Here is a 230686-nt window from a genome sequence, read left to right on the forward strand (position 1 = left end):
GTGAAATTTATTGTTCAGGTTAGCCGCAGTAAAATGCACGCGCTCATCTTGGCTATCAGCCGAAGGTGAAACTGTCGCAGCATTTGCAGTCCACATTGGAGAAGCTGAGCTTAAAGATGATAACAGTTCAGGTGAATGACGCATTGCTTGAGCAACAACACTAATGTCATCTCCTGTAAAACCTAAACGGCGTAACATTGGAACATGTGGACGTTCATGCGGAGCAAGTACACCTTGTTTCATTCCCATATCAGCCAAGGCTTTCATTTTTAATAAGCCTTGTTTCGCCGCTAATTTTGGGTTCGAGGTATTATTGCGGTTTTTGGTTGATGCTTCATTACCAAAAGACAAACCCGCATAGTGATGTGTTGGTCCCACTAAACCATCGAAATTTACTTCATATCCTTTCATTTTTTCTTTCCCTAGTGTTTAAGGCAACACAATCCCTGGAGATAATTTTTCTGGCAAACTTAAACTTTCACTTTCAAGTGAAGCCATTGGCCAAGCGCAGTAGTCAGCAGCATAAAATGCACTTGCACGGTGGTTGCCTGAAGCTCCAACACCACCAAATGGTGCGGCACTTGAAGCACCTGTTAATGGCTTATTCCAGTTCACAATACCGGCACGTGCTTCAATGAGTAAGTCATCAAACAGTTCACGTTTTGGAGAAACCAAACCAACTGACAAGCCGAAACGTGTTGCATTAGCAATTTTCAATGCTTCATCAAAGCTGTCATAACGTTGAATGGTCGTAAGCGGGCCAAAATATTCTTCATCTGGAATACCCGCAACACCTGTTACATCAACAATGCCCGGGGTCAGTAGCGAACTGTCTTCTTGTGGACGAGTCATTGCTAATAAACTTTTTGCACCCAGTTCAAGTAACTTTTGCTGAGCATTCATCATGTTTGTTGCAGCAACTGATGAAATTACACCACCCATAAATGGCTGTTGTTCATCGTTCCAGCGACCCACTTTCAAGTTCTTAGCAACCTCAACAAAACGTTGAATAAATGCATCACCTTCAGCACCATTTTTTACCAAGATGCGGCGCGCACATGTACAACGCTGACCTGCCGAAACAAATGCAGATTGAATAGCCAGATTAACTACAGCATCGACATCAACAATTTCATCAATAATCAATGCATTATTGCCACCCATTTCAAGTGCAAGAATTTTCTCAGGCGCACCTGCCATTTGCTTATGCAAGTGATAACCAGTGTTTGCACTTCCGGTAAACAGTAGACCATCGATTTCATGTGAAGCAGCCAGCGCTTCACCAGTAGTACGACCACCTTGTACCAAGTTCATCACGCCATTTGGCAAACCAGCTTGTTGCCAAAGTTTTACAGTTTCTTCAGCAGTCCAAGGTGTTAATTCACTTGGTTTAAATACAACTGTGTTGCCCGCAAGTAATGCAGGAACAATATGTCCGTTTGGTAAATGGCCCGGGAAGTTATATGGACCAAAAACTGCAAGTACACCATGTGGACGGTGACGTAAAGATGCCACACCATCTGCCATTTCAGTTGAGCTTTCACCAGTCCGCTGGTGATAAGCACGAATCGAAATCGCAACTTTGCCAATCATAGATTGAACTTCAGTTAAGGTTTCCCAAAAAGGTTTGCTAGTTTCTTGGCTAATGACTTCTGCTAAATGTTTTTTATTTTCTTCAAGCAGCTTTGCAAACTTTTCTACAATCGCTACGCGCTCAGCAAGAGGTAAACGTGCCCATGCAGGAAATGCTGTACGTGCAGCTTGACAAGCTTTCTCAACATCAACGGCCGTAGCTTCACCACCTGACCATACAGTTTGGTTATCAACCGGATTTGTTTTTACAAATGTTGTACCGCTGCCTTGTAACCAGACACCGTTTATAAATAAAGAGTTTGACATCAGGATACTTCCATAGGATTTAGTGATAACACACGAACAGCGTGGCCTTCTTGTACACCGAGTTTCTCAGCTTGTTCATGGGTTAAATTTAGAGTGCTATCTACGAGATCAAGCTTCATTAACATGGCTCGATAGTCGTGATAATTATCATTGGCAACAAGGTATTGTGTTTTACCTACCGTTGCGTCATTTGTAATTTTGACAGTTAAAAATTGGCTTTCTTTTACTGCGCGCAACTCATCAATATTGGCTTCAATCGTTGGGCCTGCATCAAAAATATCGACATATCCTTGATAACGTAAACCTTCCGACTCAAGCACATGATAAGCAGGCAGAGTATGTGGATGCATTTTTCCAATTACTTCTTGCGCGTCTTTTGGCAAGAGGTCTACATAAACTGGAAAACGTGGCATAAGTTCCGCAATAAAAACTTTTTGACCAATTCCACTTAAATAATCTGCTGTGGAGAAATCCATATTGAAGAAATGGTGTCCAATCGCATCCCAGAAAGGCGAACATCCATTTTCATCAGAGAAACCACGCATTTCAGCAATGAGTTTTTTCTCGAAATATTGCTTAAAAGCAGCAATAAACATAAAACGGATTTTTGATAAAAATTTACCGTTTTGATTCTCACGACGTTCTGGATCTAAAAATAATGTACAGAGCTCACTGCTTCCCGTTCTGTCATTACTTAAAAATAATGTCGGTAATGATTTGTAGACATTTAATGCTTTTGAAGCGTGAACTTGAGTACCCACGTGAAAGTTGTACCAAGGCTCAATTAAACCTACAGCAACCTCAATTGCACTTACCCCAATAACACGTTGAGCTTCTGTATCTTCAAGAACAAACAAATAACCTTGTTCGCTCTTATGGACATTACCATTTAAAGTATTGCGAGTACGTGAAATTCGAGCCGAAAGCGTATCCATATTTTGTGGCAAGGAAGTCAGGCCAACACCTGACTTACCTGCTAATTTATAAATATCTTCAAGGTCTCGAAACTCGGCATGACGGACGATCATCATGGCTAGCTTTCCTTTTTTTTATTTAGCCAACTTTGCCAAAGCTCTTTTTAAACGAGCAATCCCTTCATCAATATCTTGTTCAGGAATAATGAGAGATGGAGTAAAACGAACCACGTTTGGTCCAGCAATTAAAGCAAGTAATCCTTCTTCGCCTGCCCAAGTCGTAATGTCTTTTGCTTTACCAGCATATTCAGCTTTTAATACGCAACCAATCAATAATCCTTGACCACGAATTTCATCAAAAACTTGATATTCAGCATTTAAAGTATTTAATGCATCAAGGAAATATTGATGACGGTGTTTTACACCATCAAGCACTTCTGGTGTATTAATAAACTCAAATACTGCGCCAGCAACTGCACTTGCCAACGGGTTACCACCATAAGTTGTACCATGTGTACCCACTGAAAAATGCGGAGCAAATTTATCAGTTGTTAACATTGCACCCACAGGGAAACCACCGCCTAATGCTTTTGCAGTGGTAAGAATATCCGGAGTAACACCTGAGTTCATGTAAGCATAAAGTGAACCTGTACGGCCTACACCAGTTTGTACTTCATCAAAAATAAGTAAGGCACCGAACTCATCACACAGTGCACGTAAACCTTTTAAAAATTCGATGTCAGCAGGAATAACGCCACCTTCACCCTGGATCGGCTCAACAATGACTGCACATGTTTGTTCGTTAATGGCTGCTTTTGCAGCTTCTAAATCATTAAAGGCAACATGGTTGATACCATTTGGAAGTGGTGCGAAATCTTGTGAATATTTTGGCTGACCACCTGCAGAAACGGTAAATAAGGTACGACCGTGGAACGCATTGTTAAATGCCACAATGCCACTTTTGCCTGCAACACCGCTGTCGAGTCCAACTTTACGAGCAAGCTTTAATGCTGCTTCATTCGCTTCTGCACCTGAGTTACAGAAGAATACTTTGTCTGCAAATGTATTTTCAGTGAGTTGTTTAGCAAGGCGTAGAACTGGTTCATTGGTATAACCATTACCGACATGCCAAAGTTTTGTTGCTTGTTCTGTTAATGCATTTACTGCCACTGGATGCGCATGACCTAATGCGTTTACTGCAATCCCGCCTGCAAAATCGATATATTCTTTATTTTCTTGATCCCAAATACGTGAACCTTCACCACGTACCGGAATGAAATTTGCCGGTGCAAAAACTGGAACCATCCAGTCATTAAAGTTGCTTCGAGTTACAGAAATTGGCTGTTCCATGCTTACCTCAGTATCTATTTAATTTATTTAATCTGTCTTACTGTCTTTTATTTAATTTATTTAGAAAAAGGGACCGAGAAAATAACTCTATAACATCCTTTATATTTACTCAGCCCACTTTTTCTAAAAGGTAATTTTCTCAGATTAGCCTGGGAAAATACCGCGTTCTTTACGAGCTTTTAAGATACGCTCACATGCCAAGATGTAAGCTGCTGTACGTAAAGTACAAGCATTGCTGTTTGCTGTATTCCAAACGTCATGCATAGCTTGAACCATCAACTTGTCTAAACGCTCGTTGATTTCTTCTTCGGTCCAGAAGTAGCTCGCCATGTCTTGAACCCATTCGAAGTAACTTACAGTTACACCGCCGGCGTTACATACCACGTCAGGAACCACAACAATGCCACGCTCAACTAAAATATCTTCAGCTTTAGGATAAGTCGGGCCGTTCGCACCTTCTAAAATCAACTTAGCTTTAAGTTTTTCAGCACGTTCAACTGTGATTTGACCTTCTAACGCAGCAGGAATAATGATGTCTACATCTGCAGTCCAGAAATCTTCATCAGCAATTGCTTGCGCGCCAGCGAAACCACCAATACCACCTTGGTTTGCATTTACGTGTTCACGTAATGCAACAAGATCAATACCGTCAGCATTGAAAATTGTGCCAGTGTGATCTTGAACGTGAGTGATTTTTGCTTTTGATTCAACAAACAAGAAAGCAGCTTCACTACCTACGTTACCAAAACCTTGAACAGCGATTTTCGCGCCTTCAATTGGTAAATTGATTTTTGCAGCTACTTCGCGACCTGTAACGAATACACCGCGACCAGTCGCTTTAACACGACCTAAAGAACCACCTAAGTGAACTGGCTTACCAGTTACAACACCAGTTACTGTATAACCTTGGCTTGTAGAGTAAGTATCCATCATCCAACCCATGATATTGGCATTTGTACCAACGTCTGGAGCCGGGATATCTTTTTGAGGCCCGATAATGTGACCGATTTCAGTCGTATAACGGCGAGTTAAACGTTCTAATTCACGATTTGAAAGTTTACGTGGGTCAACACGGATACCACCTTTTGCACCGCCAAATGGCAAGTTCAATACAGCAGTTTTAATTGTCATCCATGCAGATAACGCCATAACTTCATTTAAATCAACGTTTGGATGGTAACGTACACCACCTTTACCAGGACCACGAGACAAGTTGTGTTGTACACGGTAGCCTTCAAAGTGCTGAATAGAACCGTCATCCATTACGATTGGCACGTCAACAATAAGCGCACGCTTTGGACGTTTTAATGTATCGATAAACTCAGCTAAGTGGTCTAAGTACGGAGCAACACGGTCAATTTGTGCCAAGTAAGTTTGCCATGCATCGCTATGTTCGTTTACGTATGAAAGATCTGACATCTTTTTTCCTATCTACCTATACAGACTCAGATGTGATAAATCCGCAGTCTTTATTATTCAGCAACCAAAACCTTGCAATAACAATGTTTTGATTTATTTATAAAATCTTCAGCCCTTTTAAAGCTTTAGACCCTTTAAATTCCATCTTGTGATATCAAAAGTACGATTTACTTTTATATATCGATATCTTTTACAATCTTTCTTTTGCCTCATCTGCTGTTTATAAAACGTTTTTATAAAAGCAAAAGTCCACCGCAACCAACTCAAACAAGCCGATTGGAAATAAGTACAAAAGAGGTGATACAACCGTTTGGGAGTTAAAAAGAACTCGGGTTCATAAACCGAAAAACCATAAGTCCATAAAATTATTTTTGACTAATCGATAGATCCCTCCATTAGTCTTTTTAAATAAAAATTGTTCATTAATACTGCAAGCTTTATATCGGTACTCAAGCAGATAATTGATGCTTTCATATAGACATAAAATCTTTAAGTAAATATAGCACAGAGCAAGGTAATTTAGAACATTTTAAAATAAACAAGCAGAGAAAAAATAATCAATTTCTCATCTTTTTTATAATAAAAAAGTAACCAATCTAAAAAACACCTTTGACCATGATCATTTTATTTTATGGAAATTAAAAAAATATTAAAATTAAAAATGATCAAAAAATTACCATTTAATAACAATAACTTAATTAACCAAAAATTTCAAAAAACACTCAAAACTTGCAGAAAATTTCATAATATTTTTTTAGTTTGATTTAATTTAAAACAAAAAATGAAATATAAAAATTTCTTTAATATTAAATAACCATGTTAAACATATACTTATTCAAAAACTTATAATAATTAGCTATTAATAACATTCCGACAAATGGTTAATTTATGAATCATTATTTGATTTTTTTATTAAAATAAAAAAAACATTTTTAAAGAAAATACATAAAACATCAGGGCCAAGCTCAATTTTTAGACATAAAAAAAGGTCCCTTGAGGAACCTTTTTCAACTTAACCAAGCTTAGTTCTGAGCAATCTCTTTCTTACGATAAAAGATAAAATAACTGAGATAGCATAAGACGATAAAAATTAAACAACAAACGAAACCAGCTTGCATTGATGGATCAAATACCATACTCACACAGGTAACAATACAAAATAGACCACCTACAATTGGAGTAAGCGGAAAAAGTGGCGCAGCGAAACGTAAATCTTTTGCTGTTTTGCCTGCCTTATACCATTGTCTACGGAAGTTAAATTGTGAAACGCAAATTGCGATCCACACCACCACCATTGTAAAAGCAGCAACACCTAGTAAATTTTTGAAAATTGTTTCTGGCGCAAACTGTTCTGAAAGCAATCCGGGAATAGCACCAAACATGGTCACAATAATGGCAACAATAGGTGTTCCAGATGGTGTGAGTTTAGCGAAAATTTTAGGTAATTGATTTTTTGCTGAAAGCGACCACATCATACGTGAAGCAGCAAACAAACCAGAGTTAGCTGCAGAAAGTAGAGCCGTAATAATTACGAAACGGATAATATCTTCTGCATACGGAATACCAATGTAATTAAATACTGTCACAAATGGACTACTGCTCACATCATTTGCATTAAGACCTGCAAGATGAAATGGAAGCAAAGAGCAAATAACAACAATTGTCCCTACAAAAAATATAAGTAAGCGCCAAATTGCTGCATTAATTGCTTTAGGAACAGTCTTCGCTGGATCTTCTGCTTCACCCGCAGCCACACCAATAAGCTCAGTTCCAGAGAAAGCAAAGTTTACTATCAGCATGGTTGTGAAAATTGGAAATAACCCGTGCGGAAACCAACCTTGAGCAGTCAAATTACTAAACAATGGCGCTGTTTCATGCCCGTGATAAGGAATAAAACCAAAAATTGCCAATAAACCCAAAGTAATAAAGACAATAATTGTTATAACTTTAATAAGAGCAAGCCAAAACTCAGATTCAGCAAATAAACGCGTTGAACTAATATTAAGGAAAAAGACGAGTCCACCAAAAAACAAAGTCCATGCCCAAACAGAAGTGGTAGGAAACCATTCCTTAACCAGTAAAGCTGCGGCAGTAAATTCAGTTCCTAAAGTGGCAGTCCAAGTTAGCCAATATAACCAGGTAATCATATAACCTGTGCCCGGGCCAATATAACGCCGTGCATATTCACCAAAAGAACCTGACTCAGGCACATGAACTGCTAGCTCACCAAGACAGAGCATAACAGTGTAGGCAATCAAACCGCCCAAGAAATAAGAGATAATTGCACCAATTGGGCCTGCTTGAGCAATTACGTCGCCAGACCCTAAAAAAAGACCTGTACCTATGGCACCGCCAAGGGAGATCATCACCAAATGCCGAGTACTCATTGCTCGTTTCAAAGGTGCAGAACTTCCATGTTGCGATGCATCATTATTCCGATAATTTAATGATTGCATATAAAAAACTGTAACGACAATTTAGTAAAAAATCATTTTAGGAGAAAAAAATAAATATGCAATTATCTTTGAATAGTGAAGATATTTTAAGCAACCATTATTATTAAAAATAAAATAGATATAAAAAACAATATATTAAAAAATACAAAAGCAAAGATTGTATTTTAATTAACCCCATACTATTTATTTAATTTATGTGCCAACAAAAACCATTAATTTTTAAATATAATAATTTTTCACTTAATTTATCATGACTATTTTTAGTTCTATCTTTATTTAAAAATTAGTCCCACTATTTATTTAAATAATGATTTTTAATTTTACATACAAATAAATTAATAAAAAAATATTTTTTGAGCAAAAAATAAAGCCCAAATTTGATGATTTGGGCTTTATTTAATCAGTAAATTAAATTAAAAACGGGTCAGTACAAATTGTTGCGATGGTTGAACTGAACCTTCAATGTAGTCACAAACGCCTTGTTCATCACAATCTAAATTGAATTGCTTGTAGCTCAATGCAAAAAAATCAGAATATTGTTTAATGACAAATGGACTCATATCCGAGCTTAATGCATCACCTTGTTTAAATAATTTAATAATTTTTCGGTCATTCATACCTAACAAATAAATTTCATTATTTAATTCAATGTGTGCAACTCCGGTCTGCTCTGCCACAATCGGAATCAGATACGATGTATTTGCGAACAACACATCTACAGCATAGCTTTCAAGTTTTAAATTAATTAAATTGAATACTAAGACTGTACCAGAGTGAGTCTGCAAGCCTTTGTTAGAGCTTACAACTTGCTGGCTGTACTGAATTTTAATTCCAAGTTTTTGGAAATCTTGCTCAGTCGCCTGCTTTGTTTTTACAAGACTACGTGTAATCGCTTGCTTGAGCGGGTTATCTAAATAACGCTCATCTAATTGAAAATCATTTTGACGTAAAATTTTCAATAACATACTGTCATGATAAGTCAGCACATTGGCAAGTACATTACGATAATAGAATTTACTTTGTTTTTTAATTTTACGAACGTGTTGATAGAAATATGTTTCATCAAATTCATGTTCAATAAAATCATGTAAAAGACTTGAACTCGCCAATACAGATAAAGCTTCGTGTCCCGTAAAAGGCAAATGAACCGTATGTAAACTTGGCAACATTTCTTTTATTTTTAAGTAATGTTCACGATCGACGGCAAAGTAAGGGTCATAAACAATAATATATTCACGACTTGCATCTACATTTTGCTGCTGAATTTGCATGTCTTTATTTGCGACAGCATCAAAGAATTCAGCATAACGTCGGTCTTCAACTTGTTCAGGGTCAATTGAATACTGAGGTACAAATGCAACGATTCGATTCATGTTTAAAAGATTCGAATATTTGATTGCTGCATAGCCGCCCATTGAGCCGCCATAACCTACAATATTATTAAAACGCTGAATAATAGGCAAAATGGCTTTAGCCATTTCAACCATACTGGCTTTTGGGAACCACGATTTTTGTTTTGGCATAATCCCAATAACATTGTATTGGTACTTTATTAGAGACTTTTCAGCATTGATAGATAAGCCACTCGCTCGGGTAATCAAATCGCCAAAAGAGAGAACTAATGTATTAGAATTGCCTTGTAAAAAAATGGCTCTAATGTGTTCGTCTTCAAAAATAATTTGCTTATCCATGCTCACACCGAAAGAAAATTTACTCCCACATATATCGTCAAAAATGAAACAAAATAGGTGTTTTGCCAATTTATGATTGCGGAGTATCTTATTTTATAGATGCCAGTCAGATTAAAAAGCGCAAAATATGACACAATCCTTACATCCTGCCGCTCAAAAAGGCTTCAGCTCCGCTGCGGAGCTTTATCAGCAAGTTAGACCGAATTATCCAGCAGAAATAGTCAGTTGGCTGCAAGAACGCCTCCAAATACATGAAAATTCTACTGTTATTGATCTTGGCTCAGGTACTGGCAAATTCTTACCCTACTTAAAACAAACCCATGCAGATATTCTTGCAGTAGAGCCAATTGGCGAGATGTTACAACAGCTTCAGCAAGCCTATACTGATATTAAAACTTTACAGGCGTTTAGCCATGCTATTCCGCTAGATGATCAACAAATTGATGCGGTCATTTGCGCTCAATCTTTCCATTGGTTTGACAACATGGAAACACTGACTGAAATCCATCGAATATTAAAACCGCAAGGACATTTGGGACTCGTGTGGAACCAGCGTGATGAACGTACAAACTGGGTAAAAGCCTTAGCAGATTTTTTGCTACCCCTTGAAGGTAATACACCGCGTTACCATAGTGAAAACTGGAAAAAGGTTTTTGAAAATCAAAATTTATTTACTTTTGATAGCTTAGAAACTTTTTCGCAATCACAGCATGGTACTGTCGAACATGTCGTGAGTAAAAGATTACTCTCTACAAGTTTTATTGCAGCAATGACCGAAAAAGATCAATTACAGCTCAAAGCTCAGTTTGAGAAAATTGTTTATGATTTTACAGGGCTAGGCCCACAAGATCAGATTGATTTTCCATATGTCACATATGCATATCACTTTCAGAAAAGTACATCGTCAAATCATAGAGAATAGGTTCGGTTGAAAGCTATGTTTAAAAAAACGCCTCATATCATCTTAATGTCTTTGCTCAGCTCCAGCCTATTATTGACTGCTTGTAAAAAAGCAGATGAGCCAGCAAAGACCGAACAACATCAGACAAATTCATCTACCGATCAGGTGATGGAAAAGCTCAATGAAAGACCTGTTAAAAAGTTCGCAGCCACTGCTGACGATGCGCATGACATTGCATTATTAGAGGACTATGACCATCGCTTTACTGAAATGAGTGATGAAATGGAAACTGAGCTAGAAAAAATGCATGCGGCAGGTACACTCACCACAGAGTTTGAACAGAAACGTACACTTGATAATGTTCGTTCAGCATTGACTATGTTAAAAGACCTCGACTTAAAAACTGAACAAGGTCGTTATATTCAAGGCTTGCTTTATCAATATTGGGAAAACCAAGAAAAACATATCAATGATAAACAAGCCAATAAAGATGAACAGGTCAATCAACTGGCTGACTACTTACAAGCACAGAACCAGTTGAAATACTGGAAAGCTTCGCAGCAGCATTAATTTTATAGCGTGCAATAAAAAGCCTTCTGATTAAGAAGGCTTTTTAATTTATATATTTTGTTTTTCAACCCAGTGAATTGCTTGAACACGGAATAACTCACACGCACCATCACCTGTATCAGTTGAGGTTAAAGATGATCGCCAAACTAAATTTTTGTCTTTAATTTCAACCAACTCACCTTTGAGGTATACCAAGTCACCGCGTTTAACTTGTTTAATTTGTTGAGCAATCTCAGGGCTTGCAGGAATGATGTGCATATTAGACACCATTTGCATGGCTTGCTCAGCAGGTACAGGAAGCTTACTCATTTTCCAGTTCAAATAGCGGTCATACTGTTTAACTGAAATAGTACGAGCAATATCTGGTTGAGCAAACAGTCCCCAACTTACCGCATAATCAATCGGTGAAAACTTAGCTTGTTCATCATTTTTATAAATTTTTGAACCTAAAATTCTAAAATTGCCTTGAAATGGTTGTAACACAGAAATTGACTGATCTTTTTCAATCGGTAACAGACCATTTGCAATATTGTATTCACCAGAAGTAGAGGTCGTCGAAGCAAAAGCTGAGCTAATACATAAAGGGGCCAATAAGCCTATCATTACATGTTGTTTTTTCATCGCTTTATACCTCAAATATTGCTAGATCAAATACAGTAGATCTCCAATTTATGGTAGCGCTAAGCGATGAAAAAAATATCGGAATTTAGTAACAATACAGATCAATTTCGTCTATTTTTGTGCCTAATTAAACTGAATGTTAATCTTCAAAATCAATTCGTAACGTTTCAAAACGAACCTTTCCTTCTTTTATTGCTTGAGCAATTGCCTGCTGCCCTTTGGTTAAACGCGCTCCCCCACTTTTTATATCAAGTAAAATAATCTGGATATCCTCGGCAGTCCCGTCCCCATCTCTAAAATCGGTATAGCCATCAAAAATAACGTAATCAACTGGATCACCCAAGAACTTGGCATCACTCGGCAAGTATTGAAACTCAGGCAAAATCGGCGCGAATTGTTCTGCCATTTTACCTTTTAATACGGCGCGGCTTGTATTCACACTTCTCTTTTGTGCTTGTGCTAATGCCTGTTGATGCTCAAGCTCTAACTCCGCAATATATTGCTCGTATTCGGCCTTAATTCGACCATTACGAGTATTTGATAAAATGAGTGTAGTAATAATAATACCAATACCAGCACCTATAAGCATGGCCAGCCATACGGACATAAATTTTCCTTAACAAATACATATCATCGCGTTAGATGAGCAATCATATCTAAAATTACGGAGTAGCTTAAACTTTTGTCAAAGGTGGTCATCTACTTCGCATAAAAAGATGCTAAGGTATAAAACATAAACACATGTGCTGCTGAAAATAATTGGATTTATGAAAACGATACTTATTGCAAATCAAAAGGGCGGATGCGGAAAAACCATGACAGCCATTACGTTGGCAACAGCTTTGGCACAAAAAGGATATAAAGTAGCATTAGCAGATTCTGATAACCAAAAATCTTCTTTACAATGGTTGAAGCAACGTCCAGAAAATGTAGCTGCGATTCAAAGCCTAGATTGGCGTCATGAAAAATCGATTGGCGACGCGCCGAAAAATTTAGATTATTTAATTATTGATGCACCAGGCGCTCTTTCAGGCGATCACGCTGAGCAGTTAGTCAGCGAAGCTCATGCCATTATTACACCACTTCAGCCTTCGTTTTTTGATATCGATAGTACACGTCGTTTTCTCAAGCATTTGCAAGATATTAAGCGTATACGCAAAGGTAAGGTACAAATTTTACTGCTTGCAAATCGAGTTAAACCGAATAGCGCCAGTTCAAAAGACATTCAGCAATTTTTTGAAAAAATCGAACATGAACCGATTGCGTGGATTGCAGAGCGTAGTGCTTATGGCAGTTTAGCAATGCAAGGTTTGAGTGTGTTTGATAAACCACAAAAAAACTTTATTGCTATTCAAACTCAATGGCAGCCACTTTTAAATAAACTGATTGAAGATAAATCTGAGTGGTTCTAAAAATAACTTTTTATTTTTGTTGAGCAGAAATGTGTACATTAGCATTTCTGCCTAAAATTTGCCTCAGGTCATTTTTCAGTTAATATGGCCTCATCCTATTTAAAAAATTAGAGAATTTTTGTTCGTGCATCAATACGCTCCTACTTTACAGCGCGTTTTATTGTTTGGGTTGTTTTTTATCCTGATGTTTTTAGGATTTAACATCCTGAAGTACTTTATTGTACCTGTAGTTTGGGCTGCGATTATTGCCTACATGACTTGGCCTATTTATTTAAGAATCCAGCGTTTTTTTGGTGAAAACCGTCATAATTTGAATGCCTCATTGATGATTAGCTTAGTCATTTTAATTGTGGGCGTTCCACTCACATGCGCTATTTTTATTTTGCAGCACGAAGGCCGTAATCTTTATTTCGACTTGCAACGCCAAGTTTTTTCGGGCCATTTAAGCGTACCTGACTTCATTAAAAACTTACCTTTTGTCGGTAAAGAAATAAGCCGAACACTAAACGACATAAATACCGACCCCAATAGTACAATTCAAAGTATTGCAGCTTGGGTTCAAAGCCATTTAAGTTATGGTCGCGTATTACTCAATGAAATTAGTAAAAATATTGTCAAACTTGGTTTCGCAATTTTAACGCTTTTCTTCTTTTATCGTGATGGTCACACCATTTTAACTCAAGTAAGTAAAGCCTTAGAAATGGTGATCGGTCCACGTATTCATCATTATCTAGATACAATTTCAGAAACAACTCGTGCTGTTGTCTACGGTGTGGGTTTAACTGCGATTGCTCAAGCTGTGCTTGCAGGATTAAGTTATTTCGTAGCGGGTGTACCAAATCCAATGGTACTCACGATTGCAACATTCTTATTAGCACTCATTCCTTTTGGCACTCCTGTTTCCTATTTAGGCGTTGGCCTATGGTTGTTCTCTCAAGGGCAAACTATGGAAGCCATTGGCGTAGTTTTATGGGGTGTTCTTATTGTAAGTAGTTCGGACAATGTGATTCGCCCTCTTGTGATCTCTGGTGCAACCCAAATTCCGTTTTTACTCATTATGTTTGGTGTATTAGGTGGTATTGCGAGTTTTGGTTTAGTTGGTTTATTTATTGGGCCAGTTATTTTAGCCGTTCTATTAGCGATTTGGCGCGAATGGCTCCATGAAACCATTGATCCTGAACCAATGCCAAAAACCACTATGATTTATGATTCGGATGATGATTTACCACCATCTCAAAATTAAGCCAATGATTTAAAAATGTTTCAGGATACAAAGTGACTATTTAAATTAACTTGTAGGCTTAACGAGCATTTGTTTGAATAAAAAAATCAGCTTTATATCTATAAGGACATCCAATAATGCCATTATTAAATAAAATGAGTGCAATATGTGCACTGACAGCCTTATTAACAGTTGGTTGTAGCACGGTCAGCAAAACTGTTTCAGATACGACGCATGCATTAACCACAATGCACACCAAAAAAGTAGTCGATGTGAATGAAGTAACAGCCAATGGGATTGGTAAAAAAATCGGGACAATTAGCTTTCAAGACAGTGATAAAGGCCTGATTATTACCCCTGCTTTAGCAGATTTACCAAGCGGTACTCGCGGTTTCCATATTCATGAAAATGCATCGTGCGACCCTGCTGTTAAAGATGGAAAACCAGGTGCCGCTTTAGCTGCGGGTAGCCACTATAACCCTAATCAAGCACCACATCATGGTACGCCAACTACAGGACACTTGGGTGACTTACCAGCATTGGTTGTTGATAATAATGGTGTAGCTACCACCGCTGTTATTGCACCACGTTTAAAACTTGCGGACATTCAAGGTCGCGCCATCATGATCCATGCTGGCGGAGATAACTATTCAGATTCTCCTCTACCTTTAGGTGGTGGCGGAGCACGAATTGCCTGTGGTGTAATCCAATAACTTATTATTTTCATATTGTGGGTATCTAAAAAGATATCCACAATTTTGCTATTTTATTAAGCAGTTTAGTTCACTTAATTATTATAAAATCTTAAAAAATTAACTGACTTTTTTAGATAAAGCGCATAATATTTTTCAAGTAATAAAAAATTTAAATATCCCTAGTCACGCCCCCTATCATTTAGAAAAAAACCGTGAATTATTTGACTCAAATATTTAATCGTTTTAAAGCGAATTCAATTTTAATTTACTGTCTGCAAATTTTAATTGTACTTACAGGCACAACTTTAGGTTTACTGTGGTTGGGCCATAACGAGCTCATCGTTCCTGTAACCTTAGGTGCGATTGCCGCTGCACTTACCGATTTTGACGATCGCTTAAGTCTCCGTTTACGTAATTTGCTCTATGTTTGCATACTCTTTTTTACTGTCAGCACTATTCTTGGTTTTTTAGCACCTTATAAACTTTTATTTATTTTATATCTTTCAATTTCAAGTGCTGGTTTCATTTTATTGGGAGCCTTAGGCCAGCGTTACGCCACCATTTCTTTTGGTACGATTTTACTCTCGATTTACAGCATGTTTGGTTTAGGAGAATATGCTCACTGGTACCAACAGCCTACTTATTTTGTCTATGGCGCACTGTGGTATGGTCTAACTTCTATTTTATTTTTTCTTTTAAAACCAACACTTCCTTTACAAGATAAGCTTTCGCAAATTTTTGAAGAAATCTCTGCCTTACTTCAAGCTAAAGCACGCTTGTTCGATCCCGATAATAAAGAAAATGTTGAACAGCTTTTATTTGAATTATCACTACAAAATACGCAAGTCGCGCAAAGTCTTAACCAAATACGTAGCTCTCTGCTTACTCGCCTTAAGGCATCACGAGTGAGTAATAAAAGTATTTACTGGTTAAACCTGTACTTTTTTGCTCGCGATATACATGAGCAGGCCACCTCTAACTATCTACACTATGAACATATTCAACAAAATTTTAGCCGTAGTGATCTCATTTTTCGTTTTCAAAAAAATCTCCGTTTACAAGCTCAAGCTTGCCATGATTTAGCACAATGTATTTTGCATAACCAGCAATATCAGTCTTCTCAAGAAGGACAAATTGTTTTAAACCATTTGGAAAGTTCATTAAAAGACTGGATACAACAGCATCCACAAAATTTTGAAGTTAAAAACTTAAAGCTGATTTTTAATAATTTACAAGGCATGCATGAACAGTTTGAACAACTTCAATATGCTCAACCGTTTAATGAAACGCTCAGTCAAAACAAGCAAGATCATCTCAATTTACTTGATGACGATATTCAAGATTTTTCTGACCTTATTTTAAAAATTCGCCAGCAACTGACTCCACAATCGGCTCTGTTCAGACATGCCATACGAATTGCCGTTGTGTTTGCAGCAGGTTACGGCATTTCACTGCTACCTTTTGCCCAGCACGGTTACTGGATTTTGCTCACCAGTTTATTTGTTTGCCAAATTACTTACTTTGCAACGAAAAGCCGTTTAAAACTCAGAACAATTGGAACCTTACTTGGCGTTTTATTGGGTATCCCTATTTTATATTTTGTTCCAAGTATTGAAGGTCAGCTCATTCTTACCATTATTTGTGGAGTTAGCTTTTTCTACTTACGTCAGAAGAAATACGCCTTGGCAACGCTGATGGCAACCTTAATGGTATTGCTCATTTTCAACTTAAAAGGCGCAGGTTTCAGTATTATTTTACCTCGCCTAATTGACACGTTATTAGGCTGCTTTATTGCTTGGCTTGCTGTCAACTTTATATGGCCAGACTGGAACTTCCGTAATATTCCAAACAATATTAAAAAAAGTAGCCAAGCCACACTGGATTATTTCAATGTAATTGTTGAGCAATACCAACATGGTAAAAATCAGGACATTGAATATCGCAGAATTCGCCGTGCTGCACATAACGCACAAATTGAGCTGTCGAATATGATTTCGAGCTTAAGTGCTGAGCCCAATCCCAAACCAGAACTGATTCATTACGCCTTTCGCTATCTGGTTTATAGTCATAGCCAGTTGAGTTATGTCGCAGCATTAGGTAGCCAAAGACAAAAAATTGAGGATCAACAGGTATTACAGCTCTTACTGGATTGTCAGCAAATCCTTAACCAAAGTTTATTTGAACAAGCTTCTGTTGATTTTAATTTTTTTGAGCAAACTTTGAAGCAAATTCAAAGTCTAACAACTCATGAGCACTTTTCAGAAAGCTACACTCTTGTTTTAAAACAAATGAGTTTACTATTAGAAACCTTGCCTGAATTATTAACCCTTAAAGGCAAACTTTTAGAACAAGAGATTAAATAAACATAGAGTTTTTATTGAGGATAAAAATGCATTTCCCAAAAATTCCTTCGATTCTTTCTTTGATTTTAATACTGCTGAGTAGTAGTTCTTATGCATTTGAAAGGACTGATTTAAAAAAGATTATTGAGTGTGAATCTGATTATTCGACCTATTCAGATTTTGCTTCCGAATATGATGAAAATTTAACAGCGCTTGGCTTTAAAAGAATTGAAGATTCAGACCAACCTTTCATTTATTTATATAAAACCAATCAACCTATTGAACTATTTGGGTTAAAGACAAACGAGATTGCTTTGGCTGGTCAAGGTATAACTGCCGTTTTTCGTAATGTAAATGTTCAGCAACTTTCAAAGAAATTTGATATTCCTCAGCATCCTGATTTTACAATGCTTCCTTTGTTTAGAGGGGTACGTACAGTTAAAACAGAACCTGCAACTTCAGACTCAGTTACTTTTTACCACAACTTGAACTTATCAGAAATGAAAGGGAAAAAGCCAATGGTACTGTTAGGTTGTACCTATGAAGCAGACCGCGAAGAGATGGAAAAAATGTTACAAGAATGATAAAAAATACCGGAATATATATTCCGGTATTTTTTTAATGTAAGTCTTGGGCAACTCTTTCCTGCATTTCCCGTTTTAAAGCTAAACGTGGCTGAGTAAACCACAGCGCAATAAATGCAAAAGCAGATAAGACAAAAGCCCATAAATGAAATTGAGTATAGAAATAACGCACCAACTCAATCATTGCAAAAAAGCTCGTCATCAATAGCATTGAAACAGCGGCAGCCACAGTTCCTTTTGATACTTCAGATGACATCAGTGCAAAACGGTACAACACTGAAAAGCTAATTCCTTCACCAAAGCAAATGAGTGTCATACCCGTAAGCAAACAAGGAATTAAATAGGTTTGCCAGACAACGCCTAATATTAAAATGAGTGTCCCAGTGAGCATAATCGGTAAACCAATTAGGACTGTTTTACCTAAAGCCAAACGGTCAATAATTTTAATTAAAACGATGTTACCAACAATTAAGCCTAGAAATACCGGAAATTGAGCTAAACCATATTGCACACTGGTTAGCTTGAGTTCATCAACCAAAATAATGGGTGATAACGCAATCCAAAGCATAAGCGGCATACCTACAAGCGGCAGGGCGAGTGTTAAACCAAGGAATTGCCGATTGCTAAACACTTTTTTAAAGTCATCAAAAAGATAGCTAAAAGGTTGTTTAGTTACACTGACCTTCTGACTAGGCATTTGTTTCTTTAAGCCAAACCAACTCAGCAGTGCAAGTATAGCAATTGCCACAAAGCCCCAGTGCCAAGACACATAATCAATTAAAAATGCGCCAAGTACAGGTCCGAGCAAGGGTGCAAGCAATGAGATATTTGCCATAAGCGCCATGACTTTAATAGCATCACGCTCGGCAAAATTTTCTTGAATCGCTGCATAGCCTACTGCTGAAATTACACTTAGACCAATACCTTGTAAAAAACGTAATGTCAGAAAGTGTTCAATTTGTCTTGTTAATAAAATTAAAAAACAGCACAAGGCAAAAAATAAAACACCGGCCAAAAGAACTTTCTTACGACCTAATCGATCTGATAAAGGCCCAAGTAACCATGCAACAGATGCACCACCTAATAAATAAAATGACATTGAAGATGGTGCCCAAGTTGCACTCACACCAAAATCTTCAGTAATTGCCAACATGGCTGGCTGAATCAGGTCATTACCGATATAAACCGCAAATTCAAATAGCACTAAAGCTAAAGGAAACATCAACGTTGTACGGTTCAACGCTGTCGTTTGAATATTATTCATGAGTTGTACACTTCAAAATAGCGGCCAAAATGTCTCAGCAACTACATATTGAAATAAATAATGTAGTCATCACGATGACAGTATGGTCAGTCAATCTTTAATTAAGTTTTTATATGCCGTGAGAGTGCATGTTTAGAATGTGAAACACCGTATTCACAAGGTGTCTAAGACAAGAAAAAATGTATGACGTGAGATTCGGTAATTTTTACCATTTGGCTTAATTTCCGGATGACACAATATCACTTTTTATATTGATCAGCAATCGGACAGTTTCATCCATTTAAAATTCTATATTTTGCTTAGCATCAACTCATTTTTATATTGTGAATAACCTTGAAGTTATCCACATACATCCTAAAGATTCAGCCTTAAGGACAAGGATTGACTTGGAAATCTGTTGTTTCCTGCCCTTGTTTACATTGATAACTTTGTTTTTTATTTACGATTTTCCAAATGGTCTGATCACGCTTTAATAAATATTCGGTACGTGTTTTTGATATAGCATCTTCGCTAGGCACAGTTTGTAAAATAGTTACTTGTGCATTAGAAGCATCATCCAAAGCATTCATTTGTTGTGAAATACTTAAATTACTCGCATTATTTAAAAGGTTTGGTTGATCAATCAAAACTGCTTGTATCGGACTATTGGCTTGGGGTGTAGGCGGGTTTGTATTCGGTGTACATGCGCTTAGAATCAACAAATTACACACCATGAGTAAACCAATTTTTTTCATACTCAACTCCACCACAACTTCACGTTGATGCTAAAGGCTATAGATAAATTTTTCCATTCAACTTTGTAAAGTGTTTATGTTTAGAGTGAAAAATTTAATAATTTTTTAATGCATAATTCATGATTTTTAATCAATAATCTTTTTCCGATTACTGCATTTTTCTCTAAGAGTAAGTTCACTAAAGTATGCATCAATTTAGGAATTTAATTAGAGTAACTTTCATGAGCAATATTTTAGTGATTAATGGCGCCAAACAATTTGCCCATTCAAATGGTGAATTAAATGACACTCTCACGGCATTGGCAACTGACCATCTCACTGAACTAGGCCATGATGTTCAAGTGACCCGTACAGATAGCGACTACAATGCAGAAGCCGAAGTAGAAAAATTCTTATGGGCCGATGTTGTGATTTACCAGATGCCTGGTTGGTGGATGGGTGCACCGTGGACAGTAAAAAAATATATTGATGATGTATTTACGACAGGTCACGGCTCACTATATGCAAATGACGGTCGTAGCCGCTCTGATGCTTCAAAAAAATATGGTTCAGGTGGCTTAATTCATGACAAGAAATATATGCTATCACTCACTTGGAATGCACCTATGGAAGCATTTGATGATGCTGATCAGTTCTTCCACGGTGTGGGCGTAGATGGTGTTTATTTACCGTTTCATAAAGCCAATCAATTTTTAGGTATGAGCACGCTTCCAACTTTCATTGTAAACGACGTAATTAAAATGCCTGAAGTTGATCGTTACGTTGAAGAATATAAAGCACACTTAAACACTGTATTTGCAGCAGCTTAATCAGGAGAAAACCATGCTTACCATTATTGCAGAAATTCGTACTCAATCAGGTGGACAGCATCGCCAAAACGTATTGGATGCTTTTCAAAGAATCATTCCAACTGTTTTAGCAGAAGATGGTTGCCATGGTTATGAACCTTTAATTGATCACAAATCAAATGCAAGTTTCCAGACTCAAGAGCCTGACACGATTGTCATGCTAGAAAAATGGGAAAGTGTGGCTCATCTTGAAGCTCATTTAGCTACACCTCATATGCAAGCGCATCATGCAGCCGTTAAAGACGATGTCGTTGATGTCAAAATTAGAATTTTAGAAAGCGGCGTATAATTTAACCCAAAAAAAGACGATATATTTATCGTCTTTTTTATTTTTAAGAACAAAGTTGGGTTTGGAACCCTCTAGAACCTTTTCCTCGCGCACATTGGTAGCTTGTTTGTTTATTTTGCAATTGCCACTTTTCATCGACCAATTTAAATGAATATTCTGTTCGAATTGCTGAAACAGAATCATCCATTAAACCAGTTTGTATAACGATAATACGGGAAACTGTTGGAGACTCTACTCGGTTAAATACTTGCTGAACTGAGGTATTGTTATGCTCTTTTACAATCTCAGGTTGAGCTTTAAGTACTTGTTGCATCGGAGTTTCCGAACCCACAAAAGGAATCAATTTACTGGTCGTCGCACACCCAGTGAAAAGTCCAACACAAAGTGCTGAAATTAAAAATAAACGTTGCATTCTTATCACCAAAAACAAAAGCCATAGCTTTATGATGCTATGGCTTTGTCGGTTACTCTGTAGAAACTATGTAGTTCTAAGAATACCTACTTTCTTACAGATCAAATAATTTACCTGGGTTCATCAGACCATTTGGGTCAAATACTTTTTTCAATGCCTTCATATATTCAATTTCTTCAGGCGAACGTGAATATTCTAAATATGGCTTTTTCGTCATACCTACGCCATGCTCAGCAGAAATTGAACCATCGTATTTTTTAACGGTATCAAACACGTATTTATTCACAACCTGACATTTTGCAAAGAACTCATCTTTGGTTAAGTTTTCAGGTTTTAAAATATTTAAGTGCAAGTTACCGTCGCCGATATGACCGAACCAGCAAATTTCAAAATCAGGATAGTTCTCTTGAACAATTGCATCAATCTCACGAATAAATGCTGGTACATGAGTAATTAATACTGAAATATCATTTTTATACGGGATAAACGGTGCGATTGATTCAGAGATATCTTCGCGTAAACGCCATAAGCTTTCTACTTGGTCAAGGCTCTGGCTCATTACGCCATCAAGTACCCAACCCTGCTCCATACAATGCTCAAAAATTTCCATTGCTTTATCGAGAATCGGCTCATATGGTGCTTCAAACTCAAGCAATACATAGAACGGGCATTGAGTTTCAAATGGACGTTGTACATGTCCGTGGTCTAAAACTTTTTGCATTGCAAGCTCACCAAAGAACTCAAATGCTGTTAAGTCGATATCTTTTTGGAACGCATGTAATACAGGCATTACTGCATCAAAATCTGGAACACCTAACACTAAAACTTGTAAGTTTTGTGGTTGACGCTCAAGTTTAATTTCTGCTTCAGTCACTAAACCTAAAGTACCTTCACCACCAATAAACAAATGCTGTAATGCATAACCAGTGGCATTTTTAACCATGCCTTTATTTAAACGTAAAATATCGCCTTTACCCGTAACTACCGTTAAACCAAGTACCCAGTTACGTGTCATGCCGTATTTAATGACTTTAATACCACCAGCGTTAGTACCGATATTACCGCCAATCTGGCTAGAACCCGCTGATGCAAAGTCCACTGGGTAATACATGCCTTGTTCTTCTGCATAATTCTGCAATTGTTCAGTCACTACACCAGCTTGCACTCGTACCATACGATCCGCTGGGAAAAATTCAAGAATCTGGTTCATTTTGTCCATGCTAATGACAATTTCACCATTGGTTGCTACCGCACCAGCAGAGAGACCAGTACGACCGCCAGATGGTGTAATCGCAACATTAAACTGGTTAGCAAGCTTCACAACAGCTTGAACTTGTTCAGTGGTCGATGGGAAAACGATGACCGATGGGTTCGGATTAAAATGCTTGGTATGATCTTTACCCCAGTTTTCGAGACTATCAGCATCGGTTTTAATACGGTTTTCACCGACGATTGCTGTTAATTGGGTAAGTAACTCAGGTGTTAAAGCGACTGGAGCATTCATCGTTTGCAGACCTAGCAAGAAGTAAACTATGGTGGGACTATGACTTCATATTTTCAGGGTTCTCACCTGAGCAAAGCCATAATGTTCAAGGAACTCCTATATTCTACATGTAACCACACAAGCGATAAAGTTCAGAATAGAGATACTGTCACTACAAAACATGTTTAACGCGAATAAATGCTTTTTTATAAAGCTTTTAGAGAAAAACAACTTTAAATAATATTCCAAGCATATTTTAAAATGTTCAACAAGCCATAAACGGAAGTGATTAGACATAGATAAAATTGCCATAAGGCAATGGTATAAACGAAATATCTATAGCGCTGCCCAGTATGTTATTATACCGCCACCAAATTTGGCCTTTGTAGCGGAGCCGTAATGAGCCAACATCTTTCACTACCTAAAGATAAAATCCGTTTCCTTTTGTTAGAAGGCGTTCACCAAAACGCAGTCGACACTTTAAACGCTGCGGGTTACACCAATATTGACTATCGTAAAACTGCTCTTGAAGGCGAAGCGCTTAAAGAAGCAATTAAAGATGCTCACTTTATTGGTATTCGTTCGCGTACCCAATTGACTGAAGAAGTTTTTGAAGCTGCAAATAAATTGATCGCAGTAGGTTGTTTCTGTATTGGAACAAACCAAGTTGATCTTAAAGCAGCAATGGCACGTGGTATTCCTGTATTCAACGCACCGTATTCAAATACGCGTTCGGTTGCAGAGCTTGTACTTGCTGAAACGATTCTTCTTCTTCGCCGTGTTCCTGAAAAATCGGCGGCTTGTCATCGTGGTGGTTGGGACAAGTCTGCTGTTGGTTCTTTTGAAACTCGTGGCAAAACTTTAGGTATTGTGGGTTACGGTTCCATTGGTTCTCAACTTTCAGTTCTTGCTGAAAGCATGGGTATGCATGTGATTTATTATGATGCAGTCACTAAGTTACCAATGGGTAATGCTCGCCAAGTTGGTTCTTTAGATGAGCTTTTAGCAACTGCTGACGTTGTAACGCTGCATGTACCAGATGTTCCGTCTACACGTAACTTCTTCACTAAAGAACAATTTGCGAAAATGAAAGAAGGCGCGATCTTCTTAAATGCTGCACGTGGTACATGTGTAGTGATTGAAGATTTAGCTGATGCGATCAAATCTGGCCATATTGCTGGTGCAGCAGTTGACGTGTTCCCTAAAGAACCAAAAGCAAATGGTGAAGAATTCCAATCTCCACTTCGCGGCTTAGACAACGTGATTTTAACGCCTCACGTTGGTGGTTCAACGATGGAAGCGCAAGCAAACATCGGTTTAGAAGTTGCTGAGAAATTTGTTGCTTACTCTGATAAAGGTATGACGCTTTCTGCAGTAAACTTCCCAGAAATCGCGTTACCATTAACTGCTGGTCAACACCGTTTACTACACATCCACAAAAACGTACCGGGTGTATTGTCTAAAATCAACAACTTGTTTGCTGAACAAGGCATCAACATTTCTGGTCAATCACTTATGACTAAAGGTGACATCGGTTACCTTGTTATGGATGTTGACGCTTCTGCTTCTCACGAAGCTTTAGATATGTTGCATGAAGTTGAAGGTACAATCCGCGTGCGCGTATTGTTCTAATACGAACTGTAAATGCAAAAGCCACAGCAATGTCTGTGGCTTTTTTATGGGTATTTACATTATCATGTGAAAAGTATACCAATCGATCTAATAATAAAATGTCAATTTCAAGCCAGAAAACTCAGCTACACGCTTTGGGCTTTCTTATTCTTGCCATGTTAAGCGTTCAAAGTAGCGCATCCTTGGCTAAAGTCCTATTTCAAAACTTTCCCGTACTTACTGTTTCCGCAATGCGATTATGTATTGGAGCATGTATTCTGGCTTTCATTTTTAAGATCTGGCGAATTAATTTTAGTCAGGTTCGATGGAAAGCAATTTTAAGCTATGGCTGTGCCCTTGCTGGTATGAATGCGCTTTTTTATCTGTCTATTGAACGCCTACCAATTGGTATTGCGGTTGCTTTTGAATTTATTGGGCCATTAAGCGTGGCTTTATATCATGCACGACAAAAATACGATTTTGTTTGGGTAAGTTTTGCGATTGTTGGGCTTATTTTATTATTCCCTTTTAATCAAGCACATGGTCTAGACTGGATTGGAGTTTTGTTTGCAATGAGTGCAGGTGCTTGTTGGGCACTCTATATTATTGCAGGACAAAAACCTTCTGGTATTTCAGGTAATCATACTGTGTGTTTAGGAATGTCTGTGGGTGCATGCATCTTATTACCCATTACCTTTTTTTCAAGCTCGATTGGTCAAGTGATAGAACTGCCTTATCTATTTTATTTTATTGGCTTAGCAATCTTAGCCAGTGCACTTCCCTTTTCCTTAGAAATGCTTGCATTACGCAATTTGACACCCTTAAGTTTCGGAACACTGATGAGCTTAGAACCCGCAGTCGCAGCATTGTCTGGTTTCATATTCTTAGGTGAGTATTTGTTATGGAATCAATGGCTAGCTCTCGCAACCATTATTATCGCTTCTGTCGGCTGCACCATAACCACCCAAAAAGCCCGTCAGGAACGCGAAAAAATCGCAGTTTAGTTGGTTAAGAACTGCCAGCTAAAATGCAATGTTGGCTATAATTGATCGCTATTAATTTTAAGTATCAAATGAAGCACTAAGGTATTTCCATGCAAAATCTTCCATTTATTGCTGTGCTATATATGATTTTGTCGATGGTTTCATATCAAATCAGCGCTTCATTTGCCAAGCAACTTATTGCAGCTTTAGATCCGCTGACGGTTACTATTTTAAGATTAAGTTTTGCGACTATTATTGTTGCAATCATGTTCCGTTCGTGGAAAATTTGGTCTCGTTTACCCTATTTAAAATGGCGTGATTTATTAATGTATTGCGCATCTTTAGGGCTAATGAATATCTTATTTTATACTTCTTTAGGAAAACTACCTCAGGGGATCGCGGTAGGCTTAGAATTTATTGGACCATTAGGTCTTGCTCTACTTTCGATTAAGCGAAAGAGTGACTACATTTGGGTAGCATTTGCTATGTTAGGCATTGCGCTCATGGTGCCATGGCAAGACTCAACACAGCATCATTTTTCATATGTAGGTGCTGCTTGTGCACTGGGTGCAGGTCTATGTTGGGCTTTCTATATTTATTTTGGTCAAAAGGTCGTGACCCAAAATATAGGAATGCATGCCTTAACAATTGCGATCGCTATATCTGCGCTCGCCTTATTACCAATTGGTGTTTGGTATAATGGCCCAGCATTACTTGAAACACAGTACTGGGGAAAAGCCTTACTTATTGCGGTTTTAGCGACTGCTATTCCATATGCACTAGACTTAATGGCTCTCAAACAACTTAATAAATTAACTTACGGTACCCTAACAAGTTTGGCACCCGCATTAGCAGCATTAACGGGCTTCTTATTACTTCGTGAAGAAATCAGTATGCTGCAATGGGTGGCTTTAGCTTGCGTAATGCTCGCTTCAATTGGGGTTACTCTAAGAAGTACTAAAACAGCATCATAGATATAATCCTACTACTATTTTTTATACTTCTTATATTCCTTTAAATATTGATTACCAAGTTTTTCTTTTTCACTATCTTTAAGAATTTTTCCAGCTTGCTGAAAAAATTTATGTTCTTCTTCTTTTAAATGATGATGAACTTTTTCACTCAACTGTTTCGCAGTTGCCAACCAGCTAGGACTACTCATATCGGTTTTTTCAAGTTGCTCAACTAACTCATCCATTTCATGATGTTCAGATAAAGCATGTCGCGTAATATCTAAACCGACATCATCAAACATTAAAGGAATATATAAGTAACGGTCTTCGGCAACCGAATGGGCATAAAGTTCATTTTTTAATGCATCAAATAATTCTTTTCGTTCTTCGGTTAAACCATGTGTTTGGACTAATTTTTCAGAAAGGTTGCGTTGATTTTCATGGCTTTCTCTTAATGCTTCGAAAATATTCATTCTCTTCCTCATTTTTAGCTAAAAAATCTTTTTTATTTCAATGCTTATCATACGTTGAAATTTATATGGTTTCCGTAGCTTAAAATGAGACTATTTTTTACACAGTTTTCTTTCTAGTAAATTTCTGTAATGATTTTTATATTTCTAATTTCAAATGATACATAAAAGTATGAACTGCTGTTTTTAAAATCAGTTCATACTTTTCATACTATTTTAGCCAGTCACAAACATCTGATAACCCAAACGGCAAATTAAGATACTGACCAAAACTAAAAAGATAATACGTACAAAACCGCTACCGTATTTGAGTGCAGTCCGCACTCCAACAATAGAACCTAATACGTTGGCTGCCGCCATCATTAAACCAATATGCAAAATAGCGTGACCCGTAGGAATAAAAAAACTCAACGCTGCAAGATTGGTCATGAAATTACCAATTTTCGACAATGCCGAGGCATGCAAAAAATCGACTTGTAAAAAACGGATAAAGAAAAAGATAAAGAAACTACCGGTACCTGGTCCAAAAATACCGTCATAAAAACCGATTGCCAAACTACCAATACCCGCTAGAACAAGCATTTTCGTAGTAATTTTTTGCTCGGTATGAACTTGCCCAAAGTTCTTTTTAAGTAAAGTATAAATCGCAATTACGATCAGCATTACAAACACAAATGGACGTAAAACCGATTGGGGAATAAGTGATAAACAGGCTGCTCCAGCAAATGAGCTAATGAGAGCACAAACAGCAATCACGGCAAGAAGCTTCCATTGCAGTTTCACTCGTTTTGCAAATGTATAAGCCGCCGATGCAGTACCAAAAATCGATGAAACTTTATTAGTACCAATCACCGTTGCAGTCTGCATGGTTGGGAAAGTGCTCATAATACCGGGAATCTGGATGAGTCCGCCGCCACCCACAGCAGCATCAATCGCTCCCGCAGTAAACGCAAAAAAGATCAAACTAAGGATAACATCCCATTCCATGCCCATGCTCTATACTCTACATCTACTACAAATTTAAGATACGCTTAGGTACCAACCGCTTTTTATCAGTAATTTCGGCTAACCCTAAACAGCGCTCACCCGAAAAAACCAAAACTTCTGCTTCCGCAGAATGATCAATATTGCTTTCTAAACCGTTGCAAAAATATTTTTCACGTCCCTCAGGAACTTGAATTTTCAAGAAATGGTCAACTGGTGCATAAACTGGTAATAACAATGCTTCTCTTTGCTCTTCGTTTAAGCTTTCCAAATATTCAATGGTATAACTTGGGATCAACTCAAAATGTCCTGTTTGAGTCCGATTCAGCATTGTTAAATGCCCGCCACAGCCAAGTGCTTCACCAATATCTTCACCGAGTACACGGATGTATGTACCTTTAGAACAGGTTACATCCAGAGTGATACTATTTTCGGTAAACTCGACTAACTCTAGCGCATAAATCGTAACTGGACGCGCTTCACGTTCAATTTCAATACCTTTTCGCGCAAGTTCATATAAAGGTCTACCTTCTTTTTTCAAGGCAGAATACATTGGAGGAACTTGCTGAATATCGCCTCTAAATTTTTCTAGAGTTTGCTCAATAAGCTCTTCTGTAAGAACAGGAACAGGACGCTCTTGTAAAATATCGCCCTCTACATCACCAGTTGTTGTAGTTTGTCCCAAACGAACAGTGGTTTGGTATCGCTTTGTAGAGTCCAGTAAATAATGTGAAAATTTAGTTGCCTCCCCTAAACAAACGGGAAGTAAACCTGTTGCTAATGGATCTAACGCACCAGTATGCCCTGCTTTTTGGGCACGGTATAACCAACGTACTTTTTGCAAAGCGGCGTTTGAACTTAGGCCTAATGGTTTGTTTAAAAGAAATACACCACTGATATGGCGACGAGAAATTTTTTGATTTTTTGTCGTCATTTTTACTGGGACACAAAGCTAGAGAAAAGTGCCGACATGTTAGCAAATTCGGCAAGATATTTTCAGAATATTTAGGTGCGTTTTCACTTATTTTATGGCACATTATTAATCGAGTAAAAAAACAACAAATTAAAACTTAAGGAAGATATCTTTATGCAAAGGATGCAGAAAAAGATATTGTGGTGTGTGCTTGGATTTTTTATTTTGAGCCTCATTGCATGTGTATATTGGCTGAGTCCAGACTCAAAAAGCGCCTCATCTCAGCGTAATCAAGAGGAGGAAAAAAGCTTAGCAGGCACTTCTCAAACCTCTTTAAATTCATCGTTAAATCAAAATGTTTATTCAAGCAAAAGTCAGCAAGATACCCAAGTGAATTGCCAGCTAAAAGTTGATAGCAACCAACATTTAGTTGTGAATAGTCAGACACGCGACTGCTTTGAATATTTTATTTCGCAGTATGGCGAAGGGAATTTACAACAAGTTAAAACTCATTTTGAGAAATTTATACAAGATCAGTATTTAGAACCAACTCGCTCACAAATCATTGATTTATGGAATCGTTATTTAAAATACCGTGAAGAACTTGCACACATTCAAACACCTCAATCTAAACAACAAGATCAAAGTTATTTTCAAAAAATTTTTAATTCAATTCAAGATATCAGAAAGCGCTTCTTTTCAGCCTCCGAAATTGAAGGCCTCTTTTCAACAGAAGACGTTTATCAGAACTACACATTAGATCGTATGAAAATTCTGGAAGACTCATCTTTAAGTGAAATTGAAAAGGCTCAAAAGCTCAAAGAACGCTTTGAACAACTACCAGTAGATTGGCAACAAAACCTGCAAGAGCTATCAAAACTTGATGATTTACATACCCTGACCAAACAAATTAAAGCCCGTAATGGCTCAGCAGAGGAACTGCGACAAATGCGTACAGCACTTGTTGGAGCTGAGGCAACACAAAGATTAGAAACTTTAGATACACAGCGTAATGCTTGGCAACAGCGAGTTACAGGCTACCTAAATCAACGTGATGAAGTGCTGAATAGTAGTATGAGTGATAGCGCAAAAAATCAAGCGATTCAACAACTACGCCAACAACAATTTAGCTCTTCACAGGAACAACTTCGTCTTCAAACTTTTGAAAAAGTCCATGACAAAGGAGGTGAATTACCATTTAACTACTAGGCTTTTCTATTCCAAAGTTAGCCAACTCTTAATCCAGCAGCAAAAATAAAGCTGCTGCTCATACAAAATAAAAATAGTGAGTAAAAAATGAAAAGGAACTTAATATTTTTCTGTGCAGCAATGCTCTCAGGACTGAGCATTTCAGCAGCCCATGCTACAAATGCAGAGCAAGTAAAAGGCTCATTTGTCTACTCAAATTATGCCCAAACTAAATATCCATTGGTTTTTAACCATGGTATGGCTGGTTTTAGCAGAGTTGGGACAGATACACTTGGTCTGGACTATTGGTATCAGATTCTTCCTGACCTTGCTCGTAATGGAGGAAATGTATGGGCAACAAGGGTTTCACCGTTTAACTCAACCGAAGTTCGCGGAGAGCAACTTGCCCAACAAGTAGAAGAAATTATTGCTATTACAGGAAAACCCAAAGTTAACTTGATTGGACATAGTCATGGGGGACCAACAATTCGCTATGTCGCTGGTATCATGCCAGAAAAAGTTGCCTCACTTACGACGATTGGAGCACCTAACAAAGGATCTCCAATGGCAGATGTCATATTGAACGTTGAGGGTACTCCTCTGTCAAAACTGGCAACACTAGTAAACTGGTTTTCAGCAGCAATTACTTGGGCAGAGGGCCTCGATCCAACAAGTTACCCGCATGACTCTTTAGCAGGTGCTCACAGCTTATCTACTCAAGGTTCTGCACAGTTTAATGCTCAATTCCCTATGGGTATGCCTACAACTTCTTGCGGCGAGGGTACTTATCAAGAGAAAGGTATTTATATGTATTCATTTTCAGGGAATAAAGCGCTGACCAATCCATTAGATCCTTTTGATATTGCATTAACTGGTAGCAGTTTAGTTGTCGATCCATTAGGAGATAATGACGGTTTAGTTTCTAGATGTAGTGCAAAATTTGGTAAAACTATTCGTGATGACTACAACTGGAACCATTTAGATGAAGTAAACCAAGTGCTTGGTATACGCTCTATTTTTGCGGCCGATCCTGTCTCGGTTTACCGTCAACATGCCAACCGTTTAAAACTACAAGGACTATAATTTTTAAACAAAAAAAATGCGCCTCTGGGCGCATTTTTTACTCGGTATAAGCTTACGCTTTACGAGCTGGTAATTTTTCACGAATACGTGCAGCTTTACCAGACAAGTCACGGAGGTAGTAAAGTTTAGCACGACGAACGTCACCACGACGTTTCACTTCGATTTTAGCAACAACTGGTGAGTGAGTTTGGAATACACGCTCAACACCAACACCGCTAGAAATTTTACGTACTGTGAACGCAGAGTTCAAGCCACGGTTTTTCTTAGCGATTACAACACCTTCAAATGCTTGAAGACGTTCACGATCACCCTCTTTTACTTTTACTTGGACAATAACAGTGTCACCTGGTGCAAAAGCCGGGATATCAGATTTTAACTGTGCATTTTCAACAGCTTGAACTAAAGGATGTTTACCACTCATTGTGGGAATCTCCAATATGTGCGGAGTCAGAAGAGGTCTGAGATTCCGCTGGGGATAGAGGCTAAAGCGCATATCAACCCGTTTATCTTTCCCTTTACGACAATATGTCTATAAAGAGCCTTTAAATATACATAAAACTATTCATGAAATAGACTTATGCTTTAACTCGAAGCAATGCTTCTCGTCCTGTTTTAGAACTTTCGTTCCTGAGAACAGCAATTAAAAATTACCACCATTCTCTTTTATATCTTTTAGCCATTTTTTTTGTTGCTTAGTCAACTCAACTTTTTCAGCCAACTCTGGTCGGCGTTCTAAAGTTCGTTGATATCGCTGCAAAAATCGCCATTTTTCAATATTAGCATGGTGCCCTGACTTTAAAATTTCAGGAACATCCAAACCTTCAAAATGGTCTGGCTTAGTGTATTGAGGACAATCTAAAAGACCATCTACAAAAGAATCCTGTATCGCTGATTGCTCATCTGACATTACATTCGGCAAACGGCGAATAATACTATCAAGCAACACCATGGCAGGTAGTTCACCACCAGATAAAACATAATCTCCAATTGACCATTCCTGATCAACATAATGCTGGATCAAACGCTCATCGACACCTTCATAACGTCCACACAATACAATCAAGCCGTCATAATCGACAAACTTCTGTACTGCCTGTTCATTTAAAGTTTTGCCTTGTGGAGACATATACACCACAGGTACATGAACACACCCTGCTTGCGAAGCAAGTTGTTTGGCATGGTTAATTGCTTTTGCTAAAGGCTCAGCCATCATCACCATACCGGGACCACCACCAAATGGACGTTCATCCACTCTTCGGTAACTCCCTTCAGCAAAATCACGTGGATTAATACAAGTTACTTGTACAATGTCACGCTTTGCTGCGCGTCCGCTAATCCCGTACGCTGTAATCGCTTCAAACATTTCAGGAAAAAGCGTAATGACTGCAAAAAACACCGCAGACTCCTCTATTTTCCTGCTGCGTTAATCCTTAAAGAAGGATTAATAATCTACGCCCCAATTGACGTAAATGCGACCAGCTTCAAGATCAACGCGTTGCACCACATCTTTATGCCAAGGAATCATGCGTTCTTCTGAATCAATGCTGTCTGGTGTAGCACGTACAACCATCACATCATTAGCTCCAGTTTCAAACAACTCATGAATTTGCCCTAAGTTAATTTCCTGTTCATCATCATCAAGTCCTAACACTGTTAAGCCTTTTAAATCTGACCAGTAATACTCATCTACATCTGCTTTTGGCAGTTGAGATTTAGCAATCCAGATATTAGCGCCAACCAAGTTTTCTGCTCCAGTGCGATCACTCACACCTTTCAAAGCAACGACTAGGCCTTTGCCATGTGGTTTCCAACGTTTTACATCTATTGTTTGCCAACCGGCCTTGGTCTCAATGTACCAAGGCAGGTAGTCAAACATGTTGCTCATAGGTTCTGTATTGGAATACACCCAGAGCCACCCATTCAATCCATAAGCTGAACGTAACTGTCCAATCTGAATACGATCTTCGGGAACATTCTGTGTTGGTGTCATGGGCTACCTACTACAATAATTATGCAGTAGCTTTTTTAGCTTGAGCAGCTAAAGAAGCAACACGTTCTGAAGGTTGAGCACCTTGAGAAACCCAGTGAGCAAAACGGTCTGCATCTAAACGAAGTTTTTCTGCTTGACCTTGTGCAGTCGGGTTAAAGAAACCGATACGCTCGATGAAACGACCATCACGTGCATTGCGGCTATCAGTCACAACGATTTGATAGAATGGACGTTTTTTTGCGCCGCCACGTGCTAAACGAATAACAACCATGATAAAAGCCTTATAATTCTTACGGATTATCCCTGCGCCGACCATCGGCAACACTTCAAACCCCTTTCATAGAGGGCGACATTCTACGTGATTTTCGCCCTGAAAGAAAGATTAAATTTTGAGTTATCCGCAGTTTTGAATTTAAATTAGCGTCCACCCCAATTGGAAGTGGTTGAAGTTGTACAAGACTGACCTTTAGTCCAACATTTCTGCCCGTCACTATTCAAAAGTACAGTCCCATTTCCAGCTTGAATCGTACTTGTTTTAGGAGTTGCAGTAAGCGTCCATGTTTGAGAGTTTGTGACTAGTGCAATAGTATAAATTGGATTGGATGCTGGATAATCTTTAGTAGTTAAACCATTATTGAGTGTAGCACTAGTATAATTATGATTAATCACATAGTAACTTTGTAGACGTTGCGCTGTTTGCATCATTTCACTTTGCACATCCGCACGATTCGTCCGAATTCTATACTGTGTATAGGAGGGGTAAGCAATTGCTGCCAAAATTGCAATAATAGCAACCACAATCATTAGCTCTATGAGGGTAAAACCTTCATATTTTTTCATTACCATGTCTCACTATTGCTACCACAGTCGTTATATCCACTGACTACATTCTTAACTTTTGTCATACAACGAAAACCATCGCTGTTTATAAGTAAATCATAGTTATTAGCTTGCTTAGGTTCACCACTACTATTCTTAGCCCGTTCAACAATAATAACCCAGTTTAAACCTTGGACTTTCGCAGAATCTGCTGTCTCGTTACCATCAGAGCCTTTTAAAATAGATAAAGGTAAATGTTGAGTGGCATCTAATAACGTCAGTGTATACTTTGCAGTTGTTGCTGTAGCATCCAGTGGCAACAATAGACTACCAGTGGTTGCATCATAAGGAGTGACCGTTCCAGCATTATAAATATAACTTGCATCAAAACCTTTATAGCTAAAGTTTTTGGCTTTAAACCGTTCTAGTTCTGAAGCAAGATGTTGCGCCTCCTGTTGTGCCACAGCCAGGTCTCTTTTTTCCATATATCGTCTATAATTGGGATACGTAATCGCAGCTAAAACTGCGATTACTATAAGTGTGATCATCAACTCAATTAAGGTAAATGCCTTTTGCTTCAACATTTTTCCACCTATTAACGAGCTTCATACCAGCGCAAATGTTGCAATTTTACTGCCGTACTAAATACTTGACATTCTGGTAAGTTTTTATTGGCTGCTTTTGTACAATCAAGATCAGTTGAAACTACATTTTTTATCAGTTTATTACCCGTAGTATTACCCGAATAGTCTCCTAGTCCTGTTCCCAAAATACCAGCACCTAAATCAGTATTATTTGGTTGCGTTGTAGTACTACCATAAAAATCACATTTTCCAGTTGGCAAGCAAAACTGATAAAGCTTTGAATTACCTTTCACTCCACCACCACAAGAACCATTTATCCCGTTGCCATCACGATAAAACACATTGACATAGAGCATACCATCTAAGGCATAAAGCCCGTTCATGCCTTTATACACACCAGCACTATTTGAATAAGTATATTTCCAACCATTTTTTGTCGCGATATCCACTCCATTTTTATATGCATCCTTAGTAAATTTATCATCAAAATATGCATTTAAAGAATCAAGAGCAACATCCTTTGTTTTTAAATCAGCATCAGCCAAACTATATAAATTCGCGTTCGCCACATCCTTGTCAAAAATAACAAATACACCATCACTCGCACTGGTTGAAGAAGTCGCATTATTTGTACCAGTTACACCTGATAATGGTGAACTACGATTACCTGAACTCAAGGCAACTACACCCACTATGGAACCATTTCCATCCCTAGAAACAGAAAAACTTGGCATTTCATAGAAACGTGGGCTAGCACCCTTTCCAGAGATATCATGCTGATTAAATATTCTTACTACATGTTTTGCAAAATCTGTTTTATCAGTAGATTCATTATTAAAATCAACACGAAAAACCTGCCCCCCCAAATCACCAAAATATAAATGATCAATTAAACCATCACTGTCACGATCAACAGCATTAATTTGACTCACCACACTGTATTTTAAATCATTATTTTGAGTATATGCTTCTGCGCCTTTATTTGCTGTATCATTAGCACTTGACCACCAGAGCAAATCACCATTATTGGCATCAAACATATAGACACCTGCACCCTTACCATTGGTCTGATTATAAGCAGGAGTTTCATAACCAGTGTCGTACCCACCACCAACAAACATGACCAGTTTCTTTGCACCACCAAACTTAACATAGCCCAATGTTGGTTTTGACCAGCTTTGCCCCATATAACTGAGTGGATTATCAGTCTTTGGTGTTTGATCGGCATTGATTGCACCATCGGGGTTAATATGAAACTTGAGTGTAGGGTTTGTAATATCTGATAAATCTAACGCATAGTAGCTACGCCCTCCCATACGCAAGCCACCATAAACCCACTGCAATCCTTTTAAAGCAATGTCTTTACCGCTCGTACTATCTTTTACAGTACGTCCTGAATTTTTTACCGTCAATGTACCATCGGTTTTAGCCACATACTGCGTATAAGCACTCCAAGGAGCATCTATACCATAAAATAAAAGACTACTACCTCCTGTACTAGAAGTCTCACTTAAAAATGCTTTAGATTGTTTTTGCATAATTTCATTTGGTACAAAAGCAAAAGTTTCTTTTCCAGTTTCTGCATCAACAATATGTAAGAGACCTTGGGTACTACCAAACAGTAAATAGTCTTTGCGATTTGTAGTATCTAATTGCCCACCTGATATCGTAATTTTACCCTCTTGTGTCAAGAGAATTGGCGTTGAATGCATTATTGCACCGACTTGACGAAGTTCAGGTTTCTTTATCACATCATCTAAAGTTACCGTTTCATTTTCACCAATATTATATCCTAATAAATTTAACCAATAGTTTTTAGCAGGATCATTTTGAAATGATGCAGAACCACTTGGATCTATTGCAAATAAGTTCTGCAAACTTACTTTATTGAGTGAATCACTTTCAATAGCAGTATAAGGTGCTGCATTGCCTGTAATTTCTCGGTTGGTATAAAGCGTTCTATCTTCAACTCGAATATTATCTGTATTTAAATGTGTACCTAATGGTAGTTGCTGAGTTACACCACCATCCCATATACCTATAGCAGCCTGGTTCAATGACCCATTTGTATTAAATAGTTTTGTCGATTTATCTTTTGCGTACAATTGACCACTTTTGACATTATACTTATTCATATTTCCAACCCAAAGCTGAGTAGGATCCTGAGGTTTTGGTGTAAAAGAGGCATAATAAGCATAAGGCTGAATACGCAATGAATTTAATGCATCTTGAGGTAAGGTTGGCGATCCAGTAAGAACAGGTTTAAATCGAGGGCGAATATCATCTACAAAATATTTGATACTATTAATCACATCCTGTGTTGATTGTGCAGAATAAAATCCACCATTACCAAACCCACCTACACTACTTGACAATTGAGCATGTGGTTTTGCTCCCCAGTTACATGTATTTTTAATATCTCCATCAGGTAAAGCCGAACAGTCATAAAAACGACGATTAACTGATTCAACTACATCGCCATCCTGATCTAGAATATCAACTGGTAAATCTTTAACATAAGTTGAACTATTGGGGAAATCGCTCCCGAAACCTACTACCGCAGTTTTAATATTATAGTTTGTACCTCTAAGTAATTTAGAAAACTTTCCTATTTCAGCCCAACCAGCATCACTACCTCCTCCACTTAATCCAGTACCTGACAGCGGAATAGATTTATTCATAATTGCAGATGTGTAACTACTGATAGAATTATTAGCAACACCATCTGTTAAAAAATAAATTCCTTGCCCATTACAAGTATCCGCTCTTTCCGAGGCACTTAGTGGTGCTATATAGCCATTATTATTATTTTTTGCAGTAGTTACTGAATAGCTATAACCACTATTTGTTAGCCCATAAGTATTAGCACCTAAAAAATATGCCCCAGCTTCTCCATAAGCAGCGGCAGAAGGAGTTCCATTATAAGCACTTAATCCCGTTACTATATCAATCAGCTTTTCTCTATTTGCTTGAGTTAATGCTACAACTGGATAAATTACACGCCCACTTTTTCCATCATGCGAATATGTAGATGTACTTGTTGGGCTAGAAAACTGCCCCAGACCTATCCGTGTTGTATCAGGAAGCTCATCACTACTAAGAATTTGAGTTAATGCAATCTTTAACCGAGATAAACGGTCATAACATCTATAACTATCAGAAGTTGAGCTAGTTTTAACACATTCATTTAAAATTCGATTTTTATATAAATTAGCTAAATTATTGTAAGTTGTATTAGATACATCACAGTAATTAACGTTATAAGTTTTTTGTGTACCACTCCTTACTTGATAAGTTTTACTTTCAACATTCACATCAGAAACATAATTAGGATAACGAGAAGACCCAATATTACTCCATGGACAAATATTGTAATCTTGATAGAGACTACTAGCAGAATTTCTACCATTTAAATCAGTATAGTTATCTCCCGATCCCATACTTCCCGAGGTATCAAACATCAGAAATAAAGTAATTTTACTTGCACGAGGTATCTTATAAATATCAATATCACTCGCGAATACCGATACGCTACTACATGCCATTAAAGTTGACACCATCACAGAAAGCAGTTTTCTTTTTTTTAAATTCATCATTTTTTCAATCCCCAATCTTTCCACATTACGATGCCAACTGTGGTGAACCACCAACCGTATAATCTGCATGCTGCATGTTATACGGTATATTCAACCCATCAAAACAAGCACCTACCAAAGAAGCGCGTTGTTTAAAGCAATTTTCTATTTGTGAGCTACTCGCTCCAGAAAAACTTGGCAACACTGAAATCACCGTAGCTCCAATATTATTCGAAATACTAGGAATACTACTTTGCCCTTGGCTCGTACCTAAAGGCAAATTTCCAAAAGGAGTTGCTGTAGTTGCTGCACGGGTTAAATAAATTTGAGATAAAACAGCTGAACGACCTGTTGCAAACCAATTGGACTTACAAAAACCGTCCACCCCAATTTTCGTTGTACCACCATCAGAAGTAATCGCACTTGCTTTTTGTAAACTAAAAAATGTATCTTCTGATGCCTTATAACAAAACACCAGTTCATCTTGTGCATTATCTGCCGAGTTAAAATAGGCAAACATGCCATTTAAAGCTAATTGCTGTTCAATCTTTGCTGGATTCTCAATATTAAATAATGCTGCGTCAGAGTTTTCGAGCAACAAAGCATTTACTTGACTATTAGTCGCAATTTTTAAGCCTAAGATGCCTGATTTAATCGCAAGAGTACCTAACAAGGTCACCATGATTAAAATAATAAGAACAACAATGAGTGTTGCACCGTGCTGCTTTTTTATCATGAGGCCCCCAATGTGTTTCTTAATGCCACCACTTGACTTACAGCTTGTCGTAAATATTTTTGATTGACTGCATCTGTTCCATTTAATGTCACAGTCTGTCCTGCCAAGTTAAATGTCTTCTGGGTATTTAAATTTGAATCAGAACCAATTTTTCCAGTTGAACGCGCTAACACCCCAATTTCAACTGAAACCACTTGTAAATAATTTTTGGGATCAGTCACACTACTATCCATCGCTGCTTTATATTCCTTCAATGTCATATAACGCAACTTATTATTTACTAAATTTTTAACACCTAATCGCACTTTAAAAGCATCAATATATTGCATAATTTGTTGTGCGTTATTATCTAAACCAGTAATTGCGGTATCGCCATTCTTATACCATCCAGCATCACAAGCCAATGAATAAGAAACTGGCTCACCTGTAGGTTTATTAATCTCTTTTAGGAAGTAGCGTTGGACAATAGTTTTAGACTGTGCATCGGTAATCGTATTCCCCTCACAATCTATAATTTCATTTGTAGCAGGTACAAACTGGATGGTTAATTGATCACTTTTCCCTGAAGTATTGTCAGTATCCTTATCCTGTAAGGACACAAATTTAGTTTCTAAATCAGTAATATTTTGCAACGTTGAAGGGAAATTTTCTTTAGCGAAAACAATACCTGAACCAACCATTTTATTGTTTATATATTGATTGGATGGGGTATTCAAATTGGCATGTCGTAAATCATGTGTTAAAGATGAAAGTCCAAAATTGGCATTTTGCTGTAAGCCTCCTAAGCTACTTTGTAGTCCCATTGAACGCTGACTACTTAAAAAAACGGCAAGCCCTGCAGCGACAATTAGTAAACCAAGTGCCAAAGCGATCATAAGTTCAATCAAAGTAAAAGCTTGTTGAGGTTTAATCATAGTTATAAACCTCCATAATGATACATTTTGCGTCAGGTACATAGGCGGTACCATTAGTACAATTCGGACTACCATTACCATCTGTAGCTGTTGTACCACCCCATGCTACATATATGCATTGACGAGTTCGTTGTGATGAAAAACCTTTACAATTCAATATTGCAAGACTCATACCTAAATCTGTAGCACGTTGTTTGACTTGGGCATAATCGTATTTTGCCATCTGATCAGCATCACACTCCCCTGTAGAACAAGTTGGCAATACGTCACTTGCACCAATCTCAGCATACTTACTCAAACCACCTCGGTTTACACGTATACGCTCTGCCAAATCTCGGGCTATATTGGTTGCTTGAATGTTCTGACCTGCTTCAGTACTTGCAGCAACTGCTCGTATTTGTAAAGCAACAAAACCAAGTACAGCAATACTCAATAAAAGTAGTGCAACAAGCACTTCCATTAAACCAGCACCTTTTTGAGACCTTATCATTATTATTTCCTCAATTAATTCGGACAGCTGGTTGCCGATTTATCGTAAAAAACGATGCCATCTTTTTGCACATAAATATAGGATTTTAAAGTGTTATCTAAGGTATGCTGAAATACAAAACATAAGTTTGTAGTTGCTGTAGATTGTCCCTGACGGTTATAAGTAACACTCGTAGCACCTGTGTATTTCTCAACACGGCTAGAAGGCGTCCATTTTTTATAAAAGGTTGTCACGCTACTATCTAAAGCTAACACTCGATTACTTTGTTTAAATACAGCTTCTGAACGAGTCTCAGACAGTAAGTTAACAAAATTACTGGTATCAACTATCAATTCATTTTTACGAATTGTTTTAGTAAAAGACGGTACCGTCATCATTGCAATAATTGCCATTACTGCGATGGTTACCATGAGCTCAATTAAGGTGAACCCTTCTTGCGGAATAATTCCCCTCATCCCCATAACCCCAAATAAACTTAAAATTTTTTATTTCTATATAAATTTTACGTTTTAGTTTTACAAAACGAATACAAACCAGATAAAGGGTATAAAAAAACAGATAACTGTCATATCACAATTATCTGTTTAACTATTTTAAAATCAGTATGTTAAATAAGTCACACTTTAGGCTTGCGTTACATGAATGCGTAATTCTTTAGGAAGACTAAAAGTAATATTTTCTTCACGTCCTTCTAACTCTTTAGGTGCCTGAGCACCCCAGTCTTGTAAACGTTGAATGACTTGCTTAATTAAAATTTCTGGAGCTGAGGCACCAGCTGTTACACCAATTTTACAAGTTTCATTGAACCATGATTGTTCAAGCTGATCGGCGTTATCTACGAGATAGGCAGCTTTCCCCATACGTTCAGCAAGCTCACGTAAACGGTTCGAATTTGATGAATTAGGTGAGCCAACTACCAATACGACATCACATTTTTCAGCTAAGTCACGTACCGCATCTTGTCTGTTTTGAGTTGCATAACAAATATCATCTTTTCGTGGTCCCTGAATATTTGGGAATTTCGCACGCAATGCATCAATCACTTTTGCTGTATCATCAATAGATAAGGTTGTTTGTGTAACAAATGCAAGTTTGTTTGGATGTCTTACCTGTAAGGCTTCTACATCAGCCTCATCTTCTACCAGATAAATATCCCCACCTTTTAATTTGTCATATTGCCCCATCGTACCCTCAACTTCCGGGTGACCTTCATGACCAATTAAAATTGCTTCCGTTCCTTCACGAGCATATTTAGTGACCTCAATATGTACTTTGGTAACCAAAGGGCAAGTTGCGTCGAAAACTTTTAGACCTCGACGTTCCGCTTCTTGCTGGACTGCTTTTGAAACACCGTGTGCACTGAAAATTACAATTGAGTCATCTGGCACTTGGTCCAGCTCATCAACGAAAACCGCCCCTCTCTGACGCAAGTCATCTACCACAAATTTATTGTGTACAACTTCATGACGTACATAAATAGGAGGATTAAAACATTCCAAAGCACGATTGACGATTGCTATGGCTCGATCAACACCGGCACAAAAACCACGCGGATTAGCTAACACAATTTCCATAACAGCCTCAAAATTAATAAAACAGGGGAACTTCTCTTAAATATTTGCAGTTAAAACTATTCAGTTTAAACGCACGGTACACTACAATAGCGAAGATATTTTATCATATCAGGAAAAATATCATGTCGGGTCTATTGTTTGTCGTTTCTGCTGCATCAGGAACGGGCAAAACATCTTTGGTGAAAGCCCTACTTGACCGTGTAAGCAATTTACATGTTTCAGTTTCGCATACTACCCGAGGTCAACGACCAGGTGAATTAGATGGTGTTCACTATCACTTCACAACAAAAGATGACTTTTTAGACCAAGTTAACCAAGATGGATTTATTGAATACGCTGAAGTATTCGGTAACTACTATGGCACTTCGCAAGCAACCGTCAAACAACAGTTAGCTCAAGGACATGATGTCTTGCTTGAAATTGATTGGCAAGGTGCAGAGCAAGTACGTAAGCTGTTTCCTGAATCTAAACAAATTTTTATTTTACCGCCTACTCAATTTGACTTACGTCAGCGTTTATCTAATCGCGGTACAGATTCTGTTGAAGTGATCGAACATCGTTTAAGCTGTGCTGTTGAAGATATGCAGCATTATACGAACTTTGACTACATCATTATCAATGATGATTTTAATAAAGCCTTGCATGAGCTTGAAGCTGTGATTACAGCGAACCGTCTAGTGCTATCTCAGCAAGCAAAAAGACACCAAACATTAATTCAAGACTTGATTACTCCTCAACCAAAACAGGAATAACTTGAGTCTAGAACGAAAGCCTTTTATACTATTTAGTCTGTTCAAATTTACCATTCCAGAACGAGAACTTTTATGGCACGCGTCACCGTTGAAGATTGTTTAGATCATGTAGACAACCGTTTTGAGCTTGTGCTCGTTGCAAGTAAACGTGCTCGTCAATTGGCACGTCAAGGCATGGAGCCAACTGTAGAATGGGATAACGACAAACCGACAGTTGTTGCTTTACGTGAAATCGCTGTAGGTCACGTAACGAAAGAAATTCTTAAACAACGTGAGCAAGATTATCAAACTTCGAGTCTTGATCTTGCCCTTTCTACAAACAGCTTGAATTTAGAAGGTTTTTCTTTCTAATTACTCCTGTTTCTATAAAAAACCATCGTTTCTTTGCGATGGTTTTTTATTTGGCTTCTTCATATTTAAAACATATTGGCAAAAACAATTATTTTCATTGAAAAAAAAATATACTTTTTCAACCGAAAAAATTGACAAGTTCCGCAATATGCTTTTCATTAAGAAGTAGATAGATTTAGTTTTTTAAGCAACAGAAAAAGGGTGGTCTATGCCAGGCGAAGAGGTCAGCCAAGCCAAGCAACAGCTCAAATTAATTATCGAACCTTACTTATCCGTAAGTGAAGTCGAGAAAGTGCTTGCTGCCTGTGATTTTGGAGATCTGGCACACACTGGTATTACACGTAAAAGTGGTGAACCCTATATTCTACATCCTATTGCTGTTAGCTGTATTTTAGCTAATATGCGATTGGACGCTGAAACTTTAATGGCAGCCCTTTTACATGATGTCATTGAAGATACTCAATATACCAAAGAAGATATTACTGAGCGATTTGGCCAAACTGTTGCAGAGCTAGTTGATGGCGTGACCAAGCTAAGCCAATCGAGTGATAAAGAATACAACAAAGCTGCGTCTTTCAGAAAAATTCTACAAGCAACACTACAAGATCCACGCGTCATTATTATTAAACTAGCCGATCGCTATCATAATATGACAACCTTAGGTGCTTTGCGTCCTGATAAACGTGCTCGTATCGCGCAAGAAACTTTTGATATTTTTGTACCTATGGCAAGATTAGTCGGCATGAATGAAATGGCTGATAATCTTGAAAATTTATGTTATCAAAATCTTGATTTAGATATGTTTGATAACGTCCAGAATGCATTACTCCAAACCAAACCCGAACGATGTAAATACCAAAGCATTTGGGAACAAAATCTAGCAGAGCTTCTGCACAACTACCATATTCAAGGCCGTATTAAAAAGAAAAATAATAATATTGAACTATTACGCCATTTCGTCAAAAGCGAGATGGATTTACAAGAGCTTACCCATAGTCATGCCTTTGAAATTGTTTTACAGTCAGTTGCCGACTGTGACCGTTTATTTGCAGCATTAAAAGAAAATTTTCAAGTTATCGAATACCAAGACCATATTCGACGCCCATTACCTGGCGGTAATCAGTCTTTATTAATCAAGCTTAAAGGCGAAAAAACCACACTATCACTCACCATTCAAACTGAACTCATGCGTAAAGCCGCACGTTTCGGTGTAGTACTCGGTGAAAATGCTCCACAAACTTGCCGGTCTGCCATTCAGGCATCAATGCAGAACTTAAATACACTCATTGATGGTGAATGTGCTAAAACAACTTTTAATGATTTATTAGATTACTTACATCAAGAAAAAATTTGGGTTTACACCCCACATGGGCAACTACACGAATTACCACAAGGCGCAACGGTAGTTGACTTTGCTTATTCAGCAAGCCTTTTCTTGGGTAACCATGCAGTAGGTGCAAAAGTTGATGGTGAAATTAAACCACTTTCAACTCCCCTAGTCAGTGGACAGGTAATTGAAATCATTACTGATGTTTTAGCAACTCCAAATCCGGACTGGTTAAGCTTCATTAATACTCAAAAAGCCCGCCGTGCGTTACAACATGTACTCAAAGATCAAGATATTGAAGAACAACGTTTAGTGGGTGCACAGGCACTTTCACGAGCATTAAAACTCTTTAACCGTTCAATCAATGATCTTTCAGAAGCAGATTGGCTAGATCTTTTACAATGGCGTCATATTGATAATAAAGATGCATTATTTGAGCAAATCGCAGTTGGAGACTTACTTCCTCAACTCGTAGCCAATCATTTGTTTGCAAATGACAAACATCCACAAGTAGAAAATTCAGACCGATTAATTCAGGGTACTGAAGGCATCGATGTTAAATATGCTCACTGCTGCAATCCAGTTTTGGGCGATCTCATTCAAGGTCACTTAACACGCCGTGGATTAATTGTGCATCGTATTCGTTGTCATAATTTACTGCATGAACAGCATTTGCATCCAGAAAATATCATGCCGCTTCAATGGAAAGCAGATGATGTAGATGATGTACGCTTTACTGCCTACCTTGCGATTTATATGGCTATGAATGATGAACAGGTATCAGACCTTATCTATCAATGCCGTAAAAATAATGCAGGGGTAGAAATGGTACATTCCAACGAGCAACGAACTTTCTTCAATATTGTGGTGAACAATCGTAAGCATATTGCAAAAGTTATTCGTGATTTACGCATGCACTACGGATTCCCACGTATTGAACGCTTAGATGCCCCAGCTCCGCAGGCGGAAATTTCCAAAGTTAGCTAAAATTTGTTCTGCTTTACTAAAATCTAACTTTCCAAAATCACTTAATTAATTAAATCGATGATACTTTTGTCAAAACGTATCATCGATTATGATGGAAAAAGATTTAATCAAGGAGAACCAAATGTCCCGTCAAGTCATTCATACTGAAAATGCCCCTGCTGCTATCGGCACATATTCTCAAGCCATTTTAGTGGGTAATACATTATATCTATCAGGGCAAATTGGTTTAGACCCATACAGTATGGAACTCGTCGACGGTATTGAAGCTCAAATCCGCCGCGTATTTGATAACCTAAAAGCAGTTTGTGAAGCCGCAGGTGGCTCACTTGCAGATATTGCAAAGCTCAATATTTTTCTCACTGATTTATCTAACTTCCAACTTGTAAACCAAATCATGGGTGAATATTTTGCTCAGCCATATCCAGCTCGCGCTGCACTTGGGGTAGCAAGTTTACCCAAAGGTGCATTAGTTGAAATGGACGGTATTGTTATTATTAATCAATAAGAGAACAATTTAATTCTTAAATATTTAGTGAAAAACGTAAATACCACCGTGCTTAAAAATCTGGACAACTCTCAGATTTCCGCTTAGGTGGTATTTTTTTATCCAAAATCCCAATAAAGATAAATGAGATTTTAAATGAATTTCATTGACAAACGATAATAATTATCAATAATATCAATTATCGCATTTATGTTTGGGGATCACTCCCATGTACGTTTGCTTGTGTCGTGGCATTACAGATCAAGATATCAAAGACGCTATTGAAAATGGCGCTGAAAGCTATCGTGAAATTCGCGATTTGCTTGACCTTGGTACTTGCTGCGGACGCTGTGTACCAGAAGCACGTGCTATTATTAGTGATGAATTAGCTGAAATTGCTGCTCGTATTTCTGTAGCTGCATAATAAAAGTTAGTATTTAACAGTAAATTATTGACTCCTCCACCGCTTTTTGCGGAACGTTCATTGTTCCTCATTCAAGCGGTTTTTTTTGGAAGGAAACTCACCTTTACCAATATTGTGTTGTTTTTGATTGCGATTTTCATTTGCTGTTCTATAAATTACTCGCCATCTCCATGATTGTTCACTAAAATGAACTCATAGATTGCCTTAATTGGATTAAGGCAGAAATTGTTTTGGAGTAGCTACAATGAAAGGCAATCGTGATGTGATTAATCAGCTTAACCAAGTGCTGTATCATCATTTAACTGCAATTAACCAATACTTTTTACACTCTCGCATGTTCAATGACTGGGGGATTGAACAACTCGGTTCTGCTGAATATAAAGAATCAATTCGTCAAATGAAGCATGCTGACAAAATTATTGAGCGTATCTTATTTTTAGAAGGCCTTCCAAATCTTCAACATCTAGGTAAATTATATATTGGTCAACATACAGAAGAAGTTCTGCAATGTGATATTCGCAAAGTGAAAGAAAACATTGAAGCCATTCAAAAAGCAGTCGCTTTAGCTGAAACTGAACAAGATTATGTAACGCGTGATTTAGTACAAGAAATTTTAGAAAAAGAAGAAGAATATTGGGATTGGTTAGATACTCAAATTGACCTTATCGGTAGCGTTGGTATCGAAAATTATATCCAGAGCCAAATGTAATTTCCCATAAAAAAATCCCCTTGAGAACAAGGGGATTTTTTTTATTTATCTTTTAGTAATTGCGGCAGTGTTATTTGCTGTCCATAAAGGTGCTGCAAAATAAATATTTGTTGCTCTGCTTGATCTACTTTTCCATTGTAAGCAAGTAACTGAGCATATTTACGCAAATTATATGGAGTTGCTTTGTTCTTCACAAAATTTCCCCATTGAATTAATTCTGCTTCAGATAAGGATACATTAGGATTAAGTGCAATCCACTTTAAACGCTGATCAAATTGAGTTAAAACAAAAATTCGATCGCTTCCCATAAACTCAGCATTTGGCTGCTTATTTTTAAATAGTAAATTACTATTCATGACATATACGTTGTAATCACGCCAAATTGCGATTATAAGCACCAAGCCTATACCCCATACTAAACGCAAAAGCTTTTTACTTAATACAACGCCTTTCAGTATTGGAGTCTGTGCTTGAATTACACCTAATAAAAAGCCACAAGTCAGTAAGAAATAGGCATAGCGCTGCGGAAACTCCAACATGGCGTGAATAAGCACAGTACAGACCATCATCACTGCGATAATCGAGATTGTTTCTTTTGCTTGTTGATTTAGCCAAAATAACCAACATGTAAAGTAAGCAATAATCACCGCACCAAGTGGAATACCATTCCAAATAATAAGATCTAGCAACACATTATGAGCGCTGGTCGTCCACTCCGTCGTTGGAAAAAGAGCATAAGCAGACATTTGAGCAACACTGGTTTGATTCCAGCCATATCCCAGCCACGGATGTTGCTGTACAGCGAGTAACATTTGGGTCCAGATATTGAAGCGTAAGTAACCAGAACTTGCCCGTTCAGCCAAGCTACTCGCCTGAGTTATATCTGTATGTGACCATGTTTCAATTAAGCTTGTAATAAACGGTAAAACTAAGCCCGCCATGAGGAAAAAGCCAGCACACCAAAGTAGGCCTTGAAATAACCCAAACCGCTTAGGTTTGTTAAATTGCTTAACAGCCCAATAGATAAGTAAAAACGGCAAAACAATCCAAGAGGTTCGTGATTGACTCAGAACAACTACAAATAAAATAGTTAGTGCTGATGGCAAGAGCAACCAAACTGAAGCCTTGTTCTTTTCATATAAATATAAGCATCCTAATAATCCCATAATGAGAAAGGTTGCCATATTATTCGGTTGCCCAAAATTACCGTAAGGTCTATTACCAATCAAATGCAACATGTGAGCAAAATGTGTATCAATATTTAACCACTGACAAACTGCAATAAGACTAGTTGCAACCGAAACAATAACAGTAAGTAAACTAAACCCTGTAAAAATTTGATCTCGCTGCTGTTGATCTAATGGCAGATTATAGCCAGCCACAACCATTAACCAAAAGCCTAATAAGTAAAGTGAACTTAACAAAGCTGTACTAAAATCGAAAATTAGACCAAAAGCCCACTGCACCACTGGAATTAAAATAAATGGCAATAGTAATAATTGTGCCCGTGGAATTTTTACATTTTGATAAAAAAGTGCAGCTAAGACACTTAAACCTGCTGCAAAAGTACTTATCTCACTAGAGAACATCACCCAAGGGTTATAGTGAAATGGCGATAGCCACGCAAAACCCAACAGAATTGCTGCGAGGAACAGAAAGAATACTTGCATAAAGACAGGTTATAAGCCAAAAACTTGAAAAGGATTATACATGGAAGAAAGTGAGAAGAATTAGCTTGTATATGTATCTTACCACAAGATTTCCTAACTTATTTCCATGGTCGCAAATCTACAATTTTAACCACTTGAGCTGAGTTTTTATCCATTAAAACAACCATATCTATAGCATTGGCTTTTAAAGGAACCCATGAATTGGCTTCTGGATATTTTTTTAAAATATTTTCTACTTGCTGTTTAGAGTTATACTTTTCCAATTCTTTCAAATTTTGAACTTTATTTCGTATAAGTGATTTAACCTGCACCAAGTCAACATAAAGTTCTGGTCGTTGAGCAGAAGAAACACCACTAAATATTTCTTCAAACATACTTTTACTACGTTCTTCCTTATTTTTTGGCACTTTAACAGCGGCAAATTGCGGATTAAACCAAGAAGGGTACCGGAATTGTGGCTGAGTTATTTGAATATTGGCCTCAATAATTTCATTATTACGTACAAGTTCAAAACGATCTACGTTATAAACTAACCAAGCAGGCCGACCTTGAGCAATGCTATATAAACCATATCCTAAAGCTAAAATTTGAATAAGAATAATTGCAGCTAAATCAAATTTGAGTGTTTTTTTTGCTTCTTTATATACTAAAAAACTTAAAGTAGGACCCAATATAACATCTATAGCTATCATCATTAAAAAAATCTGAATAACACCAACAGCTTTAGCTAAAGGTTGCGAATACCAAACAAAAAACACCCATAGAAGAATTAAAAAAGCGAACAAGAAAGAAATTAACAAATGGTACAAAAAGAATTTAGATCTCATTGTTAACAATTTTTTCATAGTTTCATTTCCCCGTGTTTTTCCAACCAAATATCAATGAGTCATTAACCTGATATAAAGATTCTGTACTAAATTTCTTATGATGTAGTTTTTCAATAATCAATAAATGCTTTTTTGCTTCATGAAGCTGGTTATTAAGAGCAAGGGCCTGCGCATAACGATATAAAGCAGTTGGTGTAGCATAACGATATGACACTGATTTCATCCAATTTAATTCATCTTTTGACATATTAGCTACGGGAGGTGTACGAATAAATTTCAGTTGGTCTCGAAGTTGACTAAGTAATAAAATTTTAGGAGCTGATCGATTAGCATGAATATTTCCAATATTAAGAGACTCAAAACGTGCTAATTGAACATCTTTTTCTATAGCTTTATATTCTAAAAAAATCCAAATATATAAAGAAAAAGCAGAAACTATAAACATAGAAAATAACTTATTATTTACTCTTATAGTTTTCGTATTATTATTTTCGCTCTGTACCAATCCTAATAAAAATCCAACTGGTAAAAGGAAAAAGGCATATTCCAGCGGAAATTCTAGCATTCCATGAACTAAAACTGCCCCCACCATAGATAAAGCAGCAAAAGATTCTATAGAAATAGTTAGTTTACTTAATTGATATAACCACCAGCCAATAAAACCAACAATTAATATACCTAATGGTATTCCATTCCATATAAATATATCTAATATAATATTATGACTATGTTCAACCCACTCATGTGTTGGATATTTTAGAAAAACAGTTAATTGAGCAACACTTACCTGATTCCATCCATAACCAAATAAGGGTTGTTCTTTTATTGCTATTAGCATCTGCTTCCACATTGGAATACGTAAATAGCCGGTTGTAGTACGAGTTATGATATCGGCTGTACCAATTACTCCCAATGAACTTGAGACTTCCGGCAAAATCAATATAAACAAAATATAAACTAACAAAAAATAAAATATTAAATTTTTATTCAATCTCATTTCTAAGTAGTTGCTTTTCCAAAACCACCAAATTATGAAAACTAAAATAAAAATCCAAGATGTACGCGATTGAGTTAATGCGATACCAAAAAAAATAAAAGTGCCAATTAAAACAAGACCAATTTTATTTATATATCTTTTTTCATATATATATAAACTTGACATCAACCCCATTGAAAGAAAAGTTGCACATGTATTAGGTTGAGCAAAATTACCATATGGCCTGGAGGATTGAAACAAATCAACAACCCATATACTTCCATTACTCAATAGCAACCATTGATTTATCTCGATATAAATACAGATTATACCATTAAATAAAATTATAAAAAAAAACCATTTATAAATTTCTTTATTTTCTTTTCCAATCAAAAAACCACATACCAAAGCAAGAACAAAACCTAATATATAAATAACTGCGATTAAAGCATCTCCAAAAAAAAATATCTTACCTGCCAAAAATTGTAAAATTGGTATAAAAACAATTGAAGATAAATATATAAATGATAATGGTAAAAATATTATTTGTTTTTGTTTAATAAAACTTATACTTAAAATTAATAATGCTAAAAATGCAAGGAAATCACTATGTGCAGCAAGCCAAGGCATATAATGATTAGGAATCAACCAAGCGGAACTCATTAAAAACGCTGCAAAAATAAAAATATATCGTACTAACATAATAATTTCTTATTTAGAAGAAAAAGAAAGGGATGCATAAACATCCCCTCTATACTACTAATTTATTAATTAAGCACCGCGGCATGAACCTGGTAAATATTTTGTAGGCATAGTACCTGGGCCACATTTCCAAGCCCCAACAGAAGTACCAATATTTGTACTTGTCATAGCAGTACCATTAGCTAAAGTTGGTGTCATAACAATCGTACTACTTCCAGCAGCTTTTAAAGATGGATCGTTTGTAGTTGTTACAGTAATTACACCATTTTGATCTGTTGTTACTTGCTGTACATATTTAGAAGCTGCACTTGAACTAGTACCAACTTCACATCCCCAACCATTTGCACCTGGCAAAGAACCACTTGCTGATTGATAAACTTCAGTTACTGTCGTACGGCATGCTGAACCAGCTAAAATTGCTTCAGATACTTTTGCACGAACTGTATAATCTTGATATGCAGGTAACGCGACAGCCGCCAAAATACCAATAATCGCAACCACGATCATAAGTTCAATTAATGTAAAACCTTTTTGTGCATTCATAGCCTTTTCCCCAAAGATTGTATATATGTTTTTATATAAGCTTTTTAAGCTACCAACTATATTGCAGCAATCATGCCAACTTTTATTTTCATTTAAAAACAGCAAGTTAAGATTCATTAAAATTAATTTTATTTATATATTAAGCACATAAGTGACAAAAATTGTCACTGTAATTTTATTAGGATTGAATCACTAATAAAAATTACTTCACATCCTATTTCTTTTTTTTACTCTTTAATGTGACAAAAATCTCTTTAAAAGCAGCCAAATAGATGACAATTTTTGTCAACTACCTTATTTGGAATAATTTTTAAAAACGCTATTTTTTTAAGCAGATAAGCTAATTAATAATAATCGGTGCATTGCCCAATTCATTATTTTGATCTGGCATAGTTTCATCGTAAAAAAGTGACATCACATCACCAATTTGCTGAACCCCAATCACTACAGCTTGTAGATACTGTTTTTGTTTAAGCTGCTGCACAATAGACTCGCAAATCTGTTGCCATATCTGCTCAGTCGTCGCACTTCTAATACCACGATCAAATATAATTTCCACAGTGCGCTCACATAAATTTAAATAGAGCAGCACACCGCTATTAAGCTCAGTATCCCAAACCCCAAGTTCTGCAAATAGTTGTTGTGCCCTTAAGCGCGTATTTTGTCTATACGCTTGTGAACAAGGAATATGCCCTTCTATAACGACCTGTATTTCACCGACATGACCAAGTTCTGCTTGTTGAACAGCTTTAGTAATCGCTTGTTTATCCTTTTTACTAAAATAACGGCTACTCGCAGGAAAATAACATAGATGCTTAAACCAACGTTTTAAACTTGGCTCTACAAATTCCTCAATTTTGGGTTGAGTAATAATTTGTGTTGTTTCTGATGTTGTTACCATGAGCCTGAAGCACCTCCACCGCCAAAACGACCTCCACCACCGCCATAGCCTCCGCCACCACCGCCAAAGCCGCCACCGCCGCGACCACCACCAGAACCACTTAAAATAGCCTGTAAAATAAGTTGGGCTATTGAGGTAATGAGCAAAAAGAAGATACCAAATCCAAGTAATAAACTAGTAACCAAGCCAGCACCGTTTACAAAGCCTGCTACTGCTGCGGCAACACCTGCGGTAGAAGCACTAAGAGGTCGACCAACAATAAATGAACCTACAATTCCGGCAATAAGAATAAACAATGCCATCGTCAGCGTTGTTTGTTTGGCTTGTTGTTCTTCGGCAGCCTGATGTTGGCGCTCTTTTAAATCTTGGGCAGCTTGCTGAGCAACTTCCGGATCTAGATTTAAAATTCTTGTAATTTCATCGACACCAGCATTTAAGCCTTGTGCATATTGGGCTTGTTTAAAGTAAGGTGTAATTTGATTTCTAATAATTCGGCTTGCAACGATATCAGGTAATACGCCTTCTAAACCATATCCAGTTAGAATTTGTATTCTATGATCATTAATTGCAACTGCGATAAGCAAACCATTATCACGTTTACTTGAACCAAGTTGCCATTTCTCACCGACACGCAAAGCGTAATCAAAAATATCTTCTTGGCCCGTAGTCGGCACAATCACGATACCTATTTGTGCTTTACCTTGCTGATATAAATTTAAAATTTTCTGATCAAGTTGCTGCTTTTCAGCTTCACTTAAAATATTGGCTTGATCAATGACAGGCTGATTTAATGTAGGTAAACCACGAATTGATTCACCAGCAGCCATGTCATTTGCAACCTGAGCTTGAGGCGCGGCACTTGAAGCAGCCTGCTCATTTACTTTAGGCTTCGATGCTTGAGCTTGCTGCTGTTGAATAATTTTACCTGCCACCACCGTGTCAGTTTCATCTGTAGCAGTGGCAATATTATTCTCACTCCAAGCCGCACTCTGAAAAAGAACACTGCAGCAAAGCACCATTAAGGTAATAACGAATACCTTAATTTGCTTAGACTGAAGCAATATCGTATTTCTCATGCGGTACTTCCTTGATTTAAATTAATCAAAAGAAACTTTTGGAGCCTGTTGAGCCGATGCTTCCGCAGAGAAATTAGCTTTCGGATGCATACCAATCACTTTTGCTGTTACAGCTTGTGGGAACTGACGGACATAAGAGTTATAGTCCTGAACAGTTGTAATATAACGATTACGTGCCACAGCAATTCGGTTTTCTGTACCCTCAAGCTGAACCTGTAATTCTTGGAATTGAGTGTTGGCTTTTAAATCTGGGTAATTTTCTGAAACAGCAATAAGTCGAGATAGTGCACCTGTTAACTGGCTTTGTGCTTGTTGATATTTTTCCAGTAATGCTGGGTCTTCTAATACTTCTTTATCAACTTTCAAACCTGCAACATTTGCACGTGCTTGAGTGACTTCTGTTAATACTTGCTCTTCATGTTTAGCATAGCCTTTAACCACATTTACAAGGTTTGGTACCAAATCTGATCGACGTTGATATTGGTTTTGTACTTCAGACCACGCCGCTGTTACAGCCTCATCTTTGACCTGTAAAGTATTATAGCCGCAGCCAGAAAATAGTAAGGTGCTTGCAAGTGTTGTCGCGATTACCAGTTGTTTAAACGTTTTCATCGTCACTTCATCCTCAAGTTTTTCTTTATATTTTTAACCTCTTGTCTCGATTGTATGATGAATTTGGCATTATTGTGTTGCTTTTATTTTATAAATTAAAAAAACCGGATCTTTAAATCCGGTTTTTATTTTAGCTTGGTCGTTGCATTGTTTCTTCTTGGAAACTTGTCATTTGATATTCACCAGCCAAATAGCTTTTCCAGTAATCGACCATATGTCCATAATCTGTTTGACTCGGATGAAAGTCTTTTTTGTAATAAGCAAAATATTCAGGTGTAAGTTGTATAAGCATTTTAACAAGTAAATATACGCCAAAAATATTTCCACCTATTTTAGGTAAGCTTTTCCATTTATCTTGCCAAAATAAACGAGTTGTCCCATAGAAAGCGAGACTTGCAAATCCTGTAGTGACACTACGCATTAATAATCGACGAATACGGTCATCACCATAGACATGTTGATAGACATCAAATGCAACTGAACGATGTTCAATTTCTTCAATGGCGTGCCAAACCCAAAGCTTTAGAGCATCTTGATCTAAAGTTTTTAGTAGTTCGGGATGCTGTAAAATATATCCACCAAGCAAAGCCGTAAAATGCTCAAATGCACATGTCAGTGCCAGCTGTAGCTTAGGTGGAATTGTTCTTAAATATTTATCACGTTCATTTAGCCACGCTTGAAAACGGTCCAAATTATAGTCTTCACGGCGCCAAGCCTCATTAAATTCACCATGCGCTTTCGAATGCATCGCTTCTTGCCCAATAAAAGCTGCAATTTGTGCCTGTAGTTGAGGGTCTGAAACTTTGTCGCGCACATTACGCACACTATTTACAAAAAACTGCTCTCCTACTGGAAATGTTGAAGAAAGTGCAGTTAAAAAATGAGACATTAAAGGCGAGTTCGCAAAATAATAGCGCGTGATTGCTTGAGGATTAAACTCAAGGCGACGTACTGTAATACCCAACGCTTTTCGACGATTTAAATATGATTTTTCTGACGTCATACCTGCGATGTTCATACTCAACACCTACTGTATTGAAGAAGGAAGCTTTGAGTATGTCTTGGGATTTAAGCACTAAAAAGGGCAAAAAAGCTTATTGTATTTGCCAAAAACGTCAAACTGACTAATGGTAAACAATAAAAAAAGCCTACTTGAAGTAGGCTTTTTTTAGTGATTTAACAAATTAATTTATTAAACACCAAGGTAATCTAAAATACCTTCAGCGGCTTGACGGCCTTCCCAAATCGCAGTCACGACTAGGTCTGAGCCACGTACCATATCACCACCAGCAAAGATTTTCGGGTTTGATGTCTGGAATTTGAATTCTTGCTTTTCAGCTGCAATAACACGGCCTGAACCATCAAGATTGATATTCACATTACCAAACCAGTCTGCTGGGCTTGGACGGAAACCAAACGCTAGTAAAACTGCATCGGCTGGTAAAACTTCTTCAGAACCCGGAATTGGTTCAGGGCTACGGCGGCCACGACTATCAGGTTCACCCATTTGCGTAGTTACTACTTTTACGCCTGTTACTTTGCCATTTTCACCAACAATCTCGATCGGTTGACGATTGAATAGGAATTTCACCCCCTCTTCGTAGGCATTTTTCACTTCACGTGCAGAACCCGGCATGTTGCTTTCATCACGGCGGTATGCACAAGTTACATCGTGAGCACCTTGACGCAATGAAGTACGGTTACAGTCCATAGCGGTATCACCACCACCTAGAACAATAACTTTTTTACCGTCTAAGCTAATGTATTCACTTGGATCTTTTTCCCAACCTTGGCAACGATTTACATTCGAGATCAAGAAATCAAGCGCGTCATAAACCCCATCAAGGTCTTCACCAGGGAAGCCCCCCTTCATGTATGTATAAGTTCCCATACCCATGAATACTGCATCATATTCTGCAAGTAATTCATCAATAGTGACATCTTTACCAATTTCAGTATTTAAACGGAATTCAATGCCCATACCTGTGAAAATTTCACGGCGGCGTTTCATGACATCTTTTTCCATTTTGAATTCTGGAATACCAAATGTCAGTAAGCCACCAATTTCAGGACGTTTATCAAATACAACTGGCTTAACACCACCACGAGCTAAAATATCTGCGCAGCCTAGACCTGCTGGGCCTGCACCAATAATTGCAACTTTTTTACCCGTCCATTTCACATGTGACATGTCCGGGCGCCAGCCCAAAGCAAAAGCTGTGTCATTGATGTATTTTTCAGCATTACCAATCGTTACTGCACCAAAACCATCATTTAAGGTACAAGCACCTTCACACAAACGGTCTTGTGGACAGACACGACCACATACCTCTGGTAAGGTATTTGTTTGGTGACAAAGCTCAGCAGCTTGGAAAATTTGACCTTCAGCAATCAGTTTTAACCAGTTCGGAATGTAGTTATGTACTGGGCACTTCCATTCGCAATAAGGATTACCACAACCTAAACAACGGTGAGTCTGATTAGTGACTGTTTCCGAAGTAAAAGGCTTATAAATTTCCACAAATTCTGCTTTGCGGACAGTAATATCTTTTTTCTCTGGATCTTGACGTGGTACATCCAGAAATTGAAAGTCATTATTTAGGCGTTCTGCCATGTCTCTCTCCGTGGGTAGGCGCGGATTTCACTGTTGCCCGCACCTGCCTATGTCTTTGCAGTCGTGGAATTATTGTGGGTCAGCTTGTGTTGTTTTCAAAAGCGATTGCAAGTTAGCAGCTTTTGGTTTTACAAGCCAGAATTTACGGCTGTAGAAGTCGAACTCATTGCGGATTTTATAAGCCCAAGCACTACCTGTTTCTTTGATATGCTCATCGATAATACGCAATAAGAACTCTTTATGATCTTCCATAGATTCTGTTGAAATACGATTTAAATCAATCAACTCATGGTTATAGTAATCTACGAAGTCATTATCAAGGTCAAGTACATAAGCAAAACCACCAGTCATGCCCGCACCGAAGTTATGACCTACTTTACCAAGTACAGTCACAACACCACCTGTCATATATTCACAGCAGTGATCACCCGCACCTTCGATTACAGCAAATGCGCCAGAGTTACGAACTGCAAAACGCTCACCCGCTGTACCTGCTGCAAAAAGCTTACCGCCAGTTGCACCATACAAACAGGTATTACCAATAATTGCTGTGTTTTGTGTTTGGAAAGGTGAACCTTGTGGTGGGAAAATCGAAATACGACCACCCGCCATACCTTTACCTACATAGTCGTTTGCATCACCCTCAAGACGGATGTGTAAACCACCAGCGTTCCATACACCAAGTGACTGACCAGCTGTACCAGTTAAGTTCATTACAACCGGATGTGCTTCCATACCCAAGTTGCCATAGCGACGAGCAATCTCACCCGATACACGTGCACCAATTGAACGGTCACAGTTCACAACATTAAAGTTGAATTGACCGCCTGCACTTGACTCAATTGCAGGAAGCATTTCTGCAACCATTTTCTCAGCCAATACACCTTTATCAAATGGTGCATTACCTTGTACTTCACAGTACTGCGCTTTACCTTCAGCAGCAGGATGAGAAGTTAACAATGCACTTAAATCAAGGTGAGCATGTTTTTCAGTTTCACCCGGTAATACTTCAAGTAAGTCCACGCGACCAATTAAGTCTTTAAGTGAAGCTACACCAAGAGCCGCTAACCATTCACGTGTTTCTTCTGCAATAAAGTGGAAGAAGTTAATGAGCATTTCTGGCTCGCCAATATAGTGCTCTTGACGTAAATGGTCTTGTTGAGTTGCAACACCAGTTGCACAGTTGTTTAAGTGGCAAATACGTAGATATTTACAACCTAATGCAATCATTGGTGTTGAACCAAAACCGAAACTCTCAGCACCTAAAATTGCTGCCTTAATAACATCAAGACCAGTCTTTAAACCACCATCAGTTTGTACACGTACTTTGCCACGTAAGTCATTTACACGAAGTGCCTGATGCGCTTCACTCAAGCCAAGCTCCCATGGAGAACCTGCGTGGTGAATTGAAGAAAGCGGAGACGCAGCAGTACCACCGTCATAACCAGAAATGGTAATAAAGTCTGCATATGCTTTAGCAACACCAGCAGCAATCGTACCTACACCCGGTTCAGATACCAACTTCACAGATACCATTGCTTTTGGGTTAACTTGTTTCAAGTCAAAAATCAGTTGCGACAAATCTTCAATTGAGTAAATGTCGTGATGTGGCGGAGGTGAAATAAGTGTCACACCTGGTACTGAGTAACGTAAACGCGCAATTAAGCCATTCACTTTACCACCTGGTAACTGACCACCTTCACCTGGTTTTGCACCTTGAGCAACTTTAATTTGCAAAACTTCAGCAGAAGTTAAGTAAGCAGGTGTTACACCGAAACGACCAGATGCAATTTGCTTAATTTTCGAGTTACGAATTGTGCCGTAACGTGCAGGGTCTTCACCACCCTCACCAGAGTTTGAACGACCACCAATGGTGTTCATCGCAATTGCAATAGCTTCATGAGCTTCTGGAGAAAGCGCACCTAAAGACATGCCTGCCGAGTCGAAACGAGGCAAGATATCTTCAACCGATTCAACTTGTTCAACTGGGATCGGATTAGTTGTTTTTAACTTAAATAAGTCACGAATAGTCGCTACTGGACGGTTATTTACCAATTCAGCATATTCTTTAAAGTCTTCGTATTTACCAGAGCGAACCGCTTTATGTAGTGAGTTAATCACATCTGGGTTAAACGCATGGTACTCTTTACCAAATACGAATTTAAGCAAACCACCCTGATCAATTGGCTTACGACTAGACCAAGCTGTCGCCGCTAATTTTTTCTGGTCTTTTTCGAGGTCAGCAAATGTTGCACCTTGAATACGACTTGGAACGCCCAAGAAACATTGATCTACTACTTCAGAAGATAAGCCTACTGCTTCAAAAAGCTGACCACCACGGTAAGAAGCTACTGTCGAGATACCCATTTTCGAAAGAACTTTTAACAAGCCTTTCTCAATACCTTTACGGAAGTTTGCTTGTGCATGAATCGGATCACCTAAAAGCTCACCTTTAGCAATCAAATCATTGATCACGTCATACGCAAGGTATGGATAAACAGCGGTTGCACCAAAACCAAGTAATACCGCAAATTGATGCGGATCACGTGCAAAACCAGTTTCAACCATGATGTTTGCATCAGTTCGCAGACCAGTTTTGATGAGGTAATGATGTACCGCACCTGTTGCAAGTGCTGCGTTTGCTGGTAATAAACCTTGGCTGATATTTTTATCTGTTAAGACAATTAAAGTTTTGCCATCACGGACTGCTTGCGCCGCTTCTTCACAGATACGTGTAATCGCAGCTTGCAAACCTTCTTCTTCGGCATAGTTTAAGTTGATATCAACTGCTTCATAACCCGGACGCTCAATGCTACGGATTTGCTGCATTTTTGAATTTGACAAAACTGGGCTAGAGATGATGATACGATCAGCATGCTCAGGGCCTTGCTCAAATACATTTTGCTCACGACCTAAACAGGTCTCTAACGACATTACAATTGACTCACGTAGCGGGTCAATTGGTGGGTTTGTTACCTGTGCAAACTGTTGACGGAAATAATCTGTCACGTGGCGTACTTGACGAGACAATACAGCCATAGGTGTATCATCACCCATAGAGCCTACTGCTTCCTGTCCACTTTCAGCGATTGGGCGTAGTAACTGGTCGCGCTCTTCAAATGTCACCATAAACATTTTTTGAGCTACTTTTAATGCCTCACCAGTTAAACCTTTATCAACAAGTTGCTCTTCAAGTTCTGGGTCTGCTTTTAAACGAATTGCATGATCACGTAGCCATTCGCGGTACGGACGCATGTTTTTCAAATGTGTACTCACATCTTTAGTATCGAGTACTTTACCTGTTAGGGTATCAACTACCAAAATTTGACCCGGGCCTACACGGCCTTTAGAAACTACATCTTCAGGTTCATAGCCCCAAACACCAATTTCAGATGCTAAGGTGATGTAATCATTTTTGGTAATTACCCAACGTGCAGGACGTAAACCATTACGGTCAAGCATACAAATCGCATGACGACCATCTTGAATAACAAGACCAGCAGGACCATCCCAAGCTTCCATATGCTTAGAGTTGAACTCATAGAATGCACGTAAGTCTGCATCTAAAGTTTCAACGTTTTGCCAAGCTGGTGGAACGAGCATGCGTAATGCACGGAATAAATCCATACCACCACCCACCAAAATCTCAAGCATGTTATCTAGGCTTGAAGAGTCTGAACCTGTGCGGTTTACAATCGGATTAAGCTCAGTAAGACCTGGTAATAATGGGTTTTCAAATTTAGGCGTACGTGCCAATGCCCAGTTACGGTTTGCTGTAATGGTATTGATTTCACCATTATGTGCAAGGTAACGGAATGGCTGCGCCAAAGGCCAACGCGGTAATGTATTTGTAGAGAAACGTTGGTGGAATACCACAATATGCGATTTTAAGCGCTCATCTGCCAAGTCTGTATAGAACTCAGCAATTGCCGCAGGCATCATCAAGCCTTTATAGCTAATGACTGTTGAACAAAGCGTAGTCACATAAAATAGCGGATCTTTTTGGAGTTGTTGCTCCGCACGGCGACGCGCCAAGAATAACTTACGGTTAAATTCAACCTCAGTTACACCCATTGGACAGTTCACAATGACTTGTTCAAAAGCTGGTAAAGATTGAAGCGCAATTTCACCTAACGCATCGTTATTTGTAGGAACGATACGCCAAGCAAGTACACGTAAACCTTCTGACTCGATTTCTTTCGTTAAAATATTTTTAGAGTGCTGTGCTAATGCTGGATCAATATTTAAAAATACCGTACCCACAGCAAAAATTTCACTGAGTGTAATATCACTTAGTTTTTTTGCTTCATCACGGAAAAATTGCTTTGGCATCGCCAATAATAAGCCGCAACCATCTCCCGTCTTGCCATCTGCGGCAATACCACCACGGTGCGTCATGCAACTTAAACTGTGAATCGCGGTTTCTACTAGATGATGACTTGATTCACCCTTCATATGGGCAATCAGTCCAAAACCACAGTTATCCTTAAACTCATCAGGCTGATATAAACCTTGAGCGGGAGCTACAGTATTAGGCGATGGCATGTGCATAGCGTACCCTTCTTTCAATAAGGCTCTTTCGAGCGTCAAACAAACAACTTCTTTTTGCGATAGTGCCTACCGATGATAGTTAGCTCAATGTTTCGCAAATAAAAAATTTTGGGCTGATAAGCCAATATACGCTGTTCCATTTTTACGTACACTGGTTTTTGCTAGAAAAATGTTTTGACTTATTTCGCACTCTTTTAAAGCAGTTCGACCCCACGACTCTGCATAGAATTCACTTCTTAGAGGACTAAAATAGTTTGCAGCACATTAATAAGCACAACAATAAAGCAAAAAGTGTGCCATGTAATAAAAATTAATCTAAGTACTTATATTTAATATAAATATATCTATTTTATTCGCGTTATCACACCAAAAAATGACTAAATATGCACCAGATGTGGTCAAAAAATATTATTAGATTTTATTTTGCACCAACATTGTGCATATTGTTGAGCAAATTATCTCCTTTTGCTGCCCTTATTTGAGGCATTTTTTATTGAATATCATTTGAACGTGTTTGAGCTGGCTTATTAGGTTGATCAATATTTGAATTCGATTGTTGTACATCCACTACATTTCCTTGAGCATCACGGCGAACGATAGTGGTCTTAGTAGCTGAATTGGTTATAGGAGCTTTCGGCTGAACATTGACTGCGGCATTAGTTGATCCAGCCATCAGTAATGACTCATCAATTGTAGGTAGAGCGGCTGGACGCAGACGAACCTCATAAAGCTGATTATTTCCACCTTTCATCTCATCTGCCCCCAAGTCATTTACTAGTGAGGCATAACTTGAGAACTGTTGTGGCTGAGGCTTAATAGACTCAGGCAATTGTAGGTTAATCTGTGTTAACTGCTGAATTGCATCGTCTGAGCGTTTAAAGGTTCCATAAACCAAAACATACTGCTCCGCTTGCTGTTCACCACTTAAACGAAAATAAATAAATTTATTACGATCACTACGATTTTTTAAAAAGTTTTTAATGATGTCTTCATCAGATGCTCTAAATATCTCAAGCGTCCATTGTTTTTTATTTTCGTTAATAAATTTCGTACCACGAAACTCTGGTTCATGCTCACCAGATGCAACTGTACGCGTGGTCAAATCGAGTGGACGAACTTCATCAGCTAAAGCACCCAAGTTAGGTGTCGTAGCAACTTTCTCTGGTTGAATTTGAACAGGCGCATCAGAATCAGCTGACTTTTCAACTTCAACCAGTTTTTTGCTATCGGTAATTACCCAGAAAATAAAAGCCAGCAACAAGCAGGCAATACCACCAACCAACCAGATATATTGTTGAACATTCTGCCAAAATGTACGTGATACAGTCATGCTTTACCTTATCTATTATCCGTGTTGATTTGCCAAAATAGCTTGCTTCATTAATTCGACATCAAAGTCTTTAGTAATGACAGCTTGTCCAAGTTGTTTTAATAACACCAAACGTAATTGCCCATTGAGAACTTTTTTGTCATGCGCCATGTATCCAAGGAAATCATCCAATGGAATTTGTGGACATGATATCGGCAAATTCGCACGTTGAATGATTTTTTTTGTACGTGCTACATCTTCAGTTGAGATCCAGCCCAAACGCTGAGATAAATCTGCTGCCATGATCATACCAGTTGCAACAGCTTCACCGTGTAACCAAGTACCATAACCAAGATATGACTCAATCGCATGACCGAAAGTGTGGCCTAAATTAAGTAAAGCACGTTCACCTTGTTCTTTTTCATCATTGGCAACGATACGCGCTTTGTGAGCACATGAACGATAGACAGCTTCTGCAAGTAAATTAGCATCTCTCGCAACAAGCCCATCCATATTTTCTTCAAGCCATACCAAGAAATCGACATCACCTAAAACAGCATATTTAATCACTTCAGCTAAACCTGCTGAAAGTTCACGTTCTGGCAATGTATTGAGTTGTGACATATCAGCCAGAACAACTTGCGGCTGTTGAAAAGCACCTAACATATTTTTACCAAGCGGATGGTTGATTCCTGTTTTTCCACCAACACTTGAATCTACTTGTGAAAGTAATGTGGTAGGAACCTGAACAAAGTAAACTCCACGCTGGAAACAAGCAGATGCAAAACCAGCCATATCACCAATCACACCACCACCTAAAGCTAAAACGGTACAATCACGGTTAAAACCAGCTTCAAGTAATGCATCAAAAATTAAATTTAGATGTTGAATATCTTTGTATTTTTCACCATCAGGCAAAATACAAGTCGCAACTGTTTTACCTAAACTTTTTAAAGCTTCCTGATAGTGGCTTAAATATAAAGGCGCAACCGTCACATTACTGACTATCATGACCTGTTGACCATGAATATAAGGCTCTAGTAATTGTTTCGGGTCAAGTTGACTACCAATAAAAATAGGATAACGGCGTTCGCCTAATTCAACATGTAATGTTTGCATGAATTTATAAAACCACTAGTCAGTTTGTCTATTTTAGCTTGTTCGATAGAATAAGTTGCAAAATCTTTTGTGCGAGATCACGTGCAGCGCCTTGATTCGTTTCAATCGTATAATGTGCAACTTCACGATACAAAGGGTCTCTGATCTTTAATAGGTCTCGCAATTTCTGTTCAGGATTTTCAACTTGTAATAATGGTCTGTTTTTGTCGCGGTAGGTTCTTTGTAATTGTAATTCGACAGGTGTATAGAGATAAATAACTATTCCGCGTTGCTTTAAAAATTGTCGGTTAGGCGCTTGGGTAATTGCCCCACCACCTGTTGCCAACACCAACGCTTTACGTAAGGTCAGCTCATTTAAAACCACAGTTTCGCGAGTTCGGAACCCAATCTCTCCCTCTTTTTCAAAAATCCAAGGAATAGTTGCCCCTGTCTTGCGCTCAATTTCATGATCACTATCTAAAAATTCACGCCCTAATAGTTCTGCTAAATGACGTCCAACGGTTGTTTTTCCTGCCCCCATGGGCCCTACCAAATAAATATTTGGTAGGGTTTCAAACGCTTTGCTTGGCAAGGCGCCACCTATTTCAATTGCTTTCATTGAAAAATATATTAATGATTTCTCGCCAAAGTGTCATTAACAATTCGTGGTGTTACGAAAATCAGTAACTCTTGTTTATCATCAGACTTTACATCTTTTCTGAATAAACGTCCAACTAAAGGAATATCACCGAAAAATGGAACTTTGGTTTGAGAATTCTTTGTTGTCTGCTCAAATACACCACCTAAAATGACAGTTTCTCCATTATCCACCAATACATTGGTATTGATATTATTCTTATTCAGAATTAATTCACCATTCGGTGCTTCACCAGCTATAGAATCCTTAGAAATATCTAATTTCATTTGAATCTTGCCATCAGGTGTAATGCTAGGCGTAACATCCAGACTTAAGAGAGCATCTTTAAATGATGTTGTCGCTGTAGAACCAGCACCAGAAGTAGTGCTGGTCTGATATGGAACTTGCTGACCAGTGGCAACTTTTGCAGGCTGCTTATCTGCAGTCATCACTTTAGGTGTTGAAATCACCTCACCATAACCATCAGCCTGTAAAGCTGAGAGTTCAAGGTCCAACATGAAGTCAGACATACTAATGAGGCCAAAGGCAATACTTCCTGCTGGATTAGAAACACCCAAATCAACGTTTAAATTATCTGGACGTTCAATTGTATACTTCCCACTGCTATCTGGATTTTTTAAATTCCATAAAGTTGTTTCACTTCCACCAACCAATAAATCATTATTTTTGGTAATTCCTTGCGAAAGAATACCCCACTTTACCCCAAGTTCTTTGGTAAATGAGGTAGAGGCTCTAACAATACGTGCTTCAACCATAACTTGCTTAACCTGTACATCAAGCAAATCAATCATTTTATGAATTTTATCAATGTTTTGTGCTGTATCATTTACAATTAAAGTATTAGTACGTGTATCAGCAACCGCGCTACCACGTGAGCTCAATAAACTCTCTAAAGCGAGAGTATCTGAATTGGCAGTACGGTTTACGGCTGCTCCTTTTGCATCACGGGTCTCTTCAATTAACTTAAGTACATCCGCTGCTTTCGCATAATTCAAACGAATATAATCTGTTTGGATTGGTGCTAACTTAATCGTTTGAGCTAAGGCTTTTGCCTCATCATCTTCTGCTTTAATTAATTCAGTAACAGGAGCAATCCAAATTACATTCCCATTACGACGTTTATCAAGATTTTTAGTTTTTAAAATAATATCTAGTGCCTGATCCCAAGGTACATCTTTCAAACGTAGCGTGATGTTACCTTGCACACTATCAGCAGCCACCATATTGATGCCTGTAAAATCGGCAAGCAATTGTAGAACACGACGCACTTCAATGTCTTGGAAGTCTAATGAAAGTTTATTGCCTGAATAATTTGGTGCTTTATACGAAGCTGATGTACTTTTATCTTGTGGACGTTTCAAACTAATAGTGAGCTTATTTTCAGCCTGATAGGCCATATATTCATAGCTACCAGATGACTGAATTGTGATTACACCAGCACCTTTTTCATTATAAGCATCAATACTTGAAATAGGCGTTGCAAAATCATTTACATTTAAACGACGTGCTAAATGTGTCGGAATCTTTGTACCTAATGTTCTTATAACAACTTTACTGCCTTGTTGTTGAACATCTACAGGCGTATTACTTCCCAAAAGATCGACAACAACTAAACCTTCTCCCTGACTACCACGCTGAAAGCCAATATTTGAAACACCTTGTGGTTGTACGGTAGCTGCTGGTATCGGCTTATTCGTTGTTTGAGCTGAATTAATTTTTAGAATAAAAGTATTGCCTTCCACGCGCGTTGTAAAAGCACCAGCATCTTTTAGATTTACAGTTAAGCGTGAACGCACATCATCTGAAGTCACATCAACGGAACTTGCTTCATTCGTTGCAACAGCAATTTTAGACTGCTTTAAACTTTGTTGCGCCTTATCAAAATCTAGTATTAAACGCGAAGGGTTTTCAAGTTGGTAAGCTTGTGGCTGTGGAGGCAAACCATTAAACATGACTCTAATTTCTGTACCCTGACCTGCAATTTGCGTTGGTACAATATTGGTCATGCTGACCTGTGCAGATGCAGCCTGCATAATTGCAATCGCTACAGCCCCCATAGAAAACTGACGGAATACCTGATTCATTGTCTGACCATCCCCAATAAATAATCTTTAAAAATACTTTTTCGTTGTTATTCCCTAAATATTAGGGTGCAGGCCCAATCAAGACCAATGTTCTCGGTCTTTCGACATAGCCTTCTCGACCATCTGGCACAATCTCGACCAAATCAATCTGAGTCGGACTAATCTGGGTAATACGGCCCTGATTCATGCCCATATAATTGCCCACTTGTACCCGTTCAACTTGATGATCTGGCGTCTGGATAAGAGCTAATATTTGACCACGGCTATTGCGCATGCTTCCTTTCATACTTAAAGCCTCAAGTGCATAACTTTCTAATGGCTGTGGCGTACGTGAGAAATTTGGATAAACCCGTTTTCCAGCCATAATTTTGAGTTCAGCAGCCAGTGAGCTTGGCATAAATGGGCTTTTCAATTGATGAGCAGCATAATTAAATTGTGGTACAGGAGTAAAAATAGGTGCTGGTTCAATAGCTAGCGGCGGTTGATTACGGATATTTGCCATTTGCTGATTGACTGCATCAATTCTTGAATCACATCCTACAAGCGCAGCACAAGCCAAAATATAAAGAGTAATTTGCTTAATTTTCATCATAACTCTCCTATTTCGGCTGAGCAGTAGTGCTAGTTGAAGCAGGTGTTGTTGGAGATTGGGTCGATTGCTTCGCTGTATCTGTTGCTTCTACATAGCGATAGGTTTTCGCTTTGATAGAATAGTTCAATACAGGAATATCTGACTTGCTGTCTTTCGCTGGAGATACATCAACGGTAAAGTCGTGCATGGTTACGATACGCGGCAACGCAGCAATACTACTCACAAAAGCTCCAAAAGCGTGATAGTCCCCTGTAGCCTCAATTGCAATCGGTTGCTCAATAAATACTTCCTGTTTTATTTCATCCTCTAAACGAATATTTTTTAATTTCAATCCAGAGTTCACACCAGTTAAGTTGATATCTTCAACTAAACTTGGAATCTCGGTTTCTTTAGGCAACTGCTCTAATTGCTGATTAAAATTTGCCTGCATCTCTTGAAGTTGGACTTGATACTGTTGCAAATTACGTAATTTCGAATCTTTTTCTCGAAATTCGTTTAACAAGTTAGTTTCCTGAGCTTGAGCATTATCAATTGCTTGTAGCTTTGGCTGAATAGCAACAAAATAACCCAAGGCTAATACAGCAAAGAAAATAAAAATCCAGCAAGTAATTTTTACAGATATGGGCCAACTACCGTAGTTGTTCATATCCAGCGTATTAAATTGTTGAAGGAATTTATCGAGATTAAATTTCTTTTTCTTTGAAGCCGATTGCTCTAATGATAACTCGTGAAGTTCATCTTGACTCATTTTGCTGCCCCCGTATCTTTAACTACGGCTGGTTTATCAGCATTATTATCAGCTGTGGTCACGCCCATTTCCCCTAAATCGACAGTCACAACAAAACTACCGTAATGATCTTCTACCCTAGGAAGAAGAGAACTTGCTGCCTTATCTTTTTTATCTTCAGTAGCCAAGAAAGAGTTCATAAAAGCATTTCGATACCAAGGAGATGCTTCAAGATTACGCAGTAGTTCAGCTACCGTATTTGGACTTTCAGCTTTACCTTCAATCGTAAATTTATCCCCAGTTCGGCTAAATTTCGTTAAATACATTGCGGGCGGCATGACTCTGACTAACTCATCAACCAGTCTTACCACGACTGGACGCTGACTCTGTAAATCTTGAATCAATTTCATACGCTCAATGATGGCATCACGTTGTTCTTGTAAACCATTTAATGCTTTTAATTGCTGATCAAGGTTTTGATTAGTACTTGTAATAAGTTGATTTGCTTGTTCTTGATCATCTAATTTATGATCAAAATAGAACCACCCCCCAAATACGGTTGTAATTCCTAACACAACCACCCCAAAGCATAACGTTATAAATTGTTTTTTTCTGTGCTCCCTCAGCTCTTCACGCCAAGGTAGTAAATTAATTCTTGCCATTAATCAAAACTCCTTAAAGCCAAGCCACACGCCACCATTAAAGATGAGGCATCATTTTCAATTTTTTGAACGTCGACTTGAGGAGAAAAACCCATCTGTAAAAATGGATTGGCAATAGTGACACGGTAACCTAATTTTTGCTGCAAAAGCTTGGCAAGACCTGGAATATTCGCATTTCCGCCTGCAAGCAGAATATGGTCTATTTCGTTAAACTGAGATGAAGAAAAGAAGAATTGTAAAGAGCGAGCCGCTTGCTGAACTACGGCATCTAGAAACGGATCTAATACTTCAATTTCATAGTCATCTGGTAAAGAGCGATCTTTTTTCGCTCGACTTGCTTCGTCTAAAGACAAACCATAACGACTTTGAATTTCAAGCGTAAGTTGTTTTCCACCAAAAACTTGCTCACGGGTATAAATAATTTTGCCGTTTTGCATGACAGACAATGTTGTCATGGTATGGCCAATATCTAAAACCCCTATCGTATTTGCACCCATAGGTAAGCTATCAGCAAACACACTAAATGCGCGCTCAACAGCATAACTTTCAACATCAGCCAATTTAGGATTTAAATCTGCCAACTCAAGAACCTCAACGCGCGTTTCTACGTTTTCCGTTCTTGTTGCGACTAAGAGTACATTTACACGATTTGAATTCGCGAGCCGGTCAGGTAGAACCTCAAAATCTAGGCTCACCTCATCCAAAGGGAACGGTATATACTGCTCCGCATCTACACGAATCTGAACTTCACGTTCATCATCGCTCATATCCGCATCCATCTCGATAGTTTTATGAATAACCGTCGATGTAGGAACAGCAATTGCCGCATTTTTAGTTTGGGGATTTGCTAAATTAATCGCCCTTTCCAATGCTTCCGCTACTGCTTCTGGATTTAAGATATTTTTTTCAACTACACTGTTTTCAGGTAAAGGCATCAAAGCATAGCTTTCAACCCAATATTTACCGTTCTTGACAGAGAGCTCTAACAACTTAACAGAAGTCGAACTAATATCGACGCCCATTAACCCCTTATTAGGTTTACGATATAACCTGAGCACACTATTGTCCTATTATTTTTTTATCCCCAAAAAAAATTACAAACCAACAATCTCGGTCTTTATTTTTACACGGATACAATATCTCATCTAACAATCCGCATGTCTAAAGGCTATACTGACCACAATTAGTTTGTATTCGATCTTATTAAAGCTTACTTATCATGAAAAAGCTATCCAGTTTGGGCTTCGTGCGTCCAATTTTTTTGATCATTATTATTATCTTAGTCTCACTTCCGATGGGATTTTATGGCATGTATCTCTATATTGCCCCAACCCTCCCGGAAATGAGTTCATTAAAGAAAGCACCACTTCTAAAACCATTACAAGTCTATACAGCCGATAATCAACTTATTGCTGAGTATGGTGGTAAACTTTCGATACCGGTTGAATACAAACAAATTCCTCCTGCTTTTATTCATGCATTTTTAGCTGCAGAAGACTCATCTTTCTTTGAGCATAGCGGTATTAGCTTTAAAGGTTTAGGTCGTGCTTTAAGCGAGAGTGTGACTGGTTCCGATGTGCAAACTGGTGGCTCTACCATCACAATGCAGGTCGCAAAAAACTATTATTTAAGTCCCGAGAGAACGTTAAAACGTAAACTAACAGAAATCTTTTTGGCTCGGAAAATTGAGCAAAACTTATCTAAAGAAGACATCTTAAGTCTTTATGTCAATAAGATTTTCTTGGGGAAAAATGCGTACGGTATCGCAGCAGCAGCCAAAATTTACTATAACAAGAGCATTAATGAACTTAGCATTGCTCAGATGGCAATGATTGCAGGTTTACCAAAAGCGCCATCCAAATATAACCCTGTTGTTAATCCTGAACGTGCACTTGAACGCCGTAACTGGATTTTAGGCCGTATGTTGCAACTCGGTTATATTTCTCAAGCGGAATATCAAAAAGCTGTGGCTGAGCCTATTAATTTGAATATGCCCAACCGCGACTTAAATAATATTCATCCATATGCAGGTGAAATGGTTCGCTCAGAGCTTGTAAAACATTTTGGTGAACAAGCAATTGACTCAGGTTATAAGGTTTATACAACCATTAATGCCCAGCGTCAGGCTATTGCAGAGAAATCTGTACAAGATGGTCTTGAGGCTTATGACAGACGTCATGGTTGGCGTGGCGCAGAAGCACATGATAAACCATTAAGCCAATTTAGAGCTTATGCTAACACCTACCCCGCAGAAGTGACTAAAGTAAATAGCAACTCTTTTGATGCTTTAATGCAAGATGGTTCAACCGTCACTGTGCAATGGTCTGGTATGTCATGGGCCCGCCCCTATCGCAATGCAAACAGCGTAGGTGGAGCACCTTCACGTGCATCTCAAATTGTTAAAGTGAAAGATATTATTCGCTTACGTCCAAATGAAGCTAAGACTGCATGGTCGTTAGTTCAAGTACCAAAAGTTCAAGGCCAGCTTATTGCAATTAATCCAAATGATGGATCAATTGAAGCGATTGTTGGTGGCTATAATTTTTATCAATCAAAATTTAACCGTGCTTTGCAAGGCTGGCGTCAACCGGGTTCTACCATCAAGCCATTTCTTTATGCTTTGGCATTAGAACGTGGTATGACACCTTACACCATGGTCAACGATAGTCCGATTACCATTGGCAAGTGGACACCAAAGAACTCTGATGGTCGTTACCTAGGTATGATCCCATTACGACGTGCTTTGTATTTATCTCGTAATACTGTATCAGTAAGACTTTTGCAGACTGTAGGGATTGAACGTACTCGTCAATTATTCATGGATTTTGGTTTACAAGAAGATCAAATTCCACGTAACTACACTATTGCCTTAGGTACACCTCAAGTATTACCAATTCAAATGGCAACGGGTTATGCAACTTTTGCAAATGGTGGTTACCGTGTTCAACCACATTTCATCCAACGTATTGAAGATGCATACGGTAAAGTTATTTACGAAGCTAAACCAGAATATGCATGTATTCCATGTATTAATGCACCTGAAACAACAGATGATGCTCAAGCAACCACACCTGATGATCAAGTTGTTGAAGTGACCAATAAAGAGTTGGAGCAGAAAGAAAAAGCAGCCAAACAGCTTAATCTTAAACAAACAGATAAAAATAACAGTCAATATCGACAAGCTCAGCGTATTTTAAAATCAAGCTCTGCTTATGATATGGCGAATATCTTACGTGATGTAATTGAGCATGGTACTGGTCGTGCTGCACTTAAAATTGGCCGTAGTGACCTGGGGGGTAAAACAGGTACAACAAACGATGCAAAAGATGCATGGTTTGCAGGTTTTAATGGCAAATTAGTCGCTATTACTTGGGTTGGTTTTGACCAACCAACAACACTTGGTCGTCGCGAGTATGGCGGTATTGCTGCATTACCAATCTGGATTAACTTTATGGATCAATCGCTTAAAGGCACTCCAGCGTCTTGGGTTCGTTTAGAGAAAGATGCTCAAGCACCTATTTCTCGTGAAAAACAAGATGTCGCAAGTGAAGTTGGCGATAAGAAAACATATCGCGCAGCGCCACCATTGGCTCGACCACTTTATCGTCCTGCACCGCCACAGCCTAAAAACACTACCAATGACTTCGATGACTTACCAGGCGAAGAAATTGTAATTCCATCTAAAGCAGCGCCTCCAGCAATGAAGCCCGCACAAGGAGCAGCACCGAAGCGTGACAAAGATGAATTAGAAAACTTGATTAACCAAATTGAGTAAAAATAAAAAAGCCATCGTTAGATGGCTTTTTTATTACGCTTTTGAAAAAGATAGATTTGAAAAGATGCCGTTACCTCTAATTGAGACTGCTGCTCTAACTGCATTCGACGCTCTGGAGAAGCCTTATATGCATATGGAGTCATAGCAATCAGATTCTTTAAAGCTTGTTGGTCAAGTAATAAAGGAGCATCTATAACTTGCTGTTCTTTCAACTCAAATAAATCTTGCAGTTGTTCAACAAACTTTTGCGGTGTGTGCGGATTGACCTGCTCAAACAGTGCCTCACGCATCGCATATAAATGTTCAGTTGCAGGTGTGACAACAATTAAATATCCATCATCTTTTAGCACACGTAAAATTTCTGCTTGGGGAATTGGACTAAAAAGGCTGGTACACGCATCCATACTTCGATCGATTACAGGCAAAGTCGCTCCTGTACCAACAACCCAAGTCACGTTGTGATTTAACTTTGCTGCGCGTTGTACTGCATTTTTTGCAATATCTACACCTACACACTGCTCAACAGCATCTTGCATTGCACTTGTGTAATAACCCTCACCACAACCAATATCAAGTACTGATTTAGCTTTAAGCTGCTTTAGCAAAGCAACTACAGCTTGCTGTAAAGGTTGATAATAGCCACCTTGTAAAAAGGCACGGCGCGCATCTACAGACTCTGGAGTATCTCCCGGATTTTTACTGTGCTTATGTTGGACAACATGTAAGTTTACATAACCTTGTTTTGCAATGTCATAGCTATGACCCTGATCACATCGCCAAGTTTTATTTACCAGCTCTAGTCTTTGACGACACACAGGACACATTAAATTTTGCATAGTCACTTTTAATTATTCTCTTGTTCTTTTTGTTGTAAATAAGCCTTTGCGTGCAGTCCGACAAATGTGCGGGCTGCATTTGTTCCAGAAATCCATTCATCTACATCAAACAAATCAAATAAACCAATTTTAATTAAAGTCGGAATCGCAATTTTTAATTCCTCTTCAATTTGGCCTCGCTGCCCTGCATTATACAAATCAATATTATGCAACATCGTCGCTACTGTTCCAGTTTGTACTTTACTACCATCTTTAAGTACAACTTGAGGTAATACTTCCCCATCACTAACCACTTTTTGGTTAATTACAGATAATTGGTCTAGCCCAACAACCTTTGTCATTTACCTCTCCAATAAAAAAAGCCAGTAGAAACTGGCTTTATATTGACACCAAAATAATTTCTAGCGCAATTTTAAGGTCATTAAGCCTAATACGACTAGTATAATCGTAATAATCCAGAACCGAATAACTACTTGAGTCTCTTTCCAGCCTTGTTTTTCATAGTGATGATGTAAAGGTGCCATCAAGAAGACACGCTTATTCCGCATCCGTAGCGACCCAATTTGCAGGAATACCGAAACAGCTTCCATCACAAAAACACCGCCCATAATCGCAAATACGATTTCTTGGCGCACCATCACAGCAATTGTTCCAAGCATTGCACCTAGAGCTAAAGCACCCACATCACCCATAAAGACTTGCGCTGGGTGTGCGTTATACCAAAGAAACGCCAAGCCTGCACCAATCATGGCAGAACAGATTACAACCAGCTCTGAAGTATATTTCACATATGGAATATGCAAATAATTAGCAAAACGGATGTCACCAGATAAGTAAGCAAATACACCTAAACCTGAAGCAACCATAACCACTGGCATAATGGCCAAACCATCCAAACCATCAGTTAAGTTAACCGCATTAGACGCACCATTAATGACTAAATAAGTGAATACAATAAATGCTAAACCCAAAGGAACAATAGAAAGTGGAATAGAAAGATTCTTAAAGAAAGGAATCAATAAATCCAACATATTTGCAGTATGTTCTGCATTAGATTGTTCAGTTGCAATTAGATATAACGCAATACCAGCACCGAGTGACGCAATAGAAGTCCAGAAGAATTTCTTACGAGCAGGTAAGCCAGCATTGTCTTTGTAGCGGATTTTAATCCAGTCGTCTGCCCAGCCAACCGCACCAAACACAACCATCACACCAAGCACAATCCAAACATACGGATTAGATAAATCAGCCCACAATAGAGTACTAATACCAATTGAAAGCAGGATTAGAATCCCCCCCATCGTTGGTGTACCCATTTTTTTTGCATGATTTTCAGGAGCAAACGAACTTACTGCCTGACCGTATTTTAACGCTTGTAATTTACGAATCATGATCGGTCCGAGAACCAAACCAATGGTCAGTGACGTTAATACACTGAGTAAAGAACGTAATGTTAAATAACGAACGACTTGAAACGAACTGTGATAGCCCGCAAGTTGTTCAAACAACCATAACAGCATTTAAAGTTTCTCCATCAAATCAGCCATCAACGTTTCCATATGAGTAAAGCGAGAACCTTTAAACAGGAAACTCATGGACTGGGGTTGATGTGTTTGGATTAGATTGATTAAAAATGGAAGCGCCTCAGCTTGAGTCTGAAATGCTTTCAATTTATTAGAATGAAGGCCTGCACCTTCAAGAGCTGCCGAGGCAAACTGCCCAACTGCAACAATATGGTCTAAAGGAAGTTCTGCAAGATCTCGACCTAAGTCGTGATGCTCTTGCCAACTACTATCGCCAAGCTCTCCAATATCACCCATCACCATGACTTTAATGCCATTTTGCTGAAGTAATACTTGTGCCGCAGCACGCATAGAGGTTGGATTGGCGTTATAAGTATCATCAATAAATAAGTAAGGCGCTTTTTGAATAAAGTTCAAACGACCTTTCGCACCTTGCGCTTGCTCTAAACCTTTTACAATATCTTCTAGGCTAATACCTAATGCTAAAGCAAACGCTACGGCTGCCGTTGCATTTTGTACATTATGCTCGCCAGCAAATGGCAATCGTACAAGGCTAGAACCTTGAGGCGTATGTAGCTGAAAATTGGCAGACTGTGGTAGCAGCTCAACTTCTGTAGCAAATACATCACCACCTATACCAAAGCTAGAAATTTGATGATCTTTGGCTGCTTCACGAATCTCGGCAGTGAAATCGTCTTGTTGCGGAACAATAGCAACGCCCTGAGGCAAAATATGACGATAAATTTCCGATTTAGCACGGCAAATGCCATCACGTCCACCGAACTCACCTAAATGAGCAGTTCCAATATTTAAAATGCCCGCGACGTGTGGCTGAACGAGTTTTGATGTGTAATCAATTTCACCTTGATGATTTGCACCAAGTTCCATCACCGCGTATTGATGTTCCTTACGAAGCTCAAGCAGCATCATCGGCACGCCAAGGTCATTATTTAAGTTGCCTCGCGTAATGAGTGTAGGTGCTAAACGTGACAGTATGCTTCCTAGCATTTCTTTCGTAGTAGTTTTGCCACTACTTCCCGTTAAAGCAATCACTTTCAATTGAGCATTTTGTTGACGGCGATAAGCACCAAGTTGCCCCAAAGCTAAACGAGTATCAGCAACCACAAGCTGAGCAATATCAACATCTAATGGACGTTCAACAATCGCAATTTGACAACCCTTTGCTGCAACTTGTGCAACGAAATCATGTGCATCGAAACGTTCACCTTTTAGTGCTAAAAAGGCGTCCCCACTTTCTGCATGACGCGAGTCAGTCAAAATACGTTTAATTTCAGTTTGAGGGATCTGGTCTTTATGCCAGTAACCCTGTGTTGCCTGTTGTAATTGTTGAGCTGTCCACGGTTCCAAAGGCACGGTACTGGTGGTTGAAGTATGCATAATTTTTCCTATTGTGCAGGGTAAGCAGCATCTACCGTATGATGTTGTGCATCAATCGCAGAACGCACTTCAACCACATCATCAAACCAGTGACGCACACCATTAATTTCTTGATAATTTTCATGTCCTTTACCGGCAATCACCACAATGTCACCAGCTTGAGCTTGCTCTGCAACAAATTTAATGGCTTCACGTCGGTCATGAATTTCATGCATACGGTGCCCTGAAAAATCGATTCCTTGCTTCATGTCAGTAAAAATCTGTTCAGGGTCTTCTGTTCTTGGGTTATCTGAAGTCAAAATAACCGGATTTGCACCATCTAAAGCGGCTTGAGTCATAAGTGGACGCTTACCACGGTCACGGTCTCCACCACATCCAAATACCGCCCAAAGCTCATTAGAGACATGCCGCTTTAAGGTCTTAAGCACTTGAATTAATGCATCTGGTGTATGTGCATAATCGACTACAAACAATCGCTCATCATCACGAATGACTTGCATTCGGCCTGGGGCACCAACTAGTTTAGGAACAAAATTAACTAATGCTTGTAAATCAAAACCAGCTTGCTCAGCAGCTATGAGCGACGCAATCAAGTTTTCAACATTAAAATGGCCTAATAGCGGACTTTCTACCGCAAATGAACCTTGCTGACACATCAAATTAAAGGTTGCACCAGCCAAGCTATAGCTTAAATCGGTAATGTAATAATCGGCTGTATTTAGAGTTAATGAATAAGTCAAAATTTTAGGTTGCGCTGGATTATTCTGAGCAGACTTAATCATTACATCTGCATGTGCATCATCTAAATTAATCACAGCAATTTTTAATGAATTAAATTGGAACAAACGAGCCTTTGCTTCTGCATAAGCTTCTAAAGTGCCATGATAATCAAGATGGTCACGACTTAAGTTGCTATAAACAGCAATTTCAATATCACAGCCATTTAGTCGCCCCTGCTCAAGACCATGCGAACTCGCTTCTAACGAAGCAAAAGTTGCACCCTGCTTAGCATAAGCATGTAATTCATTTTGCAATTGCAGAGCATCAAGGGTGGTATGCGTAGAAGGAGTCAAGTCTGGCAAAATACCATTACCAGTCGTCCCCATCACTGCACAGCGCTGCTGTTGTGAACTAATTAACTCAGCAATTAAGCGAGAAATAGTCGTTTTACCATTTGTTCCTGTTACAGCAATAATCCTTAATGGTTTAACTGTATCAGTCTGTTGTAAATAACGTTTTTGCCACTCACCCATACGCTGGCGCACATCAGGGCATACCCACTCATTTGCAACACCTAATTCGGTTTCACTAATTACAGCTAGCGCTCCATTTGCTAAAGCTGCTTCAGCAAATGTACGTGTTTTTTCAGGTTGGCTATAACTGGTCAACGCAATAAAAATTTGGCCTGTTTCGATTTTACGACTATCTAAACCAAAGCCATGAAATGGCTGGTGAGGCCATTGTGCATCAATCTTGATTGGATTAATTTCTTGAAAAGAAACAGTCATAGCTTACCTGCGAGTAGGATTCTGTGGAGTATTAAGTGGCTTATCAAGCGGTACGTTCATTAAACGCAGTGACTCTTGCATAATACGAGCAAAAACTGGTGCAGCAACCAAACCACCGTAGTAACGACCTTGTGGATTCTCCACAACCACGATAACTGCTAAACGCGGGTCACTAATTGGTGCAACGCCTGCAAATAAAGCACGATATTCACTATTTGAGTAGCCTTTACCATCCGCACGTAATTTATGAGCGGTACCTGTTTTACCACCTACTCTATACCCTGGGATATTGGCCTGTGTCGCCGTACCACCCGGCATAGTCACTTGCTCAAGCATTAACAAGACTTGATCAGCAATTTTAGGATTTAAAACCTGCTCACCTTTAGGTGCCTGATCCAATTTATGCAAGCTTAATGGCATTTCGACGCCATGATTTGCAAGCATCGCATAGCCTTGTGCCAACTGAAGAATAGTTGCGTTTAGACCATAACCATAAGCCATGGTACCAATTTGAGAAGAGTTTAATTTACTTACAGGAAGTACTAAACCAGCACTTTCACCCGGGAACTTCACTGCAGAACGCTTACCAAATCCAACACGCTTAAAGAAGGTCGGCAATGTCTCTTTCGGAAGTGATAATGCAATTTTTGCAGAACCTACGTTTGATGACTTAATAATGACACCAGTTACAGTCAAAGCCCCGTAGTTATGGGTATCACGAATCGTATGCCAACCCAGACGCATTGAGCCGGGTGAGGTATTTACAATGGTATTCGGCGTATATTGCCCAGTTTCCAAAGCAGATGAAATCGTGAATGGTTTCATGGTTGAACCCGGCTCGAACATATCGATCGCACCACGGTTACGCATAGCATCCTTATTAGACAAACCATTCTTATCATTCGGGTTATAAGATGGCCAACTGGTCATTGCTAAAATCTCACCAGTTTTAACGTCAACTGCAATTGCCGTTGCTGAACGTGCATTATTCGCAACGCCTGCGGCCGTCAATTCACGGTACATAATGTACTGTAAGCGAGAGTCGATACTTAAAGTGATGTTCTCACCCGGCTCGCCCTCACGGATTACTTCAGAAACTTTTAAGCGATTACCGCGCTTATCACGAATAATTTTTTGTTCGCCATCGACGCCAGAAAGCTGTTTATTCAACTGCATTTCCAAACCCTCAACACCTTTTCCATCACTATTGGTCAAGCCAATAATTTGGGCATTCGGCTGTGGTTGCGGATAATAGCGTTTGTAAGTTTTCTCCGCATAGACCCCTTGGAAGTTGCCTTTCATAATAAGGTCAGCTTGTTGCGGTGGAACTTCTTTTTTCAAAACTAGATAGCGAGAACGCGGACGCGCATTCATCTGCTTCTTAAGATCAGCACGGTCAACACCAACTACATCAGCAAGCTCATCTAGGTTTAAATTTTTATCAGGTAGCTGACGTTTTAATTTACGATTTTTTGGATCTTGTTTTAGTTCAGCCGTAATTTGATCGTATAAATGTTTGGTTTCAAAATAATCACGCGGATCCATCACAATTTTCATGATTGGACTACTAATCGCTAAAGGCACACCGTGGCGATCGCTAATCACCCCACGCATAGCTTCTATACGTTCAGTACGCAAAATATTGGCATTGGCCTTATTTTGTAAAAAGTCCTTATTAATGATTTGAACATAAAATGCACGCGCAATTAATACCACAAAACACAGTAGTACTACTGCCCAGAGCAGATAAAACCGCCACATATCAAAGGCAAGACTTGGTTTTTCCGAAATAGACTGCTGTTTTTTTCGTGTTTGCTTTGTTCGCTTATCTACCATACAGCAAGGCCTTACTTATTGTGCTCTGGAGTCATCGGTAAAGAAATTACCACCGTTTCTGCAGCAGGTGGCGAAAACATTCGTAATTGTGTGACAGCACGTGTACCAATTTGAGCAGTAGCACCAAACGTTTGCTGCTCAATCAATAAACGTCCCCATTCAGCATTGAGATCATCACGTTCACGCATATAAGAGCTTAGCTCTCTATAATCATGACGATACTCAAACACCTGTAATACCACCATCATGGCACTGATAAAAACCACTGCCACCATGACTGCATACACTACGAATTTTTTGACCACTTTTTTTCCTGTGGTTTCGATTTCATCACTGCTTTTCATTACTCGCCTTTTTGTTCCAAGCGTTCAGCAACCCGAAGCCATGCACTACGTGAACGTGGGTTCGCTTTTACTTCTTGTTCACTCGCACGAACCCGCGAAATTTTCTTTAATCTTCTTGTATCAACCTGCTGCTCTGGCATACCCCAACCAGAATCCTCGGCCAAAGTTGATTCTTTTTGAATAAACTGTTTGATCAAGCGGTCTTCAAGCGAATGGAAGCTGATCACCGACAAACGTCCTTTTGGTTTAAGCAAGTCTACAGCTTGCGGCAAAAACACTTCAATATCATCCAGTTCTTTGTTAATAGCAATACGGATGGCCTGAAAAGTACGCGTAGCAGGATGCTTATGCTTTTCCCATTTTGGATGAGCTGTTTTTACAAGTTCAGCCAATTGCGCCGTAGTATCTAATTTTCCGGCTTGTTTAATTGCTTTCGCAATACGTCGACTATATCGTTCTTCACCGTATTGATAAATGATATTAGCTAATTGCTCTTCTTCAATTTCAAGTAACCATTCAGCAGCCGTCAAGCCTTTAGAATTATCCATGCGCATATCTAAAGGGCCGTCTTGCATGAAACTAAAACCACGTTCTGCTTGGTCTAATTGAGGAGAAGACACCCCTAGGTCAGCCATAATCCCATCAACGCTTTGTACCCCAATTTCCTGCATTTTTTCTTTTATATCAGCAAAACTTGCATGAATAATGGTAAATCTTGGGTCTTCTTGTGCTAAAGCAGCCGCAACTTCCAGAGCTTGAGGGTCTTTATCAAAGGCATATACTCGAGCATTTTCATCGAGTTTCGACAATAATAAGCGCGTATGCCCGCCTCGTCCAAAGGTTGCATCGATATACACCCCAGTTGTGCGATCTGCCAATAAGCTTTCAACGGTCTCAAAAAGTAAGACAGAAATATGCGACATAGGAGTTAAATCATAGCGTAAAAATGTAACTGCACATTATCACCTTGTTTGCGACTAACACCAAACGGCTTTTTGTAGGAAAATATTAATTTTTCATAGAGAAAACCGTTTTCTTTGCATTTTTTAGACAAAATAAAAAGCAAGCTCACCTTTTCAGGTTCACTTGCTTCAATATTAAAAGTTTAAGTAATTTTTAAACTAGAGAACTGCACATATTTTATTTACTGTTTACCATCATAAATCTGATCAAAGATGGCTCCATTGGCAAAATGAGTTTGCTGAGCTTTTGCCCATCCACCAAAAACATCATTAATTGTAAATAATTTAATTTTTGGAAATTGTGATGCATATTTTGCAGCAACTTGAGGATTACGTGGACGGAAATAATGTTTAGCAGCCAACTCTTGTCCTAAAGGTGAATATAAAAAGTTGAGATAGCCTTTTGCTAAAGTACGGTTACCATCCTTATCGACTGTTTTATCTACAATCGCAACAGATGGCTCTGCCAAAATTGAAATGGATGGGTAAACAATTTCATATTTATCTTTATCAAGGCCTTTAGTTGCCAATAATGCTTCATTCTCCCAAGAAAGTAGAACGTCTCCAATTCCGCGCTCAGCAAATGTAGTCAGCGAACCACGTGCCCCAGAATCTAGCACTTTGACATTGTGATAAAGTTTTTTAACCAGCTCTTTTGCTTTGGCATCATTTCCACCTGGCTGTTTTAAAGCATATCCCCATGCAGAAAGATAAATCCAGCGCGGTGCTCCCCCCGTTTTCGGATTAGGCGTAATAATTTCAACACCAGGCTTAGTTAAGTCATTCCAGTCACGAATATTTTTTGGATTACCTTTTCTAACCAAAAACACGACTGTAGATGTATAAGGTGCCGAGTTATTAGGAAATTCTTTTTGCCAGTTTGGCTGGATATATCCTGCTTTAACAATTTCATCAATATCATTTGCTAAAGCCAAAGTCACCACGTCAGCCTGAAGACCAGTTGCTACAGCTCGAGCCTGTTTTCCTGAACCACCATGGGATTGTTTAAAATCGACATCCTGACCAGTACGTTGTTTCCAAAATTTTCCGAATGCCTGATTATATTCTTGATAAAATTCGCGGGTTGGATCATAAGAAACATTTAAAAATGTAGTCGCAGCTTGCACCGCAGTTACTGCCAACCCAATATATGTTGCAACTGCAATTATTGCTATTTTTTTCATTTATTAAGAAATCCAATTTATTTTAAACTCTAATATATTTTTATTTTTTTATTTTTCAATCAAATACTTATAATATTTTAAGGTTTGCTAATTACTTTAAAAGATATAATCGACGATTACTTTTTATTCATAATTTCGAAAAGTTTTGTAATTATTCTTATAGTTTATTTATAGTCTTCACTTTATCTACACATTAATTTGTTAAATAATGAGACGTAATGGATACAGATAGGCTACATTTGAAAGATACCAAGGTGAAATAAAGGTATTTTTTGTAAAAAGTGTGACATAGTTCTACTTTTTTATTAAAATTTATGTTTGAATCGTAGCGTTACCGTAATTTACATTTGGTTAAACTCAAAAAATAGACGAAATGTACATACTGAGGGGATGAGCAAAAATGAAAATTAATTATGGAAAAGCTTTGAGTTTGGGTTTGGTGCTCAGTTTTGCATCGCAATTATCTACTGCCGCAGCACTCAAAGATACACCGAGCAAAAGCGTTTCTGACCGTCAGTCTTCGCTTATTGAAAAAGCATTAGACCAACAAAAACGTAATGCCATAGCCTTACCATCTACAGATGATGAGCTAAAGGTACTCAATACAATTCGTGTAACACCTACTCAAAATTTTCTTGCTGCACAGCATGAACGTTTTTCACGTTTTGTTCAGGCAATCTTCCAGCCACATACTTCTTAATATTTGAAACGGCCCCTCATCGTTTCAAATTAAGCCCAGTCTGCCGTTAAATAAAAACGTCAGAATACTGGGCTTTTTCGTTATAATAGTTTCAATTTTTATTTTGACCCATAATCTATGAAAGTTCGTACTCGTATTGCACCTTCTCCTACTGGTTTCCCTCATGTTGGTACTGCCTACATTGCCTTATTTAACATGTGTTTTGCGAAACAACATGGTGGGGAATTTATTTTAAGAATTGAAGATACCGACCAACTTCGCTCTACACCAGAATCTGAAAAAATGATTTTAGATTCTTTACGCTGGTTAGGTTTAAATTGGTCTGAAGGTCCAGATGTGGGTGGCCCACACGCGCCTTATCGCCAATCAGAGCGTATGGGAATTTATAAGCAATACGCGTTAGAACTTGTTGAAAAAGGCCATGCTTTTTACTGTTTCGCGACAGCAGAAGAACTTGATCAAATGCGTGCCGAACAGCAGGCTCGCGGTGAAACACCAAAATATGATGGCCGCGGTTTAAAGCTTTCTCAAGAAGAAGTAACTCGCCGCCTAGAAGCAGGCGAACCTCATGTCATCCGTATGAAAGTTCCAGAAGAAGGTGTATGTAAATTTAACGACTTACTCCGTGGGGAAGTAGAAATTCCTTGGGCACAAGTCGACATGCAAGTCCTTCTTAAGACTGATGGTTTACCAACTTACCATTTAGCGAATGTCGTTGATGACCATTTAATGGAAATCACTCATGTATTGCGTGGTGAAGAATGGCTTCCTTCTGCACCGAAGCATCAGTTGCTTTACCAATACTTTGGTTGGGAAATGCCAACACTTTGCCATATGCCATTGCTACGTAATCCAGATAAGTCGAAGTTATCTAAACGTAAAAATCCAACATCAATTAACTACTACCGCGATATCGGCGTTCTGCCAGAAGCCTTACTCAACTATTTAGGCCGTATGGGCTGGTCAATGCCAGATGAGCGTGAAGTATTTACCCTGCAAGACATGATGGATCATTTTGATATTCAACGTGTATCTTTAGGCGGCCCAATTTTCGATGTTGAAAAACTCAATTGGTTGAATGGTCAATGGATTAAAGGTTTAACACCAGGCCAGCTACTAGACCGTTTACTTACTTGGAAGAGTGACCGCAATACATTAGAAGATATTGCTGCTGCAATTCAACCGCGTATTAATTTACTTTCTGAAGCAGTAAATTGGGCTGGTTTCTACTTTAACCATATGCCACAAATTACAGCCGAAATGTTTGAAAGTAAAAAATTGACTCAAGAACAAGTTCGCCAAAGCTTACAATTTGCTATTTGGCGTCTTGAAAGTCAGTTTACTTGGAATAATGACACGGTTAGCCAAACCTTAATGGACTTGGCAAATCAAATGGGTATTAAACTACGTGATTTTATGCCTGCTTTCTTTATCGCAATTGCTGGCTCAACCAGTTCAACACCAGTGATGCAATCAATGGTTACGCTTGGTCCAGATTTAACCTTTGCTCGCTTACGACATGCATTAGAAATTGTTGGTGCACCGAGTAAAAAAGAGGTGAAAAACTGGGAAAAGCTCAATGAAAGCTTAAAACTGCCGAAAAATGAAGCAACTAGCGAAGCTTAATTCATTTTTTTGTTGACGTGTGGGCGCATTCACCCTAATATTGCGCTCACACAAACTGGGGCCATAGCTCAGTTGGTAGAGCGCTACAATGGCATTGTAGAGGTCAGCGGTTCGATCCCGCTTGGCTCCACCAAGATCCTTTGTGTTTGCCTCATCAAGTCCCTATCGTCTAGAGGCCTAGGACATCGCCCTTTCACGGCGGTAACCGGGGTTCGAATCCCCGTAGGGACGCCATTTTCTATTTTAAAAATTCCTTTTAAAGACTCTATCGTCACCTTCCTGTCTATTCTTTGACACCTTCTTGATTGCACATTTGTCTATTTTATCTAAAATAGCGTCTTTCTTAAATTCTCTCAATGTGTAATATGCAGCCATCTGACAATCAACTAGATGCTCAGCATCAGAACAGTACTGCACCTTTAAAAAGAGCCATGAGTACTCGCCACCTTGTGATGTTATCGCTAGGCGGTGCAATCGGTACTGGTTTATTTTTGGGTTCAGGGGAAGTCATTTCACAAACTGGACCTATTGGCGCAATTATTGCCTACATTCTTGGGGGTGCAATTGCTTACATGGTTATGCTCTGTTTAGGCGAGCTGGCTGTGCACATGCCTGTTTCTGGTTCTTTTGGTGCATATGCCCAAAAGTACATTAGTCCAAGTACAGGTTACATGATTTCATGGATGTATTGGCTAACATGGACAGCAACGCTAGGGACCGAGTTTACCGCCGCTGCCCTACTCATGCAGGAATGGTTTCCGCAAATTTCAATGTGGATCTGGACACTTATTTTTGCAGTGACGATTTTTGGACTAAATATTAGTTCAACTCGAGTATTTGCTGAATCTGAGTTCTGGTTAGCGCTTGTTAAGGTGGTTACCGTTATTGCCTTTATTGTGCTTGGGTTATTAGCCATTTTTGGTTTAATTCCTTTTCATGGCGCTCAAACTGCTCCTCTGTTTAGTAATTTAACAGCCCAAGGCTGGTTCCCACACGGTTTCCTCCCTATCTTTACTACCATGCTGATTGTGAATTTTGCGTTCTCTGGGACAGAACTAATTGGTGTGGCTGCTGGTGAAACTAAAGATCCTGCACAAAACGTCCCTAAAGCGATTAATGCTGCAATCTGGCGCCTTCTTATTTTCTTTGTCGGCACCATTATTGTGATCAGTGCATTACTCCCTTTCCAGCTTGCAGGCTTAAGCAGTGAAAGTGTAAGTAGCAGTCCTTTCGTTACTGTATTTAATTACATTGGTATTCCATATGCAGATGATATCATTCGTTTTGTAATTATTACTGCACTGCTCTCAGCCGCCAATTCAGGTTTGTATGCCGCTTCACGCATGATGTGGTCTTTATCAGAACAAAAGCTTCTTCCAAGTGTATTTGCCAAGCTTTCAAAAAGTGGGACACCTATTGTTGCTTTAGTAGTTACCATGTTTGGCGCAATCCCAGGTTTGTTATCGGAACAGTTTGCACCTGAAACCATCTTTAAAAACTTACTCGGCGTTGCAGCTTTCACCATGGTTATTGTCTGGATGAGTATCTGTTTAAGTCAGTTCAATTTCCGTAGACACTGGTACCGAGCTGGACATACGGTTAAAGATTTAAAATATGCTGCACCATTATTTCCTATTGTCCCAATTTTAGGTTTTCTATTCTGCTTTATTACCTGTTTAAGTATGGCAGCAGACCCTCAAATGCGAGCAGGTTTTGTAGGTTGCTTAATTTTTACGGCTCTTTGCTATATCAGTTATTTTATTTTTTATCGCCATAAGGCCTAAGTGCTTGTAATTAAAAAGTGTAGCAAAAAGCTACACTTTTTTTTGTTTAGATGCTGGCTTTATAGAATCTACCGTTGTAGATTAAAATTTATATTAAAAACAATTCCTTGTATACAATGAAAATTATATTTATCCATGGGATGAATCAACAAAATTACACAGCACATCGTTTAAAAGAGCACTGGCTAAGAGTCTTTAAACTGGGCTTAAAACAATTGCACTGTAGAGTTAATTTAAGAGATTTACATATACACATGCCTTTTTATGGCGATTTAATGACGAAATATCAACTCTCCAATCAATTAGATTTAAACACCTTACTTCCAAAATCCTTTAACTTTCATTTGCCTATCCATTTACACTCACAAGCCAACACACCTAAGGAACATACTCCTTTTGTGCCACATCTTCCTCTTTCCCCCGATCAACCCGCAGAAAGCTTATCAGAACGTTTATATCTGACTTCACAGTTAGTAAAAGATCGCGTTCTTAAAGAAATGGTGGTTCTTTTAAATAATTTTCCTAAATTACATGAGAGCTTAATTCAACAATTCTTGATTGAAACTTACATGTACTTATCTAATCCTGATTTTATGTACGAAGTTCATCAAAGAATTTTAAAACAAATGCATGATGATGAAGATTGTATTGTAGTCGCCCACTCTTTAGGTTCCGTAATCGCATTTCACTTGTTATCAGACCCAGCTTATCATTTTTCAGTACAACGCTTTGTTACCTTAGCTTCACCACTTTCTTTTCGGGTGATCCAAAGTAAACTCCCTATTCCGATTGAACGACCAAAATGCCTCAATGGCGATTGGTATAATTTCTACTCAAAAGATGATTTTTTAACAGCTTTCCCATTAAGTGAAGCACCTTTTAATTTCACTCCACCAATTATCAATCAAGAAATTTTTACTTTTGCGAACCAACCCCATGAAATTGTAGGGTACTTACAACACCATGCAGTCATCAAAGCAATTATTGAACCTTTTCAATAAAAATTAGCCATAAATGCCTATATTTTCCACAATTTGAGTTATTTTTAAGCGCTTGAATGTTTTTTTTAATATTTCTTTAGAAAACTATTTGACACTTTTATTAAATCGACCTAATATACGCCCACCTCTGAAACGTCCCTATCGTCTAGAGGCCTAGGACATCGCCCTTTCACGGCGGTAACCGGGGTTCGAATCCCCGTAGGGACGCCAATATTTTTCAGATGTATGCCTCATATAAGTCCCTATCGTCTAGAGGCCTAGGACATCGCCCTTTCACGGCGGTAACCGGGGTTCGAATCCCCGTAGGGACGCCAAATTCTAAAAAGCCACTGCATGAAGACAGTGGCTTTTTTCTTATCTACGCAATAAAAAAGCTGATCATCAATCAGCTTCTCATTTATGTAATTTAATTCGCAATTCCAACTTGGACTTCAAGACGACCTGATTGAACCCGTAGTCCTTTTATTTCGAATTGATCTACCAGTTGCTGCACAAGCTCCCGGCTTTCCCTCAAAATATTGAGTCCCGGTAAAATACTAAAGTCTGTCAAGCTTAAAAGTTTTTCTACCATCCATGAACGGTTGTTAATGAAATCAATAAACCCTGCCTGTTCAAGGTCAATAAACCACATACGGTGACCATCACGCTGAATACCCGGGATATCACGAATCAAATGATTAATCAGTGATGGTATAGGCAACATGTTAATGACTTCGAAACCTACTCGGCCGATACGACGGACTGCCCAATTCGACAATGTTCCACCATGACGAATTTGTACATCTAGGCTTTCATCCATTTGACGTAAACGTAAGAATTTTTCTTGCCCAATACGGCATTCCAATACCCGAAAATCTAAACTCAGCCGATATAGGAAACGGTGATAGTGCCCATCGATTTCCACCTGAAACCGATCATTGCCACATTGAACTTTAATATCATCAATTTCTGAACGATCTATACGTTTACGAATTTGACTGTTTAACAACATCTCAGGCAAATATAAATTCAGCGTACTTTTTCCCAGAAAAGTACGAGCCATAATTAAGGCAACCTGACGCGCAGTTTCACTCGTTTCAGACACCATATCTCTAACAGTTCCTGCTGCCAGATTGGTCATGCCAACGACCCCACGCTTTGTATGAGTTGTTACATGATCTAAAGCATCCAAGGCTGCATCTGCAACCTCTGCAAGATTACGGGTCGTATCACTAGCAAACCCAACGGCATCATGAGCATGTTGCAAGGTCTTATGCAGCAAACGGCGTGAGAATGACAGTTTTATAGGGTCAGGGTTCCCTGAAACTGTTGATGTCGTTATAGGCTCCGACTTATTGTCATCTTCTTGACCCAAGTCCCTCTCCTTTTTATATTTCTTTCGCATCCCATTAATCAGCTTTTCAGCTCATTTCCAGTGTTGAACACACTTGGTTTTTATCTAGATTAGCATGCTCTACGGTACTATTTTAACTTTTATGTGTACGCATAAATCATCATTTTTTCATATATGCTTGTTTCAAAAAAGTATTTTTATATCTAACTTTTATATCACTTTTTAAAAGCCCTACAATTTTTTTCCTTTCTTTGCATTTCCGTTAGAATAGATTCAAATTTAATGTGGAGCTGTCATGCAATATCGTTGCCCTCAATGTCAAAGTGTTAAAATTATGCCAGTAAGCCAAGGTGTTAACAGTGCCAAACCTGTTGTGCCTAAGAGCTTAGTGATTTTAGTTCCTGCCATTTTTGTACTATTACTCTTGGTTGTAATTAGTATTTTTATGTGGATTTTTGGCAATGGTGCAGGCACTTCTCTACAAATTGCAACGGTCGTTGTTTTTGTTGTGACTCTAGGGGCGGGTTTTATGTTCTGGCGTGATTTGCCGGACTTTAAATTGTCTATGCAAGCATTTATGCAGTCACAAAAACATTGGAAATGTCGTGACTGCAATCACGAATGGGAAATTTAAAGAAAGTATTCACATCAGCTTAGTGCTGATGTGAATGTTCTTTATCAGTCTCATCATGTTCATGTGAAGCATGTTGAGCGATATGCTGACAATTGATCTCGGCATCATCTTCAATTTGCAATGTCACTTCGCCAATACCATGCTCATGAGAAAGCATTTCAACAGCATCTTGATAGAGCTTAGTACGGTCAGCTTCAGGCGCAAATAAGTGCACAGTTAAATGAATGTTTTTAGAAGTAATCGCCCATACCTTGAGTTGGTGAATACTTTCAACACCATTTAAAGACAATAAATCTGCACGTAACTTTTCGATATCGACTTCTTCAGGTACACCTTCGAGCAAAATATTGATACTTTGTTTCAGTAAAACCCAAGTTCTTGGTAATACCCAAAAACCAATCAATACCGCAATAATCGTATCGACCCAGTACCAGTTGGTGAAGTAAATCACAACTGCACCAATAATAACGCCAACCGAGCCTAGTGCATCACTCAACACCTCTAAATAAGCACCTTTCACGTTTAAGCTGTTATTGGCACTCGACATGAGGATTTTCATTGAGATAAGGTTAATCACTAAACCAATGGTTGCCACAATGAGCATACCCACACTTTGAATTTCAGGCGGCTTAGAGAAGCGAATATAAGCTTCATATAAAATATAAATTGCCACTACGAACAGCATGAGCGCATTAAATAATGCAGCCAAAATTTCAAAGCGCTGATAACCAAAAGTACGTTTATTATCGGCTGGACGCTTCGCAATCTGAATTGCAATCAGAGCAATTGCCAGAGCAGCGGCATCGGTAAACATATGCGCAGCGTCGGAGAGTAATGCCAAACTTTGTGTAATTAATCCAGCAACGACCTCAACAATTAAAAATGTTGAAGTCAGTGCTAAAGCAATCATTAATTTCTTAGCATTACCTTCAGTCACTACAGCATGACTATGATCATGACCATGTTGTCCACCCATTTTGCGGACTCCTTATTATTTATCTTTATGGTGAGGTAAAGATAACGATGGAAACATCACTATCTTTACCTCTTTCAAACACTTTTTTGAATTGACGCTGTCATCAAAAAAGATATCTCAAAACGATGACATTATGAATGCTCAGCGCTTTTCGCTTTGCTTTCATTCATCCATCGATAAATGACCGGTAATAAAACCAAAGTTAATATCGTAGATGAAATAATGCCACCGATTACGACCGTTGCCAAAGGTCGTTGCACTTCGGCTCCAGTTCCTGTTGCCAAAGCCATCGGAATAAAACCAAGTGAAGCAACAAATGCTGTCATTAATACTGGACGTAATCGTAATACCGCTCCTTTCCAGGTTGCCGCATGAACATCTAAAGTTGTTCTCAGCTCTTTAATAAACGTGAGCATGACCAAACCATTTAATACTGCAACACCCGATAAAGCGATAAAACCGACCCCAGCAGACATCGAAAGTGGTATATCTCTCAGCCATAAAGCCACTAATCCACCAGATAAAGCGAAAGGAACTCCACTAAATACCAGTAAGCTGTCTTTAAAATTACTGAATACAGCCATGAGCAACACAAAGATCATGATGAGCGCCATCGGCACGACGATTTGCATTCTTGCTGTAGCAGAAGCAAGATTTTCAAACTGTCCTCCATAGCCTAACCAGTAACCGCTAGGTAGCTTTTGCTGTGCCAGTTTGCTTTGCATCTCTTGTACAAAAGACCCAAGATCACGGTCACGCACATTTGCTGTCACAATGACACGGCGCTTACCATTTTCACGACTTACTTGAGCAAGGCCTAGAATATTCTCAACCTTAGCGACGTCTTGTAACTGAATCAGACCACCATTTGGTAAGCGAATCGGTAACTGAGCTAACTGCTGAGGCGTACGCATGTTTTCCTGCAAACGAATCACAAAATCGAAACGTCTATCTCCCTGTAAAATTTGCCCTACACTCTGCCCTCCAATACTGGCAGCCACAATATCCTGAATAGATTTGACTGATAGACCGTATTGGGCAGCCAATGCATGATCAACATCTACATTTAGTAATGGCAAACCGTCAGTCTGTTCAACTTTGACTTCACTGGCACCCGGAATGCTACGTAGCTGTTGAGCTATTTTTTCCGCTTCCTGATTGAGAACCTGCATATCGTCCCCAAAAATTTTCACCCCAATATCACTACGTACACCTGAAATAAGCTCATTAAAACGTAGTTCAATCGGTTGTGAAAATTCACTGTTATTACCGGGAATCTGGTTCACGAACTGCAGCATTCTGGCACGCAGTTCATCTATCGTTTCTTTAGGGTTTGGCCATTGATCGTGTGGTTTTAATAAAACAATACCATCGGAAATATTAGGAGGCATGACATCTGTAGCAACCTCGGCTGTTCCTGTTCTTGCAAAAATGGCTTTAATTTCGGGAAAAGCTTTCAATAACTGCTTTTCCACATTCTCCTGAATCTTAAGCGACTCTTCTATGCCAGTGCTCGGTGCACGCATGAGTTGCAGTGCAAAATCACCTTCACTTAACTGAGGTGCGAACTCACTACCCACTCGTGTTGCAATTGCACTTGTCAAAATCAAGATGCTGACCGCTGCTGTGACAACAACATATCGGAAGGCATAAGCCTTATCGAGTAAGCCTGCATAACCTTTTTTCAAGCTCATCATCCAGCGGCTTTCTTTTTCCTTCACTTCACCCGTAACAAACAAAGCAACAGCTGCTGGAACAAAGGTCACAGATAAAATAATTGCTCCCAATAGCGCTAGGACAACCGTCATTGCCATAGGATGGAACATTTTTGCTTCTACGCCTGCCAGAGCAAAAATTGGTAGGTATACTACCATAATAATGATCTGACCAAATATTAATGGGCGTCGTGCCTGTTTAGCTGCGAGGAAGACCTCTGTAAAACGTTCTGAACGTGTTAATAAACGACCTTTTAAATGCTGTGCTTCAGCCAAACGCCGAATACAGTTTTCAACAATAACAACTGCCCCATCCACAATGATCCCGAAGTCTAAAGCTCCTAAGCTCATGAGGTTAGCACTGATTTTTTGTTCTGCCATACCCGTTAAGGTAAAAAGCATTGCCAAGGGAATAATACAAGCAGTGATTAAAGCGGCACGAAAGTTTCCTAAAAAAATGAAAAGGATAACAATGACTAAAATCGCCCCTTCAATCAAATTTTTGGCTACCGTTTTAATCGCTTTATCTACGAGACTACTACGATCATAGACTGTCTCAATCACAACACCCTGTGGGAGTGATTTTTGAATTTCTTGAACTTTCTGATCAATCGCTTTGGCAATGGTTTTACTGTTTTCACCCATCATCATCATGGCGATACCTAAAACAGTTTCCTGTCCATTATAGGTAGCACCACCAGTACGCAAGTCATGACCAATCGATACTGAAGCCACATCAGCAACCCGTATAGGTAAACCGTTTTTAGTTGCGACCGTAACGTTCTGAATGTCTTGTATCGACGTCAGCATACCCGGAACACGAACTGTGAGTTGCTGACCATTCTCTTCAATAAATCCAGCACCGCGGTTTTCATTGTTATTTTGAAGCGCATCCTGTAAGTCGGTGAGTGGAATCTGCAACTGCTGTAACCGCGTCAGATCTGGTGAAACCACATAGGTTTTGTTATATCCACCAATACTATTAACCTCGGCTACCCCTTGTACGCGTTGTAACTGAGGACGAATAATCCAGTCTTGAATTTCACGTAGATCCATCGCGCTATAGGCTGAACCATCTGCTTTTTTGGCATTTGGCTCTGCTTTTACCACCCATTGATAAATCTCACCCAGTCCAGTTGAAATTGGAGACATTTGTGGATCAATGCTATCGGGTAAAGCACTCTTAGCCTCTTGTAAACGCTGGTTAATCAGCTGTCTTGCCCAGTAAATATCTGTACCATCTTTAAAGATAATCGTGACCTGAGAAAGACCATATCTGGAAATTGAACGCGTCTGTTCCAGATTTGGAATACCAGACATGGCATTTTCAATCGGATAAGTGATCCTTTGCTCAACTTCTGGTGCCGTAAAACCATTGGCCTGACTATTGATTTGTACCTGCACATTGGTGATATCTGGCACGGCATCAATTGAAAGTTTCTGGTAGCTATAAATTCCAACACCAATCCAAGCAATAACAAACATCATGACCCAGATGGCATTTTTAATTGAAAACTGAATGATCCGATCAAACAAACCTTCAGCCTCTGGCAAATCAGGTTTATTAATGTCCATGCTCAGCCTCCCCTTTTTCAAGTTCGGACTTGAGCAAGAAACTACCTTGAGTCACATATTGCTGCTTTTCAGTAATTCCGGATTTAACCTCGACCCATTGTGCATCTGAAGAATAATTGCCTAACTCTACGGTAACTGGAGCGAAATGAATTTTGTCCTTCTCCTGTTTTGCAACAAAGACCACATTCTTTCCATCAATCTGTTGTACCGCTGCCTTGTTAACCCGTAATACCGTCGCTGCATTATTTTGTTTCAGTAACACGTTGACCATTAAGTTAGGACGTAATTCTTTTGAAGGTGTCAGCACCTTGGCCCGAACCTGTAATCGACCAGTTTGACTATCCGCTTCTGACGTTAAACTTTGTACCTGCGCTTTGAAAATATTATTCGTTTGAAGCGATTTAAATTCAATTTCCTGATTAGGCTGAATATTGGTATTTGTACTTGGTAACACAAACTCAACCCATAGCTGATCTAGGCGATCAATCACAAATAACTGTTTTTCAGGGCCAATTTGCTCACCAATGACGATGTCTTTATTACTGATTACACCACTTAAAGGCGCTGTTAAAACATATCGACCGCTACTTGAACGATTCGCTCCCAAGGCACTTAAACGGCTATTTGCAGCTTGTACCTGAATTTGTGCCTGACGATAAGCATTGTAAGCACGCTGATAATCTTGACGTGCTGAAACACCTTGTTCCCACAATTGCTTTTCACGCTGATAATCTTGCTGAGCTAATGTGAGTGCTTCTTGTGCCATGCTTAAGTTAGCTTGTTGATCGACCAAATCTGGTACAAATAAAGTCGCAAGCGCCTGCCCCTTTTCAACTTGTTGTCCCAGCGCAACATTTACGCTATCCACTCGTGCAGAAAAAGTAGAAGAGACATGTGCTTGCTGGTCTGTATTTACGACAAGTTTGGCAGGATAAGAAAGACTCTGCTCAACTTCTCCACGTCCTACTTGCTCTAACTTCACACCATATTCAACCAGTTGCTTAGAAGTCAGATTTAAACTTCCTTCCTCTTTTTCAGACTCACTGTGGCCTGCTTCACCTTCTGTATGTCCTTCTTCACTTTTCTCAGTATTAGGCTGTTTTTTCCCTGAGAAAAATAACCAAGCACTTATAACAAGACAGACTATCAGGAGCAAAATAGCAATAAGCCATTGGTTTTTCATTTTTTTAACTGACATTACTCTGCCCCTCCAACTGTCGGCAAGTTATAAGTGTCTTGCCATAAATTTTGATTGATTTGATTTAATGCATCCCCAGCCATCACCATATTAGGATCGATCCCGAGAGCTAAACTTTCTGCTTCAATTGCTTTTTGCCAAGCAGATTTAAGTAGTTGAACTTTTTTCAACCTTTGTTCTTGTAATTGCAAGGTAGATTGCTGAACATCAGTAATTGCAAATTTACCGACTTTGAAACCAAGCAACATTTTCTCCTGTACCGTTTCTGATAAAGGAATCTGCTGTTCATTCATCAAGTTATATTGCTGCTTTAAACCAGCCAACTCGTACTGTAAGGTGCGTATAGAATCTAAGCTTTGCTTTTTATAAAAACTTTGCTGCTGAGCAATTAAATCAAGTTTGCTTTGAGCAATTTTCAGGGCATATTGTTGACGATTAAAAATATTTAAGGGAACTGCAATACCTACTCGAATCTGATTTTCAGTACTATTTGTATCTGCAGTTTTACTACGAACCACACCCATATTTACCGTAGGCGTAGGGCGATTTTTTGCTTTTAAATAATTAATTTCAGAATTTTGCTGTATTGCTTGAAGCCGGATGGACTGTTCTAACAAATTCTGTTTTAAGTATTGATCGATATCACCTTCATTTTTTAAAGGCCACGCACTTTTGATATCTGGACGTAAGGTGAAGTTATCTTCCGTCTCACCCCATAAGTTCGCCAGTTTTCGTTTGGCACTACTCAGTGATAATTCAACTTCTTGATATAAACGCTGATTTTCAACATGCGTCATTAAAGTCCGGTCTAAATCAACCTGAGCAATACTGCCTGCTTGAAAGCGTAAACGCGTAGCATCAAGAAAGTTTTGACTTGTTCTTAACTGAGCTTTTGCAACCTCATGTTGAAGCTCTAAAATTGATACTTGTGACCATAAATATTTAACAGCCAGCTTGAGTTGAGCGTCATACAGAACCTGATTTAACTCAACTTGATTTTGCTGGACAGTTGCTAGTTTTTTTGCCGCGGAGCGTACACCAAAAATATCTAGCTTTTGGGAGATACCAAGTTCAAGCTCCTGATCTTTTCCAGAGTTAAAACCCGTTTGCTGTACTGAAACAGTAGGATTTTCCCATAGCTGACTCTGCTTGATATTACTGTCTGCAATATCTTGTTGAGCTTGCCAAATTCCTGTTTGAGTCTGAAACTGCTTAACCTGATCAAGTACTTGGTCGAACGTTAAAACATTCTGTACGCGCTGCGCTTGAGTGTTCTCAGCAAGATTTTGATTTGAACTAGCAGCAGTTGTTATCACACTAGCTGAAAGTGCAACAGCAACAACTAATGATTTAAGTACCCAAGATGAACTCAGACTAACGAAACGTTTTTCGTATAAAAAAATAGACATAAAATAACCCTATGAAATAAATAATATTTCTGGTGGGCTAATTTTCGGCTACCCCACCTATAGCAGGGTTAAAACAGGAGGCGGATCTTGTTTAGAGATATGAGGGGACTTATAAGAATTGGACCAATAGTATTGTTGTTTGAGCTCAGATGATCGCATTAACGGTGAAACAATTTTTTCTTGCGCTTCTACAATCACAACATGAAAACATGAAGGTAAATGATCATGATGATCAGACAAGTTCAAAGGAGCTTTGTGAGTGGTCCCTGCGACGTCAGTCTTTTCAGTATGGCTATGCTGTGAAATTTCATAATTCAACGCTGCATGATGACCAAAATGATGCAATGCTTTTTCCTGATTTTCATGGGCGCAGAATGCCGCTGCCACATTCCATAAACTTTGGAATATGAGCAAACAGAACAAGACGGACATGAAAAGTGCAGAACGTGGCAACAGCACACCATTAAACTAAAAAGTTGAACAAGGGCACTATAGCAGGCTCATAGCATGTAATAAAATTACATCTCTGAATGCCAACATAGAAACAATACCGAATAACTTGGATTAAAGATAAATAAGCCATTAAAAATGTTTATCTTTATAGCTAGAAAGCTAATTATTAAATAATTAGCTTTCTGCAAAAATAAAAATTATTTACGTTTACATGTTAAATGAGGATTCTTACTTTTTTCTGTTTTAGCTTTCGTTTCTTGCTGAGACTTAATATTCTTTTCGAGGAATATTAATCCTCCATCAGCATGAGCCAAACTCGTTGAAAGAAATAGAACCATCAAAGCCGATTTTATATTTAATTTAATTAACATCATAATCACCTAATCTAAATATTCCGAATGTATTTAAGGAGTTAATCCTTAAATACATATAATTTTTTGCATGCCTCGATTCATCAATTCAGTACAATCTTCCGATTCTTTGAAAAGCATGCACATTTCACTTTTTACTAGAACCAACTAAATAATGAAGGAAGAACACCATGCGATCGCAGCTCATCAAAAAGTTGGACCAACGCAGCAATCCAGATAAACCAAACGACTTGAGTCAAAAAAAGACGAAAATGCTTTGGTGAGACTTGATAAAAATCTGGTTCTTTAAAATTCTGGAAACTGGGTAAAAAACGGGGAATTGTCTTTACATAATCTGTATATGCTGTTCCATATTTTTCACTTAAAAAAGCTTCTTCTTGACTAATGACATAATGGTAATAACAGAAGAAATAAAGCGTGAATAATATGGGAAAAATGAAAGTCTCAGTAATCAACATGATTCCGAGTCCTCCCAAATAGCTAAACAGATATAGAGGATTTCGACACAGAGAATATGGGCCGTCAGTCACTAACTTGGCATTTTTAAATCCGGAAATGTAAAGACTGCACCATATTCTTCCCATTACTCCGATACCAACAAATAGCCATCCAAAAACCCATAAGATATGTTCTACAAATGCCGCCTGAAAATGCCATTTGCTAAAACTTAAAGCGAGAATAATAGCCAAAACAAAACCAATAACTCTGGAACTCACAGTTCGAACACGGGGGGAAAATAAAATATTCATTTCCATAATCCCCCATCACTGTGAATACTCAGAGACAAGGTAACTGTTTTGTTTAGATGATATTTCTGTTCTTCAGAAAAATTTGATGGAAACTTATATTCTGCCTTTTGATTAGAATAAAGACGTGAATATCTAAATGAGTAATCCACATAGAGGACTACCGTGCCTTGTTTACACATACAATTAACCCTTTGAAATAAATAAATTTCTAGTGGGTTGTTTTTCGGCTACCCCACCTATAGCGGGGTTAAAACAGGAGGGGGATTTAAGTCTCCAAGATACGGAGACTGATAAAAATTAGACCAGTAATAGACTTGTGAACGCTCATGTACATATACAACAGGTTCTTGAGCCTGTTTGGCGTTATCAGTCATGACTACATGAAAACATGAAGGTAAATGATCATGATGATCTTGCCAACTTAGTGGAGCATTATCAGAATTTTCTACAATACCCACATGTTCAGTCTGCATATGGTCTGAAGATTGATACACATTTAAATCTGCATGATGACCAAAATGTTGTAATGCTGTTCCCCTATTTTCATGCACACAAAATGCTGCTGCCACATTCCATAAGCTTTGGAATATAAGCAAACTAAACAAGACGGACATAAAAACTGTAGAGCGTGCCAACGGTACACCATGACGTAAATTGCACAAAGTCACTATAGCAGGCAATCTACATGTAATAAAATTACAGAATCTTGATTTATAGGTTCAGTTCTTGTAAATCAAATTGTTCCTAAATTTTCTTTCGTGGCTAAAAATCTAAAAATTAGGATTTGAAAAAATACTGCCTAATTGTAAAAATTATAAATGCAGCTTTTATATCCTTTCACATCAATTAGTTGCAAAACAGTAAGTTTAGCAAACCACTAATACCTTAAAAGCCGAGCGGATAATTTAAAAACTTTAAGATCGCATTACAGCAAAAAGATGAAATACGTTTAAACGTGTAACACGTATGGCACTTTATTCTTTAGCAATGGCATTTGATGTAGTCATAGTAGCACCCTCTCTGATCTGGACAGATTTAAGAGGTAACTTTACTAAGTAGAGATTTCCTCAATAGTGAACAACTAGTTCTTAAACTGGTTTTGTTTAAAAAAATTTCTTTTGTTTGATATTTATAAATTTTCTTAAGAATTTTTTAACTTCATTAAACTTATTTTCTAATTTTAAAAGTTCTAGCTTTACTTAGGAACACCGCTATTTCTATTGTAATTTCGCTAAGCGTAAAAACACGTGTAACTTTTATGTAAGCTAAAACCTCATCATTTTTCATCCAAATGCGCTATATCACATTTACAAAATAAAACATAAGATTTCTGTATAAGGGACTAGCTTAAAAGTGTGAGTCAATTCAATCAAATTGAGGAACAAGGGGAGACTATCATGGATATGAAAACAATCAAACATGGGCTTAATCACTTGTTTGCCTTTGAAAACTTACCCGCCGATATGCATTCGCAAGCTGAGGATGAAATTGAGCAAGGCTTACGTTTTGAAGAGTTAGCCCTACAAGATCATGAGCGTATGCAAAATTGGTTAGATATTACCCCAAATGACCGCAATGCAATGTGGTGTTATCTTCGTGCAGCTTTAAGAGGTAACGCCGATGCTTCCTTTAAACTGGGTATTGGCTATTTAAACGGTCAATTTGGTTTAGATAAAAACTACACTGAAGCTGAAAAGTGGTTAAACAAAGCAGCAAGCCAAGGTCATCCCGACGCTGAACGCTGCCTACAAGAAGCCTTTAGTAAACTTGCCTTCTAATAAAAAAACCAGCCCTTAGGCTGGTTTTTCATTTACGGATAATTAACCCGTAATCTTTTTGTATTTCGTACGTTTTTGAGATGCATCTTCGCCTAAACGTGACTGACGGTAAGCTTCATATTCTGCATAGTTACCAGTGTAGAATTCTGGCTGTTCGTTCTCAAACGACAAGATGTGCGTTGCAATACGGTCAAGGAACCAACGGTCATGCGATACAACCATTACCGTACCTGGGAACACAAGAATTGCATCCTCAAGCGCACGTAAAGTTTCAATATCCAAGTCGTTCGATGGCTCATCCAGTAAGATCACGTTTGCGCCCATCTGTAAGATCTTCGCAAGTTGTAAACGGTTACGTTCACCACCAGACAATTCACCTACACGTTTTTGCTGATCTTGGCCTTTAAAGTTAAAGCGACCAATATAAGCACGTGATGCGATTTCGTAATCACCAATTTTCAGGATATCTAAACCGCCAGAAACTTCTTCCCAAACCGTTTTATTGTTATCCAAGGTGTCACGAATCTGACCTACGTAAGCCACTTTAACCGACTCACCTAAAGTCACAGTACCTGTATCTGGTTGCTGTTCGCCAGTCATCATACGGAATAAAGTGGTTTTACCCGCACCGTTTGGACCAACGATACCCACAATAGCTGTTGGAGGTACGGTAAACGTTAAGTTTTCGTACAACAAGCGACCATCGAATGATTTGCTGATGCCTTCCACTTCCACAACTTTATTACCCAAACGCGGGCCAGGTGGAATATAGATTTCAGACGTTTCATTACGTTGTTGGAATTCTTTAGAGTTAAGCTCTTCAAAACGTTCCATACGTGCTTTGTTTTTCTTTTGCTGACCCTTCGCATTTGAACGAACCCATTCAAGTTCTTTTTTCAATGCTTTAGCAAAAGATTCTTCTTGTTTCTGCTCTTGTTCTAAACGAGCATTTTTCTGTTCTAACCAAGAAGAGTAGTTACCTTGGTAAGGAATACCATGCCCACGGTCAAGCTCCAAGATCCACTCGGCAACGTTATCAAGGAAATAACGGTCATGCGTAATCGCAACGATTGTGCCAGGGAAATCTTTCAAGAAACGCTCTAACCAAGATACAGACTCTGCATCCAAATGGTTCGTCGGTTCGTCAAGAAGAAGCATGTCAGGCTTAGAAAGCAATAAACGACAAAGCGCTACACGACGACGTTCACCACCTGAAAGTAATGTTACGTCTGCATCCCAAGCTGGAAGGTTCAAGGCATCTGCCGCAATTTCAAGCTGGTTATTTAGGTTGTGCGCATCCCAAGCATGGATAATTGATTCTAATTTTTCCTGCTCTTTTGCAAGCGCATCAAAATCTGCATCTGGGTCTGCATATTCTGCAAATACCTGATCTAGACGTTCTAAAGCATCTAAAGCTTCACGTACGCCATCTTCAACGTTACCACGAACGTCTTTAGTTGGATCAAGTGGCGGCTCTTGCTCTAAATAGCCGATTTTAATTCCAGGTTGTGCACGAGCTTCACCTGAGAAATCTTTATCTACGCCAGCCATAATACGAAGCAAGGTAGATTTACCCGCACCGTTCAAACCGAGAACACCAATTTTGGCACCCGGGAAAAATGATAAAGAGATGTCTTTTAAGATTTCGCGCTTTGGCGGAACCATCTTAGACACTCGGTTCATCGTATAAATATATTGGGCCACGCAGGACTCCTCAATTGAAAAACCAACAGATCGCAATGAGCGAAAAATAGTAGCTATTATATGCTGAACGCGACAAAAAAATAAGGCGTGATTGAGTTTAATCGGTTTTTATGACTGATAAATGTCGTCAAAATTGTTTCCTGATATAAAAAATGCATGACCTTGAATCATGCATTTTTTACTTATCAGAATGCGGAGAGTTGAACTGATTTACATAGATTTATTTAATGAAATTATTGACTAATAAGTTTTTAACATCATCTACCCGACCCGACATTAATGCTTTAATCGCATAGAGTGAGGTCGATGAAACCTGATTCAGGTTAGGGTCTGGCGGCATTACTAGTTCCATCGGATTGGTATGAACATCGAGTAAAGCTGGGCCATCATGTTTTAAAAAACTCTCAACTGCCTGCTCCAACCCGTCGCCATGCTTTATTGTTTGCCCATGCAACCCAATGACGTTGGCAAGTTGACCAAAATCAGGATTGAGCAAATCAGTATAATGGTCAAGCAGTCCTTCAACTTTTTGTTCAAGCTCTACAAAATTCAACGAACTATTGTTAAATACCACAATCTTGATGGGTAATTTTTCCTGAATTGTAGTGAGCAGGTCTCCCAGTAACATGGCTAAGCCACCATCTCCACACAATGCAATAATCTGGCGATTCGGAAATGCTTTTTGTGCTCCAAGTGCTTGTGGCATGGCATTGGCCATAGTGCCATGTAATAAGCTGGTAAAGGTTCGACGTTTGCCATTGACGTCAATATGTCTTAATACCCATACCATCGGTGAACCACCATCTCCGAAGAAAATTGCATCCTGATCTGCATAGCGGTTGAGTAGCGAAACCAGATATTGTGGATGGATCAGCCCGTCTTTACCCACCCGCTCTTCTTTATGGCGTGTTTCATCACTCTGATGTTTCAGCTCAAGACAATGATCTAGAAAGTCACGTTCATGACGTGTTTCAAGTAATGGCAATAAAGCATCGAGAGTCGATGAAATTTTACCCACGGCGCCCAATGTAATTGGATGGCGTCGACCCAAATGGGTCGGATCAATATCAATCTGCAAGATTTTGGCATGACTTGGATAGTACTGTGCCCATGCAAAATCGGCACCCAGTAAAATTAGTAAATCACAATCCATGAGGGTGTGATAACCCGCTTTATTACCAAAAATACCTGTCATACCCATATTGTATGGATTGTCATATTCGACAAAATCTTTGGCACGTGAAGTATGTGCTACGGGAGCTTTTAACTTCTCTGCAAAAGCCACCAGTTGGTCATGCGCACCCTCACATCCTGCCCCTGCATAAATTCCAATTTTTTGATGCTGTGAAATCAGATCAACAATCTGTTTGAGCTCAGATTTACTCGGCAAAATATCGGGATCTGTTTGGCGTGGTACAAAAGGTAGACCTGCTTCAGCTGACGCTTCACTAATATTCGCAGGAACAATAACCACGGCGACACCACGCTTGGTCAGTGCAGCCTGACAAGCCATACTCATGATATGTCTAGCTTGTGAAGGTTGGGTTATTTCTTCACAGAAAACCGAATTTTTGGCATAAACCGATTTAAAATCGACATATTGTGGAAAGTCGATAAATCCGGCCATCTCGGTAGAAATCTGGCTGGCAATCAAGATGACTGGGGCACGATTACGATGCGATTCATACAAACCATTAATAAAGTGCAGACTCCCTGGTCCACAAGATCCTGCACATGCCGTTAAGTGACCACTGAGTAAAGCATCCGTGCCTGCTGCAAAACCACCAACCTCTTCGTGGCGAACATGAATCCATTCAATTTTACTCTTAGACATGGAGTCGGTGACATGGTTTAAGGTATCACCCACAATACCGTAGCAACGTTGAACACCTGCTTGTTCCAGCACCTCAATGATAATGTCAGATACTTTTTGAGTACTCATTACTTCACTTCTCCAGCTTTTTTATCATGAATTGAATTACTTTTGCTTTTTATAGTGTTCTTGCAAGGTTCAGACTGCCAGTAAGTTTTTGTGGCTTTCTCTCAACATCATGTAAATTCAATTCAGTGATCTGAAAAAATTAAACTAAGTTCTTTTATGCTTAAAACTGCTGAACTTTACATAAAAATATCTAAATCATGCATAAAGAGTATGCTAAAAAATCTGGATTATTCTTTGACCACTTCGATGATAACAATGTCACATACATACCGAGATGAAACCTTAGCCATTCACGCAGGCTACACTCCTGAAGCAACAACCAAAGCGGTCGCTGTTCCGATTTATCAAACAACTTCTTATGCATTTGATAATACACAGCATGGTGCTGATCTTTTCGATTTAAAAGTTCAAGGCAATATTTATACTCGCATTATGAACCCGACCACTGCTGTGCTTGAGCAACGCCTTGCGGCACTCGAAGGCGGCATCGGTGCTTTAGCTTTAGCATCGGGAATGGCAGCAATTACTTATGCAATTCAGACGATCACCGAAGCTGGAGATAATATTGCTTCTGTCTCAACTTTATATGGCGGTACATATAACTTATTTGCCCATACACTACCAAAACAAGGAATTGAAGTTCGCTTTTTTGATTATCAAAAGCCTGAAAGCTTACGTAATTTAATTGATGATAAAACTAAACTTGTCTTTGTTGAGTCAATTGGTAACCCGCTCGGCAATATCATCGATTTAGAAGAAATTTCAAAAATCGCTCATGAATATGGTGTACCTGTCGTTGTCGATAACACGGTGCTACTCCTGCTTTATTAAAACCATTTCAATATGGCGCCGATATCGTTATCCATTCGCTTACTAAATATATTGGTGGTCATGGTAATAGTATTGGCGGTGCGATTGTCGATAGCGGTAAATTTCCTTGGGGTAAATATCCAAAGCGTTTTAAAGTTTTGAATACACCAGACCCAAGTTATCATGGGGTTAATTATGTTGAAGCTTTAGGTGAGGCAGCTTATATCGCGCGAGCACGTGTAGTGCCATTACGCAATACAGGTGCTGCGATTAGCCCGCTCAGTGTTTTCTTAATTTTACAGGGTCTAGAAACGCTTAATTTACGGATGGAACGCCATACTGAAAATGTACAGAAAGTCGCGGAATATTTGCAAAATCATCCAAAAGTAAAGTGGGTCAATTACGCAGGCTTAAAAGATCATCCACAACACCAACTTGCACAAAAATATGTAAAAGGTAAACCTTCTGCAATTTTATCCTTTGGTGTTCAAGATGGTCGTGAAGGGGGTACTCGCTTCATTGATGCACTACAGCTATTTACTCGTCTGGTGAACATTGGTGATGCTAAAAGTCTGGCTTGCCATCCTGCAACAACCACACACCGCCAGCTTAATGAACAAGAACTAAAAGCCGCTGGAGTAAGTGAAGATATGGTTCGTCTTTCTATTGGTATTGAGCATGTCGATGACCTAATTGCCGACTTAGAACAAGCACTTTCATCTGTATAATTTTTAAACCAATAAATAAGCCTCTGGAATATAGAGGCTTTTTTATTTTCATTTGATTTACCCCTTCACAATAATTAATGGATTAGGGTAATAATTTAGAGCTTTTACTCTAAATAAATTGTTAAATTTCATATATTTACACACTAGACAATTTTTATACATCTATTAAGATAGGGCAATATTTAGGAGTTCATCAGGATGAACCAACGGTTGTAAAAAATAAAAATTACATACCGGAATAAATAGCCCCTGCCCCTACTTAGGTAAAATGCTGTGAATAAAAAATTAGAAGCTCTGTTCCAAGAAAAGGTACAAGGTAAAGTCATTTTAGTGACAGGTGCCTCAAGTGGAATCGGTTTAACGGTTTCGAACAAACTTGCTGACGCTGGTGCGCATGTTTTACTGGTTGCCCGTACTCAAGAAACATTAGAAGAAGTGAAAGCAGATATTGAAAGCCGTGGCGGTCAGGCATCAATTTTCCCATGTGATCTTAACGACATGGACATGATTGATCAGGTTTCTAAAGATATTTTAGCTTCTGTTGATCATATTGATATTTTAATCAATAACGCAGGTCGCTCTATTCGTCGTGCTGTTCATGAGTCTTATGATCGTTTCCATGACTTTGAACGTACCATGCAATTAAACTACTTTGGCGCTGTACGAATGGTGCTTAATATTTTGCCTCACATGATTCAACGTAAAGACGGTCAAATTATTAATATTAGTTCAATCGGCGTATTAGCAAATGCAACACGCTTCTCTGCTTATGTCGCTTCTAAAGCTGCGCTTGATGCATTTAGTCGCTGTCTTTCTGCCGAAGTTCATGCGCATAAAATTGCGATCACATCAATTTATATGCCTTTAGTGCGTACCCCAATGATCGCACCAACCAAAATTTATAAATACGTACCGACCCTTTCACCTGAACAAGCAGCTGACTTAATTGCTTATGCAATTGTGAAACGTCCAAAACGTATTGCGACGAACTTAGGTCGTTTGGCGTCTATGACATATTCAGTCGCGCCGGGCATCAACAACATGTTTATGTCGATTGGTTTCCGCCTGTTCCCAAGTTCTGATGCAGCAAAAGGTCAAAAAGCTGAGAAATTGAACTGGGCACAAAAAGCTTATGCACGAATTTTCCCAGGTGAACATTGGTAATTCGGCATATTAAGATGAGTTAATAATAAAAAAGCAGAACACACTGGTTCTGCTTTTTTATGAGCAAAATCTAGATTTCCAATAAAATATTTTATGTCGTATTAATAATTATTATTGAACCTTCCATCTAATATATAGTTTAAATTTAATAAATATTTTAATTTTAAATAAAAATAATTTAATATAAACAAATAAATGACGCAAAAAATAAATTGCTATAAAGCTGAACTTTAAAATTCATTGTGAGAACTTCATGTTAAATCCTTTACACTCAAAAAAAATACGCCCATTGGTTTATGCAATTTCAATTAGTTTTACAACACTCGGAACTCTTTCTATTCCTTGTGGTGTAAATGCATCAGAAAATACTGAAAAAACTACTACCAATAATCAATCGACACCGCAAACAAATGAAAATCCAATGTCTAAACTAGATTGGCATATAGGACCCAAAAAAGAAAATGTCGCTAATGTTGCAACCCTAAATACACTTAAAGATGAAGGTTTTCTAGATCCCAAAAATTCAGATAAATTTTTAGAACTTACTGGAAATCTAACGGATGGAAGCACAAATATTCTTGTTTCACCAAATGAAACATGGTGGGCAACCTTTAATTTTGATCCATCTGGTTATGTAAAAGATGATGAAAAAATTGATGCTGATACGTTATTAAAACAACTTAAAGAATCAGATGGCCCATCCAATGAAGAAAGAACTCGCTTAGGATTACCTAAACTTTATACTGTAGGCTGGGCAGTTCCTCCCCATTATGATAATCAAACCAAACGATTAGAATGGGCTTTGAAAGTACGTTCAGAAGATAATTCAGAAATAATCAATTACACGATTCGCATATTAGGCCGTACAGGTGTGACTAGCGCAACGCTTGTATCTGATGAAGAACAACTTACACAGAATATTGATGAGTTTAAAAAGAGTTTAAACGGATTTGACTATAATTTTGGTGAGAAATACGCTGAATATAAAGAAGGCGATAAAATTGCTGGATATGGCTTAGCAGCCTTAATTGCAGGTGGTGCAGCAGTTGTTGCAACTAAAAAAGGTTTTTGGGCTGTAATTGCGGCATTCTTTGCAGCAGCTTGGAAATTTATTGCTGTAGGTGTAATTGCTGTAGGTGGATGGATTAGCTCGCTTTTCAAAAGAAATAAATCATAAATGCATCTTTCTTTAGAATCTCTTTTGGTTTTAGGTATAGTTGGGTTCTATATATATGACTCAACTTACCTTTATTTTTATAATGAATTCATTATTAAAAAAGGCATTAAACACTCTTTTAAAGCACAATTCATTTCTAAAAAGTTAAACTTTCTTAGTAAATATCTAGTAGTTTTTGAGTTCTTTTTACCTTATCAACTTGTTTTCAAATGCTCATGGAGACTAAATGATTTCAAAAATCAGGCACTCTCTCGTGAGGATATAGAAAATATTCAGCTCATAACAGCTACTCTAAAACCCCTTCAATTCGTCAATATTATTTTATTTATACTGATTCTTATATTATTACCTATAATTTTTTTATTAAAGTTGAATTACGTCATTCTAGCTATCACTATTACTACGATTTATTTTTTAAATCTGATTAATATTTTTTATGTGATATCTAAAAGAAAAAAATTAAAGCTTTCTTGGAGTAAAGTTTCACAACTAGCACTTGATACTTTTTTGTGCCCCCCTTTTTCTTTAAATTTATTAAGGAAAATAAGCTTAAATTATGCAGTAAAGTCCGAGGGAACTCTCCTAGCTAAACAGATTCTGACTAAAAAAGGTTATCAAGACTTTTTAAATAATATCTTGAAAGATCTCAAAGTATTAAAATCAATATCAAACCAAGAAAGTATCTCTACGATTGAACATAAAGAGCAACAACTTATCGCATCTCAAGACTTAAGCTATAAAAATGAATAATAAAAAGCCCCTTATCAGGGGCTTTTTATTATTCATATAATCAATTTACTGCTTAAATTTAGACTAAAGAACATTACGCATCTAAAAATTCAACATGCCCTGTTTTAACATCGTAAATCGCACCAATAATTGCAATCTCACCACGGTCTAGCAAGTCTTTAAGTACTGTACTGTTATTAATAATATATTGAATGTTGTAGTGAACGTTCATTGCTGTCACCGGATTAATAAAAGCTTTGTTTACCTCACGTGGTTGCATAATGTCATATACACTTTCTACCGAGCGCATGAGCGGTCCAAGCACATATTGAATATGCGGCATTTCTTTCACATCAGAGACTTGTTTTTGCTGTAAGTGTAGCTGACATGCACTGGTCACTGCCCCGCAGTCGGTATGACCTAAAACTAAAATGACTTTAGAACCTTTGGCCTGACAGGCAAACTCAAGTGAACCTAGTACTTTTTGACCTGCGATATTACCAGCAATCCTTAAACTAAACAGATCACCAATACCCACATCAAAGATCATTTCGGTAGGCGCACGTGAATCCATACATCCCAAAACAGCCGCAATTGGGTGTTGACCTTCATCTGCAGTGACACGGATTTGACGGTAAATATCACGTTGTAAACGTTCATTTTTTACGAAACGTTCATTACCTTCTTTAAGTAAAGTAACCACCTGCTGCGGACTTAATTTACGCTGTAAATCTCTAGTACTAATGTAAATATCAAGAACTGCATCATCTACTTCTTCATAGTGCTGTTTAAACCCTATAAGCTTCAAATCAACCTGACGCTTAACTGCAGTTTCATTTTGATAATCTTGAATGACCTGATAAATATCTGGATCAATCGAATCGCATTGAGTCGCATCAATAATCAACTGCTGATCTTTATGAACATGTTCCAATGCTGAAATGAGTGCTGAACGATTAAGAAAAGTCACTTGTGATGGAAGCTCAATACGGGTCACGATTCCGTGTAAATGCTTTTCTTTATAAACACGAACGCCTTTATTGAAGTTGCCATATAAAATAAACGCACTACTGGTAAATAGACCCACCAAAATTCCGGTTAATAAGTCTGTCAGCAAGATTGCAACAAGAGTGATAATGAAAGGTAAAAACTGTTTCCAGCCTTTTTGATAAAGCTGTTTAAATAGCTTTGGATGAGTCAGTTTAAAACCAGTCACGATTAATATCGCTGCAAGCGCAGACAATGGAATCATATTCATGAGTTGAACAAAGAATAAAACTGCTAGTAGCAATAATATGCCGTGAATAATCGTGGAATATTTACTACGTGCGCCTGTATTTGCATTTACAGAACTGCGGACAATGACTGAAGTGACTGGCATGCCACCAATTAAACCTGAAACAATATTCCCCGCACCTTGTGCCCACAGTTCACGATTAGGTGGAGATGAACGCTTTTGAGGATCAAGTTTATCTGCGGCTTCTAGGTTTAGTAATGTCTCTAAAGACGCCACAATCGCGAGTGTAATTGCTCCAGTATAAATTAATGGTTCAGCCAGATAGCTAAAGTCTGGAAAAACCAATACCTCTTGCGGCGCTTGCAATATGTTTGGTAGTTGAATCAAATTATTGGTTTGTACTGCCCAAGGCGAGCCGATATTCATTAACACAAAGTTTAAAACTGCTGCAATGACCACAGCAATTAAAGCCGAAGGTATGGCCAACTTTTTAAGTGGACTATTATCCCAAGCTAAAATTAAAAATAAACTCAGTAGGCCAATAAGCGCTGCGCCAGCGTCAAAGTGCTGAAGAAAAGTATCAGGTGTAGCAGTCCAAACGTTTTTCCATGAAAAGTCAGTCAGCCCAAATAAATATGGCAGTTGAGTCACAATCAGAATGACACCAATAGCAGCCAATAATCCTAAAATGACGTTGTTTGGAATAAAGTTAGCAAAGAAACCTAACTTAAATATTCCAAATAGAATTTGTAAAATTCCTGCAAATACAATACACAATAAAAAGGCGGCATAGTTGCCGCCTAATTGATCTAACTGTACAAGGATGACCGCAGTCAGCCCTGCTGCTGGGCCAGAGACACTGATGTGAGAACCACTCAGTAGACCAACAATAATTCCACCAACAATCCCGGCAATAATACCCGAAATGATTGGAGCGCCTGAGGCTAAGGCAATACCCAAACATAAGGGTAACGCCACGAGAAATACGACCACTCCCGAGAGAAGATCGTTTAAATGAAATCTATTTTTCAGTTCTAAAGCCGGCATAAAAACAACCATTTATAATATAAAAAAATAATCAATTTTTAATGTAACTGCCTGAAAGTGAGGAACTTACTTCAAGGCTTTGTCGATATTGTCTGACAACTGAAAAGGGTTAAAGTTGAGTTATGCTATAACGTTGTATAGTTGATTGTAGATTTCACAACGTTTTTGTTGATCTTAAGATTCACCTCATCTTTAACAGTGCGATTTTTTAATAAATACTCATGATTAACTATTTATAAATATAACTGGTACAACAATTTATAGATTTGGAAAGTTGAATAAGATACGAAAATGCTTAAGTACACTAATCTTTATTAGATAATTTTTATTTTAGATTTATAAAATATAGCCTATCCAAACATTATCTGTTTCAACAATATAATATTCATCCCCATCAATTCTTTTTACTTCACGATATTTCTCAATTACATTGTTATTAAACCATTTTTTTGAACATTCATAATCTTTTTGAGTCTCATAGTCACTAGGGGCACCAACCCAATCTTTCTCATATGACGTTATTTCTATTTTCTTTTCCCAATTAACTCTATTCATAATATCGCCCACTTCTTGCCACTTGCCTATATTTAAAAAAGTATTATTAAAAGATTTTTCAAAAAGCTCATGATAATGCTCAATTTTTTCATCAATTGTGCAAACAACTTGTGACCGCTTTAAATCATTTTCAAATAACCATATTCTTAAATAGTAAGGCTGGCCTAAGGAGTCTAATTGCTCTTTCCATGACATGTATATTTGTAATAACCCACCAAGGAATAATTTCTTATATATACCTTGTGGCTGTGGATACTGACTATTTGTTAAAGATAACCTATCCCATGGGCTAACCCAAAATTTTACATATTCACACTGATATTGCTTTAAATATGCAATATCAAGAACCAGATGATCATCGATCCATTGTTTAATTTCTCTAATTCTCCTTTTTTCTCCACGAATTTTTTTATATTTAATCATTGTTTATCCTATTATTTCTAAATAAAAAAGAAGCCTATCGAGATAGGCTTCTTTAATCAAATTTTTAATTTAGCAGTTTATTTAGAACCTTTAATTCCTGCTTGTAGTAACAATGCACCAAAACCACCAATTTTTTGCTCTTGTGGTTTTTCTTGCTTGCTACGTTGTGGACGCTCAACCTGATCTTTACGCGGCTGTTGAGGGCGCTTAGCTTGCGGCTTACGCTCAGAACGCTGATCGTTATTTTGCTCACGACGCGGTGGACGCTGTGCCTTAACAGGAGCTGCGCCTTCTGCACGCATACTCAAGTTCACACGGTTACGCTCAGCATCAACTTGCATCACACGTACTTGTACAATCTGACCTGGTTTAACTACTTTATGCGGATCAGAAACAAACTCATTTGCTAATTCAGAGATATGAACTAAACCGTCTTGATGTACACCAATATCAACAAAGGCACCAAAGTTTGTGACATTGGTAATTACACCCTCAAGCTGCATGCCTTCAGTCAATTGACCCACTTCAGTGATATCTTCGCGGAATTTAGCAGTACGGAACTCTGGACGCGGGTCACGGCCTGGTTTTTCAAGTTCAGCTAATACGTCTTGAACTGTTGGCAAACCAAATTTGTCATCAACAAATTCATCAGCTTTTACTTGGCGAATGATTTCGGTATTACCAATAATGTCTTTAACTGTCGTCGCTTTCGCCGCAACAATTTTCTCAACAAGACCATAACTTTCAGGGTGAACAGCAGAAGCATCTAAAGGTTCAGAGCCATTTTGGATACGTAAGAAGCCAGCTGCTTGTTCAAAAGTACGCTCGCCTAAACGAGGTACGCTTTTCAACGCTTGACGGTTATCAAAACGACCATGTTCTTTACGGTATTCAACGATTTGCTGAGCAATTGCTTTGTTTAAACCTGCAATGTAAGCCAGGATTGCTGGTGAAGCAGTATTTACATCAACACCAACAGCATTCACACAGTCTTCAACTACCGCATCAAGTGTTTTTGCCAAACCAGTTTGATTTACATCGTGTTGATATTGACCTACACCAATCGATTTCGGGTCGATCTTCACAAGCTCAGCAAGTGGGTCTTGTAAACGGCGAGCAATAGAAACTGCTCCACGAATTGAAACATCAAGCTCTGGAAGTTCTGCCGAAGCCAGTTCACTTGCAGAGTAAACAGATGCACCTGCTTCGCTTACAGTCACACGTGTTAATTTAAGGTCTGTATTTGCAGCCATCATTTCAGCAACTACAGCTTCTGTTTCACGGCTCGCAGTACCGTTACCAATCGCAATAAGCTCTACGTTATATTCACGACACAAACGAGCCAATTCAGCAATTGAACCTTCTTTATCTTCTTTAGGTGCAAATGGGTAAATCGTGCTATGAGCAAGTACATCACCTGCATCACTTACGACAGCCAGTTTCACACCTGTACGGATACCAGGGTCAACGCCCAAAGTTGTACGGCTACCTGCTGGGGCAGATAACAATAAATGACGAAGGTTTTCAGCAAATACCTGCATTGCTTCTGCTTCAGCAGCAAGACGTTTTTCTGTTAGCAATGAATGCTCGATTTGAGGACGAACTTTACCTAACCAGAATAATTTTGCAGTTTGCTTTAAGAAATCTTGGCGAGTTTGTGGCTGAACTTGATCAAGGTTGTATTCAGTTTCAATACGTGCCAAAGGTGCATCATCTTCACCATCTACTTTTAAACCAAGTACGTTTTCTTGACGGCCACGTAACATTGCCAATAAACGATGAGAAGGTAGTTTGTTTAAGCCTTCAGAGAATTCAAAGTAATCGCGGAACTTTTTACCGACTTCTTTCTTTTCTTCAGAAGCAACTGTACTTTTTAATACTGCTGTTTTTGCAAAAGTTGCTTTTAATTCTGTAGTCAGCGCAATGTTTTGTGCCCAGTCATCAATCAAAATATGCTGAATTGCATCTAACTGACTTTCAACATCTGGATATTCTTCATGACTAAAACCAGCTAATGCTTCTGTCGGGTCGATTTGTTCTGCAATAATTTTTTCAGCGATTGGTCCTAGACCCGCTTCTTTCGCCTTGAAAGACTTACTCGTACGCTTAGGACGGTACGGTGCATAAATTTCTTCTAAAGCATTTTTTGTTTCGGCTGCATTCACCCGCGCCAATAAGTCATCATTCAATTTATTCTGTTCTTGCAATGACTGAATGACCTTTTCACGGCGCTCATATAAATCACGTAAATACGCTAAACGAGTATCTAATTGGCGTAACTGCGTATCATCTAAACCTTGTGTTACTTCTTTACGGTAACGGGCAATAAATGGAACACTGGCACCTTCGTCAATTAAGCGGATGGCAGCTTCTACTTGGTTTGGACGTACGGCAAGCTCACTTGCCAACTGCTGAACTAAGTCAGTCATCGTGTTTGATCCCACAAGGATAAAGTTTAAAAGCAATGATTATAAAGACCAAGCCCATAAAATCCACACTTGTTTGCGTATTCAAAACGTTTTTTTGTATTGACTATGAATTTTTCACATTCTTATCTTAAAAAAACTCTTTTAAAACTTGATCTATTTGTCATTCTACTTTTCAAGTCGAACTTTATTTAAAAATATGAGTTGTAGCAACTCTTCTAGCATCCAATTAAATTTTTTAATACAAATTACGAGAAAATGAACATATTGATACATGGCTAGAAGGTATAAAAACTTCATTTTTCTTCTTTTTATATATAAATTTTGAGCCTCTCATCAATAAAACATCTAACAATACTTGTAAAAACTAAAGAATGAATGAAGATAATTTTTTTAAATAATTTATTTGAAACAAATATTTATTAAAATTTAATCGATAAAAATCTAGCGAATGCTTGAATATTTGGTTTTTTATCGCGGGCTTTGCTAAATTATGGGCATAAGATGTTGTTTTTTGGTTTCAAGCACCTACGAAAATTGTAATTTTGAGCAAATTGATACATAGTCTTAACAAGAACATCGGCATTATACTGAGGGCTTGCTGGCAATAAGCCTGAGCGCCCCAATAATATATAAATTATGACTTTAAAAGGGAGTACATCATGAGTTTAGTTGTACCTGCTGAACATCCTGAAACCGTACATAACGAAACGGATCGTGTCGAGCGCATTTTAGTAGTCGATGACGATGTGCGTTTACGTACCCTCTTGCAACGCTTTTTAGAAGATAAAGGCTTTGTTGTAAAAACTGCCCATGACGCTTCGCAAATGGATCGTTTATTACAACGTGAGTTATTTTCTCTTATCGTTCTCGATTTCATGTTACCCGTTGAAGATGGTTTAAGTATTTGCCGACGCTTACGTCAGTCAAACATTGATACTCCTATTATCATGTTAACTGCTCGTGGTAGTGACTCTGATCGTATTGCTGGTCTAGAAGCTGGTGCAGATGACTATTTACCAAAACCATTTAACCCTAATGAGCTTCTAGCACGTATTCGCGCAGTATTACGTCGTCAAGTTCGTGAAGTTCCAGGTGCTCCAAGCCAACAAGTTGAAGTAGTTAGTTTCGGCCCATGGTCTTTAGATCTATCTACACGTACGCTTACTCGTGAAGGTCAAATCGTTACATTGACTACAGGTGAGTTTGCGGTATTGAAGGCTTTGGTACAGCATCCACGCGAACCATTAACACGTGACAAACTCATGAACTTGGCTCGTGGTCGTGAATGGGGTGCAATGGAACGTTCTATTGATGTTCAGGTATCTCGTCTACGTCGTCTGATTGAAGATAATCCAGCACGTGCACGCTACATCCAAACTGTGTGGGGCGTAGGTTATGTGTTTGTTCCAGACGGTGCTGAATAAGTTTGAGATAAAATAGAGTGACTTTAGAGCCAATTCCACCACAAAACTTTACCGATTACGTTACGTACTCAGAGCGTAAACGGACGAGGTGGGAACGTTTCCTCGACAAGATTAAACCACGTTCTGCTGCCATGCGTACCACTATTTTGGTACTGCTGGTGGTGTTCTTTAGCCTGTTTATGTCATTGTGGTTTTTTTGGCGCACTCTCTATTTACCAGAAATTCAACAACATGCCCGTTATCTGGCTGTTGAACTAGAACTGGTCAATAATCCTAATATTCGTATTTTACATGGTAATAACGAAGTTGATATCGATACCTGGTTACGTAATCGGGTTGGTATTGAATACATAACCGATCCTAAAGAATATCCTAGTGTCCGCGATAAAGTTATTGCCGAGTTTTTTACTAATCACGTTGAGCAGAAACTAGCCAATGAGATTGGCACTAAGGACGTTACGGTTTACTTCCAATTTAAACCAAGCCCTCGTATTTGGATTCAAACTCCTGAAATGCATGGTAATTGGGTCCGTGAGCCTCTAAAAACATATGCAAACTATAGCCCTGAACTATTAATTGGTTGGGTTGTGGGTGTTCCTTTAGCCTCAGCCATCATTATTTTGATTTTGGTTCGACAAATGAACCGCCCTTTGCGTCGTTTACAAAATGCTGCTAATGAATATAGTAAGTCAGGAACAGCGCCTTACCTAGATACCAATCATGGTCCACTAGAAATTCGCCAAGTAAACCAAGCCTTTAATCGCATGGTATATACCCTTGATCAAACCGAGCGTGAAAGACGGATTATGTTGGCTGGTATTTCACATGATTTGCGCACGCCCCTTACACGTATTCGTTTAACGGCAGAAATGTTGCCTGATGAGTTTTTTCGTGAAGGCTTGGTGTATGACGTAGATGATATGGATGCGATTTTAAATCAGTTCATCTCGTATATGCGCGACGGTTCGGATGAAGAATTAAAAGACACCAATATCAATATGTTATTGCAGGAATTAATTGTTCAGTTTAAACCGCTTGATATTCGTTTCGAAATGCAAGATGTACCGATTATTCCTGCACGTAGCCTCTCATTAAAACGTCTCATTGCCAACCTAATTAACAACGCAAAGCGTTATGGTGCAGAACCAATCGAACTCAGTGCAAAAGTTGAAAATGAACATATTTTGATTACGGTTGCCGACAATGGTGAAGGCATTCCCGAAGACCAAATTGAAGAATTAATGCAACCTTTCGTTAGAGGTAACGCTGCTAGAACAATTCAGGGTAGCGGTTTAGGTCTTGCAATTGTTAAACGTATTGTCGATATTCACCAAGGTGAGATCCAAATTCACAACCGTGAACAAGGTGGCTTAGAAGTTATTATTTCGTTACCTATCCCAAAACCAGCGGCTGAAGAAAATACCACGACAAATCCGTTAGAAAAAATTAAACAAACTTTAAGTGAACGCTTTTAATTTGATCGAATGATTATTTAAAGTGCTATTTTAAATTTTTAAAAAATATTTAAAATCAATAAAATATAAATCATAAAAATAAATTATACCCACATTTATTTAAAAAATTAGACCTTAGCCTAACACCTATGCACTTTTCATTTTTTCATAGCTAAAATCCCGTATGTTTTGACAATATTGAGGATGTCCAATGTCTTTAAGTCGTATTCGCCTAGCTTCTCTTCATGACAAGGTCATCAGTGCTGAACAAGCTGCGCAATTCATCGAAAATGGAATGACCGTTGGTATGAGTGGTTTTACTCGTGCCGGTGAAGCTAAAGCTGTTCCACAGGCACTTGTAGAGCATGCAAAGAAAAATCCGTTAAAAATCACGTTAATTACGGGTGCTAGCTTAGGTAATGACTTAGACAAACAACTCACGGAAGCAGGTGTTTTATCTCGTCGCATGCCTTTTCAGGTAGACAACACTTTACGCCGCGCAATTAACAACGGCGAAGTCATGTTCATTGATCAACACTTATCAGAAACTGTTGAGCAAATGCGCAACCAGCAATTGAAACGTCCAGACGTTGCAGTAATTGAAGCAATTGCAATTACTGAAGATGGTGGCATTATCCCGACTACCTCTGTAGGTAACTCAGCAAGTTTTGCTATTTTTGCCGAAAAAGTTATTGTTGAAATCAATACCTCTTTAAGCGAAAGCTTTGAAGGTTTGCACGACATCTACATTCCGACTTACCGTCCAACACGTACGCCAATTCCATTAACAAAAGTGGATGAGCGTATTGGTACAACAGCAATTCAAATCGATCCTACAAAAATTGTAGGTATTGTATTTAACGATACGCATGACTCACCATCAACAGTTACTCCTCCAGATGATGAGACTCAAGGTATTGCAAACCACTTAATTGCTTTCTTTAACAAAGAAGTTGCAGAAGGTCGTTTACCGAAAAACCTTGGTCCATTACAAGCAGGAATTGGTTCTATTGCCAATGCTGTATTAACAGGTTTAAAAGATTCTGATTTTGAAGACCTCATCATGTACTCAGAAGTACTACAAGACTGTACTTTTGAACTCATTGATGCAGGCAAAATGAAATTTGCTTCTGGTAGCTCAATTACCCTTTCAGCGAAATGTGGCGAAAAAGTTTTTGGCAATATCGAAGCTTACAAAGACAAATTAGTGCTTCGTCCGCAAGAAATTTCTAACCATCCTGAATTAGTTCGTCGTTTAGGGATTATTGGCATTAACACTGCGCTTGAGTTTGATATTTACGGTAACGTGAACTCAACTCACGTATGTGGTACAAAAATGATGAATGGTATCGGTGGTTCAGGTGACTTCGCGCGTAACGCACACTTAGCGATCTTTGTGACTAAATCAATTGCTAAAGGCGGCGATATTTCCTCTATCGTGCCAATGGTGAGCCACGTTGACCACAGCGAACACGACGTTGATATTTTAGTGACAGAGCAAGGTCTAGCAGACTTACGTGGCTTAGCACCTCGTGAACGCGCTCGCGCTATTATCAACAACTGTGTACACCCACTTTATCGTGATGCATTAAATGACTACTTTGACCGTGCATGTGCCAAAGGTGGACATACTCCTCACTTACTTCGTGAAGCATTGTCTTGGCATGCAAACTTTGAAGAGACAGGTCAAATGCTTCAAGCAGCACCAGTTGCAAAATCAGCTTAAATCACTGGTTTAATTCAAGCACTCCTTCGGGGGTGCTTTTTTATTTGTTTAAATTATTAATAAACACTGCTCAAACTCATATTTTTATTTTATCTTTTCAGCACATCAAAACAAAAAGTAGAAATCCGCATGTTCATTATTCGCCAATTTACAAATGCAGATCTGGATGATGTCGTTAATTTATGGGAAAGCTGCGGTCTCACCCGCCCTTGGAATAGTCCTGAAACAGATATTTTCAGAAAAGTTTCACAACAAGATGATTTATTTTTAGTTGCTATTAAGGATGAGCAACTCATTGGCACGCTCATGGGCGGTTACGACGGCCATAGAGGCTGGATTAATTATTTAGCTGTTCACCCCCACCAACAACGCTTAGGCATCGCTACAGCGCTTGTACAGCAACTTGAGAAGCGCCTCATCGCTCGTGGTTGCCCAAAACTTCAATTATTGGTGCGTAAAGATAATTTGAATGTATTGAACTTTTACGAACAGCTCGGTTACGACGAAGTAGAAGCCGTGTGCTTAGGCAAACGACTCATTAATGATAGTCCTCACGAGTAGATACAAGTTTTCAGTTGAGCCATTTTTAGAAAGTGAAGGTAATATTGGGGATAACCCTATTTGCTTGTGGATAAAATGAGATTTATACACAGCCAAGATTTCATATTTTTTATTAAATCAGCAGACATGAAAAAAGCCCCATACTTTAAAGTATGGGGCTTTTTCGAATATGGTGGCGAGACCCAGGATCGAACTGGGGACACACGGATTTTCAATCCGTTGCTCTACCTACTGAGCTATCACGCCGATGGCCTGTATTAAGCCGTATCTCAGAACAATAGTCAACAATTATCCTGAGTTTCTGATTTAAATGGATATTTTTTATACTTAAAAAAAATCCCTGATGGGATCAGGGATTGAAAACACAAATAATGGTGGCGAGACCCAGGATCGAACTGGGGACACACGGATTTTCAATCCGTTGCTCTACCTACTGAGCTATCACGCCGAAGTGGGCGTATTAAACAATGTTTATTAGTTAACGTCAAGTAACTTCCGCATTTTTTGTAACAAGTGATTATTTTTAAATCACAGTTACAGTAAAAATAGGCTTTTAGGTATGTAGTTTACCAATATGTGCTAAACAACGATGGATAGCCCCACATCCCGGTTCAAAAATTTTAACGCCATTTGATTCTTCTATACGGCAAGCTTCTTCAACTAAGCGCTCAGCGACACCACGACCACGGTTAGCAGGATGCACAACAATATATTCAAGAACCTTGCTTTCACCTTGTCCTGAAGACCAAATTGCACCTATAATTTTGGTGTTAAATTCCGCAGTGTATAGCGTGGTATACTGCTGTAAATCTTGTTCAAGTTGTTCAATCGCATCGTGCCCGTCACCAAACTCCGGACTTGTATCATACAAACGCTCAAGCTGATCACGAATCTCTGAATTATCTAGAGAACTATAAGCATGTACGGTAATAGGCATTGATTAACCCTCCTGAGCAAACTATGATGCTGTCACGAATTCGTCACAGCGAAATTGTCGTTAACATCCAATCATTTTTGACGTTTTTTTGAGGAACGTGTCCATGACGCAACGTATCAGTGAAGTGGTTAGAAATACCAATGAAACCAAAATTCGAGTTCGTTTAAATCTCGATGGTACTGGTCAAGGCACACTAAACACCGGAGTTCCATTTTTAGACCATATGATTGATCAAATCAAGCGACATGGCTTATTTGATATCGATATTCATTGTGATGGAGACCTTGAGATTGATGATCATCATACCGTAGAAGACTGCGGTATCACACTTGGACAAGCTTTTGCACAAGCTTTAGGTGATAAAAAAGGTTTAAAACGCTATGGTCACTTTTATGCACCATTAGACGAAGCTTTATCTCGCGTAGTGGTAGATTTATCTGGTCGTCCGGGTTTATTTATGGATATTCCATTTACTCGCGCACGTATTGGTACTTTTGATGTGGATTTATTTTCCGAGTTTTTCCAAGGTTTCGTAAACCATGCGCTTATGACCTTACATATCGATAATTTGAAAGGTAAAAACAGCCATCATCAAATCGAGAGTGTATTTAAAGCACTAGCGCGTGCTTTACGTATGGCATGTGAAGTTGATCCACGTGCAGAAAACACGATTGCATCGACAAAAGGTAGCCTCTAATGACACGTATCGCCTTACTTGATTATGGCATGGGCAATCTACACTCAGCAGCTAAAGCACTTGAGCATGTGGGCGCTACAGTCGATGTAACTAATGACCCAAAATTAATTGCACAAGCCGACAAAATTGTTTTCCCAGGTGTGGGGGCAATGCGTGACTGTATGCAAGGCATGCGCGAAGCAGGTATTGATGAAGTCGTACGCAATGCTGCTTTTAATAAGCCAGTTCTTGCGATTTGTGTAGGCATGCAAGCATTACTGCAAAGTTCTGAAGAAAATGGCGGTGTAGACGCATTAGGTATTTTTGACGGTGTAGTAAAGCACTTCCCTCAAATGGAAGGTTTGAAAGTCCCACACATGGGCTGGAACCAAGTTCACCAAATGGATCCAAGCCATCCAATGTGGAACAACATTGAACAAGATGCTCGTTTCTACTTTGTACACAGCTACTATGTTGAACCGAAAGATGAAAAGCTTGTGGCTGCAACATGCGAATATGGCGTGAACTTCTGCACAGCAATTCACAAAGATAATTTATTTGCGACTCAATTCCATCCAGAGAAAAGCCATACTACTGGTTTGCAGTTACTTAAAAACTTTGTGGAATGGAATATTTAATTTCACGAAAGCTTTAAACAGATCAGGTCTAGATGGCCTGATCTTTTTTTTTATTTATAATAACTACCAATCATTTATAGAATGATATTTTATTCAACAGAATATTGAATATTTATACTTTTAAATAAAACCAAATGAACAGGATAAACAAAATGAATTCACCTTTTGAAAATCAATCACTTCAGCAGGATTCACCCTTTAAGGCAAATGGTCGTTTTGGACGACTCTCTTACGCTGCTTGGACATTCTTATTTACACTCGTCCTCGTTATTGCCTTTCTGCTTATTGCTTTTACTTTCGGTCTTACACAAAATGAGGGCACCCCAGGTTTTACAGCGTCGGGCATCATCGCTATTGCCATTCTCTATATCGTTGGTATTTATATTAGCTTCGTATTTACTATTCGACGTTTGCATGACCGTAATAATACCGGATGGTTATCTTTACTCATGCTCGTACCAGTCGTGAACATTGGCCTTGCCATTTATTTATTCTGTGCAAAAGGAACTGAAGGCCCTAATGATTATGGACCAAAGCGTCCAACACCAAGCTGGGAACGTGTTTTAGGTTGGATCTATATTGTCATTATTCCACTCGCATTTGTTTTCGGAGTTATTGTTGCAATGATGGTTCCGAGTTATCAAAGTTATATCGAAAGAAGCGAAAGTATTGAAATTGGTACACCATCTCAGTCTCAATAATTTTTTAAAGTTTCGTAAAGCCTAGTTCTCTAGGCTTTATTCATATATAAAGGGAATAGCTCAATTTATTTGTACGCTGTGAAATATGTCCGAAGCCCTTCCCCTCCTCGACAAAGCCTCTATTCAACAGCTCCCACCTTTTAAAAATCTTAACCACCAAAATATTGTGGTGATTGAAAATATTGAGCAATGCAAAACTATTGAAGAAGAATTAAAAGCAGCGATCTTTTTAGGATTTGATTCCGAATCTAAACCGACATTTCGGGTGGGCGAAGTCTCGACAGGTCCACACTTAATTCAACTTGCCACTGAACATAAAGCCTATTTATTTCATGTCAATTCATCGACTTTAAAATTTTTGCAGCCTATTTTATCGAACCAAAAACAACTTAAAGTCGGCTTTGGTCTTAAAAATGATAAGCACATTTTTCATAAAAAAGGCATAGAGCTTGAAAGCTGCGTTGACCTTGCTAAAGGTTTTAGTCACTTTGGTTTTACTCAGCAAATGGGTGTACAAAAAGCCGTAGCACTGTTGTTTGGACAGTATCTTTCAAAGTCAAAGAAAGTCGGAACATCAAATTGGGCGCAAAAACCACTTACACTACAGCAAATCAGTTATGCAGCCGCTGATGCTTATGCAGCTCTACTGGTATTTTTAGAACTTCGTAAACAAAACTTAGTACCGGCTCACATTTCACAAACGATTCAAACCGCACTTCACGCGTAAAGTTATAAAAGTCTTTTCTAAGGCTTAGCGATTGATCAATACTTTGCTAAGATGTGCACAATTTCATAAACATGATGAAGCAAGGAGCGAAAGCATGCTAATCATTCCAGCAATTGACCTGAAAGATGGTAAATGTGTGCGTTTAAAACAAGGGCGTATGGAAGACGATACCGTTTTCTCTGACGATCCGGTTGCAACTGCCCAGCATTGGGTAAATGAAGGCGCACGTCGTTTGCATTTGGTCGATTTGAATGGTGCTTTCGCAGGTACGCCTATCCATAAACCTGTTGTTGAAGCGATTGCTAAAGCTCAGCCAGAATTACCAATTCAAATTGGTGGTGGTATTCGTTCATTAGAAACGATTGAACACTACTTAGAAGCTGGCGTGACTTTTGTCATTATCGGGACTAAAGCAGTTCAAGAGCCAGAATTTGTAGAAGAAGCTTGTAAGCGCTTTGCTGGCCACATCATTGTTGGTATTGATGCCATGAATGGTATGGTTGCAACTGACGGTTGGGCTAATGTTACTGACGTAAAAGCAACTGACTTAGCAAAACGCTTTGCAGATGCTGGTGTGTCTAGCATTGTTTATACAGACATTGCACGTGATGGCATGATGCAAGGTGTAAACGTTGAGCAAACTGTCAACTTGGCTCAATACTCTGGCTTACCAGTGATTGCTTCAGGTGGGGTAACGAACCTTGATGACGTTCGTAACTTAAAAGGCAAACCAGGCATTTTAGGTGCAATCACAGGTCGTGCAATTTATGAAGGCACTCTAAACCTTCGTGAAGCTCAGCTTCTGTTAGATGAAAACCGCCTTTAATTTTTAAGATGTAAAAAAAGAGCCTGTTTAGGCTCTTTTTTATTTTAATCATTTCTAATTTAATAGTTTTTCTAAATCGATCACCTCATCTGCCAGTTCCATTGCATAGGGTGAATGCGTAATCATAATCACGGACGGAACAACTTGCTGAATATATGCAAGTATATCTTTTGCAGTATCTACATCTAAAGCTGCGGTCGGTTCATCTAATATGATGAGTTGTGGGCGTGCTAAAAGACCCCGAAGGATACAAATTCTTTGCTTTTCTCCCCCTGAAAAATTCTTATAAATTTCAGTGAGATCATCATCGAGCGTTAACTGATGCTTTTTCAAAATATGCGATAGTTTAAACTGCTCAAGCATCTGAATTAAGTAAGAATCTTCATATATATACTGAGAGTTATAAACCAGATTTTCTCTTAAAGAATAAGGGAAAATAACAGTTTGCTGGGCAACATAGACCACTTCATCAAAAATATGCTTAGAAAAGTTATGACTGATATCGACATTTTTATAAAAAAGCTGCCCTGACTGAATCTGATATACTCCCATTAAATAATTCATCAGAGAAGTTTTACCTAGCCCTGTTTGACCAATCACGACATACGTTTTATTAGCCAAAATTGTTAAATTAAAATGGTCTACTGCTCTTTTTCCTAACGAAAATTTGGCATTTATAAATTGAAATATGACTTCGGAATGTTTAATGGTAGACGACGTATATTGCTCTTTCTTGAGATTAAAATATTGTCGGTATTTTGCTAAAGCCACAAAGTTGCCATTTAACCGCATCAAACTTTGGGAAACAGCCAAAAATGGATTGGTGAGTTGAATAATATAAGTACTTATCAATACGAAAGCCCCAGCTGTCAATTGCTTGTCAGTTGAAAGAAATACAGTAAATAACATAAAAATAAGTAAGAATAAAAAGATCATAAACAACTGAGAAATCATCAATAATCCTATTTTCTTATTTCTATCTTTTGCCGTTGTGATATATAAATTTAGAGTGTCATTAAATTTCGATAACTGAAACGGCACTGCATTTTTTACTTTAATTTCATAGGAGTTAGATATTTGATGTATTAAATGACTATTCACTAAATTGTCTTTTTCATACATAGCATCGAATAGTGAACTACTTCTTTTATTTATATAAAAGGAAACGATAAAAATAATAATAGCGACCAATAAAAAGCTAAAACTGAAAAGTAAACTAATGGTCGTAAACAAAACCGCAAAAATCATTACCAATTGGAAAATAATTGGTCCTAAATAAAAAGTTAACGTTAAATTAATCTCACCAAAAGCAGTACTTCCTCTTTCAAGATCACTCATTACTGTTCCAGCCTCGATTTGATCTTGTGCATCTTTTTTAAGATTTAAATAATTTTTTAAGCCTGCAGAAATTAATGATCCTTTGAAATCGACCATCAAATAAGCCCCAAAAATATTTTGCGTCCAATGGCATAACTCATTGACTAACCATGCGGTCGCGTAGGCAAGTACAAGTAGATATAAAAAATTAAATGGGAGTTGAATATTGAGTAAAAAGTTATATTCGTGTGCAGAATAATCGATAATAATTTTTAGCAAGTATGGCAATAAAGTCGTAAAAAATGCTGCAAATACCACTAATAAAAACATAAGAAACATACTACTTCTTTGTTTCTTATAGTTTTCTTTAGAAATATTCCAGATAAATTTATAGTTCTGAATATCTTGCGAACTTAATAAAAACTTCATTTCTCTATCTTTTTTCTGTTAAAACGATTTAAAAATAATTTCATTACACAAGAAATATCATAACTTGTCTTATTTATTGTTCTTCATGTTTTTTGTTTAAAACTAAACTTACAACTTTTTAAATAAGATAAATGTACGATATAAAACCGAATACTTCATATAATTTTGAAAAGACTTTAAAGTTAATACACCACATTACGAATAAATTTAAGCACTTGATTACCACTATTAATATAAGTGTAAGTCACTGAACTGGCATATATAATTGAAGAGCCAGCAGCTATAGTTTTTGAGCTATCTGCAAATTGTATCGTTAGCTCACCTTCTAATACATAAATCAGTTCTTGCCACCCTTCTGGGTCTGCTTCAGCAATATAAGACTCTCCTACTGCCAATGACCACGTCCAAAGCTCAACTTGGCTATGAGACGGAACTGAAGCCAGTAAAGTTGCTTTGCTTTCTTCTTTTTCACCTTGCCAAGCAAGTACATTAACCAAGGCTTGTTCTTTATGCTCGGGTGCGCTCACAATTGTTCTAAAGTCTACCCCCAACACTATCGCAATCGCGTCGAGTTTAGCCAAGCTGATATTGACTTGTCCTGTTTCTAAAGCAGCAATGGTACGTCTACTTACACCTGCCTGATCTGCCAATTCCTGTTGGCTTAAACCACGCTCATCTCTTAGTGAACGGATATTTGTGCCTACGTGCTGTAAAACGGTACTCGACTGGCTCATAGAATAGGTAGTAAAGAAAATTTGAGCAATATATTGCACAAAACTGAAGAATAGCGCAATATGTGCAGTATATTGCACAATTTATTTTAATTTTGAGTATGCCACCAATTTCTTTGAGTTCAAGCAAAGCCCCTCAGTTAGCACTCGTTTTAATTACTATGATTTGGGGTGGAACATTTCTTACAGTGCAATATGCACTGAATTTTACATCGCCTATGTTTTTTGTAGGCTGCCGATTTGCTGTAGCAGCGCTAACGTTATTGCTTATTTCATTCAAGAGCATGAAAGGCGTTACGTTAAAAGACTTAGGTGCTGGTACTGCAATTGGTGTAGTGATTGTAGGCGGTTATGGAACTCAAACGATTGGCCTGCAAACCATTCCGAGTAGTGAGTCAGCTTTTTTAACGGCGCTTTATGTTCCACTTGTTCCTATTTTAATGTGGCTCATCTTTAGAAAGACGCCACATGTCATGACTTGGGTGGGAGCAGCTTTGGCCTTTGCTGGTCTTGTTTTATTAACAGGTAATGGTTTTGAGCAAATTTCATTAAGTTTTGGGCAGCTTTTAACAGTACTTGGCTCAGTTGCGATTGCTTTAGAAATTATTTTTATTAGTTACTTTGCTGGAAAGGTAAATTTGCGCCGTGTGACCATTATTCAACTTGCTGTCGCGTCTCTACTTTCGTTTGCCGTTATGCCTGTGGTGGGTGAGCATACGATTCCAGCATTTTCATGGCCACTTGTACTCCTTGCTGTTACATTAGGTTTAGCAAGTGCACTGATTCAATTTGTGATGAATTGGGCTCAGCGTATGGTTGATCCTTCACGTGCTGCGATTATTTATGCAGGAGAGCCTGTTTGGGCAGGAGTTATTGGCCGAATCGCAGGTGAGCGATTACCAGTTATTGCTCTTTTTGGCGGTGCTTTAGTGGTGTTAGGTGTTTTAGTCAGTGAGTTAAAACTTAAGTTACCCATTAAAAAAACTAAAAGAATTCGAGAATAAAAAAAGAGAGCTTAACGCTCTCTTTTTTTATATCTATTATTTTTTCTTTAATAAAATGCAGGGCTCGTAGTACTCAACCGTCGGCATTGGATCATAAAATGGATGAAGCAATTTCTTCCATTCCTGATAAGCCTCAGACTTTCTAAACCCTTCTGTATGATGCTCAATCTCATCCCAAGAGATCATTAGAATATAATGATGTGGGTCAGTTGCATGTCTAATGAGCTGGACAGCATTGAAGCCCTCCATTGGATAAACAATATGTTTTGCCTGCTCGAATGCTTTAAGAAATGCTTCACTTTGCCCAGGCTTTATACTCAAATGCACATGTTCAATAATCATGATTTATTGATACATCGGACGATTGTCGTTTAATGCAATCAAACCGCGAATTGCACGATATACAATCCAGATCCATGCCGCTGTAATCACGCCCACACAGAATACGGTCGATGAGATCGCAACACCTGCAAATAAATCGGTATTTTCACCTGTAAAGAACAAGAAAATAAACGGCAGAAAGGCAATAATATTCCAAGCCAGATACCACCAAAATGTTCTGATTTGCCAAGTAAAGTGACTCGCAAAAATTGAACCTTGTACATCGGAACGTTTTACGTAGTTAATAATTAAAGCAATAATCGCAAGTAAGCCGCCCGTAAAAATGGCAACAATATAAAGTACATACAAAATAAGTGTTAAAGTACGATTTGGATCTTGGTCGATAGAACTATTCATTTTTATACCTCTCAAGTTTAATAAAACAATTTACTTTTACGATCCCCGCAAAACGTTTAAAGGAGAAATTAGCCACAAAATCAAAAGTAAATGAAGGAATATGGTACAAAAATAAATCTTACGAAATGGTTGTTTTTGTGTTTTATGTCTCAGTTTTTGTTGTGCCCACCATGCAGCTGGCCAACCACCTAAAAAGCTCACAATATGTAAAGTCTGTTCAGGAATACGGCGATTGCCTAGTTGTGCGGCTTCTTTATCTTGTGAATATAGCCAATAACTTAAAGCATTCATCATTAAAACAAACAACAAAGTATAGGCTGGTAAAGTATGGATAAAACTCATAATGCCCATTAGAACAAAATAAAATACGATGCACATTTGCATGGCAGACCATGGTTTTGCCTGAAATGAAGATTCTGTTTTTGCTGACTTTGAAGCTTTACGCGTTTGTGATGCCTTTAAATAAGTGACTTGCTGGGCACGGAAGCGACCTCGCTCATCTAAAATGACCAAATACTCTAGTGCACAACCAATAATTGGCCGAGGTCCGGGGCGTGCAAAATCTTTGATATGCAAAAAGACTCGCTCTTTTTCAGCATCATCCGGCTGAATAAAGCCATAACCTTTTTCGTCGAACCATTCGACTAAACGCCCCTGATCTCGCATCTCTATTCCTTTTATGCTTTTACATGGCTTAAACGGTCTTGCATCATTGCTCGCATTTCTTGCGGGTCTTTTTGCAAAATGTCGTCGCCAGTACGTCCTTCTTCTTTATTTTTTTGAGCAACTTGCAAACGCATTGACCAAAAACGGCATGCTGCCATTGCTAAGAATACATCTAAACATTCAAGTTCATCTGAAGTAAGCACACGAACTTTTTGGTATGCCGCTAAGTAAGCTGCCACTTTGTCTGAGTTTAAATGTGCTGCTGGATATTCGGTACAAAAATCATTGATGGTAATCGCAATATCAAACAGCAATTCATCTTGATTTAACTCGTAAAAATCTAAAATACCTTGTAATTGATCACCTTCAAACAATGTATTGTCGCGGAATAAATCTGAATGAATAAAACCTGTTGGTCGGTTTGAATACTGTGCTGTTTTCGCATTAAACGCTTGATAGACCTGCTCAAGTAAAGCTTGGTCATCTTGAGTCATATTTGGCTTAAGCTGCTCTGCAACGCCTGTCCAGTATTGATGATCGCGTCTATATTCACGCTCAAGCGGAAAATCTTGTAAAGCCACATGAAGTTTCGCCTGTGCATCTGCAATTGCTGCAACTTGTGCTACTGTGGTTTGCATGGGATGGTGACCCATGAGACGTGGTGCAATCTGTGCAGGCTTGTCTGCAATCACGTGAACCGCTTGCCCGCTATGTTTTAACGGTACAGCAACGGGTACATCATGAGTCCCCAATTGTTCAAGTACAGGAATAAGTTCACCTGCCCCCTGTGCATCTAACTCTTCAAACACGGTAAGTACATACTGTTTGCGGTTTACATCAACCAAAAAATAATTGGTGTTTTGAATACCTCCCTGAATTGGGTTCAGCTCCAACACCTCTAATCCATAAGGTGCAGCAAAGGTGCGAACTTCATCTAAACTCAACGGGGTATAAACCGACATGGAAAACCTGCAAAAAACATCTGTGAAGTTTGATAGAATACCTCTTCCCTCCATGAAGGTGTAGCGCCTGTGTAGGAACTTTCACCAACGGCGATTATTTTTGGAAAAAGCTATGCTTGCTAAACGTATTATTCCTTGCCTAGACGTTGATAACGGACGCGTAGTTAAAGGCGTTCAATTCCTCGATATTCGTGATGCTGGCGACCCTGTTGAAGTGGCACGTCGCTATAACGAACAAGGTGCAGACGAAATTACTTTCTTAGACATTACCGCTACACATCATGGACGCGATACCACTTACCGTACTGTTGAACGTATGGCCGAGACTGTATTTGTGCCATTAACTGTCGGTGGTGGTGTACGTAAGGTTGAAGATATTCGTGCGTTATTAAATGCAGGTGCAGACAAAGTGAGTATTAACTCGGCTGCCGTATTTAACCCTGAATTTGTTCAAGAAGCATCTCAGCACTTTGGCGCGCAATGTATTGTGGTTGCAATTGATGCCAAAAAAACTGGTGACAACAAATGGGAAATCTTTACTCACGGTGGCCGTAAACCAACGGGTATTGATGCCATTGAATGGGCTGTGAAAATGGCTGACTACGGTGCGGGCGAGTTACTCATTACCAGTATGGACGCCGACGGTACTAAAGCAGGTTACGATATTGCCTTAATGCGTGCCATTAATGACCGCGTGACCATTCCAACGATTGCCTCAGGCGGTGTAGGTAACTTACAACACCTTGCAGACGGTATTTTACAAGGTGGTGCCGATGCGGTATTGGCAGCAAGTATTTTCCACTTTGGCCAATATACGATTCCAGAAGCTAAACAATACTTAGCTGATCAAGGCATCGAAATGCGCTTGTAAGCGCATTGATAATAAATGGGGCGATATGCCCCTTTATTTTTTTATGCAGCACCGTCAACCGAATTTATGTCGTTAACCAGTTGAGGCTTTTCTTTTTTCTCGACCCATTTTGCAGGGAAGATTTTTTCTACAGCTTGAGAGAGTGGCTTAGCAAGCACTGTAGGTAACCGTATCCCCAAAGGATTTTGTTCTTTTAAATCTGCCGAAGACACCACACGTGTTCCCATCACATAATCAAACCAAGGCTTAGTCACACACCAATTGGCGTCTTGATTAGAGTTCATGTGGTGGTCGTAGTGCCACGGAATTTTACGCTTTGCCCAGTCAGGCTCTAAATGTGCACGGCGATGAATATAATAATAATTACCAGCACTGTACCAAGCCGCGAGTGCCATGCCTTTTGAAAACGGGTAAAACATTGCACTTGAGACTGTTGCCACTACCGCAAGAGAAATTAACTCATTTTTAGTTCGCCAGTTGCCAACGCCTTCAACATAGCAATCATCATGAAATTGTTGTTTGCGTACTTCACGATGGTGTGCCCAATGTGACTCCATGCTTCTTGGCACTGGGCTATAGCGCGGTTGTCCAGCACGGTGCACACCATGCAAAATATATTTGTGTGCCACCCATTCAAATGCATTTGCAACTGCAATTCCTGCAATAAACCCTTTTAACATCACCTAACTCCTTTTTCTTTTTATTCAGCATATAAAATTCGTTATGCTAGATATTGACCAGAATTTATGGTTTCATTGACAAATCACGACAAGAAAGAGGTGGTCACGGATGCCACAACTAAAAAATTATACAGGCTCGGTGTATGGAGGGCTGGGACATCTATTAAAAGCTTATTGTGAAGCAAATGAGTTAGTGATTCCTGAACAATTAGAACACATTCAAAATCTGGAACGTTTTGACTATGTGGTTTGGCGTGACCTATTAGAAGTGATTTATAAACTAGACCCGAAGCCCGGTTTAGGCCTAGAAATTGCCAAATATGTGCAACCCAAACACTTAGGAATTATTGCCTACCTTGCACTCTCTTGCGATAACTTAGGGGAAGCCTTAATTCGTTATCATGACTTTCATCGTCTGATTTATGACGGAAGTCCATTAGTTGTTGAACTACAGGGACAATATGCTTCTATTCGTTGGGAAGCGACTGAGCTACACCCCACTCAGCTGACCGATGAAATCGCGATTGCGCTGGTCATTCAGTTCTTACGTCTTTTTATGTCTCATGAAGATGTACATTTACATGAGGTACGTTTCTTAAATACTGCCCCTAAAAATATCAGGGTGTACGAGCAGTACTTTCAATGTCCCGTTCGTTTTAGTCAGCCACGTACTGAGTTACTCATTCCAATTACAGAAATTCATAAGCCGCTTAGCAGCGCCGACCATACATTACAGCAGCTATTGGTTCAGCAAGCACAAGCTTTGTTAGAGCAATTACCAAATTCAACCCAACTCGATCAGCGCTTACAGCATTCAATTTTAACTGGCTTACAAAAGGGTCAATATCAAATTGAATATATTGCAACACAGTTAGGACTTTCAGTTCGGCAGCTCCAACGCCATTTACAACAACAAAACACCACCTTTCAAGAGCGTGTACAACAAGTTCGCTTTATGCTGGCAACCGAATATTTAAAAGACCCTCATTTAAGTTTACAAGAAATTGCCCTTTTGCTTTGCTACTCAGAACAAAGTGCTTTTCAAAGAGCTTTTAAACATTGGACCAATCAAACACCACAACAATGGAGAGATCATTTTTTAGACAAAGAATAACCAACCAAAACTTACAAATCTTTTCTTGATTAAAACAACACTGAAAACAAAAATTTCATATAGTCACATGCTTAATTTTTTGTGACATATTTCACACTAATTAAAAAATAGATCAATAGATGAGTAATCACAATGAATAAATATTTTGCTGAATTCTTAGGTACGTTTTGGCTAGTCTTTGGTGGTTGTGGTAGCGCTGTATTAGCCGCAGCTTTCCCTGAACTTGGTATTGGCTTTGCAGGTGTAGCCCTTGCCTTTGGTTTAACCGTACTCACTGGTGCTTATGCTTTAGGGCATATTTCTGGTGGACATTTTAATCCCGCGGTGAGTGTCGGTCTTTGGGTCGGCGGTCGTTTTGATATTAAAGATTTAATTCCTTACATCGTTGCACAAGTAGTCGGCGCGACTGCTGCTGCATTTGTTCTTTATATTATTGCTCAAGGACAAGCTGGCTTCACTGGTGTAGGCGGCTTTGCTTCAAATGGTTTTGGTGATTTATCACCAAATAAATTTGGTTTAGGTTCTGCTTTTATTATTGAAGTGGTCCTTACTGCTTTCTTCTTAATTGTTATTTTAGGATCAACACATGGTCGTGTACCTGCTGGTTTTGCGCCTATTGCGATTGGTCTTGCATTAACACTTATTCACTTAATCAGTATTCCAGTGACAAATACTTCGGTGAACCCTGCACGTAGTACAGGTGTTGCATTCTTTGCTCAAAATGGTGCTTTAAGTCAATTGTGGTTGTTCTGGGTAGCGCCGATTTTAGGTGCTGTGATTGGTGCGATTATTTATAAAGTGGTTGCTGGAGATAAAGATTAATTCTTTATATCTATAGCCTTAATCTGCTATCGCGGTGGGTGACATGGATGTCACCTGTTGAGCAGGGGTACACGGAAGTGCCCTCTGTTCAACAAAGCCTTTTGTTTACTTTTGGGCTTTCAAAAGTAAGAAATGTCTATACAAACTCGATAAGATCCAACATGGTATTAAAGACTGTATGGCAGCATGACTATGCTCAACACCACACATAGAATGCATAAATTATAAAAACGGATTATTCACTTCTTGTTCAGCTGGTCGTTCAATTTTCTCAGGCAATTCTTCTTTTTCCAAAGCTGCAACCACATCTTTTAAAAAGCTCTGTAGTGCCTTTGCCTGCTCTAAGCCTACTTTGTCTTTAGTAATTTGCAAATTGCCATAAATGCTCACGCAATCGACATCATTTTCTAATGTTAAATCTTCAATTGAAGAAGACTCTGTACCCTTTTCAAATGGCTTAAACATAAGTATGTCTCGTTGTTATATCTTCACAGTGTAATACGATCAATTTAAAAAAAATCAATCAAAATTAAAAGTGCCGATAAAATTAAAAAAGCGCCCATCAAGATATTAAAATATTTCAAACGGTTGCCCTGATTGAGCACCACTGAAAATTTATCACCGCAAAATCCCCAAAAGAACAAACACACATAACAGGTGAAAAAATAAATAACGATAAAAATCGGCAACGCCTGCGGATTTTCAATGCTGGTAAACATGGTTATACCCGATACACAAGCTAACCACGCTTTAGGGTTAAGCCACTGTAACAAGAACCCATCTTTAAAATTGGGAATAATGATCTGTTCGACAGGATCACTTGAAATAGAAATATTTGCAGCAGAAAGAATAATTTTAATCCCGATATAACAAACAAAGAGCGTTCCACAAATCGCAAGAATTTTTAAGACAACTGGAAATTGAGTTAATACACTTTGCAGGCCAAACGCCATAAAAATCAAAAGCAAAGTAAAACCAATGGTAGCGCCTGAAATATACGGAACTGATCTTTTTAAACCATGATTTAAGCTGGTCGATAAAATGACGGTATTGACGGGACCCGGGGTAATAGACATAGCAAAAGAAAAAAGAAACATCGAGGCAAACATTGTTATTGTCCTTATTCGAATAAATGGATAAACAGACAGATCTGTATGCTCATCTTATTGTATTGAATAAGAACTGTGCAACAATGTTTACATGCGAGTTATTTAATGATTTGCAAGAAATAGTTCACCAAGGCTTCTACTAATTGTTTCACAATCGCCTTTCTAGTTTCTTCATCAATACTTGGAACTTTTGATTCCATAGGTTCAGAAGACGTACTTTTTTGCTTTTTAAACTGATCTTGTAATGCGTGAATCTGATCTTTAGTTAAATCTTGTTCACACTGGCTTTCTCCATCCCAGTGCAAATAATCTAATTTCTGATTTGGCTTAACTTGGCTAGATGTTAATGGCAGACGATAAACATTACGTTTTTGTTGTTCGGTAAGTTGGGGAAATAAGTTAATTCCTAACTTTTCTTCCAAATAACAAACACTCACAACTTTGACCTGCTGCGAGTTGTTATTTGGTGCATAGTAAGCGCCAATTGCACCCGTTTTAGGATAATAAACAGCTTTATATACGGCGCTTGGAACAATAACACCACGCCCAATCGTTTTGAGTCGTTGACCCTCAAAAATTGGTCCCGTCACAATATAGGCATCTTGCTTTTGCTTAGTAACCACAGCACGTGTAGCGTCTTCAAGCTTACGCCAAACTTCCTGATTATTTTTAGGGGCCTGCGGAACCATATTACTGAGCGAGAAGCTATCGTACTGCGAGTCTTTAGTTGGCATATCACCATTTGGGGACATGTGCCCACGGTCATAGCCTGAGCCACGATAATCGCTTAACAATGAACGGTGACGCTCAGGAACACGTGTTTCTTCGTGGAAATTATCTTCACGTTTAATTTTAGTGCTTAAACGTTCTGGACTTAGATATTCAGCTGACCATAACGGCGTTTTAGACATACCCGAGTACAGAACATTGAAGCCATTAAAACACAGTGCATAACTGTCTTTTTTTAAACTTTCTTTATTTAGGGCAGGTGGAACTTCACGATAAAACTGATTTAGACAAGTCGAGTTAGTACTTAAAGGCGAAAACCATTGTGAAATTTTTTCACCGCCAAAAGCGATGGCAAAGCTTCCTGCTGCCACTCCGGCAAGTACAATTTTGCCAAAATGCTCGCTTAAAGAAAAATCACCGAAGATGCCTGAACTACTTTTTTTGCTTGCCATGTTTCTATCAATACCACTGTCCACACGCAGCTTAACAATCCTGCTTTTTTAAGTATATCGCTTATCTTTCAAATGGTTAAAACATGGTCATCTTTTTTGTAACTCCATTTCCCCTTACGTAACAATCTGTTGGGATTGTGAGGAACTTTCACTATTGAATTGGGTTAATTGCGTATCTTTCATTGAAAAGCCCTCATGCCTTATGACATGGTTAGCTCCACAAATTTGGATAAAAATACAAACGGAGTCCATTTAATGATCCATTCAAAGATTATTGGTATTGGCGTAATTGCTGGACTGTGCAGTATGGCAGCGCTAGCTGAACCTGCGGTCCAACCAGGTGAAACTTTAGAAAGTTTGTCTAAAGTAAAAGTCACTACAACCGTCAATGGCCAGCCTGGCTCTATTAGTGATTTAGTGAATAGTGGGAAAGTACAACCTGTTTCTGCTCCGCCAACAGGTGCAGCCCCTACGGGTGCTCCTATACCAGCTGATGTACCTCCTGCTCCTCCAGCAGATGCACCACCAGCACCTCCAGCGGGCGGTGATATGGCTGCTCCAGCACCACAAGACCCAAATACTCCACCACCACCAGCCGACCCAAACCAGTCTGCGGACCCAATGGCAAAAGATGGTGCTTTACCAGCAGATGCACCAATGGCACAAGCTCAATAATCAGAGCCATAAAAAAACCAAGACAGATGTCTTGGTTTTTTTATTACATCAAATTTTATATTTCGATTTGACTACCTAACTCCACCACACGGTTGGTTGGAATTTGGTAGAAGTCACTCACCGGACTGGTGTTACGCTGCATCGAGATAAACAGCTTTTCTCTCCACGGCGACATACCATCACCCACCGAGTGAACAATACGATCGCGAGAAATAAAGAAGCTGATATGCATTAAGTCATATTCAAGACCTAATTGTTCATAAGCTTTCATAAGTGCTTTTGGCACATTCATTTCATCTTTAAAGCCGTAGAAAATTTTAATACGGTAGAAATGTTCAGCTAAAGCTTCTGTCGTAATACGTTCTTCTGGTGCAACGAAAGGTACATCTTCAATCACCACAGTGACCAGAATATTACGCTGATGCAGTACTTTGTTGTGCTTGATGTTATGCAACATGGCATGCGGTACAACGTTTGGCGTACCTGTCATAAATACTGCATCACCCGGCACCCAGTGCACGCTATTACCAATACTTTTTACAAACAAGTCTAAAGACAACGTGTCATGTTCAAGTTTAGCAAAGGTAAGCTCACGACCGCGTTTCCATGTCATTAAGATAGTGACTGCAATACCACCAATGAGCAACGGCACCCAACCACCTGATAGCACTTTAAGTGAAGTTGCTGCGACTAAAACCGACTCTAAAATGAAGAATGGAATAATCAGTAACACCACTTTTGGCCAGCTCCATTTCCACGCCGAGTAGATAAAGATGGAAACCAAAATCGTGTCACAGAGCATGGTTAAGGTTACTGCTAAACCATAAGCACTTGCCAAGTTTGAGCTGGTTTTGAAAATCAGAATTAAGATAATAATTGCGATTAAAAGTAACCAGTTTAAGAACGGTACATAGATCTGACCTTCTTCGGACTCAGAGGTATGTTTAATACTTAAACGTGGTAAATAACCCAATTGAATCGCTTGGCGAGCAAGAGAAAACACCCCAGAAATTACAGCTTGAGAGGCAATCACTGTTGCCATAGTCGCCATAATAATCATTGGGTAAAGTGCCCACTGAGGAACCAGTAAATAGAACGGGTTTTCAATTGCCGCAGGGTCGCGTAGTAACAATGCGCCCTGTCCTGCATAGTTTAAAACTAGGCATGGCAACACCACAAAGAACCACGCAAGACGAATCGGAACTGGTCCAAAATGTCCCATGTCGGCATAAAGTGCTTCACCACCTGTCACGGTTAACACCACAGCACCCATCACAAAAAACGTCATGACTGGATGATGGTAGATAAACTGGATCGCCCAATGCGGACTAAACATGCCGAGTACAATCGGTGTTTGAATAACGCTGTGAAGGCCTAATGCGCCTAACGAGATAAACCACACAAGCGTAATTGGACCAAAGAACTTACCTACAAACGCAGTACCATGTTTTTGTACTAAAAACAGCGTGATGATAATGGCAATTGCAATTGGCATAATGAATGGGTCAAAAACATTGGTTGCAATAGACAACCCTTCGACCGCAGACAATACCGAAATTGCCGGGGTAATAATACCGTCACCAAAGAACAGTGATGCCCCAATAAAGCCAATGGCAATCATGTAGATTTTTTTGTTGTCGGCAATTTTTGCTTTACGCAAATTCAATGCGAGTAAGGCCATGATACCGCCTTCGCCATTGTTGTCTGCACGCATGACAATTGCGACATACTTAATGCTGATAATCAGCATTAAGCACCAAAAAATAATGGATAAAATTCCTAATACGTTTTCAGGCTGAATTCCCAAACCATGGGCAGCATGGAAGGACTCTTTCAAGGCATAGAGCGGACTCGTTCCGATGTCTCCAAAGACCACCCCAAGAGCTGCCAAAGCCGTGGCAGGCAAGGTCGCTTTTTTGGCCGTATTTTGCATTGTGTAATTAAACCAATAAGATTTTTAGCGCAATCTTATCACCTCTATTATTTTTTTTCTGTAATGCTCGTCTTAAATCTTGGCAGAACCTGATTTTTTAGTTACTATCGCACGCCTTGGTGAGGTGTCCGAGTGGCTTAAGGAGCACGCCTGGAAAGTGTGTATACGTTTGCGCGTATCGAGGGTTCGAATCCCTCTCTCACCGCCAGAATTCAAATTTAAAGAAGCTTAAACTTAATGGGTTTAGGCTTTTTTTATTGGCTCAAACATTAAAAATAGCCAAAAAAATATTGATAATTTTTATATCCATCACAACGCCTAAATTTAAGTAAATATTTAAATTCAATGCAGAATCTTATTTCTTTAGCTAAAAAAAGCCTGCTCGAGCATAGTCACTTAAACCTGCCTTTTGCGGTCTATTCAGCTTACCAAGAGCAAAAAATCACAAACGTTCCGATTTCTAAACCCTTACTCATAATTGTGTTAAGTGGATACAAAGAACTTGGAAAAACTGAAAATATTGAGTGTGATGCTGGTTCTTTTATTTTTTTAGCCAACAGCTCCAGCATTGATATGCGCAATATTCCAGATCAAGAAGAATATTTCGCTCTTCTTATCGAGTTTGATTTTGAAGATTTTAATGACTTGCCTCAAAATGCGGGTACTTCTCAAAACTATGTTCAAGGCCAGCTTAATTCTCTTTTAGAAAGTGCCCTACATCAGTTTATAGACTTCTCTTTAGTTGCCCCTCCTTCTGCATTTAAATTTAGAAAAAGGGAGCTTTTAGAGCTTATTTATTATTCGGGTTATACCGACATTGCTAAACTCAACATGAATAAAAGCTTGAGCGAAAAAGTTCAGGCTTTTATTTCTGATCATTTGTCTACAGAACTCACCGCTGAATTTATCGCTGCTCAACTTTTTATGAGTTCGTCGACCCTACGAAGAAAACTGAAAAGTGAAGGAAACAGCATTCAGGACATTCGTAATAGAGTACGACTAGGCTATGGACTGCATCTTATTCAAACCACCAATAGCAGCATTGGAAATATTGCTTTTGAATGTGGCTATCAATCTCAATCTCGATTTACTGACCAATTTAAAAATTTGTTTGGAATTACCCCACGTGAGCTACGCAAAACAAAAATGCTCACTTAAGGCGAATTTATGGCAAATCTGCGTATAAAAAATTTTTAGAAGAGAATTTAAGATCTTTTGCACACTTAAAAAGGTTCTTAAGCAAGCAAATGAAAAAAGTAGCAGTAATTTTATCGGGTTGTGGTTATTTAGATGGTTCTGAAATTAGAGAATCTGTTTTAACCCTATTAGCTTTAGATACAGCCAACATTGAATATCAAATTTTTGCACCTGATGAGCCTTTGTTTCATGTTATTGACCATGTGAGTGGTGAAATAAACATGACTGAGCGAAGAAATATTTTACAAGAAGCGGCAAGAATTGCCCGAGGTGAAATTTCACTACTGCATAAACTTGATAAAAATGAATTTGATGGTCTGATTTTGCCGGGTGGTTTTGGTGTCGCAAAAAACTTATCAACGTTTGCATTTAAAGGAGCAGAAGCGAGAGTACATGGTACGGTAGCTTCAATTTTAAAAGCGTTTCATCAAAGCAAGAAACCTATTGGGGCAATTTGTATTTCGCCTGCACTCTTGGCACTTACCTTTGGAGAGTTACACCCAACTATTACTTTAGGCTCTGACATTAACATAGCCAAGGAAATTGAAAAAACGGGTTCAATTCACCATGTTTGTCAAACCTCAAGTTGCGTGGTTGATAAACAAAACTTATTTGTTACCACCCCAGCCTATATGGATGATCAAGCCCATTTAAAGGATATTTATGCAGGGATTACAAGCTTGGTTGATGCCATGACAATTTTAGAAAATTAAGATGTTTGATGAGGGATAGAAATTGCTATCCCTTTATTTGATTGCGTTTTTTGTATAAATCTAATCAACGATAAGTAACTTCGCACCATTTAAGCTAAAAGACTGGTGTGGCTCTGAATTGTCTCCGACTTGATAACTCATGCCTGAGGTTAAAGTAAATGTTCGTCCGTCTTTCAATCTACTTTCTAGCTCACCTTCTAGGCAAAATAAAATGTGCCCTTTTTCACACCAATGGTCTGCCAAATAGTTTGCAGAGTACTCGACAAGTCTTACTCTAATTTTATTTCCTTCTTCACCAAAAAATTGAGTTTTCCAGTAAGCTTTTCCTGTTTCACCCTTATATTCAGTGACTTCTATTTCTTCCCAGTTTGTAATTTGAAATGGAAAAGGCGCGATATTCATAGTTTTTCCAGAAACGTATTATTGTATTTTCAACTTATAGACAAAATTGGTTTTTGCAAACGATTTAAAAATCTATTTCTTAAGGTTCACTGCCTAACTCAGAAAGAAGTCCGTTAGATTTCCCTCATCAGACTTAATCCAAATCGAACACTTCCAATGACTCTACATAAGGCAAAACAAGATATTCATGATGAGATAAATGTTGTTCTAGCTGGTGATGCGTTGTTTGATTGAATTGATAAAAGTTGCTCAACTCATTAAGCAATTGAGGTGTTTTATTTGCATCAAATTTTGGTGTTTTCATAAAGAATAATAAGCTTGCCCCTAAACCCACATACTCTATGCCATAGTTTTGATCTAAATGCTCAATCAAGCTAAAAGACTCAAAAGGGTTCAAATCACAACTAAAATATCCATTGAGGCAGGCTGCAAATTTCTGAGTTTCAGTTTGACTATTGACTAACTTTACTTGAATAACGGCATCTAAAATTTTGTCGGGTTCAGCATTAATCTGTAGCAGAGTTGCTTGATCTTCATCGCTATAGTTAAGTTTTTTCGGTAAGTTACTAAAGTCTATATAATTTTCTGGCTTTAATAATTGTTCAATATGATATTGAAGTTCTAAAGGTCGAGTATTTTCCCAACTTGCTGCACTGTCATCTTCAACGAATTCTGTAGTATCAAAATAAAGCCCATCTCCCATTGAAGCATGCATGGAGGTGTATTCACATTGCCCAATATCTTCTAAAAGTAATAATACTTTTTTAGGTAAATGCTTATGCTTAATTTCTGAATATAAGTTAACGACATCGTTCCATGAGTTTATTTCACTGATTGTTGCGTAGCATATTAAATCATGAGCATCGTCAGTTATAAGGGAGTTTTCTTTTTCTTTAATATCAAGAATAGTCATAAATTTTTAAATTTAATCTATATTTAGCAGACATTTATATCATAAATAAATTGTATATTTAACTTAAAATCTTCATGTAATTTTTTAAAAATCTTCTATATAAGAAGCCCAAACTCTCACGTTCAGGCCTCCTCTTAAAACTTACTCAGACAACGCTAATAACTTCTGAACATACTGAACCGCATTATCCGCTATGTCTTGTTGAGTCGGCACATCGTCATCCTCTGAAGGATTTGTGTCTATCCCATAGAATGCATGAAGCGGTTGATAGTCTGCCCCAACATATAAAGCTGTTAGCTTAAATGGAGTAAAAATTTGCTCTAAAGAAAGGTTATATCCACCATACTCTGAATAAACTTTTTCTTGCACACCCGCAGATAAAGCCAACATAAACTTTTTATTTTTAAGCTTATCGCCTGTTGAACCATACCCCCACCCATAAGTCACAACTTCATCAATCCATTGTTTCAATAGCGGCGGACAGTTAAACCAATACACTGGAAATTGAAATACTAAATTTTCATGTTCTTCGACTAGTGCTTGTTCTTTGGCAACATCAATCACCCCATCTGGGTAGGCTTGATAAATTTGGTGAACCGTAAATTGGTCTGGGTGTTTTTCTAGTTCTTCTACCCATCTTTTATTTACAACAGATTGGTCTATGTGAGGATGGGTAACAATGACTAATGTCTTTTTCATTATGAAAACACTCTTATCGGAAAGTTGATAAATCGATTATAGAAGTGTGCTTTCCTAAATATAAGTACGGTAATTTATGTTATATACTATACTAAAAGATAGTGTAGATTTTAAAAATGACTGAGTGCATTCCTTCATATACACCATTAGAAGATACGGGTTTTGGCTATACCCTTTCTTTGATTAATGGCAAATATAAAATGATTATTATGTATTGGCTGTATGAAAAAAATGTCATGCGTTTTAATGAGATGCAACGCTGTATTGGCAACATTTCATTTAGAACACTCAGTAATACACTTAAAGAATTGGAAAGAGATGGGCTGATTACTCGCAAGGAATATCCTCAAATTCCGCCAAAGGTTGAGTATCGACTTTCAGAAAAAGGGCAATCTTTAATTCCTTTGTTAGATATGATGTGCCAATGGGGCGAGCAGAATAAGCCGTCTTAGTTTTATAGACTTGAAGTGATACTAATTATGAGAAATGAATTAAGAGAAATTTTTATTAAGGGATGCGACGATAAAATTGAAAAGAAAGGAGACAATGTCGGTCTATCTTTTTATGCTTTTTTTAAAAATAAGAATGATAACCCTGAGCTACTCATGGAAGCAGCGCATTGGTGGATTATGGAGCATAAGCTAGATCACTTTGAGAAGGCGGTTAAAATTAAACAGTTGGTTTTAAGTGAGCAGTAAAAGTTAGAGTGAAAGACTATTCTGAAAAGGATAGTCTTTAATTTTCATACTAGAGATAAAGTGAGAAAGGATAAAAATGTTTATAAATGCTTTATCTAGTTTTCTTGAAAAATTAGCGTCAAAAGAAGAATTGGATGAATGGTACTTATCTACTTTCATTGATGAAAATGTTTATTCGCTATTACCAGCAGAAGCTTTTGAATTTTCTTCACATGTTATAAAGCTTATTAAAAATGACGCTCAGCCAGACTATACCTATGAATTACTAATAATTTTATTAGCACTCCAACATCAGTCTGGCACAACTCAGGTGCCTGAAATTCTAAAAAATAGTCCTAATTTTTTTTATGAAATTATTAAAAAGAATCCTGAAATATATATTCTAAATTTAGCTCATGAGTTAGCTCAAAATTATCGAATCATGAGTTCCCCTCCTTAAAATAATCAAACAACTCCTCTTACGCCAAACAAAACTATCTCGATTTAAGCCATCCACCAATTTCTTTTAATACATCAACTAGCTTTTCTAATTTTCGGCCTTCCTCAGTTAAAGAATATTCAACCTTAACAGGAACTTGTGCATAGACTTCTCTTAGAATAAAACCTTCTTCTTCTAAAAAACGTAGCTCTAAAGTCAGCATTCTTTGTGAAATATTCGGGATTGCTCTGCGTAACTCATTAAAACGCATGGTTCTTTCCAATAAAAAAGAAATAATGAGCATGCGCCAACGACCACCTAAAACAGTCATGGCTTCTTCGACTGTACAGCCTGAAATGTTATCTTTCATAGATGATTACTAAGTATAATAAATATACCTACATAACAAAAAAATGCCTAATTTACAACCTATACCTAATTATAAATAATGCTTCTATCTAACCCATCACGGATATTTACTGTGGAATATAAAGAAATTTCAAAGAAAACCATCGGGCATTTATATTCAGCTCATTCATCTATTAGATCTTCAGATTTAGACCCAAAACTAATTGCTTTAGCCGAGTTGTATGTATCTCAAATCAATGGTTGTGCGTATTGCTGTGCTTTTCATTCCAAAGAGTTACGAGATTTTGGTATAGCTCAAGAAGTTATCGACCAAATACCAGGTTATAAACATTCAAAAGCTTTCACTGAAAAACAAAAAATCGTTTTAGAGTTTGCGTCCGCAATTACCTATTTAAATGACCCAAAACAAATTGAAGCGAGTCGAGAAAGTTTGGCTCAGCATTTTAGTGAAAAAGAGATTGTAGATTTGACAGCGAGTATTTCTTTAATGGGAGCATTAAACAGACTTCGAATTACTTTAGGCGATTAAGCCCCATGAAATATATGCTTGAGCACTCAACTTTTTAAGTTTAAAAAAGGCCTAAAGCCAGGCCTTTTCCTCTCAAACCCTTTTCAAAAAATACTCAAGCTATGAGAAATGAATTAAGAGAAATGTTTATTAAGGGATGCGACGATAAAATTGAGAAGAAAGGAGACAATGTCGGTCTATCTTTTTATGCTTTTTTTTAAAATAAGAATGATAACCCTGAGTTACTGGTGGAAGCAGCGCATTGGTGGATTATGGAGCATAAGCTAGATCACTTTGAGAAAGCGGTTAAAATTAAACAGTTGGTTTTAAGTGAGCAGTAAAAGTTAAAGCTAGTTTAAAAAGGCTTAAATTTAAATAACTTAAGCCTTTTTATTATTTCAAAAAAATTTACTTAACATATGACCAAACATCAGGATCTGTATATTCTTCATCGATATGATAGCCCTCAGCCTTGGCTTTTCTCTCTTCCTTTTCCCGATATTTTTGATTTTCACTTAATCTCTTTTTAAATGCTTGCTCGAATTCGGTAGGTGTCATTTTATCAGAGTCAGGAATTGAGTCTCTTTCATTGTAACGAACACTCTGAAAGCTAAATCTAAGCATATATTGCTCTTCATTCCGCTCATTTTTAGCTGTTCTTTTTAAACTTATATCTAAAATAACTCCACTAGCATATAGACGATATCCTAATGATTTTGTAGGAATATTATTTATTATATTTTTCCATTCTTCAAAACTAAAAATATAGCTTGGATCAATAACATCACGACTTTTCGATAGATGCTTAATATTATCTTCTTTAGCGATACGCGGAGCATCTGTAAAGAAATAGTTTTTCCAGCCAGCCTGATTAATACGTTTCATTAAAGCTGCATAGCTTTGATAAGCTTGCTCTGGAGTCGCAAATTCTTCTTTTGTGAGACCCGCATCGATATCTAAAACTTGAATCCCTTCATTTTTGTCATATTGAGTTCCTAATACTGAAAAAACATGTTCAATTAATAAACTGTTAGGCCCATTCTCTATGGTTAATTTTCCTAAGTTAGGAGGAGAAAATTGAAGTTCTCTAAAGCTAACACCAGCTGGGTGATTATCGACATTTCCATCACTATACTTTGAAAAATCTTGAATACCTTGTTCACCCATATGCAAAGTGTAGGTCTGCTGATTCATAGTCAAATTCTCATTATGTTCTGATGTTGGCTGACAAGCGGAAAGTAATAATCCAAAAAAAAAGATTAGGAAATATTGTTTAAATTTTGCCATCATTACTATCTTTCCCTACTTTAAACTCTGCTTTGCTATCTCCCCATCCTGAAATAACTCCTAATTCTTTTTCTAAGAAGTCTCTTCCTTTATCACTTTGCATTAATCGATGGTACTTAGAAGCTGCAACTTTAATCCATTTCATACGACTATCATAAACTTCAACCTGAGTACCCTCTAATGGTTCGCTATAAACCGTTTCAGGTAGTTGGGATAGAACACCTGCATGACGTCCTTTATACTGTCCTTGTTTATTGGGTTTAACTGCATCGACTCCATAATCACTAGTTAAAACTAGAGTACTATCTGGTAGACCTGTAATACGTTGCAAAGAAGCCTGTTTTTGGACTTTCCATTCCTTCCATACAAGCTCTTGTAAAATATTATATTGTTCCTGAACAGCAATCGCCATTAGATGGTCAAAAAGATTTTTAGAAGCCGTTTTAAAATTATCGTTTCGAGTCTTCCCTGCTCGCTTAAAAGTATTTTCAATATCAGGTAAATACCCAAAGCCTTCTTCTATCTGATCAGTCCATCCTAATTGTTTAATAGCTGATAAGGCGTTGGACCAAGGCAAATTTTCAACTTCTTTTTTAATATGTTTAAAACCAGATACATTTCTGGCTTTCATACAACTTTTAAAAGAGGCTGATGAAGCACTCCATGCATAATGCCATGGTGCAATATCCATAAATAACCATAAATTGCCCTTAGCAAAAGAATGTACAGGATCTCGAATCATAGAACTAATAACAGGGGCTGTTAAAACGCCGCCTACAGCACCAGAAATTACAGGTGCCCACTTATATCCCCATGCGGTCAACCCATGTTTAAAAATAGCAGCTACGGTTTTAGACGCAAATGCCCCAAGCCCCATCCAATAGTAACGACCTATAAATAATTTAGTTCCTGAAATTTCTTGTTCTAAATAAATTCGGGCATAGACAGAAGCAATACGCCTTGCTCTAGCCTCATAACCAGGTTCAAGTTTGTAATGATTCGCACTTTTAAGATTAGAAACTCTTTTTATAGCTTCTTGTTGATAAATTTCCCAAAAAGTTAAACAATCACATTTAACGGTTTTACAGCTATTTTCCGTAGTATTGGTATTACTGTCCCAATCAAGACTTCCACTCATTTAGCATCACCATCATTATCAGCAGAATCAGCCTCGAAACTTATCCAATTTAAATCCAACTTCAAACTTTCTTGCTTAGAAGAATGAATACGCTTAGACCTCCCTTTGTCATCTGCTTGAGAGATATACTCGTGCTCATCGGTAGAAATTTTATAGTCTACTTTTTTCATAGGCTCGCCAGAGGGTAATAGCATTTGAAACTTCTCGTTATAAGCCTCATAAGCAGGTAATCCTTGAATATTTACTCCGACTTCAGCCCCACCTTTAAATAGATGTTGCCCAGCTTTTACTTCAAACTTTGCTGGAGTAATTAATGTAATACCATTTTTATTAATAATAATCTGAGAACCGCCAGCCATATACAAAACCTTATCTGGTAAAATTTTATTTGTCTTCCTAAAATAGATTCCATGAAGATTAACTTAAAACACTTAATATTATGACCTTTATTCTTGCTATTCAACTTGAGGATAGTATTGTGATTGCAGCAGATACTCGCAGTACTATACCGCATCAGAATAATGGCTCATATTTATATCAAGATGGTATTCAAAAGCTTTTCCCATGGGAAAACGGTATTATTACAGGAACTGGTGAATTAAACCTTATCCAAAATGTTATATATTCTTTCAATAAAGTTAATAAAAATAGTATTGATGAACTGCCAAAATTATTGAAAGCATCCAAACTAAGACGGGAACAAGAAATCACACACTCACAGTTAGAAATCACAAAATTACTATATTCAACTTATAGTAAAAATGGGGCACAACTTTATTCGATTCAACCTAATAAACTAGAAGAATATGAAGTAATTAGATGCGAGAAAAATGAAATTTTACTATGGACATTTAATCCTAATATTCACCCTATCATTAATGCATTAACAGAACTATATACCAGCTTAAAACCATTAAATGTATTTAATAATATCACTGACTGTATCTACTACTATTTAGACCAAATATCTCCTATCTTTCATAAACAGGCACAATATGATTCTATGATGAGTAAAGAATTTAACTTCTTTTTTCAAACCAAAGATGAATATTTTTTTGGAGAATATTCAAATAATTACTCTCATACATAGAGTAATAAAATAAATAATTTTTAAAAGCAGACCCAACTCCCGTCGGGCCTTCACCCCATCAAACCCTTTTTAAAAAATACTCAAGCAAAGCATCTCTTTCCCTTTCTTCATCTGAACTTAACAGCCCAAGAATTGTGCCATCAATCATAAATACAAATATCTCCGCCTCTGAATAGGAAACTGTTTTTTTGGTTTCCATGAGCAAGCAGAAAATTTCATTTTTAAGCCATCGCCTATATCTGAGTGCGGTTTGGTAGGCATTTGGATAAAGCTTTTTAATTTCAAAAATCGCCTTAAACAACAGGTAATACGCACTTTTTAAGTCAGCATGTAAAAGGTAAATTTGCCTGAGTTGATCAGACAAATCTGCATTTTGGTAAAACTCACTCACCACACTCACTTTTTCTTGTAACTGCTCTTTTTGCGTGAGCAAACACCTTTCAATCAATCTTTCTTTAGAATGAAAGTAGTTGTAAAACGTGCCTTTATTTATTTGAGATTCGGCAATAATTTGGTCTACCCCGACCTTATTAAAGCCATACTGTTTAAATAAATCTGTTGCTGTATCAATCACGTGTAATGCTCTACGTGAAGCGTCTAAATTTTTCATGTATACCGCTTAAAATAATTTTTTGTTGTAAATAAATGAGATAGAAATGCCGTCACTCTTAAATTGAGCGCTAAATACAGGCGTGCAAAAGCCGCACAAAAATGGTGTACTCGCCTATCTCAGGTTTTATTGTTGCTATGATTTTTCAGTCGTAATGACCTATGGCTTAAAACCTAAAGTCGGTTAAACCGTTTTAAAGACCAGTTGGGTATAGAGGTAAAGACTTTGGCAAAGGTTGCCAATGAGAGAGATGAAATAGTACGCATGAGCGAACTCCTATATGCATAAAATTTCTGCCAATCTCTGCTAAAAGATGGTGGCAGAACGAAAAGGGGTTAGCAGACTGGGCATATAGAACCAGCACACCCGAAGGTGTCCCCCTTCCGCCCTGCCATAACGTCAGGGGAACGGTGGTTTTAACACACAGATCTTTCCCTCAGAAGGAATAAATCTGATGTGCTATATGCATCGGTCTGCTAAAACCGACTGGCAATGTGGCCAGCAGGCAAAGGATAATCCGCGTGTTTTGGAGTGTCAATGTGATATTGGCTATTCATTTATAAAGATTATTTTTATTTTTCATTGGCCTAGTGATTTAAGAATATATTTTCTTAAAGTTTAGTTTGTCTGCTTATTTCATTATTAATTTACCGTTCATTTTCAAACCTGTTTAAATGAACAGATTGATCGCGCTATAAATAAAAGCTACAGTAAATAAAGTTTGAATTTTATAACTTTAGATAAATTAATAACGGATGCAGGCAAAGACATGGAAACCATACATGATTTTTATCGCCGCTTTTCTTTAACCAGAGATAGCGATTACTCGGTTCCATCCACTTCGTTTGGACATTTCAACGTGTTCCAACGCGATGCCTGCTCGTTTCTGACACCTTATAGCCGCCGCGATTATTATAAAATTTCACTGGTTTTAGGCACAGGCGAACTACACTACGCTAACCGCTGGATACGAGTCGACCGCCCTGCTTTACTGTTTTCAAACCCAATGGTTCCTTATGCTTGGGAAATTAATTCGCCCGAACAAGCAGGCTGGTTTTGTCTATTTACCGAAGAGTTTGTAAACCAAGAATCGCGACAAAGCTTTTTAAAAGACTCACCGCTGTTTAAAGTCGACGGCGACCCGCTATATTTTTTAAACGACCAACAAGTTGAAGAAATTTCATTTATTTTCAAAAAGATGATGAATGAAATAAATTCAGACTATATTCATAAATACAACGTTTTAAGAAACTATTTGCACCTGATTGTGCATGAAGCCATGAAAATGCAACCGACCCAACAGTTTGAAAAACATAGTAATGCTGCGGTTCGGATTTGCCATTTGTTCTTTGAGTTATTAGAGCGTCAATTCCCCATCGACTCGCCACATTTTCAGCTTAAACTCAAAACTGCAAATGACTATGCCTATGGCCTGTCTGTGCATGTGAACCATTTAAACCGAGCTGTAAAAGAAGCCACAGGCAAAACCACGTCTGAGCATATTAGCTCGCGCATTACGCAAGAAGCCAAAGCGCTGCTACAACACACCAGTTGGAATATTTCCGAAATTGCCTATAGCTTAGGCTTTGAATATTCAGCGTATTTCACCAACTTCTTTAAGAAAAATACTGGCTTTTCGCCTAAAAAATTCCGCGAAGATTGTGTGGCCTAAAAACAGATTGTTTGAATTTTATAATTATTGGTTTGAATGTTATACGTCAGTTTGAGCCAAAGCATTTTATAGTTTTTCTACTCAAGTGATTTTGCAAAAAGAGTGTGAAAAATGAAATATAGAACTTTAGGACAAACAGGCGAAAAAGTATCAGCACTTGGTTTAGGTTGCATGGGAATGAGCTTTGCCTATGGTGCCTCAGACGACACACAAAGCATTGCCACTCTAGAAAAAGCATTAGACCTCGGCATTAACTTTTGGGATACCGCCGACATGTACGGCAACGGCGCAAACGAAGTTTTGCTCTCAAAAGTTTTAGAAAAAAACCGCGACAAAGTGTTCTTGGCGACCAAATTTGGCTTCCGTTATAAAGAAGACAACCTTAACCCACAAAACTCTTTAGAGTCTTATATCGACGGTTCTCCAGAGTGGATTAAAGTTGCGGTTGAAAACAGCTTAAAACGCTTAAATACAGACGTAATTGATTTGTATTATGCGCACCGCATTGACCCAAATATTCCAGTTGAAGACACCATTGGTGCAATGGCTGACTTGGTGCAACAAGGTAAAGTTCGTTACCTAGGACTTAGTGAAGCATCGGCTGAAACCATTCGTAAAGCGCATGCGATTCACCCGATTGCAGCGGTTCAGCATGAATACTCACTACTTACTCGTGAGTTTGAGCAAACCCATTTACAGACCATTCGCGAGTTAGGCATTAGCCTTGTGCCGTATTCACCGCTTTCACGTGGTTTAATCACCAATACGCTTGATGTAGGCAGCCTAGACGAAAACGATTTTCGTCGTCAGTTACCACGTTATCAAGGCGATAACTGGAAAAATAACCAAAGCTTAGCGCAGGCATTTAGCGACTTTGCCCAAAGCAAAAATGCGACAGCGGCTCAACTGGCTTTGGCTTGGATTTTGGCGCAAGGTGACGACATTATTCCAATTCCGGGTACGCGTAAAATCGAACGTCTTGTGGAAAATGCGGGTGCTGTAGACATTCATTTAACAGCGGCAGATTTGGCAGAAATTCAAGCGATTATCGCGAGATACCCAAACATGGGCGCGCGCTATAACGCTCAGCAACTTGCTGCGGTCAACCACTAATATATAAGCCATAAAAAAAAAGTCCGACTCAGTGTCGGACTTTTTTAGTTTAGTCTTTGCTATATGTGCCTTGTTGGCGTCCACCGTCCCAGATCGCATCTAAAGATTTATCTGAAATCGTTAGGCTTTCAGGGAAAATACTTAAACCCTTTTTAAATTTAGCTTCTGGCTTTAAACCAATACAGTCACCGTTTTTCCACCATGAGCCTTCGGCATATTGGTCTAACGCACCCACAGCAAGCATCCATTTAAACTTGCCGTCTGGTTGAAGTAAAAGTTCCGAACCGACTTCCATCACGCCATGTAAATAGTAGTGCCCACTCCACGCCTCATCGGCTTTTTGAAATTTCACCTCTTTACATGTTGTATTTGCCACATCTGCATAAACCTGAGCAGACAAAATAACCGTCGAAAGAAGTAGTAAACGTGCAAATATATTTTTCATTATTTAGTTCCTAAAAAATTAATCTTATGATTTTTCGCTACTCATATTTTTGAATTTATTCCAGTTTGTACATGCAGCTATCCCATATATGAATAGAGCAAACCAGCTATACCAATACATAATAGAATGATAAAGGTTATATTTTCTGTCTCAGACTTATTTTTACGCTTTTTACCGTATAGCCCAACAATTACTGCAATTATAATTACTAAGAGACTGACGAGCATTACAATGCCCATCATAATTCCATGGCCAATATTTGCCGAACTTAACATTCAAGTTTCCTTTTAAATCTTAAAAAATAAAACTAAGGAATTTATTATTTTCCAGACTCAACTTTTAAATAAGTGCCGTCTGCATAAACGTTATGTCCAAAGCCACAGCCCGAGTTACCCTCGTTTTGTTTAACTTGAATGTAATTGCCTAATTTCGCATTGTTTTTAAAATCGAGCTGAATGCGGCAGTCTTCGTCTTTATAAATGGTTTGTTTGGCATTGGTCGGCATTTTGGTATCGAACTGACCCATGTTCGGGCCATAAATTAAGCTTCTAAGTCCCATATAAACACCCGAATAGCCAATTGCATACTGGCCCTGCTTACGACTTACCGTAATGTGATCCCACTCGCCAAAACCTGAGTAACGCACATACTCACCAGACAGATCATTTGACGCTTTAGGGGCTGGTAACTGCTGAAGATTAAACAGGCTCGACTTTGATTTTTCATCGAGCATAAACCATGCTCTCGCCCACAGTGGCTGACCCAATTTAGCGTAGGCTAAGCCCACGTTATTGTTGGCAACTTCAATATCACGGTCGGTAAATTTAACTGTGGTTTCATCTTCATTGGCTTTACAAAAGGCAGTCCAAGAGGCTTGGCTTTGGAAGTTTCCGAGCGCTTTTTTATATTGTTTTTGGTCGTAGTTTTTCTTACCTAAGCTCGCGTATTGCTTCACTTTATTACAGCCTTGTTGTAATTCTTGTTCAAAAGAAAGCTCTGCATGTGTGACCGCCAAAGCCGAAAGTGTAAGAACCGCACAACCTGAAATAATAGATTTAATCATTTTTTAAAATTCTTTAATAATTAACTAATTATATAATATGAGTAAATTTTATAAATCACAATTATTTGAAACAAAAGTCCCTTACAATGCTTTTAGTCTTAAATAAAAATTTATTAAATCAATTCAATATAAATCGTTGAAAATACCAAGCGATAATTGGTTATTTTTGTTGAATATTCATCCAAAAAATATTGTAGACTTCATGCGTAAAACTTAGGAAGAATTATAAGAGTGAATAATCTTGTTATTGGAACCCTATTTGCACTTTGTGCAGCAGCTTTAAATGCATCTATTGGCGTCATTAGTAAATTACTCATGCATAGCGGTTTAAACCCACAAGATATTGCCTTTTTAAAAACCATTATTGCCTTTTTCTTTTTAAGTGTTTTTTTATTTAAAGTGCCTGTGAGCCAAAAGATTGCCTATATGAGTAGCACTCCAAGCAAGCTCAGTGTTTTTACTCAAATTGCCATCTGTGCCTTTTTAGGGATTTTCTCGCTATTCTTTTTTGAAACCATTGCCTATAACCACGGTGCTGCCGCCAATGTCGTGGTGATACTCATGGCTTCGGCTGCTATTTCTGCCCTATTTTTTGGTCGATTCATTTTAAAAGAAAGCATCTATATTCACTCTCTTATTGGAACATTATTAGCAGTTGCTGGTATTAGTATCATTTCGTGGAAAGGTGAAAATAGCCTTTTAATGCTGATCAATGCCTCAATTGCTGGCACGGGTTATGGCCTATTTTCAGTTTTAGTTAAAAAGTTCAAATTAAACGGCGGGCTGTTTCTAACTAAGTATTTATTGCTCTTTGGCAGCGTTTATCTTGCCGTTCCGTTTTTAATAAACTTGCATAGTATTCATTTTAATACTGACATTCTTTTAGGTTTGATTGGTTTAGCTGTTCTACCGACCATACTCGGCTTTTTCTGCACCACCAAAGCGTTGTCTTATATGAGTGCCGCAAAGGTACAAGTGACCGAACTTTCCGAACCTATTTTTGCAGCGCTTATGGCATGGGTTTTCATTCATGAACAGCCGACTTTATCATTTTTATATGGAGCAATTTTCATTATTTCAGGCATCTTTTTAATGAATAAAGCGCCGAAATCAAACTAGCCAATTTCATCAATTTCGTTGGCGTGGTGACAAGCCACTTGCACCACACTGGCAAAGTTAATCGCCATTTGTGAAGGGGCATGTTTTTTATAGGCAAGCCCTAAACCCACCGTAGGTACAGGTGCTTTTAAAGAGCGATACGCGACACCTCGTATTTGCAATTGTTTAGTCGACTCAGGTACCAAAGACACCCCTAAATTTGCTGACACCAACGATAAAATCGACACAATTTGCGGGGCATTTTGTCCAATTTTCGGTTCAAAACCACGCTCATGACAGGCTTGTTTAATTGCATCAAAAAGCCCTGCGCTAATGGATGGTGGCGAGACAATAAAATCAAGCTCTCGCAGTGTAGTTAAATCAATTTCTTGCGTTGAATCATCTAAACTCAAAGACTCGGAAGGCAAAGCCGCAATGAGTGGTTCTGCTAATAATTCTTGAAGAATGAGACTATCTGGAATGTTACGGGGTGAGCGAATAATTGCCACATCTAAACGCTCTTCAAGCAATAGGTCGATGAGCAACAAGGTATTAGCTTCTTCAAGCTTTAAATCTACTTTCGGATATTGCTGCTGAAAATAGCGAACGCATTTAGGAATGAGAGGATTCAGCATTGAAGTGCCTGTAAACCCTAATCGTAGTTGACCCACTTCACCATTTGCCACTTGTTTAACAAGGTTTGCTGCATCTTCTACACGCTGCTGTACAGGCTGAATTGCATTTAAAAAGGCAAGCCCTGCTTCGGTCAGCTCCACTCCATGTGGTGAACGAATAAATAAATCTGCGCCTAATTCTTCTTCTAAGTCGCGGATTTGCATACTTAAAGGCGGCTGGCTCATGTTTAAACGCTGCGCAGCTCTGGTAAAATTTTTTTCTTCTGCTACTGCTAAAAAGTAGCGTATATGTCTGAGTTCCATCGCTATATATAAAACATATCATGACCTATTATTAAATATATTAGAAAAATACCTTCTAAATTGCTAATTTTAATTCATCGAATTTTCTCGATGCAGCATGCCCTCAAGCACTGTTCTTTCTGTCATGGTCATGATATGAGCTCTTCATCTACACCCAGCACTTTAAACACAGAAGCGACTTCTCTGCTTTCCCGCGAGTGGATTCACAAAGGAACCAAAGCTTATAAACACGCAGGTTTCGCCTTATTCCTCGTAGGTTTTGCCAGTTTCTCACTGATTTATTGTGTACAGCCACTGTTACCTGCATTTAGCCAAAGCTTCCAGATTAGCCCTGCAAGTAGTTCTTTGGCACTGTCATTAACGACAGCCTTTTTAGCAATTTCGATTGTGTTATCGAGTGCCTTTTCACAAGCGATTGGCCGTCGCGGTGTAATCTTTACGTCCATGCTGTGTGCCGCAATTTTAAATATCGTCTCAATGTTTACACCGAACTGGCATAGTTTGCTGATGGCACGTGCGTTAGAAGGTTTGCTGCTCGGTGGTGTACCCGCAGTGACAATGGCTTGGATTGCCGAAGAAATTGCACCTGAACACTTGGGTAAAACCATGGGGTTGTATATTGCAGGGACAGCCTTTGGCGGCATGATGGGCCGTGTCGGCATGGGCATTTTGATTGAATATTTTTCATGGCGCACCGCTTTAGGTTTGCTGGGCGCAATCTGTTTTATTTGCTCAATTGCCTTTTTAAGCTTACTCCCTGCTTCACGTAATTTTGTACAGAAAAAAGGGCTGAATTTAGGCTTTCACATGCAAATGTGGCGTGCTCATTTAAGCAATACTAAATTATTACGCCTGTTTGCCATTGGTTTCTTGCTCACCAGTGTGTTTGTGACCTTATTTAACTACGCGACTTTCCGTTTAAGCGGCGCGCCTTATTCACTGAGCCAAACACAAATTAGCCTTATTTTCTTGTCGTATAGCTTTGGTATGGTGTCTTCATCGTTGGCAGGTAGCTTAGCCGATCGCTTTGGTAAAAAAACCATGATGATGAGTGGCTTCGCGCTCATGATTGTGGGTAGCCTCATGACTCTACTCAGCTCGCTTTTTGGCATTATTATTGGGATTGCCTTTATTACCACCGGCTTCTTTATTACTCACTCACTCACCAGTAGTTCAGTCGGCGCTGAAAGCAAACAAGCCAAAGCCCATGCGAGTTCTCTGTATTTACTTTTTTACTATATGGGTTCAAGTATTGTCGGTTCGGCAGGTGGTTGGTTCTGGTTACACGGTGGCTGGAGTGCGATTGTCACTTTGGCGGTTGTATTGTCAGTATTGGGAATATTTTTAGTGGTTTATACCGCACACGCAAAAGCACATTAATGAGTAATTTAAAGGAAAAACACATGTCGAGTTTATTTGTTTATGGCACTTTAGGTTCCGGACGTCCTAATGCCCATATACTTGAAAATATTGGCGGACAATGGTCGGAAGGCTGGGTAAACGGAACCCTACATCATGAAGGTTGGGGAGCAGATTTAGGCTATCCGGGAATTGTACTCGATGATAGTGCTAACCAAGTGCAAGGCTTTGTTTTTAGCTCAGAACATTTAGATGCTAACTGGAAATTACTGGATGACTTTGAAGGCGAAGAGTACGAAAGAGTACCTGTTCGCGTCACTTTAAATAGTGGTGAACATGTTGATTCTTTTATTTATATGTTGAAGCCTTAAGCCATTTTTAAAGCTCAAACGCATAAGCGCTTAAAAATTGATAGAAAAAATTCAAATGCTCATTTTTTGGCTTGTATTTTTTTTAAGAAACTGTAAAATTCACTCCACATTGCCGGCATAGCTCAGTTGGTAGAGCAACTGACTTGTAATCAGTAGGTCCACAGTTCGAATCCGTGTGCCGGCACCATCATTAAACCTCATGAATATTTGATTTATGAGGTTTTTTGTTGTCTGTAGGTTTTATATTCTGGCTTGTGAATCTATTATCCTCAGTGTGAAATAAATTCTTTAATAAGAAATGAAAAAAAGCCCAACATCCTGTTGGGCTTTTTTCGTATTTCGTTACTAGGTATACATCCTGTAATACCTCACGTCCTGATGCCTAAACTTATTATTGTTGTTTTACGTTTTGGAACTTCCTGTTCCTGATGAGTTCATCATAGGTAATTCATGAAGTCATAGAAAGACGTCAATTTCCTGAATGGACGTAGGAAAAAGCGTACGGGCTTGTCAGACTACCTCTACCCTTCTTTCTTCTTCTCTATCATTTTTTCAAAGTGTCTAAGATTTGGGTTCAACGTATCCCAAGCATAAGCTTGGCTCACAAATACCTCAGCTCTAGGCTCATAAAGACTTGGGTCATCAAGCGTACCTGCACGTATTGAAATCATTTCAGGGGCAATTTCAGGTAAGCCAAAAAGCTGAGAACCACATGTCGGGCAAAATGCTCTTTTAATGGAACGGCCAGAAGAACCTACGGTCTCAAAATATTTAAGCTCGCCATTCACTTTCAATTCAGATTGGTGAAAAAAAGCGATTGGTGCATATGCTGAACCTGTGGCTTTTTGGCAATCACGGCAATGGCAATTAAAACTATAACGTGGCGCTGCTTCACTTTGATAGCTCACAGCTCCACATAAACACGATCCTTGATATTTGGCTGACATGGCTCATCCTATTTTTTTATTGCTGTTATTTGAATATAACGGACATACCCACTTTCGTAGAATTGTTGGCATAACTTTGCAGTCATTTGAATTTTAAAATTTGCCAATCCTCGGCTTTGATTTTGTCCTTGTTGTTTTTGAATATACTCTGAAAAACCTAATAATACTTGTTCAGATAAATCTTCAATTTGAATATCTGTAAAACCTTGCTGTTCCAAGCTCGTTCTTAGAGTTTGTTCAGTTGGTACAGCATTCCAAGTCACGTCGGCTGCTTTAAGTAAATAACGATACTTTTGTTCTTGCAGCATTGTCATGTTTTGACATGATTCAGCTCGCATTAAGTAGTGAAAACCTAATCGACCTTTTAAATTTAAAACTGGAGTGACCGAATCTAGAAATGAATTTAAAGAACTGTGGTAAGCCGCATCAATGCACATCACCACATCGAAAGCTTGTTTGAATTTAAATTGTTTTAAATTTAAAAATGAACCGCAAAAAATCTGACTTATTTCAGGAATAAGGTTTTGAATTTTATTCACACATGGAGCTTGTAGCTCAACGGCACTCATACTTTTGGGCTGATAGTGTTGTGACCAGTGCAATAAACTTGCACCCTGTCCGCAGCCTAAATCGAGTAAATAATCTTTTGAATTTAAATTGACAGCTTGTGCCAAATGGTCGGCCAATTGGCGACAAGCTTCAGGATAGTTTTGGGTATTTTTCCAAAAACCCAAATTTGTCCAAGCAAGCTCTCCATCATCTCCCAAGCTTGATGCATCAATGGCATATTTATGGGGAATGAGTCGAGAAAGAGCTGCTCGAACTTTTGTTTTCACAATTTTAGTAGCCGAGTTCTGGAGCAACTTCAACCTGAGGTTTTAAACCTACAAATGGTAAAGGTGCACCTAAAATTTCAGCAATATGCATTGCAGAAGTCACGGCTGACTCTAAAATTGGCAAGCCATCACATGACCATGAACCACAGTAAAATACTTTACGATTTGGTTCTAAATGACGTTGCTGTAACTCTTTGTTTAGAGCAATGGTTTGCGAGTCTACAACTGCACGCGTTAAGGTCACTTTTGAAATGATTTTTTTAGGGTCAATATCAGTCACTGGACGCCAAGTCTGGAATACAGGATTTTTACCTACAAGTGATGGCTCAACCGCATTCATCCAAACCGTAAACTGCTGACGAGTAAACTTACGATCCATCATATAGCTCAGCACTGACCAGTCTTTACGGCGTGGCGGCATGACTGTCGCATCGGTATGAATAACCAAGTCACCTTGCTCAAAACGGAACTGTTTAAGCAGGTTCATATCTTCTGCAAACTGTTCAGGGTTTAAGAACTCTTCAATCTTAGATGTTGGTGTCGCCACAATAACGCGGTCATATGTGCCCTTATCGCCTTGCGCATTTTCAACCAGTACTTTTTCGCCTTGTTGCTCAACTTTCTTAATTGCCGAACCACTATGGATATCAATGCCTTTAATCAAGCTGTCTACAAATGCAGGTGTACCGCCTTTCATACGCAATAGCATGTCGCCATCAGTTAAATGACGCAAAAACTCAAGAAGGTTTTTTGCAGGCCAGTCACCAATTGTTTTTGGGTTACATGTACAAATGGTATAGAGCACTGGCATCACTACACCGTGCCAGAATACTTCTTCTATGTCGTTCTGATTAATAAATTCAGCGAGAGTAATATCTTGATTTTTAGATTTGAAAAACTGGTGGATCGCAGTTTTTAATTGCAACATCCCTTTCACAAGACGCCAGCCATACTGCTGGATGCCTTTACGGTTATTGATAATCGGGAAATTACCAATACGGCTACGAGATGTGGTTAACCATGTTTCAGTACGATCTTCAAATAACCAGCTACAAGACATATAGGTACGAACTGGGAAAGTTTTAATACCTAAGTGTGCAGCAAGGCTGAGTGTATTTTTCCATAGATGCGGGTTCATAACACGCAATGGCGCATCAATAATCCCACCATCGAACTCAATGCTATGGCTATCCATTCCCCGGCCAGGAAGTGCTTCAAATATCGTGATTGTATGTCCTGCATCTTTCAGAATTCTTGCTGCTGCAAGTCCTGCCATTCCACTACCAATAATTGCGATATCCAAAATGATGTCCCATTTTTCGAGAATTTTTTTGATTATCACTCATACCTAAAAAAAACACCGTATTAAAAACTACCAGATTTTTATTTTTTACATGAATTTATACAGAAAAATTTTCTCTGATGAATGCAAATTTATTTATAAAACTTTACAAAAGAAAATAAGTCGATAAAACTTTATATTTTTTAAAAATTTAAAAAAAATTCTTTTAAATAAAATGAGATAATTTAACTAAATTTATATCAAATATTTTACAAAACACTCTTTTTGCGATATCATGCCACCACAACAATGAGAACCAAGTCACATAAAACAATGCCCAAACAATAATGATATCTATCATAAAAATAGAAACTTTACAGCGAAAAAGCCCGCTATTCACACTTGATAGCGGGCTTTTTATTACTTTGCTTGAATAGCTAATTAAGCTCAAATAAACAATTTATGCTTCTTGCATGAGAGAACCAAATTTTCCACGATTAAAATCATTAATCGCTTCCATAATCTCGGCTTTGGTATTCATCACAAATGGGCCATAACCTTCGATTGGTTCATTGAGTGGTTGGCCAGTCAACACTAGGAATTTAGTGTCTTCTTCGGCATTTAAACTAAACTCAACACCTTCACGAGATAAAATTGCAACGGTTTTACCTTCAAGACGGTTTGTATCATTAATGACCACTGCACCATCTAACACAACAACAAGTGTAGTATGTCCTTCAGGCACATAAAGGGTGTGTTTTTGGCCTTTGACTAACTTACCATCCCATACGTTTAATGGGCTAAAGGTCGTTGCGGCACCTTTTGAATCTGCATATTCACCCGCAATCACACGTAAATGACTACCGTGCTCATCTAACGCGATGTCTGGAATCTCTTTCGCTTCAATTGCTTGGTATTTTCCAGGGGTCATTTTTGAATGAGCAGGTAAATTTACCCACAATTGCACCATTTCAAACAGACCACCATGCTCTGCAAATTCAGGAGAATGGAACTCTTCATGTAACACACCTGCACCTGCAGTCATCCATTGTACGTCACCCGTTTTAATGGTTCCGCCGCCGCCACTTGAGTCTTTGTGTGTAACTTCACCTTGATAGGCAATCGTCACGGTTTCAAAGCCACGGTGAGGATGCGACCCGACACCTTGTTGTTCGGTGGTTGGTGAGAAGTTATAAGGCGCTGCATAATCCAGTAACAAAAATGGGCTTAGGGTTTGGCCTAAACGGTCATAAGAGAACAGGTTATATACAGGGAAACCATCACCAACCCAATGCATGTGGTTATTTTGATATGCACCAAGAAATTTCTTCATCTGATCTCTCCTATATATGTAGGATTTTCTTGAACTGAGATTGATTTTACGCCTCAATAATTGCAGTTTATAGATCAGGTTTAGCAACACATTATTTCATATATGAGACAATCTTAAAGTTTGAGGTACGCTTCAAAAGATCGTCCTATTTTTAAAATTCTTAATCCTATTTTTTAGACTTAATCACGACAACAAACTCAACTAGCATAATTTTAGGCACTAACGACCTACTTAATAATTTTTAATTATTCATTTTGATAACATGAGGATATAAAAATGGCTCAAGATTACGTCCGTTTAGACAAGGATAATGCTGCGGTTCTTTTAGTTGACCATCAAGCTGGTTTACTTTCTTTAGTTCGAGATATCGAACCAGATAAATTTAAAAATAACGTATTAGCGCTTGCAGACGCAGCAAAATATTTTAACTTACCGACTATTTTAACGACCAGTTTTGAAAATGGTCCAAACGGTCCTTTAGTTCCAGAATTAAAAGAACTTTTCCCAGATGCACCATTTATTCCACGCCCTGGTCAAATCAACGCTTGGGACAATGAAGACTTCGTAAAAGAAGTTAAAGCGACAGGCAAAAAACAACTCATTATTGCAGGTGTGGTCACTGAAGTTTGTGTGGCATTCCCTGCTTTATCTGCACTCGCTGAAGGCTTTGAAGTGTTTGTGATTACTGATGCTTCTGGTACTTTCAATGAATTAACACGTGATGCTGCTTGGGACCGTATGTCAAAAGCAGGTGCTCAGCTGATGACTTGGTTTGGCATGGCATGTGAGTTACACCGTGACTGGCGTAATGACGTAGAAGGCTTAGGTGCTCTCTTCTCAAATCATATTCCTGATTACCGCAACCTAATGACAAGCTATAGTTTTAATACATCGCAAAAATAAGCTGAATTGACAAGATTAGAGTGCTTAAGCGCTCTAATCTTAAATTTAAATGGATTGATCGGACATTGATAAGCTCTTTTGATGATTTTTATTATTTCTATTTAGTCGTAAAACACGGCGGCTTTAGTGCAGCCAGTGAAGCTGAAAATATTAGTAAGTCCAAACTCAGCCGACGCATTATTGACCTTGAAAATAAATTTAACGTTAGCCTCATTCAAAGAACAACTCGCCATTTTAAAGTGACCGATTTAGGCCAAGAGTTCTACGAAGAATGCTGCAAAGTTATTGCCCAAGTTGAATGTGCAGAAAACGTTTTGTTAAAGCAAAAAAGTGAGCCTCAAGGAGTAGTAAAAGTCAGCTGTCCACCTTTAATGATGCATTTTCAAATTAGAAAAATTTTAAATCAGTTTTTAAAAACTTATCCTAAAGTTGAAATATCGCTTGAGCTGACCAGCCGTCGAGTAGATATTTTGCATGATGACATCGACCTCGCGATTCGGACCAATTTTGAACCGAATGAAGATTCGAATTTAATTGTTCGGGATGTAATTAAAACCGACCACTGTCTAGTGGCTTCGCCTGAATTACTACAAGGCCGTACCATTGAGCATTATTCTGAATTACAAGACTTTCCAAGTATTAGCTTAGGTACTCAAAAGCAAAATTATATTTGGCATTTATGCAATATTCGAAATGGTGAATCAGTTGATGTGCCTTATCAACCACGAATCAAAAGTAATGACTTGGCAGGTGTTTACTATGCCGTGATGGACGGTTTAGGCATTGCCGATCTTCCCTTTTTAACTGTCGAATCTGAAATTCGTAAAGGCACACTTGTGCATATTCTTCCTGACTGGAAGTCGAATATTGGCATGCTACAACTGGTTTATGTGTCTAGAAAAGGCCAACGTCTGGTGGTCGAAAAACTCATTGAAACTCTGATTGAAGAACTCAGGCGTTTACCCGAAAGCCATGAAGGGTATTTGCCGACTTAAATAAAAAAACCGGTCATGAATGGGCATGACCGGTTTTTTGTGAAACATCACATACAGCATAACTGCATGTTTTCGTTCAGAACAAAACGAACCCGCTTTGTTCCTTACTCAGATAAGTCTACGCAGAGGTATTTCATTTCGACATATTCTTCGATGCCGAATTTTGAACCTTCACGACCTAGACCTGATTGTTTTACGCCACCAAACGGAGCAACTTCATTTGAAATTGCGCCTGTGTTAATGCCGACCATACCGTACTCAAGTGCTTCACCCACTCGCCATTGACGAGCTGTGCTTTGAGTAAATAAATAAGCAGCTAAACCAAACTCGGTATCGTTCGCCATTGCCACTGCTTCATCTTCAGTTTTAAAGCGGAATAGCGGTGCAAGCGGACCAAAGGTTTCTTCTTTAGACACTTTCATGTCTTGCGTTACACCAGTTAAAACTGTTGGTTCAAAGAATGTGCCACCAAGTGCCGAACGCTGACCACCAATACGAACGGTTGCACCTTTCTCAGTTGCATCTGCAATATGAGACTGAACTTTTGCAATCGCATCTTCATCAATTAAAGGTCCTTGAGTTGAACCTTCTTGACGACCATCGCCAACTTTCAGCTTAGACACAGCTTCAACCAAACGGTCTGCCAGCGCATCGTAAATACCGTCTTGAACATAAATACGGTTAGCACAAACACAAGTCTGACCGCTGTTACGATATTTACTTGCCATGATGCCCTGAACAGCTTGTTCAAGATTGGCATCGTCAAATACCACAACTGGTGCATTACCACCGAGTTCAAGTGAAAGCTTTTTAATAGTTGGCGCACATTGTTGCATCAAGATACGACCCACTTGGGTTGAACCTGTGAAGCTTAACTTACGAACAATATCGCTTTCGCATAGTGTTTTGCCTACTTCAACCGCATCACCACTAATGTTAATTAAAACATCGGCTGGTAAGCCTGCCTGTAAAGCCAATACTTCAAGTGCATAAGCAGTTAACGGTGTTTGCTCTGCTGGTTTAACCAACATTGAACAACCCGCAGCAATCGCTGGCCCTGCTTTACGCGTAATCATGGCAGCTGGGAAGTTCCACGGCGTAATTGCAGCAGTAACACCAATTGCTTGTTTAATCACGAGCAGACGTTGATTTGGCAACGTAGATGTTAATACTTCACCATCAATACGGCGAGCTTGCTCAGCAAACCAGCGTATGAACGATGCTGCATAACCAATTTCACCACGTGCTTCTGCCAATGGTTTACCTTGCTCAGCTGTTAAAATTTGAGCTAAATTTTCTTTGTGCTCAAGCATGAGGTTGTACCATGCCAATAACACATCAGCACGAGCCAAGGCAGTTTGCTTTTTCCAAGCAGCCTGCGCTTTTGCTGAACGATTAATTGCGGCTTCAACCCCTGCGCGGTCATAGGTTTTTACCCATGCCAAAGTTTCCCCCGTAGCAGCATCATTCACCTCGATATAGTCATTTGATGCAGGTGCTTCTAATGCAATATCAGGATGTTTTAATAAATACTGCAAATTATTTTGAATCATGCAGATTGCTCCATTGCTTTTGCACTACCTGCTTTGAGTGTCGCAAAACCTTGTTTCAAAATACCAAGACCTTGACGGAATTGCTCAGCAGGAATGGTTAATGGATATAAGAAACGAATTACATTACCGTATTTACCACAAGTAAGAAGTAACAACCCGTTTTCCATTGCATAGTTTTGTACAACTTTTGCTTGTTCAGCCGTTTCAAGTTCTACTGCAACCATTGAACCTAAAGCACGAATATCAGTTACGACATCGCCTGTTGCTTGTTGAATATCTTTAAGGGTAGCAACCAACTCTGCACCTAATTCATTTGCACGGTCGCATAAGTTTTCTTCTTCAATCGCATCAATTACCGCGTGCGCAGCAGCAACTGCAATCGGGCTACCTGCGTAAGTACCGCCTAGACCACCTGGGTTTGGTGCATCCATGACTTCTGCACGGCCTACAACACCCGAAATAGGGAAACCACCGCCCAAGCTTTTCGCCATCGTGATGAGGTCTGCTTTAGTCTCGTAATAGTTCATTGCAAACAATTTACCAGTACGGGCAAAACCTGATTGCACTTCGTCAGCCACAAGTAAAATGCCGTGCTTATCGCAAATTGCGCGTAAACGTTTTAAGAACTCAGCTGGTACCACATTGAAACCGCCTTCACCTTGTACTGGCTCAAGTACGATTGCCGCAACATCATGTGGTGCAATATCTTCACTGAAAATATCTTCAACGCTTTCAATTGCTGCGTCTACTGAAATACCTTTAGCAGGTACAGGGTAACGTGCGTGGAATACACCCGCTGGCATTACACCAAAGTCACGTTTGTAAGGTGCGGTTTTACCTGTCATTGCCATAGTCATAAATGAACGACCGTGGAAACCGTTACCAAAAGTAATAATGCCGTGACGACCTGTATAAGAGCGAGCAATCTTCACCGCATTTTCAACAGCTTCTGCACCTGTAGTGAAAAAAGCTGACTTCGCAGGACCAGCAATTGGCGCACGCTCATTAATACGTTCAGCCAAAGCTACATAGCTTTCATAAGGTGTTACTTGATAGGCAGTGTGCGTAAATTTAGTAAGTTGCTCAGTTACTGCTGCAATCACTTTAGGGTGGCGATGGCCTGTATTTAAAACCGCGATACCACCAGCAAAGTCGATAAATTGGTTGCCTTCCTTGTCCCAAAGCGTGGCATTTTCAGCTTTTTCCGCATACCACTGACACATCACGCCTACGCCACGTGGAGTTGCTTGCTGTTTACGTGCGTTAAGTGCAGAATGTTGATTATCCATTTGATTCCCTCATATTTTCATCATCAGTTGCAGCTTTGGTTTCTTGCATCCTGTGCTTAATTTTCAGGGTGCTTTACAACGACTGCCTATGCATGTAATTTCGCTCGTCTGACGCCAACTGACGAGAGCCACTTTTTAACTGTAGGAGAGAGCCAATTGCGTAGTTTACTTGGAGATCATTTGCTACAACGACTCCAACAGGACACTGAAGGGAAACTACATCAACGCCTTTTCCGTTGCCTGCGTGGTGCCATTATTGATGGAGTCATCCAGCCTAAGACTCGTCTACCTGCGTCACGTGACTTAGCCAGTGAAATTCATGTTTCTAGAAATACAGTGCTTACTGCCTATGAACAGCTACAAGCTGAAGGCTACTTAGAAGCCCGTACAGGTCATGGCACATGGGTTGCCGAAAAATTACCAGAGAGTTTTTTAAATACTCAAAATAAGAAAAAAGCGGTTTCAAGCCCGAAAGTTCAAAGCTCTTATGCCCTTTCGCAGCGTGGTTCTAACTTATTAGGCTATGCAGCAGCGTCGCCACACCAATGGGGAGCTTTTGTGCCGGGAGCGCCCGATGTAACAGAGTTTCCACATCATATTTTTAGTCGTATTCAAGCACGCCTAAGCCGCGAACCTGACATTAACCGCCTGATTTATAGCAACGCTGGTGGCTGTATCGAGCTTCGAAGTGCGTTGGCAGATTACTTACGTGTTGCACGTTCGGTTCAGTGCGATGCAGACCAGATTATTATTACCGAAGGCATTCACCAAGCGATTGATTTAGTCTCGCGTGCACTGAGTGATATTGGTGATCGAATCTGGCTTGAAGATCCAGCTTACTGGGGAATGCGTAATACCTTACGAATTAATGGCCTCGATATTCAACCGATGCCTGTCGATGCTGAAGGTATTATTCCTGAAGAAAATCCGGCAAAGCCGCCTAAACTCATTTTTGTCACACCATCACATCAATATCCGCTAGGTTCACATTTAAGCCTAGATCGACGACGCAAACTGATTGAAATTGCACGCCAGCATAATAGCTGGATTGTCGAAGATGACTATGACAGTGAGTTTCGTTTTTCAGGTCAACCGTATCCGTCTTTACAAGGCTTAGAAAATGATGCGCCTGTGCTGTACATGGGCACGTTTAGTAAAACCATTTACCCCTCTTTAAGAATTGGTTATTTGGTCGTACCCAAACCACTTTTTTCACCATTACGAATTGTGGCAGCCGAGCTTTACCGTGGGGGCCATTTGCTTGAGCAAAAAGCCTTAGCTGAATTTATTCGTGAAGGCCATTACGAAGCGCATATTCGCCGTATGCGCCTACTCTATGGCAAGCGCCGCGACTACTTGGTGAGCTTAATTCAACGCTACCTTGGCCCCGAATTTATTCATGAATATGATGAAGCCGCAGGGTTACATCTGGTTTTAAAACTTCCAAACGCTTGCGATGATGTTGCGATTGCGGCGACTGCGCTTGAACGTGGTGTTAAAGTTCGACCACTGTCTCAGTACTACATGCAGTCGCATGCACATGCCGAACGTGGCCTGCTTATGGGCTTTGCCTGTGTAAATGAAAAAGATATGGTGATGGCTTTTGGTGTCTTGCTTCAATGCTTACGTGAAGCAGGTGTACCTACGCTAAATTAACTATTCTCTCGTATCAAAACAAACAAAAAGAGCCTCGCAGTGAGGCTCTTTTTTATTTAAAAAATTAAACTAACTTTTCTTCATGGCTATGAGTTAAATGAGTCGCTCTACGCTCTTTCCCCCATCCCAGTTTTTCAGATAGCAAACCGAAGAACACAATAATGCCGAATAGAGCTGTAGTGTAAATCACTTCTTTAAAATAGGTGCCTTCAATCAACATGGTAAGAATTGCACCAATAATTGCAAAGATCACCAGGTAAGTTAAGTAAGGGAACATCCACATTTTAAAGTCAATTTTCACGCCTTCAGCTTCTAATTTTTTACGCATACGAAGCTGAGAATAAGCAATGGTTAAGTACACATATAGTGTTGCTGCACCTGTTGTTAGCATGAAAAAGTCATACACATCCATACTCTTGGTTGCAGTTAAAACCACGGCAATTACAGAGAAGAAGCATGACACAATCACGCCCACCCACGGACTACTTTTACTGTTTACAGAGCCAAAGCTTTTCGGTGCATCACCACGTTTAGATAAAGAGAACAACATACGTGAACACGTATAAAGCGCTGAGTTAAAGCAACTACATACCGAGGTTAGAACCACAAAATTCACAATATGACGCGCGCCCGGAATACCAAGCGCAGACAACGTAACGCTATAGGTTCCCCAAGTAGAATCTTTCAAAAGTTCATTGTTGTGAGGAATTAAACATACCGCCACAAACATTGAACCGACGTAGAATAAAATAATTCGCCAAACCACTGAGTTCGAAGCCTTACGAATTTCTTTAGATGGGTTTGCAGACTCTGCCGCTGCTACAGTCACAATTTCAGCGCCAATATAGGCAAACATGACCCCAAGTAAGGCGGTAATAACGGATGAACCACCATTAGGCATAAAACCTTGAGAGGTTAGATTACTGATACCAGATGCAGCTGGATTACCCCAAGGCCACAAATGCATGATGGCTAAGCTACCAATCACCAAGAAGATCACAATCGCAATGACTTTGATGAGAGCGAACCAGAACTCGAATTCACCATAGTTCTTTACGTTCTGCAAATTGACTGCAACCAGTGCACCAATGACGACAGTCATATAGACCCAGATCGGTATAAACGGGAACCAGTTATTTAAAATTTTACCTGCCACATAAGCTTCCCACCCCATGAGCATTGCCAGCGTACACCAGTACAACCACCCAATTGAGAAACCTGCCCAACGGCCGATTGCGCGGTCCGCATAAGTTGAAAAAGAGCCACTGTCGGGGTTTAAAACGGCCATCTCGCCTAGCATACGCATGATGAACCAAACGAGTAGTCCACCTAAAGCATAGGTTAAGAAAACCACAGGACCTGTGTTGTAGATGATACTGCCTGAGCCAACAAAGAGAGAGCCACCAATAACCCCTGCTATCGAGATCATGGTTAAGTGGCGTGATTTAAGTCCATGTTTTAAACTTTGGGAGTGATTGGCTTCAGAACCATTTTGATGAGCTGCCATATCATTTTCCTTAATATATGGAGGATATCGGCTAGACTCGGAAATCCTCCGAAGCCAAAAAATATCCCCTAAAAATTTAGCCGTTTTGCTCAATTCCTAAAACAGAAAATTCACTGAGCTTATCCGGCGCTTCCGTATGCATACTTCCAATGGCTTTAATTTGTCGTTTCGGCACTCAAGAAACGAGAGCCATTTTTGTAATAAAAGAGAGAGCCAATTGCAAAATTTATACGCAAAATTGGCCCTTTTTATATTGGATGAGGGTAAGTAATTTTTAGTTTTTATTTTAATGAGCTTGAAATTCTTTAGTTTTGTTCAGAAATTAATAACGCCTTTGTTCCTGTTTCTAAGGCTCTAAATATATGCTTTTGATCGGCTGGATAACAAATATAGTCTCCGATGCCAAGCTCAACTGCCTCATCAATTAAACCCACTAAAGCTTTGCCTTCGACCACAATAATGTGCTCCACAGAACCAACTGGATGAGGTTCTGAAAGACGGTCTTCACCCGGCTCCACAATCAATAAATATACATCACGGCGCGCATGCGGTGGACAAGTCGCCAACAAAATTGCTTTGTAATTGGCAATCTCAGAGCTGACTGTTGGCCCATCGCCACAGCGAATGACTTGCACTTGATTACTTGGTTCTTCCATCAGGCGTGCAAATGGAATATTAAGCGCCACACAAAGTGCCCATAAAGTTTCAATACTGGGGTTACCTTGCCCTGCCTCTAACTGCGAAAGTGTAGATTTGGCAACACCTGCACGGCGAGCAACTTCTGCCAATGAAAGCCCTGCTCTTTGGCGTTCACGCGTTAAACCTTTGGCAATAATTTCAATTGGCTGAGACATTCACCGCACCCGTTCTATAAAAAAAACGATCGTTCGTTTTGACAAAACAATCAGACTTATTCATTATAATGGAAAATCGTTCGCTATATCATACTATGTCCACATACGCTCTTATTAAGAAACTTAGTAAAGACACCACTCGCTCGATTTTCTTTGTCTGTCTAGCAACCAGTGTTGTCGGTATGTCTTTAGGTTCACTCGCTGCAAGCTATGGCTTAGCACTCTGGATTCCGCTTTGCCTATCTGTCTTTGTGCTTGCAGGAACTGCTGAATTTATTTTTATTGGATTCTTGGCTGTAGGTGGTAGCCCAATTGCGGCTGCGATTGCAGGACTACTCGTCAATTTAAGGCATCTGCCTTTTGGTATTGCGGTCAATGAACTAATCCGAGGTAAATTCTCTCGATATTTCGGGGCTCATATCATGAACGATGAGAGCGTTTTGTTTGGTATGGCACAGCCTGATTTTGAAACAAAAAAGGCTGCTTACTGGCTATGTGGTATATGCATTATGCTGACTTGGCCCCTCGGTGTCACGGCTGGCTATTTTATTGGAAGTGCTATTCCAGACCCGAAAACATTTGGCTTAGATGCAATTTTCCCTGCCATTTTAATTGCACTTACTTTTAATGCTTTAAAGAATAAATCTACACGAAAAGCTGCATTTGCCGGATCAACTTTAGCACTGATGACTACACCATTTTTAGCCTCAGGGCTTCCAATTCTGATTTCGCTTTTTGGCTTGATATGGGGTAGAAAGAAATGAGTCAACAGTTACTTATTATTGTAGGAATAACTCTACTTGCACTTGGAACGTACAGTATTCGTTTTGCTGGCTTTCACTTAGGTGCCAAGTTTTCATTTTCTGAAAAATACCAAGTTTTACTCTCAAATGGCGCAACCGTTTTGCTCTGTGCGATTGCTGTGACCACTACATTTTTTGAAGGCCAACATTTCGCAGGTTTCGCGCGTATATTTGGGGTGACACTAGCACTGTTCTTGGTTTGGAAAAAAGTTCCTCTGTTATTGGTGATTTGTTTGGCCGCTGTTGGCACGGCACTTCTACGTTTGCTGGGAATTGAATAATAAAAAAGGCGAGATAAACTCGCCTTTTTTGCAACTTTGATTAGAACGGTAAATCGTCGTCTAAATCAGCTGGTGCAGACGCTGGTTGTTGCGGCGCTTTAGGAGCAAATCCACCACCTTGCGGGCTGTTTCCACCATTACCAAAACCACCTTGGCCACCATAACCACCGCCATTGTTTTGACCGTAGCCGCCACCTTGGTTGTTATTATTTTGATAACCGCCACCTTGTTGAGGGGCGTTAAAGCGTGGTTGATTAAAATCATTACCGCCAGCGAAACCTTGTTCACCTTGTTGACGAGCATCTAACATTTGCATCTGGTCGCCACGGATTTCTGTCGTATAACGCTCTTGGCCATTTTGATCTGTCCATTGACGTGTACGTAATGAACCTTCAATGTAAACCTTAGAACCTTTACGTAAAAACTGCTGAGCAATTTCCCCTAAACGGTTATGCAAAACAATACGGTGCCATTCTGTTTGTTCTTTACGTTCACCTGTATTTTTATCAGTCCAAGATTCACTTGTCGCGATCGAAAATTGGGTCAACGAGCCCCCATTTGGAAAAGTTTTTGTTTCAGGATCACGACCCAAAGTACCAACCAAAATAACCTTATTTACACCACGCATTAGCTGTCTTCATCCTATAATTTCTATGTTTTACTTTATAAGAGTTATGCTTAAATGGCTACCTCTTTACCAAACAACTGCGTTAAATCACGTCGTGCAGCATCATCAAGAGTCTGTTTATCGACTTTAATATAAGCAACCTGCTGGTCAGGCATCACCACAACTTCTTCAATACCACGAATTGCCAATAGCTGTGTGGTCCACTCATTCACCTGTTGCACTTGCGGTAATGGCAACACAATAGATGACAGATACCGCGGCTGAGCTAAACCAAAACTAATTAGCAGCCATATTATAGCAATCCCTGCTAAGACACTCCATCCAATCGCAGTATTATGTAACATCAATAATTGACCACCTAGCGTGCCGCCAAAAAAAGCACCTAAGAACTGGCTACTGGCATTTACACCCATGGCAGTAGCTTTTGACTGGATTGGAGCTGACTTTGATAACCAAGATGGTAATAAAGCTTCCATTACATTAAAGGCAATAAAGAAAATACCTAAGCCTGCGAGCAAGACATATTTAGACTGATAACCAAATATGAGAAGCAGCAACCCCACAATAATGCCTGTAATTGCCGTTAAGAAAATGCCTCGCATTTTGCGATATTTTTCAGCGATGATAATGCTTGGAAATGCAAAAAATAAACTAATCACCAACAGTGGCAAATACACCAAGCCGTGGCTCGCCAGAGGAATATGCGCAAACTCGATCAGCTGTGAAGGCACATAAATAAACATGGCTGTCAGCAATAAATGCAATGCAAAAACCGAAACGTGTAAACGGTTTAAATCACCCATTTGAATGACTTGCTTAAGCTGCGCCATATAGCCTTGCTGATAATTACGATGATGGCGGGTCACTTTAGGTACAAGCAATAGCATCGAAATCGCGATTAAACCCATAATGGTCGTGACAAAGAATAGACCAGAAATACCGACAAGACTTGTGAGCCAAGGCCCAAGGCTAAACGCGACAACAAAAGATAAACCAATACTCATGCCCATAGCAGCCATGGCTTTAGTACGCTGCTCTTCGCGCGTCACATCAGCTAAAAGTGCCATGACCACTGCTGAAACCGCACCAGCACCGGCTATGGCACGGCCAATAATGACGCCATAAATCGTGTCAGATAAACCCGCAATTGCACCACCAATAGCAAACAGCAATAAGCCAAAGACAACAAGCGGTTTACGGCTAAAACGGTCAGCGAGTAAGCTAAATGGAATTTGTAAAATCGCCTGACTTAGACCATATACACCTACGGCCAAACCAATAAGTGCCGGAGTCGCATATTGATATGACTGCCCGACTACAGAGAAGACAGGAATAATCATGAACAAACCCAACATGCGTAGCGCAAAAATACTACTTAAAGCAAAAGTTGAGCGGCGTTCCAAAGCATTCATCATATCAATACACGTTATCAAACTAGGCAAATTATAAGCCGATTCGTTTCTAAAAATACGGGAGAGATGATTTAAAATAACGATTTCGGCTTAAAAAAATAAAGAGGCATTTAGCCTCTTTATAATATCGAACTTTACTGAAAATTAGCTTAAGGCGACTCTTGCTCGCGCTTGGTATATTGAATTGAAGCAATGACAGCCCACACAATAAACGCTACACCAATTAACCCTGTGACCACTTCAGGTACATGCACACCCGTACCGCTTGCAATCATAATGAATGCTAAAGCACCAATTGCATAATGTGCACCATGTTCCAAGAACACGTAAGCATCTAGCGTACCTTTTTCAACAAGATAAACAGTCATTGAACGAACAAAAATAGCACCAATCGCAAGACCCAGCATAATCACAACAACATCGCTGGTAATTGCAAATGCACCAATCACACCGTCAAAACTAAATGATGCATCTAATACTTCAAGATATAAGAAACCGCCTAAACCAGCTTTAACCACACCAGACGCAGCACCCGAGCCATCTTGTAATACAGCATTACCATTTTCATCAATTTCAGGCTCACCACCTAGCAAGTGACTTAATACTTCAACGCCAATATAAACCACAATGCCCCAAATACCGGCCATGGTCACGGCTAAACGTTGATGATCATCTACATAACCTGCCATTACAATTAAAGCGATTAAAGCAAGGAATACTGACATTGCTGGTACGCTAGCCAAACTCGTAAGTTTAGATTCAAGCCATCTAAACCAATGCGTTTCTTTTCCGTCATCGAAGAAGAAGTTTAGGAAAACCAACAACAGGAATGTTCCACCAAAAGCTGAAATTTCAGCGTGGTGCGCCATTAAGCGCTCAGAATAAGTTTTCGGATCATTGAGTGCCAGTTTTGCAACTTCAATTACCCCCATATCTGCGGTTACTGCAACAATCACAACAGGGAAAATCAAACGCATACCAAAAACGGCGATTAAAATCCCCACCGTTAAAAAGATCATTTTCCAGAACGGATCCCAATTACGCAAAACCGATGCATTCACGACAGCATTGTCAAAAGATAAAGAAACCTCCATTACAGCTAAAATTGCGGTAATGGTTAAAGCTTTAAGCATGGTAGACACACCAGCTTCAGGCCCATGGGTAAAACCCCAATACGCGGATAGTGCTAAACACACCACCGTAAAAAATATCGAAAATCGGAAATGCTTCATGGATCAGACCTATACCAAGAACTAAATTTAATCTTTCTTAAAACCGCGGTTATTATATCGATAATTAATCACAAAACGATGTTGTTTTGTGCCGTTATTCTCTTTACTTTATCCCTCTGTTTAATAAAGAAATTTATAATTCTTAATTAACTGGTTAATCGTATTAAATATTTTCTTGCGATATATCTATTATTATTATTTTTGTATTTTAAAATTGATTTAAAATCTGGTTCAGCTGTCTTATTTTAAATGGAATGAATTTATGCTTTTTTCTCAAGAACTCTGGCAACGTAATTTAAATTTATATCAAAAAATTCTCGACCTGCCTTTTAATCAGGAACTTGCTAGCGGTACTTTAGATAAAGAAGCATTTTGTCATTATGTTATTCAAGATGCTCAATACTTAGTGGCGTATGGGCGTGTACTTGCTGTTGCCGCAGCCAAAGCCTTTGATGCTGACGATATTATGCAGTTCTCAGATGCCGCAAAAATTGCAATTGTGGTTGAACGTAGCTTGCATGATGACTTCATGAAAAACTTTGGCGTAAGCAAAGAAGAATTTCAAAATACACCATTAACCTTGGCAGGCCATCATTACACTTCATTTTTAACCGCAACGGCTTGGTCAGAGAGCTACCCTGTTGTACTTGCTGCACTTTTACCTTGTTTCTGGATTTACGCTGAAGTTGGTAAAGATATTGTAAGCAAATCAGTTGCTAATAATCCTTACCAGGCATGGGTTGATACCTATGCTGGCGAAGAGTTCCATACGGCTGTTCGTAATGTGATTGCGACTGTAGACAAAGTAGCCGCACGTTGTGATGCAGACACACTAGAAAAAATGCATGCCGCCTACACAATGGGTGCAAAACTTGAGTGGTTATTTTGGGATAGTGCTTACCATCAAAGACAATGGTTAGGTTTAGACCATATTTAAAACTTTAAAAGAATCGATCAGATTGTTCATAGCTGATCGGTTCTTAATAAAATGCGAGACAGATATGTATATCGGCGAATTAGCATCTTTAACTGGAGCCACACCTAAAGCCATTCGGCATTATGAGAAATTAGGCTTACTGCCAGTCGCAAAAAGAAAAGGCAATTATCGTATTTATGAAGAGATTGATGTCAAATCAGTTAAGATGATTCGCCTTGCACAAGCAGTAGGATTTAGCCTTTCTGAGCTTTATGAGTTGTCAGCTTTAAAATATAAAAATAATCGCTTTCCAGTAGAAATTGCGCAGCAGCTTATTCAAAAAAAGAATCAACAAATTATTGAACAAAAAGAAGCATTAAATCGTTTGCAACTAGATTTAAAACAACTGGAAGATGAGATTATTGAAACTTATATTACCAGTAAAATTTCTGCTTAAAATGATGCATAAAAATCTAAAAATAGCTTTTGAATTTAGCGCTTGACTCTGCCCTTAGGGACAAGGTTTATCGTAAGGACTTCATGTATTACGGATAAATAAAATGAGCGCTCATCTTTCTACATTTAAAAATTCAACAGCATTAATAACAGGAGCATCTTCAGGAATTGGTAAAGCGTATGCTAAAAAAATTGCATCTTTAGGAATCCACCTGATTTTAACGGCACGCTCCGAACAAAAACTAAATGATTTAGCCGATGAACTGAGAAAAAAATATAGCGTAAATGTTGAAGTGATTGTTTTAGATTTAGCTCAACCCAATTCAGCTCAGACCTTATTTAATGAAGTGCAGGCAAGAAAATTATCGGTAGAAATTTTAATTAACAATGCAGGATTTGGAAAATGGACCAAGTTCCTTGATCAATCGATTTCTACCTATCAAGAAATGATTACACTTAACATCAGCAGCGTAACGTCTTTATGTTATCTGTTTTTGCCACATATGCTTTCGAACAAAAAAGGCATCATGATTAATATTTCGTCGACAGGTGCCTTCCAACCTCTCCCTTATATTGCTGTTTATGGCGCAACTAAATCTTATGTTTTACAGTTTACTGAAGCACTTGCAGGGGAATATGGCACTTCGGGTGTTAAGTTTATCGCTGTTTGCCCAGGCAATACCGAAACCAATTTTACTCAGGTCGCAAATGCCGATACCAGTGGAATGAAAAGCTCTACGGTAGATGATGTTGTCTCTGCTACAGTTCGAGCATTAGATAAAAATAAAGCGACGGTTGTAGTGGGGTGTAGCAATTATTTAACGTCTCAATTGCCACGAATTCTTTCCCGCAAAAAAATGATTAATTTAGTTGAAGGCATGCTCAGAACGCGTGTTCTTGAGCAGTCATAAAAAAATACTTCAATTTAAAAGATTAAGGGGTTTCTCTTAATCTTTTAATGCTGAAACAACTGCCACCCATAAATTAAACCTGCCGCAGCGACCACCCAACATAAGGTTGCCAAGCCCAGACACGACCACATCGACACGCGTGTTGCCAGCATGTAAACCGCAACTAAATAAATGGCATAAGGAATAAGTGACCATAGACCAAACAGAGCCGTTTTTTGTAATGCTTCGGCTCCTTTTTGCTGATAGACAATCACATGAGCAATTAAAGCAAAAGTAGGAAAAAGTGGGACTAAACCTGCAATATAAAATGCCTTACTTTTCGATAAAATCGAAATAATGAGGACAACCCCAGCCCCCAACATACATTTTAAAAATAACGCCCACATGTGCCGATCCTACCTGATCATTTCCATAACAAAACGCTGTATTGTGCGCTTTTTAAAGAAAATTAACAGCGACTAAAGCAATCAATGCAGGAACTGCCTGAATATAAATAATCTTTTTACTGGCAGTTAGACCACCATAAATACCTGCAATGAGTACACAACCTAAAAAGAAGTTGGCAATTGATGTGGCAAACGGCGCATCAGCCAATAAAGACCAAAATAAACCCGCAGCTAAAAAACCATTATAAAGCCCTTGATTTTGTGCCATGACTTTAGTGAGTTTTGCTTTTTCAGCATTATTTCCAAAGGCTTTCATGCCATAGGGTTTATCCCACAAAAACATTTCTAACACTAAAATATAGACATGTAATATGGCTATAAGCGCAATCAATATTTGTCCGATCATACGGTTTTCCTTTTTATTTTAAAGATATGAAAAAAGATCAGTCTCTCGACTGATCTTTTAGTGTTTTACGGTTTTAACAATACTTTGCCTTGTCGAGCACCTTGCGTTGCTCTTTGGGCAGCTGTTTTAATCTCATCAAAACTAAACACACCTTCTACAGGCAGAATTAATTTTTTCTGAGTCGCTAACGTTAATAACTCAACAATCAGTTCCTTTTTACGTTCTGCTGGCATTTCTTTATTGACCACACTCGCCCAGAACCCTTTTACTGTCGCTTGTTTGAAAATCAAATCGCCAGATGAAATCTGCATGGTTTCACCAGTCATACTGCCAAACGAAACCAATAGACTATTTTCACTGAGTAAATTCAGCATTTCACCACTTGCGCTGCCACCAATCGAGTCCACACCAGCAATCAACGGTTGGTCACCGTGAAGTTGCTTAACCTGCTCTTTCCAATTCGGCTGATCAGTCGCAACAACATGTTGAATACCTAATGCTTGCATCTCGGCAATTGCATCGGTACGACGAACCAGATTAATCACTGGTAAACCACGTGCCTGAGCAATCATGGCAACTGTTTTACCGACTGCACCATTTGCTGTGTTTTGAATCAACCATTGACCCGGTTGAACATTTACAAAGTCTAAAAGCATAAGCGCACTAATTGGCATACCAATCAGCTGCGCTGCTGTTTCATCATCAATTTCATTATTGAGTGGAATAAGCCCTTGAGCTGGTGCAATAAAGTATTCAGCCCAACTTCCATGTACAGCCGCAACTGCAATACGCTGCCCTATTTGTACATGAGTAACGCCTTCACCTAAGGCATCTACAATACCAACGCCTTCACTACCACCAATCGCAGGTAGGGTTGGCTTATAACCATAGCTTCCGCGTACTGTCCATACATCATGATTATGAATTGGAGACATGATGGTTTTAATACGCACTTCGCCTGCTTTCGGTTCTGGCTTTGGCATATCCGCCTGCTCTAAAACGTCTACAGGTTCGCCAAAATTACGATGGATAATACTTCGCATGCTTTATTCCTCTATCGGTTTTAAGAGTTGTTGGGTGGTTTCTAAGGCTAGGTGTAAATGTGCTTTGTCTTGCGACAGTTTTGTGAGTAAAGCGGCACCTAACCATAACTGATACATAACTTGCGCAGTTTTTAAAGGCTCAATGTGTTTTGGAATTGACCCTTCTTGTTGCCCGTCTTTGAGTAGCAAAGCCAAACGTTGCGTTAGTTTGTGCACACCGTCATTCAGAATTTGGCGCATATCTTCTGATAAGTCAGAAACCTCTGCTGCCAGTTTCACAATCAGACAGTTTTCAGCCCAGCTACCATTTACCGGATCATCAATCCATGCCTTCCATAACGCCATTAACCGCGCATGAGCACTTTGCTCACTGTGCTGCCAAAGTTGTTCTACTCTAACTTTATAGTCAGCCATGTATTGCTCTAGCAAGGCACAACCGAATGCCTCTTTCGAAGCAAAGTAGTGATAGAACGAACCTTTAGGTACGTCACAAACCTTTAAAATTTCTTGCAAACCGACACCGACAAAACCTTTGCGTAATACCAGCTCAAAGCTGGTATCTAAAATGTGTTGTCGCGTGCTTTCGCTTTTGTTTAATCGTTTCATGCATGTACCATACCCCACTAATAGACCAGTCGTCTAGTTAAATTGTGTTACGCGTTAAAATTTTGTTCAGAGTAGAAATGTAGAACGAGGAGTGTTAAAAATACAATCTGCTTATTTAAACAAATTTTGTCGATTGTCGTTTAACCGTCACAATTTGTCGCTTTAAATCATTTTGTAGCACTTGAACAATTTTAAATCGTTATCATATATAGGGTCTGTTGTTTATAACCAGTCACACCTCCCTGCGGCTGATCAATCAACACCTAAATTTTCATTAATACATAATTGAGATGTTTTATGAGCCAAAGTCATATCCGTATTCGAGGCGCACGTACCCATAACTTAAAAAATGTGTCACTCGATATTCCACGCGATAAATTTGTGGTGATTACGGGGCTATCAGGTTCAGGAAAATCTTCTCTTGCCTTCGATACCTTGTACGCCGAAGGACAGCGCCGTTACGTCGAATCGCTTTCGGCGTATGCCCGCCAGTTTTTATCGCAAATGGAAAAGCCTGAAGTCGACTCGATTGAAGGTTTGTCCCCAGCAATTGCCATTGAGCAAAAATCTACTAGTCATAACCCACGTTCAACGGTGGGTACGATTACCGAAATTTATGACTATTTACGTTTGCTTTATGCACGTGTTGGTACACCATATTGCCCTGAACACGACTTGCCGATGGTTGCGCAAACCGTTTCTGAAATGGTCGATGCGGTAAAAAACCTTGAGGAAGGTACAGCACTCATGTTGCTTGCCCCAGTAGTTCGTGAACGTAAAGGTGAATACAGTAACCTGTTCGAACAACTACAAGGCCAAGGTTTTGTTCGCGCGCGCGTAGATGGTGAAATCATTGATATTGATACGCCACCAGAACTCGACAAAAAGAAAAAGCACACCATCGAAGTTGTGGTTGACCGTTTTAAAGTGCGTGATGACTTAGGCAACCGTATTGCTGAATCATTTGAAACCGCACTTCGTTTAGGTGGCGATATTGCTGTTTTATCGTGGATGAATGGCGAACATCCTGATCGTGTTTTTTCTGCGAAGCATTCATGCCCTGAGTGTGATCGCGCAGTCGCAGAGCTTGAGCCACGTTTGTTTTCATTTAACAATCCGTTCGGTGCCTGCCCTGTTTGTGATGGCTTAGGTACACGCAGTCATTTTAGCTCTGAAAAGCTCATTCCAAATCCTGATCTTGCAATTAGTGAAGGAGCTATTCGTGGATGGGATCGTCAACGTCCATATTATTATTCAATGCTACAAAAAGTTGCCGACCATTTTGGTTTTCAACTTGATACACCTTGGAACCAGCTAGATAAAGACACTCAAAAGAAATTCTTACAAGGCACTGGCAAAGAAAAAATTGATTTAAGCTATATCGATGAACGTGGTCGTAAACATAATCGCGTGCAACCTTTTGAAGGGATTTTGCCGCACCTTGAACGTCGTTACCGTGAAACTGAAAGTAACTATGTACGTGATGATTTAGCTCAATATCTCTCTAATGCAGCGTGTGATGCATGTGATGGCTCACGTCTAAATGAAATTTCACGCCATGTTCGTGTAAAAGACAAAACTATTGCCGACATTACCCGCATGTCAATTGGTGATGCCGAAAGTTACTATCAAGATTTAAACCTTGAAGGTGCTAAAGGTGAAATCGCCGATAAAATCTTTAAAGAGATTCGTGAACGTTTACATTTCTTGGTAAGTGTTGGACTTAACTATTTAAGTTTAGCTCGTTCTGCCGAAACGTTATCGGGTGGTGAAGCACAGCGTATCCGTTTAGCCTCACAAATTGGTGCAGGTTTAATGGGCGTTATGTATGTACTCGATGAACCCTCAATTGGTTTGCATCAACGTGATAACGATCGTCTATTACAAACCCTGATTCGCTTACGTGATTTAGGCAACACGGTATTAGTTGTTGAACACGATGAAGACGCCATTCGTGCAGCCGACCATATTATTGATATCGGGCCGGGTGCGGGTGTACATGGAGGCGTGATTATTGCTGAAGGAACTTATGATGAATTGGCTGAACATGCCGACTCACTCACAGGACAATACCTATCTGGCAAACTCAAAATTGAAGTACCCCAAAAACGTACTGAATCGCCACGTCCAGATGAAGTCATCAAACTTTCAGGTGCAGCAGGCCATAACTTAAAAAATGTCGATTTAACCATTCCTCTTGGCATTATGACTTGTGTGACTGGTGTTTCAGGTTCGGGTAAATCAACACTAATCAACCGTACTCTGCTCCCATTAGCTGCCACACAGCTCAATGGTGCAACCACATTAACAGCAGAAAAGTTTGATTCAATTGATGGTCTACAACACCTAGATAAAGTCGTTGATATTGACCAAAGCCCGATTGGACGTACGCCACGTTCTAACCCTGCAACATATACAGGGTTATTTACACCAATCCGAGAGTTATTTGCTCAAACGCCAGAAGCGAAAGCCCGTGGTTATAGTGCAGGCCGTTTCTCGTTTAACGTGAAAGGTGGACGCTGCGAAGCCTGTGAAGGCGACGGCATGATTAAGGTCGCAATGCACTTCTTACCAGACATGTATGTACCTTGCGATGCCTGTCATGGCAAACGTTATAACCGTGAAACGCTTGAAGTCGGCTATAAAGGCAAAAACATTTCTGATGTCTTAGAAATGACGGTTGAAGATGCTGCTGAATTCTTTAGTGCTATTCCAGTCATCCACCGCCGCTTAGAAACCTTAACTCAGGTGGGCTTAGGCTATATTCGTTTAGGTCAGGCTGCAACTACACTTTCTGGTGGTGAAGCCCAACGTGTAAAACTCGCACGTGAGTTAGCAAAAAGAGATACGGGCAAAACTTTATATATCTTGGATGAACCGACAACAGGTCTGCATTTCCATGATATTGCCAAGCTACTCGACATTTTGCATGAGCTACGCAACAAGGGTAATACCATTGTCGTAATTGAACATAATCTTGATGTGATTAAAACAGCGGACTGGGTTGTCGACTTAGGTCCTGAAGGTGGCTCAGGTGGCGGTATGATCATTGCCGAAGGCACACCTGAGCAAGTGGCTGAGGTTGAGATTTCCCATACGGGTCGTTTCTTGAAACCGATGTTGAAGTAAATATCAAAGGGCTCGAATGAGCCCTTTAATTTTCTTGCAAGATTGATATTAAAAATTCAATATTTTTCTTAAGATAGCTATTCTCTGTAGCTGCTTTCTCTTCTAATATACCAAAAATCATACTTTTAATTTGGGGGGTTAAATCAGTATCTATTTGCTGTGAGAAAATCTTTATTATCAATGATAATTTACTAATATTTGAGAACCTAGGATCATCTGGAATTTGTTCCCATATTAAAACCTCCCAATCTGCTTTCGTTGCATTTCTTAAAGTACCACCATCCTCATGATTCCACCCATTATTGAGTAAATAGCGACTTATAACATCAAATAAATTTGGCAATCCTAAATCTGGATTACAATACTGCCAATATTTTAGATAACGATGAAATAGATTTTTACTATCATAGCCAAAGTCAAAAGCATCCTTAATAGTGCGTGTTACATTTTGATCTAAAGAGGATAGTATATTATCTTTAACTTTATGATTTAATTTACTTGATAAATCATGCCTGCCAAATTTTTTTAGTAGAGTACTATAGAAATATAAGTTTCCTAAAGTTTCTATGCCTACAAGTTCATTAGATAAATTAAATATTTGATAACAATAGGATTCATCAACTTCTAAATTTCGCCAATTATTCATTAAATTATGTAATTTATCTTTGTTGTTATTATTATTTTCAGAGATTAACTCAGAATTAGCTAAATTACTCAGCTCAGAAAAATTGATTATATCTCTTTGTTCAAACCATTTTTTAAACTCAATCATCCACAAATCATCTATTACAAATAAATAAGAAACCTTTTCAAGCTTACTAAGAATTACATTTCCACTAATTTCTTGATTAGAAGAATATTCTTTATTTATTAAATTTTTAACCGAATTTCTAATAGTAAAGTCATCCCATTTGATTCCGTATTTACCTCCAAAATCTGCAATAAAAAAACCTTGAAGGATCCTGATCAAAATATTTTTTTTAGTAGATATAGCTATATCTACACTTAGTTCTATACTAAACTTTCGATATAACTTAATCACTTTTTGGAAAAAACGAAAATTATGAATATCTAATTTTTCAGCGAAATCTATCATCAAATTCACTAATTGCTCATCGATATCTTTAGTATTTTCCCGAATTAAAGGTTCAACAGAATTTAAGATTATCGTTTCATCAACTAACTTTTCTTTGTAATCACCATATTTTTTCTTATTTTCGGCATCTGTTTTATCTTCATCTAAAATTAGAATAATTTGACAATTTTTTTCTAACTTTAGATAGTTTGCCAAGCCCATAACATCTTTAGTATCTAATTTATCAGACATTCGCTCGAAGTCATCAAAGCAAATAATGGCATCTTTGACTTGCGCAAACATTAAGCTATCAATCAACTTAACAGGCGCATTGATTCCTAATTGTGTAATACGAGTATCTTTAAAAATTGAAGGTAGGCTTTTAATCCATTTGGGAATTTCTATTGATGAGTGATAACTTTCTATACTGCTATAAATCTGAGTTTTGAGATCGCTTAAAGATTCTAATCCAAAGAGTGATACATAGGCATATTTTCGATTGAATACATTATCTTTTTTATAAATTCGTTCATCGGATAGTTGCTTATCTAAAAAATTTCTCCAAAAAAAAGTTTTACCAACTCCCCAAGATCCTGTAATCGCAATTGCTGTACCAATTTTTTCATTTTTTATATTATTTTCTAATAATTCTTTTAATCTTTTTTCTTTATCTAATACTTTCATAATTCAGTATATTTCAATTCAATATCCTCCTAATAAAACATAAATAATTTCATTTTTCAAAATAAGGTTTAAATTATCCCTCTACGACATTTCGCCCCCGAGCTTTAGCTCTTAAAAGTGAACGATCTGCTTTTTCTAATAGCTCCATCCAGCTTGTCGCTCCAATTGCAAAACCAATACTGACAGAGATATGCAATTTTTCATCCGAGCCAGATAAATCAATTCCTTCCAAAGAAATCGCAATACGAATTTTCTCTGCCAATAGACGGGCATCTAAAAACGGTATCTGCTCTAACAAGATTAAGAACTCATCACCACCATAACGAACGATTAAATCTGAAGCACGCACATTCGCTTTTAACTGATCTGCAATACGGCTAATGACTTGATCACCCACAATATGACCATATTGATCATTCACATCTTTAAAGCGATCTATATCAATAATCATCAAACAGGTTTTTGAAAATTTATTTGGATAACTCTCAACAATTTTTAAATATTCAGCTAGAGCCAAACGATTAGATACACCAGTTAAAGGATCTGTATTGGCTATATTTTTAAGTTGAAATTCAAATGCATCTCTTTGCTTAAGCATTTTTTGCAAACGATCAATTGCCTCAAACAGTGAAATAAACTCGCCCTTTTTAGAATTCAAATCATCTACTGGATAGTCTGTACTCTGAGACAGCTCAAGAATTAAAGTACGCGCTTGAATAAGAGGTTCAAAGACTCTTCTCTTTGCATAAATTAAAGTGAGTAAAGCAGCCGCTAAAGATATGCTCGAAATAAGTAAAGTCAGAAAGAATTTCTTTTTTGCTAAGTATTTCTCTTGAACTGCAATTGAGACACTCTTGTTAAGTAGAAACTTTTGTAAATCAATAACAGTGGTAAATTTACCAACAATATGGTCGGTAAGTTGATTAGCTGTTAAGTGATAAGCCTCTTTTTTTTGGCTTTCATCTAAAAGCTGACCAACAATAGGCACGCCTTTATCCAAAAACTCAGTTTTAACTCTTGAATAAAGCCGATGATATTCTTGAGTCTTGGCCTGTTCAGACTGTAATGTGTCTACAAGCGCCCATAAATATCGCGCCTGTTGTTGAGTCTGCAAAGAACGGGCCCGATTGTCATTAGGAATCGTTTCTTTAAACGTGATCGGTGCAATAACATTGGATGCAGTGCGACCAGCCTGATCCCGCATATCGGTTAATACAACAATCAAAGTAAAATAGTTATTAATTTGGCTGTCTTTACTTTTTAACTGCAACATCAGCTTTTGCAACACATCTCGGCAGCTATCCCAAGCACCAAACATCGCTAAAATTGCATTATCAAGCTTTTCGGAAGTTCTCGCCTGCTGGGGTGTAGCAACATAATCATCTACAACTGTACGTGCGCGCTTTAAGTCACTCTTAAATTTAGTATTTAAAATATCAGCTAAATCCGAATAGCCCTCTTCTCTTAAAACTCGAATCGTTTCATCAATTTGTTGATCAACACTAAGACGATATTGTTTTAAATTCTTTTGGTTTTTTAGAAAGTCAGCAGAGTTACTCGACATTAATTTATTTGCTGGTGCACGTTCTTTTGATACTTTATTTGCAACTTCAGCAATTAATTTTAAGCTTTTGATTTCAATCAAAGCTTGTTTGGTTTTTAAATATTCTTGATAGCTACTGACAATAAGAGGCACAGCCATAAACAGTAACGACAGAATAATGACCAACATAAAGAAAAATAGTCGATTACTGATATGTTCTGAACGTAATCCTGACATTTCTAGTTGGTACTCCGTAAATGTCCTACCATAATCACTGCTAAAGAATGAAGTAAGTAATGCGCATCCTAGCACTTTACTGAACAGAAGTTCAGCAACAAAGCTCAGGTAATATGATTAAGGGCGTCATCTTTACATTTCATAAAATATCTCATCGAATATGTAAATGATGGAATGACTATATTAAATCTCTATTTTACAAATACAGTAAGCTTCATAATTCTATAAAAACCTGCTTTTGTTGTTAAATGGCTCTCCAAACATCAGAAACCCAACATTAAATTGGATTTATTTTTATACAAAGAAAAAACGTTAAATTTCATGTAATTTTTTTAACAAATATTAATGTTTTCTTATAGATAAAAAAAAGCTCAACCTTGGGGAAAGCTGAGCTCGTAAAGTCTGATGTGATGCCACATCGTATCTGGTAAAGTCTTACTAACTTTAAAAATGTTAGGTAGTAAACTTTGCAATTGAATTGTGTGACTTATCTCTAATTTTGTAAAGTTGATTAAATTGATCAGAATTAATTTTTTAATCGTTTTTTTGATTTAAAAACGTATTTTTTTTGCCTTATTCAATTATATAATAATTCAAAATAGATAGATTATTTAGATAAACTTATCAAAATAGTGTTAACCATTACTCAAAATTTATAAAAACTGAAACAAGAACAATATTTGAGTGGTTATTTAATAAACAAATCGACACATTGGTTAACGTTAAAACCGATTAATAAAATCATTTTTTCCAATTGTAAATGTAATTATTTTTAAATCATTTGATGCTAATTCCATATGAAGCTTAAGGTTTAGCTTCTTGTTAATGCTAATTTTTTTAGTTGGTTGACATAAATCAATTCGATTGATGGTTATTTAACCATTTTTAACATAAGTGTCAAATTTCCTTAACATTACAATTCAACTATTATTGACTTCATAAATTGTTACAATACAATGACCCCAGCTTTATCTCTTGTTAACGCTGGAAATGATTATGAAAAAACTTGGTTTAGCCACTGCTGTATTATTAGCCATGACCGGTGCTCATGCTTATCAATTTGAAGTTCAAGGTCAATCTGAATATGTTGACACAACTGCAAACGATAAAAACTTCACTGGTGACGTTGCTGGTACATACTACTTAAAAAATGTTGATACCACTAAAGGTCCTTTAGCTGAAGCAGCTTTCTTGAACCAAGCTTCTAGCGTGTCTTTAGGTTACAGCTACCAACAATATGACCAAAACAACGGCTTAAACTACCGTGTAGGTACATACGGTGTTAAAGGTGAGGCATACGTTCCAACTCCTTACCTTCCTGTATATGCTAGCGCTACTTATAACCACACTGACGTTGATGGTAAAAACGCGATTTCTCGTGATGACCAAGGCGACCGTTATGCATTAGAAGTTGGTGCAATGTTGTTACCTAACTTCTTGATGACTGTTGGTTATACAAGCGTTGCTAATCAATTCGCTTTAGATAACTTCGGTATCATCAGCAACGGTATCTACTCTGCTGTTAACCAAACTGCTGCAATCCAAAACGATCAAGATGCTGTTACAGCTCGTGCTAAATATGTAGGTCCAATCGACGGAACTAACATGGCAATCGGTTTTGAAGCTGCTGGTGCTTTCGGTCAAGAAAACCAATACGGTTTAAAAACTGACCTTTACTTAACTCCTAAGTTAAGCGTTGGTGCTGCATTCATCGGTAACGACGGCGTAGCAAACATCAAAGGTAACGACCTTGGTGAATTCCGCCAAGCTTGGGGTGGTAACGTAAACTACTTCATCACTCCAGCAGTAGCTGTTGGTGCGTCTTACATGAAAGCTGACGTTAAAAATGCAAGCAACGATACTCAAACTATCGGCTTAAATGCTAAATTCCGTTTCTAATTTAATTTAGAAATTGAATTCAAAAAAAGGACTCTATCGAGTCCTTTTTTATGGTCGCTAACTTCGTACGATATTTAAGAAATGTAAATGACGCTCATACTGGTCAATAATATCCTGAATCAAATCTTCTTGAGTCCAGTCCATTACATCATAGTTTTGTCCGCCCTCTCTCAAAAACACCTCGGCTTGGAAATATTGCCCGTCTTCAGCTTCTGTACGTCCAATTAAAAAACTTGGGGGTACTGTTTCACGTGAAACAACTTTATAAATAAAATTAATTTCATGATGATGATCCACTCGAAGTTGCATACCATCTTCAACTTCACTAATCGATACCTCAAGGTGACGACGCTTAAACTCATGCTTAATATTTTCAAAAGCACTATAAACTTGCTTTTCAATATATTGCTTAACCTCTTCTTCACTATGTGGATAGTGCATGATTAGGCCTAAACGTTGCTGCCAGCTTCTCGGATTATGAATTGCACGTGGGGTAATTCGAGCTTCCTGAATTGCTTGCATTTTCGTGACATCAAGATGCAAAGCTTTTATTAATCCCCAGCTCATTAAAAGCATGACCACAGTAAATGGTAATGCACTCATAATGATTGAAGACTGCAATGCAGCAAGTCCACCTGCTAAAAGTAAAATAATAGCCAGCACTGCCATGAGTACTGTCCAAAACAAACGTTGCCATGTCGGTGAGTTATCAGTTTTTGCTGTTAAGTAATCAGTAACCAGCGCACCAGAGTCAGCCGAAGTCACAAAGAAAAGAATGACTAATATTGTTGCAATAACATTCATGACACCAGACCAAGGTAAGTGTCCTAAAAACTCAAATAATGCAACTGAAGAGTCTTGCTGAACAGCCTGAATGAGAGTGGTTTGATGTTCATGAATAATGCTAAATAACGCAGCATTTCCTAAAAAGCCCATCCAGATAATGGTAAAGCCTGTTGGAATAAGTAGAACGCCTACAATAAACTCTCGAATGGTACGACCACGTGAAACCCTCGCGATAAACATGCCCACAAATGGTGACCATGAAATCCACCAAGCCCAATATAAAATAGTCCATCCTCCAATCCATCCATTTGGCTGATAAGCATATAAATTGAATGTCATGGTAAATAGGTTAGAAATATACTGACCCGTGTTTTGAATAGTCGTTTGCAGTAAATAAATACTAGGCCCGGCGATAAAAACAAATACTAATAAGATTAAGGCTAAAACTAAGTTTAGCTCTGATAAACGTTTGACTCCTTTATCAAGTCCTAAGAACACAGATAATGAAGCTAAAATACTCACAAAAATAATGAGTAAAACTTGAATATGAGTACTTTGCTCTATACCGAGTAAATAATGTAAACCAGAGTTAATTTGAGTAACACCAAAACCCAGAGAAGTCGCTACACCAAATACGGTACCAATGGTGGCAAAGATATCAATGCTGTCACCCCAAGGCCCATAAATCTTTTTACCAATGAGTGGATAAAGAGCAGAACGTGTCTTTAGGGGTAAATTATGACGATAAGCAAAATATGCTAATGCTAAACCAACCACTGCATAAATTGCCCATGCATGTAAGCCCCAGTGGAAAAAAGTCACACGTAAGGCTTGCTGGGCTGCATCAATGGTCTGTGCATCTCCACTTGGTGGATTGACATAATGCATGACAGGTTCAGCAACACCGAAAAACATTAAGCCAATACCCATACCCGCAGTAAACAGCATGGCAAACCATGAACCGTTACCATATTCAGGCTGGCTATGGTCAGGCCCTAATTTAATTCGTCCAATCGAAGAACAGGCAATATAAATGAGCAGAATAAGAAAGAAAGCAACCGATAAAACATAAAACCAGCTAAATGAATCAGTGATCCACTGTTTTAAATGCTGCGTTAGAAGTTCAAAAGAACTCGGAGCAATCACAACTACTGCTAAGAACAAAGCAATAATGATGACCGTACCCAAAAAGACATTGGGATTAACATTTGCGAACCAACTCGTTTGTTTGGAAGGCATAAATCCTCCATGTTATTTTTAATGAAAATGACAGGCATAAAGCCAATAAAGACATTCAGAAATGAATAAAGCTATATCTTTCAATAGAGAAAGCTGATGATACTTTAAATAAACTTAAAGAATATTGCAGTTACAAAGGTGTAAATAAATTGAAACACCTCCTTCTTTATTTATCAGAATTCTTTTTGGGTGCTTGTGAGATGTACTGTAATGCAATTAAACGCGTAACAATAAGTGCTAGATACATCACCCCACAAAACATTTGTAGCATTGCTAAAACACGTGCTGGTGGACTAAGAGGCATGAGGTCGGACAGCCCTGTTGCTGACTGCAAACTAAAGCTTAAAAACAGTAAATCTAGCCAAGTTTGTATGTGATGGACATGGTTTGGATTTTGGAAGCTATTAGGAATGAGTAGCTGACAAATGTTGTATAAAAACGCAAAACCCCAAGCAATTAAGGTAAAAACAGCCGCGGCTGCAAACAGTTCATCTCGTGTTAAATATCGGTCGGCAAACATATAACGAAATAAACCATAAGCTGCCGAAAAATAAGCTAACGCTTCACAAGTATGGGCAAAAATTTGGATCGTTAAATTGCCATAGCCTAATAAAATAAATGCTGAAGATAGAATTGCTCCACTTACAAATGTGAGACCTAAAAAAGTAAACATCGGAGTTTGACGAATAACCTTAGCAATAATAAGTAAAGCGAGAACTCCCAACGCCCAAGTGAAGGTTCTATATGCCTCATTATCAAAAGTCAGCATGGCCAAAATAAGTAAAATGAATTGCACAAACAGCAACCATGCCGAAGGCAGCAATCGAAAGCTTGCCCAGAACTCGATAATAGATCGCATTTAATTATTTTCCGTTTTTTCGTTATGTTTTGAATTATAGAAAATCATACTGTACAAAAAATAGGATAAACAAGTTGTTCTTTATTAAGGAGCTTCTTATTAATAATTATATGGGAGAAACAAAAAAAGCCCCGCAGGGCTTTTTATGAAATATTTAATACGTTTTGATTTTAGTGATCTGATGCACCAGAAGCACCAATACCTGTCATTGAACGTACATATTGTGCATCGAAAGCAGCGCGTTCTTTTTTCGCACGTGCTGAGTTATCAGTCACGGAGAAGAACCAGCAGCAAAGGAATGACAATGGCATAGCAAATAACGCAGGACCGTTGAATGGGTTAATTGGTGTATCAGAGATTTTTAACGTATCTACCCAAACTGCTTTAGAAAGAATGATTAGTACAACTGCGGTTACCAAACCAACCACTCCACCGATAACTGCTCCACGAGTGGTTAAACCTTTCCAGAACATTGAAAGAACAAGTACCGGGAAGTTTGCACAACACGCTACAGAGAATGCTAAGCCCACCATGAACGCTACGTTTTGCTTTTCAAACAAGATACCCAAAATCATGGCAAAGATTGCTAAACCAAGTGTTGCAATTTTTGACATACGGAGTTCTGAAGCTGGAGTCGTTTGACCTTTCTTAAATACGTTAGCGTATAAGTCGTGAGAAATTGCAGATGCACCTGAAAGTGTTAAACCAGCAACAACAGCAAGAATCGTTGCAAACGCTACCGCTGAAATGAAGCCCATAAATAAGTCACCGCCTAAAGCGTCACTTAAATGCACGGCTGCCATGTTGTTACCACCAACAAGCTCAAGCTTGCCTGTCATAGCCATTTTTGCAACATCAAGGAACTGTGGGTTGTTTGATACGAACAGGATCGCACCAAAACCAATAATGAAAGTTAAAAGATAGAAGTAACCAATGAAACCTGTTGCAACTACAACCGACTTACGCGCTTCTTTTGCATCTTTCACGGTGAAGAAACGCATAAGAATGTGTGGAAGACCTGCTGTACCAAACATGAGTGCTAAACCAAGAGATAAGGCATCAATTGGGTTTGCTGCAAGTTTACCCGGACCCATAATTTTAGAAGCGTCTTCAAAGCTGATGCTATGAACTTTACTAAAGACTTCAATTGATTGGGTAAACATATTGCTGAAACTAAATCCAACTGCTTTCATAACCATAAAGGCCATGAAGGTCGCACCGCTCAGTAACATCACTGCTTTAATGATTTGTACCCATGTGGTTGCCAACATGCCACCAAAAATTACGTATGCCATCATTAATAGACCAACGATGACAACCGCAATGTTGTAGTTCAAACCAAATAGCAATTTGATGAGCTGACCTGCACCTACCATTTGCGCAATTAAGTAAAACGCGACCACAACAAGTGAACTCAAAGCAGCTAAAGTACGAACTGGTTTTTCTTCAAGGCGGAATGACACGACATCGGAAAGGTTATATTTACCGAGGTTACGTAAGCGCTCTGCTACCAAGAATAAAACGATTGGCCAACCGACCATAAATCCGAGTGAATAAAGCAAGCCATCAAAACCAGAGCTAAACACCATTGCGGAAATACCAAGGAATGACGCCGCTGACATATAGTCACCTGCGATCGCCAAACCATTTTGGAAACCACTAATTCCCCCACCCGCAGTATAGAAGTCTTGTGCTGATTGAGTTTGTTTTGCCGCCCATTTAGTAATGAACAATGTAAAACCAACAAAGATGACAAACATGATAATGGCATGCCAGTTGGTTGCTTGCTGCTCAGCTTCACCTAAATCTGGGCCAGCCATAGCAACACTTGAATATAGCGATGCTGCACCCATTAGGGCTTTCGCTTTTAATGAATTCCATTTCATATTAGTGTAGTCCTTTCTCGTGCGTGATGGCTTCAACTTCCTTCAACGCTTCTTCACTCAATTGGTCAAGGGTATTATTTGCGATATAGGAATAGACACCACAGAGTAGGAAAGATAAAACAATAATTCCTAAACCAAGCGGGATACCCCATGTCGTTACACCACCACTAAAGGAACTCATCAAAAATTCTTTGTTGTAGCCCACAAGTAGCATAAAGCCCACATATAGCACTAACATGATGATTGTGAGCGTCCAGCTTAATGCACTTTTTTTCTTGACCATTTTTTGAAACTTTGGATTGCGTAGAATCTGTTCTACTTGGCTTTGATCCATGACCAAACTCCTTACATAGTGCCCAACCTTGGTCACTTTTTTTAATGTATTTTTTCATTATTAAAGTTAGCAAGATTCAGGCTCCGTCGTAACTTAGACTTTGGTCGTTAAAATTTAATCAATTTATAGCTTTGTTTCGGCTTGGGTTATGATAGGCATAAGGTTTCACTTATGTAGGTCATATGAACAGCTGGCTGATTATTGGGGTTCTCACTCTTTATATTGCGCTTTTATTTGTCTGTGCTTTTTTTGGTGAGAAGCATGCCAGTCGTCTCGGCACACGTGGCCGCATGTTTTTATTTAGTTTAACTTTAGGTGTCTACTGCTCTTCATGGACATTTTATGGCGCAACTGGCGCTGCCGTTCGAGAAGGCGTTATCTTCCTACCTATTTATTTAGGGCCACTTTTATTTGTCTGGTTTGGTTATGACATCTGGCGGCGTTTAGGGCGAGTTCGTCAGCACCATGCGATTTCTTCGATCGCTGACTTTGTCGCAGCACGCTATGGTAAAAGTGGTGTGCTGGCCTCATTAGTGACTATTCTTGCCGTTATCGCGATTATTCCTTACCTCGCATTACAGCTACGTGCTATTGCTTTAAGTACTTCTGTCATTATGGAGCAAAACTCGCACATTCATACCACTACCAATAGCGTGTTATTACTAACCAGTGTACTCGCAATTTTGGCCATGATTTTTGGTACACGGCAAATTGCAAACACGGAACAACATGGCGGCCTTATGCTTGCTGTTGCATTTGAGTCGTTCGTGAAGTTATTTGCCTTATTGTGTGTGGCTTTATTTTTTATTTTTGAATCACCAGCTAACCTGAGCCAAATGACCTCTGATGTGAATCAGACTTTTCAGGAAGTACAGCTCTTTGGTGTCCCTGAAACTTTCTGGATTCAAACTTTGCTGGCAGGCTTAGCGATTATTTGTTTACCACGTCAGTTCCACGTGGCAGTGGTTGAACTACGCGATGAAAAGCATATTCGTGGTGCTCGTAAGTGGTTCGCGGTTTATCTCATTTTGACTATTCTTGCGATTATCCCAATCGCAAGTTGGGCTTTGCATGCTGCACCCAAATTCCTGACCGTACCCGATGTGGCTGTGCTGTCCTTACCTTTAAGTTATAACCAAGAGTGGCTCGCTTTATTGGCCTTTTTGGGCGGCTTTTCAGCCTCGACAGGTATGTTATTGGTGTCATCAGTTGCATTGTCTATCATGCTCAGTAACGATTTGATTATGCCTGCCTTATGGCGTTTTAAATTGCTGTCGCGTCACGACAAACATTTACCTAAAGTTCTAAAGTTCAGCCGTCGTATTAGTATTGTCGCAGTAATGCTACTCGGCTTCTTATTTTTCCATTTCTTTAATGATATTAACCAGCTTTCAGTATTTGGATTATTGGCGTTTAGTGCTGTAGCTCAGTTTGCACCTGCACTGATTGGTGGGCTGTATTGGCGAGGTGGAAGTCGTCAAGGAGTTTATGCAGGGCTCATCGTTGGATTTTTAATGTGGAGTTACACCTTACTCTTTCCAACCATTTTACGTAGCTTACCAGAAGCCTATCAGGAAACTGCACAAAGTATTTTGCTCTTCGGCCCATTTGGCATAAATGCTTTACGTCCAGAGTCACTTTTTGGTTTTGAGTCATTTGCTCCTTTAACTCATGGCGTGATTTGGTCGCTCGGTTTAAATATTCTGTTATACATCTGGATTTCAAAAATTTATCGACCAAGTGTGGCAGAACAAATTCAGGCAGAAAGCTTTTTTTATTATGAAACCAAGCCTTTACCTTCACCGCATACCTCTACCGATTTAACTTACCTTCCACATGACGCAGCTCGCTTAAAAGTGGGTGATCTATTTGCCTTAGCCAAAAGAATTACAGGTGAGCAGCCAACCACACAAGCATTCGAGAACTTTTGTGAGCAAAACCATCTCACACTCAATCCAAATACGATTGCGAATGGCATGTGGTGGCGTTTTACCGAGCAATATCTAGCAGGTATTATCGGTGCAGCTTCTGCGCGTACCTTACTGACCACAGCAATGATCAATAACGGCCTCGCTTTAGGCCAAGTCGCTAATATTTTAGACCAAGCCTCACAATGGCAACGTTTTAATCAAAATCTGCTTATGACCATGATTGATCACATGACCCAAGGGGTAAGTGTGGTCGATAAAAATATGTGTCTGGTCGCATGGAACAATCAATATTTAAAACTATTTGGCTATCCAAAAGATTTAGTCTATGTGGGCTGTCCTATTGCCGACCTGATTCGCTATAACGCTGAACGTGGCGAATGTGGTCCCGGTTCAGTCGAAGAACATGTGCGCAAACGTCTTCACTGGATGAAAGTCGGCAGCGCGCATGAGTTTGAACGTATCCGTAAAGATGGCCGCGTAATTCAAATGCGAGGTAACCCAATTTCAGGCGGTGGCTTTGTCACCACATTTGCCGATATTACCGCTTTCCGTGCGAACGAAGCAGTCCTTGAAGCTCGCGTAAAAGATCGAACTCAACAGCTTGCTGATGCTTTATCTGAGCAACAACTTGCACGTGAGCAAGCCGATATGGCCAATATGTCCAAGAGTCGATTTATTGCTGCGGCAAGCCACGATCTTTTACAACCCATGCACGCTGCTCGTCTGTTTAGTACTGTTCTTGAGCAAAGTATTTCGACAGAAGAAGACCGCCAAACCTTACAACAACTTGACCGAGCACTCTATGGTGCCGAAAGTATGCTGTCTGCCCTGCTCGATATTGCTCGTTTAGAAGGTGGCAGTATCCAGCCAAAAAGACAGCCTTATCCTTTGCATGATTTACTCAGTGACCTTGAGTTACAGTTTAAATCGATCGCTGCACAGCGAAACATTTCACTGAAAGTTCATGATGTATCGTTCTGGATTGATACCGACCCACAGTGGATTCGTCGTATTATTCAAAACTTTGTCAGCAATGCCTTACGCTACACCGCCAAAGGCCGAGTAGTCGTAGGTGTGCTCCGTTCTGCACAGCAGCCGAATCATATTCGAATTGGCGTTTGGGATACTGGACCTGGTATTGCCGAAGAACAACGAGTTAAGCTGTTCCAAGAATTTGAACGTTGTGGGCATTTATCACCTTGGGGTGAACAAGGCTTAGGACTAGGGCTTGCGATCGTACAACGTATGACTGGCTTGCTCAATTACCCAGTTCACGTTTACTCAGAGTTGGGCAAAGGCTCATGCTTTATGATTGAGGTACCTATTGTCGAGCCACCAAAAGTTACAACACCAACTGTACAAGCTGTGCCTTTAAAAACCAAAGCGTACCGTATTTTGTGCTTAGACAATGACGAAACGATTTTAGAGGGTATGAGTAGTTTATTAGGGCGATGGGGTTATCAGGTATTCAAAGCTACTGAACCTGAACAGGCTTTAGACATTATTCAAAAAGAGAATATTCAGGTTTGGCTCATCGACCAACACTTAAATAACAATCAACTTGGTGTTGATTTTATTAATCAAAATCGTCAACACGATGTTCCAGTTGCTTTAATTACTGCTGACTCCCATCCTGAGTTACCACAGCAACTCAAAGAGCTGAATATTGTTTTACTTAAAAAACCCCTTAAACCTGCCTCATTAAGAGCTTGGTTATCTGGGCTTAAAATTGCCAACACAGCTGACTAATTATTTTCATCTCTCAAGCTTTTTATAGGTTTGGGAGATATTTTTTGGCAAAAATTATGTGGTTAATTTAAGCAAATAGGCAGAACTGCTCAAAAAGTCTTCTTTTAGGCCATGAATGATTGACCAAAGTTTCCAATGCTTACTTTCCTATGGCAAAGCTCACCTTTTTTGTAAGTGAACACGTGTACACCTAGTTACAATTTAATAAACCAATGTTTTTTAAAAATATTATTTACTTAAAAACACCATATAAGACTTTAGTCGTATTCTACTTGCATTCTTCATGGCACATAAATATTCCAAACGTATTTTATATTTGAACTTACTTCTGCCTATAGCCAGCTCTTGAATTAAAGCAAAGGACAACTGCCATGAATATTTCTGATAACAACCCGCAAGGGCAACTTTCATCTCAACAGTTTTATCGTCAATATAGTGCTAATGCCTTACTTCCAGAATTAGATTGGCAAAGTATTTTTCCTCATAGCAAGCTTAGCGAATCGCATATCAAAGCACTTAATACAATTTATCAGTGTGCTGTACCACTCGCGCTTAATGTATTTCATGATCTAAATTTTGATGTATTTGCACCTGCTGCTTATCATCCTCAAGGTTTAGGTTTATTTGATAAGTTAGCTCAACAGGAAGAAAATTTTCTAAAAGTTCTTAGTGCTGAAAGTGAAAATCTTGACCATGACACACGTCATCAAATCTGGAGTATGCTTCTACGTGGTGGCGCTGTTTTAGTTTTCAAAGCTTGGCTAGGTCATGTCAAACTTGGCGAAAACCAGTTAGATATGACTCAGTTTGATGAGCTTTCTGACTTACTGTTTATTAAAACACCTCCTCATCAACTTGCTGAACGTCTGCATGTTGATGAAAAAGCAAAACTCGACCATATCTTCTTAATGTATGGCAATGACATTTTCCTTGATCGATTCAACAGTCTGGAAACAGCTGCTCTGTTTGTTGATTTAGGTGTTTATGATGCAGCTTTCTTAAGCTTGCGTGATGACCGTGTAGCTGAATATTTAAAAAGTAAAGGCTATGTGACCCAAGAACAGATCGATGATTTGCAATGTGCTCTTAACCCACTGTACTGCGACAGCCTCACACCTAAGCAAGATTGCCTTGCCTAAGTGGAACATAAAAAAGACCTCAATTGAGGTCTTTTTTTATTTTTTAAATTTTCTTATCTTCAATATTTAATGCGCTAATTGCTAATACAGCTTGGGTACGATTTTGTACACCTAATTTTCTAAAAATAGCGGTTACATGCGCTTTAATGGTTGCTTCTGAAACATCGAGTTCATAGGCAATCTGTTTATTTAGCAAACCTTCAGCAACCATCATTAAAACACGGAACTGCTGAGGCGTTAAAGACTGAATACGTTCCGCTAAAGCAGTTTCATCTGCCGCTCTCGGATCAAGATTAAGATTTGACGGTAGGTTTGGTGGTAACCAAATTTCGCCATCTAAAACTTGACGAATCGCTTCACCAATATGACTTGGATGAGCCGATTTAGGAATATAACCCATCGCGCCATGCGCAATTGCACGCTGAATTATTGAAGTTTCTTCATGCGCAGAAACGACAATAATTGGAATAGCAGGATACTGAGCTCTTACATAAACGAGAGCGGAGAAACCTGAAGCACCCGGTAAATTTAAATCGAGTAACACTAGGTCAGGTTCTGCCCCATTTTCCAAACGCTCATAAAACTCATCAACCGAAGCTGTTTCATGAATTTGTGCCTGTGGCAGGCTATAACGTACTGCTTGAATTAAAGCATGACGAAACAAAGGATGATCATCAACGATTAAAATATTCATAAGCGATTAAAGTAATCTTGAGCATAAGTATGGCCTATTGTAACCCTACTATTTAGATGAAAGATACGTTCATCGTATCCATTTTTATGCAAAATATTGATAAATGCATAACTTAGACAAAATTTTGAGATGTTTTTTTAACTTTTAATAAAAATTAATCTGTTTTTTATATAAGCTTCTTTTTTATTATAAAAAATATATCATCTATAATTATATAAAATAAAAACAGTAGCTTAATAGAAAACCAAACTATAAAAATCCATGATTAATCTTTTATATTTAAAACTGATAAGGTTGACCAATTTCGTTATTTTACAGTTTATCGTTGATGTTGATTAATAAGTCCAATGTTCTTTTTTAGGCTTAGGACCAAATTATGACTGGTATCACATCACCAAAACCTTTAAATATTGTTGCCGTTTCTGGTGGCTTAAATACCCCATCTAAAACCGAAAGTCTGGTTCAAGCCATTCTTGATGAATTATCAGAAGCAATCGATGTTAAAGTTCATTTTATTAAATTAAGCGAAATTGGGCCATTACTTGGTGGTGCATTTTATCGCAATCAACTTCCGCAGCGTGTACAAGATGATCTTGCAGCAGTTGAAGCGGCAGATGCGTTAATTGTAGGTACTCCTGTTTACCGTGCTTCTTTTACAGGTCTTTTCAAGCACTTTTTCGATTTTGTTGAACAAACTGCGTTGGTTGACGTGCCTGTACTTTTAGCAGCATCAGGTGGTAGTGATCGCCATGCCTTGGTACTCGAACATCAACTTCGTCCATTGTTTAGTTTCTTCCAAGCACAAACTTTACCGATTGGTGTTTATGCGACAGATCGTGACTTTACTCCTGAATATACAGTGAAAAGCGAGCAATTATCTGACCGTATCACGCTAGCAGTAGCACGTGCATTGCCAATTTTAGAATGGGCGCCAGCAAAAGGTAAACGTGCTGAAGTTATCAAATCTAAATCTCAGCAAGCAAATCAAGAGCTTGGTATTAATAAGCAAATTGAGCAAGAAGAAGTATTACCTTCAGCAGCTGTACCAAATCTTGATGCAGCAGAGTCTCGTTTGCATCACAAGTCTGGTAAATCATTAACGCATGTTGCCTAAGCGCAATATCGCTAAATAAAAATAACGAATGGGAGAGCGCACCATGACGCAATTACAACAACCGATTAAATTTGCTTATTGGGTACCGAATGTAAGCGGTGGCCTTGTTGTGAGCAACATCGAACAGCGTACAGACTGGAGTTATGACTACAATGTTCGACTTGCTCAGGCAGCCGAAAACAATGGTTTTGAATATGCGCTCACTCAAATTCGTTTTACGGCGGGCTATGGGGCAGAAAACCAGCATGAATCCGTGAGTTTCAGTCATGCATTACTGGCAAAAACTGAAAAGCTTAAGGTGATTGCGGCTATTCTGCCCGGCCCTTGGAAACCGGCACTGGCAGCTAAACAGCTCGCTACAATTGATTATTTAACTGAAGGCCGTATTGCGATTAATGTTGTAAGTGGCTGGTTCAGAGGCGAGTTTGATGCGATTGGTGAGGAATGGCCAGAGCATGACGAGCGCTATGTCCGCTCTGAAGAGTTTATTCGTACGCTAAAAGGAATCTGGACCACCGATAACTATAGTTTCGATGGTAAATACTACCAGTTCCAAAACTACACACTTAAACCAAAACCTCTGCAAAAGCCTCATATTGAAGTGTTTCAAGGAGGTAGTTCACGGGCTGCACGTGACATGGCTTCACGCGTATCTGACTGGTATTTCACTAACGGCAATACTGTCGAAGAAATTCAAAAACAAGTAGAAGATATTCGTATCAAAGCAAAAGCCAATAACCATCAGGTCAAAATTGGTGTGAACGCTTTCATTATTGCTAGAGATACCGAAGAAGAAGCAAAAGCGGTACTTCAAGAAATTATTGATAAAGCCAATACTGAAGCCGTAAATGCTTTTGGCGATGCAACTCGTGAAGCAGGTGCAGCTTCTCCAGAGCAACAAGGTAACTGGGCAAAATCAACTTTTGAAGATTTAGTGCAATATAACGACGGTTTCAAAACCAATTTGATTGGTACACCTCAGCAAATTGCAGAGCGTATTGTGGCGCTTAAAAATGTAGGTGTTGATCTAATTCTTTCCGGATTCCTACACTTTATTGAAGAGGTGGAATATTTCGGAGAAAAAGTTCTACCGCTCGTTCGTGAGTTAGAACTTCAACAGGAAAAGGAGGTAGAAATCCAAGCGAAATCAGCCTAAAAAACTCCAGTTAAAAACAGCGCAAGATAATAAAAACAACAAACTAAAATAAAGATTTATTGGCTCCAAGACTCGGCTTGGAGCTTTTATTTTTTAAGGTTTCTCAACTTCTCGAATCACCGTTTCAACTGAATAGCGACACCATTTCGAAAGTACCTCAATAAATTCATTTAATGCTGCAGATTCAAAATGACTGACAATCATGTAGCAAGCATTGCCCATGACTTTAAAGCATTCATCGATTTGCTCATATTGCTTCACTAAATTTTCAATTTCTTCAAAAGCGCGTTGTTCATTTAAATGCAAATGAATAAATTGTTTATGCGAATATTGAACAGCAATGGTGTAATTTTTGATAACCCCTGCATCCATTAATTGAGCAATTCGAGTACCCACAGCCTGCCCCGTCCGGTGAACTCGCTGCCCGATTTCTTTATTGGTTAAGCGGGAATCTTGCTTGAGTAATGCAAGAATTTTTAGATCAATCGGGTCTAATTCAATATTCATTTTTCATGGCGAAAGAAAACTGGCGTTAATGCTTTCATAGGACTATAGCCGATTTTGCCAGTAGAGAATAACCTTGTTTTATCTTATACAAACAAGAGTGTTCTCATGAAACAAGCACTATTAGTTATCGATGTTCAAAATGATTATTTTAAAAATGGCAAAATGGAATTGGTTGGACCAGATCAAGCGCTCGATAAAATAAAGCAGCTTGAACAATATTTTAACGAGAAAAATTTACCGATTATTTATGTGCAACATATTAACCCGCCACAAGCCAGCTTCTTTCAAGAAAATACAGATGGGGTTTTACTTCATCCTGAACTTAGTGCTGGCAGTGATTCATTAATCGTGACAAAGCATTATCCAAATAGTTTTTTAGAAACTAATTTAGAAGAACTTTTAAAAGCGCACCAAATTGATCAACTCGTGATTACAGGCATGATGACACATATGTGTATTGATTCAGGGACACGTGCAGCCAAAGAGCTTGGCTATCAACCTATCTTAATTGCAGATGCCACCGCAACACGTGATTTAAGCTATGCTGGAAAGACCGTAAAAGCTGAAGACGTGCAAATAGCTTTTTTAACTGCGCTTAGTACATTTGCAAATGTACAAAATACGACTGACTTTCTAGCAAGCTCTTAATGGTGCTTAATAAAAAAGCCCCCTTAGGGGCTTTTTTAGAGATTATTTTTGTCTATCGGGATAAACCGTTGCAATTAACTGCTCTACTACAGCAGGTTCAGCTAAGGTTGAAGTATCACCTAAACTATCCAGCTCATTTGCCGCAATCTTTCTTAAAATACGGCGCATGATTTTACCAGAACGCGTTTTCGGTAATGCTGGCGCCCAGTGCAGGGCATCTGGCGAAGCTACTGGCCCGAGTACTTTACGTACCCAGTTAATTAACTCTTTACGCAGTTCTTCCGACTCTGGAACACCCGCTTGTAAGGTCACGAAAGTACAAATACCCTGACCTTTAATATCATGTGGCATACCCACTACGGCTGCTTCTGCTACTGACTCATGCGAAACAAGAGCACTTTCAATTTCAGCCGTACCTAAACGGTGACCTGAAACGTTTAAGACATCGTCAACACGACCTGTAATCCAGTAATAACCATCTTCATCACGGCGAGCACCATCACCTGTAAAATAAGTATTTTTAAAGGTTGAGAAATACGCCTCGATAAAGCGATCAGGGTCACCCCAAATGGTACGCATCTGACCCGGCCATGAATCTTTAATTACAAGGTTACCTTCAGCCGCGCCCTCTAGCTCATTACCTTCACCATCTACAATGGCTGGTTGAATACCAAATAACGGACGCGTTGCCGAACCCGGTTTTAATGCTGTTGCACCCGGTAATGGGGCAATCAAAATACCGCCTGTTTCGGTTTGCCACCATGTATCAACAATCGGACAGCGGCCTTCGCCAACAACGTTGTAGTACCAGTTCCAAGCTTCTGGGTTAATTGGCTCACCAACCGAACCAAGTAAACGCAAACTGCTACGATTACTCTCACGTACAAACGAATCACCCTCTCGCATCATGGCGCGAATCGCAGTTGGTGCTGTATATAAAATAGAAACTTTATGTTTATCGACCACATGACCAAGACGTGCCCATGTTGGATATTGAGGTACACCTTCGAACATTAAGGTCGTCGTACCATTTGCCAACGGCCCATAAATCAGATAACTATGCCCTGTAATCCAACCAATATCGGCTGTACACCAATACACATCGTCTTGTTTTAAATCGAAGACTTCTTTAAAAGTACTGGTTACATAAACCAGATAACCGCCTGTAGTATGCAACACCCCTTTCGGTTTACCTGTTGAGCCCGAGGTATAGAGAATAAATAAAGGGTCTTCTGCCTTCATTGGTTCTGGAGGACAGTTTGCATCTACCTCCATAATAATGAGGTGATACCACAAATCGCGGCCCGGCTTCATTTCAATCGGATTTGCATTGCGGTAAACCACAATTACGTTTTCAACGCACTCGGTACCCGGTAATGCTAAAGCTAAATCAACGTTTTCTTTAAGGGGTAATAGTTTTCCAGCACGTAGGCTTGAGTCTGCAGTAATTACTAGTTTAGCTTGGCTGTCTTCAATACGGCTTGCCAACGAGTCTGGCGAGAAGCCACCAAATACCACGCAGTGAACCGCGCCAATACGGGCACAGGCTAACATGGCAATTGCAGCCTCAGTCACCATTGGCATATACAGCACAACCCGGTCACCTTTACCAATGCCATATTTCTTCAAAACGTTGGCAAAGCGACAAACTTCATCGTGTAATTCTTTATAAGAAACGATTTTATGACGAGAAGGATGGTCACCTTCCCAAATAATGGCAGGTTTATGTGGATGTTCTTTAAGATGCCTGTCCAAGCAGTTTGCTGACACGTTCAACTCGCCATCGGCAAACCATTCAATCTTGAAATTGTCTTTGTCAAAACTGGTATTTTTAACTTGGGTAAATGGCTTTATCCAATCGACAATTTTAGCTTGCTCTGCCCAGAATTCATCTGGGTTCTCGATAGAGTGTTGATAACGTTTAAAGTAGTCTGCTTCAACAGTACGAGCTGTTTTTTTAAATTCCTCTGGTACCGGATAGATCTCATTCATACGCAACTTCCTTGATCTTGTGCATCCCATCTCGAGACTGTGGCTATTATTTTACTGGATCTTATTTGTATGCCTTTTCAGTATGATGACTCTCTCAAAGTCAAAACAATCCGACTTTGGTCATATATTAACCACTTACTCAAACATACGAAATTGTGAATATTTTTATAAAATTAAGTTGATTTAAAACATTTGTCTATAGGGTCTGTTCATACTTTATATATAAATTGCGTTGTAAGCTAAAATTTCACGAAACAAGGCATGAAATGCAGAAAATAGCACCCCTATTGTCAAATTTCATAACGCAGTTTTGGGTAATTTTAGCTACAACCCTTTGGGACAGAAATACTTTTTGATGCTGTGTCGTTAGACATTATTCATTTAGAATGACTAAATATTCATAATATCTGTCTAACATCATCTAAAAAGTATTCTCTGTCGCAATCATAGATAAAATATAAACAGACCCTCGTATTACTTTTATAATTTTTTGAAGATTTGATGGTTTTGACCATCAACAAAGATTATTTTACCTTTTAGACGCAGCACAGGAATAAAATAATATGTTTGCCGAAACGCCCTCTTCACGTCCACCACAACTTCCATTTAAAGATAGCCCTTTTTCAATTCATGGTCGCTTTAACCGCATGAGTTATTTGGGCGGTTATGGCCTAATTTATTTAGTCACTCTTATAGGTTATTTCATTTTGGCTTCATTTCTTGGAAGTTTTCAGCTTTCAAGTAATCTATTTAATTTTGAGTTTTACAGTTCTCTTTCTGGCGTAAGTGCTTTAGTGGTCTGGGCTTTTTGGCTATTTTTGATTTATTTAAATATTGTTCTGGTTGTTCGACGTTTGCACGATCTAAATAAGAGTGGCTGGATGGGATTACTATTGTTCATTCCCGTCATACAGTTCTTTTTCATGATCTATTTACTACTTGCTTCTGGTACAGCAGGTCCAAATCAATATGGTCCAGCTCGACCTTCAACATTTATAGAAAAACTGATGGCTTGGCTTATTTTATTCGCTATTTTAATTAGTCTCATTTCCACAGCAGGCTTTTTTTATTATTTCTCTGGGACCGATACCCTAGAAACACCAACACAAATCTTACAAAAAGGAACGCAATACTTTTAATTAAAAAACACTTTATTATTTAGTTGAACTCATTATAGTAGGCGCACATTTTATCTCCTACTATGATGGAAGCTGAAAAATAGCTTTCATGAATTTATTCAATCGAGACTTGCCGTGGCTGATGAACAAAAATCCTTAACGGATGTTGCAAAAAATACAGGCGAACTGTTGCAAGAAGCGGGTACTAAAACCACTCAAACGGTTTTAGCACATACCGAGAAATATCATGATGCATATACCACTATCGACAAAATTGTAGATAGTTTCTGGGAACGTGTACCTTATATCTGCATTGCGATTACCGTTTTTATTATTTTTTGGCTACTGACCAAATTATTTAAGTTCTTTGTTCGTAAGACTTTAGAAAATCGCTCTTATACTCGCCAAAATCTGGTACTTGTTTTAAACCGTGTCGGCAGTACAACAATTTTATTCTTTGGTTTCTTAATTGCTCTCGTCATTATGATTCCAGGGTTCACGCCGGGCCAACTCATGAGTGCATTGGGTATTGGTTCGGTCGCAATTGGTTTTGCATTTAAAGATATTTTCCAAAACCTGCTTTCAGGTATTTTGATTTTATTGAGCGAGCCATTCCGTATTGGCGATTCGATTGTAGTGAATTCACTTGAAGGGACTGTTGAAGATATTCAGATTCGTGCAACCTTCTTACGCTCACCAGACGGCCGTCGTATCGTTATTCCAAACGCAACTGTTTATACGAGTGCTTTAACGGTAAATACGGCTTACCAACAACGACGCTGTGAGTTCGTAGTCGGTATTGGCTATGACGACGATGAGCAAAAAGCGAAACAAATTATTTTAGATATTCTCAATAATGACCGAAATGTGCTGAGTCAGCCTGCTTTCTCGGTTAACGTAACAGCTCTAGCCGACTTCTCAGTTAACCTTACGGTACGCTGGTGGATTAATACCACTGAGACAGATATTTCATCATCTACAAGCACTATTCAAGCCGAAGTAAAACAAGCCTTCAATGCAAATGGCATTAATATTCCTTACCCAATTCAGGAATTAAAAATGGCTGCAAATCATTTACCATTGAATGCGGATAACTCAGCTAAATAAACGCCCTAGAATATAAGAAATAGACGTTTCTGTTCTTAAAATACGGTTGCCTAAGCTCACAGCTTGGCAGCCGTTTTTCGTGAGTAAATCAACTTCATAAGGAATAAAGCCACCTTCAGGACCCACAACGACACTACATGTATGGCCAATACCGTTCGGCATACTCTGCTCGGCATAAGGGTGAGCCACATAGGCAGGAGATTTTTCTGAAATGAGGATTGGCAAAACGTCTTCAACAAAAGGTTTAAAACGTTTATACATTTGAATTTGAGGAACGATGGTGTCACCTGCTTGTTCAAGTCCAAGCGTCACATAGTTATCTATTTGCTGTAAAAATGGGGTTTGCCAATAGCTTTTATCAACTCGATAACTATGAATTAGGCTTATTTTTTCAACACCTAAAGTCACACTATCCATGATTAAACGGCGTAAAACTTTAGGTCTTGGTAAAGCCACAATTAAATGAACTGGAAGTTTTGCCGGTACTGCTTCTTCACGAATAGGGCGTATACATACTTCTTGCTCATCAATCGAAACAATTTCTGTGACATAACGCGCGCCATTACGAATACCAACTTTCAGATTTTGGCCAACCGTAATATCAAGATGTTCACGTAAATGTTGTAATTGGCGCTTTGAATGAATCGACCAGATTTCTGACTGAGTATCTTCAGGTTCTAGTAAAACAATATTCATGGTTTTTCGGCCAAATACCTGTTAATCACCCCTATATGTTTTTGTAGCGAACCTTGATTACGCTGCAATACTTTATGCGCCTGTGTAACGAGCTGTTCAGTAGCTTCAGGTTCTGCAAGACAAGCTAGCCAGATATCAACGACCTGCTGTGCATCTTGAGCAATAAGTACCCCATTTTCATCAATGAACTCATCAACAATTGTTTGAAAGTTGAAATAACGAGGTCCTACCACTGTAGGTACATTTAAAACCATAGGTTCTAAAATATTATGTCCACCACCCGGCTCATTTAAAGAACCACCTACAAAGCACACCTGACTTAAGGCGTACCATAACCAAAGCTCACCCATGCTATCGGCCAAATAAACCTGCGTGCTGGCATGAATACTTTGCCCCATGCTTCTACGATGCGTAACTAAATTTAAATTTTGAGAAATTTCAAATACTTCATCGAAGCGTTCAGGATGACGAGGCACAACTATGCATACCAACTCACGATTGGAATTTAAATGAGGTGCAAGTGCCTCCAAAATTTGTTGTTCTTCGGGTGCATGTGTACTGGCAATCGTCACAACCTGACGGTTTTCCAAATACCACTGCTGATGCAATTGGGCAGCTTGTTTTATAAAAGCCTCGGGCGCATGAATATCAAACTTAATATTTCCAACGACCTGACTTTTATGCTCATCTAAACCAAGCTCGACATAACGCTGACGGGTTGCACTATCTTGTGCTAATACCCAGTCGATTTGCTTTAACATACCGGCAGTTAAACTTGAGACTTTACTATAGCCCTTTGCTGACTTTTCAGATAGGCGAGCATTAAGCAACAAACAAGGCACATGCTGCAATTTGGCTTGATCAATTAAATTGGGCCAAAGCTCAGTTTCAACTAATGCTAAAAGTCTCGGTTTGTATGATTCGAAGAATTGTTTTAAAAGCGGTTTTTGGTCTACAGGCAAATAGACTGCTTGAAATAAATCTAGATACGGTTCTTTTAAAAAAAGTGACTTGGCACGTGCCTGACCTGTTTTTGTAGTATTGGTCACTAAAACTGGCTGTCCAAGTTTGAGATAGTGCTCAATGAGTGGCTGTGCAGCATTGGTTTCCCCGACTGAAACAGCATGAAACCAGATGGCTTTTACATTCTTCGGATCTTCAAACGGCCCAAATCTTTCCAGACATTCCTGATGATATAATTCCAGACTTTCTGCACGTCTTTTTATTCGCCAGCGATAAAACGGTTTTAATAAATGGAGTGCTGTGTTGTACCAAAATGGGGTCGCCAAGCGGTTTGCCTCAAATAGTCGAAATTTAAAAACTGGGGAAAATATAACATAGATAAAAAAAATGGCAGAGTTTCGATACCTAAACTCTACCATATACAAGAAAAGTCATTGACTGAACTAACAAAAGAGCAAGTTCAGTAAAAAGAAAAACTTAATAATAGAATGAATTTATGAAGCTTCTAAAGCAGGATAGTCTGTATAACCTTCAGCGCCTTTAGCATATAAAGTCGCTGGTTGAAGTTCATTTAATGGTAGACCTTGCTCTAAACGTTGCAAAAGATCTGGGTTGGCAATATAAGCCTTACCAAAAGATACTGCATCTGCCTGACCTTCACGTAAAATACGTTTTGCCGACTCTGGTGTCAGATTTTCATTGGCAATCCACACACCATTAAATTTTTCACGTAATTGCGGACCAATACTATCGGCAGCTTCGTATTCGCGAGAGAAAATGAAAGCTACATTACGTTGACTCAATTGTTCAACCACATAACCGAATGTCGCTAACGGATTTTCATCCCCCATATCATGAGAGTCACCACGCGGTGCAATATGTACACCTACTCGGCCAGCACCCCACACTTCAATAAAGGCATCAACCACTTCTAATAACAAGCGAGCACGGTTTTCAACAGGACCACCATACTCATCATCACGTTGGTTAGTATTACTTTGAAGGAACTGGTCAATTAAATAACCATTTGCAGCGTGCAATTCAACACCGTCAAAACCTGCTGCTTTAGCCAGTTCTGCTGAATGTTTATATTGAGCTACAACTTCTTGAATTTCTTCAATTGAAAGTGCGCGTGGTTTTACGAATGGGCGTTTAGGGCGTAATAGACTCACTTCACCCGCAGGTTGAATCGCACTTGGTGCAACTGGAATATCACCATCTAAAAGTTCAGGGTCTGAAATACGGCCCACATGCCAAAGCTGGACTACAATTTTTGAACCTTGTGCATGAACTGCGTCAATAATCTTATTCCACGCTTGTGCCTGCTCTTGTGACCATAGTCCAGGGGTGTCTGCATAACCCACAGTTTTTGAACCAATCACTGTTGCTTCCGTGAGAATGAGACCAGCATTTGCACGTTGCTGATAATATTCCACCATTAAGTCGTTTGGAACACGGCTTTCGCCACTACGTGCACGTGTTAAGGGGGCCATTACCAGTCGATTTTTAATTTCAAAATCACCAACTGTTAAGGGAGTATTGAGTTCAGCCATGATCGCCTCGACTTACACTTTATTTGTTTTAAAGTGTTTGTTTTAAATGTTCGATATATTGCTGAATCAAAGCTTCGTTACGTGAAAAATAAGACCACTGCCCATATTTTTGGACCTGAATGAGACCGGCCTGCTGTAATACAGACAAATGATTGGACATTGTAGACTGAGCTACTTTACCCAAACGTTCAATATGACCTGCGCAAACCCCTTTTTCAAAACTACCACCACACTCTTCTACCGGTAAATAATGCGCAGGTTCTTTTAACCATTGCAGAATCTGCCGACGCAGAGGATTGGCTAGGGCTTTGCTAATTGCATCAATATCCATAGGCTCAACACGTCTTTTAAACGAACAAAGCTTTGTTCAGCATTTCGAAAACATAATATCGCATTTTTTCGATATTCATATCCATTTTTTTCGATATTCATATCGTATTTTTCCGATTAACTTCCGATCACTGAACTGCTTTGCCGTTTTAATCGCTAAAAATTTAAGAGTTTTAGAGAACTAAAAGTTCGAAAAACTCTTATAACCCCTGCTTTAAACTCGCTTCAATGAAACGATCAAGGTCACCGTCAAGAACTGCACCAGTATTTGAATTTTCAACACCTGTACGTAAGTCCTTAATACGAGAGTCATCAAGTACATAAGAACGAATTTGGCTACCCCAACCAATATCAGACTTCGAGTCTTCAAGTGCTTGAGCAGCTTCATTACGTTTTTGCATTTCTAGTTCATACAATTTTGCACGTAACTGTTTCCATGCATGATCACGGTTCGCATGTTGTGAACGCTGGTTTTGACACGCAACCACAATACCAGATGGAATGTGCGTCAAACGAACTGCTGAATCTGTTTTGTTAATGTGCTGACCACCTGCACCAGATGCACGGTAAGTATCAGTACGAACATCAGAAGGATTAATATCGATTTCGATATTGTCATCAACTTCCGGTGAGATAAACACCGCAGAGAATGAAGTATGACGGCGGTTACCACTGTCGAATGGTGACTTACGCACTAAACGGTGTACACCTGATTCTGTACGTAACCAGCCATATGCATATTCACCTTCAACACGAATCGTTGCAGATTTAATCCCTGCTACGTCACCGTCAGATACTTCCATAAGTTCTGCTTTAAAACCGTGACGCTCAATCCAGCGCATATACATACGTAATAACATTGAAGCCCAATCTTGTGCTTCTGTACCGCCTGAACCTGCTTGAATCTCGACATAGCAAGGATTTGGGTCCATTGGGTTGCTAAACATACGGCGGAATTCAAGTTTTGCTAATTCTTCTTCAGCAGCACCAAGCTCAGATTGGACATCTACCAACAAGCTTTCATCATCAGCTTCAACAGCTAAATCCAGCATTGCTTTGGCATCTTCAAGCTGTGTAGACAAGCCATCTAATACATTAATAACGTTTTCTAGTTCGCCCTTTTCTTTTGCCATTGCCTGAGCACGGTTTTGATCATTCCAGATCGCAGGATCTTCTAACTCACGTAAAACTTCTTCTAAACGCTCTTTTTTCAGATCGTAGTCAAAGATACCCCCGTAGTGTTTGGCTACGATCAGTTAAGTCTTTCAATTGGTTTAGATAAGGATTAATTTCCACGCGAGTGTTCCCATAAAAGCAGATAAACAGTCGAATATTTTATCATAGCTATGGTTATCTTCGAACCTGCTTTAATCTTTAACTCATATTTTCAATTTAAAAAGTTTTTATTTCTTTCAGAAGATTTTAAGCTTTATTCGTAACATCCCCATACAAAATTGGGTACTTTTCCAGCATTTTTGAGTTTCTACACAAAATATCCTCAATTTTAATAAAATAAAACATTATGTATTTATGCATTTAAATCAATTACTTAATTTAATTAAATTTACAAAAAAAGCACATGGTTACAGTACAGTTACTCGTGCAAGATTGACGCTAAATGATTTTGCTCTAGACTAAAAGTTGTAACAAAACATTTATAAAATCGTTTTTAGAGGGGAGAGATTCCATGAAAAAACTAGCAATTGCATCAGCTCTTTTATCTGCGCTTGCAGTAAGTGGCGCAGCAAACGCTTACCAAGCTGAAGTTGGTGGTTCTTACACTTATCTTGATCCAGATAACGGTAGCAGCGTAAGCAAATTTGGTGTTGATGGTACATATTATTTCAACCCTGTTCAAACACGTAATGCACCGCTTGCTGAAGCAGCATTCTTAAACCGTGCAAGCAACGTTAACGCACACGTTAACTATGGCGATAACAGCGGTACTAAAGATACTCAATACGGCGTAGGTGTTGAATACTATGTTCCTAATACTGACTTCTACCTTAGCGGTGATGTAGGCAGAAATGAACGTGAGATCGACAACACAAACTACGACCAGAAAGTTACAACTTATGCGGCTGAAGTAGGTTACTTACCAGCACCTGGTTTGTTACTTGCTTTAGGTGTTAAAGGTTATGACGAAAAAGATGGTAAAGACGGTGCAGATCCTACCGTTCGTGCAAAATACGTAACTCAAGTTGGTCAACATGACGTAAACCTTGAAGCTTACGGTGCGTTTGGTGACCTTGACGAATATAAAGTTCGTGGCGACTACTACATCGATAAAACTTTAAGTTTAGGTGTGGACTACTACAACAATGACTTAACTGATAAAGACGAATGGGGCATTAATGCTAAAAAGTTCTTGAATCAGCAAGTAAGTGTTGAAGGTCGTATTGGTTTCGGTGATAACGACAACACTTATGGTGTTCGTGCAGCATACCGCTTCTAATCTTACCTAGATTAAAAAAATCCGCTCAATTGAGCGGATTTTTTATTGTTTTAAATGCACAATTCGCAGCTGTAAACTTACATTACCATTAAAAACATTACGATCTATTTCATAGACTAAATGTACATAGTCACGCATAGGATCAAAGTCAAATCGGCCTGCTGCGTTAAAAGCAATTGCATCGAAACTATATTGATCTAAAGCCAATTTAAGTTTTAAGTGTGTCTCTTTGAGCCAACGGAAATCGATAACTTTAAAATATCCTTCAAATTGAGGCAGTGGAAATTTTTGTCCCCACGGGCCTAACTGTTCAATCCAGTTCAAGGTATCTAACTGCAAAGCAGAAACAGGTAGCTCACCATCAGTCCATAATGTCGCTTGAAAGATAGATTCATCGATTGAAGCCACACAGTTACTAAATACTGTTTTAAAAGCCTCAAAGTTTTCTTTACGTATCGTCAAACCTGCTGCTGCAGCATGCCCACCAAAATGGCTCACCAACTCAGGATGCTGTTCGGCAACTTGTTCAATGGTATCTCGAATGTGGACACCATCAATGGAACGTGCCGAGCCTTTAATATGAATGCCATCTTCATCGGGTGCAAAAACAATCGTTGGTCGATGGAACTGTTCTTTTAGACGGCCCGCAACAATACCAATCACACCTTGATGCCAGTTTTCTTCAAATAGAACAAGCGCCGCAGGGATATCTTGCTGTGAAAGTTGCAGAGTATCTAAGGCCGATAAAGCTTGTTGCTTCATCTCCCCTTCAATTTGACGGCGATCTATATTTAACTGATTTAATTGTTGAGCAATGGGGTATGCTGTTTCAATTGAATCTGCTAATAAACACTCGATCCCAATACGCATGCTCTCCATACGCCCTGCTGCATTAATACGCGGACCAAGAACAAATCCTAAGTCTTGAGCACGTATTGAAGTAGCTTCTCGACCTGCGATATCGAGTAAGGCTAAGATTCCTACTCGACACTTATATTGCTGGATGCGTTTTACACCCGCATCGACCAATATACGGTTGTTATAGTCTAGAACAGCCACATCGGCATAGGTTCCCAAAGCGACTAAATCTAAATATTGTGTGACTTTACTGGTACTTTTGCCTTGTCTACTACGTAGACTCGCCAGATTGGCAAGCACATAAAAAGCAACCCCAACACCAGCAAGTGCTTTACTTGGAAACTCACAGCCTAATTGGTTTGGGTTTACCACCGCCTCAGCAAGCGGGGTCTCTTTGGTCGTTAGATGATGGTCGGTAATAATGACTTGCATGCCTAGAGCATGTGCTGCATCAACACCAGCATGGCTAGAAATTCCATTATCTACCGTAATTAATAGATCGGGTTGATAAGTTTGATGAGCAAGCTCAGCAATGGCTGGAGTAAGGCCATAACCATATTTAAAACGATCTGGAACCAAATAGTCGACTTGTGCTCCCATGTCGCGAAGCACAAGTATCATTAAAGCTGTGCTGGTTGCACCATCGGCATCATAGTCGCCCACAATCACAATTTTTTTCTGCTCATCAATGGCTTGGTCCATTAATGCGACAGCAGCCTCCATTCCTTTGAGCTCTGGCGCAAGCAGGTTCTTAAGTTTTAGCTCAAGTTCTTGTTCAGATTGCACTCCACGTCTTGCCAAAATCTCGGCAATAAACGGAGGCACGCCCTGAAACTGTTCAGGGCGTGTCAATAAAGGTCTTTGTTTAATTTGTATTTTTGTCATTTAAGGCATCAGTCGGTGCAACGTCCATTGACCTTCGATTTTTTCATAACTCAAGCGGTCATGTAAACGATTTGGTCGCCCTTGCCAGAATTCATAATAGTCCGGTTGCAGACGATATCCACCCCAGAACTCTGGCTTATCGAGTACTTCACGGCTTTTAACTTGTTTTTGCAAGTCTTGGAAACGCTGCTGTAACAACTCTCGACTTTCGATCTTTCCGCTTTGAGGCGTACTGATATGAGCTGCAATCTGGCTATCACGTGGACGTTTATGGTAATAGTCAGTAGATTCCTGTTCAGGAATCTTCACAACATACCCACCCACTCGTACCTGACGCTCTAGACTTGGCCAATAAAATAACAGTTCAGCATATGGATTTTCTGCCAAATCTGCGCCTTTCTGGCTGTCATAGTTGGTATAAAAATCATACCCTGCTTCTGTGGCACCACGTAATAATACAGTTCTGACATGCGGGCGACCGCTAGCACTCGCAGTTGCTAACGACATTGCATACGGTTCGTGCAAGTTCGCAGCTAAAGCATGATTAAACCAACCTAAGAATTGCTCATGTGGATTACTCGCGACTTGCGTCTCGTACAATTCACCTTGTTCATAACTTAAGCGTAATTCGCTTAAATCTTTAATGACATCACTCATGCCATACACCTTATGCGACTTGTGCTTGTGAACGAACTGCATTTGCTAAATGTTCAGCCAAAGCATTCACTTCTTGTTCGTCATCACCTTCAACCATGACGCGAATGACTGGCTCAGTTCCTGACTTACGAACTAAAATACGCCCACGCCCTTTAAGCTGTGCTTCTGCTTTATCAAATTCAGCAACCAATGCAGGAATAGAATACGGATCAAGCATTTGTTCTAAACGTATATTTACCAGCACTTGTGGAAATAACTCAAATTCCTGAACTAGTTCATGGAGCGCTTTATTCTGTTCAACCATTACAGTTAACACTTGAAGTGCTGCAATAATCGCATCACCTGTTGTGCTCTTATCTAAAGTTAAAATATGACCAGATGGTTCCCCACCTGTAACCCAACCATTTTCTTCTAATGCTTGTAGTACATAACGGTCACCGACTTTCGCACGGACAAAGCCAACTTTTGCTTTTTCAAGTGCAATTTCAAGTGCCATATTACTCATAACAGTACCGACCACGCCCACAGGTTTTTTCTGAGCTTGAGTCGCTAAAATGTACAAGATATGGTCACCATCAATTAAGTGACCAAACTTATCAACCATCACCACGCGGTCAGCATCGCCATCAAAGGCAATACCTAAATCTGCTTCATGCTCAACCACTGCTTTTTGCAAGTGTTCTGGATGTGTTGAACCACAGTTCTCATTAATGTTTAAACCGTCTGGTTCGTTGTATAAAGCAACAACTTTAGCACCTAGTTCACGAAAAACTGAAGGGCCAACACTATAGGCTGCACCATGTGCACAGTCCAACACGATCTTTAAATTATTTAAATCAAAGTGGTAAGGAAATGTAGATTTACAAAATTCGATATAGCGACCATTTGCATCATTTACACGAACACTTTTACCTAAATTTGCAGTGTCCTCAATGAATAAATCCTTTTCTAATTCTTTATTAATTTCTTCTTGTAATGAATCCGGTAATTTTTTACCTTCACTTGAGAAAAATTTAATCCCATTATCATAATACGGATTATGCGATGCAGAAATTACAATACCTGCATGGGCATGTAATGCACGAGTAAGATGTGCAATCGCAGGTGTCGGTAATGGACCTAATAAATGAACATATACACCAGCAGCGTTTAAGCCAGCCTGTAAAGCAGACTCTAAAATATAGCCCGATAAACGAGTGTCTTTTCCTAATACAACAAGTGGTTTATTTTTTGGACTCGTTCGTTTTAATACCTTCCCTGCGGCGAATCCGAGTTTTAAAGCAAACTCTGGAGTAATAGGCATTTGCCCAAATTTTCCACGAATACCATCCGTTCCAAAATAACTCATAGCTTATCTCATTTTTACGCCACTTCAACCGTGGCCTATTTCATATATGGCTATTTTGCCATATCTCTTTTCATCAGATTTACTTTACACCAAAAACAAAAAGCCGTCAGTGTACTGACGGCTTTCTTACTTGATTTAGTTACTAAAATCTAACCAACACGATAGTTTGGAGCTTCTTTAGTAATCGTTACATCATGAACATGTGACTCAGACATACCCGCTGAAGTAATTTTCACAAATTTAGCATTTTGGCGAAGATCTTCAATCACAGCTGAACCTGTATAGCCCATTGATGAACGTAAACCACCCATCATTTGATGAACGATATTACCCATTGGGCCTTTATATGGAACACGACCTTCAATACCTTCTGGTACTAATTTTTCAGCACCCGCTTTTGAGTCTTGGAAGTAACGGTCAGCAGAACCAGTAGCTCCAGCCATTGCACCTAATGAACCCATACCACGATATGCTTTGTAGTAACGACCTTGGAAGAATTCAACTTCACCAGGTGCTTCTTCAGTACCAGCTAGAAGTGAACCGACCATGATTGTGCTTGCACCAGCACCGATCGCTTTAGCCATATCACCAGAGAAACGGATACCGCCATCTGCAATTAAAGGAATTTGATCTTTTAGCGCGCTAGCAACGCTGTCAATCGCAGAAATTTGTGGCATACCAATACCTGCTACAATACGTGTAGTACAGATAGAACCAGGACCAATACCTACTTTTACAGCATCTGCGCCTGCATCTAATAATGCCAATGCAGCATCACCAGTTGCAATATTTCCACCAATCACTTGTACTTGAGGGAAGTTTTGTTTCACCCAACGTACACGTTCAATTACACCAGCAGAGTGACCATGTGCTGTATCAACAACAATAACGTCAACACCAGCTTCAACCAATGCTTCAACACGACTTGGTGTATCAGCACCAGTACCTACAGCAGCACCAACACGTAAACGACCAAGATCATCTTTACAACTGTTTGGATAGCTTTCAGCTTTGCGGAAGTCAGTCACTGTAATTAAGCCTTTAAGTTCGTTGCTCTCGCCAACGACCAAGACTTTTTCAATACGGTGTTTTTGCAATAATGCTTGAATATTTTCTTTAGACTCGCCTTCACGTACAGTGACCAAACGATCTTGACCTGTCATGATGTTGCTAACAGGTTGTTCCAAGTTAGTTTCAAAACGCGTATCACGGCCTGTCACAATACCAACAACCTTGCCGTCTTTAACAACAGGTACACCACTAATGTTATTAGCGCTGGTAATTGCAATCAGTTCACGTACTGTAGTTTCAGGCGTTACAGTGATAGGGTCTTTCACCATACCCGCCTCAAATTTTTTCACACGGCGTACTTCTGCAGCTTGAGCAGCAATATCCATGTTTTTGTGCAAAATCCCGATACCACCATTTTGTGACATCGCAATCGCCATACGTGACTCAGTCACTGTATCCATTGCAGCTGAAACTAATGGGATATTTAAATGAATGCCGCGAGTTAAACGTGTCTTTAGAGAGACATCTTTTGGGAGAACAGTAGAGTAGGCAGGAAGTAATAAGACATCATCGAAGGTTAGCGCTTCTTGAACGATGGTCAGCATAACAATCTCACTGGTAAATTCCGTGAGCTATTATAAACAAATTTCAATGCAATTTTCATATTATCTTTGCCTTTTTCCGCAATAGATATTCACCTACTCTAAATATTTCTCACTTATTATCGTGTTAGTTCATATTTAACTCACCTGATCATAGTCATGATCATTTTCTGAATCTGCTGGGTTTACTTCAATCAGAGGAATCAACTGGTGCGCCAAACGTGCTTTGTTACACTGTTCATCAGCAATCTGTACTTCTCTACAGGTAGAACTACGGACAGCATAAATAGAGCAGCCCACCTCTTTACCAATTTCCCCCGTCAAAGCCTGACATCGTGGCTGAGCCTGATTAGTTCCACGCATGCACGAATAAACGGGTGTCAAAGGTTCAACGAGATGTTCATCTATGAACTCAGCCTCAGCCCAGTAAAATGAAACCCGAAAATGTGCACAACATGCCCCACAGCGAAGGCACTCATCTGGAGTCGCAACTTGAGATAACATTTTTATTCAAATTCTCGTCATCAAAATTTTTTCTGTGACGCAAAATCCTAAAAAAATTTCAAATTGGACTCAAGATATTGAACTTAACTTTTTATGTTGGACAGCTGAAAATTTGTTCAGTCATTAAATCTACACCACATGGCAAGGTCTCAATCCAGTCTAAAAACTGGTTAATCATTTCTTTGCCAACAAATGGAGTACCATGCTGAGGCACAATCATTTCAATATCCATTTGACGAACCATGTTAACCCATAAACGAATGACTTTATTTGAGCACATATAGCGCTGATGAAAAGCCTTCATTTTCATCACATGAGCATCGAAATCTTTAAGAGGCTGACTTGCATCTTCAACAATAGAAGCCCCCATATCGCCTGAAAATAAAATTTTGGCAACTGGATCATAAAACTGAAAATTGCCCACCGAATGTAGAAAATGTGCAGGAACCATGACAAGCTTTGATTCGCCCAATTGAATCACTTGACCACGATCTGGCAGCTCAATGAGACGATCTTCCCAATTACCTTTCATACGCTCACTCATAAAAGACGAGTTTAAGTGAGGTAAAAATCGTGCCCATAATTTAGAGGCAACTACCTTAGCATCGGTATAAACTAACCAACGAGGCATTGAAGTAATAATATCTGGATCTTGATGCGAAGCGATTACATAGTCCAGATTTTTAAGACGAGTATATTTATTAAGTTCCATCGTTAATGGAACGTAGGTCAAATCACCACCTGGATCGATTACAGCTGCTCGTTCATGATCAATAATTAAAAATTGATTGGCTTGTATGCCTTCCCCTTTAACCAAACTGGTAAAACTAATACATTTATGTACGCCATTATCAAATAGTATCTGCGATGTTGTTTTTTCAAACCCCATACAATTCCCCAAAAAAAACTTTAAATATTAGATATTTTTATATCCCTACTAAAATAAAGGGATTCTAAAGTACTTGCAATGAATTGATTGATATTTCTCATAATATTTTAAAATTGATTTTACTTTTCTTATTCTATAAATGAATCATTAAGAAATTGCACAATCTTCTAAAACTTTCTTAAATAAATGTATTTTGAAGTTTAACTACTAATATGACCTATAAAAAAAGCACTCGAATTGAGTGCTTTTTTTATGGCAGCTTTAAATATCTTAAAAGAAATAATGTTGTACTAGCGTAGAGACACCTACAATTAAGAAAATAGCAGCACCAATTTTATGAATAAGCGAGATAGGTAAACGTTCTGCCAGTTTATTACCGATAAATACAGCAGGAGCATTGGCAATCATCATGCCTACTGTTGTACCTAGCATTACCCAGAAAATACTGTCATAGCGTGCAGCTAAAGCGACAGTTGCAATTTGTGTTTTATCACCAATTTCAGCTAAGAAAAATAAAATAAAGGTTGCACCAAAAACACCAAATTTTTGCCATTTATTAATACTATCAGTTTCATCATCGAGCTTATCTGGAATAAGCATCCAGAACGCCATACCAATAAAACCAACCGCAAGTACCCAAACCAAAATCTCAGGACTTAATACAGTTGTAATCCACTGCCCAAGCACAGCAGAAATACCATGGTTAATGAGTGTGGCTAAAAGAATCGCAATTAAAATAGGAATTGGCTTACGGAAACGCGCAGATAGTAGCAGAGCCAATAGTTGAGTTTTATCACCCATTTCAGCGAGGGCAACAATCGATGTAGAAATCAGAAATTCTTGCATATTAGTTCTCTGGCTAGCATAAATGCCTATGACCTACCCCTCCTGCTAGCCAAATATCATAAAATGATTGCAGAGTGGTAAATCAAAGGTCTTGCCAACTCAGGAACGATGAGACGTTTAAGCTATGATGACCATGTTCTGTTGAACAATTATGTTGACCATCACCTATTCACATTTGCTGTAAATAGCGGCTACTCCCCAATGAAGTATGTATTTATTATAATCAAGTCACTCTATTTTTCAAACATTCAAGCAACAAATTTTACCCACGCCCAAACAAATAAGCGTGCAATACCTAATAACACTGCAAAATAAGCACTTATATGAAGGAAACCAATATGGTTATTACTTACTCCTGTCTGATATTCAAAGGGTAAAATCAAGGTAGCTACAAACACCTCAAAACCCATCACCACATAAGTCATCCATTCCCACGGGAAGTGTAAAATACTGACCCATATTCCCATCAATAAAAATACAATCAACAGTAAGGGCAACATAATTTTCAGGAAACCCAACATTTACTATTTCTCCTTTACCTAATAACGAGAAATTTCTCCTCACGCTCAATAAACCTTGCTTAATCTGTAGATTAACCCAAAATTTAATTAAAGAGATATCAAAAACAAAACCCCGCCGAAGCGAGGTTTTAGTTAATTATTTCAAAGTATTAGATTAATAAAGTACGAATATCTTTAAGAAGTTTCGTAAGTTTATTTGTAAAGCGAGCTGCATCTGCACCATTAATTACACGGTGGTCATAAGACAATGACAACGGCAACATTAAGCGCGGATCAAAGTCTTTACCATTCCATACTGGCTGCATCGTTGCAGGTGAAATACCCAAAATTGCAACTTGTGGCCAGTTTACAAGTGGTGTAAACGCTGTACCACCAATTGCGCCTAAACTTGAAATGGTGAAATTCGCACCCTGCAAGTCTTTCGGTGTTAACTTCTTATCACGCGCTTTTTGACCCAACACACCCAATTCAACTGCAATTTGCTTAATTGATTTTTGGTCTGGGTTACGAAGGACTGGCACAGTTAAACCATCAGGTGTTGCTACTGCAATTCCCATATGGATTTCATTGCGCAAGAGCACTGATTTACCATCATCAGATAGATGACCTGCAAACTCACGCTCTTCTTTCAACAAGTACGCAACCGCTTTGATAATGAATGCCATAATCGTCAGGCTGATACCTTCTTTTTTGAAGTTGCCTTTCAGTTCATTACGCCAATCTTCTAACTCAGTAATATCAGCCAAATCAAACTGAGTAACTTGCGGAATAAAGTTGTTCAACGACAATTGCGGAATTGATACTTGCTGCAAACGCGTCAGTACTTTTTCTTCCACGCCACCAAACGCAGTGAAGTCAGGAAGCTTTGGCAAACCCGAAACCGCTGGTGCAGCCGCAGCAACTGGAGCCGCTTGTGGCGCAGTTAAACGAGTCTTCACATAGGCAAAGATATCTTCTTTAACAACACGACCATGCTCACCAGAAGTTTTAACTTGTGACAAAATCACACCAAGTTCACGAGCAAGCTTACGTACAGCAGGGCCTGCATATACTTTAGCATTTTCGGCTTCTTGCTCTTTGGTTAACTTGTCACTACCAGACGCTGGAGCAGATACAGCCTGAGTCGGAGCAGGAGCTGCCGCTTTAGGTGCTGCTGCCTGTGGAGCTGGAGCTACTTCTGCTTTTGCCGCTGGTGCCGCAGCAGGTGCTTGGCCTTCAGCTTCAATTGTTGCAAGCAATATACCTTGTGAAACCTGTTGGCCTGCTTGCAAGTGAATCGCTTTCACAACGCCAGCAACAGTACTAGGAACTTCAACAGTCGCTTTATCAGATTCAACCACAACAAGGCTTTGGTCTACATCAACTTTATCGCCAACTTGTACCAAGATTTCAGCAACAACTGCTTTATCTACACCCAAATCAGGAACGTTAATATCAACTGGTCCAGATTGAGTAGCAGCCGCAGCTACAGTTTCTTGTTGAACTGGTGCAGGTGCTGCCGCAGGGGCTGCTGTAGAAGCAGGAGCTTCAACTGGCGCACTTGATGCAGACGTTGTTTTCACTTTAATGAGCACAACACCTTCTTTAACTGTATCGCCTTCTTTAACTTGAATGCTTTCTACAATACCAGCAGTACTGCTTGGTACTTCTACAGTTGCTTTGTCAGATTCAACTACAACGATGCTTTGCTCAACATCAATCTGGTCACCCACTTTAACGAGGATTTCGCCAACTAATGCTTTTTCAACACCAATGTCAGGGACAGTTACGTCAACAGTTGCAGTTGATGTAGTAGCAGCAGGTTGAGCTGAAGCTTGAGCTTGTTGTGCAGGTGCTGGAGCAGCTGGCTTTTCAGCCGCAGGAGCCGGTGTTGGCTCTGGAGCAGCTTGCGCTGCACCTTCAGCTTCAAGTTCAAACAATACCGTACCTTCAGTTACGCTATCGCCTTCCTTGATTAATATGCTTTTTACGACACCTGCTGAAGTGCTAGGCACTTCAACAGAGGCTTTATCAGACTCAAGCAAAACAAGACTGTCATTTTCAGCAATGCTGTCACCAACTTTTACTAAAATTTCAGCAACAACTGCTTTATCTACACCAATATCAGGGGTCTTAATTTGCATGCTTAGTTCCCCTCACCTGTTTGCGTTTCATTGTATTCAGCAACTGGCTGAACTTCCGGATGTGCTTGTGGAGCCCATGCAACCGGACGGTCAGTATCTAACTCAAAGTTAGAAATTGCATCTTTCACTAAACGTGCATCTACTTCACCTTCGTCAGCTAATTTTTTCAAAGTAGCAACAACGATATGTGCAGCATCAACACCAAAGAAACTACGTAAGTTCGCACGCGTATCTGAACGACCATAACCATCTGTACCTAATGCAACAAATGGGCGGCCATCTGGAAGATAAGCACGGATTTGTTCGCTGTACGCACGCATATGGTCTGTAGCAGAAACTACAATACCTTCTGTACCACGTAATTGCTTAGATACCCAAGATTCTTTCACTTCTTCAGCAAGTGGGTGTAAGCGGTTGTATTCTTCACATGCCATACCATCACGTGATAACTCATTGAAGCTTGTTACACTCCAAACGTTTGAGTGGATTTGGTATTCATCACGTAAGATTTTCGCAGCTTTGATCACTTCACGAAGAATTACACCTGAACCAAGTAATTGGACAGTCGCTTTTTCGTCTTTTTCGAATAAGTACATACCACGTTTAATGCCTTCCTCAGCACCTTCAGGCATTGCAGGATGCTCGTAGTTTTCGTTCATTACAGTGAGGTAATAGAACACACGCTCTTGGTTCACATACATACGTTGTAAACCGTCATGAACGATTACAGCTAATTCATAACCAAAACATGGATCATAAGATACGCAGTTTGGAATCGTGTTTGCCAAGATATGTGAATGACCATCTTGGTGCTGTAAACCTTCACCGTTCAATGTAGTACGACCAGCAGTTGCACCTAACAAGAAACCTTGAGCTTGTGCATCGCCCGCAGCCCACGCAATGTCACCAATACGTTGGAAACCAAACATTGAGTAGTACATGTACATTGGAATCATTGGCAAGTTATTCGTTGAATAACTTGTCGCTAACGCAGCCCATGCGCTCATCGCACCAGCTTCGTTAATCCCTTCTTGAAGCATGTGACCATCACTTGCTTCACGATAATGCATTAACTGTTCTTGGTCTTCTGGAGTATATTTTTGACCGTGAGCGGCATAAATACCAAGCTGACGGAACATACCTTCTAAACCAAAAGTACGTGCTTCGTCTGGAACGATTGGTACTACGCGGTCTTTAATTGCTTTTTCTTTAAGTAAAGCAGCAATTAAACGAACCATTACCATCGTAGTAGATTGTTCTTTACCACCTGAACCATTTAATACAGCATCAAATACAGACAATTCAGGAATCGCTAAAATTTCACTCTCTTTACGACGTGCAGGAAGGTAACCACCTAGTGCTTCACGACGCGCCTTCATGTACTTCATTTCTGGAGAGTTTTCACTTGGGCGGTAGAATGGGAGCTCTTCTAATTTATCATCTGTAAATGGAAGGTTAAAACGGTCACGTACATATTTCAAAGAGTCGATCTGCATTTTCTTGATTTGGTGAGTTTTGTTCACCGCTTCAATTTCTTCAGATAAACCGTAACCTTTAACAGTTTTTGCAAGAATAACTGTTGGTTGACCTTTAGCTTTCATTGCTTCTGCATAGGCAGCAAAAACTTTATATGGGTCATGACCACCACGGTTGAGATTATCGATGTCTTCATCGCTTAAATCTTTTACAAGTTCAGCAGCTTCTGGGTACTTGCCAAAGAATTTCTCACGTGTATATGCACCACCTTTTACTTGGTAGCGTTGGTATTCACCATCAACAGTTTCTTCCATCACCGCTTTTAAAGCGCCTGTGCTGTCTTTTGCAAGTAGCGGATCCCAATGACGACCCCATACTACTTTAATGACACGCCAGCCTGCGCCACGGAATAAAGATTCTAATTCTTGAATAATTTTACCGTTACCACGTACAGGACCATCTAGACGCTGTAAGTTACAGTTAACAACCCAAATGAGGTTATCAAGTTTTTCACGGCCAGCGAGTGAAATTGCACCAGTACTTTCTGGCTCATCCATCTCACCATCGCCAAGATAAGCCCAAACTTTACGATCTTCTTCTTTGATCAAGCCACGGTTCATCAAATATTTTTGAATGTGTGCTTGATAAATCGACATGATTGGGCCAAGACCCATTGATACAGTTGGGAATTGCCAATAGTCCGGCATTAAATATGGGTGTGGATAGCTTGGTAAACCGTTACCGCCAACTTCACGGCGGAAATTACTTAACTGCTCTTCAGTTAAACGTCCTTCAAGGAATGAACGTGCATAAATACCAGGAGCACAGTGTCCTTGGTAATAAATCATATCTCCGCCAAAGCTATTGCTGTTTGCGCGGAAGAAATGGTTAAAACCTACGTCATATAATGTTGCACTTGATGCGAAACTCGCTAAGTGACCACCTAAATCATCACCTGTTTTATTCGCACGAAGTACCATTGCTAAGGCATTCCAACGAATCAATGCACGAATACGGCGTTCCATATCTTGGTCGCCTGGCATTGCAGGTTGTTCTTCAACAGAAATTGTATTTAAGTAAGGTGTATTGAGACGTTGAATTGGAACATGCTTAGCAATTGCTTGTTGGTAAAGTTTTTCCAACAAGAATGCCGCTCGCTCAGTTCCCATATGTTGTAAAACTGAATCGAATGCATCTTGCCATTCTTGGGTTTCTTGTGCGTCGGAGTCACCGTAAAACGCCATAATTCACCTGTTCCTTGTTCTCTAATCTACTTTGTATTTTTACCACGTTTTGCCCCTCTCAAGTTATTGCCACGGGTGAATGTGAGGGGGCCCTATTATTTTCTGAATGAATAGTCATTGACCGAGCATGACTCAAAATAACAAAAAAACGCCAATATAGGCGTTTTTTTATACGATAATTGCGTTAAGAAAGGTTTTATCTCATTTCAGATTCAAAAATTTAATAATCCTAAATTTTAACAAATACAATTTAAGGCAACATTGCTAAGTAAGTTGATGGATTCTTACGTTGACCATCTTTAACTACTTCATAGTGTAAATGTGGTCCAGTACAACGACCTGTACAACCCACATTAGCAATATGATCACCAGCAGAAACCTGATCACCCACACGAACCATTAAACGTGAAGCGTGTGCATAGCGTGTTAAATAACCATTACCATGGTTGATTTCAACATACTGACCATAACCTGTCCCCCAACCTGATTTAGTTACAATACCAGGACCTGTTGCATAGATTGGCGTACCACTTGGCGCAGACATATCTAAACCACCGTGATGCTCTGCACGACCACCCATGGTACGACCACCAAAGTTAGAAGAAACACGTACGCTATCAGGAAGAGGATGAGAAACTAACCAAGAATAAGGATTTGAAGAAGAGGTATTAAAAGAGTTTTTAGCGGTAGTATTACCATATTTTTTTGCCAGTGAGTCATTGTTGAGCTCAACTGTTTTCGGGCGTAAAGTGACTGAAACTTTTGCACTTGCCGGAAGATCTAAATCATCAGGATGCGTATATGAACCTTGAGATAATGTTTTTGATAACTGTTCCAATCGATCTGAATCTGTAGATTGGTTAATATTTTGATAATCTGCAAAAGCAACCGATGCTGCCGAAGCGGCTAGTGAAAATGCTAATAAAATACGACGCGTGTGCATAAAAACCTCTTGAAACTGTTCTTACTCAAGTTCCTTATGATCTCTTCCTTGATATCAGTCGAAATGAACGCTTAAGATGGAGACAAGAAACCATTCGAGAATGATCAATGTCTAAACCCGATAACGTTTTTCAACAATCCGGAAAACACATAAAAACAGGAAACCTTACGTTTCTAACAACGCAAGTCGCGCAATGGCAAAGACTTACGAAAATAATCCAACCCTTATTGCCCCAACCGGAACAATGGCAGGTCGTGTGTTATCAAAATGGCACTTTAATTATTACTGGTGAAAATCAGGCAATGATTAGTCAACTCAGCTATTTACAGAGCCAATATATATCTAAATTATCTCAACTTGAAGGACTAAAAGACTTACAAAGAATTCAAGTTCGCTTAAGAAATAAGACTATTTCTACAGCGCCCTCATCATCTGAGCCTTCTAAATCCATCCCCCCGGAAACACAAGAAATGTTACGTAGTGCCGCCGACTTCGTGAGCGACCCTAAGCTTAGCCAAGCTTTACTACGTTTGGCAAGCAATAAAAAATGATGAGCTTTCCATTTCTTAATTAGAATCGTTCTTATTTTGTGATAAAAATCACACTATCCATTGTTACATTATAACATAGACAAATAAAGACAATGACTTATGTCACACTCACATATGGAATTGGACATTCATTCTCGTCATTAAATGTTACAATTTCATAATTACTCGGATCACTTTGAACATTGCGTAACAGCTGATTATTTAAAGCATGTCCCGATTTATAGCCATCGAACTTGGCAATAATTTGATGACCAAGTAAATACAAATCACCCACTGCATCTAAAATTTTATGTCGAACAAATTCATCAGCAAATCGTAAACCTTCTTCGTTCACAACCCCTGTATCATCTACACCAATGGCATTATCCAGACTTGCACCTAAAGCCAAATTATTTGCTTTGAGGTAATCTAAGTCTTTCATAAAACCAAAAGTTCGTGCTTCGCTAACCTCATACACAAAGGTTTCGGTTGAAAAATCGATTGTCGCAGATTGATATTCTTTAGCAAATGCAGGATGATCAAAATCAATGGTAAAGTTGAGCTGAAAACCATTATGTGGTCGAAAAATTGCTTTTTTATCTTCAATTAAAGCTTCAACTGGTTTTAATATTCTTATAAATTTTTTAGGGGCATTTTGCTCGCGCAAGCCACCTTGCATTAATAGATAAATAAATGGTCCAGCACTACCATCCATAATTGGCACTTCGGATGCTGATACTTCTACGATTAAATTATCAATTCCTAAACCCGCAATCGCACTCATTACATGCTCAATCGTACCTACTTTAATATCACCAGTAACAAGGTTCGAACACATAAATGCTTCTTGAATAAGCAATGCATTAGCAGGAATATCAACAGGTGGATTCAAATCGATACGGCGAAATACAATACCTCCATCCACGGTATGTGGAATGAAATTGATCATCACTTTTTGACCGCTATGAAGACCTATTCCACTCGCTTTTACCACACGATTGAGAGTACGCTGTTTCACCATGCTTTGTAACTTCTTTTTTAAAACCGCTATACGTTAGCATATTTAGTCATTGATCAAAAATAAAAAAAGGCAGTGTTTAAACACTGCCTTTTAATAGATCGAAGACTGAATTACTTACGTTGCTGATTTTTCAAGTAATCTTGAATACTCATTGGCGAAGAACGCGGTGATGAACTTGGTGCATTATTTACATCAGTTTCAGCATTTTGGCGTTTATTAATTGCAGGAACATCATCTTCATCTACAGATTGTGCAGATTGAGTTGATGTATGGCTCACTGTATTACGCTTTCTCGGTTCTGCATCAGCAGCATTACGAGTCAAACCAGTTGCAATCACAGTTACACGTAATTCATCACGCGCATCTGGATCAAATACTGTACCGTAGAAGATTTCGCCTTCATCAAGGTCAACAATTTGGTTAACCACATCAGTAATGATTTCTGTTTCACGTAACGTGATGTCATCACCACCCGTAATGTTAATTAACACGCCTTTGGCATTAATAATATTTACGTTATCAAGCAATGGACTACGGATTGCCTGTTCAGCAGCTTGACGCGCACGGTCTTCACCACGACCCAAACCAGCACCCATCATTGCGTAACCGCGAGTACTCATTGCAGTTTTCAAATCGGCGAAGTCAAGGTTAATGTGACCGCGATTAACAACAAGATCAAAGATACTACGTACAGCATTTAACAATACATCATCTGCCTTTTTATAGGCATCTTTCATTGAAATATCACCATACACGCTTAACAAACGCTGGTTAGGAATAATAATCAATGAATCAACATGTGCTTCTAACGCTTCAATACCGCGTTCAGCTGACTTTTGACGACGACGACCTTCAAAGTTAAATGGAGTCGTTACCACACCAACAGTCAAAATCCCCATTTCTTTAGCAACTTCAGCAACAACCGGAGCTGCACCAGTACCTGTACCACCACCCATACCAGCGGTTACAAACACCATGTCAGTCCCTTCAAGGTGCTGACGAATAATTTCACGGCTTTCTTCTGCTGCAACTTGACCCACTTCTGGGTTAGCACCTGCACCTAGACCACGTGTACTTTGCTCACCTAACTGAATTTTGAAAGGAGCATTCATACAGTCAAGTGCTTGTTTATCTGTATTGGCACAAACGAATTTAACACCCTGAATATCAGACTGTACCATGTGCTGAACGGCATTACCGCCACCACCACCTACACCAAATACAGTGAAACGGGCTTGACCGTTGCCATCGTTTAGTTCATCTTCTATAAATTCAAATGAGGCCATGACCTTTAGGGTTCCTAATACATTATGGCAGTCACTTCAGCCCGTATACTGCCTTGATTTTCAAAAACAACTAATTTTAAGAATGCTGTGCAATACAAACCTTGTCAAGTACAGTGGTTTTCTCTTACAACTTCCTAACAATTCTACCAATAAATCCATACATCCTAAAAAATGGCTTTAAGTTTGCTATTAAACGCATTCCAACCATTTACCATTCGTTCCCATACCGAACGGTCACTACCCTCTTCAGGTTCCTCAACAGCTTCTTGTAATTCGCTTTGGCTAAACATAAGCAAACCAGCTGCTGTCGCATACATTGATCGACGTAACGCAGCTTGATGCTGATCATCAGCATACACCTGTAACGGTGGATTACCTAAATGAGCAGACACACCCAACATACGACGCGCTAAACTTACCATACCCTCAATCTGGCAAGCATCCCCTGTCAATACAACACCATGATACAAACCATGGATTGCACCGCTTTGTTCTAGTTCTTCACGAATTTGACCGAAAATCTCTTCGTAACGAGCAATAATAATTTCTGACAACTCAATTCGGCTAATGGTTTGAGGACCATCAATACCCTGTACCTGAATCATATGATCAGGTTTAACAGCACTTAGATCAACGCAGCCGTGTAAGATTTTAATCCGTTCAGCTTCATCGGTCGTTGTTTGCAACACAGCAGCAATATCACGTGTCACATGTTCACCACCACGCTGTAATGTACGCGCTAAAGCTAAACGACCATCTAAATAAACTGCTAAATTGGTAATGCCTGCGCCAATATCAACGAGACAAACACCATACTCTTTTTCATCTTTGAGCAAACTTGCTTCAGCGGTTGCCAAGCAAGAAACTACCATTTTTTCAACACCAATGTTCGCACCTTTCATGGCACGATCGAGGTTCTGCATAGTAGCGATTGGCATCATCATGAGTTGATAGTGACCAGTCATGCTATGAGCAGTCATATTAATTGGATTTTGAACCCATTCAGCAGAGTCACCTAACTCAAACCCAAGTGGGACTGCACTCGCTAAATAATAATCAGAGGTCACATGGCTTGCTTTTGCTAACTCCAATGCACGTACAACTTCATTGGTTGTAATCACATGTGCGGGGTTAGCAACAGGCGTGCGTCCAGAAGCATAGAAACTTTGCAGCTCGGTACTTGGAATAGATACCCAAGCACTATGAATGCGACATTCAGCCATATTTTCCGCTTCAGAAACGGCGTTCTTAATCGCAGCAATGACTTTATCGAGACTTACAATTTTTCCTTTGTTCATGCCTCGATTGCGAGCAGTTGCCATACCGATAACCTGAATGTTATCCGGTGCATGAATTTTTCCAATCAAAACTGAAACTTTATGCGTCCCAATGTCAATTGCAACAACTGAGGGAACAGCTTCACTCATCACTCATACCATTTCTTTGTTGTCTAATACCAGGCAAATTGCCTATTTTAAAGCCACGTATTATGGCTTTGCTTTTGTACCACCTGCAATGCTTGTGTCATCACTCGTTACAACAAACTGACCATTCACAATTTTAGGTGGAGTTGCATTCTTCCATTGAATAGATAATCCATTACGATATCGCAAATCAATGGCTGAGATTTTCGTCCACACAGGTTTTAGGTCAGATTGTGCCAAGTGACTTAAACGTTGCAATTTATTCATTGTTTGGTCTTGGTCAACAATAATGCGTAAACCAGAATCAAACTGCATAAACCAAGTCATTCGTTCTGTTAGATATAACTCTTTTAAACGCAAATTAACAGGATGGAATAACTGATTAATTTCATTATAGCGTCGCATCATCATTTTAGACTGGCTTACCGGGCCATGTAACAACGGCAGCTCAGGATGAAGTTTCGGTTCTGCCTCACTAAATACGTCGCCACCATCGCTTAATAAGCGGCCTGTTCCCCAACGGGCAATCGCATGTTTAGGCATGATACGAACACGAATACCATTGGGCCAAGCACGAGATACAACGACTCGGTCTACCCATGAAATTTCTAATGCTTTATCACGAATCTGCTCTAAGTCAGACGTAAAATAATTATCTTTTACAATCGGCTGCACATATTGCATTACTTGCTGAGATTCAACTGGAGTCGTTGAACCCACAACTTCAAGTTTTGCAACAGTTGCATCGGTAATAACCTTATATAGCCCGTAAATTCCGACTGCCAGCACTAAAAAAGCAATAACCAGCAACATCCATCCGCCAGCGTTGGCAAGCTTTTGCTTACGTGTAGGCGGTTTTTCATGAATGGATGTAATTGCCGCACGTTTACGGCGCATGGAAGCCGGAAGTTGTGTCATATTTAAGCTGTACCTTCCAATGTTTGCTCAAGAATTGCAACACACAACGCTTCAAAGCTATAACCAACTGCTTTAGCAGCCTTAGGTACAAGCGAATGACTTGTCATACCTGGCACAGTATTCACTTCTAAAAGCCAGAAAGCACCTTGCTCATCCTGCATTGCATCAATACGGCCCCAACCTTCTGCGCCTACTGCTTGGAAAGCACGCAAACTTAAAGCTTGTAATTTTTTCTCGTCTGCATCACTTAAACCACAAGGGATACCATACTCGACATCATTACGTTGATATTTTGCTTCATAGTCATAAAAAGCAACATCTGCAGGTGGTTGCAAACGAATAACAGGTAAAGGCTGACCATTTAAAAATGAAATCGTAAATTCACGACCAGTAATCCATTTTTCTGCCATGACCACTGCATCGTGCTGAGTTGCTTTTTCAATTGCTGCCGCAAAATCTTCTGCTTTCTCAACCTTACTCATGCCTACGCTTGAACCTTCATGCACAGGCTTAATAATGACTGGTAGACCCAATTCCGCAATAACTGAATCGAGGTCAGTTTCTTTGGTAATAATTCGATATGGTGCTGTAGGTAAATCACTACCTTGCCAGATTTGCTTGGTTTTAACTTTATCCATACCAATGGCAGAACCTTGTACACCAGTTCCTGTATATGGAATATTCAACCACTCAAGCACACCTTGGATCTGACCATCTTCACCGCCACGACCATGCAATACAATAAATGCGCGATCATAGTTTACAAGTTCAGTTACACTACGGTCTTGCGGATCAAATGCCTCAGCCTGAACACCTGAACTTAACAAAGCATCCAAAACTGCCTGACCACTATCTAAAGAAACAGCACGCTCAGCCGATTTTCCACCAAACAACACAGCAACTTTGCCGAATTTTGTAGCATTTGACACGTTTAAATCCTTAACCCGATAATTCAATACTTTTTTGTTTATTTCACATACAAATGGTGCTGTGCAAGTTCTACTGAAATTGCTCCCACGTTACCTGCACCTTGCGTTAATAACAAGTCATTTGGTTGTAACACATTTTGCATGATGTTTTGTAAATTACCGTCAACGGGATCAATCAAAATCGGTTCAACCTGACCACGCAAGCGGATACTACGCGCTAAAGTACGGCTGTCTGCACCAACAATTGGTTTTTCACCAGCAGGGTAAACTTCGAGTAACAATAATTGGTCGACTTGAGATAAAACTTCAATAAAGTCGTCAAAACAATCACGTGTACGAGAGTACCGATGAGGTTGGAAAAGCATCACTAAACGACGATCTGGATGGC

213 protein-coding genes, 8 tRNA genes, 7 pseudogenes and 1 riboswitch (2 of these 229 only partly in view) are annotated in these 230686 nt (G+C 38.9%); of the genes and pseudogenes, 87 read left to right on the forward strand and 141 right to left on the reverse strand.

Annotation, left to right across the window (positions count from 1 at the left end):
- The 7 genes from astB to ACLCEG_RS10105 form a co-directional block, all read right to left on the reverse strand.
- Positions 1 to 411, reverse strand: the 5' end (the start) of a protein-coding gene (gene astB, locus ACLCEG_RS10075; protein ID WP_410567373.1) for an N-succinylarginine dihydrolase. 933 nt of this gene lie to the left of the window's left edge; only the first 411 of its 1344 coding nucleotides appear in the window; the start codon lies at positions 409 to 411; the stop codon falls past the left edge of the window.
- 18 nt (positions 412 to 429) lie between these two features.
- A complete protein-coding gene (gene astD / locus ACLCEG_RS10080; protein ID WP_410567375.1) occupies positions 430 to 1899 on the reverse strand; it encodes a succinylglutamate-semialdehyde dehydrogenase in 1470 nt (489 codons plus the stop codon).
- Positions 1899 to 2930: an arginine N-succinyltransferase gene (gene astA / locus ACLCEG_RS10085; RefSeq protein ID WP_004705286.1), complete on the reverse strand. Its 1032-nt coding sequence runs from the start codon at positions 2928 to 2930 to the stop codon at positions 1899 to 1901. Before astA ends, astD begins: the two co-directional genes overlap by 1 nt.
- An 18-nt stretch (positions 2931 to 2948) precedes the next feature.
- Positions 2949 to 4163, reverse strand: coding sequence for an aspartate aminotransferase family protein (locus tag ACLCEG_RS10090; RefSeq protein ID WP_100193342.1), 1215 nt, complete (start codon positions 4161 to 4163; stop codon positions 2949 to 2951).
- Positions 4164 to 4307: 144 nt separating this feature from the next.
- Entirely contained in the window at positions 4308 to 5582 is a 1275-nt protein-coding gene (locus tag ACLCEG_RS10095) for a Glu/Leu/Phe/Val family dehydrogenase (RefSeq protein WP_049063596.1), read from the reverse strand.
- A gap of 1022 nt (positions 5583 to 6604) precedes the next feature.
- A complete protein-coding gene (locus tag ACLCEG_RS10100) occupies positions 6605 to 8038 on the reverse strand; it encodes an amino acid permease (RefSeq protein ID WP_019457831.1) in 1434 nt (477 codons plus the stop codon).
- 413 nt (positions 8039 to 8451) lie between these two features.
- Entirely contained in the window at positions 8452 to 9729 is a 1278-nt protein-coding gene (locus tag ACLCEG_RS10105; RefSeq protein WP_410567377.1) for a hypothetical protein, read from the reverse strand.
- Between the two features lie 127 nt (positions 9730 to 9856).
- Here ACLCEG_RS10105 and ACLCEG_RS10110 point away from each other — a divergent pair, with 127 nt between their 5' ends.
- Positions 9857 to 10651, forward strand: coding sequence for a class I SAM-dependent methyltransferase (locus ACLCEG_RS10110; RefSeq protein WP_410567379.1), 795 nt, complete (start codon positions 9857 to 9859; stop codon positions 10649 to 10651).
- Positions 10652 to 10666: 15 nt separating this feature from the next.
- Positions 10667 to 11200, forward strand: a complete 534-nt coding sequence (locus ACLCEG_RS10115; RefSeq protein ID WP_191012224.1) for a hypothetical protein — start codon at positions 10667 to 10669, stop codon at positions 11198 to 11200.
- Between the two features lie 48 nt (positions 11201 to 11248).
- Here ACLCEG_RS10115 and ACLCEG_RS10120 read toward each other — a convergent pair whose 3' ends face one another.
- Together ACLCEG_RS10120 and ACLCEG_RS10125 are read right to left on the reverse strand one after the other, a co-directional pair.
- Positions 11249 to 11821, reverse strand: coding sequence for a hypothetical protein (locus tag ACLCEG_RS10120; RefSeq protein ID WP_410567381.1), 573 nt, complete (start codon positions 11819 to 11821; stop codon positions 11249 to 11251).
- Positions 11822 to 11960: 139 nt separating this feature from the next.
- Positions 11961 to 12428 carry a Holliday junction resolvase-like protein gene (locus ACLCEG_RS10125; RefSeq protein ID WP_002048811.1) on the reverse strand — a complete coding sequence of 156 codons (468 nt, stop codon included), beginning with the start codon at positions 12426 to 12428 and terminating at the stop codon, positions 11961 to 11963.
- A 160-nt stretch (positions 12429 to 12588) separates the two neighbouring features.
- Here ACLCEG_RS10125 and ACLCEG_RS10130 point away from each other — a divergent pair, with 160 nt between their 5' ends.
- From ACLCEG_RS10130 to ACLCEG_RS10150, 5 genes are all read left to right on the forward strand, one after another.
- The gene (locus ACLCEG_RS10130; RefSeq protein ID WP_019457835.1) at positions 12589 to 13233 is read left to right on the forward strand and encodes a ParA family protein; all 645 of its coding nucleotides are present in this window, start codon (positions 12589 to 12591) and stop codon (positions 13231 to 13233) included.
- 124 nt (positions 13234 to 13357) lie between these two features.
- Positions 13358 to 14476, forward strand: a complete 1119-nt coding sequence (locus ACLCEG_RS10135) for an AI-2E family transporter (protein WP_151792209.1) — start codon at positions 13358 to 13360, stop codon at positions 14474 to 14476.
- 116 nt (positions 14477 to 14592) lie between these two features.
- Positions 14593 to 15168 carry a superoxide dismutase [Cu-Zn] SodC gene (gene sodC / locus ACLCEG_RS10140; RefSeq protein ID WP_410567383.1) on the forward strand — a complete coding sequence of 192 codons (576 nt, stop codon included), beginning with the start codon at positions 14593 to 14595 and terminating at the stop codon, positions 15166 to 15168.
- A 194-nt stretch (positions 15169 to 15362) separates the two neighbouring features.
- Positions 15363 to 17513, forward strand: a complete 2151-nt coding sequence (gene yccS, locus ACLCEG_RS10145; RefSeq protein WP_410567385.1) for a YccS family putative transporter — start codon at positions 15363 to 15365, stop codon at positions 17511 to 17513.
- 26 nt (positions 17514 to 17539) lie between these two features.
- Positions 17540 to 18076, forward strand: coding sequence for a hypothetical protein (locus tag ACLCEG_RS10150; protein WP_191107355.1), 537 nt, complete (start codon positions 17540 to 17542; stop codon positions 18074 to 18076).
- 34 nt (positions 18077 to 18110) lie between these two features.
- Here the strand turns inward: ACLCEG_RS10150 and ACLCEG_RS10155 are convergent, their stop codons facing one another.
- Together ACLCEG_RS10155 and ACLCEG_RS10160 are read right to left on the reverse strand one after the other, a co-directional pair.
- The gene (locus ACLCEG_RS10155; RefSeq protein WP_410567388.1) at positions 18111 to 19340 is read right to left on the reverse strand and encodes an MFS transporter; all 1230 of its coding nucleotides are present in this window, start codon (positions 19338 to 19340) and stop codon (positions 18111 to 18113) included.
- Positions 19341 to 19708: 368 nt separating this feature from the next.
- On the reverse strand, positions 19709 to 20074 hold the full coding sequence (locus ACLCEG_RS10160) for a hypothetical protein (RefSeq protein WP_039250545.1): 366 nt from the start codon (positions 20072 to 20074) through the stop codon (positions 19709 to 19711).
- Between the two features lie 221 nt (positions 20075 to 20295).
- Between ACLCEG_RS10160 and ACLCEG_RS10165 the strand changes: the two genes are divergently transcribed.
- Together ACLCEG_RS10165 and ACLCEG_RS10170 are read left to right on the forward strand one after the other, a co-directional pair.
- The gene (locus ACLCEG_RS10165; RefSeq protein WP_100191766.1) at positions 20296 to 20883 is read left to right on the forward strand and encodes an NAD(P)H-dependent oxidoreductase; all 588 of its coding nucleotides are present in this window, start codon (positions 20296 to 20298) and stop codon (positions 20881 to 20883) included.
- 13 nt (positions 20884 to 20896) lie between these two features.
- The gene (locus ACLCEG_RS10170; protein WP_410567390.1) at positions 20897 to 21211 is read left to right on the forward strand and encodes a putative quinol monooxygenase; all 315 of its coding nucleotides are present in this window, start codon (positions 20897 to 20899) and stop codon (positions 21209 to 21211) included.
- Between the two features lie 43 nt (positions 21212 to 21254).
- On the opposite strand, the gene ACLCEG_RS10175 is transcribed toward ACLCEG_RS10170, so the two are convergent.
- Positions 21255 to 21623 (reverse strand): hypothetical protein, encoded by a 369-nt coding sequence (locus tag ACLCEG_RS10175; protein WP_039250542.1) that lies wholly within the window; start codon positions 21621 to 21623, stop codon positions 21255 to 21257.
- Between the two features lie 94 nt (positions 21624 to 21717).
- Positions 21718 to 23127, reverse strand: coding sequence for an FAD-binding oxidoreductase (locus ACLCEG_RS10180; protein ID WP_002116692.1), 1410 nt, complete (start codon positions 23125 to 23127; stop codon positions 21718 to 21720).
- Positions 23128 to 23505: 378 nt separating this feature from the next.
- Here ACLCEG_RS10180 and serA point away from each other — a divergent pair, with 378 nt between their 5' ends.
- The 3 genes from serA to ACLCEG_RS10195 all read left to right on the forward strand — a co-directional run bounded on the left by serA (position 23506) and on the right by ACLCEG_RS10195 (position 26674).
- Entirely contained in the window at positions 23506 to 24738 is a 1233-nt protein-coding gene (gene serA, locus ACLCEG_RS10185) for a phosphoglycerate dehydrogenase (protein ID WP_004705258.1), read from the forward strand.
- Between the two features lie 98 nt (positions 24739 to 24836).
- Positions 24837 to 25721 (forward strand): EamA family transporter, encoded by an 885-nt coding sequence (locus ACLCEG_RS10190; RefSeq protein ID WP_025465172.1) that lies wholly within the window; start codon positions 24837 to 24839, stop codon positions 25719 to 25721.
- Positions 25722 to 25810: 89 nt separating this feature from the next.
- Entirely contained in the window at positions 25811 to 26674 is an 864-nt protein-coding gene (locus ACLCEG_RS10195) for an EamA family transporter (RefSeq protein WP_410567392.1), read from the forward strand.
- A 14-nt stretch (positions 26675 to 26688) separates the two neighbouring features.
- Here ACLCEG_RS10195 and ACLCEG_RS10200 read toward each other — a convergent pair whose 3' ends face one another.
- The 3 genes from ACLCEG_RS10200 to truB form a co-directional block, all read right to left on the reverse strand.
- Positions 26689 to 27126 (reverse strand): hemerythrin domain-containing protein, encoded by a 438-nt coding sequence (locus ACLCEG_RS10200; protein WP_198072004.1) that lies wholly within the window; start codon positions 27124 to 27126, stop codon positions 26689 to 26691.
- Between the two features lie 213 nt (positions 27127 to 27339).
- Entirely contained in the window at positions 27340 to 28116 is a 777-nt protein-coding gene (locus ACLCEG_RS10205; protein WP_004705250.1) for a sulfite exporter TauE/SafE family protein, read from the reverse strand.
- Positions 28117 to 28135: 19 nt separating this feature from the next.
- Positions 28136 to 29041, reverse strand: coding sequence for a tRNA pseudouridine(55) synthase TruB (gene truB / locus ACLCEG_RS10210; RefSeq protein WP_004705248.1), 906 nt, complete (start codon positions 29039 to 29041; stop codon positions 28136 to 28138).
- A gap of 153 nt (positions 29042 to 29194) precedes the next feature.
- Here truB and ACLCEG_RS10215 point away from each other — a divergent pair, with 153 nt between their 5' ends.
- Positions 29195 to 30229 (forward strand): lipase secretion chaperone, encoded by a 1035-nt coding sequence (locus ACLCEG_RS10215; RefSeq protein WP_410567394.1) that lies wholly within the window; start codon positions 29195 to 29197, stop codon positions 30227 to 30229.
- Between the two features lie 120 nt (positions 30230 to 30349).
- A complete protein-coding gene (locus ACLCEG_RS10220) occupies positions 30350 to 31291 on the forward strand; it encodes a lipase family alpha/beta hydrolase (protein WP_081408125.1) in 942 nt (313 codons plus the stop codon).
- Between the two features lie 52 nt (positions 31292 to 31343).
- On the opposite strand, the gene rplS is transcribed toward ACLCEG_RS10220, so the two are convergent.
- The 11 genes from rplS to ACLCEG_RS10275 form a co-directional block, all read right to left on the reverse strand.
- Positions 31344 to 31712, reverse strand: coding sequence for a 50S ribosomal protein L19 (gene rplS / locus ACLCEG_RS10225; RefSeq protein WP_002116654.1), 369 nt, complete (start codon positions 31710 to 31712; stop codon positions 31344 to 31346).
- A gap of 219 nt (positions 31713 to 31931) precedes the next feature.
- A complete protein-coding gene (gene trmD, locus ACLCEG_RS10230) occupies positions 31932 to 32687 on the reverse strand; it encodes a tRNA (guanosine(37)-N1)-methyltransferase TrmD (RefSeq protein WP_077163627.1) in 756 nt (251 codons plus the stop codon).
- 45 nt (positions 32688 to 32732) lie between these two features.
- A complete protein-coding gene (gene rimM / locus ACLCEG_RS10235) occupies positions 32733 to 33281 on the reverse strand; it encodes a ribosome maturation factor RimM (RefSeq protein ID WP_347016903.1) in 549 nt (182 codons plus the stop codon).
- Between the two features lie 19 nt (positions 33282 to 33300).
- Positions 33301 to 33552 carry a 30S ribosomal protein S16 gene (rpsP, locus tag ACLCEG_RS10240; RefSeq protein WP_000260334.1) on the reverse strand — a complete coding sequence of 84 codons (252 nt, stop codon included), beginning with the start codon at positions 33550 to 33552 and terminating at the stop codon, positions 33301 to 33303.
- A 146-nt stretch (positions 33553 to 33698) separates the two neighbouring features.
- The gene (locus ACLCEG_RS10245) at positions 33699 to 34121 is read right to left on the reverse strand and encodes a type IV pilin protein (RefSeq protein WP_199999862.1); all 423 of its coding nucleotides are present in this window, start codon (positions 34119 to 34121) and stop codon (positions 33699 to 33701) included.
- The gene (locus tag ACLCEG_RS10250; RefSeq protein WP_039250529.1) at positions 34121 to 34684 is read right to left on the reverse strand and encodes a type IV pilin protein; all 564 of its coding nucleotides are present in this window, start codon (positions 34682 to 34684) and stop codon (positions 34121 to 34123) included. Before ACLCEG_RS10250 ends, ACLCEG_RS10245 begins: the two co-directional genes overlap by 1 nt.
- Before the next feature lie 11 nt (positions 34685 to 34695).
- The gene (locus tag ACLCEG_RS10255; protein WP_410567397.1) at positions 34696 to 38280 is read right to left on the reverse strand and encodes a pilus assembly protein; all 3585 of its coding nucleotides are present in this window, start codon (positions 38278 to 38280) and stop codon (positions 34696 to 34698) included.
- 25 nt (positions 38281 to 38305) lie between these two features.
- Positions 38306 to 38995 carry a pilus assembly protein PilX gene (locus tag ACLCEG_RS10260; protein WP_191016410.1) on the reverse strand — a complete coding sequence of 230 codons (690 nt, stop codon included), beginning with the start codon at positions 38993 to 38995 and terminating at the stop codon, positions 38306 to 38308.
- Entirely contained in the window at positions 38992 to 39909 is a 918-nt protein-coding gene (locus ACLCEG_RS10265; RefSeq protein ID WP_410567399.1) for a PilW family protein, read from the reverse strand. The genes ACLCEG_RS10260 and ACLCEG_RS10265 overlap by 4 nt, the downstream gene beginning before the upstream one ends.
- Positions 39902 to 40399: a type IV pilus modification protein PilV gene (gene pilV / locus ACLCEG_RS10270; protein WP_410567401.1), complete on the reverse strand. Its 498-nt coding sequence runs from the start codon at positions 40397 to 40399 to the stop codon at positions 39902 to 39904. The genes ACLCEG_RS10265 and pilV overlap by 8 nt, the downstream gene beginning before the upstream one ends.
- Positions 40400 to 40413: 14 nt before the next feature.
- Entirely contained in the window at positions 40414 to 40854 is a 441-nt protein-coding gene (locus tag ACLCEG_RS10275; RefSeq protein WP_410567403.1) for a Tfp pilus assembly protein FimT/FimU, read from the reverse strand.
- Here ACLCEG_RS10275 and ACLCEG_RS10280 point away from each other — a divergent pair.
- A pseudogene (locus ACLCEG_RS10280) lies at positions 40760 to 41057 on the forward strand (hypothetical protein); the annotation flags it as partial. The gene ACLCEG_RS10275 and the pseudogene ACLCEG_RS10280 sit on opposite strands and share 95 nt — an antisense overlap.
- On the opposite strand, the gene ispH reads toward ACLCEG_RS10280, so the two are convergent.
- Positions 41023 to 41973: a 4-hydroxy-3-methylbut-2-enyl diphosphate reductase gene (gene ispH, locus ACLCEG_RS10285; protein WP_004705229.1), complete on the reverse strand. Its 951-nt coding sequence runs from the start codon at positions 41971 to 41973 to the stop codon at positions 41023 to 41025. The pseudogene ACLCEG_RS10280 and the gene ispH overlap by 35 nt on opposite strands.
- Before the next feature lie 122 nt (positions 41974 to 42095).
- On the opposite strand from ispH, the gene gmk reads away from it, so the two are divergent.
- From gmk to bfr, 7 genes and pseudogenes are all read left to right on the forward strand, one after another.
- On the forward strand, positions 42096 to 42725 hold the full coding sequence (gmk, locus tag ACLCEG_RS10290) for a guanylate kinase (protein WP_004705226.1): 630 nt from the start codon (positions 42096 to 42098) through the stop codon (positions 42723 to 42725).
- Between the two features lie 72 nt (positions 42726 to 42797).
- Complete coding sequence (gene rpoZ / locus ACLCEG_RS10295; RefSeq protein WP_000135049.1) at positions 42798 to 43076, forward strand: DNA-directed RNA polymerase subunit omega; 279 nt, start codon at positions 42798 to 42800, stop codon at positions 43074 to 43076.
- Positions 43077 to 43114: 38 nt separating this feature from the next.
- Positions 43115 to 43245 (forward strand): annotated as a pseudogene (locus ACLCEG_RS10300) (hypothetical protein).
- 39 nt (positions 43246 to 43284) lie between these two features.
- Positions 43285 to 45390: a RelA/SpoT family protein gene (locus tag ACLCEG_RS10305; protein ID WP_004705224.1), complete on the forward strand. Its 2106-nt coding sequence runs from the start codon at positions 43285 to 43287 to the stop codon at positions 45388 to 45390.
- A 121-nt stretch (positions 45391 to 45511) separates the two neighbouring features.
- Positions 45512 to 45895 carry a RidA family protein gene (locus ACLCEG_RS10310; protein WP_002051728.1) on the forward strand — a complete coding sequence of 128 codons (384 nt, stop codon included), beginning with the start codon at positions 45512 to 45514 and terminating at the stop codon, positions 45893 to 45895.
- A gap of 208 nt (positions 45896 to 46103) precedes the next feature.
- Positions 46104 to 46298, forward strand: coding sequence for a bacterioferritin-associated ferredoxin (locus tag ACLCEG_RS10315; RefSeq protein ID WP_216135547.1), 195 nt, complete (start codon positions 46104 to 46106; stop codon positions 46296 to 46298).
- A gap of 244 nt (positions 46299 to 46542) precedes the next feature.
- Positions 46543 to 47007, forward strand: coding sequence for a bacterioferritin (bfr, locus tag ACLCEG_RS10320; protein WP_000678123.1), 465 nt, complete (start codon positions 46543 to 46545; stop codon positions 47005 to 47007).
- A 41-nt stretch (positions 47008 to 47048) separates the two neighbouring features.
- Here bfr and ACLCEG_RS10325 read toward each other — a convergent pair whose 3' ends face one another.
- The 18 genes and pseudogenes from ACLCEG_RS10325 to ACLCEG_RS10410 all read right to left on the reverse strand — a co-directional run bounded on the left by ACLCEG_RS10325 (position 47049) and on the right by ACLCEG_RS10410 (position 69667).
- Complete coding sequence (locus ACLCEG_RS10325; protein WP_199999857.1) at positions 47049 to 48677, reverse strand: PglL family O-oligosaccharyltransferase; 1629 nt, start codon at positions 48675 to 48677, stop codon at positions 47049 to 47051.
- A gap of 98 nt (positions 48678 to 48775) precedes the next feature.
- Complete coding sequence (tfpZ, locus tag ACLCEG_RS10330) at positions 48776 to 49522, reverse strand: TfpX/TfpZ family type IV pilin accessory protein (protein ID WP_410567406.1); 747 nt, start codon at positions 49520 to 49522, stop codon at positions 48776 to 48778.
- Between the two features lie 4 nt (positions 49523 to 49526).
- Positions 49527 to 51182 carry a Wzy polymerase domain-containing protein gene (locus ACLCEG_RS10335; RefSeq protein ID WP_410567408.1) on the reverse strand — a complete coding sequence of 552 codons (1656 nt, stop codon included), beginning with the start codon at positions 51180 to 51182 and terminating at the stop codon, positions 49527 to 49529.
- A 69-nt stretch (positions 51183 to 51251) separates the two neighbouring features.
- On the reverse strand, positions 51252 to 51725 hold the full coding sequence (locus ACLCEG_RS10340) for a pilin (RefSeq protein ID WP_410567410.1): 474 nt from the start codon (positions 51723 to 51725) through the stop codon (positions 51252 to 51254).
- A gap of 340 nt (positions 51726 to 52065) precedes the next feature.
- Positions 52066 to 52626: a TPM domain-containing protein gene (locus tag ACLCEG_RS10345; RefSeq protein WP_410567412.1), complete on the reverse strand. Its 561-nt coding sequence runs from the start codon at positions 52624 to 52626 to the stop codon at positions 52066 to 52068.
- Positions 52620 to 53702 (reverse strand): TPM domain-containing protein, encoded by a 1083-nt coding sequence (locus ACLCEG_RS10350; RefSeq protein WP_410567414.1) that lies wholly within the window; start codon positions 53700 to 53702, stop codon positions 52620 to 52622. Before ACLCEG_RS10350 ends, ACLCEG_RS10345 begins: the two co-directional genes overlap by 7 nt.
- Before the next feature lie 21 nt (positions 53703 to 53723).
- A complete protein-coding gene (locus tag ACLCEG_RS10355) occupies positions 53724 to 54314 on the reverse strand; it encodes a LemA family protein (RefSeq protein WP_002051712.1) in 591 nt (196 codons plus the stop codon).
- Between the two features lie 130 nt (positions 54315 to 54444).
- Complete coding sequence (locus ACLCEG_RS10360; RefSeq protein WP_347016892.1) at positions 54445 to 55332, reverse strand: metal-dependent hydrolase; 888 nt, start codon at positions 55330 to 55332, stop codon at positions 54445 to 54447.
- Between the two features lie 174 nt (positions 55333 to 55506).
- Positions 55507 to 56928 (reverse strand): FAD-dependent oxidoreductase, encoded by a 1422-nt coding sequence (locus tag ACLCEG_RS10365; RefSeq protein WP_347016891.1) that lies wholly within the window; start codon positions 56926 to 56928, stop codon positions 55507 to 55509.
- Between the two features lie 69 nt (positions 56929 to 56997).
- The gene (gene gltB / locus ACLCEG_RS10370) at positions 56998 to 61473 is read right to left on the reverse strand and encodes a glutamate synthase large subunit (protein ID WP_410567417.1); all 4476 of its coding nucleotides are present in this window, start codon (positions 61471 to 61473) and stop codon (positions 56998 to 57000) included.
- Positions 61474 to 61934: 461 nt separating this feature from the next.
- Positions 61935 to 62809 (reverse strand): annotated as a pseudogene (locus tag ACLCEG_RS10375) (hypothetical protein).
- Positions 62810 to 62824: 15 nt separating this feature from the next.
- Positions 62825 to 63907, reverse strand: a complete 1083-nt coding sequence (gene aroB / locus ACLCEG_RS10380; protein ID WP_410567419.1) for a 3-dehydroquinate synthase — start codon at positions 63905 to 63907, stop codon at positions 62825 to 62827.
- Between the two features lie 28 nt (positions 63908 to 63935).
- Complete coding sequence (aroK, locus tag ACLCEG_RS10385; RefSeq protein WP_191016394.1) at positions 63936 to 64505, reverse strand: shikimate kinase AroK; 570 nt, start codon at positions 64503 to 64505, stop codon at positions 63936 to 63938.
- 11 nt (positions 64506 to 64516) lie between these two features.
- Positions 64517 to 66628: a type IV pilus secretin PilQ gene (gene pilQ, locus ACLCEG_RS10390; protein WP_410567421.1), complete on the reverse strand. Its 2112-nt coding sequence runs from the start codon at positions 66626 to 66628 to the stop codon at positions 64517 to 64519.
- A gap of 61 nt (positions 66629 to 66689) precedes the next feature.
- The gene (locus tag ACLCEG_RS10395; protein WP_004705193.1) at positions 66690 to 67217 is read right to left on the reverse strand and encodes a pilus assembly protein PilP; all 528 of its coding nucleotides are present in this window, start codon (positions 67215 to 67217) and stop codon (positions 66690 to 66692) included.
- Between the two features lie 10 nt (positions 67218 to 67227).
- Positions 67228 to 67968, reverse strand: coding sequence for a type 4a pilus biogenesis protein PilO (locus ACLCEG_RS10400; protein ID WP_410567423.1), 741 nt, complete (start codon positions 67966 to 67968; stop codon positions 67228 to 67230).
- Positions 67965 to 68609: a PilN domain-containing protein gene (locus ACLCEG_RS10405; RefSeq protein ID WP_410567425.1), complete on the reverse strand. Its 645-nt coding sequence runs from the start codon at positions 68607 to 68609 to the stop codon at positions 67965 to 67967. The genes ACLCEG_RS10400 and ACLCEG_RS10405 overlap by 4 nt, the downstream gene beginning before the upstream one ends.
- Positions 68609 to 69667 (reverse strand): pilus assembly protein PilM, encoded by a 1059-nt coding sequence (locus tag ACLCEG_RS10410; protein WP_004705187.1) that lies wholly within the window; start codon positions 69665 to 69667, stop codon positions 68609 to 68611. The genes ACLCEG_RS10405 and ACLCEG_RS10410 overlap by 1 nt, the downstream gene beginning before the upstream one ends.
- Positions 69668 to 69828: 161 nt before the next feature.
- Here ACLCEG_RS10410 and ponA point away from each other — a divergent pair, with 161 nt between their 5' ends.
- A complete protein-coding gene (ponA, locus tag ACLCEG_RS10415) occupies positions 69829 to 72384 on the forward strand; it encodes a penicillin-binding protein PBP1a (RefSeq protein ID WP_068932384.1) in 2556 nt (851 codons plus the stop codon).
- A 17-nt stretch (positions 72385 to 72401) separates the two neighbouring features.
- Here the strand turns inward: ponA and ACLCEG_RS10420 are convergent, their stop codons facing one another.
- From ACLCEG_RS10420 to ACLCEG_RS10460, 9 genes are all read right to left on the reverse strand, one after another.
- Positions 72402 to 73226 carry a putative RNA methyltransferase gene (locus ACLCEG_RS10420; protein WP_151760758.1) on the reverse strand — a complete coding sequence of 275 codons (825 nt, stop codon included), beginning with the start codon at positions 73224 to 73226 and terminating at the stop codon, positions 72402 to 72404.
- Between the two features lie 2 nt (positions 73227 to 73228).
- Positions 73229 to 73561, reverse strand: a complete 333-nt coding sequence (locus ACLCEG_RS10425; RefSeq protein WP_134262507.1) for a hypothetical protein — start codon at positions 73559 to 73561, stop codon at positions 73229 to 73231.
- Positions 73562 to 73621: 60 nt separating this feature from the next.
- Positions 73622 to 74740: a phospho-N-acetylmuramoyl-pentapeptide-transferase gene (gene mraY, locus ACLCEG_RS10430; protein WP_004705178.1), complete on the reverse strand. Its 1119-nt coding sequence runs from the start codon at positions 74738 to 74740 to the stop codon at positions 73622 to 73624.
- A complete protein-coding gene (locus ACLCEG_RS10435; RefSeq protein ID WP_410567428.1) occupies positions 74741 to 76141 on the reverse strand; it encodes a UDP-N-acetylmuramoyl-tripeptide--D-alanyl-D-alanine ligase in 1401 nt (466 codons plus the stop codon).
- 8 nt (positions 76142 to 76149) lie between these two features.
- On the reverse strand, positions 76150 to 77649 hold the full coding sequence (locus tag ACLCEG_RS10440; RefSeq protein WP_410567430.1) for a UDP-N-acetylmuramoyl-L-alanyl-D-glutamate--2,6-diaminopimelate ligase: 1500 nt from the start codon (positions 77647 to 77649) through the stop codon (positions 76150 to 76152).
- Between the two features lie 3 nt (positions 77650 to 77652).
- Complete coding sequence (gene ftsI / locus ACLCEG_RS10445; protein ID WP_019457882.1) at positions 77653 to 79485, reverse strand: penicillin-binding protein PBP3; 1833 nt, start codon at positions 79483 to 79485, stop codon at positions 77653 to 77655.
- A gap of 11 nt (positions 79486 to 79496) precedes the next feature.
- Positions 79497 to 79829 (reverse strand): cell division protein FtsL, encoded by a 333-nt coding sequence (locus tag ACLCEG_RS10450; RefSeq protein ID WP_004705170.1) that lies wholly within the window; start codon positions 79827 to 79829, stop codon positions 79497 to 79499.
- Entirely contained in the window at positions 79829 to 80752 is a 924-nt protein-coding gene (gene rsmH, locus ACLCEG_RS10455) for a 16S rRNA (cytosine(1402)-N(4))-methyltransferase RsmH (protein WP_019457883.1), read from the reverse strand. Before rsmH ends, ACLCEG_RS10450 begins: the two co-directional genes overlap by 1 nt.
- Positions 80753 to 80973: 221 nt before the next feature.
- On the reverse strand, positions 80974 to 81975 hold the full coding sequence (locus ACLCEG_RS10460; protein WP_410567432.1) for a sulfate ABC transporter substrate-binding protein: 1002 nt from the start codon (positions 81973 to 81975) through the stop codon (positions 80974 to 80976).
- Between the two features lie 400 nt (positions 81976 to 82375).
- Here ACLCEG_RS10460 and ACLCEG_RS10465 point away from each other — a divergent pair, with 400 nt between their 5' ends.
- From ACLCEG_RS10465 to ACLCEG_RS10500, 8 genes are all read left to right on the forward strand, one after another.
- Complete coding sequence (locus ACLCEG_RS10465; RefSeq protein ID WP_049066027.1) at positions 82376 to 82675, forward strand: hypothetical protein; 300 nt, start codon at positions 82376 to 82378, stop codon at positions 82673 to 82675.
- 117 nt (positions 82676 to 82792) lie between these two features.
- A complete protein-coding gene (gene gltX, locus ACLCEG_RS10470; RefSeq protein WP_002051704.1) occupies positions 82793 to 84301 on the forward strand; it encodes a glutamate--tRNA ligase in 1509 nt (502 codons plus the stop codon).
- 57 nt (positions 84302 to 84358) lie between these two features.
- Positions 84359 to 84434 (forward strand) — tRNA-Ala (locus ACLCEG_RS10475).
- Positions 84435 to 84459: 25 nt separating this feature from the next.
- A tRNA-Glu gene (locus ACLCEG_RS10480) sits at positions 84460 to 84535 on the forward strand.
- A 131-nt stretch (positions 84536 to 84666) separates the two neighbouring features.
- Positions 84667 to 86085, forward strand: coding sequence for an amino acid permease (locus tag ACLCEG_RS10485; RefSeq protein WP_004711637.1), 1419 nt, complete (start codon positions 84667 to 84669; stop codon positions 86083 to 86085).
- Positions 86086 to 86201: 116 nt separating this feature from the next.
- Positions 86202 to 87086, forward strand: a complete 885-nt coding sequence (locus ACLCEG_RS10490; protein WP_004711635.1) for a hypothetical protein — start codon at positions 86202 to 86204, stop codon at positions 87084 to 87086.
- A 134-nt stretch (positions 87087 to 87220) separates the two neighbouring features.
- Positions 87221 to 87296 (forward strand) — tRNA-Glu (locus ACLCEG_RS10495).
- Between the two features lie 28 nt (positions 87297 to 87324).
- A tRNA-Glu gene (locus ACLCEG_RS10500) sits at positions 87325 to 87400 on the forward strand.
- A 92-nt stretch (positions 87401 to 87492) separates the two neighbouring features.
- Here ACLCEG_RS10500 and ACLCEG_RS10505 read toward each other — a convergent pair.
- Positions 87493 to 88440: a hypothetical protein gene (locus ACLCEG_RS10505; protein WP_002051758.1), complete on the reverse strand. Its 948-nt coding sequence runs from the start codon at positions 88438 to 88440 to the stop codon at positions 87493 to 87495.
- 274 nt (positions 88441 to 88714) lie between these two features.
- Here ACLCEG_RS10505 and ACLCEG_RS10510 point away from each other — a divergent pair, with 274 nt between their 5' ends.
- Positions 88715 to 89053 (forward strand): membrane protein, encoded by a 339-nt coding sequence (locus tag ACLCEG_RS10510; protein ID WP_002051673.1) that lies wholly within the window; start codon positions 88715 to 88717, stop codon positions 89051 to 89053.
- Positions 89054 to 89072: 19 nt separating this feature from the next.
- Here the strand turns inward: ACLCEG_RS10510 and ACLCEG_RS10515 are convergent, their stop codons facing one another.
- The 8 genes from ACLCEG_RS10515 to ACLCEG_RS10550 form a co-directional block, all read right to left on the reverse strand.
- Entirely contained in the window at positions 89073 to 90029 is a 957-nt protein-coding gene (locus ACLCEG_RS10515) for a cation diffusion facilitator family transporter (protein ID WP_002051646.1), read from the reverse strand.
- Positions 90030 to 90160: 131 nt separating this feature from the next.
- Complete coding sequence (locus tag ACLCEG_RS10520) at positions 90161 to 93319, reverse strand: efflux RND transporter permease subunit (RefSeq protein WP_410567435.1); 3159 nt, start codon at positions 93317 to 93319, stop codon at positions 90161 to 90163.
- A complete protein-coding gene (locus ACLCEG_RS10525) occupies positions 93309 to 94517 on the reverse strand; it encodes an efflux RND transporter periplasmic adaptor subunit (protein WP_004705147.1) in 1209 nt (402 codons plus the stop codon). The genes ACLCEG_RS10520 and ACLCEG_RS10525 overlap by 11 nt, the downstream gene beginning before the upstream one ends.
- Positions 94517 to 95926 (reverse strand): TolC family protein, encoded by a 1410-nt coding sequence (locus ACLCEG_RS10530; protein ID WP_410567437.1) that lies wholly within the window; start codon positions 95924 to 95926, stop codon positions 94517 to 94519. Before ACLCEG_RS10530 ends, ACLCEG_RS10525 begins: the two co-directional genes overlap by 1 nt.
- A gap of 57 nt (positions 95927 to 95983) precedes the next feature.
- Positions 95984 to 96379 carry a cation efflux protein, CzcI-like gene (locus ACLCEG_RS10535; RefSeq protein ID WP_025465216.1) on the reverse strand — a complete coding sequence of 132 codons (396 nt, stop codon included), beginning with the start codon at positions 96377 to 96379 and terminating at the stop codon, positions 95984 to 95986.
- Positions 96380 to 96576: 197 nt separating this feature from the next.
- Entirely contained in the window at positions 96577 to 96750 is a 174-nt protein-coding gene (locus ACLCEG_RS10540) for a hypothetical protein (RefSeq protein WP_002050594.1), read from the reverse strand.
- 137 nt (positions 96751 to 96887) lie between these two features.
- Complete coding sequence (locus tag ACLCEG_RS10545) at positions 96888 to 97505, reverse strand: methyltransferase family protein (RefSeq protein ID WP_025467861.1); 618 nt, start codon at positions 97503 to 97505, stop codon at positions 96888 to 96890.
- Between the two features lie 230 nt (positions 97506 to 97735).
- The gene (locus ACLCEG_RS10550; protein WP_254626892.1) at positions 97736 to 98134 is read right to left on the reverse strand and encodes a cation efflux protein, CzcI-like; all 399 of its coding nucleotides are present in this window, start codon (positions 98132 to 98134) and stop codon (positions 97736 to 97738) included.
- 281 nt (positions 98135 to 98415) lie between these two features.
- Between ACLCEG_RS10550 and ACLCEG_RS10555 the strand changes: the two are divergent.
- A pseudogene (locus ACLCEG_RS10555) lies at positions 98416 to 98558 on the forward strand (hypothetical protein); the annotation flags it as partial.
- A gap of 338 nt (positions 98559 to 98896) precedes the next feature.
- Positions 98897 to 99277: a tetratricopeptide repeat protein gene (locus ACLCEG_RS10560; protein ID WP_004705135.1), complete on the forward strand. Its 381-nt coding sequence runs from the start codon at positions 98897 to 98899 to the stop codon at positions 99275 to 99277.
- Between the two features lie 42 nt (positions 99278 to 99319).
- On the opposite strand, the gene ettA is transcribed toward ACLCEG_RS10560, so the two are convergent.
- Complete coding sequence (gene ettA, locus ACLCEG_RS10565) at positions 99320 to 100981, reverse strand: energy-dependent translational throttle protein EttA (RefSeq protein ID WP_004705132.1); 1662 nt, start codon at positions 100979 to 100981, stop codon at positions 99320 to 99322.
- A 220-nt stretch (positions 100982 to 101201) separates the two neighbouring features.
- Positions 101202 to 102923 carry a thiamine pyrophosphate-dependent enzyme gene (locus ACLCEG_RS10570; RefSeq protein ID WP_406520537.1) on the reverse strand — a complete coding sequence of 574 codons (1722 nt, stop codon included), beginning with the start codon at positions 102921 to 102923 and terminating at the stop codon, positions 101202 to 101204.
- A 255-nt stretch (positions 102924 to 103178) separates the two neighbouring features.
- On the opposite strand from ACLCEG_RS10570, the pseudogene ACLCEG_RS10575 reads away from it, so the two are divergent.
- From ACLCEG_RS10575 to ACLCEG_RS10590, 4 genes and pseudogenes are all read left to right on the forward strand, one after another.
- Positions 103179 to 104461: pseudogene (locus tag ACLCEG_RS10575) on the forward strand (O-acetylhomoserine aminocarboxypropyltransferase/cysteine synthase family protein).
- Positions 104462 to 104734: 273 nt separating this feature from the next.
- The gene (locus tag ACLCEG_RS10580) at positions 104735 to 105625 is read left to right on the forward strand and encodes an SDR family NAD(P)-dependent oxidoreductase (protein ID WP_004705127.1); all 891 of its coding nucleotides are present in this window, start codon (positions 104735 to 104737) and stop codon (positions 105623 to 105625) included.
- Between the two features lie 253 nt (positions 105626 to 105878).
- A complete protein-coding gene (locus ACLCEG_RS10585) occupies positions 105879 to 106802 on the forward strand; it encodes a DUF2167 domain-containing protein (RefSeq protein WP_410567439.1) in 924 nt (307 codons plus the stop codon).
- The gene (locus tag ACLCEG_RS10590; protein WP_410567441.1) at positions 106803 to 107552 is read left to right on the forward strand and encodes a hypothetical protein; all 750 of its coding nucleotides are present in this window, start codon (positions 106803 to 106805) and stop codon (positions 107550 to 107552) included.
- 73 nt (positions 107553 to 107625) lie between these two features.
- Here the strand turns inward: ACLCEG_RS10590 and ACLCEG_RS10595 are convergent, their stop codons facing one another.
- From ACLCEG_RS10595 to ACLCEG_RS10605, 3 genes are all read right to left on the reverse strand, one after another.
- The gene (locus ACLCEG_RS10595; RefSeq protein ID WP_410567443.1) at positions 107626 to 109815 is read right to left on the reverse strand and encodes a bifunctional SulP family inorganic anion transporter/carbonic anhydrase; all 2190 of its coding nucleotides are present in this window, start codon (positions 109813 to 109815) and stop codon (positions 107626 to 107628) included.
- A gap of 336 nt (positions 109816 to 110151) precedes the next feature.
- Entirely contained in the window at positions 110152 to 110793 is a 642-nt protein-coding gene (locus ACLCEG_RS10600; RefSeq protein ID WP_410567445.1) for a hypothetical protein, read from the reverse strand.
- A gap of 77 nt (positions 110794 to 110870) precedes the next feature.
- Positions 110871 to 113222: a Tex family protein gene (locus tag ACLCEG_RS10605; RefSeq protein ID WP_410567447.1), complete on the reverse strand. Its 2352-nt coding sequence runs from the start codon at positions 113220 to 113222 to the stop codon at positions 110871 to 110873.
- A gap of 659 nt (positions 113223 to 113881) precedes the next feature.
- Between ACLCEG_RS10605 and ompR the strand changes: the two genes are divergently transcribed.
- From ompR to ACLCEG_RS10630, 5 genes and pseudogenes are all read left to right on the forward strand, one after another.
- Complete coding sequence (gene ompR / locus ACLCEG_RS10610; RefSeq protein ID WP_000060753.1) at positions 113882 to 114646, forward strand: two-component system response regulator OmpR; 765 nt, start codon at positions 113882 to 113884, stop codon at positions 114644 to 114646.
- Positions 114647 to 114663: 17 nt separating this feature from the next.
- Positions 114664 to 116121: an ATP-binding protein gene (locus ACLCEG_RS10615; protein ID WP_019458448.1), complete on the forward strand. Its 1458-nt coding sequence runs from the start codon at positions 114664 to 114666 to the stop codon at positions 116119 to 116121.
- 62 nt (positions 116122 to 116183) lie between these two features.
- Positions 116184 to 116276: pseudogene (locus tag ACLCEG_RS10620) on the forward strand (hypothetical protein); the annotation flags it as partial.
- A gap of 35 nt (positions 116277 to 116311) precedes the next feature.
- Positions 116312 to 117826 carry an acetyl-CoA hydrolase/transferase family protein gene (locus ACLCEG_RS10625; protein ID WP_410567449.1) on the forward strand — a complete coding sequence of 505 codons (1515 nt, stop codon included), beginning with the start codon at positions 116312 to 116314 and terminating at the stop codon, positions 117824 to 117826.
- 129 nt (positions 117827 to 117955) lie between these two features.
- Complete coding sequence (locus ACLCEG_RS10630; protein WP_039251061.1) at positions 117956 to 118387, forward strand: GNAT family acetyltransferase; 432 nt, start codon at positions 117956 to 117958, stop codon at positions 118385 to 118387.
- A 170-nt stretch (positions 118388 to 118557) separates the two neighbouring features.
- Here the strand turns inward: ACLCEG_RS10630 and ACLCEG_RS10635 are convergent.
- The 3 genes from ACLCEG_RS10635 to ACLCEG_RS10645 all read right to left on the reverse strand — a co-directional run bounded on the left by ACLCEG_RS10635 (position 118558) and on the right by ACLCEG_RS10645 (position 119324).
- Positions 118558 to 118633 (reverse strand) — tRNA-Phe (locus ACLCEG_RS10635).
- A 126-nt stretch (positions 118634 to 118759) separates the two neighbouring features.
- Positions 118760 to 118835, reverse strand: a tRNA-Phe gene (locus ACLCEG_RS10640).
- 105 nt (positions 118836 to 118940) lie between these two features.
- The gene (locus ACLCEG_RS10645) at positions 118941 to 119324 is read right to left on the reverse strand and encodes a GNAT family N-acetyltransferase (RefSeq protein WP_019458451.1); all 384 of its coding nucleotides are present in this window, start codon (positions 119322 to 119324) and stop codon (positions 118941 to 118943) included.
- A gap of 103 nt (positions 119325 to 119427) precedes the next feature.
- Between ACLCEG_RS10645 and hisB the strand changes: the two genes are divergently transcribed.
- The 5 genes from hisB to hisA all read left to right on the forward strand — a co-directional run bounded on the left by hisB (position 119428) and on the right by hisA (position 122892).
- Positions 119428 to 120021 carry an imidazoleglycerol-phosphate dehydratase HisB gene (gene hisB / locus ACLCEG_RS10650; RefSeq protein WP_002116767.1) on the forward strand — a complete coding sequence of 198 codons (594 nt, stop codon included), beginning with the start codon at positions 119428 to 119430 and terminating at the stop codon, positions 120019 to 120021.
- Positions 120021 to 120638, forward strand: a complete 618-nt coding sequence (gene hisH / locus ACLCEG_RS10655; protein ID WP_410567451.1) for an imidazole glycerol phosphate synthase subunit HisH — start codon at positions 120021 to 120023, stop codon at positions 120636 to 120638. The genes hisB and hisH overlap by 1 nt, the downstream gene beginning before the upstream one ends.
- A 152-nt stretch (positions 120639 to 120790) precedes the next feature.
- On the forward strand, positions 120791 to 121339 hold the full coding sequence (locus tag ACLCEG_RS10660) for a DUF805 domain-containing protein (RefSeq protein ID WP_410567453.1): 549 nt from the start codon (positions 120791 to 120793) through the stop codon (positions 121337 to 121339).
- A gap of 85 nt (positions 121340 to 121424) precedes the next feature.
- Positions 121425 to 122066 (forward strand): 3'-5' exonuclease, encoded by a 642-nt coding sequence (locus ACLCEG_RS10665; protein ID WP_410567455.1) that lies wholly within the window; start codon positions 121425 to 121427, stop codon positions 122064 to 122066.
- A 94-nt stretch (positions 122067 to 122160) separates the two neighbouring features.
- Positions 122161 to 122892, forward strand: a complete 732-nt coding sequence (gene hisA / locus ACLCEG_RS10670; RefSeq protein WP_002052186.1) for a 1-(5-phosphoribosyl)-5-[(5-phosphoribosylamino)methylideneamino]imidazole-4-carboxamide isomerase — start codon at positions 122161 to 122163, stop codon at positions 122890 to 122892.
- A gap of 54 nt (positions 122893 to 122946) precedes the next feature.
- On the opposite strand, the gene ACLCEG_RS10675 is transcribed toward hisA, so the two are convergent.
- The gene (locus ACLCEG_RS10675) at positions 122947 to 124638 is read right to left on the reverse strand and encodes an ATP-binding cassette domain-containing protein (RefSeq protein WP_410567457.1); all 1692 of its coding nucleotides are present in this window, start codon (positions 124636 to 124638) and stop codon (positions 122947 to 122949) included.
- A gap of 182 nt (positions 124639 to 124820) precedes the next feature.
- On the reverse strand, positions 124821 to 125372 hold the full coding sequence (locus ACLCEG_RS10680; RefSeq protein WP_025465219.1) for a helix-turn-helix domain-containing protein: 552 nt from the start codon (positions 125370 to 125372) through the stop codon (positions 124821 to 124823).
- 98 nt (positions 125373 to 125470) lie between these two features.
- Here ACLCEG_RS10680 and ACLCEG_RS10685 point away from each other — a divergent pair, with 98 nt between their 5' ends.
- Complete coding sequence (locus ACLCEG_RS10685) at positions 125471 to 126373, forward strand: DMT family transporter (protein ID WP_025465220.1); 903 nt, start codon at positions 125471 to 125473, stop codon at positions 126371 to 126373.
- A 36-nt stretch (positions 126374 to 126409) separates the two neighbouring features.
- Here the strand turns inward: ACLCEG_RS10685 and ACLCEG_RS10690 are convergent, their stop codons facing one another.
- From ACLCEG_RS10690 to ACLCEG_RS10705, 4 genes are read right to left on the reverse strand one after another with little or no spacing between them, the layout of a single operon-like run.
- Positions 126410 to 126715: an antibiotic biosynthesis monooxygenase family protein gene (locus ACLCEG_RS10690; RefSeq protein WP_077166023.1), complete on the reverse strand. Its 306-nt coding sequence runs from the start codon at positions 126713 to 126715 to the stop codon at positions 126410 to 126412.
- A 3-nt stretch (positions 126716 to 126718) separates the two neighbouring features.
- Complete coding sequence (locus ACLCEG_RS10695) at positions 126719 to 127111, reverse strand: DUF4870 family protein (RefSeq protein ID WP_019458458.1); 393 nt, start codon at positions 127109 to 127111, stop codon at positions 126719 to 126721.
- 36 nt (positions 127112 to 127147) lie between these two features.
- Positions 127148 to 127777, reverse strand: a complete 630-nt coding sequence (locus tag ACLCEG_RS10700; RefSeq protein ID WP_410567459.1) for a DUF1294 domain-containing protein — start codon at positions 127775 to 127777, stop codon at positions 127148 to 127150.
- Between the two features lie 11 nt (positions 127778 to 127788).
- Positions 127789 to 128739 carry a homoserine kinase gene (locus ACLCEG_RS10705; protein ID WP_240287588.1) on the reverse strand — a complete coding sequence of 317 codons (951 nt, stop codon included), beginning with the start codon at positions 128737 to 128739 and terminating at the stop codon, positions 127789 to 127791.
- A gap of 112 nt (positions 128740 to 128851) precedes the next feature.
- Between ACLCEG_RS10705 and hisF the strand changes: the two genes are divergently transcribed.
- Positions 128852 to 129610 (forward strand): imidazole glycerol phosphate synthase subunit HisF, encoded by a 759-nt coding sequence (gene hisF, locus ACLCEG_RS10710; protein ID WP_017386435.1) that lies wholly within the window; start codon positions 128852 to 128854, stop codon positions 129608 to 129610.
- A 41-nt stretch (positions 129611 to 129651) separates the two neighbouring features.
- Here hisF and ACLCEG_RS10715 read toward each other — a convergent pair whose 3' ends face one another.
- A complete protein-coding gene (locus ACLCEG_RS10715) occupies positions 129652 to 130290 on the reverse strand; it encodes a hypothetical protein (protein ID WP_410567461.1) in 639 nt (212 codons plus the stop codon).
- A gap of 109 nt (positions 130291 to 130399) precedes the next feature.
- Between ACLCEG_RS10715 and ACLCEG_RS10720 the strand changes: the two genes are divergently transcribed.
- Both ACLCEG_RS10720 and aqpZ read left to right on the forward strand, forming a co-directional pair.
- Positions 130400 to 131404, forward strand: coding sequence for an AraC family transcriptional regulator (locus ACLCEG_RS10720; protein ID WP_191010584.1), 1005 nt, complete (start codon positions 130400 to 130402; stop codon positions 131402 to 131404).
- Positions 131405 to 131536: 132 nt separating this feature from the next.
- The gene (aqpZ, locus tag ACLCEG_RS10725; protein WP_410567463.1) at positions 131537 to 132226 is read left to right on the forward strand and encodes an aquaporin Z; all 690 of its coding nucleotides are present in this window, start codon (positions 131537 to 131539) and stop codon (positions 132224 to 132226) included.
- A gap of 222 nt (positions 132227 to 132448) precedes the next feature.
- Here the strand turns inward: aqpZ and ACLCEG_RS10730 are convergent, their stop codons facing one another.
- The 3 genes from ACLCEG_RS10730 to ACLCEG_RS10740 form a co-directional block, all read right to left on the reverse strand.
- Positions 132449 to 132691 carry a hypothetical protein gene (locus ACLCEG_RS10730; RefSeq protein WP_410567465.1) on the reverse strand — a complete coding sequence of 81 codons (243 nt, stop codon included), beginning with the start codon at positions 132689 to 132691 and terminating at the stop codon, positions 132449 to 132451.
- 44 nt (positions 132692 to 132735) lie between these two features.
- The gene (locus tag ACLCEG_RS10735; protein WP_004705089.1) at positions 132736 to 133335 is read right to left on the reverse strand and encodes a LysE family translocator; all 600 of its coding nucleotides are present in this window, start codon (positions 133333 to 133335) and stop codon (positions 132736 to 132738) included.
- Positions 133336 to 133433: 98 nt separating this feature from the next.
- Positions 133434 to 134516, reverse strand: a complete 1083-nt coding sequence (locus ACLCEG_RS10740; protein ID WP_039251040.1) for a DNA/RNA non-specific endonuclease — start codon at positions 134514 to 134516, stop codon at positions 133434 to 133436.
- A 255-nt stretch (positions 134517 to 134771) separates the two neighbouring features.
- Here ACLCEG_RS10740 and ACLCEG_RS10745 point away from each other — a divergent pair, with 255 nt between their 5' ends.
- Positions 134772 to 135191 (forward strand): hypothetical protein, encoded by a 420-nt coding sequence (locus ACLCEG_RS10745; protein WP_004705086.1) that lies wholly within the window; start codon positions 134772 to 134774, stop codon positions 135189 to 135191.
- Between the two features lie 55 nt (positions 135192 to 135246).
- Here ACLCEG_RS10745 and ACLCEG_RS10750 read toward each other — a convergent pair whose 3' ends face one another.
- Positions 135247 to 137124, reverse strand: a complete 1878-nt coding sequence (locus ACLCEG_RS10750) for a potassium transporter Kup (RefSeq protein WP_004705082.1) — start codon at positions 137122 to 137124, stop codon at positions 135247 to 135249.
- Between the two features lie 118 nt (positions 137125 to 137242).
- Between ACLCEG_RS10750 and ACLCEG_RS10755 the strand changes: the two genes are divergently transcribed.
- The 3 genes from ACLCEG_RS10755 (at position 137243) to elbB (ending at position 139034) form a co-directional block, all read left to right on the forward strand.
- A tRNA-Ser gene (locus tag ACLCEG_RS10755) sits at positions 137243 to 137332 on the forward strand.
- A 137-nt stretch (positions 137333 to 137469) separates the two neighbouring features.
- Complete coding sequence (locus ACLCEG_RS10760; protein WP_410567467.1) at positions 137470 to 138282, forward strand: helix-turn-helix transcriptional regulator; 813 nt, start codon at positions 137470 to 137472, stop codon at positions 138280 to 138282.
- Between the two features lie 89 nt (positions 138283 to 138371).
- Positions 138372 to 139034 carry an isoprenoid biosynthesis glyoxalase ElbB gene (gene elbB / locus ACLCEG_RS10765; protein ID WP_410567469.1) on the forward strand — a complete coding sequence of 221 codons (663 nt, stop codon included), beginning with the start codon at positions 138372 to 138374 and terminating at the stop codon, positions 139032 to 139034.
- Positions 139035 to 139094: 60 nt separating this feature from the next.
- Here the strand turns inward: elbB and ACLCEG_RS10770 are convergent, their stop codons facing one another.
- From ACLCEG_RS10770 to ACLCEG_RS10780, 3 genes are all read right to left on the reverse strand, one after another.
- Positions 139095 to 139436: a DHCW motif cupin fold protein gene (locus ACLCEG_RS10770; RefSeq protein ID WP_077165761.1), complete on the reverse strand. Its 342-nt coding sequence runs from the start codon at positions 139434 to 139436 to the stop codon at positions 139095 to 139097.
- 133 nt (positions 139437 to 139569) lie between these two features.
- Positions 139570 to 140349 carry a hypothetical protein gene (locus tag ACLCEG_RS10775; protein ID WP_410567471.1) on the reverse strand — a complete coding sequence of 260 codons (780 nt, stop codon included), beginning with the start codon at positions 140347 to 140349 and terminating at the stop codon, positions 139570 to 139572.
- A 141-nt stretch (positions 140350 to 140490) separates the two neighbouring features.
- Positions 140491 to 141048 (reverse strand): NAD(P)H-dependent oxidoreductase, encoded by a 558-nt coding sequence (locus tag ACLCEG_RS10780; RefSeq protein ID WP_004705070.1) that lies wholly within the window; start codon positions 141046 to 141048, stop codon positions 140491 to 140493.
- 116 nt (positions 141049 to 141164) lie between these two features.
- Here ACLCEG_RS10780 and ACLCEG_RS10785 point away from each other — a divergent pair, with 116 nt between their 5' ends.
- The 3 genes from ACLCEG_RS10785 (at position 141165) to ACLCEG_RS10795 (ending at position 142185) form a co-directional block, all read left to right on the forward strand.
- Positions 141165 to 141500 carry a winged helix-turn-helix transcriptional regulator gene (locus ACLCEG_RS10785; RefSeq protein WP_005300806.1) on the forward strand — a complete coding sequence of 112 codons (336 nt, stop codon included), beginning with the start codon at positions 141165 to 141167 and terminating at the stop codon, positions 141498 to 141500.
- Between the two features lie 27 nt (positions 141501 to 141527).
- A complete protein-coding gene (locus ACLCEG_RS10790; RefSeq protein ID WP_005066974.1) occupies positions 141528 to 141746 on the forward strand; it encodes a DUF6500 family protein in 219 nt (72 codons plus the stop codon).
- Positions 141747 to 141822: 76 nt separating this feature from the next.
- Complete coding sequence (locus ACLCEG_RS10795) at positions 141823 to 142185, forward strand: hypothetical protein (protein WP_410567474.1); 363 nt, start codon at positions 141823 to 141825, stop codon at positions 142183 to 142185.
- 34 nt (positions 142186 to 142219) lie between these two features.
- Here ACLCEG_RS10795 and ACLCEG_RS10800 read toward each other — a convergent pair whose 3' ends face one another.
- Positions 142220 to 142534 carry a winged helix-turn-helix transcriptional regulator gene (locus tag ACLCEG_RS10800; protein WP_000654309.1) on the reverse strand — a complete coding sequence of 105 codons (315 nt, stop codon included), beginning with the start codon at positions 142532 to 142534 and terminating at the stop codon, positions 142220 to 142222.
- A gap of 111 nt (positions 142535 to 142645) precedes the next feature.
- Between ACLCEG_RS10800 and ACLCEG_RS10805 the strand changes: the two genes are divergently transcribed.
- A complete protein-coding gene (locus tag ACLCEG_RS10805) occupies positions 142646 to 143062 on the forward strand; it encodes a carboxymuconolactone decarboxylase family protein (RefSeq protein ID WP_216984432.1) in 417 nt (138 codons plus the stop codon).
- Positions 143063 to 143163: 101 nt separating this feature from the next.
- A pseudogene (locus ACLCEG_RS10810) lies at positions 143164 to 143382 on the forward strand (DUF6500 family protein).
- A gap of 67 nt (positions 143383 to 143449) precedes the next feature.
- On the opposite strand, the gene ACLCEG_RS10815 reads toward ACLCEG_RS10810, so the two are convergent.
- Genes ACLCEG_RS10815 through ACLCEG_RS10825 form a run of 3 tightly spaced genes read right to left on the reverse strand, consistent with a single transcriptional unit; the run spans position 143450 to position 145825 of the window.
- Positions 143450 to 144331, reverse strand: coding sequence for a hypothetical protein (locus tag ACLCEG_RS10815; protein ID WP_410567476.1), 882 nt, complete (start codon positions 144329 to 144331; stop codon positions 143450 to 143452).
- Positions 144315 to 145466 (reverse strand): DUF2515 family protein, encoded by a 1152-nt coding sequence (locus ACLCEG_RS10820; RefSeq protein WP_087605998.1) that lies wholly within the window; start codon positions 145464 to 145466, stop codon positions 144315 to 144317. Before ACLCEG_RS10820 ends, ACLCEG_RS10815 begins: the two co-directional genes overlap by 17 nt.
- A complete protein-coding gene (locus ACLCEG_RS10825) occupies positions 145463 to 145825 on the reverse strand; it encodes a hypothetical protein (RefSeq protein ID WP_410567478.1) in 363 nt (120 codons plus the stop codon). Before ACLCEG_RS10825 ends, ACLCEG_RS10820 begins: the two co-directional genes overlap by 4 nt.
- An 80-nt stretch (positions 145826 to 145905) precedes the next feature.
- Between ACLCEG_RS10825 and ACLCEG_RS10830 the strand changes: the two genes are divergently transcribed.
- Positions 145906 to 146556, forward strand: a complete 651-nt coding sequence (locus ACLCEG_RS10830; protein WP_087606000.1) for a hypothetical protein — start codon at positions 145906 to 145908, stop codon at positions 146554 to 146556.
- 58 nt (positions 146557 to 146614) lie between these two features.
- Here the strand turns inward: ACLCEG_RS10830 and ACLCEG_RS10835 are convergent, their stop codons facing one another.
- Positions 146615 to 147166 carry a TetR/AcrR family transcriptional regulator gene (locus ACLCEG_RS10835; RefSeq protein WP_410567480.1) on the reverse strand — a complete coding sequence of 184 codons (552 nt, stop codon included), beginning with the start codon at positions 147164 to 147166 and terminating at the stop codon, positions 146615 to 146617.
- A 769-nt stretch (positions 147167 to 147935) separates the two neighbouring features.
- On the opposite strand from ACLCEG_RS10835, the gene ACLCEG_RS10840 reads away from it, so the two are divergent.
- Positions 147936 to 148838 (forward strand): helix-turn-helix domain-containing protein, encoded by a 903-nt coding sequence (locus ACLCEG_RS10840; RefSeq protein ID WP_000447715.1) that lies wholly within the window; start codon positions 147936 to 147938, stop codon positions 148836 to 148838.
- 111 nt (positions 148839 to 148949) lie between these two features.
- On the forward strand, positions 148950 to 149951 hold the full coding sequence (locus tag ACLCEG_RS10845) for an aldo/keto reductase (protein ID WP_410567482.1): 1002 nt from the start codon (positions 148950 to 148952) through the stop codon (positions 149949 to 149951).
- A 49-nt stretch (positions 149952 to 150000) separates the two neighbouring features.
- On the opposite strand, the gene ACLCEG_RS10850 is transcribed toward ACLCEG_RS10845, so the two are convergent.
- From ACLCEG_RS10850 to ACLCEG_RS10860, 3 genes are all read right to left on the reverse strand, one after another.
- On the reverse strand, positions 150001 to 150396 hold the full coding sequence (locus ACLCEG_RS10850; RefSeq protein ID WP_151789094.1) for a hypothetical protein: 396 nt from the start codon (positions 150394 to 150396) through the stop codon (positions 150001 to 150003).
- A 77-nt stretch (positions 150397 to 150473) separates the two neighbouring features.
- Positions 150474 to 150671, reverse strand: coding sequence for a hypothetical protein (locus ACLCEG_RS10855; protein ID WP_019458475.1), 198 nt, complete (start codon positions 150669 to 150671; stop codon positions 150474 to 150476).
- Between the two features lie 44 nt (positions 150672 to 150715).
- Positions 150716 to 151459 (reverse strand): hypothetical protein, encoded by a 744-nt coding sequence (locus ACLCEG_RS10860; RefSeq protein ID WP_410567485.1) that lies wholly within the window; start codon positions 151457 to 151459, stop codon positions 150716 to 150718.
- A gap of 231 nt (positions 151460 to 151690) precedes the next feature.
- On the opposite strand from ACLCEG_RS10860, the gene ACLCEG_RS10865 reads away from it, so the two are divergent.
- Positions 151691 to 152578: a DMT family transporter gene (locus ACLCEG_RS10865; protein ID WP_410567487.1), complete on the forward strand. Its 888-nt coding sequence runs from the start codon at positions 151691 to 151693 to the stop codon at positions 152576 to 152578.
- Here ACLCEG_RS10865 and ACLCEG_RS10870 read toward each other — a convergent pair.
- Positions 152575 to 153495 carry a LysR family transcriptional regulator gene (locus ACLCEG_RS10870; protein ID WP_410567489.1) on the reverse strand — a complete coding sequence of 307 codons (921 nt, stop codon included), beginning with the start codon at positions 153493 to 153495 and terminating at the stop codon, positions 152575 to 152577. The genes ACLCEG_RS10865 and ACLCEG_RS10870 overlap by 4 nt on opposite strands.
- Before the next feature lie 135 nt (positions 153496 to 153630).
- Here ACLCEG_RS10870 and ACLCEG_RS10875 point away from each other — a divergent pair, with 135 nt between their 5' ends.
- The 3 genes from ACLCEG_RS10875 to ACLCEG_RS10885 all read left to right on the forward strand — a co-directional run bounded on the left by ACLCEG_RS10875 (position 153631) and on the right by ACLCEG_RS10885 (position 155412).
- Entirely contained in the window at positions 153631 to 154875 is a 1245-nt protein-coding gene (locus tag ACLCEG_RS10875) for an MFS transporter (RefSeq protein ID WP_198071948.1), read from the forward strand.
- A 23-nt stretch (positions 154876 to 154898) separates the two neighbouring features.
- Complete coding sequence (locus ACLCEG_RS10880) at positions 154899 to 155225, forward strand: gamma-glutamylcyclotransferase family protein (RefSeq protein ID WP_410567491.1); 327 nt, start codon at positions 154899 to 154901, stop codon at positions 155223 to 155225.
- A gap of 111 nt (positions 155226 to 155336) precedes the next feature.
- Positions 155337 to 155412: transfer RNA gene (locus ACLCEG_RS10885), tRNA-Thr, on the forward strand.
- 334 nt (positions 155413 to 155746) lie between these two features.
- Here ACLCEG_RS10885 and ACLCEG_RS10890 read toward each other — a convergent pair.
- From ACLCEG_RS10890 to ACLCEG_RS10905, 4 genes are all read right to left on the reverse strand, one after another.
- Positions 155747 to 156172 carry a GFA family protein gene (locus ACLCEG_RS10890; RefSeq protein WP_004705043.1) on the reverse strand — a complete coding sequence of 142 codons (426 nt, stop codon included), beginning with the start codon at positions 156170 to 156172 and terminating at the stop codon, positions 155747 to 155749.
- A gap of 8 nt (positions 156173 to 156180) precedes the next feature.
- Entirely contained in the window at positions 156181 to 157008 is an 828-nt protein-coding gene (locus ACLCEG_RS10895; protein ID WP_410567493.1) for an SAM-dependent methyltransferase, read from the reverse strand.
- A 4-nt stretch (positions 157009 to 157012) separates the two neighbouring features.
- A complete protein-coding gene (locus ACLCEG_RS10900; protein WP_031944959.1) occupies positions 157013 to 158311 on the reverse strand; it encodes an FAD-dependent oxidoreductase in 1299 nt (432 codons plus the stop codon).
- A gap of 439 nt (positions 158312 to 158750) precedes the next feature.
- Positions 158751 to 159623 (reverse strand): pirin family protein, encoded by an 873-nt coding sequence (locus ACLCEG_RS10905; protein ID WP_004705040.1) that lies wholly within the window; start codon positions 159621 to 159623, stop codon positions 158751 to 158753.
- A gap of 276 nt (positions 159624 to 159899) precedes the next feature.
- On the opposite strand from ACLCEG_RS10905, the gene ycaC reads away from it, so the two are divergent.
- A complete protein-coding gene (gene ycaC, locus ACLCEG_RS10910) occupies positions 159900 to 160526 on the forward strand; it encodes an isochorismate family cysteine hydrolase YcaC (protein ID WP_198071945.1) in 627 nt (208 codons plus the stop codon).
- A gap of 20 nt (positions 160527 to 160546) precedes the next feature.
- Complete coding sequence (locus tag ACLCEG_RS10915) at positions 160547 to 161521, forward strand: LysR substrate-binding domain-containing protein (RefSeq protein WP_134262569.1); 975 nt, start codon at positions 160547 to 160549, stop codon at positions 161519 to 161521.
- Between the two features lie 104 nt (positions 161522 to 161625).
- On the opposite strand, the gene ACLCEG_RS10920 is transcribed toward ACLCEG_RS10915, so the two are convergent.
- Positions 161626 to 163074: an NAD-dependent succinate-semialdehyde dehydrogenase gene (locus ACLCEG_RS10920; RefSeq protein ID WP_410567496.1), complete on the reverse strand. Its 1449-nt coding sequence runs from the start codon at positions 163072 to 163074 to the stop codon at positions 161626 to 161628.
- Positions 163071 to 164363, reverse strand: a complete 1293-nt coding sequence (gabT, locus tag ACLCEG_RS10925; protein WP_410567498.1) for a 4-aminobutyrate--2-oxoglutarate transaminase — start codon at positions 164361 to 164363, stop codon at positions 163071 to 163073. Before gabT ends, ACLCEG_RS10920 begins: the two co-directional genes overlap by 4 nt.
- A gap of 156 nt (positions 164364 to 164519) precedes the next feature.
- Here gabT and ACLCEG_RS10930 point away from each other — a divergent pair, with 156 nt between their 5' ends.
- Complete coding sequence (locus tag ACLCEG_RS10930; protein ID WP_039252289.1) at positions 164520 to 166019, forward strand: PLP-dependent aminotransferase family protein; 1500 nt, start codon at positions 164520 to 164522, stop codon at positions 166017 to 166019.
- Between the two features lie 64 nt (positions 166020 to 166083).
- Here the strand turns inward: ACLCEG_RS10930 and ACLCEG_RS10935 are convergent, their stop codons facing one another.
- The gene (locus ACLCEG_RS10935) at positions 166084 to 167526 is read right to left on the reverse strand and encodes an amino acid permease (protein WP_100192347.1); all 1443 of its coding nucleotides are present in this window, start codon (positions 167524 to 167526) and stop codon (positions 166084 to 166086) included.
- 305 nt (positions 167527 to 167831) lie between these two features.
- Complete coding sequence (locus tag ACLCEG_RS10940; protein WP_240287556.1) at positions 167832 to 168380, reverse strand: helix-turn-helix domain-containing protein; 549 nt, start codon at positions 168378 to 168380, stop codon at positions 167832 to 167834.
- A 68-nt stretch (positions 168381 to 168448) separates the two neighbouring features.
- Here ACLCEG_RS10940 and ACLCEG_RS10945 point away from each other — a divergent pair, with 68 nt between their 5' ends.
- Positions 168449 to 169144 carry an AzlC family ABC transporter permease gene (locus ACLCEG_RS10945; RefSeq protein WP_191107294.1) on the forward strand — a complete coding sequence of 232 codons (696 nt, stop codon included), beginning with the start codon at positions 168449 to 168451 and terminating at the stop codon, positions 169142 to 169144.
- Positions 169141 to 169464 (forward strand): AzlD domain-containing protein, encoded by a 324-nt coding sequence (locus ACLCEG_RS10950; protein WP_410567501.1) that lies wholly within the window; start codon positions 169141 to 169143, stop codon positions 169462 to 169464. Before ACLCEG_RS10945 ends, ACLCEG_RS10950 begins: the two co-directional genes overlap by 4 nt.
- 40 nt (positions 169465 to 169504) lie before the next feature.
- On the opposite strand, the gene ssb is transcribed toward ACLCEG_RS10950, so the two are convergent.
- From ssb to ACLCEG_RS10965, 3 genes are all read right to left on the reverse strand, one after another.
- Entirely contained in the window at positions 169505 to 170092 is a 588-nt protein-coding gene (gene ssb / locus ACLCEG_RS10955; protein ID WP_004705007.1) for a single-stranded DNA-binding protein, read from the reverse strand.
- Positions 170093 to 170142: 50 nt separating this feature from the next.
- Complete coding sequence (locus tag ACLCEG_RS10960; RefSeq protein ID WP_004705005.1) at positions 170143 to 171507, reverse strand: MFS transporter; 1365 nt, start codon at positions 171505 to 171507, stop codon at positions 170143 to 170145.
- Positions 171508 to 171653: 146 nt separating this feature from the next.
- Complete coding sequence (locus tag ACLCEG_RS10965) at positions 171654 to 172736, reverse strand: DUF475 domain-containing protein (protein ID WP_004705003.1); 1083 nt, start codon at positions 172734 to 172736, stop codon at positions 171654 to 171656.
- A gap of 262 nt (positions 172737 to 172998) precedes the next feature.
- Here ACLCEG_RS10965 and tenA point away from each other — a divergent pair, with 262 nt between their 5' ends.
- The 3 genes from tenA to ACLCEG_RS10980 all read left to right on the forward strand — a co-directional run bounded on the left by tenA (position 172999) and on the right by ACLCEG_RS10980 (position 175019).
- Complete coding sequence (gene tenA / locus ACLCEG_RS10970) at positions 172999 to 173673, forward strand: thiaminase II (protein ID WP_039255497.1); 675 nt, start codon at positions 172999 to 173001, stop codon at positions 173671 to 173673.
- A gap of 64 nt (positions 173674 to 173737) precedes the next feature.
- Positions 173738 to 174109, forward strand: coding sequence for a MerR family transcriptional regulator (locus tag ACLCEG_RS10975; protein ID WP_004704999.1), 372 nt, complete (start codon positions 173738 to 173740; stop codon positions 174107 to 174109).
- Between the two features lie 103 nt (positions 174110 to 174212).
- Positions 174213 to 175019, forward strand: a complete 807-nt coding sequence (locus tag ACLCEG_RS10980; protein WP_004884868.1) for an SDR family NAD(P)-dependent oxidoreductase — start codon at positions 174213 to 174215, stop codon at positions 175017 to 175019.
- Positions 175020 to 175063: 44 nt separating this feature from the next.
- Here ACLCEG_RS10980 and ACLCEG_RS10985 read toward each other — a convergent pair whose 3' ends face one another.
- The 4 genes from ACLCEG_RS10985 to ACLCEG_RS11000 form a co-directional block, all read right to left on the reverse strand.
- Positions 175064 to 175405 carry a GlpM family protein gene (locus ACLCEG_RS10985; RefSeq protein WP_068935246.1) on the reverse strand — a complete coding sequence of 114 codons (342 nt, stop codon included), beginning with the start codon at positions 175403 to 175405 and terminating at the stop codon, positions 175064 to 175066.
- Between the two features lie 52 nt (positions 175406 to 175457).
- On the reverse strand, positions 175458 to 175811 hold the full coding sequence (locus ACLCEG_RS10990; protein WP_000580165.1) for a DUF1304 domain-containing protein: 354 nt from the start codon (positions 175809 to 175811) through the stop codon (positions 175458 to 175460).
- 65 nt (positions 175812 to 175876) lie between these two features.
- Positions 175877 to 176854 carry a zinc-binding dehydrogenase gene (locus ACLCEG_RS10995; RefSeq protein WP_174723248.1) on the reverse strand — a complete coding sequence of 326 codons (978 nt, stop codon included), beginning with the start codon at positions 176852 to 176854 and terminating at the stop codon, positions 175877 to 175879.
- Between the two features lie 3 nt (positions 176855 to 176857).
- Positions 176858 to 177460, reverse strand: coding sequence for a TetR/AcrR family transcriptional regulator (locus tag ACLCEG_RS11000; RefSeq protein WP_410567503.1), 603 nt, complete (start codon positions 177458 to 177460; stop codon positions 176858 to 176860).
- Positions 177461 to 177757: 297 nt separating this feature from the next.
- Between ACLCEG_RS11000 and uvrA the strand changes: the two genes are divergently transcribed.
- Positions 177758 to 180589: an excinuclease ABC subunit UvrA gene (uvrA, locus tag ACLCEG_RS11005; RefSeq protein WP_410567505.1), complete on the forward strand. Its 2832-nt coding sequence runs from the start codon at positions 177758 to 177760 to the stop codon at positions 180587 to 180589.
- Between the two features lie 25 nt (positions 180590 to 180614).
- On the opposite strand, the gene ACLCEG_RS11010 is transcribed toward uvrA, so the two are convergent.
- A complete protein-coding gene (locus tag ACLCEG_RS11010; RefSeq protein WP_410567507.1) occupies positions 180615 to 182348 on the reverse strand; it encodes a KAP family P-loop domain protein in 1734 nt (577 codons plus the stop codon).
- 73 nt (positions 182349 to 182421) lie between these two features.
- A complete protein-coding gene (locus tag ACLCEG_RS11015) occupies positions 182422 to 184128 on the reverse strand; it encodes a GGDEF domain-containing protein (RefSeq protein ID WP_077168854.1) in 1707 nt (568 codons plus the stop codon).
- Between the two features lie 996 nt (positions 184129 to 185124).
- On the opposite strand from ACLCEG_RS11015, the gene omp33-36 reads away from it, so the two are divergent.
- On the forward strand, positions 185125 to 186027 hold the full coding sequence (omp33-36, locus tag ACLCEG_RS11020) for a porin Omp33-36 (protein ID WP_004704985.1): 903 nt from the start codon (positions 185125 to 185127) through the stop codon (positions 186025 to 186027).
- Positions 186028 to 186084: 57 nt separating this feature from the next.
- Here the strand turns inward: omp33-36 and ACLCEG_RS11025 are convergent, their stop codons facing one another.
- The 4 genes from ACLCEG_RS11025 to ACLCEG_RS11040 all read right to left on the reverse strand — a co-directional run bounded on the left by ACLCEG_RS11025 (position 186085) and on the right by ACLCEG_RS11040 (position 191131).
- On the reverse strand, positions 186085 to 188052 hold the full coding sequence (locus tag ACLCEG_RS11025; protein WP_410567509.1) for a BCCT family transporter: 1968 nt from the start codon (positions 188050 to 188052) through the stop codon (positions 186085 to 186087).
- Positions 188053 to 188218: 166 nt separating this feature from the next.
- Complete coding sequence (locus ACLCEG_RS11030) at positions 188219 to 188911, reverse strand: ion channel (protein ID WP_410567511.1); 693 nt, start codon at positions 188909 to 188911, stop codon at positions 188219 to 188221.
- Between the two features lie 170 nt (positions 188912 to 189081).
- Positions 189082 to 190797, reverse strand: coding sequence for a cation acetate symporter (locus ACLCEG_RS11035; protein ID WP_410567513.1), 1716 nt, complete (start codon positions 190795 to 190797; stop codon positions 189082 to 189084).
- A gap of 1 nt (position 190798) precedes the next feature.
- Entirely contained in the window at positions 190799 to 191131 is a 333-nt protein-coding gene (locus tag ACLCEG_RS11040) for a DUF485 domain-containing protein (protein WP_000372818.1), read from the reverse strand.
- A gap of 182 nt (positions 191132 to 191313) precedes the next feature.
- On the opposite strand from ACLCEG_RS11040, the gene ACLCEG_RS11045 reads away from it, so the two are divergent.
- The gene (locus tag ACLCEG_RS11045; protein ID WP_410567515.1) at positions 191314 to 194811 is read left to right on the forward strand and encodes a PAS-domain containing protein; all 3498 of its coding nucleotides are present in this window, start codon (positions 191314 to 191316) and stop codon (positions 194809 to 194811) included.
- A gap of 371 nt (positions 194812 to 195182) precedes the next feature.
- Positions 195183 to 195950, forward strand: a complete 768-nt coding sequence (locus ACLCEG_RS11050) for a hypothetical protein (protein ID WP_019458510.1) — start codon at positions 195183 to 195185, stop codon at positions 195948 to 195950.
- A gap of 43 nt (positions 195951 to 195993) precedes the next feature.
- Here the strand turns inward: ACLCEG_RS11050 and ACLCEG_RS11055 are convergent, their stop codons facing one another.
- On the reverse strand, positions 195994 to 196644 hold the full coding sequence (locus ACLCEG_RS11055) for a response regulator (RefSeq protein WP_004704978.1): 651 nt from the start codon (positions 196642 to 196644) through the stop codon (positions 195994 to 195996).
- 376 nt (positions 196645 to 197020) lie between these two features.
- Between ACLCEG_RS11055 and msuE the strand changes: the two genes are divergently transcribed.
- Positions 197021 to 197758: an FMN reductase gene (msuE, locus tag ACLCEG_RS11060; RefSeq protein WP_100192307.1), complete on the forward strand. Its 738-nt coding sequence runs from the start codon at positions 197021 to 197023 to the stop codon at positions 197756 to 197758.
- Positions 197759 to 197801: 43 nt separating this feature from the next.
- Entirely contained in the window at positions 197802 to 198914 is a 1113-nt protein-coding gene (gene sfnG, locus ACLCEG_RS11065) for a dimethylsulfone monooxygenase SfnG (protein WP_410567517.1), read from the forward strand.
- Positions 198915 to 199007: 93 nt separating this feature from the next.
- Here the strand turns inward: sfnG and ACLCEG_RS11070 are convergent, their stop codons facing one another.
- Complete coding sequence (locus ACLCEG_RS11070) at positions 199008 to 199421, reverse strand: Lrp/AsnC family transcriptional regulator (protein ID WP_410567519.1); 414 nt, start codon at positions 199419 to 199421, stop codon at positions 199008 to 199010.
- Between the two features lie 105 nt (positions 199422 to 199526).
- On the opposite strand from ACLCEG_RS11070, the gene ACLCEG_RS11075 reads away from it, so the two are divergent.
- Entirely contained in the window at positions 199527 to 200069 is a 543-nt protein-coding gene (locus ACLCEG_RS11075; RefSeq protein ID WP_410567521.1) for a cysteine hydrolase family protein, read from the forward strand.
- A 42-nt stretch (positions 200070 to 200111) separates the two neighbouring features.
- On the opposite strand, the gene acs is transcribed toward ACLCEG_RS11075, so the two are convergent.
- Complete coding sequence (gene acs, locus ACLCEG_RS11080; RefSeq protein WP_410567523.1) at positions 200112 to 202061, reverse strand: acetate--CoA ligase; 1950 nt, start codon at positions 202059 to 202061, stop codon at positions 200112 to 200114.
- 563 nt (positions 202062 to 202624) lie between these two features.
- On the opposite strand from acs, the gene ACLCEG_RS11085 reads away from it, so the two are divergent.
- The gene (locus ACLCEG_RS11085) at positions 202625 to 203200 is read left to right on the forward strand and encodes a DUF805 domain-containing protein (protein WP_004704967.1); all 576 of its coding nucleotides are present in this window, start codon (positions 202625 to 202627) and stop codon (positions 203198 to 203200) included.
- A 114-nt stretch (positions 203201 to 203314) separates the two neighbouring features.
- Positions 203315 to 204286: a mechanosensitive ion channel family protein gene (locus ACLCEG_RS11090; protein ID WP_191012300.1), complete on the forward strand. Its 972-nt coding sequence runs from the start codon at positions 203315 to 203317 to the stop codon at positions 204284 to 204286.
- On the opposite strand, the gene ACLCEG_RS11095 is transcribed toward ACLCEG_RS11090, so the two are convergent.
- The 5 genes from ACLCEG_RS11095 to prfB form a co-directional block, all read right to left on the reverse strand.
- Positions 204275 to 204982: a 16S rRNA (uracil(1498)-N(3))-methyltransferase gene (locus ACLCEG_RS11095; protein ID WP_410567525.1), complete on the reverse strand. Its 708-nt coding sequence runs from the start codon at positions 204980 to 204982 to the stop codon at positions 204275 to 204277. The two genes, ACLCEG_RS11090 and ACLCEG_RS11095, sit on opposite strands and share 12 nt — an antisense overlap.
- Complete coding sequence (locus ACLCEG_RS11100; protein WP_151682857.1) at positions 204979 to 206271, reverse strand: 3-deoxy-D-manno-octulosonic acid transferase; 1293 nt, start codon at positions 206269 to 206271, stop codon at positions 204979 to 204981. The genes ACLCEG_RS11095 and ACLCEG_RS11100 overlap by 4 nt, the downstream gene beginning before the upstream one ends.
- Before the next feature lie 168 nt (positions 206272 to 206439).
- Entirely contained in the window at positions 206440 to 207498 is a 1059-nt protein-coding gene (locus ACLCEG_RS11105) for an alkene reductase (protein WP_410567527.1), read from the reverse strand.
- A 28-nt stretch (positions 207499 to 207526) separates the two neighbouring features.
- On the reverse strand, positions 207527 to 207829 hold the full coding sequence (locus ACLCEG_RS11110) for an ArsR/SmtB family transcription factor (protein WP_002053977.1): 303 nt from the start codon (positions 207827 to 207829) through the stop codon (positions 207527 to 207529).
- Positions 207830 to 208028: 199 nt separating this feature from the next.
- A protein-coding gene (gene prfB / locus ACLCEG_RS11115; RefSeq protein WP_099143691.1) for a peptide chain release factor 2 occupies positions 208029 to 209124 on the reverse strand; the annotation gives its coding sequence in 2 pieces (ribosomal slippage) (positions 208029 to 209051 and positions 209053 to 209124; 1095 coding nt in all).
- A gap of 391 nt (positions 209125 to 209515) precedes the next feature.
- Here prfB and ACLCEG_RS11120 point away from each other — a divergent pair.
- Positions 209516 to 210283 (forward strand): putative porin, encoded by a 768-nt coding sequence (locus ACLCEG_RS11120; protein ID WP_004704957.1) that lies wholly within the window; start codon positions 209516 to 209518, stop codon positions 210281 to 210283.
- Between the two features lie 42 nt (positions 210284 to 210325).
- Here ACLCEG_RS11120 and recJ read toward each other — a convergent pair whose 3' ends face one another.
- The 11 genes from recJ to ACLCEG_RS11175 form a co-directional block, all read right to left on the reverse strand.
- A complete protein-coding gene (gene recJ, locus ACLCEG_RS11125; protein WP_410567529.1) occupies positions 210326 to 212026 on the reverse strand; it encodes a single-stranded-DNA-specific exonuclease RecJ in 1701 nt (566 codons plus the stop codon).
- A complete protein-coding gene (gene pdxH / locus ACLCEG_RS11130; RefSeq protein ID WP_410567531.1) occupies positions 212027 to 212683 on the reverse strand; it encodes a pyridoxamine 5'-phosphate oxidase in 657 nt (218 codons plus the stop codon). It lies immediately after the preceding gene.
- A 10-nt stretch (positions 212684 to 212693) separates the two neighbouring features.
- Complete coding sequence (gene glmM, locus ACLCEG_RS11135) at positions 212694 to 214031, reverse strand: phosphoglucosamine mutase (protein ID WP_410567533.1); 1338 nt, start codon at positions 214029 to 214031, stop codon at positions 212694 to 212696.
- A 149-nt stretch (positions 214032 to 214180) separates the two neighbouring features.
- A complete protein-coding gene (gene guaB / locus ACLCEG_RS11140; RefSeq protein ID WP_002121951.1) occupies positions 214181 to 215647 on the reverse strand; it encodes an IMP dehydrogenase in 1467 nt (488 codons plus the stop codon).
- Positions 215648 to 215782: 135 nt separating this feature from the next.
- Entirely contained in the window at positions 215783 to 216148 is a 366-nt protein-coding gene (locus ACLCEG_RS11145) for a YkgJ family cysteine cluster protein (protein WP_410567535.1), read from the reverse strand.
- A gap of 91 nt (positions 216149 to 216239) precedes the next feature.
- Positions 216240 to 217037: an MBL fold metallo-hydrolase gene (locus ACLCEG_RS11150; protein ID WP_038349891.1), complete on the reverse strand. Its 798-nt coding sequence runs from the start codon at positions 217035 to 217037 to the stop codon at positions 216240 to 216242.
- A 270-nt stretch (positions 217038 to 217307) separates the two neighbouring features.
- Positions 217308 to 217883: a TMEM165/GDT1 family protein gene (locus ACLCEG_RS11155; RefSeq protein WP_004704943.1), complete on the reverse strand. Its 576-nt coding sequence runs from the start codon at positions 217881 to 217883 to the stop codon at positions 217308 to 217310.
- A 15-nt stretch (positions 217884 to 217898) separates the two neighbouring features.
- A riboswitch (yybP-ykoY riboswitch) is annotated at positions 217899 to 218095 on the reverse strand.
- Positions 218096 to 218131: 36 nt separating this feature from the next.
- Positions 218132 to 218404, reverse strand: a complete 273-nt coding sequence (locus tag ACLCEG_RS11160) for a hypothetical protein (RefSeq protein ID WP_004704942.1) — start codon at positions 218402 to 218404, stop codon at positions 218132 to 218134.
- A gap of 149 nt (positions 218405 to 218553) precedes the next feature.
- Positions 218554 to 220527, reverse strand: a complete 1974-nt coding sequence (locus tag ACLCEG_RS11165) for a 2-oxo acid dehydrogenase subunit E2 (RefSeq protein WP_086496463.1) — start codon at positions 220525 to 220527, stop codon at positions 218554 to 218556.
- 2 nt (positions 220528 to 220529) lie between these two features.
- Entirely contained in the window at positions 220530 to 223247 is a 2718-nt protein-coding gene (gene aceE, locus ACLCEG_RS11170; protein ID WP_004704938.1) for a pyruvate dehydrogenase (acetyl-transferring), homodimeric type, read from the reverse strand.
- 250 nt (positions 223248 to 223497) lie between these two features.
- Positions 223498 to 224190, reverse strand: coding sequence for a M23 family metallopeptidase (locus tag ACLCEG_RS11175; RefSeq protein WP_004704936.1), 693 nt, complete (start codon positions 224188 to 224190; stop codon positions 223498 to 223500).
- 107 nt (positions 224191 to 224297) lie between these two features.
- Between ACLCEG_RS11175 and ACLCEG_RS11180 the strand changes: the two genes are divergently transcribed.
- On the forward strand, positions 224298 to 224741 hold the full coding sequence (locus tag ACLCEG_RS11180; protein WP_004704934.1) for a DciA family protein: 444 nt from the start codon (positions 224298 to 224300) through the stop codon (positions 224739 to 224741).
- Between the two features lie 97 nt (positions 224742 to 224838).
- Here ACLCEG_RS11180 and lpxC read toward each other — a convergent pair whose 3' ends face one another.
- The 6 genes from lpxC to murC form a co-directional block, all read right to left on the reverse strand.
- Positions 224839 to 225741, reverse strand: a complete 903-nt coding sequence (gene lpxC, locus ACLCEG_RS11185) for a UDP-3-O-acyl-N-acetylglucosamine deacetylase (RefSeq protein ID WP_019458528.1) — start codon at positions 225739 to 225741, stop codon at positions 224839 to 224841.
- A 110-nt stretch (positions 225742 to 225851) separates the two neighbouring features.
- Positions 225852 to 227027: a cell division protein FtsZ gene (gene ftsZ, locus ACLCEG_RS11190; RefSeq protein WP_004704930.1), complete on the reverse strand. Its 1176-nt coding sequence runs from the start codon at positions 227025 to 227027 to the stop codon at positions 225852 to 225854.
- Between the two features lie 164 nt (positions 227028 to 227191).
- On the reverse strand, positions 227192 to 228454 hold the full coding sequence (gene ftsA / locus ACLCEG_RS11195) for a cell division protein FtsA (RefSeq protein WP_004704928.1): 1263 nt from the start codon (positions 228452 to 228454) through the stop codon (positions 227192 to 227194).
- 60 nt (positions 228455 to 228514) lie between these two features.
- On the reverse strand, positions 228515 to 229369 hold the full coding sequence (locus ACLCEG_RS11200) for a cell division protein FtsQ/DivIB (protein WP_410567538.1): 855 nt from the start codon (positions 229367 to 229369) through the stop codon (positions 228515 to 228517).
- A 2-nt stretch (positions 229370 to 229371) separates the two neighbouring features.
- Positions 229372 to 230298: a D-alanine--D-alanine ligase gene (locus ACLCEG_RS11205; RefSeq protein WP_077165924.1), complete on the reverse strand. Its 927-nt coding sequence runs from the start codon at positions 230296 to 230298 to the stop codon at positions 229372 to 229374.
- 38 nt (positions 230299 to 230336) lie between these two features.
- On the reverse strand, positions 230337 to 230686 hold the end of the coding sequence (gene murC, locus ACLCEG_RS11210) for a UDP-N-acetylmuramate--L-alanine ligase (protein WP_004704924.1). 1099 nt of this gene lie beyond the right edge of the window; 350 of the gene's 1449 nt are visible here — the last part of the coding sequence; its start codon lies off the right edge, out of view; its stop codon occupies positions 230337 to 230339.

The organism is Acinetobacter sp. H1(2024) (assembly GCF_046557555.1).
GTDB classification, from domain to species: Bacteria; Pseudomonadota; Gammaproteobacteria; order Pseudomonadales; family Moraxellaceae; genus Acinetobacter; species Acinetobacter seifertii.

What these genes read in the sequence shown, in the direction of transcription:
- astD (WP_410567375.1), bottom strand. Translation starts at nt 1,899, where the DNA reads ATGTCAAACTCTTTATTTATAAACGGTGTCTGGTTACAAGGCAGCGGT.
- astA (WP_004705286.1), bottom strand. Translation starts at nt 2,930, where the DNA reads ATGATGATCGTCCGTCATGCCGAGTTTCGAGACCTTGAAGATATTTAT.
- ACLCEG_RS10090 (WP_100193342.1), bottom strand. Translation starts at nt 4,163, where the DNA reads ATGGAACAGCCAATTTCTGTAACTCGAAGCAACTTTAATGACTGGATG.
- ACLCEG_RS10095 (WP_049063596.1), bottom strand. Translation starts at nt 5,582, where the DNA reads ATGTCAGATCTTTCATACGTAAACGAACATAGCGATGCATGGCAAACT.
- ACLCEG_RS10100 (WP_019457831.1), bottom strand. Translation starts at nt 8,038, where the DNA reads ATGCAATCATTAAATTATCGGAATAATGATGCATCGCAACATGGAAGT.
- ACLCEG_RS10105 (WP_410567377.1), bottom strand. Translation starts at nt 9,729, where the DNA reads ATGGATAAGCAAATTATTTTTGAAGACGAACACATTAGAGCCATTTTT.
- ACLCEG_RS10110 (WP_410567379.1), top strand. Translation starts at nt 9,857, where the DNA reads ATGACACAATCCTTACATCCTGCCGCTCAAAAAGGCTTCAGCTCCGCT.
- ACLCEG_RS10115 (WP_191012224.1), top strand. Translation starts at nt 10,667, where the DNA reads ATGTTTAAAAAAACGCCTCATATCATCTTAATGTCTTTGCTCAGCTCC.
- ACLCEG_RS10120 (WP_410567381.1), bottom strand. Translation starts at nt 11,821, where the DNA reads ATGAAAAAACAACATGTAATGATAGGCTTATTGGCCCCTTTATGTATT.
- ACLCEG_RS10125 (WP_002048811.1), bottom strand. Translation starts at nt 12,428, where the DNA reads ATGTCCGTATGGCTGGCCATGCTTATAGGTGCTGGTATTGGTATTATT.
- ACLCEG_RS10130 (WP_019457835.1), top strand. Translation starts at nt 12,589, where the DNA reads ATGAAAACGATACTTATTGCAAATCAAAAGGGCGGATGCGGAAAAACC.
- sodC (WP_410567383.1), top strand. Translation starts at nt 14,593, where the DNA reads ATGCCATTATTAAATAAAATGAGTGCAATATGTGCACTGACAGCCTTA.
- ACLCEG_RS10150 (WP_191107355.1), top strand. Translation starts at nt 17,540, where the DNA reads ATGCATTTCCCAAAAATTCCTTCGATTCTTTCTTTGATTTTAATACTG.
- ACLCEG_RS10155 (WP_410567388.1), bottom strand. Translation starts at nt 19,340, where the DNA reads ATGAATAATATTCAAACGACAGCGTTGAACCGTACAACGTTGATGTTT.
- ACLCEG_RS10160 (WP_039250545.1), bottom strand. Translation starts at nt 20,074, where the DNA reads ATGAAAAAAATTGGTTTACTCATGGTGTGTAATTTGTTGATTCTAAGC.
- ACLCEG_RS10165 (WP_100191766.1), top strand. Translation starts at nt 20,296, where the DNA reads ATGAGCAATATTTTAGTGATTAATGGCGCCAAACAATTTGCCCATTCA.
- ACLCEG_RS10170 (WP_410567390.1), top strand. Translation starts at nt 20,897, where the DNA reads ATGCTTACCATTATTGCAGAAATTCGTACTCAATCAGGTGGACAGCAT.
- ACLCEG_RS10175 (WP_039250542.1), bottom strand. Translation starts at nt 21,623, where the DNA reads ATGCAACGTTTATTTTTAATTTCAGCACTTTGTGTTGGACTTTTCACT.
- ACLCEG_RS10180 (WP_002116692.1), bottom strand. Translation starts at nt 23,127, where the DNA reads ATGAATGCTCCAGTCGCTTTAACACCTGAGTTACTTACCCAATTAACA.
- serA (WP_004705258.1), top strand. Translation starts at nt 23,506, where the DNA reads ATGAGCCAACATCTTTCACTACCTAAAGATAAAATCCGTTTCCTTTTG.
- ACLCEG_RS10190 (WP_025465172.1), top strand. Translation starts at nt 24,837, where the DNA reads ATGTCAATTTCAAGCCAGAAAACTCAGCTACACGCTTTGGGCTTTCTT.
- ACLCEG_RS10195 (WP_410567392.1), top strand. Translation starts at nt 25,811, where the DNA reads ATGCAAAATCTTCCATTTATTGCTGTGCTATATATGATTTTGTCGATG.
- ACLCEG_RS10200 (WP_198072004.1), bottom strand. Translation starts at nt 27,126, where the DNA reads ATGAATATTTTCGAAGCATTAAGAGAAAGCCATGAAAATCAACGCAAC.
- ACLCEG_RS10205 (WP_004705250.1), bottom strand. Translation starts at nt 28,116, where the DNA reads ATGGGCATGGAATGGGATGTTATCCTTAGTTTGATCTTTTTTGCGTTT.
- truB (WP_004705248.1), bottom strand. Translation starts at nt 29,041, where the DNA reads ATGACGACAAAAAATCAAAAAATTTCTCGTCGCCATATCAGTGGTGTA.
- ACLCEG_RS10215 (WP_410567394.1), top strand. Translation starts at nt 29,195, where the DNA reads ATGCAAAGGATGCAGAAAAAGATATTGTGGTGTGTGCTTGGATTTTTT.
- ACLCEG_RS10220 (WP_081408125.1), top strand. Translation starts at nt 30,350, where the DNA reads ATGCTCTCAGGACTGAGCATTTCAGCAGCCCATGCTACAAATGCAGAG.
- rplS (WP_002116654.1), bottom strand. Translation starts at nt 31,712, where the DNA reads ATGAGTGGTAAACATCCTTTAGTTCAAGCTGTTGAAAATGCACAGTTA.
- rimM (WP_347016903.1), bottom strand. Translation starts at nt 33,281, where the DNA reads ATGACACCAACACAGAATGTTCCCGAAGATCGTATTCAGATTGGACAG.
- rpsP (WP_000260334.1), bottom strand. Translation starts at nt 33,552, where the DNA reads ATGGTTGTTATTCGTTTAGCACGTGGCGGCGCAAAAAAACGTCCATTC.
- ACLCEG_RS10245 (WP_199999862.1), bottom strand. Translation starts at nt 34,121, where the DNA reads ATGAAAAAATATGAAGGTTTTACCCTCATAGAGCTAATGATTGTGGTT.
- ACLCEG_RS10250 (WP_039250529.1), bottom strand. Translation starts at nt 34,684, where the DNA reads ATGTTGAAGCAAAAGGCATTTACCTTAATTGAGTTGATGATCACACTT.
- ACLCEG_RS10255 (WP_410567397.1), bottom strand. Translation starts at nt 38,280, where the DNA reads ATGATGAATTTAAAAAAAAGAAAACTGCTTTCTGTGATGGTGTCAACT.
- ACLCEG_RS10260 (WP_191016410.1), bottom strand. Translation starts at nt 38,995, where the DNA reads ATGATAAAAAAGCAGCACGGTGCAACACTCATTGTTGTTCTTATTATT.
- ACLCEG_RS10265 (WP_410567399.1), bottom strand. Translation starts at nt 39,909, where the DNA reads ATGATTAAACCTCAACAAGCTTTTACTTTGATTGAACTTATGATCGCT.
- pilV (WP_410567401.1), bottom strand. Translation starts at nt 40,399, where the DNA reads ATGATAAGGTCTCAAAAAGGTGCTGGTTTAATGGAAGTGCTTGTTGCA.
- ACLCEG_RS10275 (WP_410567403.1), bottom strand. Translation starts at nt 40,854, where the DNA reads ATGAGGGGAATTATTCCGCAAGAAGGGTTCACCTTAATTGAGCTCATG.
- ispH (WP_004705229.1), bottom strand. Translation starts at nt 41,973, where the DNA reads ATGGAAATTGTGTTAGCTAATCCGCGTGGTTTTTGTGCCGGTGTTGAT.
- gmk (WP_004705226.1), top strand. Translation starts at nt 42,096, where the DNA reads ATGTCGGGTCTATTGTTTGTCGTTTCTGCTGCATCAGGAACGGGCAAA.
- rpoZ (WP_000135049.1), top strand. Translation starts at nt 42,798, where the DNA reads ATGGCACGCGTCACCGTTGAAGATTGTTTAGATCATGTAGACAACCGT.
- ACLCEG_RS10305 (WP_004705224.1), top strand. Translation starts at nt 43,285, where the DNA reads ATGCCAGGCGAAGAGGTCAGCCAAGCCAAGCAACAGCTCAAATTAATT.
- ACLCEG_RS10310 (WP_002051728.1), top strand. Translation starts at nt 45,512, where the DNA reads ATGTCCCGTCAAGTCATTCATACTGAAAATGCCCCTGCTGCTATCGGC.
- ACLCEG_RS10315 (WP_216135547.1), top strand. Translation starts at nt 46,104, where the DNA reads ATGTACGTTTGCTTGTGTCGTGGCATTACAGATCAAGATATCAAAGAC.
- bfr (WP_000678123.1), top strand. Translation starts at nt 46,543, where the DNA reads ATGAAAGGCAATCGTGATGTGATTAATCAGCTTAACCAAGTGCTGTAT.
- ACLCEG_RS10325 (WP_199999857.1), bottom strand. Translation starts at nt 48,677, where the DNA reads ATGCAAGTATTCTTTCTGTTCCTCGCAGCAATTCTGTTGGGTTTTGCG.
- tfpZ (WP_410567406.1), bottom strand. Translation starts at nt 49,522, where the DNA reads ATGAAAAAATTGTTAACAATGAGATCTAAATTCTTTTTGTACCATTTG.
- ACLCEG_RS10335 (WP_410567408.1), bottom strand. Translation starts at nt 51,182, where the DNA reads ATGTTAGTACGATATATTTTTATTTTTGCAGCGTTTTTAATGAGTTCC.
- ACLCEG_RS10340 (WP_410567410.1), bottom strand. Translation starts at nt 51,725, where the DNA reads ATGAATGCACAAAAAGGTTTTACATTAATTGAACTTATGATCGTGGTT.
- ACLCEG_RS10345 (WP_410567412.1), bottom strand. Translation starts at nt 52,626, where the DNA reads ATGGTAACAACATCAGAAACAACACAAATTATTACTCAACCCAAAATT.
- ACLCEG_RS10350 (WP_410567414.1), bottom strand. Translation starts at nt 53,702, where the DNA reads ATGAGAAATACGATATTGCTTCAGTCTAAGCAAATTAAGGTATTCGTT.
- ACLCEG_RS10355 (WP_002051712.1), bottom strand. Translation starts at nt 54,314, where the DNA reads ATGAAAACGTTTAAACAACTGGTAATCGCGACAACACTTGCAAGCACC.
- ACLCEG_RS10360 (WP_347016892.1), bottom strand. Translation starts at nt 55,332, where the DNA reads ATGAACATCGCAGGTATGACGTCAGAAAAATCATATTTAAATCGTCGA.
- ACLCEG_RS10365 (WP_347016891.1), bottom strand. Translation starts at nt 56,928, where the DNA reads ATGGCAGAACGCCTAAATAATGACTTTCAATTTCTGGATGTACCACGT.
- gltB (WP_410567417.1), bottom strand. Translation starts at nt 61,473, where the DNA reads ATGCCATCGCCTAATACTGTAGCTCCCGCTCAAGGTTTATATCAGCCT.
- aroB (WP_410567419.1), bottom strand. Translation starts at nt 63,907, where the DNA reads ATGCAAACATTACATGTTGAATTAGGCGAACGCCGTTATCCTATTTTT.
- aroK (WP_191016394.1), bottom strand. Translation starts at nt 64,505, where the DNA reads ATGAAAGCAATTGAAATAGGTGGCGCCTTGCCAAGCAAAGCGTTTGAA.
- pilQ (WP_410567421.1), bottom strand. Translation starts at nt 66,628, where the DNA reads ATGAATCAGGTATTCCGTCAGTTTTCTATGGGGGCTGTAGCGATTGCA.
- ACLCEG_RS10395 (WP_004705193.1), bottom strand. Translation starts at nt 67,217, where the DNA reads ATGAAAATTAAGCAAATTACTCTTTATATTTTGGCTTGTGCTGCGCTT.
- ACLCEG_RS10400 (WP_410567423.1), bottom strand. Translation starts at nt 67,968, where the DNA reads ATGAGTCAAGATGAACTTCACGAGTTATCATTAGAGCAATCGGCTTCA.
- ACLCEG_RS10405 (WP_410567425.1), bottom strand. Translation starts at nt 68,609, where the DNA reads ATGGCAAGAATTAATTTACTACCTTGGCGTGAAGAGCTGAGGGAGCAC.
- ponA (WP_068932384.1), top strand. Translation starts at nt 69,829, where the DNA reads ATGAAAAAGCTATCCAGTTTGGGCTTCGTGCGTCCAATTTTTTTGATC.
- ACLCEG_RS10425 (WP_134262507.1), bottom strand. Translation starts at nt 73,561, where the DNA reads ATGACAAAGGTTGTTGGGCTAGACCAATTATCTGTAATTAACCAAAAA.
- mraY (WP_004705178.1), bottom strand. Translation starts at nt 74,740, where the DNA reads ATGCTGTTATGGTTGTTTGAACAACTTGCGGGCTATCACAGTTCGTTT.
- ACLCEG_RS10435 (WP_410567428.1), bottom strand. Translation starts at nt 76,141, where the DNA reads ATGCATACTTCAACCACCAGTACCGTGCCTTTGGAACCGTGGACAGCT.
- ACLCEG_RS10440 (WP_410567430.1), bottom strand. Translation starts at nt 77,649, where the DNA reads ATGACTGTTTCTTTTCAAGAAATTAATCCAATCAAGATTGATGCACAA.
- ftsI (WP_019457882.1), bottom strand. Translation starts at nt 79,485, where the DNA reads ATGGTAGATAAGCGAACAAAGCAAACACGAAAAAAACAGCAGTCTATT.
- ACLCEG_RS10450 (WP_004705170.1), bottom strand. Translation starts at nt 79,829, where the DNA reads ATGAAAAGCAGTGATGAAATCGAAACCACAGGAAAAAAAGTGGTCAAA.
- rsmH (WP_019457883.1), bottom strand. Translation starts at nt 80,752, where the DNA reads ATGTCGCATATTTCTGTCTTACTTTTTGAGACCGTTGAAAGCTTATTG.
- ACLCEG_RS10460 (WP_410567432.1), bottom strand. Translation starts at nt 81,975, where the DNA reads ATGAAAAAAATAGCAATAATTGCAGTTGCAACATATATTGGGTTGGCA.
- ACLCEG_RS10465 (WP_049066027.1), top strand. Translation starts at nt 82,376, where the DNA reads ATGAAAATTAATTATGGAAAAGCTTTGAGTTTGGGTTTGGTGCTCAGT.
- gltX (WP_002051704.1), top strand. Translation starts at nt 82,793, where the DNA reads ATGAAAGTTCGTACTCGTATTGCACCTTCTCCTACTGGTTTCCCTCAT.
- ACLCEG_RS10485 (WP_004711637.1), top strand. Translation starts at nt 84,667, where the DNA reads ATGCAGCCATCTGACAATCAACTAGATGCTCAGCATCAGAACAGTACT.
- ACLCEG_RS10490 (WP_004711635.1), top strand. Translation starts at nt 86,202, where the DNA reads ATGAAAATTATATTTATCCATGGGATGAATCAACAAAATTACACAGCA.
- ACLCEG_RS10510 (WP_002051673.1), top strand. Translation starts at nt 88,715, where the DNA reads ATGCAATATCGTTGCCCTCAATGTCAAAGTGTTAAAATTATGCCAGTA.
- ACLCEG_RS10515 (WP_002051646.1), bottom strand. Translation starts at nt 90,029, where the DNA reads ATGGGTGGACAACATGGTCATGATCATAGTCATGCTGTAGTGACTGAA.
- ACLCEG_RS10520 (WP_410567435.1), bottom strand. Translation starts at nt 93,319, where the DNA reads ATGGACATTAATAAACCTGATTTGCCAGAGGCTGAAGGTTTGTTTGAT.
- ACLCEG_RS10525 (WP_004705147.1), bottom strand. Translation starts at nt 94,517, where the DNA reads ATGTCAGTTAAAAAAATGAAAAACCAATGGCTTATTGCTATTTTGCTC.
- ACLCEG_RS10530 (WP_410567437.1), bottom strand. Translation starts at nt 95,926, where the DNA reads ATGTCTATTTTTTTATACGAAAAACGTTTCGTTAGTCTGAGTTCATCT.
- ACLCEG_RS10540 (WP_002050594.1), bottom strand. Translation starts at nt 96,750, where the DNA reads ATGTTAATTAAATTAAATATAAAATCGGCTTTGATGGTTCTATTTCTT.
- ACLCEG_RS10545 (WP_025467861.1), bottom strand. Translation starts at nt 97,505, where the DNA reads ATGGAAATGAATATTTTATTTTCCCCCCGTGTTCGAACTGTGAGTTCC.
- ACLCEG_RS10560 (WP_004705135.1), top strand. Translation starts at nt 98,897, where the DNA reads ATGGATATGAAAACAATCAAACATGGGCTTAATCACTTGTTTGCCTTT.
- ACLCEG_RS10570 (WP_406520537.1), bottom strand. Translation starts at nt 102,923, where the DNA reads ATGAGTACTCAAAAAGTATCTGACATTATCATTGAGGTGCTGGAACAA.
- ACLCEG_RS10585 (WP_410567439.1), top strand. Translation starts at nt 105,879, where the DNA reads ATGTTAAATCCTTTACACTCAAAAAAAATACGCCCATTGGTTTATGCA.
- ACLCEG_RS10590 (WP_410567441.1), top strand. Translation starts at nt 106,803, where the DNA reads ATGCATCTTTCTTTAGAATCTCTTTTGGTTTTAGGTATAGTTGGGTTC.
- ACLCEG_RS10595 (WP_410567443.1), bottom strand. Translation starts at nt 109,815, where the DNA reads ATGCCGGCTTTAGAACTGAAAAATAGATTTCATTTAAACGATCTTCTC.
- ACLCEG_RS10600 (WP_410567445.1), bottom strand. Translation starts at nt 110,793, where the DNA reads ATGATTAAATATAAAAAAATTCGTGGAGAAAAAAGGAGAATTAGAGAA.
- ACLCEG_RS10605 (WP_410567447.1), bottom strand. Translation starts at nt 113,222, where the DNA reads ATGACTGACTTAGTTCAGCAGTTGGCAAGTGAGCTTGCCGTACGTCCA.
- ompR (WP_000060753.1), top strand. Translation starts at nt 113,882, where the DNA reads ATGAGTTTAGTTGTACCTGCTGAACATCCTGAAACCGTACATAACGAA.
- ACLCEG_RS10625 (WP_410567449.1), top strand. Translation starts at nt 116,312, where the DNA reads ATGTCTTTAAGTCGTATTCGCCTAGCTTCTCTTCATGACAAGGTCATC.
- ACLCEG_RS10630 (WP_039251061.1), top strand. Translation starts at nt 117,956, where the DNA reads ATGTTCATTATTCGCCAATTTACAAATGCAGATCTGGATGATGTCGTT.
- ACLCEG_RS10645 (WP_019458451.1), bottom strand. Translation starts at nt 119,324, where the DNA reads ATGCCTATTACCGTACATGCTTATAGTTCTCTAGATAATTCAGAGATT.
- hisB (WP_002116767.1), top strand. Translation starts at nt 119,428, where the DNA reads ATGACGCAACGTATCAGTGAAGTGGTTAGAAATACCAATGAAACCAAA.
- hisH (WP_410567451.1), top strand. Translation starts at nt 120,021, where the DNA reads ATGACACGTATCGCCTTACTTGATTATGGCATGGGCAATCTACACTCA.
- ACLCEG_RS10660 (WP_410567453.1), top strand. Translation starts at nt 120,791, where the DNA reads ATGAATTCACCTTTTGAAAATCAATCACTTCAGCAGGATTCACCCTTT.
- ACLCEG_RS10665 (WP_410567455.1), top strand. Translation starts at nt 121,425, where the DNA reads ATGTCCGAAGCCCTTCCCCTCCTCGACAAAGCCTCTATTCAACAGCTC.
- hisA (WP_002052186.1), top strand. Translation starts at nt 122,161, where the DNA reads ATGCTAATCATTCCAGCAATTGACCTGAAAGATGGTAAATGTGTGCGT.
- ACLCEG_RS10675 (WP_410567457.1), bottom strand. Translation starts at nt 124,638, where the DNA reads ATGAAGTTTTTATTAAGTTCGCAAGATATTCAGAACTATAAATTTATC.
- ACLCEG_RS10680 (WP_025465219.1), bottom strand. Translation starts at nt 125,372, where the DNA reads ATGAGCCAGTCGAGTACCGTTTTACAGCACGTAGGCACAAATATCCGT.
- ACLCEG_RS10685 (WP_025465220.1), top strand. Translation starts at nt 125,471, where the DNA reads ATGCCACCAATTTCTTTGAGTTCAAGCAAAGCCCCTCAGTTAGCACTC.
- ACLCEG_RS10690 (WP_077166023.1), bottom strand. Translation starts at nt 126,715, where the DNA reads ATGATTATTGAACATGTGCATTTGAGTATAAAGCCTGGGCAAAGTGAA.
- ACLCEG_RS10695 (WP_019458458.1), bottom strand. Translation starts at nt 127,111, where the DNA reads ATGAATAGTTCTATCGACCAAGATCCAAATCGTACTTTAACACTTATT.
- ACLCEG_RS10700 (WP_410567459.1), bottom strand. Translation starts at nt 127,777, where the DNA reads ATGCGAGATCAGGGGCGTTTAGTCGAATGGTTCGACGAAAAAGGTTAT.
- ACLCEG_RS10705 (WP_240287588.1), bottom strand. Translation starts at nt 128,739, where the DNA reads ATGTCGGTTTATACCCCGTTGAGTTTAGATGAAGTTCGCACCTTTGCT.
- hisF (WP_017386435.1), top strand. Translation starts at nt 128,852, where the DNA reads ATGCTTGCTAAACGTATTATTCCTTGCCTAGACGTTGATAACGGACGC.
- ACLCEG_RS10715 (WP_410567461.1), bottom strand. Translation starts at nt 130,290, where the DNA reads ATGTTAAAAGGGTTTATTGCAGGAATTGCAGTTGCAAATGCATTTGAA.
- ACLCEG_RS10720 (WP_191010584.1), top strand. Translation starts at nt 130,400, where the DNA reads ATGCCACAACTAAAAAATTATACAGGCTCGGTGTATGGAGGGCTGGGA.
- aqpZ (WP_410567463.1), top strand. Translation starts at nt 131,537, where the DNA reads ATGAATAAATATTTTGCTGAATTCTTAGGTACGTTTTGGCTAGTCTTT.
- ACLCEG_RS10730 (WP_410567465.1), bottom strand. Translation starts at nt 132,691, where the DNA reads ATGTTTAAGCCATTTGAAAAGGGTACAGAGTCTTCTTCAATTGAAGAT.
- ACLCEG_RS10735 (WP_004705089.1), bottom strand. Translation starts at nt 133,335, where the DNA reads ATGTTTGCCTCGATGTTTCTTTTTTCTTTTGCTATGTCTATTACCCCG.
- ACLCEG_RS10740 (WP_039251040.1), bottom strand. Translation starts at nt 134,516, where the DNA reads ATGGCAAGCAAAAAAAGTAGTTCAGGCATCTTCGGTGATTTTTCTTTA.
- ACLCEG_RS10745 (WP_004705086.1), top strand. Translation starts at nt 134,772, where the DNA reads ATGATCCATTCAAAGATTATTGGTATTGGCGTAATTGCTGGACTGTGC.
- ACLCEG_RS10750 (WP_004705082.1), bottom strand. Translation starts at nt 137,124, where the DNA reads ATGCAAAATACGGCCAAAAAAGCGACCTTGCCTGCCACGGCTTTGGCA.
- ACLCEG_RS10760 (WP_410567467.1), top strand. Translation starts at nt 137,470, where the DNA reads ATGCAGAATCTTATTTCTTTAGCTAAAAAAAGCCTGCTCGAGCATAGT.
- elbB (WP_410567469.1), top strand. Translation starts at nt 138,372, where the DNA reads ATGAAAAAAGTAGCAGTAATTTTATCGGGTTGTGGTTATTTAGATGGT.
- ACLCEG_RS10770 (WP_077165761.1), bottom strand. Translation starts at nt 139,436, where the DNA reads ATGAATATCGCGCCTTTTCCATTTCAAATTACAAACTGGGAAGAAATA.
- ACLCEG_RS10775 (WP_410567471.1), bottom strand. Translation starts at nt 140,349, where the DNA reads ATGACTATTCTTGATATTAAAGAAAAAGAAAACTCCCTTATAACTGAC.
- ACLCEG_RS10780 (WP_004705070.1), bottom strand. Translation starts at nt 141,048, where the DNA reads ATGAAAAAGACATTAGTCATTGTTACCCATCCTCACATAGACCAATCT.
- ACLCEG_RS10785 (WP_005300806.1), top strand. Translation starts at nt 141,165, where the DNA reads ATGACTGAGTGCATTCCTTCATATACACCATTAGAAGATACGGGTTTT.
- ACLCEG_RS10790 (WP_005066974.1), top strand. Translation starts at nt 141,528, where the DNA reads ATGAGAAATGAATTAAGAGAAATTTTTATTAAGGGATGCGACGATAAA.
- ACLCEG_RS10795 (WP_410567474.1), top strand. Translation starts at nt 141,823, where the DNA reads ATGTTTATAAATGCTTTATCTAGTTTTCTTGAAAAATTAGCGTCAAAA.
- ACLCEG_RS10800 (WP_000654309.1), bottom strand. Translation starts at nt 142,534, where the DNA reads ATGAAAGATAACATTTCAGGCTGTACAGTCGAAGAAGCCATGACTGTT.
- ACLCEG_RS10815 (WP_410567476.1), bottom strand. Translation starts at nt 144,331, where the DNA reads ATGATGGCAAAATTTAAACAATATTTCCTAATCTTTTTTTTTGGATTA.
- ACLCEG_RS10820 (WP_087605998.1), bottom strand. Translation starts at nt 145,466, where the DNA reads ATGAGTGGAAGTCTTGATTGGGACAGTAATACCAATACTACGGAAAAT.
- ACLCEG_RS10825 (WP_410567478.1), bottom strand. Translation starts at nt 145,825, where the DNA reads ATGGCTGGCGGTTCTCAGATTATTATTAATAAAAATGGTATTACATTA.
- ACLCEG_RS10830 (WP_087606000.1), top strand. Translation starts at nt 145,906, where the DNA reads ATGACCTTTATTCTTGCTATTCAACTTGAGGATAGTATTGTGATTGCA.
- ACLCEG_RS10835 (WP_410567480.1), bottom strand. Translation starts at nt 147,166, where the DNA reads ATGAAAAATTTAGACGCTTCACGTAGAGCATTACACGTGATTGATACA.
- ACLCEG_RS10840 (WP_000447715.1), top strand. Translation starts at nt 147,936, where the DNA reads ATGGAAACCATACATGATTTTTATCGCCGCTTTTCTTTAACCAGAGAT.
- ACLCEG_RS10845 (WP_410567482.1), top strand. Translation starts at nt 148,950, where the DNA reads ATGAAATATAGAACTTTAGGACAAACAGGCGAAAAAGTATCAGCACTT.
- ACLCEG_RS10850 (WP_151789094.1), bottom strand. Translation starts at nt 150,396, where the DNA reads ATGAAAAATATATTTGCACGTTTACTACTTCTTTCGACGGTTATTTTG.
- ACLCEG_RS10855 (WP_019458475.1), bottom strand. Translation starts at nt 150,671, where the DNA reads ATGTTAAGTTCGGCAAATATTGGCCATGGAATTATGATGGGCATTGTA.
- ACLCEG_RS10860 (WP_410567485.1), bottom strand. Translation starts at nt 151,459, where the DNA reads ATGATTAAATCTATTATTTCAGGTTGTGCGGTTCTTACACTTTCGGCT.
- ACLCEG_RS10870 (WP_410567489.1), bottom strand. Translation starts at nt 153,495, where the DNA reads ATGGAACTCAGACATATACGCTACTTTTTAGCAGTAGCAGAAGAAAAA.
- ACLCEG_RS10875 (WP_198071948.1), top strand. Translation starts at nt 153,631, where the DNA reads ATGAGCTCTTCATCTACACCCAGCACTTTAAACACAGAAGCGACTTCT.
- ACLCEG_RS10880 (WP_410567491.1), top strand. Translation starts at nt 154,899, where the DNA reads ATGTCGAGTTTATTTGTTTATGGCACTTTAGGTTCCGGACGTCCTAAT.
- ACLCEG_RS10890 (WP_004705043.1), bottom strand. Translation starts at nt 156,172, where the DNA reads ATGTCAGCCAAATATCAAGGATCGTGTTTATGTGGAGCTGTGAGCTAT.
- ACLCEG_RS10905 (WP_004705040.1), bottom strand. Translation starts at nt 159,623, where the DNA reads ATGAAGAAATTTCTTGGTGCATATCAAAATAACCACATGCATTGGGTT.
- ycaC (WP_198071945.1), top strand. Translation starts at nt 159,900, where the DNA reads ATGGCTCAAGATTACGTCCGTTTAGACAAGGATAATGCTGCGGTTCTT.
- ACLCEG_RS10920 (WP_410567496.1), bottom strand. Translation starts at nt 163,074, where the DNA reads ATGATTCAAAATAATTTGCAGTATTTATTAAAACATCCTGATATTGCA.
- gabT (WP_410567498.1), bottom strand. Translation starts at nt 164,363, where the DNA reads ATGGATAATCAACATTCTGCACTTAACGCACGTAAACAGCAAGCAACT.
- ACLCEG_RS10935 (WP_100192347.1), bottom strand. Translation starts at nt 167,526, where the DNA reads ATGGCAGCTCATCAAAATGGTTCTGAAGCCAATCACTCCCAAAGTTTA.
- ACLCEG_RS10940 (WP_240287556.1), bottom strand. Translation starts at nt 168,380, where the DNA reads ATGTCTCAGCCAATTGAAATTATTGCCAAAGGTTTAACGCGTGAACGC.
- ACLCEG_RS10945 (WP_191107294.1), top strand. Translation starts at nt 168,449, where the DNA reads ATGGAAAATCGTTCGCTATATCATACTATGTCCACATACGCTCTTATT.
- ACLCEG_RS10950 (WP_410567501.1), top strand. Translation starts at nt 169,141, where the DNA reads ATGAGTCAACAGTTACTTATTATTGTAGGAATAACTCTACTTGCACTT.
- ssb (WP_004705007.1), bottom strand. Translation starts at nt 170,092, where the DNA reads ATGCGTGGTGTAAATAAGGTTATTTTGGTTGGTACTTTGGGTCGTGAT.
- ACLCEG_RS10960 (WP_004705005.1), bottom strand. Translation starts at nt 171,507, where the DNA reads ATGATGAATGCTTTGGAACGCCGCTCAACTTTTGCTTTAAGTAGTATT.
- ACLCEG_RS10965 (WP_004705003.1), bottom strand. Translation starts at nt 172,736, where the DNA reads ATGAAGCATTTCCGATTTTCGATATTTTTTACGGTGGTGTGTTTAGCA.
- tenA (WP_039255497.1), top strand. Translation starts at nt 172,999, where the DNA reads ATGCTTTTTTCTCAAGAACTCTGGCAACGTAATTTAAATTTATATCAA.
- ACLCEG_RS10975 (WP_004704999.1), top strand. Translation starts at nt 173,738, where the DNA reads ATGTATATCGGCGAATTAGCATCTTTAACTGGAGCCACACCTAAAGCC.
- ACLCEG_RS10980 (WP_004884868.1), top strand. Translation starts at nt 174,213, where the DNA reads ATGAGCGCTCATCTTTCTACATTTAAAAATTCAACAGCATTAATAACA.
- ACLCEG_RS10985 (WP_068935246.1), bottom strand. Translation starts at nt 175,405, where the DNA reads ATGTGGGCGTTATTTTTAAAATGTATGTTGGGGGCTGGGGTTGTCCTC.
- ACLCEG_RS10990 (WP_000580165.1), bottom strand. Translation starts at nt 175,811, where the DNA reads ATGATCGGACAAATATTGATTGCGCTTATAGCCATATTACATGTCTAT.
- ACLCEG_RS10995 (WP_174723248.1), bottom strand. Translation starts at nt 176,854, where the DNA reads ATGCGAAGTATTATCCATCGTAATTTTGGCGAACCTGTAGACGTTTTA.
- ACLCEG_RS11000 (WP_410567503.1), bottom strand. Translation starts at nt 177,460, where the DNA reads ATGAAACGATTAAACAAAAGCGAAAGCACGCGACAACACATTTTAGAT.
- uvrA (WP_410567505.1), top strand. Translation starts at nt 177,758, where the DNA reads ATGAGCCAAAGTCATATCCGTATTCGAGGCGCACGTACCCATAACTTA.
- ACLCEG_RS11010 (WP_410567507.1), bottom strand. Translation starts at nt 182,348, where the DNA reads ATGAAAGTATTAGATAAAGAAAAAAGATTAAAAGAATTATTAGAAAAT.
- ACLCEG_RS11015 (WP_077168854.1), bottom strand. Translation starts at nt 184,128, where the DNA reads ATGTCAGGATTACGTTCAGAACATATCAGTAATCGACTATTTTTCTTT.
- omp33-36 (WP_004704985.1), top strand. Translation starts at nt 185,125, where the DNA reads ATGAAAAAACTTGGTTTAGCCACTGCTGTATTATTAGCCATGACCGGT.
- ACLCEG_RS11025 (WP_410567509.1), bottom strand. Translation starts at nt 188,052, where the DNA reads ATGCCTTCCAAACAAACGAGTTGGTTCGCAAATGTTAATCCCAATGTC.
- ACLCEG_RS11030 (WP_410567511.1), bottom strand. Translation starts at nt 188,911, where the DNA reads ATGCGATCTATTATCGAGTTCTGGGCAAGCTTTCGATTGCTGCCTTCG.
- ACLCEG_RS11035 (WP_410567513.1), bottom strand. Translation starts at nt 190,797, where the DNA reads ATGAAATGGAATTCATTAAAAGCGAAAGCCCTAATGGGTGCAGCATCG.
- ACLCEG_RS11040 (WP_000372818.1), bottom strand. Translation starts at nt 191,131, where the DNA reads ATGGATCAAAGCCAAGTAGAACAGATTCTACGCAATCCAAAGTTTCAA.
- ACLCEG_RS11045 (WP_410567515.1), top strand. Translation starts at nt 191,314, where the DNA reads ATGAACAGCTGGCTGATTATTGGGGTTCTCACTCTTTATATTGCGCTT.
- ACLCEG_RS11050 (WP_019458510.1), top strand. Translation starts at nt 195,183, where the DNA reads ATGAATATTTCTGATAACAACCCGCAAGGGCAACTTTCATCTCAACAG.
- ACLCEG_RS11055 (WP_004704978.1), bottom strand. Translation starts at nt 196,644, where the DNA reads ATGAATATTTTAATCGTTGATGATCATCCTTTGTTTCGTCATGCTTTA.
- msuE (WP_100192307.1), top strand. Translation starts at nt 197,021, where the DNA reads ATGACTGGTATCACATCACCAAAACCTTTAAATATTGTTGCCGTTTCT.
- sfnG (WP_410567517.1), top strand. Translation starts at nt 197,802, where the DNA reads ATGACGCAATTACAACAACCGATTAAATTTGCTTATTGGGTACCGAAT.
- ACLCEG_RS11070 (WP_410567519.1), bottom strand. Translation starts at nt 199,421, where the DNA reads ATGAATATTGAATTAGACCCGATTGATCTAAAAATTCTTGCATTACTC.
- ACLCEG_RS11075 (WP_410567521.1), top strand. Translation starts at nt 199,527, where the DNA reads ATGAAACAAGCACTATTAGTTATCGATGTTCAAAATGATTATTTTAAA.
- acs (WP_410567523.1), bottom strand. Translation starts at nt 202,061, where the DNA reads ATGAATGAGATCTATCCGGTACCAGAGGAATTTAAAAAAACAGCTCGT.
- ACLCEG_RS11085 (WP_004704967.1), top strand. Translation starts at nt 202,625, where the DNA reads ATGTTTGCCGAAACGCCCTCTTCACGTCCACCACAACTTCCATTTAAA.
- ACLCEG_RS11095 (WP_410567525.1), bottom strand. Translation starts at nt 204,982, where the DNA reads ATGAATATTGTTTTACTAGAACCTGAAGATACTCAGTCAGAAATCTGG.
- ACLCEG_RS11105 (WP_410567527.1), bottom strand. Translation starts at nt 207,498, where the DNA reads ATGGCTGAACTCAATACTCCCTTAACAGTTGGTGATTTTGAAATTAAA.
- ACLCEG_RS11110 (WP_002053977.1), bottom strand. Translation starts at nt 207,829, where the DNA reads ATGGATATTGATGCAATTAGCAAAGCCCTAGCCAATCCTCTGCGTCGG.
- ACLCEG_RS11120 (WP_004704957.1), top strand. Translation starts at nt 209,516, where the DNA reads ATGAAAAAACTAGCAATTGCATCAGCTCTTTTATCTGCGCTTGCAGTA.
- recJ (WP_410567529.1), bottom strand. Translation starts at nt 212,026, where the DNA reads ATGACAAAAATACAAATTAAACAAAGACCTTTATTGACACGCCCTGAA.
- pdxH (WP_410567531.1), bottom strand. Translation starts at nt 212,683, where the DNA reads ATGAGTGATGTCATTAAAGATTTAAGCGAATTACGCTTAAGTTATGAA.
- glmM (WP_410567533.1), bottom strand. Translation starts at nt 214,031, where the DNA reads ATGAGTTATTTTGGAACGGATGGTATTCGTGGAAAATTTGGGCAAATG.
- guaB (WP_002121951.1), bottom strand. Translation starts at nt 215,647, where the DNA reads ATGCTGACCATCGTTCAAGAAGCGCTAACCTTCGATGATGTCTTATTA.
- ACLCEG_RS11145 (WP_410567535.1), bottom strand. Translation starts at nt 216,148, where the DNA reads ATGTTATCTCAAGTTGCGACTCCAGATGAGTGCCTTCGCTGTGGGGCA.
- ACLCEG_RS11150 (WP_038349891.1), bottom strand. Translation starts at nt 217,037, where the DNA reads ATGGGGTTTGAAAAAACAACATCGCAGATACTATTTGATAATGGCGTA.
- ACLCEG_RS11155 (WP_004704943.1), bottom strand. Translation starts at nt 217,883, where the DNA reads ATGCAAGAATTTCTGATTTCTACATCGATTGTTGCCCTCGCTGAAATG.
- ACLCEG_RS11160 (WP_004704942.1), bottom strand. Translation starts at nt 218,404, where the DNA reads ATGTTGGGTTTCCTGAAAATTATGTTGCCCTTACTGTTGATTGTATTT.
- ACLCEG_RS11165 (WP_086496463.1), bottom strand. Translation starts at nt 220,527, where the DNA reads ATGCAAATTAAGACCCCTGATATTGGTGTAGATAAAGCAGTTGTTGCT.
- aceE (WP_004704938.1), bottom strand. Translation starts at nt 223,247, where the DNA reads ATGGCGTTTTACGGTGACTCCGACGCACAAGAAACCCAAGAATGGCAA.
- ACLCEG_RS11175 (WP_004704936.1), bottom strand. Translation starts at nt 224,190, where the DNA reads ATGCACACGCGTCGTATTTTATTAGCATTTTCACTAGCCGCTTCGGCA.
- ACLCEG_RS11180 (WP_004704934.1), top strand. Translation starts at nt 224,298, where the DNA reads ATGTCTAAACCCGATAACGTTTTTCAACAATCCGGAAAACACATAAAA.
- lpxC (WP_019458528.1), bottom strand. Translation starts at nt 225,741, where the DNA reads ATGGTGAAACAGCGTACTCTCAATCGTGTGGTAAAAGCGAGTGGAATA.
- ftsZ (WP_004704930.1), bottom strand. Translation starts at nt 227,027, where the DNA reads ATGGCCTCATTTGAATTTATAGAAGATGAACTAAACGATGGCAACGGT.
- ftsA (WP_004704928.1), bottom strand. Translation starts at nt 228,454, where the DNA reads ATGAGTGAAGCTGTTCCCTCAGTTGTTGCAATTGACATTGGGACGCAT.
- ACLCEG_RS11200 (WP_410567538.1), bottom strand. Translation starts at nt 229,369, where the DNA reads ATGACACAACTTCCGGCTTCCATGCGCCGTAAACGTGCGGCAATTACA.